Source organism: Mesorhizobium sp. P2_C5_2, assembly GCF_056404535.1.
Genome location: NZ_JBFUDV010000001.1, coordinates 1 through 228,675 on the forward strand (window position 1 = coordinate 1; position 228,675 = coordinate 228,675).

Consider the following 228,675-nt stretch of genomic DNA (forward strand, 5'->3'; position numbering starts at 1 on the left):
GGTGCTGGTCGGTGACCCCGAACTTTGCAAGATGGCCAGCGACCGCCTGCTAGGCGTGCACGGCATCTACATCCAGCCGATCAACTACCCGACCGTGCCGCGCGGCACCGAGCGGCTGCGCATCACGCCGACGCCGTTCCATACCGATGCGTTGATTGCGGGACTGCAGGACGCGCTGGTCGAGACCTGGGATGCGCTCGGCATTCCCTACGGCTCCGCCGGACGGCCTTCCGTGGCCAAGAGCGACCGGATCGTTCCACTGCTGGTGCCGAAGTCGGGCGGCTGAAGCCCGTTTGAAACCCTACTCCGGCGGCCATCTGGTGCGGTTTTCTGCGCTTCCGGCCTTCGCCGGCCGAAGCACTCATGAGTAGCTAGCAGTTCAGGCTACGGCCAGCGTAGGCCGGTGCTCACGGACCCAAATGTCCGCTGCGCTCCGGTTCTAGAAACCCACACCCGCTGACTCACCGGAGCTAGTTTCAATTCGGGCTTCTTCGGCGGTTTGGCTAAACAGTCTTCATCCACTTCGCCAGCCGGTGCGCGGCTTCCTCGAGCTGATCGAGGCGGCGGTGGAAGCACAGCCGCAAAAACGCTTCGCCGCCTGGGCCGAAGGCGGTGCCGGGGGCCAGGCCGACATTGGCCTTGTCGACGATGTCGAATGCGGCCCGGCGCGGATCTGTGATGCCGTCTACCGTGAAGAACAGGTAGAACGCGCCTTGCGGCACGGTGAAGCGCGCCTTGCCGGTGGTGCCGATTATGTCGCAGACGAGGTCGCGTGCCTTCCTGGCCCGCTCCACCTGCTCGACGATGAAGGCGTCGCCGTGGTCGAGGGCGGCGACGGCTCCGCGCTGCATGAACTGGGCGACACCCGAGGTCGAATACTGGATCAGGTTTTCGAACACCTGCTGCAGCTCGGGATGGGTCTTGATCCAGCCGATGCGCCAGCCGGTCATCGCCCAGTTCTTGGAAAAACTATTGACGAACAGGATGCGGTCTTCCGCGGTCGCGATGTCGAGGAAGGACGGCACGCGGCCATGGCCGTAATGGAACAGCGCATAAATCTCGTCGGCGATGATCCACAGGCCCTTTTCGCGGGCGAGGTTCAGGATCGCCTGAAGCGTTTCCCGGTCGGCGGTCCAGCCGGTTGGGTTGGAGGGCGTGTTGACGAACAGCGCCTTGGTGCGCGGCGTGACCGCGGCAGCGATCTTGTCGACATCGCAGGACCAGCCATTGCCCGACTGATCTAGCGTGACCGCCACCGGAGTAGCGCCAGAAACACCGGCGGCGGCGGCGAAATTCGGCCAGGCCGGCGACAGATAGATGACCTCGTCGCCACTGCCGGCGACAGCGGCGAGCGCCAGCTGGATGGCATGCATGCCGGATCCGGTGGCGATGAATTCTTCCTCGGCGAAATTCTTGCCGAAATGCCTTGCATAGTAGCGGGAGAGCGCTTGCCTGAGCTCCGGAATGCCCTTCTGCCAGGTGTAGAAGGTCTCGCCATTGGCCAGCCCCTTTGTGGCGGCTTCCGAGATGAAGGCAGGCGTCGGCAAATCGCCTTCACCGGCCCAGAGCGGGATCATGCCCTCGCGTGTGCGGCCGTAGTTGACGACAGCGACAATGCCGCTTTCGGGTGCGGCCACGGCCTCGGGGCGCAAGCTATCGATCAGGGTCATGGACAGGTCCGTTTTGATATCAAGCCAGTGCTCTTAGCAGATGCGACAACAGAAAACCCCGGCCGCGAACGACCGGGGTTTTGGTCCAAGGACCTGCCTTGGGACTATTTCTTGGCGAGGAGATCGCGAATTTGCGTCAACAGCGCAATGTCGGCTGGTGGCGGCGCGGCCGCCGGTGCCGGCTTCTCGGCCTCAAGCCGCTTGCGCAGATTGTTCACCGCCTTGACCATCAGGAAGATGATGAAGGCGAGGATAATGAAATTCAGCGCCACGGTGATGAAGCTGCCATAGGCGAACACCGCACCCTGCTTCTTGGCTTCGACCAGCGAGGTCGCGTTGACAGCCGAGGAAAGCCCGACGAAATAGTTGTTGAAGTCCAGCCCGCCGAAGATCGCCCCCACAATCGGCATGATGATGTCATTGACAAGAGAATCGACGATCTTGCCGAAGGCAGCGCCGATGATGACGCCGACGGCCAAGTCCATCACATTGCCCTTGGAAATGAATTCCTGGAACTCTTTCAGCATTCGACCCTCTTCTCATGGCAGGCCGCGCTGCCGCCGTCCTCCGGCGCCGGCCCGCGCATACCATAACAAGAACCTGCGGTTGCAACAGAAGCAAAAGCGGGAAAACACCGCTTTCTCCTTACCTCAGGTCATGGCTCGACGGGCGACATGCAGCCGCCATGCGCCGAAAGCCGCGATGGACTCGACCCCAAAGCTGTGATTGCGTCTGGGGCGCGCCGGGCGAATACCGGCCAGGGAGGACTTTCGGGCCGTGCAGGGCTGGTTCATCGTCATCATCGCCATCGCCTATGTGACGCTGCTGTTCGCTATCGCCAGCCTCGGCGACCGGCGTTCGGCGGTATCGGGCCCCGGCCGTGCCCGGCCGTTCATCTACGCGCTCAGCCTCGCCATCTATTGCACCTCCTGGACCTTCTTTGGCTCGGTCGGCCTGTCGTCCGAGCGCGGCCTCGAATTTTTGGGTATCTATACCGGCCCCGTGCTGGTGTTCGTGTTCGGCTTTCCGCTGCTCAACCGCATCGTGCGGCTGGCCAAGAGCGAGAAGATCACCTCGATCGCCGACTTCCTCGGCGCGCGCTACGGCAAGAGTTTTGCCGTCTCGGCGATCGCCACGCTGATCGCCACCATCGGCGCAGTGCCGTATATCGCGCTGCAGTTGAAGGCGATTTCCGGTTCGGTCGGCCTGATGGTCGAGCACTATACGGGATCGCCGCCGTCCTTCGATCCGTTTGTCAGCGACATCTCGCTGGTCGTGGCCATGCTTCTGGCGCTGTTTGCGGTGCTGTTCGGCACCCGCCACGCCGACGCCACCGAGCACCAGGACGGACTGGTGCTGGCCGTGGCGGTCGAAACCGTGGTCAAGCTCGCCGCCTTCCTGGCGATCGGCCTGATGGTCACCTTCCTGATCTTCGGCGGCCCGGGCGATATGATCGACAAGCTCGCGCAGAACAACCAGGTGCGGCACGCCATGGGCTACAACACCTCGCTCGCCACCTGGCTGGTGCTGACCTGTTTGAGCGGCTTTGCCATCATCATGCTGCCGCGCCAGTTCTATGTCACCATCGTCGAGAACCGCGGCGAGGCTGAGCTGCGCACAGCGACCTGGGTGTTTCCGCTCTATCTCGTGGCGATCAACCTGTTCGTGCTGCCGATTGCCTTCGCCGGCCTGTCGCTGGTCGGCACTAGGACCAGCAGCGACCTCTATGTGTTGTCGCTGCCGCTGTTCAGCGGCCATGACGTGCTTGCCATGGCAGCCTTCATCGGCGGCCTGTCAGCTGCGACCGCCATGGTGATCGTCGAAAGCGTGGCGCTGTCGATCATGATCTCGAACGATCTCGTCATCCCGCTTTTCGTGCGCCGCCTGCTCAAGACCACGACCTCGGAAAATGAGGACTGGTCGACGCTGATCCTCAATGTGCGGCGCGGCGCGATCTTCATCCTCTTGTTCATCGCCTTCCTCTACTACCGCGAAAGCACCAACGCGGTGCGGCTATCGTCGATCGGCCTGATGTCGTTCGCGGCCATCGCCCAGTTTGCGCCGGCACTGATCGGCGGGCTGATCTGGCGCGGCGCCAATGGCAGGGGTGCAGCACTTGGCATGGTCGCCGGCATCCTCGTCTGGGGCTACACGCTGCTTTTGCCGTCGCTATCCGCGCCCGATGCCGCCATCGTGGTGCAGGGCCTGTTCAGCTTCGAGGCGCTGCGGCCGCAGGCTTTGTTCGGCACTGTCGCCGAGCCGTTGAACCACGGCGTGCTGTGGAGCCTGTCGGTCAACACGCTGTTTTTTGTCCTCGGCTCACTGTCGCGCGCGTCGGTACCACTGGAGCGCATCCAGGCCTCGATCTTCGTGCCGCGCGAGGCCAGCCCGATGCCCAGCCTGCGCCGCTTCCGCACCGCCATCACCGTCAACGTGCTGAAGGACACCATTTCGCGCTATCTCGGCGTCGAGCGTACCGAGCGCTCCTTCCAATCCTTCGAGAAAAGCACCGGCGTCTCGCTGCACGGCAATGAGCAGGCCAGCATGGACGTCATCCGCTTTTCCGAGCAGCTGCTGGCGAGCGCGGTCGGTTCGTCCTCGGCCCGGTTGATCCTGTCACTCTTGTTTCGCCGCAACGACCGCGAATCCAAGGATGCCTTCCGCCTGCTCGACGATGCCACCGAGGCGCTGCAGCACAATCGTGACCTGTTGCAGATCGCGCTCGACCAGATGGAACAGGGCATCACCGTTTTCGACCGGGATTTCCGCCTGATCTGCTGGAACAGGCAATATCGCGCGCTGTTCGACCTGCCCGACGAGATGGGTCAGGTCGGCGTCTCCCTCGACCGCATCCTGCGTCACCTCGCCGAGCGCGGCGATATTCCGGCCGACCAGCGCGTCGCGATGCTCAACCGGCTGACCAGCTTCGTCAGCCCATGGCAGATGGAATTGAAGACAAGCGGCCGTATCCTTGAGTTGCGCTCCAACCCGATGCCGGACGGCGGCATCGTCGCCACCTATGCCGACATTTCGGGACGCGTCGAACAGGATCTGGCGCTGAAGCGGGCCAATGAATCGCTGGAGCAGCGGGTCAAGACGCGCACCATCGAACTGACGCGCGTCAATGAGGAGCTGGCGCAGGCGCAGATGCTGGCCGAGGAGGCCAATCTCGGCAAGACGCGCTTCCTCGCCGCCGCCGGCCACGACATCCTGCAGCCGCTCAACGCCGCCCGACTCTACTGCTCGTCACTGATCGAAAAGGTCGGCAAGGGCCCGGCTGGCAAGGCCGCCGTCAACATCGAATCCTCGTTGGAATCGGTCGAGACGATCCTGGGCGCCGTGCTCGACATTTCGCGTCTCGATGCCGGCGCCATGAAGCCCGACGACAGCGCCTTCCGGCTGGACGGGCTGCTGCGCCAGATCGGCAACGATTTTCAGCCGCTCGCCGCCGAAAAGAAGCTCGAGCTGACGATCATGGCCTCGTCGCTCAGCGTGATGACGGACCGCAATCTGCTGCGCCGGCTGATCCAGAACCTGGTCTCCAACGCCATCAAATACACGCGCCATGGCCGCATCCTCGTCGGCGTGCGGCGGCGCGGGGAGCTCGCCGAAGTCCAGGTGATCGACACCGGCATCGGTATTGCCGGCGACAAGCTGAACACGGTCTTCAACGAGTTCACCCGGCTTGATGAAGGCGTGCGCGAGGCCGAAGGCCTCGGCCTCGGCCTCTCCATCGTCGACCGCATCGCCCGCGTCCTGCGGCTCGAAATCCGGATCTTTTCCAACCCCGGCAAAGGCACGCGCTTTTCCGTCATCCTGCCGGTTGCGGCGGTTGAAGCGCCGCGGCGCGAGGTCGAGCCGAAGGCGCCTTCTCGCACCGCGAACTCGCTGGCCGACTTGCGTGTCATGTGCATCGACAATGACGCCCGCATCCTCGACGGCATGCGGCTTTTGCTCGAAGGCTGGGGCTGCAGCGTCGGCACGTTTTCCGGCTCAGAGGATTTCGCCAGGGCCGATCGTCCCGACATCGTGCTTGCCGACTTTCATCTCGACGGCAGGAGCGGCCTCGATGTGATTGCGCGGCTGCGTGAGATCCATGGCCGGGACCTGTCCGCGGTGCTGGTCACCGCCGATCGCTCCACCGAGGTCCGCGCCGCTGCCGCCGCCATCGACGTGCCGGTGATCAACAAGCCGCTGAAGCCGGCGGTGTTGCGCTCGATGATGGCCAGGGTCAGGCCGCTGGCATCGGCGGCCGAGTAACGCTGCTTCAGCGGTGGCCGAGGCTTGTGAGGTAGGCGCAGAACATATCGGCCATGGCATCGGCGTAGACCTCGATCTCCGCGTCGGTACGAGGACTGCCTGAAAAATCCTTGCCCACCGCGCTCAGCGTCGCGCCGATGAGGCCACCGGCCAGTGCACGGACGGCTTCCGGGACCTCAGGCAAGGCTTCACGCAAGAAGCTCTGAATCGTGCGCTCGCCAGCGTCCCTGGCCTCATGCGCCTCGGGCGCGTCGCGGCAGAGCGGGGCGGCGTCATTGAGCGCCCCGCGCACGGCAGCTTCCTCGCACTCCGAGCGGATGAAGGCGTGCACCAGTCTGCGCAGCCGCTCGAGCGGTGGCCGCTGGTCGTCTTCGAGAATGGTGCGCAGCAGGCCGCCCGTCTGTTGCCACTCATCGCTCTGCAGCCGGAACAGAAGTGCGGCCTTGTTGGGAAAATACTGGTACAGCGAGCCAACGCTGACGCCGGCCCTTTCAGCCACGCGCGTGGTGGTGAAACGCTGCGCGCCTTCGCTCGCCAGAACCTGAACAGCAGCCTCCAAAATCGCCGAAATAAGCTCGACCGCGCGAGCCTGATTGGGCTGTTTTCGCGAGGAAATAGAATGGCTTGGACGTTCGGTCATGGTGCTGCCCGGCAATGCGAATTGGAAACCTGAAGGATTATTCGTATTTTCAGCACGACACAAGAACGCAGCCATTTTCGGCAGGAGACTTTTCATGACTACCCTCACCAGCGCACCACTCGCACCACTGCTCGCCCGCCTGTTCAAGGAGGCGGAAGCAGCGACGAGCCCCGCAAGCTTCTCGCGCGACGAGCGGGAACGCCTGCTCAGCAGCAAGACCGAATATGTCGATTTCTACGGACGGCTGAAGGACCTGTGGCTCGCGGTTTCGCCGGAGACCGGCACGCTGCTCTACATGCTGGCGCGCAGCAGCGGCGCCCGCGTCATCATCGAATTCGGCACCTCGTTCGGCATCTCGGCGCTCTATCTCGCCGCCGCACTCAGGGACAATGGCGGCGGCCGTCTGATCACCACCGAGTTCGAACCGTCCAAGGTGATGCGGGCCAAGGCCAATCTGACCGAAGGTGGCCTCATCGATCTGGTGGAAGTCCGCGAGGGCGATGCGTTGCAGACGCTGAGCACCGATCTTCCCGAGACGATCGATCTCCTGCTGCTCGACGGCGCCAAGGCGATCTACCCGGAGATATTGAGCCTGGTCGAAAGCCGGCTCAGGCCCGGCGCGCTGGTGATTGCCGACAATGCAGATTTCAGCCCCGAATATCTGGAGCGCGTGCGCTCCCCGGCATCGGGCTACATGTCGACGCCTTTCGGCGATGACGTCGAACTGTCGGTGCGGCTGGGCTAAAGCTACCGGCGGATTGGTTGGCGGCAACCGAGCAGAGCTGAGTGCCTCCGGCCTCAGCTCACCGGCTGCAGCGGATCGCTGCCGATCTTGGACAGCTGGATCACCGCCTGGGTGCGACTGTCGACGCCGAGTTTCTGCAGGATGGCCGAGACATGCGCCTTGATCGTCGCTTCGGAGACGCTGAGCTCGTAGGCGATCTGCTTGTTGAGCAGGCCTTCGGCGAGCATGCCGAGCACGCGGGTCTGCTGCGGCGTCAGCGCCTGCAGCCGTTTGATCAGGTCAGATATTTCGGGGTCGCGCTCGACGCCGAGATCGATGCCGACGGGTGCTGCGATGTCGCCGGCCAGCACCGTCTGCACAGCGCTGCGGATCTCCTCCATGCTGGCCGATTTGGAGATGAAGCCGGAGGCGCCGAGATCGAGCGCGCGCCTTATCGTCACCGGGTCATCATGCGCCGACACCACCACCAGCGGCACCGCCGGGTGGATGCCGCGCAGCGAAATCAGGCCGGACAGGCCGCTGGCGCCTGGCATTGACAGGTCGAGCAACACTAGGTCGACATCCTCGTTGGCCACAACCAGCGCCTTGGCGCTTTCGAAATCGCCGGCCTCGTGAATGGCGGCGACGTCGCCAACGCCGGCAAGCGCCTCTTTCAGCGCACCGCGAAAAAGCGGATGGTCGTCGGCGATGACGAAGGTGTAGCCCGACGGCAAATGTTCCTCCCCAAATCCCGTTGTTGATTAGCGGCTTTTGCGGGACCGGACGATTATGCGGCGAAGCGTTCTGTTTTCAAGCGGCAATGGCCGGATGCGGCTCAGGTCTTTTGCGAATTGAGCTTGGCGCCGTCGCCATTATCCTTGTCCATCTCCTTGACGATGCCCATGAAGCCACGCATGAACCGCTCCATGTAGTTCATCGTCTTGTCGAAATCCTCCTCGCTCGGCAATTTCGATTCGAGGCGGGCGGACAGCGAATTCTCCAGCTTGGTGACGCGTTCGTCCATGGCCTTCATCGAGGCCTGCAAACGGTCGACTTCATCCTGGAAGGCGGCGCGTTCGTCAGCCGCCATCTTGCAGACGAGCTGGCCGGAACGTTCCTCACAGATCGACATGGCGCCGGTCTGGGTGTCCATGCGGACATAGCCATTGGCCGATTTTTCCAGCCGGTAGTGATCGGTCTCCTCCGACCAGGCCGATGCCGCGACCAGCGAGACCAGTGCGGCGGGGATCAGTATGTGCTGCAGACGCATGTTCCATCCTCCACGAGCCAGTGTACGCAACCTATCACAGCTTTGCGCCGTAAATGCGGACGAGTTGCCCTTCCCCGCATGAGCCATCCGGATTATAGCGCAACAATGTCTCAGATTATCTACAAGATCGCGCCCGAAGCGCTTTGGCGCGAGGCCGAGAAAACCGGCCGCTTCACCGGCGCTCCGATCGACATCGCCGATGGCTTCATCCATTTCTCCACCGCAGAACAGGCTAGGGAAACGGCGGCAAAGCATTTCGCCGGCCAGACGGATCTGGTGCTGGTCGCCATCGACGGAGCCCGGCTGGGCGAAGCGCTGAAATACGAGGTCTCGCGCGGTGGCGCGCTGTTTCCGCATCTCTATGGCGTGCTCGACATGAACGCCGTGCTGTGGGTGCGGCCATTGCCGCTCGGCGTCGATGGCGCACATCAATTCCCGGCGCTGGAGGCCGAATGAGCGTGCTCGACCGGATTGGCCAGAAACTGCTGTTCAGCTTCGATCCGGAAACGGCGCATGGCATGTCGATCGCCGCACTGCGATGCGGCCTGCCGGTCGGAGCGCGGGCAGTACGCGACGACAGGCTGAAGCTCAGCCTCTACGGACTCGATTTTCCCAACCCGCTCGGCATGGCCGCCGGCTATGACAAGAATGCCGAGGTGCCGGATGCGCTGCTTGGCCTCGGCTTCGGCTTCGCCGAAATCGGTACCGTGACGCCGCTGCCGCAGGCCGGCAATCCGAAGCCGCGCATCTTCCGGCTGACGGCGGACGATGCGGTGATCAACCGGCTGGGTTTCAACAATGAGGGCCACGAGGCGGCTGAGAAACGCCTGGCCGCGCGCAAGGGGCGCGGCGGCATCGTCGGCGTTAACATCGGCGCCAACAAGGACAGCGCCGACCGCATCGGCGACTATGAATTGGGCGTCTCGCGCTTTGCGAAATATGCCAGCTATCTCACGGTCAATATCTCGTCGCCGAACACGCCCGGCCTGCGCACCATGCAGGCGCGCGAACAGCTCGCCGAACTTTTGGCGCGCGTTATTGCTGCGCGTGCGGCAGCTTCGGCAAAACCGCCGATCTTCCTCAAGATTGCGCCTGACCTGGTCGAGGCAGAGCTGGAGGACATCGCTGCCGAGGTGACCGAGAAGCAGATCGACGGCGTCATCGTCTCCAACACGACGCTGGCGCGGACCGGATTGCACAGTACGACCGGCGAGACCGGCGGTCTGTCGGGAAAACCGCTGTTCGAGCGCTCTACCATCGTGCTGGCCAAGATGCGCAAGCTGCTTGGTCCCGAGCGCGCCATTATCGGCGTCGGCGGCGTCGATTCTGCCGAGACAGCGCTGGAAAAGATCCGCGCCGGCGCGGATCTCGTTCAGCTCTACACCGGCATGATCTATGCCGGGCCGGCGCTGCCGGGCCGCATCCTCGAAGGCATGGTCCACTTCGTCGAACGGGAGCGGCTCAAATCCATTCGCGATCTGCGGGGGAGCCGACACGACTTCTGGGCGTCGAAGCAACTCTGAATCGCTGTGAAGCGTCTCGGTTCATCGTCAACTGCGATTGGCGGTCCGTTCACAGATGGCGCCGCCGAGGGCAGGCAACACCCCGAAAAGAAGCAACTGCGGAGTTCCGCCGATGCCGAAAATTGCCGCGAGAATGAACGCCGCGACCAGCCCCAGCGCCGCACCCAAAATATATGGCAAGTAACCTCGCACAAGCTTCTCCCGAACAATTGGTGTGTCCGCAAGACGTAGGGCAATCGGCTGGGAGTGCAAGCGCGTCGACGTTGACCCGGGACTCGCGCTAAAAAGCCGTGGGCAGCCTGAGCCGCAGGATCGCTAGCAGGCTGAAGCCGCGCACCAGCAGGAAGACGTGCAGCGCCGCCCACAGGCCGTGATTGCCGAGGGACGGCGCCAAGGTGAACAATGCGGCGCTGAAGGCCAGGAAAGACACCAGCATCATGTTGCGCATATCGCGCGACCAGGTTGCGCCGATGAAGACGCCGTCCATCTGGAAGGCCAGCACGCCACTGAGCGGCGTCAGCGCCGCCCATGGCAGATAGATGTCGGCAACAGCGCGGACGTCCTGCGACGTGGTGATCAAAGAGACCAGGCCGGTGCCGCCGAGCCAGAAGATCAGTGTCGCGGTGCCTGCGAGGCCGAACCCCCAGAACAGGGTCAGGCGCACCGCCCGGCGGAACGAAGTTTCGGCGCGCGCGCCAATGGCGCGTCCCGCCAACTGTTCGGCCGCAGTGGCGAAACCGTCGAGGAAATAGCCGGCGATGAGGAAGAAGTTCATCAGCACGGCATTGGCGGCCAGCGTCAGCGTGCCGAACTGCGCGCCCTGGCGGGTAAACAGCGCGAAGGCGGTAAGCAGCGAGAAGGAGCGGATCATGATGTCGCGGTTGAGCGACAGCATGCGCAGGAAGGCGGCCATGTCGAGCAGGCGATGCCGCGGCAGGCGGGGTGCGGCCCGGAACCGCCAGACAATGATGGCGAGCCCCAGCAGCATGGCCAGCAATTCGCCGGTGACGGTCGCCCAGGCGACGCCGGCAACGCCCCAACCGAGCTTCAGGCCGAGCAGGATGCAGAGTACGATGTTGATGCCATTGAGCACCGCCTGCAGCATCAGCCCAAGCCCGCCCTCGCCGCGCCCCAGCACATAGCCGAGGATGGCGTAGTTGATCAGCGCGAAGGGGGCGGCGAGCATCCTGATGCGGATGTAGACGCCCATGGCATCGCTGACGCGCGGTTCGGCGCCGATGAATTTCTGGCCCGCTATGGCGATCAGCGGCGCAAGGGCGACAAGCACGATGCCGGCGGCGACAGCGATCAGCACGGCGCGCCAGAACACCGCCTGCTCCTCGGTTTCGTCGCCGCGCCCGAATGCCTGGGCGACGAGACCTGTGGTGCCGGAGCGCAGGAAATTGAAAGTGTTGAAGACGACGTCGAAGACCAGCGCGCCGGCTGCAAGGCCGCCGAGCAGGGCCGCATCGCCGAACTGCCCAACCACCGCCGTGTCGACGATGCCGAGCAGCGGCGTCGTCAGATAGGCGAGCGTCATCGGCACGGCGATGGCAAGCACCGAACGGTTGGTGACGGCGAAGGGCTTCGCGTCGGCTGGGGTTGCACCCGTGTCCAGGGGATTGCTGCCTTGCTGATTGCGGCTTGATCGAACAGCCGATGTGCCCCATTTTCCGGCCACCGCGCAATCACCCTTGCCGTGACGGCCAACCAAATCTTCGGTCTGGCAAGTTCGCCGGATCCAGCCCATGCCCCTGCAGATCGTTCACCACCCCGACTACGATGCCGGCTTCGCCGTCAATCATCGCTTTCCGATGAGCAAATATCCGCTGCTGATGCAGGCCTTGCACATCAGGGGTCTGATCCACGCCGAGGCGCTGTCGATGCCCGAGCCGACGCCGGCCTCCTGGCTTAAGCTCGCCCATGCGGCTGATTATGTCGATCAGGTCATCACTTGCTCGGTGCCGGAAAAGATCGAACGCGAGATCGGCTTTCCCGTAGGCTCACGTGTTTCGCTCAGGGCGCAACTCGCCGCCGGCGGCACGGTGCTGGCGGCGAGACTGGCGCTTATCGATGGCATTGCCTGCAACACCGCCGGCGGCAGCCACCATGCGCGACGCGAACAAGGTGCGGGCTTCTGCACCTTCAACGATGTCGCCGTCGCTTCGCTGGTGCTGCTCGCCGAAGGTGCTGCCCAAAACATCCTGGTGGTCGATCTCGACGTGCATCAGGGTGACGGCACCGCGAACATTCTTAAAGACGAACCACGCGCGTTCACCTTCTCCATGCATGGCGAGCGGAATTATCCCGTGCGCAAGATCGCCTCCGATCTCGACGTCGCGCTGCCGGACGGCACCGGCGATGCCGCCTATCTCGAACGGCTGGGCGTCCTCCTGCCGGAGCTCTCGGCCAAGGCGCGCTGGGACATCGTCTTCTACAATGCCGGCGTCGACGTCCATGTCGAGGACCGGCTTGGCCGGCTGTCGCTCAGCGATGACGGCTTGCGCGCGCGCGACGCGATGGTGATCGGCCATTTCCGCGCGCTGGGCATTCCGGTCTGCGGCGTCATCGGCGGCGGCTACTCGACCGATGTGGCGGCACTGGCGGCGCGCCACGCCATCCTGTTCGAGGTGGCGGCGACCTTCACCCGAGGAACGAAAGTTACTTCCGGTAGTTGGCAATCCTCAAGAAGATGAAGACCGGCACGACAATCGCGGCCCCGAGCAGGATATAGCCGAGGAAGCGGTCGATGGCGTGGAAGCCGAGATTCCACAGATCGATGAAGAACTTTTGGACGCCGTAGAAGACGTCCATCGGCGTCCAGCCGAACGCATTCATCACCAGGCCGACGAGGAACGACACGACCAGGAGCTTGACGATCACCCTGACGGGCGAGTCGCCGAGAAAGCGCGTCAATGCGGACAAAGGCCTGCCTCCAGATTCGTGTGCCCAGATTCGGGGTACAGGCCCACGAATACGCACTTGGCCGCCCGGCATCAAGCCGGGGCGGCTTCGCAGTCGCCCGAGCACCGTGCAGCGGGGTATCCCTCCGACATATTGCGGACAGGGCTGTGAGGTCAGCCGTTGGGGTTAGACCTTCTCCAAATGCCACCCTAGCTCGCGCCGCCGAAGGGCAAGATGAAATTGGACCTATAGGTGTCCATCGTCGTGCCATTGCGATCTTCGTCGAACAGCGTCCTGCTGCCAAAGCTGGCGCGCAGACCGATCGTGTACTTGTTGGAGGTGTTGAAAGTTTCGGATTCGGCCGAGATTCGCTCGTATTGGTAGCGGCCGAACAGCGACCATGGCGTGCCTTCGAACCTATACGTGGCCTGGGCCGCAAGACTGACCGTATCGAAATCGGCAAAATCGAAGCCGACCCTGTTGAAGGCAACTTCGCCGTCGAACCTCAGGTTCGGCTGCACGAAATAGCGCGCAACACCGCGAACGCCCCACTCCGTCGGATTGTCGAAATCCACATCGGTCTTGCCATAGTAGGCTTGGCCATAGAGCGTCAGATTGCCGAAATAGACCTGTGCCTCAGGCCCGACTGTGTAGTCGTTTGCATCCGCAAAGCCGGTTCCGTAGCGTTTGTAGGTCGCCAACAGACCAACTGCGAAACGTTGCGGATCGCGGTAGTAGGCATGGACAGCGCCGCCGAGCCCATCGATAAAGTCGCCATCCTTCCAGATCCGGTCGTAGGTGCCGTCAAGCTGGACATTCCACTTCTCGGCGAACGGAATATTCACGCGCCCCGCACCGCCGCCGGCGTGGACGTCGGTGTCTTCCCCGAAAGTAGAAAGCTGCAGGCCACCGAGATAAATCTCGCCATAACCGGAAATGTGTGGCGCCGCCGGTTCCACGGCGATCGGCAGCACCGCATCAGCGGCGAAAGCGGCAGAGGTTGCGAACAGCGAAGCAGCAAGAATGGGCAGACGAAGCATGAAGTCCCCTCGATGATGGCATCGTCGTCGATGCCTAGTTTGAACTCTGCGTTGGCGTTGCCAACGGCAGGGTCGAGCGCCGCCGCAAACGTCCCCAACGGACCTGTCGAATCGGATCTCGGTTTCCGCTGTAGAGGCGCCGGATGCGCCGCGCATCCCCCGCGCGGGGGAAGCGCGGCTGGCTTGTCTGCCAGGGGACACGGTTGTCGAAGGCAGCGTTACATTCCGGCAACAGGCCTTTCGGTCGGCGGCGCGCCGGCCTCGGCCTCAACCTCGCCCACCAGATTGCCGGCCTGCATGACGGGACGATCCGGATTCTGAACGGTTCATGGCGCGGGTACGCATGGAACTGCCCGTGCGGCAGTGATGTTCCCGCCGGCGGGGTTTCCAACAGCCGTTTCCGAAGAGCTGTCCAAGGGCGATTGCCCGAAGCAGGCCCATCATGATATCGAGAGGCCGACGCGGGTATGATGTAATGGTAGCTTGTCAGCTTCCCAAGCTGAACGCGAGGGTTCGATTCCCTCTACCCGCTCCAGCAAAAATCGATGATTTAGACGGAGTTGGCCGGCGACCGCCCTGCCGCACGCCTGCGCATTGCGACCCTGTTCATGCCAGTACCTCGGCGCATATGGGAAGGTGCATTGCCACCTCATCGGCTTCCATCCGCATCAGGGTATGCGACAGGCCGCCGTGCTCGTCGATCCACTGCCGCACCCAATCGGGGTATTGCGAGAGCAGGTAGTTGGCAGCGACCGCGTTCTCACGGGCGCCGATGCCGTACGGCAGATGGAAGCCGAAGGATGCACGCGGGGTAACGCAAAGCTGCTCGACGGGCAGGGACAGGTAGAGCGTGCAGGCGCTGTCGCACGCCCCGTCAAAGTGCACTGGCTCGTCGGCGGCGCGCAGTTTGGCGACGTGCAAAGCGAAGGTCACGATCTGGCCACCGGGATTGCCGCTCACCGTCTCCGCCTTCGCGGGCAGCATCATCAGGACGGTGAAGAACCCAATCGCCATGGCCACCGTCCATCCAACCCATGCAGGCGGCAGATTGGTGGGCATTGCTGTTAACCTCGCGCTCGTCACATGACATCCACGCTACCATCAAGATGGTTAACAACAGGCTGCCTTTGAATTGTAGCCAGCGCTAATATAGATCGAGAGCGGCCTCTTCAACCGACGCAATCGCGACATTTGAGCACGTGAAGAAAGCTGTTTTCGGCGGCAACGGCCCAGGAATTGGTGAAGCTCGCTTCGAGAGGTACCCATCGGCCGCATAGCTGTGAGGGCCGGCGCACCAGTTGCCGGTTTCTCAGAGCCAGACGCGTGACCACTCGCGTCTGCGCCAGCAGCGGACGTGACGCCGGCCGTGGCGCCAATAGCGGTGGCAGACCCTTCTCCAGCCGTGCCTGCGATGATGGTGGTGGTGATGCCGGCGATGGGGAGGCCTGCTCCACTACGCCGCCATCATCCTACTTCCCGCAAAATGAAATCGTGCAGCATCTTGGCGGCCGGCGACAGCGCGCGGTTCTTCACCGTGATCAGGCTGTAGGGCCTGACCTCGATGTCGAACTCGGTCTGGACGACGTCGATGGCGCCGGCGAGACCGTCGGGGTTCTGGATGAATTTTGCCACCTGGATCGACACCGGGGCGATGGCGTCGGACTGGGCGACCATGACCAAAGTGAGCAGCAGCGAGCTGGTGTTGAGGATGCGGTCTGGCAGCGCGATGTTGCGGTTCAGGAAATTGCTTTCCATCGCCTGGCGCAGCGGCGAGCCGCCCGACTGGAAGACCCAGTCGTAGGCGGCCGTGTCCTCCAGCCGCACTGCCTTCCCAGTGCCAAGAGGATGGCCATTGCTCAGCGGATGACCGCGGCGCACGATCAGGCAGGCCTTCTCGACGCCGATGACGCGCGATTCGAACAGCCGCGGATTGAGGTCGTCGGGGATGCGGGCGATGATGAAATCATGGCGCGTGGCGATCAGTTCGCGCGCCAGCACATTCGACGTCTCGACCTGCATGGTGATCTCGATGCGCGGGTAGAGGCGGCGGATTTCGCGGATCGCCGGCACCGCGAGTTCGATCGCCGGCGCGGTGACCGCGCCAAGGAACACCGATCCGCCCTTGCCGGCCTTGAGCTCCGATATTTCGCGGTCGGCTTCGCGCATTTCGAGCAGGATCGAACGCGCGCGCCTTGCCAACGCCTTGCCGTAAGGTGTGAGCGTGATGCCGCGCGGTAGCCTTTCGCAGAGCTTCACTTCGAGCACCGCTTCCATCTCGGAAATCATGCGCGAGGCCGCCGGCTGCGAGATGTTCATCACCTGCGCCGCCGCGCTCACCCGACCGTGATCGTCCAGCGCCGCTATCATGCGCATGTGGCGCAGGCTCAGGCCGCTGCGCAGAAGTGTTTCGCCAGCGCCCGGCAGTTCATCGTAACTGTCTGAAATTCCGCGAGGATTGCCCAACGCCGCCATGATGTCTCCCACTCCAGCTACTGCTCCGACCCAGCTCTGTCATATACCGGTTTCGGTATAGCAACCACCGAAGATCGCATTTGACAGTTATGGCAAAGGGACACACCCTTCGCGCGTCCTCAAGACTTGACGGTCGATGACGAGCAAAATCGTATCGATTGAAATCAGGCGACTGAGGGCCGATTGGGAGGATACCGGAGATCGATATGACGGCGGCGGCGCTTTGGCGCATCCGCCCGACTGCGCGGCCCGCGAAGCCCCGAGGTGTCGCGTCCATCAACCAGGGAGAGTTTTACGTGAAAATCATCAAGACACTGGCCGCAGTCGCGGCGCTTGGCATTGCTGCCATGACCTACTCGGCGCACGCCGCCGACAAGGGTCTTGTCGGCGTGCTGATGCCGACCAAGACCTCGCAGCGCTGGATCAATGACGGCGATGCCGTCAAGTCCCAGCTCGAAGCTCTCGGCTACACCGTCGACCTGCAGTACGCGCAGGACGACATCCCCAACCAGCTCAGCCAGCTGGAAAACGAAATCACCAAGGGCCCGAAGGCGCTGATCATCGCCTCGATCGACGGCACCACGCTGTCGGATGCGCTGCAGAAGGCCGCTGACGCCGGCGTCGTCGTCGTCGCCTATGACCGCCTGATCAAGAAGACCGCCAATGTCGACTACTACACCACCTTCGACAATTTCGGCGTCGGCGTGATCCAGGCGAACTCGCTGGTCAAGGGCCTCAAGGAGCGCTTCCCGAACACCAAGCCGTGGAACGTCGAACTGTTCGGCGGCTCGCCGGACGACAACAACGCCTTCTTCTTCTACAACGGCGCCATCTCCGTCCTGCAGCCGCTGATCGACGACGGCTCGATCAAGATCAAGTCCGGCCAGACCGGCATGGACAAGGTCGGTACGCTGCGCTGGCTCGCCGCCACCGCCCAGGCGCGCATGGACAACCTTCTGTCGGCCAACTACTCGGACGGCAGCCGCGTCGATGGCGTTCTGTCGCCCTATGACGGCCTGTCGCGCGGCATCACCGCCTCGCTGCGCGCCGTTGGTTACGGCACCGACGCTCAGCCTTGGCCGATCGTGACCGGCCAGGATGCCGAGACCGCCTCGGTCAAGCTGATCATCTCGGGCGAGCAGTACTCGACCGTGTTCAAGGACACCCGCGAACTGGCCAAGGCCACCGTCGAACTCGTCGACAAGGTGCTCTCGGGCGGCAAGCCGGACGGCCTCGATGAAAAGACCTACAACAACGACGTCAAGGTCGTTCCTTCGATCCTCTTGACGCCGCATGATGTCGACAAGTCGAACTACCAGGCGCTGGTCGTCGACTCCGGCTACATCAAGGCCGACGAACTGAAGTAAATTCGGTTGTAAAATCAGGGGTCCTGCGCAACGCAGGGCCCCTTTTCGTTCACCAGCGGGCCCGGTATTGTTACCGACCTCGCCGGCAGTGTTTGCCGACCTCTCAAGGAGCGGTAGTTCCCATGGCCTCGACGATTTTGGAGATGCGCGACATCACCAAGACGTTCCCCGGCGTGAAGGCGCTGTCGAACGTCAACCTCAGTGTCGAGGAAGGCGAAATCCATGCCGTGGTCGGCGAAAACGGCGCCGGCAAATCGACGCTGATGAAGGTTCTGTCCGGCGTCTATCCCGCCGGCACCTATGACGGCCAGATCATTTTCCAGGGCCAGGAATGCCAGTTCAAAGGCATCCATGACAGCGAACACAAGGGCATCGTCATCATCCACCAGGAGCTTGCGCTGGTGCCGATGCTGTCGATCACCGAAAACATTTTTCTCGGTAACGAAAACGCCAAATACGGCGTCATCGACTGGGACGCCAATGAGAAGCGCACCGGCGCCCTGTTGAAGAAGGTGGGCCTCAAGGAGGACCCCAATGCGCTGATCACCAATATCGGCGTCGGCAAGCAGCAATTGGTCGAAATCGCCAAGGCGCTGAGCAAGGACGTCAAGCTGTTGATCCTCGACGAGCCGACGGCGTCGCTGAGCGAAAAGGACAGCCAGGCGCTGCTCGACCTTTTGCTCGAATTCAAGAAGCAAGGCATGACCTCGATCCTGATCTCGCACAAACTCAACGAGATCAACCGGGTCGCCGACAAGGTCACCGTCATCCGCGACGGGCGCACCATCGAGACGCTGGCCAAAAAGGACATCAGCGAGGATCGCATCATCACCTCGATGGTCGGCCGTTCGCTCGACGACCGCTATCCGCCGCGCGAGCCGAAGATCGGCGAAGTCGTGTTCGAGGTGAAGAACTGGTCGGTCTATCACCCGCTCCATGCCGAGCGGCAGGTGATCAAGGGCATCGACATCAATGTGCGCAAGGGCGAGGTGGTGGGCATTGCCGGGCTGATGGGCGCCGGCCGCACCGAATTCGCCATGAGCCTGTTCGGCCGCTCCTACGGCCGCCGCATCACCGGCGAGGTGCTGCTCAAGGGCAAGCCGGTCGATGTCTCCACGGTGAGCAAGGCGGTCCAGCACGGCATCGCCTACGTTACCGAGGATCGCAAGACCTACGGTCTCAACCTCATCGACCATATCAAGCACAACATCACGCTGGCCAATCTCGGCGGCGTCTCGCGCCACAGCGTGATCGACGACATGCGCGAACTCGCGGTTGCCAACGACTACCGCAAGAAGACCAATATCCGCGCGTCCAGCGTCTATCAGATGACCGGCAATCTTTCGGGCGGCAACCAGCAGAAGGTGGTGCTGTCGAAATGGCTGTTCGCCGACCCGGACGTGCTGATCCTCGACGAGCCGACACGCGGCATCGATGTCGGCGCCAAATATGAAATCTATACGATCATTGCCCGTCTTGCCTCGGAAGGTAAGTCGATCGTGGTCATCTCGTCGGAAATGCCGGAATTGTTGGGGATTACCGACCGCATCTACGTCATGAACGAAGGGCGCATCGTCGGCGAAATGCCGGCGTCTGAAGCAAGCCAGGAAAAAATAATGCGCGCCATCGTTCGGGGAGAAGGAAAAGCAGCATGAGCACCGAAATCGCCCCGGCCCCGCAGGGCAACGTCGCCGAAGAACAGCGCCCGCGCATCGCCGTCTCGGCGCTGACGACGAATCTGCGCGAATACGGCCTGATCATCGCGCTGATCGTCATCATGCTGTTCTTCCAGTTCACCACGTCCGGGACGCTGTTCAAGCCGGTCAACCTCAGCAATCTGGTGCAGCAGAACTCGTTCATCATCGTCATGGCGCTGGGCATGCTGCTGGTGATCGTCTCTGGCTACATCGACCTCAGCGTCGGATCGGTCGCCGGTTTCATCGGCGCGCTGGCGGCCAACATGATGGTCATCTGGCAGCTCGGACCGCTCAGCAATCCGTTGGTGGTTTCGATCGTCTGCCTGATCGTCGGCGGCCTGATCGGCGCCGCGCAAGGCTACTGGATCGCCTATCACCGCATACCGAGCTTCATCGTGACGCTGGCGGGCATGCTGATCTTCCGCGGCATCTGCCAGGCGCTGCTGGGCGGCGGATCCTCGGTCGGTCCGCTTCCGGACGACTTCAAAATGCTCAGCTCCGGCTTCATCCCCGACATTATCGGCCCGTTGACGCTCGTCCCGCCGGTAGTGAACGCAGCCGGCAAGACCATACTGGGCAGCGGGGTGACCCTGCACATGACGACGGTCGTGCTCGGCCTGATCGCCGTGCTGGCCTATGCCTATTTCGGGGTCCGCACCCGGCGCAAGCGCGAGCGTCATGGCTATGAGGCCGAGCCCTTCCCCCTGTTCATCGTCAAGACGCTGGTCGCCAGCGCGCTGGCGCTGTTCCTGGTCTATGAGTTCGCCAGCTACCGGGGCCTGCCGGTGGTGCTGCTGGTCATGGGCGTGCTGATCACGCTGTTCGTCTTCGTCACCAAGCGCATGACCATCGGCCGCCGCATCTATGCCATGGGCGGCAACCCCAAGGCGGCGCAGCTGTCGGGCATCAACACCGAACGGCTGACGCTGATGGTGTTCATCAACATGGGCGTGCTGTCGGCGCTCGGCGGCCTGATCATTGCGGCGCGCCTCGGCCAGGCTGTGCCGGCGGCGGGTCTGGGCTCCGAGCTCGACGTCATCGCCGCCGTGTTCATCGGCGGCGCTTCTGCCATGGGCGGCGTCGGCCAGGTCATCGGGGCGGTCGTCGGCGGTTTCATCATGGGCGTGATGAACAACGGCATGTCGATCATGGGCGTCAATGTCGACTGGCAGCAGGTAGTCAAAGGCCTAGTGCTGCTCGGCGCCGTGATCTTCGACGTCTACAACAAGAACAAGGCCTGACAGGCTTTAGGCGAGGCAACGAAGAAGGCATACGGGTCAAGATCGCGATGTTGCCGGCAACCTGCCGGCATCAGCAAGTCCCCTGAGGGACGGAGCCCGCGAGCGCAATCCGGACGAAGAGTTCAACCCGTGGCGCGGCGTGGTCCGAGCCGCGCAGGTCAAGGTTTGCCAAGAGGCAACCGGGCCAAGGCACATGAGAGAGGGTTTCATCATGCTGATCTCCCAGATTCTCGACGACGCCGAGACGATCCGCGTCGTCGCCCGCAATGGCGGCGGCAAGACCAGGGTCATCAACGGCGCCCGCAGCGTCTATTCGCTGGCCATGGAAGCCGCGCGCACCGGCACCGGGCTCGCCGCGCTGATCGAGCGCAAGGGATACGGTGAAGCCGTCGACCTCGACGCCGTCTACAAGAAGGGCCGGCTGGTGTCCCCGATCAACCATCCCGATCCCGCGCATCTGCATCTCACCGGCACCGGCCTGACCCATCTCGGCTCGGCGGCGACGCGCGATTCCATGCACAAGAAGCTCAGCGACGGCGGCGAGGAACAACTCACCGATTCCATGAAGATGTTCCGCATGGGGCTCGAGGGCGGCAAGCCGGCCAAGGGCCAGACCGGCGTGCAGCCGGAATGGTTCTACAAGGGCAACGGCACCATGGCGGTGGCGCCGGGTGCGGCACTGATGTCGCCTGCCTTCGCGCAGGACGCCGGCGAGGAGCCGGAGATCGCCGGCATCTATGTCATCGGCGACGACGGCGCGCCGTTCCGGGTCGGCTTCACGCTATCGAACGAGTTTTCCGACCACGTCACCGAGCGGGTGAACTATCTGTTCCTGGCGCATTCCAAGCTGCGCAACGCCTCGTTCGGTCCGGAGATCCTGATCGGCGACCTGCCGGCCGACATCAGGGGCTCATCGCGAATCTATCGCGACAGCAATCTTTTGTGGGAAAAGCCGTTCCTGTCGGGCGAAGCGAATATGTCGCACACCATCGCCAATCTCGAGCACCACCATTTCAAATACTCGGCCTTCCGCCAGCCGGGCGACGTGCATGTGCACATGTTCGGCACGGCGACGCTGTCGTTTGCCGATGGCATCAGAACGCAGGCCGGCGACGTCTTCGAGATCGAAGCTGGAGATTTCGGCCTGCCGCTGCGCAACCCGCTGGAGATCGAGCAGCCGGTGAAGGTGGCGGTGAAGGCGTTGTAAACTGGGTGATCTCCCCCCTCGTGGGCGAGATGGCCGGCAGGCCAGAGGGGGGCGCTGTCCCTCCAGCATCTCAATTGAAAACAAACTCTGCCTTCAGACTGGTCTTAGCGAGAGGTCGCGATCCTTCGCGCCCCCCTCTGCCCTGCCGGGCATCTCCCCCACGAGGGGGGAGATTGGCAGCTTCAATAAATATCAAAATCGAAATACTTAGCCTGGATCTTCTTGTAGGTGCCGTCGGCAACAATCGCGTCGATCGCAGCGTTGAGCTTGTCGCGAAGGGCGGTGTCTTCCAGGCGCACGGCGATGCCGGCTTGCGTCTCGGTGCCCTTGACGTCGCCGACCAGCTTGCAGCAGCCGTCGCTCGCCTTCTTCAGCCAGTCCATCAGCACGAACTTGTCCGAGATGACGGCGTCGAGACGGCCGTTCTGCAGGTCGGTGATCGCCTCTTCCTGGGTTGGGTAAAGCTTCGCCTCCGCACCCGCCTTGCCGTAGGCGTTCTGCGCATAGTCGGCCTGGGTGGTCGAGGCCTGCGCGCCGACCGTCTTGCCGGCAAGAGCGGCCGGTTCGGTGGAGGTGAGGTCGCTGTCCTTCGGCGCCACCAGCGCCAGCGGCGTGGTGTAATATTTGTTGGTGAAGGCAACCTGCTTCTTGCGCTCCTCGGTGATGCTCATCGAGGCGATGATGGCGTCGAACTTTTTCGCCTGCAGCGCCGGAATGATGCCGTCCCAGTCCTGGGTGACGATCTCGCACTCGACCTTCATCTGCGCGCACAGCGCGTTGGTGATGTCGATGTCGAAGCCTTCGACCTTGCCGTCAGCGGTGATGGTGTTGAAGGGCGGATAGGCTCCCTCGGTGCCGATCTTCAATTTCTCCTGCGCCTCAGCCAGCGAGCCGGCTACTAACACCAGTACGGCAGCGCCGGCTGCCGATATGATCCATTTCGATATTTGCATTTTTGTTCCCCTAGGCCGTTGTTTTCCGGCAGCAAGGATAGCCAAGCATGACGAGCCGGCACAGGCAAGTATTTTGCCCGACGGTGATTGAGGGTTCAGCCGGCGGTGCGGAAATGCTTGGAAAGCTTCAGGCCCTGAGCCTGGTAATTCGAGCCGAGATCGGTGCCGTAGAGCGCCTGCGGCCGCTTCAGCATGTGCTCGTACACCAGCCGCCCGACGATCTGGCCGTGGTCGAGGATGAACGGCACTTCGTGGCTGCGCACTTCCAGCACCGCCCGGCTGCCGGTGCCGCCGGAGGCCGAATGGCCGAAGCCCGGATCGAAGAAGCCGGCATAGTGGACGCGAAACTCGCCGACCAGCGGATCGAAGGGGGTCATCTCGGCGGCGTAGAGCGGCGGCACGTGCACCGCTTCGCGGCTGACAAGGATGTAGAACTCGTCGGGATCAAGCACCAGTTCGCCGGCGCCGCTCTTGTAGAGCGGCTCCCAGAAATCGACGGCATCCTGGGCAGCGCGCTTGTCGACATCGACCAGGCCGGTGTGATGCTTGCCGCGATAACCGACCAGGCCGTTCTGATCGCCGTCGAGATCGATCGACAGCGCGATGCCGCCGCCGGAAATGTTGGGCGGCTCGGTCGCCACCAGCATTTCGGCGCGATGCAACTCGCTCAGCTCGGCTTCCGACAGCAAAGCATTGCCGGTGCGGAACCTGATCTGCGACAGCCGCGAACCGGCACGCACGACGATCGGGAAGGTGCGCGGGCTGACCTCGAGATAGAGCGGACCGTGATAGCCGGCGGCGATCTTGTCGAACTCGTGGCCGCGATCGGTCATCACGCGGGTGAAGATGTCGAGCCGTCCGGTCGAGCTCTTGGGGTTGGCCGAAGCCGAAATGTTGTCCGGCAGAGCGAGGCTCTCGAGCAGCGGCACGATATAGACGCAGCCGGTTTCCAGCACCGCGCCTTCGGTCAGGCTGATCTCGTGCAGCTTCAACCGCTCGAGCTTCTCCGACACCTTGTGGTTGGGGCCGGGCAGAAAGGAGGCGCGGACGCGAAAAGCGTTGTCGCCGAGCCTGAGATCGAGGCTCGCCGGCTGCACCTGATCGGAATCGAGTGCGCGCGGCGACTTCAACGCGCCGGACTGGAACAGCGCGGAAATATCCTGATCGGGAAGAATGCCTGTCTGCCGCAATGGCTGGCTCCGCTCCAAGGCCGGTCTCTTTGTGGCAGGTTCTTGCCGCAAAACCGCTGGACACTTTTGCGGAACCTGCCTGGTACAAACCTCTTAATGAAGCCGGCAATTGACGCAAGCATGGCTGAGGTCTAAAGGGTCGTTATCCCGTGGTGATTTGGCCGGTCGGCTTGCAGCCACGTTAAACAAGTCGCTAAAGGACCGTCGGGCCGCAAGGCCGTATGGACCGGTTGCGACTTTCGCGGCCGGTTTTTTTGTGTCTGGAACAAAAGCGATGAGCACCAAGAAGCGTAACTGGAAGCCTCAGACCGCCCTCGTGCACGGGGGAACCCTGCGTTCCCAATTCGGCGAGACGTCGGAAGCGATGTACCTGACCCAGGGCTATGTCTACGAGACGGCGCAGGCCGCCGAAGCCCGTTTCAAGGGGGAGGAGCCGGGTTTCATCTATTCGCGCTATGCCAACCCGACCGTCGACATGTTCGAAAAGCGCATGTGCGCGCTGGAAGGCGCCGAAGATGCCCGCGCTACGGCATCGGGCATGGCGGCGGTGACGGCAGCGCTCCTGTGCAGCGCCAAGGCCGGCGATCACATCGTTGCGGCGCGCGCGCTGTTCGGCTCCTGCCGCTGGGTGGTCGAGACGCTGGCGCCGAAATACGGCATCGAGGCGACGCTGGTCGACGGCACCGACATCGCCAATTGGGAAAAGGCAGTCAGGCCGAACACCAAGCTGTTCTTCCTGGAAAGCCCGACCAACCCGACACTGGAAGTGGTCGACATCGCCGCCGTGGCATCGCTGGCCACCTCGATCGGCGCCCGGTTGATCGTCGACAACGTCTTTGCCACGCCCTTGCAGCAGAAGCCCTTGCTGCTCGGCGCCCACATCGTTGTCTACTCCGCGACCAAGCATATTGACGGCCAGGGGCGCTGTCTTGGCGGCATCATCCTGTCGGACAAGAAGTGGATCGACGAGAATTTGCACGACTATTTCCGGCATACCGGCCCGAGCCTGTCGCCGTTCAACGCCTGGACGCTGCTCAAGGGCCTGGAGACACTGCCGGTGCGTGTGCGCCAGCAGACGGAAAGTGCGGCCAAGATCGCCGATTTCCTGGCCGGACGGCCGGAGATCGCGCGCGTCATCTATCCGGGCCGCGCCGACCATCCGCAGGCCGATATCGTCAAGAAGCAGATGACCGGCGGCTCGACGCTGATCTGCCTCGACGTCAAGGGCGGCAAGCAGGCGGCCTTCGCCCTGCAGAACGCGCTCGACATCGTGCTGATCTCCAACAATCTCGGCGACGCCAAGAGCCTGATCACCCATCCGGCGACGACGACGCACAAGAACCTCAGCGACGAGGCGCGCGCCGAGCTCGGCATCGGGCCGGGAACGCTGAGGCTGTCGGTTGGTCTTGAGGATACCGACGATCTGCTTGAGGATATCGAGCAGGCGCTGAAGGCGGCCAAGTAGGCTTTACCCGAAGCACGGCGCGGGCGCTCAGGCGCCCGACGAAGCCTCTTCCAGCTCGGCTGCCTTGGTGCCGATGGTCATGGTGTTGCCGCGCCAGTCGATGGCGCCGCTCAGCCAGCCGCGCGCCCAGATCGCGGGAAGCATGATGTCCCGCGCCATCATTGCCGGGATCATTCGCAGGGACATGTGCCAGCCCTTGGCCGCGGCCAGCGTGCACTCGGGAATATAGGCGGCCGCCAGAACGGCCAGCGCGGTTGCCGGCAGGCTGACGCCGACACTGGCCGCCGCTGTCAGCGCCAGCACCAGCGGCACGGCGACGCCAGTCAGGATTTCGGGCGCGAAGAACAGCGGGAAGGTGACGCGGCGCAGGCGCGCCCAGCGGGCCTGGCGCGACCAGATATCACCAAGCCGGCGCTGCCCCAACGGCTGCTCGAAAGGCGAGGCGACGAGATTGACGTGCAGGTTCAACCCGTTGACCAGCTTGGTCGCTGCCGCGTCCTCGGCGATCTCGGCGGCCAGCGCGCGGATGCCGCCATTGGCGTCGAGCATTGGCTTGTTCCACAGCATGCTCTTGCCCTGGGCAAAGCCGAGGCCGAGCGCCTCGCCGGCATACTGCCAGCGTGCCTGCAGCGTGTTGAGGAAGGCGCATTCGACCTCGGCCCAGAAGCCGTCCGGCCGCGAGCCGATCGGCGTCGAGCAGACAAGGCCGGTATCATCCCGCCAGGCCGCCATCAGGTGCTGGACGTAGTCCGTCGGCATCAGCACGTTGGAATCGGCAAGAATGACCCAGTGATGCCGCGCCGCTTCCCAGCCCTTGACGCAATTGTTGAGTTTTGGATTGCTGCTGATGCGGTCGTCGCCGACCAAAAGCCGGGCAGGTACTTTGGGAAACCGGGCAATCGCCCTGTTTATCAGTTTGACCACCGGATCGTCGGCGTGGGCGACGCAGAAGATCAGCTCGTAGCGCGGCCAGTTCAGTGAGAAGGCGCGAGCAAGCGTCTCCTCGGTAAACGGCTCGACGCCGCGCGACGGCACCACGATCGACACCGAAGGTGCCTTCCCGGCCGGCGGAGCAATCGGGCGCGGCCGCTTCAGGCTGAGCGAAGCGAGCACAATGCTGGCGAGATTGGAAAGAAGCAGGAGTACCGAAAGCAGCGCTGCTATGACTGTCAGTTCCATCGAGATCTGGTCACTCCGGAAAAAAGCGGCCAGGAAGGGCCGTTTTCAACAGTTCGACAGAGCGCTGAGTCGCCCGACACGGTTTGCGCACACCATCATTGTCATGTGTCACTTAAATGACATTGTTGTTCGGCACCTGCGCGTGAGGCCCTAATCCGGGAGTACGGCAAGAGCGCCGACAGATCCGTTGGTGTCGTTTGGAGCAGCCCATGTACCGCGCCGTCACGCGCAACATCGAAGTGCAGGTCAGACCGTTCTACCTGGAGGATCGCTCCGATCCCCAGGAGAACCGTTATGTCTGGGGCTACCAGGTGACAATCGACAACCAGTCGGACGAGTTCGTGCAGCTGATGTCGCGCTACTGGCACATCACCGACGGCAGCGGCCGGGTCGAGGAGGTGCGCGGCGCCGGCGTGGTCGGCGACCAGCCCGAACTCAATCCCGGTGACAGCTATCAATACACGTCCGGCTGCCCGCTCTCGACACCGTCGGGCTTCATGGTCGGGCACTACACCATGCGCAACAAAAGGGGCGAGACGTTCGACATCGCTATTCCGGCGTTTTCGCTGGATTTGCCGGGGACAAGGCGGACAGTGAATTAGCCTCTTTCTCCCCGTTCACGGGGAGTTGAGGAATGGTCCGCGAAGCGGACGAAAAGCCAATTGCTTGGCTTTCGAGTGACGAACGCCCGGCAGGGCAAATGGCGGCGCCGGACTGGTGAGACTATCTTCCCTGGATACAACGGTGCCCACAGCCATTCGCCGAAGTCAGCGCTGCCCCTCATCCGCCCTTCGGGCACCTTCTCCCCGTAGAACGGGGAGAAGGAAGAGAGCTTACTGAGCCGCGAATTCCGCTGGATCGAAGTCGTACTGCGTCGAGCAGAACTCGCAGGCGACGTGGATGCCGCCATCCTGAGTGCTCTCCTTGATCTCTTCGGCGGAGAAGCCTTCGAGGATGCCGCGGATCTTGTCGCGCGAGCAGGAGCACTGGTCGGCGACCGGGACGCCGCCGAAGACGCGCACGCCATGTTCGTGGAACAGCCGGTAGAGCAGCCGTTCGGCGCCGATGGTCGGGTCGATCAGTTCGGTCGGCTCGATGGTGCCGAGCAGCGCCACCAGCTCACGCCATGAATTGTCGGCCGGTTCATGCGTGACATCGCGCGGATCGCCGTCGCCGCCCGAAATATCTGGCACGCGCATGCGCTCCGGCGACTGCGGCAGGAACTGCGCCAGGATGCCGCCGGCGCGCCACTGTTCGCGCGCGCCGCCGGGGCCTGGCGTCAGAAGCTTGGCCACCGAAAGCCTGAGATCGGTCGGGATCTGCTCCGACTGGCGGAAATAGGTGCGCGCGGCGTCTTCCAGCGTCTCGCCGTCAAGCTGGACGATGCCCTGGTAGCGCTGCGTGTGGGCACCCTGGTCGATGGTCAGCGCCAGCACGCCGCTGCCCAGCAGCGTCTGCTGCGAGGTCTCGCCGGCGGCCACCAAAGCTTCCAACCGGTCGGCATCGAAGCGCGCATAGGCGCGCAATGCCGAGGGCGTGGAAAAATCCGCGACCAGCATGTCGACCGGCCCGTCGGTGCGGGTCTGCAGGATGAACTTGCCCTCGAATTTGAGCGAGGTGCCGAGCAGCACCGTCAGCACACAGGCTTCCGCCAGCAGGCGGGCAACCGGCTCGGGATAGTCGTGGCGGCTGAGGATGGCGTCGAGCATCGGCCCGAGCTGCACGGTGCGGCCACGCACGTCGAGCGGGCCGACCTCGAAGGGCACGACGTGATCGTCGCCGGCATAGCCGAACTCGCCGAGTTTGGGGTGATGTTCAGTCACTTGATACGTTTCCAACATGACAAAGCTCCAGGGCGCGGCCATGTGGCCCGGAGGGGCACATGCGTCCAAAACGCGCTTGATTTGCGTGATGCGGCGCAAATAGGCATCGCGCCCCCGCAGATCAAGCGCCCAGACACTTCACGCGCCCAAGCACCAGGCCAAAACCGCCTTCTGGGCGTGGAGCCGGTTCTCGGCCTCATCGAAGACCACCGAATGCGGCCCGTCGATGACCTCGTCGGTCACCTCCTCGCCGCGATGCGCCGGCAAGCAGTGCATGAACAGGGCGTCGGGCTTGGCTCTCGCCATCAGTGCCGCATTGACCTGATAGGGCGAGAAGACGTTGTGGCCGCGGGCGCGGTGTTCCTGGCCCATCGACACCCAGCAGTCGGTGACGATGCAATCGACCTGGTCGACGGCTTCCTCGGGCGAGCGGGTGAAATGCAGCTTGCCGCCATTGGTCTTCGACCAGTCGATGTGCTTCTGCGCCGGCTCGCTGCCTTCCGGCACGGCGACATTGAGGTTGAAGCGGAACCGCGCCGAGGCTTCGAGCAGCGAATGCAGCACATTGTTGCCGTCGCCGGTCCAGGCGATGGTCTTGCCGGCAACCGGACCACGATGCTCCTCGAAGGTCATGATGTCGGCCATCAGCTGGCAGGGGTGGGTATCGTCGGTCAGCCCGTTGATGACCGGAATGGTGGCGTTCTCGGTCAGCTCGAGCAGCCGCTCATGCGACGTGGTGCGGATCATGATGGCGTCGACATAACGCGACAGCACCTTGGCGGTGTCGGCGATGGTCTCGGAGCGGCCGAGCTGCATTTCTGTGCCGGTCAGCATGATGGTCTCGCCGCCGAGCTGACGCATGCCGACATCGAAAGAAACGCGCGTGCGCGTTGACGGCTTGTCGAAGATCATGGCCAGCACCTTGCCTTCGAGCGGTTTGGTGCGCTCGCCGGCCTTGAGGCGCGCCTTGCGCACCACCGCGTCGTCCAGCATGAACCGCAGATCGCCTTCGGAAACGGCGGAAAGATCGGTGAAATGGCGAAGTGACATCAGGAATGGTTCCGGGGTTACTTCGCGGCGGCCGCGGTGATGGCGTCGGCCAGGCCCTTGGCGCCGGCGCGGATACGATCTAGCGCCTCGCCGATCTCGGCGTCGGTGACAGTGAGCGGCGGCAGCAGGCGAATGACGTTATCGCCGGCCGGCACCGCCAGCAGACGCTGGTCGCGCAGCGCCATGTTGACCTTGGTGTTGGGCATGGCGCATTTCAGGCCGAGCATCAGGCCTAGGCCCCTGATGCCTTCGATGACATCGGGAAACTCGTCGGCGACGCCTGCCAGCCCTTGCTTCATCAGCAACGCCTTGCGCTGGACGTCTTCGAGGAAGCCGTCTTCCAGCACCACGTCGAGCACCGCATTGCCGACCGCCATCGCCAGCGGATTGCCGCCGAAAGTGGTGCCGTGCACGCCTGCCGTCATGCCGACGACGGCATCGTCGGTGGCGAGGCACGCGCCCATCGGGAAGCCGCCGCCTATGCCCTTGGCGATCGCCATGATGTCGGGCGTCACGCCGGTCCATTCATGCGCGAACAGCTTGCCGGTGCGGCCGATGCCGCACTGGACCTCGTCAAAGATCAACAACAGGCCGTGCTGGTCGCAGAGCTGCCGCAGCCGCTTCAGGGATTGCGTCGGCACCGGGCGAATACCGCCCTCGCCCTGCACCGGCTCGATCAGGATCGCAGCGGTTTCGGGCGTAATGGCCTTCTCGGCGGCATCGATGTCGTCGAAGCCGACCTGGTCGAAACCCTCGACCTTGGGGCCGAAGCCTTCGAGATATTTGTACTGGCCGCCGGCGGCGATGGTCGCCAGCGTACGGCCATGGAAGGCGCCTTCAAAGGTGATGACGCGGAAGCGCTCGGGATGGCCCTTGACGAACTGGCAGCGCCGCGCCGTCTTGATCGCGCATTCCAGCGCCTCGGCGCCGGAATTGGTGAAGAACACCTTGTCGGCGAAAGTGGCCTCGACCAGCCGCTCGCCCAACCGGGTCTGCCCAGGGATCTCGTAGAGATTGGAGACGTGCCAGAGCTTGGCCGCCTGCTCGGTCAGCGCCGAGACCAGATGCGGATGGCTGTGGCCCAACGAATTGACCGCGATGCCGCCAGCAAAATCGAGATATCGCTCGCCCTTGTCGGTAACCAGCCAGGTGCCTTCACCGTGGTCGAAGGCCAAGGGTGCGCGAGCAAAGGTCTCGTAAAGCGCCGAACCGCTCATTATATGCGTCTCCGGTACCGGAAAATCAAAAAAGCCGCCAAAGCGGCGGCCTTGTGCGGCTTATCGTGTTTTTCGGCCATGAAGTCAACGAAAACGTCGTGCAGAGGCGCGCGGCAAGCTCCCGACGAGACGCCGGCTCATAAGCGACCGGGCAAGTTGGGGAAAACCGAAAAAACCGATTCGTGTTGCACCTGGGACTCTTGTCACCGAGTCAACACATGAGGTAATTGTAGTCGGGAAATAACTAGATTTCGTGCGGCGGACCTAATCACCTAATATATGTGGTGTCTGCCCCGGCAAAGGTTGCCGGGTCGGGAATGGATTCCGGCTGCCGCACGCTTAGCAGGAGCGCGGTCTCATGAACTGGACTGACGAGCGGGTCGAACTTCTCAGAAAACTGTGGTCGGAGGGCTTGAGCGCAAGCCAGATCGCCGCCCAACTTGGCGGGGTCAGCCGCAACGCCGTCATCGGCAAGGTGCACAGGCTGAAGCTATCGGGCCGCGGACGCTCGACCGCAACGCCGGCGCGCCAGAAGAAGACGGCGCAGGGATCTTCGATCCAGAAGTCGGTCTCGCGCGCCGCAACCACGCAGCGCCACGTCACGACGTCGATCGGGGCCACCGCGCTGCAGACACAGTTCGACGCCGAGCCGGTGGCTCGCCACTACATCCGCCCGGTCGAAAACGTCGTCGTGCCGATCTCCAGGCACCTGCAGCTCACCGACCTGACCGAGCGCACCTGCAAATGGCCGAATGGCGATCCGCTGTCGGAAGACTTCAACTTCTGCGGCAACGAGGCCGCCGAAACCGGACCTTACTGCAAGTACCACGCAAGGGTGGCGTTCCAGCCGGCTTCGGAGCGGCGGCGGAGCCGGTAGTTAGGGAATAGGGATTGGGGAATAGGCAGTAGGGAGGGAGAGCGCTCGTGAGGCGCTATCTTATTAAGCCTACTGCCTACTGCCTACCCTCACAGCCATCCGTTCTTGCGAAACCGCCAGTACAGGAACGAGCAGATCAAGGCGATCGCGGTCAGAACCACCGGGTAGCCGTATTCCATCTTCAGTTCCGGCATGTCATCGAAATTCATGCCGTAAATGCCGGCGAGCGCCGTCGGCACCGCCAGTATGGCGGCCCATGACGCCAACTTCTTGGTATTCGCCGTTTCCTGGCTCTGGCCAACCAGCAGACTGGCCTCGAAGGCGAAGGCCAGAACCTCGCGCAGGCTGTCGATCTTTTCCTGCACGGTACGGATATGGTCGGTGACATCGCGAAACAACGGATGCATGGCGCTATGGATCTGCGGCAGGTCGGCGCTGGTCAGCCGGCGGCAGACCTCGACCAGCGGCAGTGCCGCATTGCGCAGACGCAACAGATCGCGGCGCAGCATGTAGAGCCGCTCGATGTCCGGACCGGTCATCGGCTTCAGCAGGACCCTGTCCTCGATCGCCTCGACCTCGTCCTCGATCTGCTCGAGCACCGGCATGTAATTGTCGACGATGAAGTCGAGAATGGCATAGAGGACGAAATCCTCGCCCTTGGCCAGCGAATGCGGGCAGCTTTCCCAGTGCTGACGGACGGCGGCATAGGAGGTCGAGGGACCATGCCTGACGCTGACGATATAGCCTGAGCCGACGAACAGGTGGGTTTCGCCGAAGGTAACGCGGCCGTCGATCAGCTGGGCGGTGCGGGCGACGATGAACAGGGCATCGCCATATTGCTCGATCTTGGGCCGCTGGTGCGGATGCTCGGCGTCCTCAATAGCCAGCTCATGCAGATGGAACTGCGCCTTGACGCGCAGCAACAGCTCGCGGTCGGGTTCGAGCAGGCCGATCCAGACGACATGGCCCGATTTCTTCGCCCATTCGCCGGCCTCTTCGATCGGGATGTCGGCTATGCGCTTGCCGGCGGTGTAGACGCTCGACGCGATGATGCCGGACGATGCCGGCGCCGGCTTGAACTCTCGGACATATTCCATCGCAGCCTCCGAACGCAGAACCTTCAATAGGCCTGAGAAGCTTAACGCTGCGATAGTTTAGCGCAATATGATTAAGCGTTCGAGGGGGGCGCGATCACTTCACCGGCAGCGCCGCCGGAAGCGCCACCTTGTCGGTCTTGTCGCTTTTGGGACGCTCGGCCGGCATCTGGTCGCCGGTGACGATGTAATAGATGGTCTCGGCGATGTTGGTGGCGTGGTCGCCGATGCGCTCGATGTTCTTGGCGCAGAACAGCAGGTGCGTGCACGGCGTGATGTTGCGCGGATCTTCCATCATGTAGGTCAGGAGCTCGCGAAACAGCGAGGTGTACATGGCGTCGATCTGGTCGTCGCGGTCGCGCACGAAGCCTATCCTGTCGACTGAGCGCGAGGCGTAGACATCGAGCACCTCCTTTAGCTGGGTCAGTGCCAGATCGGCCAGCGCCTCGAGGCCGCGAAACAGGCTGGTCGGCTGGCGGCCGTCGATGACGCTCACCACTCGCTTGGCGACATTCTTGCCGAGGTCGCCGACGCGCTCGAGATCGGCGGAAATACGGATGGCGCCGACAATCTCGCGCAAATCCGTCGCCATCGGCTGGCGCTTGGCGATAATGACAATGGCCTTGTCATCGATTTCGCGCTGGCCCTCGTCGAGGACAATGTCATCGCGGATGACCTTCTGGGCGAGGCCCGGGTCGGCATTGACCAGTGCCTGGATCGCCTGTTCGACCATACGCTCGGCGTGCCCGCCCATCGCAGCGATGCGTTTCGACAGGTATTTCAGCTCTTCGTCATAGGCGCTGACGATGTGTACGGACTGCATGGACGAAATGCCTTCCTGAATCCTTGGCCTGGAATCCTTGGCCTTTTGAGTCGTTTCCTCGAATCCTGTGCTGATACGCTAGCCGGATGACAGAAAGAAGAAACAGGCAGTTAGCAAATAGTACTGCCTCAGCGCGCCGGCAAATGGACCGTGAACGCCGCGCCCTTGCCAACTTCCGACTTGATCGAAAGTCTGGCGTTGTGACGCGTCAGTATGTGCTTGACGATGGATAGGCCAAGGCCGGTGCCTTTCTGGGTGCGGCTGCTCTCGACATCGACGCGGTAGAAGCGCTCGGTGATGCGCGGAATGTGCTCTTCGGGAATGCCAGGGCCATAGTCCCTGATGGTGACGTCGATGCCCGGTTCGGGACCGGCCTCGCCCCCGGCGATCGACACCGTGACGCGCCCACCCGGCTGGCCGTATTTGCAGGCGTTTTCCAACAGGTTCTCGAACACCTGGAACAGCTCGTCCCGGTCTCCGGGCACGTCGAGCGGCCCCTCGGCATAGTCGCGCTCGATGACGACGCCGTTCTCCCTGGCGAGCGGGCCGAGCGAGTCGATGACGCTGTCGATGGTCTGGCGCAGATCGACCTCGGTTCCCGGTCTCAGATAGGGCTTCATTTCCAGCCGCGACAGCGAAAGAAGGTCGTCGATCAGGCGCGCCATACGGCCGGTCTGGTTCTGCATGATCTGCAGGAACTGCTCGCGGGCCGCCGGATCGTTGCGGGCCGGGCCGCGCAACGTCTCGATGAAGCCGGAAATCGAGGCCAGCGGGGTGCGCAGCTCATGGCTGGCATTGGCGATGAAGTCGGCGCGCATGCGGTCGATGCGGCGCGTCTCGCTCTGGTCCTTGAACACCAGCACAAAGAGATCGGTGGCGTGGCCGACCGAGGACGCACTGACCCGGTAGGCGCGTTCGACCGGCAGCTTCTCGGTGTAGTCGACCGCATCCGAGGCGACGCTTCCCGACAGCACGCCGTCCAGCAAGGCCTGCATTTCGGGAGCGCGGAATTTCAGCGACAGCGACAGGCCGGGCGCGATCCCGCCAAAGGCGGCGAAAGCGGCGGCGTTGGCGTGGACGATGGTGGCGGTGCGGTCGAAGATGATGAGCGGATCGGCGACGGCGGCCGCAAGATATTCGCCGGAAAGCCGCTGCAACCCGCTCGCCTCGATCGCAGCATCGCTCTGGATGGACTGGCTGGCGCCACCGGTCGGCAGCATCGCGGCAGCAAGCAGCACCGCACAGGCGAGCAGAACGACATAAACGGACATGCCGGCGAAACCATAGACGACCGCGACCGCGACGATGCCGGCGGCGAGCAGCCAGCGGCCGTTCCACAGCCGGGCGGCTACGGCTTGCACTGTCGTTTTCCGCTCTGTGCCAATGTCGGCCATTCGCGCGTCCCGAGCCCTTGCGCCGGCCGGCCGAAACTTCCGCTGGACCGGGTTGCCGCATGACCCCGAAAATCGGAATCGATTTTCGGAAAGGATCATGCGCAAAATCAAAGTGCTACAGCGTCCTTTGCGCGTCCAAACGGGACGCGCGGCGCTGTAGTGCCTCCCCATAGCATGAGTCCGCAAGCTGGAAAGGTTCGTCTCGATGAAAAAAACCAAGGAAAGTCCCGCCGCGGAGCCGGCAAAGGGTCCGCTGAAGATCAGGATCGACGGCAAGGAGCGGGAGTTTGATATCGAGAATCCCGAGCTTCCGGACTGGATCGAGGACAACAAACTGACTGCCGGCGACTACCCCTACGACAAGAAGATGAAGGGCGAGGAATACGACGAGACACTGGAGCGGCTGCAGATCGAGCTGGTCAAGGCGCAGGCCTGGCTGCAGGCGACCGGCAAGCGGGTGATGTCGCTGTTCGAAGGGCGAGATGCCGCCGGCAAGGGCGGCACCATCTTCGTGCTGCGCCAGTATCTCAACCCTCGAACCGCGCGCAATGTGGCGTTGACCAAGCCGACGCTGACCGAAGTCGGGCAGTGGTACTTCCAACGCTATGTCGACCATTTCCCGACATCAGGCGAATTCGTCACATTCGACCGCTCCTGGTACAATCGCGGCGGCGTCGAGCCGGTGATGGGCTTCTGCACGCCGGAACAGCATGAGAAATTCCTCGACGAGACGCCGCATTTCGAGCGGATGATCTCCAATGAAGGCATCTATTTCTTCAAATTCTGGCTGAACATCGGCCGCGAAACCCAGCTCGAACGATTTCACGACCGCCGCTGGTCTCCGCTGAAGAACTGGAAGTTCTCGCCGATCGACATTGCAGGCATCACCAAATGGGACGATTACACCAAGGCCCGCGACCAGATGGTCGAGCGCACGCACAAGCAGTTCGCGCCATGGATCATCGTGCGGGCCAACGACAAACGACGCTCGCGGCTGGCCGTCATGCGGCGCATCCTGTTGTCGTTGCCCTATGATGGGCGCGATCTCGACGCCATCGGCAAGGAAGACAAGAAGATCATCGGCGAAGGGCCGTCATTCCTGGAGAAATAGAGACTGGCCTCGATAGGCAGAGGCTGAAATTACAGAGCCCACCCCGATGTCGGGGCGGGCTCTGTTGCCTGTCTAGGACGCCAGGCGGGCGATCCGCTGCCTCAGCGTGGTGTCGTCCCGCAGCGCCTGCTGGAACAGCGTGATCTCATCATCGATGCGGTCGCACAAAACGTCCGTATCGCCCTTTGAGCGCTTCTGCAAAAGTGCGGCACCCAGCTTTTGGCCAGCGGCCTCGCTTTGCCTTCTCCGATCTCACGACGCCTGCCGCATGCCGAGCATGTCGGGCGTTCCTCTGGCCAGCACCGGGGCGTGATGGTTGCGGCGCGAGCGCACGACATCGAGCGTGTGTTCGTTGAAGGTCAGCAAGGTGGCGACGATCTGCTGGGTGCCATAGCTGCGCTGATAACCGAGCGGCGTCGCCAGGAAGTGCAACTGCAGCGTCCGCAGCACCCACACCGGCTCGACCTCGATAATGACCTGATTGATATTGCGTGCAAGGCCCCATTCGACGAAGCCGGCGATCAGCTCGGTTCCGACCGTAGACACGCCGCGCTTGCCATCGCGAAAGCCTGGCGCCACCGCGTAGCGGGTGAGCTCCCAGACATTCGGTCCCGAAGGGCGGTTTCCCTCGCAGAGTTCCGGCATCACATCGCTCAGGAGATGCGGCCGCGTGGTCGGCAGCATGCGCAGATAGCCGGCAAGCTCGCCATTGCGGATGATGAGGTGATGCTCGGCCTCATCATGGTCGAATTGATCGATTTCGAGGCCGTTCGGGCGGGCGAGATCGGTCCACTGCATCTCATCGACGAAGACTTTGTAACGCAGGCGATGGACCGCCTCCCACAGGTCGGGTCGCTCCATCAGTTGTTGAGTGGTAAGGGTAAATAGCACTAGCCGTCTCCTTGGCTTAAGAGGAAGATACGGCCGGGCTTTCCCGAAAAAATTGCGCGAAGGTGTTGGCAAGGATTTCTAGGCTGCCTAGCCGACATGGCTAATATAGCCGCGCCTAATCGCCTCCGCGACGGCTTGCGCCCTGCTGTTGGCGCCGAGTCTGCTTTTGGCGTTAAGAAAGTATTATTTTATGTCGCGCAAAAGCGGTCTTGGTTTTGCGACAACGACATGCGTTGGTCGTCTTGAGACGACGATAGGATCGGTCTTCCCTGAAGATATTAATGCATGTCGCTCAAAAGTGGCCCCGGTTTTGAGGCAACGACATGCATTCGTCAGCTGATATAGCCGTGCCTGATTGCCTCGGCGACTGCCTGCACGCGGTTGACGGCGCCCAGTTTGGTCTTGGCGTTGAGAAGGTGTTTCTCAGAGGTATGCTCCGAGATGCCGAGGATCTGCGAAATCTCCCACTCGGATTTGCCGACCGCCGCCCATTGCAGGCATTCGCGCTCGCGCGGCGTCAATTCAATGTGATCGATCGTTTTACCGGCCGTCGTTTGAAGCTGCATGGCGCGGCCGATGGCATAGGTGGAGGCCAGTGAGACCATTGCGAATTCAGCGTCGGACAATTCGACCGCCTCACCGCCCAGCGAAACCAGCGCGATCTGGCCTTCGAGCGTGATCAGCGGGAAGGCGAGGCCGTCACGCAGCTTGAACTGGCGGGCGTCGCGCATCACCTCGTCGCTGCTCTTGTCGGCGGGCATGCTTTGAACGGCTTCGCGCCATTGGAATGGCGCCCGAAACTGCTTCAAATGGCTGACGACCGGATCGTGGTCGACGTAGTTGCGCGATAAGTAGCGCTCCAGCCATTCGCTAGGCCAATCGCAGAGCAGCACATGGTCCTTCGTCTGGCTGCTTGGTGTACCGGGCTGCGGCACCGTTGCGGCTATCAGGGCCGTCAATCCGAAATTCGAGGTGACACTAAGTAGCTGCTCGCATACCGCAGCCGACGTGCCGGCACGCTGCACCCGGTCAATATATTCAAGTGTCCGGTCAAAATAACCCATCGCAACATCTACCCCATGTTGCCTACCGCTCTTGAGACCGATGTTACGTGCCTAATCCGCACTTCGCCATCAACCCCGGATTGCAAGCCGCATACTTGGTTTTTTTAGCGCAGCGACCGCTTGCCCTCGGACCGACTCTGCGCGGCTATTTGCAACCTCACTAAAGCATAACCCGAAATTGGCCCTTTGAAATCAAAAACAATTGTACGCGCGTCGTTTTCGTATCAAAAGCCAACGGCAGAACGGGCGGAGTTTTTTCGTGATATCTCGCTGGATTGCCATCGCCTTGCTCTCGATGCTGGTTGGAGTGCAGCCGTTTGCCGGCGCAGCGCGGGCGACGGAACCGCAGGTGCCGGTGCTTTGGGATGCCAAGGAGCGGCTGCCGAAACCGGACCTTTCGGCACTGCCGAGGCTCAGATTCCTTACCACGACCGATTTCCCGCCCTTCAACTTTCTCGACGGCGCTGGCCGGCTGTCCGGCTTCCACATCGACCTGGCGCGGGCGATTTGCGCCGAACTCGACATCGCCGACAAATGCCAGATCCAGGCGCTGCCCTGGGCCGAACTCGACGACGCGCTGCAGAAGGGCGAAGGCGAGGCGATCATCGCCGGCATAGCCGCGACGCCGGAAACGCGGGCGAAATACAGTTTTTCGCGTTCCTATCTGCAGTTTCCGGCGCGCTTCATCATGCCGAAAGCCAAGGCCTTCGCCGAGCCGATCCTCGACAAATTGCGCAGCAAGCGGGTCGGTGTGCTGGCCGGTTCGGCGCATGAAAAGATGCTGCGCGATTATTTCGGCACGGTGCAGATCGTCCCCTTCAACAGCCCTGAAGACCTCTACAGCGATTTGAAAAGCAGCAAGATCGACGCCGCCTTCGGCGACGGGATGCGCTTTTCCTTCTGGCTGGGCGGCACGGACGCGGCCGGCTGCTGCCGCTTCGCCGGCGGCCCTTATCTGGCACCGGAATATCTAGGATCCGGCATGACGATTGCCACCCGGGCCGGCGATCCGGCACTCGCCGCAGCGATGGACTACGCGCTGCAGGAGATTTCGGTGAAGGGCACCTTCGCCGAGTTCTATTTGCGCTATTTCCCAGTCAGTTTCTTCTGATCCGGCCCCGGTCAGCTTCTTCTGAGGCCTGCTGATATCAGGTGAGCGTGCGCAGGCGGGCCTTCGCGCCGCGCGCGATGGCCGCGACGGTCAGGGTGTCGAGATCGAGCTGGCGGCGGATGAGCTGCAGCACCCGAACCTCCTCCATACGCATTTCGAGATCGACGGCGGCAACCTCGAAGGCTGCGGCATAGGCGGTGTCATGCAGCCGCTCGGGCAAAGCCTCACCAACACGCCCGAGAACGCCTTCCAACCCATCCTTTTCATGCAGCATCTTCTGGCAGTCCTGCGCAATGGCAATCAGCCTGTCCTGCTTGAAATCCTCGAACACCGGCCAGCTGCGGACGACGTCGCCGATGCGCGCCAGTTCGACATCGGTCATGTCGCGATCGGAAGCCGACGTGATGACCATCAGGTAGATCAGGGCTTCATGGGTGGACGGCAACGGCATTCAAAACTCCTTGATAGTGAGGCTGGAACGTAGGGACGCCACGAAGGCGCCGCAAGGAAAACCGCCTGATATCGTTGACGCTCCGGCCTGTCGCGCCTAGAGACCCGGTTGAAAAACCTTACCAGCCGCGAAGCCGGCCCATGACTGGAACTTTGACATGACGGGATCAAACACGATCGATCTCAACCCCGAAATGCTTTCGGCAGCGGCCGAGAGCAAGGCCTGGCCGTTCGAGGAAGCCAAAAAGATCATCGAGCGCTACAAGGGTGCCGACTTTCCCGAGACCGTCCTGTTCGAGACCGGCTACGGTCCGTCGGGCCTGCCGCATATCGGCACGTTCGGCGAGGTGGCGCGCACCTCGATGGTGCGCCATGCCTTCCATGTGCTGACCGGAAACAAGATCAAGACCAAGCTCCTATGCTTCTCCGACGACATGGATGGCATGCGCAAGATCCCCGACAATGTGCCGGACCGCGCAGCGCTCGAGCCGTATCTGCATATGCCGCTGTCGTCGGTGCCAAATCCGTTCGGCGGAGACTATGCGAGCTTTGCCGACCACAACAATGCGATGCTGTGCCGCTTCCTCGATACGTTCGGCTTCGACTACGAATTCGCCAGCGCGACGCAGTACTACAAGGCCGGCCGCTTTGACGCGATGCTGCTGCGCGCGGCCGAGCGCTACGACCAGATCATGGCGGTGATGCTGCCGACGCTCGGGCCGGAGCGCCAGGCGACCTACAGCCCGTTCCTGCCGATTTCGCCGAAGAGTGGCCGGGTGCTCTACGTGCCGATGAAGCATGTCGACGCCAAGGCGGGCACCATCACCTTCGACGATGACGGCACCGAGACCACGCTTTCGGTGACGGGTGGCAAGGTCAAGCTGCAGTGGAAGCCGGATTTCGGCATGCGCTGGGCCGCGCTCGGCGTCGATTTCGAGATGTTCGGCAAGGACCACCAGACCAATGCTGTGGTCTACGACCGCATCTGCAACATCCTGGGCGGGCGCGCGCCGGAGCATTTCGTCTACGAATTGTTCCTCGACGAGAACGGCCAGAAGATCTCGAAGTCGAAGGGCAATGGGCTGACCATCGACGAATGGCTGCGCTATGCGCCGACCGAGAGCCTCGGCCTTTACATGTACCAGCGGCCAAGGCAGGCGAAAAAGCTCTATTTCGACGTCATCCCGCGCGCCGTCGACGAATACTACACCTTCCTTGGCGCCTATCCGCGCCAGGACTGGAAGGAACGGCTGGGCAATCCGGTCTGGCACATGCATGACGGCAAGCCGCCGGCGATCGACCTGCCGGTGCCGTTCTCGCTGCTGCTCAATCTGGTCAGCGCCTCCAACGCGCAAAACAAGGATGTGCTGTGGGGCTTCATCTCGCGCCATGCGTCAGGCGTGACGCCAGGAACGCATCCCGAACTCGACCAGCTGGTTGGCTTCGCGATCCGCTATTTCGACGATTTCGTAAAGCCGACGAAGATGTTCCGGCCGGCCGACGACGTCGAGCGCACAGCGCTCGAAGCTCTCAGTAACGCGCTTGGTGGCCTGCCGGCCGGCGCTGACGGCGAAGCGATCCAGAACGCTTCGCTCAACGTCGCGCGCAAGATCGAACGCTATCAGGACCATTCCAAGCAGAGCCCGGATGGCGGCCCCGGCGTTTCCGGCGCCTTCTTCCAGATGATCTACCAGGTGCTGATCGGCCAGGAACGCGGCCCGCGCTTCGGCTCATTCGCGGCGCTTTACGGCATCGCAGAGACGCGCGCCCTCATTGAGCGGGCGCTGGCTGGTCAGCTGGCGGCGTAGCATCCGCCCCAACCGGCGGCGTGTCTGTCGCCGGGGCAGCGAGGATCGGTTGCGACGCCGTCGGTGCCGCAACCGGCGTTGGCGCCGGTGGCAAGCCGCCAAGATCGGGCGCGGCGCCGAAGATGCCCTTCTTGGCAATGCGCGCCTTGTCGCCTGCTTCGACATAGGGGCTGCCTGCGACCGCGCGGGCCCAGCCGTTTTCGACCAGCCACTGGCCGACATCCTGCTTGCCGATGCGGCATTCGGCTGCAATCAGGTCGTGGTCGGCCTCCGGCGGCACCTTGCACGCCACGGCCCGGCCGCGCAGGAAAGACCGGAACGCGGTGCGCGCACGAGCGCCGCAAGCCCAGGACTTGCCGTCCTCTGCACAGGTCTCGTCCTCCTTGACGATGTCGATGCCGGAGACCGCCACGGAATAACCATTGGCTTCGATCAGGCCGGCGGCGGATGCGACCGGCTGGAACAGTTTTGTCCCGCCCCAGTCGTCGACTGCTCTCGGCCTGCGCGGCTTGGGCGGTCCGGCCAGCGCCAGGTCGCTCAGCGGTGCGCGCGGTTCGACCCGTTCGAGCTCCTCTGCCGGGAGTGGCGGCGGCGCGATGGCCTCGGGATCGATCGCTCTCGAATGCACCGGAGGCAAAGGCACCGCAGGCTTGGCGGGCTGTATCTGGGGAATGGCCGAGGTCGCCGGCTCCTCGGGCACGGTGTCAGCGCCCGGGTCGATCTGGTCGATGGTGACGGCGGGCTCGTCGTGATGCAGCGCGCGACCGCCAACGACGACAATGGCGACCATCACCGGAATCGCCAGGATGGCCAGGAAGGCTTGAAGCAGACGCACCGGCCGGACCTACTGGCTTGCCCAGACGATCCGCGCCACCCATTCGACATCGCGCATCGCGATGTCACGGTCCGGGTGGTCGGGGTTGAGCGAGATCAGCACGATCGATTTCGTCGTCTGGCGGTCGAGCACCTTGGCCATGACCTCGCCAGCATTGGTCTTGACGACGACGCGGTCGCCCTTGCGGGTGACGGCGCCCGGCTCGACGATCAGAACATCGCCATTGCGGTAGAGCGGCAGCATGGAATCGCCCTGCACCTTCAGCGCATAGGAGGTTTCCGTCGCCCGCGCCGGAAGCTCCACGAGATCCCAGCCCTGGCCGGAGGGATAGCCGGCATCGTCGAAAAAGCCGCCGGCGCCGGCCTGGGCAAAGCCGAGCAACGGCACCGCTGAACGCTGCGCGGCCGCCGAGCCCGAAGCAACCTTGGCGCGGCCTTCGACCAGCCCGGTAAATTCATCAAGCGAGGCGCCCGTCGCCTCGATGATCTTGGCCAGCGATTCGGTCGAGGGCCAGCGCGGTCGCCCGTCCGAGGACAGTCGCTTCGACTTGTTGAACGCGGTCGAATCAAGACCGGCACGCCGGGCCAGGCCCGAGGCCGACAGCGAATAACGCTCGGCAAGAGCATCAATGGCAGCCCAGACACGGTCATGCGAGAGCAAATCGCTCTCCTCGAAAACAGGAAAAAATACCTTTTCCTTCTAGCGCGCGGCCACCCGATTGTCCACCGACGCGCAGGCCGATCGCCTACAAAGCTGTGTGAGGCGAAGTCGACAAGGCGAACTCGTCAGGCAGTCTGCTTGGCCAGGCTGCGCAATCCCTGGTGGGAGGTCATGAAAGTCCGCTCGGCCTCTGTCGGCGGCCGCGGCTGAACGGAACGGCCAAGTGCCGCCACAACCTCGTCGATATCGACAAAGCGACGGCCGGGGCGGTCGTAGACACCGCCCGTCGTCATGATCAAAGCGGCCGTCTCGCCATTGTCGAGGACAAACCGGTGCCTGCCGATGACCTGTGTGCCTTCCCAGGTCTCGATCGAGGACACCACCTCAAAGCGACGCCACAGCCTGATCTCGCGCACATAGACCGACTCCAGACCGCCGATCATGGGCGCCCAGCCGTTCTTCCTAGCCAGCGCGATGAGACCGACGCGCAGAAAAATGTCGATGCGGCCGAGATCGGCCAGCATCATGTAGCGGGCATTGTTGAGATGGAGGTTGAAGTCGATGTCCGTCGGCAGACAGCGGAAAGCCAGCCGGCTTTCGCTGCCGACCGTGTAGGGGCCGCGGCGCGACGCCGTGACCATCATGCGCGCAAGGCGCCCCCAGACGTACATGGGGCGCTAGATCAAGCGGCTTTCTTCACCTCGCCCTTCGCATAGGGGTCGAAGCGCTGGTAGAAGGTCTCGCCCTTCTCCGCCAGGTCGAGCAGCAGCTTGGGCGCCTTGAACTCGGCGCCGTATTTCTTCTGCAGACCCTTGGCGATCTTGACGAACTCCTTGGCGCCGATGCCGTCGATATAGGACAGCGCGCCGCCGGTGAACGGCGCGAAGCCGAAGGCGAGGATCGAGCCGACATCGGCCTCGCGCGGATCGGTGACGATCCCCTCTTCCATCACCCGCGCCGCTTCTAGCGCAATGGTGACCAGCAGGCGCTGCTGCAGCTCCTCATAGTCGACCTTCTCGGCCTTCAGCTGCGGATAGAGGTCCTTGAGGCCGGGCCACAGCTTCTTCTTGGCGGGCTTGGCCGGATAATCATAGAAACCCTTGCCGTTCTTGCGGCCGAAGCGGCCATGGGTGTCGACCAGCGTGTTGATCAGCGCCATCTGCCTGGGGTCGACGGCCTTGTCGCCGAGGTCCCTGATGGTCTGCTTCATGATCTTCTGCGCAAGGTCGATCGCCGTCTCGTCGGTCAGCGCCAGCGGGCCTACCGGCATGCCGGCGGCCTTGGCGGCATTCTCGATCATCGGCGCCGGAACGCCCTCGATCAGCATCTTGTAGGCTTCCGACATATAGCGCAGCACACAGCGGTTGACGTAGAAGCCGCGCGTGTCGTTGACGACGATCGGCGTCTTCTTGATGGCGCGCACGAAGTCGATCGCGGTGGCCAACGCCTTGTCGCCGGTCTTCTTGCCCAGGATGATCTCGACCAGCATCATCTTGTCGACCGGCGAGAAGAAGTGGATGCCGACGAAATTCTTCGGCCGCGCCGAATTCTTGGCCAGTGCGGTGATCGGGATGGTGGAGGTGTTGGAGGCAAAGATCGCCGACGATTTCAGCACCGCTTCCGCCTGTTCGGTGGCAGCCTTCTTGACAGCCGAATCCTCGAACACCGCCTCGACCACCAGATCGCAGCCGGCGAGGTCGGCATAGTCGGCCGTCGGCGTGATCAGCGACAGCAGCCTGTCCTTCTCCTCGGGCTTGGCGCGGCCCTTCTTGACCTGATCCGAGATCAGGCTGTCGGAATGCGCCTTGCCCTTCTCGGCCGACGCCATGTCGCGGTCGAGCAGCACGACCGGGATGCCGGCCTTGGCGGTGACAAAGGCGATGCCGGCGCCCATGAAGCCGGCGCCGAGAATGCCGATCTTCTTGAACTTGGTTTCCGGCACACCGGCCGGGCGGCGGGCGCCCTTATTGAGCTCCTGCAGCGAGACGAACAGCGAGCGGATCATCGCTGCTGCTTCCTTGGACTGCATGATTTCGGTGAAATAGCGCTGTTCGATCCGCAGACCGGTGTCGAACGGCACCAGCAGGCCCTCATAGACGCATTTCAGGATAGCTGCGGCGGCAGGATAATTGCCGTAGGTCTCGCGGCGCAGGATGGCGATGGCCGGCGGCCACAGATTGAAACCGGCGGGCGAATAGATCTGGCCACCGGGCAGCTTGAAGCCCTTCTCGTCCCAAGGCTGCACGGCTTTCAGGCCGTTTTTGATCATCGCCTTGGCGGTCTCGATCAGCTTGCCCGGTTCGGCGACCTCGTGGATCAGGCCCATCGCCTTGGCCTTCTGCGCCGACAGGTTCTGGCCTGTGGTCAGCATCTGCAGCGCCTGCTGCTGGTCGGTCAGCCGCGGCACGCGCTGGGTGCCGCCGGCGCCGGGAAAGATGCCAACCTTGACTTCCGGCAGGGCCATCTTGACCTTGTCGGAGTCAGCGGCAACACGGCCGTGGCAGGCCAGCGACAGTTCGAAGGCGCCGCCCATGCAGGTGCCGTTGATGGCCGAAACCCATGGCTTGCCCGATGTTTCGAGCTTGCGCCACAGGGCGCCCATGCGGCCGGCATTGTCGAACAGCAGCTTTGCCGCCTTCTCCGGGTCCTTGCCTTTTTCCTTGGCAAAGACCGCCAGCATCTTCTGCAGCATGGTCAAGTCGGCGCCGCCGGAGAAGCTGTGCTTGCCGGAGGTGATCACCGCGCCCTTGATGCCGGCGTCGGCCACGACCTGGTCGATGATCTTGTCGAGCTCGTTCATCACCTCTTCGGTGAAGACGTTCATCGAGCGGTCCGGCATGTTCCAGGTGACCAGCGCAATGCCGTCGGCGTCGGTGTCGACCGCGAAGTTTGTGTAAGTCATGTCTCTCTCCTTCCGGCCGAAATCAGACGCGTTCGATGATCGTTGCGGTACCCATGCCGGCGCCGATGCAGAGCGTCACCAGAGCGGTGTTCAGGTCGCGGCGCTCCAGTTCGTCCAGCACCGTGCCCAAAATCATCGCGCCGGTGGCACCGAGCGGATGGCCCATGGCAATGGCGCCGCCATTGACGTTGATCTTGTCGTGCGGAATGTCGAAGGCCTGCATGTAGCGCAGCACCACCGAGGCGAAGGCCTCGTTGAGCTCGAACAGGTCGATATCCGACAGCTTCATCTTGGCGCGCTTCAGGAGCTTCTCGGTGACGTCGACCGGACCGGTCAGCATCAGCACCGGCTCGGAGCCGATATTGGCGAAGGCGCGGATACGCGCGCGTGGCTTGAGGCCCATCGTCTTGCCGGCCTTCTTCGAGCCTAACAGCACGGCGGCTGCGCCATCGACGATGCCGGACGAATTGCCGGCATGGTGGACGTGATTGACCTCTTCGACTTCCGGGTGCTTCTGCACGGCAACCGCGTCGAAGCCGCCCATTTCGCCAGGCATGACGAACGACGGGTTGAGCGAAGCCAGCGACTGCATGTCTGTCGACGGCCGCATGTGCTCGTCATGGTCGAGGATGGTCAGGCCGTTCTGGTCCTTGATCGGGATGACCGAGTTCTTGAAACGCCCGTCGGCCCAGGCCTTGCCGGCGCGCTTCTGGCTCTCGACCGCATAGGCGTCGACGTCGTCGCGCGAAAAACCATATTTGGTGGCGATCAGGTCGGCCGAGATGCCCTGCGGCACGAACCAGCCGGGCAGGCCGACGGACGGGTCCATGAACCAGGCGCCGCCGGAGGCGCCCATGCCGACGCGCGACATCGATTCGACGCCGCCGGCAATGACGATCTCGTCGGCGCCCTGCGCAATCTTGGCGGCGCCGAAATTGATGGCGTCGAGACCCGAAGCGCAGAAGCGCGAGATCTGCATGCCCGGCGCCTTGTTGTCATAGCCGGCCTCGAAGGCGGCGGCGCGCGGAATGACCGAGCCGGCTTCGCCGACCGGATCGACGCAGCCGAAGATGATGTCGTCGACATTGCCGGTGTCGAGCCCGTTGCGGTCGCGCAGCGCCTCGAGCGTCCTGGCGGCGAGCCGCACCGCCGGCACTTCGTGCAGCGAGCCATCCTTCTTGCCCTTGCCGCGCGGCGTGCGCACGGCGTCATAGACATAAGCTTCGGCCATTTTCTTGCTCCTTGGTTTGCCGGTCGTGGCTCTCAGAGAGAGCGGCCAATCAGCAATTTCATGATCTCGTTGGTGCCGCCGTAGATGCGCTGGACGCGGGCGTCGCGGAACATGCGGGCGATCGGATATTCATTCATGTAGCCATAGCCGCCATGCAATTGAAGGCATTCGTCGACGACTTTTCCCTGCAGATCCGAGAGCCAGTATTTCGCCATCGAGGCCGTCACCGGATCGAGGCCGCCATTGACGTGGCGGGTGACGCAATCATTGTAGAAGACACGGCCGATGGTGGCCTCGGTCTTGAGTTCGGCGAGCTTGAACTGGGTGTTCTGGAACTCGATGATCGCCTTGCCGAAGGCCTTGCGATCCTTGACGTAGTCGATGGTCAGCGCCAGCGCCCGCTCGATCATGGCGATGGCGCCGGTGCCGATCTGTAGCCGTTCCTGCGGCAATTGCTGCATCAACTGGATGAAGCCCTGCCCTTCCTCGTGGCCAAGCAGGTTCGAGGTCGGCACGCGCATGTCGTTGAAGAACAATTCCGACGTGTCGTTGGCCTTGAGCCCGATCTTGTCGAGGTTGCGGCCGCGCTCGAAGCCATCGACCTCGTCGGTCTCGACGACGATCAGCGAGGTCCCCTTGGCGCCCTTGGCCGGATCGGTCTTGGTGACGACAATGATGAAATTTGCCAGCTGGCCGTTGGTGATGAAGGTCTTGGAACCGTTGATCTTGTACTGGTTGCCGTCCTTCTCGGCCCGCGTCTTGACGCCCTGCAGGTCGGAGCCCGCACCCGGCTCGGTCATGGCGATGGCGCCGATCAGTTCGCCGGTCGCCAGCTTCGGCAGCCACTTCTTCTTCTGCTCTTCGGAGCCGTAATGCAGAATGTAAGGGGCGACGATCGCATTGTGCAGGCCGATGCCGAAACCGTCGACGCCGACATGGCCGATCGCCTCGATGATGGCGCTCTCATGCGCGAAGGTGCCGCCGGAGCCGCCATATTCCTCCGGCATCGAGGCGCAGAGCAGGCCCGCAGCACCGGCCTTGCGCCAGCTCTCACGGTCGACCATCTCGTTCTTCTCGAACTCGTCGTAGCGCGGTGCGATCTCTTCCGACATGAAGCGATGCGCCATGTCGTAGAGCATGCCGACCTCGTCCGCCGCCCAGGCAGGCTTCGGCAAAGAGAGCACTTCGGCTGGATTTGTCGCCACGATTTCCTCCGCGTTCCGACAATGTGGGCCGGCGGTGCCGGCCCGACAAACCTAGAACGCTTCCGCAGGCAGCGCCATTAGCGTGTCCGCACCACTGGAAATGCGGGCGAGATGTGCCGACGTCTCGGGCATTATCCGCTCCATGAAGAAGCGCGCCGTCACCACCTTGTTGTCATAGAACGACTGCGAGCCGTTGGCGCCGGTCTTGGCCTGAGCCGCCTTGGCCATCTGCGCCCACATGTAGCCCAGCGCCACGAGACCGAAGAGATGCATGTAGTCGGTCGAGGCGGCACCGGCATTGTCGGGCTTGGCCATGCCGTTCTGCAGCAGCCACATAGTCGCCGCCTGCAAATCGTTGAGGCCCTTCTTCAGCGCCTTGGTGAAGGGCGCCAGCTTCTCGTCGGCACGGTTCTCCTCGCAGAACTCGCCGACGTCCTTGAAGAAGGCCTGCACGGCGCGACCGCCATTGAGGCCAAGCTTACGGCCGACGAGGTCGAGCGCCTGGATGCCGTTGGCGCCTTCATAAATCATGGCGATGCGGGCATCGCGCACGAACTGGCTCATGCCGTGTTCTTCAATATAGCCGTGGCCACCGAACACCTGCTGCGCCATCACGGCGTGGTCGAAACCCTTGTCGGTCAGCACGCCCTTGACCACCGGTGTCAGCAGGCCGGTATAGTCGTCGGCGGCCTGGCGGTCCTTGTCGTCGGCGGAGCGGTGGGCGATGTCGGACTTGATCGCCGTCCACAACGCCAGCGCGCGGCCGGCCTCGTTGAAGGCCTTCATGGTCATCAGCGAGCGGCGGATGTCGGGATGGACGATGATCGGGTCGGCCTTCTTGTCCGGCGCCTTGGCGCCCGACAGCGAACGGCCCTGCAGCCGGTCCTTGGCGTAAGACACGGCGTTCTGGTAGGCAATTTCCGACAACGACAGTCCCTGCAGGCCGACGCCGAGGCGGGCTTCATTCATCATCGTGAACATCGCCTTCAGGCCACCATTCTCCTCGCCGAGCAGCGTGCCTTCGGCCTCGTCATAGTTCATGACGCAGGTCGAGTTGCCGTGGATGCCCATCTTCTCCTCGATCGAGCCGCAGGAGAGCGTGTTCTTCTCGCCCGGATTGCCCGAGGCATCGAGATTGAGCTTCGGCACGATGAACAGCGAGATACCCTTCACGCCTGCCGGCGCGCCTTCGATGCGGGCCAGCACGAGATGGACGATGTTTTCCGACATGTCGTGCTCACCGGCCGAGATGAAGATCTTCTGGCCGGAAATCTTGTAGGTGCCATTGCCGTTCGGCACCGCCTTGGTGCGCAGCAGGCCGAGATCGGTGCCGCAATGCGGCTCGGTCAGGTTCATGGTTCCGGTCCAGGAACCCTCAACCAGCTTCGGCAGCCACGTCGCCTTCTGCTCGTCGGTGCCGTGGGTGATGAGCGCCGCGATCGCGCCTTGCGTCAGACCGGGATACATCATCAGCGCCATGTTGGCAGAGACCATATATTCGGCAACCGCCGTGTGCACGGCATAGGGCAGGCCCTGGCCGCCGAATTCTACCGGTGCGGCCAGCCCCATCCAGCCGCCTTCGCGATACTGGTCGTAGGCCTCCTTGAAGCCTTTCGGCGTCGTCACCGAGCCGTCCTCATGGCGCACGCAGCCTTCCATGTCGCCGACGCGGTTTAGAGGATGCATGACGTTTTCGGCGAGCTTGGCGCCTTCAGCGAGGATCGCCTCGACCACATCGGGCGTCGCGTCGGCAAATCCGGGGAGATTGGAATAGCGCTGGTAGCCCAGCACGTCATTGAGCACGAACAGCGTGTCCTGGACCGGCGCCCTGTAGATCGGCATGTGTTTCCTCCACCATGCGGGTCTTGGCCGCGAGATCAGGCCCCGAAAATGAGGTCGGGGCAGCGTGCGGGCCAATGTTGAAAGCGGGATAGCAAAAATTGACGTTTGCGTAAACGTCAATTTTATCGCCGCGACAAAATTTCCTTGTGCCAGCCTATCGGCACGAGGTGACGGACACCAGCGGTCCATCGGTTGAGCAGGCGAAGATGGCGGCAAACGAAAAGAACCGCGCGGGCAGGCCGCGCGGCTCTTTTCAAATTACAGACTTAACTGGCGGAGCGAGATCAGCTCGCGGCGCTGGCCGGGGCTAAACGCTCGGACAGCATCTGGCGCACGGCCGACATCGAGCCGCTCAGCTCGTTAATGGCGTCGTCGATCAGCGCGCGCTGCTTCTGCAGCCGGGCAAGCTGCTTCTCCGACTTGTCGAGAGCCAGCCGCAGCTGCTTGGTGTTGGATCCCGTCGGATCGTAGAGATCCATCATCTGCTTGACGTCGCGCAGCGAGAACCCGACCTTGCGGCCGAGCAGGATCAGCTTCAGCCGCGCCTTGTCACGGCGCGTGTAGAGGCGCGTTGCCCCATCGCGCTGCGGATTGAGCAGGCCCTTATCTTCATAGAAACGCAGCGTGCGCAGGGTCACGCCGTATTTCTTGGCCATCTCGCCGATGCGCACGAGCTCCTCGCCGGCTTCGACAGACATATTGTTGGTGTTGGCCGCGGCTTCGCCGGGCGAATAAAGTTTCATGGTCACTGGCTTTCCCCTGTAGTGGCGTCGCGGTCTCGGACCTAGCAACGCCTGAGTGGAAGCGGGGGCATGCTTCCAATCGTGGGTTTCAACTAATTCATCGCAAAAGGCACGAATTGCGCCCCTCTTACGTTTACGTCAATTCTATATCGATAGCCGCCTCATGACGCAAGGGCGTTCTGGGATTGCGAAACCTTATGCCGCACCCTCGGTATCCGGCCCGAGATGGCACTGCTTGTAATTCAGCAATGCCGCAACTTCTTAAGCTTGGTTAACGCCTTGTTTACCACGATGGGTGAAATGTGCGCATGTCGGTCACCCGTGTTTATCCTGTAGCGAATTTTTCACGGTTTTCGGAGAGCGGGCCTGGCCCGGGAAGCTCGTCTTCCGCCGCAGCATAGCCGCGCGGCCGCCTTCGTTCCCGATAGGGACTTTGGGGAAAACTGGCAGCAAGCCGGCCATTCTGAAAAACGGACGCATCGATGAACAGCAAGCGGTCCTATCTCGATACAGTCAACGCCGGCAGGCCGCGCAGGCCGAACACCACGCTTGATGAATTGAACCGCTCGCTGGAGACGCTGGAGCAGCGGCTGGAACGCAAGCGCGACGACGCGGGAGAGCGCTTCGATCCGCGCCGGCCACCGGTCGAGCCGCGTTACGCTAGCGCCCAGCCCTACGCCGCGCCGCGCTGGTATGAGGACCCGCAGCCCGCGCCGCGGCCGAAAAGCCCTGTAACGGCCGGCTTCGACCAGAACTATCAGGCGATTGCGCGCGACATCGACCGCGTACGCGGCCAGGAAGACAGCGTCGCCGTGGTCGGGAAGATCGCCGGCGAATTGCGCGGCCTGCGCGAGGAATTGCGCCATCAGATGACTGCCGGCCTGCAGCGCGAATTCGCCGCGCTGCGCAAGGACATCGAACGGGCGTTCCAGGCGAGCAACCAATCAGGTGGCCAATCCGGTGGCTTGCCCGGCAAGGGCAGCGCCGAACTCGGCCTCGAATTCGAGCGGCTTTCCGGTGCCATCCAGACGCTGGCCGAGAAGAGCGACGACAGAAGCGTCAACATGCTGCGGCTCGAGCTCGAGCAGGTGAAAACCGCACTCGACACGCTGGCGCGCGAGGAGAGCGTGCTCAAGGTCGACCGCCGCTGGGACGATTTCGACCGCCGCTGGAGCGCGTTCGAGGACCGCGTCGACGCCGACCAGCGCAACCGCGCGGACGGCCCCGGATTTTCGGCCCTGACCGACCGGCTGGAACAGATCAGCAATGCCGTCCACAATCTGCCGGAATCGCTGTCGCTGCGCTCGATGGAGGAAAAGGTCCGCACGCTTGCCGGCGCCGTCGATCACTTCGTCAGCCAACAGAACAACCGCGGCGGCGACACGCTCGGCCTGATCGACGAACGGCTGGACGAGATTTCGCGCGCCATTGTCGCCTCGACCGTCGCCGCACAGGCCAATTCCTTCGACCCCGAACCCTTCGAGCGCATCGAGAAGCGGATCGCTTCGCTGGCGCAGCAGATCGAGGAAGTCGTGCAGGCTCGTCCGAGCGGCGAGGTTCTCGACCGTCTCAGCATGCTGTCGAACCGGGTCGACGACCTCGCCGGCCGCGCCAATCTGCCGGAGCAGGCGATGGAGCGCCTCGGCAAGCAGATCGCGATGATTGCCGACAAGATCGACCGCGCGCCGGCCATGCCCGATGCCGACTATATCTTCCAGGGCCTGGAACAGCGCTTCGACGTGCTGTCGGGCATGATGGAACGCCGGCAGGGCGACGCCATCGAACAGGGCAATATGCTGTTTCGCGATCTCGAGCGGCGGCTGGACGAGGTTGCCGACCGGCTGGACCAGCGCCAGCCACAGGCTGACAGCGCCGGCATCATGGACGCCATCGACGCCCGCTTCACCGCGCTTGCCAAGCGCATGGAGACGCGTGTTCCCGATCCTGCCAACGAGGCGGCGATCCGCGGCCTGGAAAGCCGGCTCGAAGACATTTCAAACCGACTGGAATCGTCGGCCGCGCAGGTCGCCGGCATCGATCCGGCGCTGATCCGCAGCCTCGAGGCTCAGGTCTCCGGCCTGTCGGCGCATCTGTCGAAACCCGGCACGCCGCTGCCGGAATTCGAGGACATCAGCCCGCGCCTCAACGAAATCGAGAAGTCGCTGGCCGGAACCCGCGATTCCATCATGGGTGCGGCGCGCGAAGCGGCCGAGAGCGCCGTGCGCTCGCTGGCCGGTTCCAGCGCCAACACCGCGGCCGTCACCGGCCTTGCCCAGGATCTGAAGACGCTGGAAGCGTTGACGCGTCGTTCGGACGAGCGCAACTCGCGGACATTCGAAGCCATTCACGACACGCTGCTCAAGATCGTCGATCGCCTCGGCTCGCTGGAGACCAGCGAACCGGTCGAGGCGGTGAGCGAACTCCTGGACACGCCGGCCGAGCCGGCGCGGCGGGCCCGCGCTGCCCGCGCCTCCAAGATCGCAGTGCAGGACGCGCCGTCGATGGACATCGACCAGCCGCTGCCGCTGACCGGAGACATGGCCGACCTCGACGGCCGCGCCGCCGCCATCATGCGCAACGAGCCCGATATGCGCGCCGAACCAGACATGCGCAGCGAGCCGGTGCGGCGCTCGCCGGCCGAGGCCGCCGCGGCCGCTGCCCAGGCGGCGCTCGGTTCCGGCACGATTGCCGAGAAGGGCGAAGGCGCGGCCAAGAAGTCGCTGTTCGGCGGATTGGCGCGCGCCTTCCGGGGCAAGAAGCAGGCCGACATGCCGCCGCTTGCCGGCTCGGGGCCCAATGTCGACATGCCGAGCGTCGATCTCGACGAGCCGCTCGATCCGAAGCTCGCCAACCGGCCGCTGGAGCCAGGCTCCGGGGCACCCGACCTCAACGCCATCATGAAGCGTGTGCGCGATGAGCGCGGCCCGCCGGCGCGCCAAAGCAGCGGCGATGCGTCGAAATCCGACTTCATCGCCGCCGCCCGGCGCGCGGCGCAGGCAGCGGCCGCCGAGGCCGATGCTCTGAAACGCCAGTCCACCATGAAGGGCCCGGTGAAAGCGCTGCGGATCGGCGACCTGCTCAAGGCGCGGCGCAAGCCGATCCTGATGGGGGCGGTCGCGATCATGCTGGCACTTGCCGGCCTGCAGCTGGGCAAGGCCTTCGTCGCCGACCCGGTCGAGGTCGCAAGCAACGATACAGCGCCGATTGTCGCTTCGCAGCCGGTTGAGACCGCCTCGGTCAACGCTGCCAGCCAACCCAAGGCAGACGCGCAGGTGGCCGTGCAGGACGAGCCGGCCCGGATCGTCAGGCAGGCGGAGCCCTCGGAGCCGGCAGCTGGCAACGATACGCCAATGAATGCGGCCTCGGTCGCCGCTCCCGAAGTGCCGACCGTCGAACCCGCGCCAGCACCGATGGCTTTGGCCGATCCGGCCCCGGTGCCAAACGCAACACTGCCGACGACCGCCACTGCGGAACCGGCGGCGGCCGACGCGCAGCCTGCGGCCGCTGTCATGGCGCCCTCGGCCACGGATACGACCGGCGCGCTCCCGCCCACTGATGCTGCGGCAACACCTGTCGTCGCCAAGATCGACGTTCCGGCCGATGCCGGCCCGCAGGCCTTGCGCGACGCGGCCGCTGGCGGCGACGCCAAGGCGCTGTTCGAGCTCGGTTCGCGCTATGCCGAATCGCGCGGTGTGAAAGAAGACATGGCGGCAGCGGCCAAATGGTACGAAAAGTCGGCCGAACTCGGCTTCGCGCCGGCCGAATACCGCATCGGCAATTTCTACGAAAAGGGCATCGGCGTCACGCGCGACATCAAGAAGGCAAAGACCTTCTACCAGCTCGCCGCCGCGCAAGGTAACGCCAGCGCCATGCACAATCTGGCCGTGCTCTTCGCCATGGCCGCGGATGGCGTGACCGACAATGAATCGGCCGCGCACTGGTTCCAGGCGGCGGCCGATGTCGGCGTCAAGGACAGCCAGTTCAATCTCGGCATCCTGGCGGCCAAGGGCGTCGGCATGAAGCAGAGCCTGGAGGAATCCTACAAATGGTTCGCGCTTGTCGCCAAGACCGGCGACAAGGATGCGGCGGCCAAGCGCGACGAGGTCGCCACTGCGCTGCGGCCCGAACAGCTCGAGCGGGCGCGCGCCGCCACCGAACTGTGGAAGCCGAAGCCACTCGACCCGGCTTCCAACTCGGCCGACATCCCTGAATCCTGGCAGGAAGGCACGCCGCAGACGACCGCCAGCGTCGACATGAAGAAGGCGGTCAAGAACATCCAGCTCATCCTCAACAAGAACGGCTACGATGCCGGCGGCGCCGATGGCGTGATGGGCGGCAAGACCAAGACCGCGATCATGGCTTTCCAGACCGACAACAAGATGCAGGCGACCGGCGAAATCGACGAAAAGCTGGTGAAGGCGCTGCTGGCGCACAAATAACGGCAGATGCGTCGCTAACGCGACGCCCCTGCCACACATTTGCCTGTTAACTGATTGAGATGTTTTTTGTTTCGGCAGCGCGGCGGGGTTTGACCCCACCGCTCTGGGGACGCAAGAAAAAATTGGCTTTTCGGTGCGACAATGCCCGCGAATGGCTGTAATCGCCGACAGGCAAACTGATCGAGACTGACGGGTGGGCATCTATCTCCCGATCGCGGAAATTTCCGTCAACGTCTTCGTCCTGCTGGCGATGGGCGCGGCGGTGGGTTTCCTGTCGGGCATGTTCGGGGTCGGCGGCGGCTTCCTGATCACGCCGCTCCTGATCTTCTACAACATCCCGCCGGCGATCGCGGTCGCCACCGGCGCCAACCAGGTCATCGCCTCCTCGTTCTCCGGCGCGCTGTCGCACATGAAGCGCGGCACGCTCGACTTCAAGCTCGGCGGGGTGCTTTTGGCCGGCGGCATTGTCGGCTCGACCGGCGGTATCTTCGTCTTTGCCTTCCTGCGCCGGCTCGGCCAGCTCGATCTGTTCATCTCGCTGCTCTACGTCGTGCTGCTCGGCACCGTCGGCGGGCTGATGCTGGTCGAGAGCGTCAATGCGTTGCGCGCCACGCGCAGCGGCGCGGCCCCGGTGTTGAAGAAGTCCGGTCAACACAACTGGATCCACCGGCTGCCGCTGAAGATGCGCTTCAGGGCCTCGAAACTGTTCGTCAGCGTCATTCCGGTGCTGGGGCTGGGCGCCGGCATCGGCTTCCTGTCGTCGATCATGGGTGTCGGCGGCGGCTTTATCATGGTGCCGGCGCTGATCTATCTGCTGAAAGTGCCGACCAACGTCGTTATCGGCACCTCGCTGTTCCAGATCATTTTCACTTCGGCCTACACCACGCTGGTGCACGCCACTACCAACCAGACGGTCGACGTCATGCTTGCCTTCCTGTTGATGGCGGGCGGCGTCGCCGGCGCGCAATATGGCGCCAAGGCGGGCCAGAAACTGCGCGGCGAGCAGCTCAGGGCGCTGCTGGCGCTGCTGGTGCTGGCGGTTGCCATCCGGCTTGCCATCGATCTCTTCGTCACGCCGCCCAATCTCTATTCGCTGACCGCCGCAGGCCTGAACTGATGCGGGGTTGGAGCACGTTCGCGACCGCCGCTTTGCTTTTCGCCCTTACTCTGCCGGCGGCAGCACAGTCGCCGAACCCGCTGCCGGAAGGTATCCAGATCGGTCTTTCCACCGACGCCGTGTCGATCACCGCCGGTTTTTCCGGCGCCGACCTGACCATTTTCGGTTCGCTGGAAAACGCCGATCCGCTGGTCGCGCGGCAGGGGCGCTATGACGTCATCGTCGTGCTCGAAGGGCCGCCGCGGCCGGTGGTGGTGCGCCGCAAGGACCGCGTGCTCGGCGTCTGGGTCAATCTGGAATCCGAGACTTTCGAGAACGTGCCGGTGTCCTATTCCGTCGCCACGACGCGCTCGCTGCAGGACATCACCGAACCCAACAGCTACAAGCAGCTGTCGCTCGGCGCCTCCAACCTTTACATGCAGCCGGCCGACGCCACCGACAGCCCGGCGACGATCGAGGAGTTCACCGTGGCTTTGCGCGAGCGCAAGGCGGCGACCGGCCTCTACAGCGAGAATGTCGGCGGCGTGCAGTTCCTGTCGCAGAACCTGTTCCGCGCCACGGTGCGGCTGGCGCCCAACGTACCAGTTGGAACGCATAAAGCCCGCGCGTTCCTGTTCAAGAGCGGCCTGTTCCTCAAGGAAAGCTCGGCCCAGCTCGAAATCCGCAAGTCGGGTTTCGAACAGTCGATCTTCCGCGTCGCGCACGATTATTCCTTTCTCTACGGCGTCTTCGCCGTGTCGCTGGCCATGATCACCGGCTGGCTGGGCAGGCTGATCTTCCGCAAGGACTGACGCCACGGGACCCATTTTCCGGGAAAAAAGGGTTCCCCTTTCCGCAATCTTGCGATAGACCGCCGCCTCCCAACCCTCGGGTAACACGCACAATCATTCGGCAGAACGGTCAGGCCTCTGGACGGCGCGCGCCTTGCGACGCCTGCCACCGCGACGACCCCATGACAGGAGGCTGCAATGCACCAGGCATTTGGCGGCATCGATTTCGGTACGTCCAATTCCACGGTGGGCGTGATCCGCAATGGCCAGGCACGACTGGTGGCGCTGGAAGGTGAACAGCCGACATTGCCAAGTGCGGTGTTCTTCAACTTCGAGGACGGCCACACCTATTTCGGCCGCCGCGCGATTGCCGACTATACCGACGCCATCGAAGGCCGGCTGATGCGGTCGCTGAAGAGCGTGCTCGGCAGTTCGCTGGCGCATGAGAAGACGCGCATCAAGGCGCGTCAGATCGGCTTCATCGACATTGTCGGCATGTTTGTCGGCCATCTGAAGAAGCGGCTTGAAGAAGATGCCGGCGCTCCGGTGGAGAACGTCGTGCTCGGTCGCCCGGTGCAGTTTGTCGACGACGATGCGGAGGCCGATACGAAGGCGCAGGGCGAGCTTGAAAAGGCGGCGCGCGCGCAAGGCTTCAAGCACATCGCCTTCCAGTTCGAACCGATCGCGGCGGCGCTCGATTACGAACAGGGTGTGGCGCGCGAAGAGCTGGCGCTGATCGTCGACATGGGCGGCGGCACGTCCGACTTTTCGATCGTGAGGGTTTCGCCCCAGCGCGCGCGCTCAAGTGACCGCAAGGACGACATCCTCGCCAACCGCGGCATCCATATTGGCGGCACCGATTTCGACCGGCTGCTCAGCATCGCCCATGTCATGCCCAAGCTCGGCTATCTGACGCCGACAAAGGACGGCAAGCGCAACCTGCCGGCGAGCTATTTCATCGATCTGGCGACGTGGCAGCGCATCAACCTTGTCTACACCGCCAAGGCGATGACGCATCTGAGGCAGATCCGCTTCGAGGCCAAGCGCGCCGATCTGGTCGAGCGCTTCATCCACATTGTCGAGCATCGCTACGGCCATGCGCTGGCTGGCCTGGTCGAACGGGCCAAGATCGCGCTGACGGAGCAGGCTTCGGCTGATGTGACGGTGGCGCTGCCCGGCGCGCATTTCGCAGCCGAGATCACGCGCGTCGGCCTGGAGGAGACTATCGCCGCCGACATCGAGCGGGTGTCCGCGACGGTGCGGCAGACTATCACTGACGCCGGCGTGAAAGCGTCCGACATCACCGCCGTGTTCCTCACCGGCGGTTCGACCGCCATTCCGCTGGCGCGCCGAGAAATCCTGTCGCTGGTGCCGCAGGCAGCTGTCATCGAGGGCGATATGTTCGGCTCGGTCGGCCTTGGCCTGGCGCTCGATGCGCAGCGGAAGTTCAGCTAATCCCTCAACCGTGATCTGCAGAAGCGCCAAGATGTGCCTTGAGCGCCATCTGCGCCAGGCTTGCCTGGCGATCGCGATGGGTGATCATGGCGAAGTCGCGCTTAGGCAGTTCGAGCGGCACCGACCGGAGACTGCCCTCGGCCACGGCGCGTCCGACGACGAGGTCCGAGATGATGGTGGCGCCGGCGCCGGCCTCGACCGCCTGGCGAACCGCTTCATTGCTCGGCAGCACCAAAAATATCTGCAGGTCGGCGAGCGATATCCCTTCGCGGCGGGCCAGGTCCTCCAGCACCTCGCGCGTACCGGAACCGCCCTCGCGGATGATCCAGCGCAGCCCCCTGATGTCGGGGCGGCCCGGAGCGATTTCGACGATTTCGGGATGCGAGGCGGCGACAACCAGCATCAATCTGTCGACGTCGACCTTGGTGCGGCGAAGGATGTCGGACTCGGTGCGTCCCTCGACCAGGCCGAGATCGGCGGTGCCGTCCAGAACGTTGGCTTCCACCTGCCTGGTGTTGCCGATGGTGACGCTCAACCTGACCGCCGGGTAGGCCTCATGGAAGGAGGCCAGCCGGCGCGGCAGCCAATAGCTGGCGATGGTCAGGCTGGCGGCAATCGAGAGGCTGCCGGCCACCGTCTGCGAGACATGCTCCAGCACGTTGCGAGCGGCGGCGGCGCGCTCGAGCACCGCCTTGGCTTCCGGCAGGAAGCGGTGGCCGGTCTGCGCCAGCTCGATGTTGCGGCCGACCCGGTTGAAAAGATGAACGCCGTGCTGCTCTTCGAGCGCGCGGATGGCCGCCGATGCGGCCGACTGGGAAATGCCCAGAAGCTCGGCCGCCTTGGTCATATGGCCACGCTCGGCGACGGCGACGAAAATGCGCAACTGGTCCAGGGTCATGCGGCCATTAAGAACCAATTTCGATCGAATTTACAAGAACAACTGATTAGACAGATCGATAGCTTTATTCTACTTTTTCAGCCGAAGTTAGAAAAAATTCGCCAACAGATCGCAGGCAACAAGATGATCGGGCGGTTCAGATCCCTGCTTGCGCATTGGACCCGTGGCCTCAGGCGGCGGCTGGCCGGCGACCGCTATCACCCTGAAGAGCATTATATGCGCGGCCCCGGACCGAAGACGCGGGCCAAATTCGCGGACCGCAAAAGCACGCCGGGCCTATGAACCACGGAGCGCCGCGCGGGGCCAATTCCGCACCGTCGCAACGGCCGCTTGCCGATACACGCGCGCCGGACGAAGGCGACGGCGTCGACACCTCGCCCGATGTCTCCGACAGCATCGCCAAGACCACCTGCTATATGTGCGCCTGTCGCTGCGGCATCGACGTGCACATCAAGGATGGCAAGGTCCGTTACATCAACGGCAACAAGGACCATCCGGTCAATCGCGGCGTGATCTGCGGCAAGGGCAGCTCCGGCATCATGCAGCACTACAGCCCGGCGCGGCTTAAGAAGCCGCTGTTGCGCAGCGGGCCGCGCGGCTCCGGCGAATTCCGCGAGATCGAGTGGGAGGAAGCCTTTTCGATTGCGACCGAGCGGCTATCGAATATCCGTCGCACCGATCCGAAGAAGCTGGCCTTTTTCACCGGGCGCGACCAGTCGCAGTCGCTGACAGGCTGGTGGGCGAGCCAGTTCGGCACGCCGAACTTCGCCGCCCATGGCGGCTTCTGCTCGGTCAACATGGCGGCCGGAGGCCTCTATACGATCGGCGGCTCGTTCTGGGAGTTCGGCGAACCCGACTGGGACAACACGAAGTACTTCATGCTGTTCGGCGTCGCCGAGGACCATGATTCCAACCCGATCAAGATCGGCCTCGGCAAGCTCAAGGCGCGCGGCGCCAAGGTGGTGTCGATCAACCCCTGCCGCACCGGCTACAATGCGATTGCAGACGACTGGATCGGCATCAGGCCCGGCACCGACGGCCTGTTTGTCTTCGCCCTCATCCATGAACTGCTCAAGGCGGGTCGCGTCGATCTCGATTATTTGCTCCGCTACACCAATGCGCATGTGCTGGTCATCCAGGAACCGGGTGCTGCCGAAGACGGGCTATTCCTGCGCGACGATGCCTGCAATCCACTGGCCTGGGACCGAGTGGCGAAGACCTCCGTCGACGCAGCCGATCCAGATGCAAAGCCGGCGCTGACCGGCAGCTACACCGTCGCCGGCCGCCGCTGCGTGCCAGTGTTCCAGCTCATCGCCGACCGCTACATGGACGCCAGCTACGCACCCGATGCGGTCGCGGCACAATGCGGCATCCCGGCCGACACAATCCGGCGGATCGCTGCCGAACTCGCCCACGTCGCCTTTGAGCAGACGATCGAACTGCCGGTGGCGTGGACCGACTGGGCCGGCCGGCGGCACGAAACGATCAAGGGGCGACCTGTTTCGATGCACGCCATGCGCGGCATCTCTGCCCACTCGAACGGTTTTCACTCTTGCCGCGCCATCCACCTGCTGCAGGTGCTGCTTGGCACGGTGGATGTTCCCGGCGGTTTTCGTTTCAAACCACCCTACCCCCGCTCGGCGCCGCCGGGACCGAAGCCGGCCGGCAAGACCGTCAAGCCGATGACGCCACTGGACGGCGTGCCGCTCGGCTTCGTCTGCGGGCCGGACGATCTGCTGGTCGATGAGGCCGGCACGCCTTTGCGCATCGACAAGGCCTATTCCTGGGATGCGCCGCTGGCCGCGCACGGGTTGATGCACACGGTAATCCGCAATGCCTGGGCCGGTGACCCGTACCCGATCGACACGCTGATGATGTACATGTCGAACATGGCGTGGAATTCCTCGATGAACACCGTCGAGACCATTGCGATGTTGACCGACCATGACGAGGCCGGCAACTACAAGATCCCCTTCATCATCTATTCCGACGCCTATTACTCCGAGACAGTGCCGTTCGCGGACTTGGTGCTGCCGGACACCACCTATCTCGAGCGGCACGACTGCATCAGCCTGCTCGACCGGCCGATCAGCCATGCCGACGGACCGGGCGACGCCATCCGCCATCCCGTGGTCGAGCCGGACCGCGATGTCCGGCCGTTCCAGTCGGTGCTGATCGAACTCGGCGCGCGGCTCGGCCTGCCCTGCTTCACCAGAGATGACGGGTCCGCGAAATATCGCGACTATGCCGACTACATCGTCAATCATGAGCGCACGCCCGGCATCGGCCCGCTTGCCGGCTGGCGCGGCAAGGACGGCACTTCCGTCGGCAAGGGCGAAGTCAATCCCGACCAGCTGCAGTGCTACATCGACAATGGCGGCTTCTGGCACCAGGATTTTGCCGCCGACCAGCGCTACTACAAGATGGCCAACCGCTCCTATCTCGACTTCGCAGAGCAGATGGGGTTCATCCCCAAGGCCGAGCCAATCGTGTTCCAGCTCTATTGCGAACCGATCCAGCGCTTTCGCCTCGCCGCGCGCGGCCATGGTCGCGTCCAGCCGCCCGACAGCGAACGCCACCGTATCGAGACCTATATGGACCCGCTGCCGTTCTGGTTTACGCCGTTCGAAGAGGCCGCCGTCGATCTCGAAAAATACCCGCTGCATGCGCTGACGCAGCGGCCGATGCACATGTATCATTCCTGGGGTTCGCAGAATGCGTGGCTCCGGCAGATCACCAGCCAGAACCGCCTGTTCGTGCACCACAAGACCGCGGCAGACCTCGGCCTTGTCGATGACGACTGGGTGTGGATCGAAAGCATCAGCGGCCGGGTGAAGGGGCAGATCAAGCTGATCGACGGCGTCAATGCGGATACGGTGTGGACCTGGAACGCCATCGGCAAAAGGCGCGGCAGCTGGGGGCTGAGGGACAATGCTGCCGAGAGCAATCGCGGCTTCCTGCTCAACCACATTATCGGCGACCAGACCTCGGCCGACGCCAACGGCAAACGCTATTCGAATTCGGATCCGGTGACCGGACAGGCGGCGTGGTTCGACCTGAGGGTGCGCATCGTCAAGTGCTCGGTGGAAGAAGCCGGCTTCACCGAGCCGCAATTCGAGCGTTTCAGCCAGCCGCCGCATTTCGAGCCATCGCCCGACATCCTTCGCTTCGGCGCCGAATTCCGCGTGAACAGGGAGGCCGTGGAATGACCTGCCTCCCCGCTCATACCGACAAAAAGCTGGGTCTGGTCATCGACCTCGACACCTGCGTCGGCTGCCAGGCCTGCGTCACCGCTTGCAAGGAATGGAACACCGGCGGCCACATGGCGCCGCTGACCGACATCGACCCCTATGGCGGCGATGTCGACGGCGTCTGGTTCAACCGCGTGCACAGCTACGAGCACACGACGGAGGCGGGCGGGCGCACCGTCAACTTCCCGCGCTCCTGCCTGCATTGTGAGACGCCGGCCTGTGTCACCGTTTGCCCGACCGGCGCTTCCTACAAGCGTGCCTCGGACGGCATCGTGCTGATCGACGAAAGCAAATGCATCGGCTGCAAATTGTGCAGCTGGGCCTGCCCCTACGGTGCGCGCGAATTCGACACCGATGTCGGCGTGATGAAGAAATGCACGCTCTGCGTCGACCGCATCTACAATGACAATCTGGCCGAGGAAGACCGCGTGCCGGCCTGCGTTGCCGCCTGCCCGACCAGCGCCCGGCACTTTGGCGATCTCGGCGATCCCACCTCGGCGGTGTCGCAACTGGTGGCCAGCCGTGGCGGCGTCGACCTGATGCCGGAGATGGGCTACAAACCGACCAACAAATATCTGCCGCCACGCGCCCAGCGTGCCGCATCGGTGCCGGCGCCAAGGCTCGAGCCGGTCAAGGCCGAAGGCGGTTTCCTCGGCTGGGTCGACCGCATGCTTTCGAACTGACATCCATGCATCCTGCCGCCTCGGTCGTTTTCTTCACCACCGCCACCGGCGCCGGCTACGGCCTGCTGGCGCTGCTTGGCGTGCTTGGCGGACTGGGGTCCATCCCCACCGATTTCTGGCTCGGCCTCATCGGCATGGGGCTGGCGCTCGGCCTGATCGCCGCCGGCCTATTGTCCTCGACTGCCCATCTCGGCCGCCCCGAACGCGCCTGGCGCGCCTTTTCGCAATGGCGCAGCTCCTGGCTGTCGCGTGAAGGCGTTTCGTCCGTCGCGACCTTCATTCCGGCCGGGCTGTTCGGCATCGGCTGGGTGTTTTTTGACAGCACCGGGGGCTGGGTAGCCATCGCCGGGTTCCTGGCGGCCATCGGCGCGATCGTCACCGTCTGCACCACCGGCATGATCTATGCCTCGCTGAAGCCGATCGCGCAGTGGCACAGTCGCTATACGCTACCCGGCTATCTCATCTTTTCGGCGATGACCGGCACCGTTCTGTTGAACGCGCTGCTGCAGGCTTTCGCCATCGGCTCAACCACCATTGCCGTCGTCGCCCTGCTGCTCACCCTGCTCGGCTGGGGCTGGAAGCTGGCGACGTGGCGATACAATGACGTGCTGGAGATCGCGACCACCGCCAACACGGCGACGGGGCTCGCCGGAGGGACGGTGCGGTCGCTGGAATGGCCGCACACCGAGGAAAATTACCTGCTCAAGGAAATGGGCTTTCGCATCGCCCGCAAGCACGCCGCCAAGCTGCGTGGGATCACGCAAGCGCTGGCTTTCGCCTTGCCTGCTCTGCTGTTTGCTGGCGCGTTCGCCTTGCCCTGGCCGTTCACGGCGATCCTGTCGGTGCTTGCCGCAATCGTCCAGTTCGCCGGCATGCTGGTCGAGCGCTGGCTGTTCTTCGCCGAGGCCAAGCACACCGTCACTCTCTATTACGGCCGATAGCGCGACCTCGCTGTCATGCGGCCCGTGCCCGTGGCGCCGCCGGCAGATCTTTCAGCAGGATTTCAATTGCGGCGTCGACGACGGCAGTCCTCCTGTCATGCGCGTAAAGGCCGTACTGGACGATGAGCGGCTCGGGCAGGCCGGCGGATGTCTTCAGCACCCGCATTGAGCCGGTGCGCACGGATTCGGGTGGAAGCAGTCCAACGCCCAGTCCGTTCTCGATTGCCGCCTGCAGGCCGGTGACGCTCTGGCACGACAAAGCGATCCTGTGCTGCCGGCCGGCGGCAACCAGCGCCTCGATCATACGCCTGCGCCAAGGGCAGGTTGCGCCGAAAGCGACAAGATCGAGCGGCCGCTCCTGATCCAGAACATAGTCCTGGGCACAGACCCATTGCAGTTCGACATTCCATGTCGTCAGGGCATCGGCTGTTACGACAGATGTCGGAGCGATCATGACATCCAGCGCATCCTCGCTCCAGAGCCGCCCCAGCGCGACGCTGTGCTCAACCACCGCATCGAGGCTGATGTCGGGATAGGTGCGATGAAGCCGCCCGAGTGCGGCCGAGAGCGCAGCGGTGGTGACCTCCTCGGCGAGGCCGATGCGCACGCCGCCACCGATGGCGGCCTGCTGCAGGCGCGCCACCGCTTCATCGCCGAGAGCCAAGATGCGCGTCGCATATCCCAGAAACAGCTCTCCCTCCGCGGTCGGCACGACGCCGCGGCCGGTGCGCTGGAACAGGTGCCGTTGAAGCAGACCTTCGAGGCGGCGCATCTGCATGCTCAGCGACGATTGGGTTCTGCCGGTCTGCGCGGCGACCCTGCTCAGGCTGCCTTGCCGGCAGACCGCCACATAGGTGCGAAGAAGGTCGAGGCCGATCTGTTCAGATATCATTTTGTTTGAACTCTGATGTCATCGATATCAGCCTACAATGATATCGCGCCGCGCGCTATCTCCCGTCAAAGAGAACAGCGCAGGGAAGAAAACCATGAAAGCGATCCGTGTTCACCACCATGGCGGGCCAGACGTGCTTGCCTATGAGGATGTCGACATCGGCCAGCCCGGCCCCGGCGAAGTGCGCGTCCGCAACCGGGCGGTCGGGCTCAACTTCGTCGACATCTATTTCCGCACCGGCGAATATGCGCCACCCGCTTTGCCATTCATCCCCGGCAATGAAGGCGCCGGCGAAATCGTCGCTGTCGGCGAAGGGGTGAGCGACTTCGCGCCTGGCGATCGCGTCGCCTATGTCGAGACGCTCGGCGCCTATGCGCAGGAGCGCATCGTGCCGGCGCATTTCGTCGTGCATCTGCCCGATGCCATCGATTTCGAGACCGGCGCGGCGATGATGCTGAAAGGGCTGACGGCGCAATATCTGCTGCGCCGCACGTTTCGCGTCGAGGCCGGCCACACCATCCTGGTGCATGCCGCGGCGGGCGGGGTTGGCCTCATCCTGACGCAGTGGGCCAAGCATCTCGGCGCCATCGTCATCGGCAGGGTCGGCTCGCCCGAAAAGGCCGAGCTCGCTCTGGCGAATGGTTGCGACCACGTCATCGACTACTCGAGGGAGGACTTTGCCGCGCGGGTGAAGGAGATCACCAACGGCGAGGGCTGCCACGTCGTTTATGACGGTGTCGGTAAGGCCACCTTCCCGGCCTCGCTCGATAGCCTGCGGCCCTTCGGCACGTTCGCCAGCTTCGGTACGGCGTCGGGTTCGATCCCGCCATTCGACATCATGCTGCTGATGCAGAAAGGCTCGCTGTTCGCCACCTGGCAGTTGCTGTTCCATCATCTCGCCAAACGCGAGAACGTTGTGGCCATGAGCGAAGAGCTCTTCAGCGTCGTGCTCAGCGGTGCGGTGAAAATCCCGGTGCACACCCGCATGCCGCTCGCAGAGGTGGCCGAGGCGCACCGCCGGCTCGAAGCGCGGCAGACGACCGGTGCAACAGTGTTGTTGCCGTAGAACTCAGCCAGGCCGCAGCATGGCGTGGGAAATCGCGAAAATGCGCTCGGCGCCCAGCATGTAGGCCATCAGCGTCTCGCGGCGGAACAGGCCGGCATAGGCGCGGTCGAGCACGTTGAGCGAACCGGTATAGGCGCCGAAGGCCGGCATGATCATGCGGCCGCCATCGCCGGCAAAGCAGCGCCGCCGCACCGAGCGGCCGCGCTGGACGATGCGCGCGCAAGGGTGAAGATGGCCCGCGACTTCGCCTTCGGTTCTCACCTTCGACGGTTCGTGACGGAACAGCAACGAGCCGATGGCGAGTTCGCGCACCGTCTCTCCGGGCAGGTCGGCCGGCGCTTCCGGATCATGGTTGCCGGCGACCCAGAACCAGTCACGGCCGGCCATCAGCGCTTCCAGCCGCTCACGGAAGGATTGATGCATGCGCTCGGCGCCGCCGCCATCGTGAAAGGAATCGCCCAGACTGATGACGATCGAAGGCTGATAGTCCGCGATCACCGCCTGCAGCCGCAGCAAGGTGGCGCCGGTGTCGTAGGGAGGGATCAGGGCGCCGCGCCTGGCAAAGGACGAGCCTTTTTCCAGATGCAGGTCGGAGACCGCAAGCAGTCGTAGATCGGGAAAATAGAGCACGCCGCGCGGATCGCAGACCGCGCGCTCGCCGGCGATGCCGACCATGTCGGCCTCGGCGATCAGTGTTGCGCGCGCCAGCGAAAAATTCATTTCAAGTCAGACCCTCTTGGTCCGGTTTCGCCCTTGGCCCCATGGCCTCTTCGACCAGATCGGCGGCTTCCATGAGCAGGGACTCGTTGGCGCCGCCATTGACCGATTCCTTGCCGATCTCCAGCATCACCGGCAGAGCCAGCGGCGAAATCTGGTCGAGATGCTTATGCATGATTCGACCGCGCACACGCGAGAGCATCTCGGCAAGTCTGCTGACATCGAGCAATCCGGCCGAGGCATCGGTACGCGTCGCCTGCAGCAGGATATGGTCGGGCTCGTGGCTGCGCAACACGTCGTAGATCAGGTCGGCCGAGACGGTCACCTGGCGGCCGCTCTTCTCCTGCCCGGGAAAGCGCTTCTCGATCAGCCCGGCAATGACGGCGCAGGTGCGGAAGGTGCGCTTCAGCATCCAGCTGTCGTTTAGCCAGGCTTCGAGATCGTCGCCCAGCATGTCCTCGTCGAACAAAGCGGCCAGCGACGGCTTCTTGGCTTTGAACAGGGCCGCCATATCGTCGAGCGCCCACACCGCCAGCGAATAGTCGGTGGCGACAAAGCCCAGCGGCCTCGCATTGGCCCGCTCCAGCCGTCGTGTCAGCAGCATGCCGAGCGTCTGGTGCGCCAGCCTGCCCTCGAACGGATAGGCGACCATGTAGTGGCGATTGCCGCGTGGAAAGGTCTCGACCAGCAGGTCGCCGCGTTTCGGCAGCACCGACTTTTCCTTTTGCAGCCGCAGCCAGTCGGCGACCTGCTCGGGCAATGCCTGCCATTTGTGGGGATCGGCCAGCATGCCGCGCACCTGGTCGGCGAGATAGGTCGACAGCGGAAACTTGCCGCCGGCATAGGACGGCACGATGATGTTGGCGCCGGCGCCGTTGGAGACCACGCACTCGTTCTCGCGAATGCCCTCGAAGCGCAGTACCTTGCCGGCAAACAGGAAGTTGTCGCCGGGCCGCAGCGTCTCGGCGAAATACTCCTCGATCTTGCCGAGCACCGGCCCGCCGCGTCCGGCCATGCCGCGTCCCTGGCGGACATAGCGGACGTTGAGCTCCGGCATTTCGACGATGGTGCCGACATTCAGGCGATATTGTTGAGCGATGCGAGGGTTGGAGACGCGCCACAGCCCATCCTTGGTCTGGCGAATGCGGGCGTAACGCTCATAGTTCTTCAGCGCGTAGCCGCCAGTGGCAACGAAATCGACGACACGGTCGAAGGTCTGGCGCTCCAGCCCCGCATAGGGCGCGGCGCTGCGCACCTCCTCGAACAGTCGGTCAGCGTCGAAAGGCGCGCCGCAAGCGACGCCCAGCACATGCTGCGACAGCACGTCGAGCGCGCCATTGATCAATGGCGGCGTGTCCTGCGCGCCGAGATAATTGGCGTCGAGCGCTGCCCGGCATTCCAGCACCTCGAAGCGGTTGGCCGGAATGAGGATCGCCTTTGACGGTTCGTCCATGCGGTGATTGGCGCGGCCGATACGCTGCGCCAGCCGGCTGGCGCCCTTGGGCGCGCCGACATGGACGACCAGATCGACATCGCCCCAGTCGATGCCGAGGTCGAGCGTCGAGGTGGCGACGATGGCACGCAGCGCGTTATCCGCCATCGCCTTCTCGACGCGGCGGCGCTGGCCGACATCGAGCGACCCATGATGCAGCGCGATCGGCAGCGAGTCCTCGTTCGCCCGCCACAGTTCCTGGAACAGCATTTCGGCCTGGCTGCGGGTGTTGACGAACAGCAGCGTCATGCGGTGCTTCTGGATCGCCTCGTAGATCTCGGGAGTGGCATAGCGGGCCGAATGGCCCGACCACGGCACGCGTTCGCGCGAGTCGAGGATGGAGATGTCGGGTTTGGCGCCACCGGAGACGGTGATCAGCCCAGCCATTTCGCCGGGTGGATTCTGCCCGACCAACCAGCGCCGCAATTCATCGGGCTCAGCCACCGTTGCCGACAGGCCGATCGTCTGCAGTTCGGGCACGTAAGTGCGCAGCCGCGCCAAGCCGAGCGCCAGCAGGTGGCCGCGTTTCGAAATTACCAGCGAGTGCAATTCGTCGAGCACGACATAGCGCAGGTCTTCGAAGAAGCGCCTGGCATCGGGCGCAGCAATCAGCAGCGCCAGTTGCTCGGGCGTCGTCAGCAGGATGTCGGGCGGCACCAGCTTCTGGCGTTGACGCTTGTGGGAAGGGGTGTCGCCGGTGCGCGTTTCGATGGTGACGGGAAGGCCGATCTCTTCCACCGGCTTGCCGAGATTGCGCTCGATGTCGACAGCCAGCGCCTTGAGCGGCGAGATGTAGAGCGTATGGATGCCGCGATGCGCCTGGCCAGGTTTGCGCCTCGGACGGTTGGCCAGTTCGGTCAGAGACGGCATGAAGCCGGCCAGCGTCTTGCCGGCCCCGGTCGGCGCGATCAGCAGCACCGACTGCCCAGCCTGAGCTCTCACCAAAAGCTCGATCTGATGGGCGCGCGGCGACCAGCCTTTCTCGCCGAACCATCTTACGAATGGTTCGGGTAGGGCGACGCTGGCATTGTGTTCGGCAAGGCGCGGCTGCTCGGTCACGCGAAAGAGGTAGCGCGAGCGCGCGCGAACGCCAAGGAAAATCGGAACAAAAGGTGATCGCAGGGGAGCGTTCCTCGCCCCGTTCACGGGGAGAGGATGCCGGCAGGCAGGTGAGGGGCAGCGCCGACCATTCGAAAGTTAGCGCCGCCCCTCATCCGCCCTTCGGGCACCTTCTCCCCGTGAACGGGGCGAAGGAAGAGACGCTACGGCCTCCTGAATCCAGTCGGTCCGCCATAGAGATACCCGATGCGGTCGATCGCGTCCTTCAGCCCTTCGCGCGAGACCAGCATGGTGTGACCGTTGGCGTGGATCATATCGTGGGCGTCGGTCATCACAGCGACATGGCCCTTCCAGAACACCAGGTCGCCGCGTTTCAACCCGGCAAAATCCGGGCCGGGATCGAGCGGCTCGCCGAGGCCTGCCGCCTGCATGTCGGAATCGCGCAGCACATTTTGGCCAGCCATGCGCATGGCCAGCTGCACCAGGCCCGAACAGTCGATGCCGAAGCCGGAGGTGCCGCCCCAGAGATAGGGCGTGCCGAGAAACATCTCAGCCACCGCGACGTAGTCGGCAGCCACGTCACCGAGCGGCTGCAGATGGCCGGCGATCAGCGCTTCGCCGGAGGGCAGCAGCGCATAGTGCGTGCCGCGCGTTTCGGCAGCACCCGTCACCGTCACTGTCGAGCCCATCGACAATTGCCCGCTGATCGGGAAGCGCAGATCCGGGCCGGGATAGAGGAAAGTGCGCGGCGCCGCGACAATATGGGTTGGCGCATGCTCGCGTGCGCCCAGCATGGTGGCGCCGACGTAGCCGACATAGCCGTCGCGTTCGGCCTGGACCCAGGCCCAGCCCTCGGCTTCCTCGAAGACAAGCACATCGTCGCCGAACAGAACCTGCGTGTTGACGCCGGCATCCGGGCGTGGCGCCTTGCGGATATCGGCCACGGAGGCTGTGATGCGCGCCGGACGGCCGGGGACGAAGCGATCGGCCGAAACCTCGCCTTTCAGCCTGGCGTCGGCGAGGTCGGAACGGAAGGCGTGAAGGCGTGCATCCCTGGCGGTCAAATCAGCAATCCAGCTATTGGGTAATGGTCAGATGGGCAGTTCGTGAGCCCGGGCAACAATACCATCGCCGAAGCGCTCGACAAAGAGCGCGCCTTCGACCGTGCGCCGGATCAGCACATTGCGCTTGTCGAGCTCGTCGCGATGGCGCGACACCAGCTTCAGCGCGCCCATCGTATCGAGCGCGCGGGTGATGACCGGCTTGGTCACATTGAGGCGCGCTGCCAGCCCGCGCACCGTATGCGGCGGCGGGTCGAGGTAGATGGTGAACAGGATCGCCGTCTGGCGCATGGTGAGGTCAGGGACATCGTCGCGCACCTGTGACAGCATCACCTGCTGCCACAGTCGCATCGCCTGGCTCGGACGCATCGAAATCGACATCGCCCGAGCATGACGGCAAATTGTTTCGGTTCCGTTTCAGTTTGGAGGCCGTACGCCAGGCCTTACGACCTCAGGCATAACGCCTCGAAATGATCCGCTCCAGCGCACGGATGCCTTGCGCCTCGCCGCCAGCGGGCCCGTAGGGGCGGTCGGACGGGTTCCAGGCGAAGATGTCGAAATGCGCCCAACCCGCTGTTCGTTCGACAAAGCGCTTGAGGAACAGCGCCGCGGTGACCGAGCCGGCAAAACCGTCCGTGGTGACGTTGTTGATGTCGGCGATCTTCGACGCCAGCCTGGCGTCATAGGGCCGCCACAGCGGCATGCGCCACAGCGGATCCTCTACGGCCACCGAGGCAGCCGCCAGTTCGGACGCCAGCGCTTCGTCGCCGGTGTAGAAAGGCGGCAGGTCTGGCCCGAGCGCGACACGCGCGGCCCCGGTCAGCGTCGCCATGTCGATCAAAAGGTCAGGCTCCTCGTCGTCGGCCAGCGCTAGTGCATCCGCCAACACCAGCCGTCCTTCGGCGTCGGTGTTGCCGATCTCGACGGTGATGCCCTTGCGGCTGGTCAGCACATCGCCAGGGCGGAAAGCATTGCCGGCAATCGAATTCTCGACCGCCGGGATCAGGACGCGCAGCCGGACCTTCAGCCCGGCAGCCATGATCATCGAGGCAAGGCCCAGCACATTGGCAGCGCCGCCCATGTCCTTCTTCATCAGCAGCATGCCCGACGACGGCTTGATGTCGAGACCGCCAGTATCGAAACAGACGCCCTTGCCGACCAGCGTCACCTTCGGTGCGCCTTCCGGTCCCCAAATCATGTCGATCAGGCGCGGCGCGCCGACCGAGGCGCGGCCGACCGCATGGATCATCGGAAAGTTCTGCTTCAGGAGATCATCGCCCTTGATCACCGACAGTTCGGCCTTGTGAGTGGCCGCCAGCGTCCGCGCGGCCTTCTCCAGCTCGTCCGGCCCCATGTCGCTGGTTGGCGTGTTGACCAGATCGCGCGCCAGGAAGACGCCGTCAGCGATGCGGCGGACATGTCCTGGATCGACGCCGGGCGGCAGCGCAAAGCGCAGCGCCTTGCCGGATTTCTTGCCGTATCGGGTGAAGACATAGCCGCCGAGAACCAGGGCTATAGCCGCGAGCTCCGGCTCTGCGTGCGCCGAGGCAAACTGCCAGTCGCCTTCCGGCAGGGTTTTCGCCAGCGCACCGATAGCCAGCGCGCCCTCGCCTTCGCCGATGCCGAACAGAGCACCGGCGAGCGCGCCGTTTTCGCCCGGCACGGCGAGCGTCCTGCCGGCTTCGCCGGAAAAGCCGTTGGCGGCCGCCCATGCGATCGTTGAGGGCGAAAGCCCCAAAGCCTCCAGGCCATCCCTCGCGACCAGATGGACCGGCAAGGCCTTGTTTAGTGTCTCGACGAGTTCGACGGGCATTCGATGGTCTCCGGCGCAGGCTTGCAAGTCATCCCCAGTCACCTGACAGGGACGTCGAATGATTTCAACATCTATGCACAGAGGCCAGGCATAGGAAAATGCCAAGCCAATGGCTTCCGGCGGGCCGCGTACCGATATCAACGGGCCGCCTTTTAACTATCCGTTAGGGTTAACAGAATATTTCTGGGGGAATGAAGATGGCCACGCAATGGCCGCGCGCAGGAATGGAGAGCCCCGTGCCGATGCCGACCAACCGCAGGATGAACGTCACGGGCAAACGGTTGGTCACGACGGCGTTGCTGATGGCGCTCGCGGCCGGTGTTGCCGGGTGCGGAACCAGCAAGCTCACGACCGGCTCGATCGGGCGCACCAGCGGCAAACCGCTGGAAACCATGTCGGCCAGCGAGTTGCACAGCGCGACCACGCGGCTCGGCGAATCCTATGCAAAGAATCCCAACGACAAGCGGCTGGCGACAAATTTTGCGGCGGCGTTGCAGATGGACGGCGATGCCGACCAGTCGCTTGCCGTGATGCGCAAGCTGGCGATCGCCTACCCCAAGGATCGCGACGTGCTCGCCGCCTATGGCAAGGCACTCGCCGCCAACGGCCAGTTCGAGTCCGCGCTCGACGCGGTGCGCCGGGCGCAGACGCCGGAATATCCGGACTGGCGGCTGATGTCGGCGGAGGCCGCCATTCTCGACCAGATCGGCCAGAAAGATGAAGCGCGCCAGAACTATCGCAAGGCGCTGGACCTAAAGCCGAACGAACCCTCGATTCTTTCCAATCTCGGCATGTCCTATGTGCTGGAAGGCGATCTGCGCACAGCCGAGACCTATATGCGCTCGGCCGCCCAGCAACCGAACGCCGACAGCCGGGTGCGCCAGAACCTGGCGCTGGTCGTGGGACTTCAGGGCCGTTTCGACGAGGCCGAGAAGATCGCCTCGCAGGAGCTTTCGCCCGAACAGGCGCAAGCCAATGTGGCCTACCTTCGCCAGATGCTTGCCCAGCAGAACGCCTGGAGCCAGCTCAAGGATCAGGACAAGGGCAAGCCGGCGACCAACTGAGCGCCGAATACACCTCCGCGCAGCGCAAAATCCATCCACATCAAAGCTGAAATACCGAGAGCCGCATTGCATCAGCAACGCGGCTCTTTCGTATGGCTGCAACAAAGCCTACTGGCTTGAGGAATTGTGCTGGTCGCCGAAGATGCCGCGCTGGCTGACCTGCATGCCGGCCGGTCCAAGAATGATGGCGAACAAGACCGGCAGGAAAAACAGGATCATCGGCACGGTGAGCTTCGGCGGCAGGGCGGCGGCCTTCTTCTCGGCGGCATTCATGCGCATGTCGCGACTTTCCGAGGCCAGAACGCGCAATGCGTGCGCCACGGGGGTGCCGTAGCGCTCGGCCTGGACCAGCGCCTGGGACACTGACTTCACCGATTCCAAGCCGGTACGAGCCGCGAGGTTTTCATAAGCCTGTTTGCGCTCCTGCAGATAAGAGAGTTCGGCATTGGTCAGCACGAACTCCTCCGCTAACGCCACCGACTGCGAGCCGATCTCATCGGCGACCCTGCGCATTGCAGCCTCTACCGACATGCCCGACTCAACGCAGATCAGCATCAGGTCGAGCGCATCCGGCCACGCCCGCTGGATCGACTGCTTGCGCTTGGCGGCACGGTTGTTGACGTAAAGGATCGGCGCGTAGAAGCCGGCATAGGCGACAAGGATGCAGACGAACACTTTCACGAAAGCCGGCCGGTCCGGCAGCCCGCCGAGCACGAACAGATAGATCGCGGCCAGCGCGAAACCGACAAAGGGCAGGACCAGGCGGAAAAACAGGAAGCGCGTCAGCGGGTTCTGGCCACGAAAGCCCGCCACTTTGAGCTTCTGCAGCGTGCCTTCATCGGCCAGCGCACGCCGCAGGTCCAGCCTGTCGACGATGTTGCGCATGCCGACCGACTGTTCCTCGCGCAGGCCCTTGCGGCGGCGATCGGCTTCGTTGGCCAGGCGCGCACGCTGCTTGGCGCGCAGTTCGTCACGCTCCAGCGCCACCGATTTCATGCGTGCCTTGAGCTGGTTGCCACCCAGGGCCGGCAGCAGCGTGAAGACGGTCGCGAACACCGCGATGCCGACCAGCAATGCGATCAGGAAAGCAGGATCGGTCAGCGATTTGACGACTTGGTCGGTCATTCGTTTTCAGTCTTTTCGTTCGAGCTTTCCGAAGTCGGGCCTAAACCTCAAAGTTCATCATCTTGCGCATCACCAGAATGCCGATCGACATCCAGACACCGGAACAGCCCAGGATCAGATTGCCGGTGCTGGTGGTGAACAACGGCATGATGTAATTCGGGCTCGACAGGTAGACGAGAAGGGCGACGACAAAAGGCAGCGCGCCGATGATGACGGCCGACGCCTTTGCTTCCATCGACAGCGCCTGGACCTTGGCCTTCATCTTCTTGCGATCGCGAAGCACGCGCGAAAGGTTGCCCAGCGCCTCGGAGAGATTGCCGCCGGCCTGCGACTGGATCTGGATGACGATGCCAAAAAAGCTTGCCTCGCTGCATGGCATGGTTTCCGCCATGCGCAAGGCGGCATCGGGGATGGACATGCCAACCTGCTGTGAATCGACGATGCGGCGGAACTCCATCTTGACCGGCTCCGGCGATTCATTGGCGATCAGGCGAATGGCATCGTTGAGCGGCAGGCCGGATTTGACAGCGCGTACGATGATGTCGAGGGCGTTGGGAAATTCGTTGAGGAACGCCTTGACCCGGCGCGTACGGCGAAACGAGACGAACCAGCGCGGCAGGCCGAGCGCGCCGGCCAGCAGCGCACCTGGCAGGACCAGCATCGGTGCCCCGGCGAAATAGGCAAATGCGGTCAGCGCGATGCCGCAAAAGGCGGAGTAGAGATAGAAACGCTCCATCGAGACCTGCATGCCGGCCTGACGAATCTGTGCCTTCAGCGGTGGCTTCTTGACAACGCGTTCGTTGGTCTTCTGCTTTTCATCGAGCTGTTTCAGCGAATCCTGAACGGATTTGCGCCGCTTGACCGCCTCCGCGACACGGTCGCGTGACGCCTTGACGACCGAACGATCGGTCTCGGCGGCCTTGATCGTCTCGAGCCGCTTGCCGGCCTGCTTCTCGTTGCTCATCTGGGTGAACAAGAATGCATAGGCGACCGCGCCGGCGCTGAAGCCGGCGAGCACGATGAACGCCAGTACGGTGGTGTCAATTCCGAACATCAACCTTGGTCCCCACGCCTCCAGATGCGTCAGTCAGCGCGTTTCTCCATCGATTCCAGCGCATTGGCGAGGCGCTGTTCCTCGCCATAGTAGCGGGCGCGATCCCAGAAATGCGGGCGGCCGATGCCGGTCGACACATGCTCGCCAAGCAGCCTTCCGTTCGAGTCCTCGCCCTTGATGTTGTAGAGCACGATATCCTGCGTGATGATGACGTCGCCTTCCATGCCGATCACCTCGGTGATGTGGGTGATGCGGCGCGACCCGTCACGAAGGCGTGCTGCCTGGATGATGACATCAATGGAGCCGACGACGATTTCTCGCACGGTCTTTTGCGGCAGTGAAAAGCCGCCCATGGCGATCATCGATTCGATACGGTTCAGGCATTCGCGCGGGCTGTTGGAGTGGATCGTTCCCATCGAACCGTCATGGCCGGTGTTCATCGCCTGCAGCAGGTCGAAAACCTCCGGTCCGCGCACTTCGCCGACGATGATGCGTTCGGGCCGCATGCGCAGGCAGTTCTTGACCAGGTCGCGCATTGTCACCTCGCCTTCGCCCTCGAGATTGGGCGGGCGGGTTTCGAGACGCACCACATGCGGCTGCTGCAGTTGCAGCTCGGCCGAGTCCTCGCAGGTGATGACGCGTTCCTCGCGGTCGATATAGTTGGTCAGGCAGTTGAGCAGCGTCGTCTTGCCGGAGCCGGTACCGCCGGAGATGACGATGTTGCAGCGGACGCGGCCGATGATCTTGAGTATCTCGGCGCCCTGCGGCGAGATGGCGCCGAACTTGACCAGCTGATCGAGCGTCAGCTTGTCCTTCTTGAACTTGCGGATGGTGAGCGCGGTGCCGTCGATGGACAGCGGCGGGGCGATGACGTTGACGCGGGAGCCGTCGGGCAGGCGGGCGTCGCAGATCGGGCTCGATTCGTCGACGCGGCGGCCAACCTGGCTGACGATGCGCTGGCAGATATTGAGCAACTGCTGATTGTCGCGGAAGCGGATGCCGGTCTGTTCGACCTTGCCGTTGACTTCGATGTAGACGTTCTTGGAGCCGTTGACCATGATGTCGGCGATATCGTCGCGGGCGAGCAACGGCTCCAGCGGGCCGTAACCAAGCACATCGTTGCAGATGTCTTCGAGCAGCTCTTCCTGCTCGGCAATCGACATTGCGAAATTTTTGATGGCGATGATGTCGTTGACGATATCGCGGATTTCTTCGCGCGCGCTCTCGGGATCGAGCTTGGCGAGCTGCGACAGGTCGATGGTATCGATAAGCGCGGAGAAGACCTGGCTCTTGGTGTCGTAGTAGGTCTCGCTGCGTTCGCGCTGGATCTTTCTTGTCGGCTCCGGCGCCATCGGCGGCGCCTCAACAGCACGGCGAGCGGGCGGCATTGCCGGCGCAGCAGACGGGGGCGCTGCGGCTGGCCGAGCAAGCACTGCCGTGTCCGCAGGCTTTGCAGCCGCCGGCGCCGCGGGCGGCGGTGCTGGCTGACGGAATTCCGGGGTGGACCGGCCGCCGTCGTCGGAGCCTCTTTTACCAAACATGATCGACTACCAATTCCGCTTGAGAAGCGTCATTTCTTGTTACGCGAGAGCTTGCCGAGCAGGCCGCCAAGGCCTGCCTTCTTCTTGGCCTTGATTTCGCTGCGACCGGTCAGCACATGCGCGATTTCATTGATCATGCCGACCACCGGGCTCTTGGCATCCATCTCGCCCAGCATGCGGCCGTTGTTGGCGGCGTTTCCAAACAGCAACGGATCGAAAGCGATAACCGACATCGGCGTGATGCCGAGCGGCTCGGCGAAGTCGGAAGCGGATATCTCGGGGCGTTTCGGCACGCCGGCCTGGTTGATGATGAGTTTCGGCGGTGGATCGTTCGGGCGAAGCCGGCTCAGCATATCGACCAGGTTCTTGGTGTTGCGCAGATTGGCCAGTTCCGGTGTCGCCGTGATGACGATCTCGTCGGCCTTGATCAGTGTGTTCTTGGTCCAGCCGGTCCAGACATGGGGGACGTCGAGCACCAGCAGCGGCACGCTGCGCTGCGCAGTGTCGATGAGTTGCGTGAAGGCTTCGGGATCAAAGTCATAGACCCGTTCGAGAGTGGAGGGCGCGGCAAGCAAGGACAGATGCTCGGCACACTGGGCAAGCAGCCGGTCGAGATAGACCTCGTCGACGCGTTCGGGCGAAAACACGGCCTCGGCGATGCCTTGCGCCGGGTCTTGGTCGAAATTTATGTTGGCCGTCCCGAAAGCCAGGTCGAGATCGGCGACGACCACTTCCGACTTGAACAGCGATGACATCGCCCACGCCACATTGTGGGCGATGGTCGAGGAGCCGACGCCGCCCTTGGCGCCGATGAAGGCGAGCGAGCGGCCGATCGGCTCGGCTTCCGGATCGACGAAGATCGACGACACCACGGAGACGACATCGGCCATCGACACCGGCGCGATGACATATTCGGAAATTCCGAAGCGGATGAGTTCGCGGTAAAGCCCGACATCGTTGTAGTGGCCGATCACCACGACTTTCGAGGAGGGATCGCAATATTCGGAAAGTTGGGCAAGCTGCTCCAGCAACTGCTTGGGTTCGCTGCGCGATTCCAGCAGGATCAGGTTCGGCGTCGGCGCCGACTGGTAGAATTCGATCGCCGTGGCGACGCCGCCCATATGCACTTTCAGATGCGCCTTCGCCATGCGGCGATCCTCACCGGCCCGCTCCACCGGATGCGCGACACCTTCGGTCTCGCAAAATGCCTGTATCGAAATACGCGGGACCGGCCGCAGCGCCTGCATCGCGGCAATATCCGATTGCGAGCTGTCGCCGCCGTCTACGGGCGCGTCGTAGGCAAGATTGCTCATCGTCATGCTCTTTCCGTGACTTCTCTTTCCAGTCTCTACGCGGGCTGGCGCTCCTAGTACGTCACTTCCGAATTGCCGAGGAACTCGTCCGAAATACCTCTGCCGCGATAGACGTCGATCACCGCGCCGCGGTTTTCGGCGTCGATATCGGTCGACTTTCTTGGCCCGAGCAGATCGGCCGGATTGGCGAGCTGCGCGGCGAGGTTGTTCTGAGACGAGCAGCCGTAATCGGCGTAGTGTTTGTTTTCCGAGGACTCGAACAGGTCCTCGGGCCAGCGTCCGCATTTGTCGGTCTGGGCTCTCACCGAAATATAGGAGACGCGGATAGGCGCCGAGGCTTCCGGGGAAACCGACTGATAGGAGGTAACGACGATCCGGTTTCGCTTGATGCCGCTGGCAATCGCCAGCCTGGCGAAATCGCGCGCCGCAGCGGTCGCTGCCACCTCGTTGGCCGAGCCGATCGGGGTTGCGATCGTCAGCGCGGGGGCGGCGCTCTTGTCGTAGCCGTCGAGGAAGCCCAGAAGCGTGTCGCGCTGCGAGCCGGTCATGCCGCGATCACCGGCGCCGACCGGAAGGTCGATCTTCTGGTTCTTCTCGGCAATCACGATCGGATGCGTGGTGCGATAGTCATCAGGGATTGCCCCAACCGTGATGCTGTCGCGCTTGGCGCAACCGGCGAGCGAGGCCGCGATCGCGATCGCCAGGATCGGTATTGCCGATCGGCGGATCCGGGCACCACCGGACCGCACTGTTGCGGCGACCGCCATTGCCTTCGATGCTGACTGAGACATGTCCGCTCCCCGCTTACTTGTAGATGAAGCCGACAACGCCGTGGTAACGGCCGTTGGGCTTGTCGGTCTGCATGGTGCCGTAGACGCGGTTGACGCGGCCAAGGAACATGGCCGGGCCATCGCCGGCGGCGTTGAAATTGTCGTCCGGCTTGGCCAGGTCGTTGCGCGCCACCGGCCGCGCCAGATAGGGGGTGATGATGATCACCAGCTCGCTTTCGTTGCGGATGAAATCGCGGCTGCGGAAGAGCGTGCCGAGCACCGGTATCTTGGCCAGGCCGGGCAATCCCGATACGGCCTGGCGGACGTCGTCGCGAACCAGGCCGGCGATCATCATCGAGCCGCCTGACGGCAATTCGACGGTGGTGTCGGCAAGCCTCTTGCGGATCGACAGGAGCGTCGTGCCGGGCAAGTTGGCGGCGCCTTCCAGGGTGGCCGCACCTTCCATGGTCGGCTCCGACACGGAGGTCCTGACCTTGAGGCTGATCCGGCCCGCCGACAGCACAACGGGCTGGAACTCGAGGCCGATGCCGTATTCGAGCTTTTCGTTGGTGTAGGTTACCTGGCCGGTCTGGTTGTCGGTCGAAACGTTGTTCGTACGTGCGGTGATAAGATTGAATTCGCCGCCGGCCCTGAACGTTGCCTTCTCGCCCGAAACCGCCGTGAGGGTCGGTTCGGCAAGCGTCTTCATGACGCCGCTTTGCTCCATGGCGTTGATGTAGGCTTGAAGGCCATTGCCTTTCCCGTCACCCAGCAGATTCAGCGCCGAATACTGCGAAATCGGTTTGCCCAGCCCGTAGTTGGGCGAACTCAGCGCACCGTAGGAAATGCCGTCGATGCTGCCGTTGCCGACCATATTGACGCCGAGCTGCTTCATCACCGAGCGGCTGACTTCGGCCACGGTCACCTTCAGCGTCACCTGGTCGTCGCCGATGATCTGCAGCAGGTTGACGATCTTCGAGACCCGGCGCTCGGCATCCGGATTGTTGATGTCGACGCCGCCATTGGCATTGCCACCGGCCGCGGTCTGCGAATACTGGCCGGTTGTCGCTTCACCGCCGGACACGAAGATGGTTGCCAGATCGACGGCGCGTTTGGCATCTAGCGGCGTATCCACGGTGCCGGTCAGGACGACGTTGTCGTTCAGCAACTCGACCTTGATGTCGGCCGTCGGCAGAAAGCGCTTGAGATAGTCGTCCAACCCGGCGACGTCGCGTTCGACGGCCAGATCGAGGCTGACGATCTGCTCGCCATTGGGACCGAAGACGAAGATGTTGGTTTCGCCCACTGCCTTGCCAAACAGATAGATGCGCCTTGCCGTGCGCGTCACCGCATCGGCGACCGCGGGGTTGGCGACAAGGATGTCGTAGGCGTCGCTTGGCAGGTCGATGACCACCGATTTGTTGAGGCCGAGCTTGACGCGTTGCGTGGCCGTTGAAGCCGTGACACCGGCGCTCTTGCCGGCGGCCTTGGCCTCGAGGAGGCCACTTGCATGGGCGCCGAGGAAAAGCAGGCCGATTGCCGCAGCCATAGTGACCGGCAGTTTAGCGATTAACCTCATTTCCTTGCCCCTACTTCGGAAACTTCGCCCGATTTGATCAACCGCACCGTTCCGCGCCGCCCATTGCCGGAAACGAGGTAGTCGGCTTCATCGGTGCCTTTTTCCTTGTTGTCGGTGATCGAGCGCAGTGCCAGCGTCAGGCGGTCGGCCATCTGCTGGGCGACAGTGATGATCTCGGCCTGCTGCGGCGTCAGCTCCAGCGTCGCCGTCTGTCCGACCCTGGTCTTCTTGCCTTCCTCGTCCTCCTGGATGGTCTGGTCGATCGCCAGGACGCGGATGTTCTTGAGGATGGTTTCTGTGGTGAATCCGCTGCCGGCGTTGCCGGTGTCGGATCTGCGGGTCATGATGACGTCGACAAAATCGTTGGGCAGGATAAAGCCACCTGCCGACGTATCGGCCGAGATCGCGGTGGCGACGGCCCGCTTGCCGGTGGGCAGGATCGACGACATGAAGCTCTGCCCCTCGCCGATCAGCTTGGAGCGCCGCAGCGGCTCACCGGTGTACATCGCAACGCGGGCGACGGAGCCTTTCAGCTTGTCCAGCGCGTCGGGTTCGACGGTACGGGTGATGAAATTCGCGTTGATCCCTTCAGCCGGCCAGGACTCCCAACTGATGTTGTTCTCAAGCGGACTGCCCATGGCGACGTCGCCGGAAAGCACGAGCACATCCTGCAAGGCGATTGCAGGCGCCTGAGGCGCGTCGGCAACGACCTGCTGGGGCGGCGAGACCGCCACCATGTTCTTCGCAACGTAACCTGCACCACCCGCCGCAGCCACCGCCACGCCCAGAATGATCAGTCGGGATGCTGGCATCTGTCCGAACCCTCGCCTTTAGGCAATACACCTAGCCAGGCCGGACTTTGCAGCGGCAATCGTCAAAACAAGGTTAATGTAATGCTTACGATCGTGATTAATTTAAGGTTTACATAAATTAGACGCATCCAACGCTGCGACAAACAAAAAGGCGGCCAAGCCGCCTCTTTTCATCGATCCCGGAGCGGCAAAGAGGCTCGCTGTATCAGGCCGCCAGCCTTGCCAGTGCCCATACCATCAAAGGTGAATCCGGATAGGTCAGCAGCCCGCCAATGCCGAGTGCAATGCCGTAGGGAACGCCGGTCGTGTCGTCGGCGAAATGGCGCAGGAACGGATTGTGGCTGGTGTAAGTCGCCAGCGGCGATTTCCGATAGACAAGGATGGCGAGCGTCAGCAGGCCACCGATGAATGTCGAGATCACCAGATACTCGACGAGGTGAGGGTTGAACCCCATCCAGACGGCGGTGCCGGCGAGCAGCTTGGCGTCTCCGCCCCCCATGCCGCCAAGCGCAAACAGACCGAACGTCACGGCCAGCACCAGGGCGCCGGCAGCGAAATGCCAGCCATAGGTTGCCCAGTCCATGCCCGTCAGCGGCGCAACCAGGGCAAACACCGCCAGCAGCAACACCGGTACGCGGTTGGCGATCGTCATCGACAGCATGTCGGAGATCGCGGCAAAGAGCATGCAGAAGGGAAAGACGACAAAGATCAGGGCTTCAAGCATCGGCGCGGCGCCTTGGTCAAATTGTATCGGACTTCAGCCTAGACAGGTTCGATTAACGATTGATGAGGCAGCGATCTCAAATTTTCTGGTGTCGCCTGCGAATTGCGGATTCAGATCCTGCGCATCGCACAAATGAAACAAGGGCCGCAAAGAGCGGCCCTTGTTCCCAAACAATCGTCGACCCGTAAGTATTACGGAGCGTTGCCGGTCGAGACGGCAGTGGCGATGTCATTGAACTTGACGCCCAGGGCGTTGCCGAGCGAACCAGCACCGACCATGATTGCAAGCGCGATGAGAGCGGCGATCAGACCGTATTCGATAGCGGTCGCGCCGGACTCGTCCTTCACGAAACGTGCGATGAGATTAGACATTCGAGAGCTCCTACTCCACGTGTTACAGCACTTCCGTCAACTTCTGTGGTGGTTGATCGGATGCTGCCAATCTAGGGAGAAGCTCTTTCAATCGGCTTAATAAACAGCCTTACCGATTCCTTTCGCGCTTCGAACAGCGTGCGTGGTTAACCGTAAACTAAACGCCGGACAGCGGCTTGCCTGCCCGTGAAAAGGCCGCGAAAGCTGGAGCTTCGCGGCAATCGGCAGGACGCTCTTTATATTAGCTAGCGGCAAAATGCGTGGGGATATCCCAGGCCCGGTCATCGGCTTAACCGTTGGTTCACCAATCTCGTTCATGTTCCGTTGAACAAGTTTGCCGTGGAGCGCCTCGATGACCGCCATGAAATCGTCATTCCTGCTTGCCGCGCTCCTCGCCGTCCCGGCTTTTGTGCTGCCGGCCAAGGCCGGAGCCGGCATCGAAGTGACGATGAACCAGGCCAAGATCGTCAAATTGACACGCCCAGCTGACACCATCGTCATCGGCAATCCGGCGATTGCCGACGCCTCCGTCCAGGATGCATCGACCATCGTGCTGACGGGCAAGGGGTTCGGCGTCACCAATCTGGTTGTGCTCGATCAGGATGGTAGCCCAATCGTCGACGAGCAGGTAACCGTGGTACGCCAGGACGCATCGTCGGTGCGTATCTACAGGCGCGCTTCGGTACAGACCATGTCCTGCACGCCCTATTGCGAGAGCTCGTTCAAAAGCGAGTCGGAGAAGACCTCCGAAGCCGAAATGAGCGCCGGTCAGTAAGCGCCTGGGGTGCTCGCTGTTTCCCCGAAATGTCGCTTCGGTTAGCGGCGGGTTAATGCCTTCCCGCCGAATTTAGCAGTCATCCAAACCGGGCCTCAATGGGTTCTCGCTAAATGTGGCCGCTGGCATCGCATCAGGATCGGCAGGGACGGAACATGGGCGAGGATTCAACACCCGAAATCGGCAAGGCAAGTGCAGCACCGGCGAAGCTCGGCCGCCGCTTCCTTGGCGATCGTCGCGGCAGCACGGCGATAGAATTCGCCATGCTGGCGATCCCGTTTGCGCTTCTCGTCTTCGCCATCCTCGAGAGCTGCATTTCATTTGCCGGACAGGAGGTGATGGCCAACATCACCGATGACGTCGCACGCCAGGTGCGCACCGGCCAATTGAAGCCGACCGACCTGACCGGGACCAAGCTCAGGGACATCATTTGCACCCGGCTGGAGATCATGGTCGCCAAGACCTGCCCGGGCTTGCTGGTGGATCTGCGCGAATATCCGACCTTTGCCGATGCCGCCACGGCTGGCTTCAAGATCGTCGATGGCGAGATCGTGCTGACGCAAGGCACGAGTTCGATGAGCTTCGCCGTGACGCCGGGACTGGCGGAAACGAAGAACATGCTGAGGGTCTTCTACAAATGGCCGGTCATGACCGATTTCATGGCCAAATCGATGGCCAATCTGAAAGACGGCAACACGTTGCATTTCGCATCGGTGACCTGGCAGAACGAACCGTTCGACGACTGAGAACTCAGCGTTATTTTGGCTTAAAGGGAAACAGGCATGTATCGTGCGGGGGCACATCAGGGATTTTCGGGTATCTGGGCAAGAGCGACGCGGTTCTGCTCGGATCGCCGCGGCATCGCGGCCATCGAGTTCGCCTTCATCGTGCCTGTGCTCCTGATCATGTATTTCGTAACTATGGAGGCCTCGCAGGCCATCGAGACCAGCAAGAAGGTCAGCCGCATCGGCTCCATGGTTGCGGATCTGATCACACAGCAGCAGACAGTCGTGGCCGCCGACATCGATGCGATCATGAAGATCGGCACCTCGACCCTGCAGCCCTACAACCGCTCAACGCCGACGATCATCGTCACGGCGATACAGGTAACGACCGAGACGCCGCCGAAGGTAAAGGTCGTGTGGTCGCGCAAGCTGGTCGAGGGCTCCTATATCGTCGACGCCGCCAAGGACACCATCACAACAGTCCCCGCAACGCTCAGGATCGCTGACACTTTCCTCATCCGCGTCGAAAGCCAGCTGGCCTATAAGCCCATCGTCACCTGGTCTGCCGACAGCGAAAAGCGACTTGGGCTGACCTCTGCCTTCGACTCGATAACGATGGGCGAGACCTACTACCTCAGGCCGCGCCGGAGCACGACGATCCCCTGCGGCAACTGCTGAAGCGCCGGATCTATTGACCGCTGCTGTCCGACAGCAGGCGCACGATGGCTGTTGCCATCGCGTAGTCGCCAGCGGCGGCTGATATGAAGCCGCCGGAATGTTTCGATTCCACGAGATCGTACACTTCCGGCGACTGCGATCGGAGATTGGTGAGGAAGACGGTCAGCCGGCGTTTGGCTTCGGGGTCGAGATCGCTGCGGACGGCGTGGGGACCATATCTCAGCACAGCGGAGGTCCAGATGGTCTGGAGCGCGGCTTTCGGAATTCCTGCCGCCTCCAGTCGCTCAGCCGTGCCGTCCGGATCGGCCGGCTGATCGCCAGCAATCGCCGTCCGGTTTTCCACCGCGGCCCGCTCCCAGCCGAACACGGCATCGGCCTGGCCATCGACAAGCATCGCCTCGGCAGCGGCAGCCGAGCCGGCATGAGTGAGGAATGGCGCATCCTGGCTGATCTTGATGCCATCGGCCGCCAACCCGGCGAGCGGCAGAAGAGAACCGCCGACATTGTCGGAAGGCGCCATGGCGATGCGGTGTGTTTGCATGGCTGCGAGATCGGGAAGCTTGCTGTCACGCGTCAAAAGCACGGAGCGGATGCCGGTGGCACCGTCGGCATCGACCGGCGCCACCAGAGCTTCGACGCAGCCGCAGCGCTCCGAGGCGGTGGCGTAGGCGGTTGCCGAATAGACCGCATACTGAATCCGGGCATTGGCCTGTGCCTCGATCAGCGCTGCATAGTCATGCGCGACGACGAATTCCACCTTCATGCCGAGCGCCTTGCCGTAGGCGTCTGTCAGCAGGGCCAGACCCGGAACCGTGTTGCCGGCTCCCGGCTCGGCAACGATGCCGATCCGAAACGTCCCGATCTGGTCGCGCCAGTCGGCGTGCGCGGTGTGCGGCAAGGCCAGCAACGCCACGGTGGTCGCCAATGCCTTCCAAGCCGACCCTATGGCCGGCCCTATGGCGAGATCCGCCCGTCTCATCGTTTCATGCCTCGTACCGCCGTTCCTCGAAGCGCGTCGCATCTCGCAAGAATCCGTGCAGCGCGCCTGCCTGCCATCGCGACTAACACGCCCGGCCGTTGCTGCCTGGTTTCCGATTTGCCAATGCCGCGACGGGACCTTATGTCTGGTCACCCAGACTGGCAATGACGGCACCGATGGCGCGCGCTTTCCTCTTCGTTCTCGACTCCTTCGGCATTGGCGGCGCGGCCGATGCCGAACGCTATGGCGACGCCGGCTCGAACACATTCGGACATATCGCCCAGACCTGCGCGGAAGGCCGCGCCGATCGCGAAGGCCTGCGCAAGGGACCGCTTCTGGTGCCCAACATGGTTTCACTCGGTCTAGGCCGCGCCGCGCACACTGCGACCGGGTTTCGATTCGACAGTAAGGCCGGCGCTGTTTCGGCCTCCGCCTTCCACGGCGCTGCGCAGGAGATTTCGAGCGGCAAGGATACGCCGTCGGGTCACTGGGAAATCGCCGGCCTGCCGGTGCGCTTCGACTGGGGCTATTTCCCCGATACGGTGCCTGCCTTCCCTGCCGAACTGACCGAAGCGATGATCAGCGAGGGCAAGGTGCCGGGCATTCTCGGCAACTGCCATGCGCCGGGCACTGAGATCATAGAGCGCTTCGGCGAGGAGCATATCCGTACCGGCAAGCCGATCTGCTACACCTCGGTCGATTCCGTCCTGCAGATAGCAGCGCACGAGGTCCATTTCGGCCTCGAGCGGCTTTACGAGTTCTGCAAGACGGTGCGCCGGCTGGTCGACCCGCTCAAAATCGGACGGGTGATCGCACGGCCCTTCCTTGGCGAAACATCAGCCACCTTCGAGCGCACCTACAACCGCCATGACTACGCCGTGCCGCCGCCGGAACCGACGCTGCTCGACCGGCTGACAGCGCGCGGCAGCCGGGTGATCGCGGTCGGCAAGATCGGCGACATCTTTGCCCATCGCGGAATCTCGGAAGTGCGCAAGGCGCCCGGCAACATGGCGATGTTCGACAAGGCGCTGGGCGCGATGGACGAGGCCGGCGACGGCGACCTGGTGTTCGCCAATTTCGTCGACTTCGACACCGAGTTCGGCCATCGCCGCGACGTCGCCGGCTATGCGGCGGCGCTCGAAGCCTTCGACCGGCGGCTGCCGGAGGCGCTGGCGAAACTGAAGCCGGGCGATCTGCTCATCCTCACCGCCGACCATGGCAACGATCCGACATGGCGCGGCACCGACCACACGCGCGAACGCATTCCGGTGATCGGCACCGCACCGGGCTTTACGGGCGGCGACATCGGGCTGAGGGCCACCTTCGCCGACATCGGTGAAACCGTGGCCGAACACCTCGCGCTGGCGCAAGGCCGACACGGTACTTCCTTTCATGCGACGATAGGCGGCCATGCCTGAGCTGCCAGAGGTCGAGACGGTCCGGCGTGGCCTTCAGCCGGTTCTGGAAGGCGCGCGCATCGTGCGCGTCGAGGCACGCCGGCCCGATCTCAGATTTCCGTTTCCGGCGAAATTTGCGCAGCGGCTGACCGGCAAGACCATCACCGCGCTTGGCCGCCGCGCCAAATATCTGACCATGCATCTGGACGGCGGCCCGGTGCTGATCTGCCATCTCGGCATGTCGGGCTCGTTCCGCATCGAAACCGTTGATGACAGCGAGACGCCGGGCGCATTCCATCACGAGCGCTCGAAGGATGCCAAGCACGACCATGTCGTGTTCCACGTCGTGTCGCCAGCCGGCGTCCAGTCTCGCGTGGTTTTCAACGACCCGCGCCGCTTCGGCTTCATGCTGTTTGCCGAAGGGCTGGCAGACGCGCATCCGATGCTGGCGGGACTGGGCGTCGAGCCGACCGGCAACGCTCTCGACGGCCCCCTGCTCGCCTCGCTGCTGAAGGGCCGCAGATCGCCGTTGAAGGCGGCGCTGCTCGACCAGAAGCTGATTGCCGGACTCGGCAACATTTATGTGTCGGAGGCGCTGTGGCGCGCCGGCCTGTCGCCATTGCGCGAGGCAGGCACCATCGCCGGGACCGGCAAGAAGGCCAAGGAACAGAGCGAACGACTGGCCGAGGCAATCCGTTCAGTGATTGCCGACGCGATCGCCGCCGGCGGGTCGTCGCTGCGCGACTATGTGCACACAGACGGGTCGCTGGGCTATTTCCAGCATTCCTTCGCGGTCTACGATCGCGAGGGCGAGCCCTGCCCGACGCCCGGCTGCCGCGGCCACATCGAGCGCGTCGTGCAAAGCGGCCGCTCGACCTTCTATTGCCGGACCTGTCAGCGGTGAGCTAGACCGGTCTCTTCATTGCCGGAACGAGGAGGCCAGCCCATGAGCTATGAAACCATCATCGTTGAGACGCGCGGCAAGGTCGGCCTGATCGCGCTGAACCGGCCCAAGGCGCTCAACGCGCTGAATGCCCAGGTGCTGGCGGACATATTGGTGGCGGCAAAGGGGTTCGATGCCGATCCGCGCATCGGCGCCATGGTCATCACCGGTTCCGAGAAGGCTTTTGCGGCGGGCGCCGACATCAAGGAAATGCAGACCATCGCCTACGCCGACGCCTATGTGCGGGATCTTTTCGTCGGCTGGGAGGACTTCACACGCACGCGCAAGCCGATGATCGCGGCTGTCGCCGGCTATGCGCTGGGCGGCGGCTGCGAGCTGGCGATGATGTGCGATTTCATCATTGCCGCCGACACGGCAAAATTCGGCCAGCCCGAAATCACGCTCGGCGTCATTCCCGGCATGGGCGGATCGCAACGGCTGACCCGCTTTGTCGGCAAGTCGAAGGCGATGGACATGTGCCTGACCGGACGGATGATGGATGCCGCAGAGGCCGAGCGGAGCGGCCTGGTGTCGCGCGTCGTGCCGGCCGCCGAGCTGGTCGAGGAGGCGCTGAAGGCCGCAGCCCGGATATCAGAATTTTCGCTGCCCTCGGTGATGATGGCCAAGGAGGCCATCAACCGCGCCTACGAGACGACGCTGGCCGAGGGACTGCGCTTCGAGCGCCGGCTGTTCCACTCGCTGTTTGCGCTCGACGACCAGAAGGAAGGCATGGCGGCCTTTGCTGAGAAGCGGAAGCCGAATTTCACCGACCGCTAGCGTCAACGCGTTAGAGCATGATGCCCTCCGAAAAACCGCTTCGCACTTTTCGGCATCATGCTCCGGCGGCAGAGGCCAAAAAGAAGCCAAAGCGGCGTTGACGCGCCGGGAAAGCTGAACTATAAGCCGCTCCAACCGAGGCGGCCGTTGGCTGCCCGTTTGTTTTTTGCGCCCTGCGGCATCCCGCATGCGCTCACCAGATCAGAAGAGAGGCACCATGGCCAATACCTCCTCGGCCAAAAAGGCAACGCGCAAGATCGCCCGCCGCGCAGCGATCAACAAGAACCGCCGCTCGCGCGTGCGTACCTATGTCCGCCAGGTCGAAGAGGCACTGGCTGCCGGCGACAAGGCAGCCGCGCTGGAAGCCTTCAAGACCGCAGAGCCGGAATTGATGCGCGCCGCGACCAAGGGCGTGATCCACAAGAATACGGCATCGCGCAAGGTGTCGCGTCTGGCTCACCGCCTCAAGGTGCTGTCGGCCTGATCGACCGCTCCCGAACTGTCGTTCTTTCAAACCCGGCCGATCGCGCCGGGTTTTTTCGTTTGCCGGCAAGCACTTAAAAAGAACGCCCGCAAAGCGCGCCCGGCCCGCATTCCAGAGTTCGGAATGCTTTGCCGGCACATACACTCCCGCTGATATTCCAATCCACCGAAATGGCCCATGCCAATAAATTTGGCTGTCACAAATTACTGATATTTTTCAATGACTTGTGGCCGGTGATCCACAGCTTGTTCACATCGCCTGTGGGCGACAGGCGACAAGTTGGTGTCAAGCGAATTATTTCAGAAAATTTCAAACCGCACAGCCATTTTCATATTCGCGGCAAAAGGGTTTGAATCACAATGGCTTTGTCAAAATCTGCGGTTCCAAGACGGGACCCGAACCCTTCATCAGTAACCAGATTCCTTAAAAATCCGTTAGAGGTGGCCTTGCCCTATCCACAGCGATTTCGGTAATGTCTGTCCATCGAAAGGGACGGGCCATTAGCCCATAACCCAGCCTGAATCGGCCAGCTCACAATGGCAGAATTCATGACGTGGATCAATTCCGCGAACGGGTATGGTTTGTCTTTTCCGTGCGGTAGGGGACTGGCGTAATTGTACATGGCAGGTTGATGGCGCACCGGCGTTTTCGCCGGGTGGTGTTGCTTTGCCCGAACATGTCAGACGGACTGGCTTTAAGCAGCCGGGACCGATCCCTTGCTGACGAGGCAACGTCATCCGCCGGCGGCGGCGGTGGTGTTGTAGCGAAGATACGGTCGCCGGAAACATGGGTGCAGGAGGCGCACTCCCGGCGGAAAAAAGGTACAAAAGAGCAAGGGACGCACAATCATGCAGAGCGGCATCGAGCGGGAGCTTACGGGCGACCTGCCATTTCCTGGAACATTGGTCGGAGCGCACGACATGGCGGCTTCCAGCGACGCGGAACAGAAGTTCGACCGGGTCAAGGCCCAGTTGAAGGCGCGTCTGGGAACCGAGGTCTATTCGAGCTGGTTCGGGCGGATGAAGGTGGCGGAGGCTTCCCGGGGCATTGTACGCATCTCTGTGCCCACGGCCTTCCTGCGCTCGTGGATCAATGGTCACTATCTCGATCTCATCGCCGATCTGTGGAAGCACGAGGATCCAGAGATCCTGAAGATCGAGATCGTCGTGCGCACCGCGACCCGTCCGGCCCGCAATGGCGTCGAGCCCGAAGCCGTGCCCGCGCGCAAGATGACCAAGCAGACGCAGACCGCACTGGCGGCCGGCACGGCGGGTCCAGGCCGGGTGGAGCGGGCGCCCGCCCCTCGCCCCGGCACGCCGATCGAGGCCGAGTTCCGGCACAATGTGCTGGGGTCGCCGCTCGATCCGCGCTACACGTTCGGCTCCTTCATCGAAGGCCCGTCGAACCGGGTGGCCTTCGCTGCCGCCAAAGCCGTGGCGGAATCGCAGTCGAGCGCGGTGCGCTTCAACCCCCTGTTCCTCCATGCGACCGTCGGGCTCGGCAAGACCCACCTTTTGCAGGCGATCGCGGCCGAATCCCTGAAGCAGAACCCGAAGTCGCGCGTCGTCTATCTGACGGCTGAATATTTCATGTGGCGCTTTGCCACCGCGATCCGCGACAACAACGCGCTGACGCTGAAAGAACAGTTGCGCGACATCGATTTGTTGATCATCGACGACATGCAGTTCCTGCAAGGCAAGTCGATCCAGCATGAATTCTGCCATCTGATCAACATGCTGCTCGACAGCGCCAAGCAAGTGGTGGTTGCCGCCGACCGGCCGCCGTCGGAGCTGGAATCGCTGGAGCCGCGCGTTCGCTCGCGCCTCAATGGCGGTGTCGCGCTGGAAATGTCGGCACCGGATTTCGCCATGCGCATCGGCATGCTGAAGCTGCGTCTGGCCACCGCCAAGGTCGACGATGCGTCGCTCAACATTTCGGAGGAGATCCTCAACCATGTCGCCCGCACGGTGACCGGCAGCGGCCGTGAACTGGAAGGCGCGTTCAACCAGCTTCTGTTCCGTCAGTCGTTCGAGCCGGCGATCACCATCGACCGCATCGACGAAATCCTCGGCCATATCTATCGCTCGGGCGAGCCGAAGCGGGTGCGCATCGAGGACATCCAGCGCATCGTGGCGCGCCATTACAATGTGTCGAAGACAGAGCTCCTGTCCAACCGGCGCACGCGCACCATCGTCAAGCCCAGGCAGGTCGCCATGTACCTGTCGAAGGTGATGACGCCGCGTTCGCTGCCGGAGATCGGCCGGCGTTTCGGCGGTCGCGATCACACAACGGTGCTGCACGCCGTGCGCAAGATCGAGGACCTTTCGGGTGTCGACAATACGCTGGCGCAGGAGCTGGAACTGTTGCGCAGGCTGATCAACGACCAGGCCTGAGCGGCGAGGCAAACAGAGCGCGCCGGGTTTAGAGTATTCGGTCGGCGCGCTTTAAATTTCTTGTTTTGATGCATGTCGTTGTCCCAAAACCGCTGCGCACTTTTGGGCGACATGCATCGGTTGGCGGCCATTGCCTGCTTTATCCCCAGAAAGCCCGCGTAACCGGCTCGAACCGGTGGCGCGGGCTTGCGTTTAACGGCTTTTTCCTGTCAGTTTGCATAGATTCTGAGCCTGTTCAGACCTTTCGCGGGGCGCCGCCTATTGGTGACCCGTTCATTCATTCAAGCGAGCCTGTTTCGTCATGCGTGTTATCCTGGAACGGTCAAATCTCCTGAAGTCGCTCAACCACGTTCATCGCGTGGTCGAACGGCGCAACACTATACCGATCCTGTCGAACGTGCTGCTCAGCGCCGAGGGCGCAAGCCTTGAAATGAAAGCCACCGACCTCGACCTCGAAGTGACCGAAGCGACACCCGCAAAGGTCGAGCGCGGCGGGGCGACGACGGTTCCGGCCCACCTGCTCTACGACATCGTGCGGAAGCTCGCCGACGGCGCCGAGGTAATGCTGAAGACCGACGAAGACGGCAACGCCATGACGGTGACGTCGGGTCGCTCGAGCTTTCGCCTGCAATGCCTGCCGCAGTCCGATTTCCCCGAGCTTTCGGCCGGATCCTTCTCGCATATCTTCCGGCTCGATTCCGTCGCCTTGAGAGGCCTGATCGAGAAGACGCAGTTCGCCATCTCCACCGAGGAGACGCGCTATTATCTGAACGGCATTTACCTGCACACGCATGAGACCGGCGGCAAGCTGAAGCTGCGTTCGGTGGCAACCGACGGCCACCGCCTGGCGCGCGCCGAGATCGACGCGCCGGCGGGTTCCGAAGGCATGCCGGGCATCATCATTCCGCGCAAGACGGTCAGCGAGTTGCAGAAGCTGGTCGACGACCCGGATGTCGCTGTCACCACCGAATTGTCCGACACCAAGATCCGCTTCACCATCGGCAGCGTGGTTTTGACCTCGAAGCTGATCGACGGCACTTTCCCGGACTATCAGCGCGTCATCCCGACCGGCAACGACAAGAAACTGATCATCGACCGCCAGAGTTTCGCCGCCGCCGTCGACCGCGTCTCGACCATCTCCTCCGAACGCGGCCGTGCGGTGAAGCTTTCAATCACCGAGGGACAGGTCACGCTTGCGGTAAACAATCCGGATTCGGGTAGCGCTACCGAAGAACTGGCCGCGGACTACTCGTCCGACCCGATCGAGATCGGCTTCAATGCGAAGTATCTGCTCGACGTCGCCGCGCAGCTGACCGGCACGGAAGCGAAGTTCATGCTGGCCGATGCCGGTTCGCCGACGCTGATCCACGACATGGCCGACGAAACTGCACTCTACGTGCTGATGCCGATGCGGGTGTAGCCGCACTGCGGCGCACCTTCTGCGTGACGATTGCGGCGACTTCTACAGGCGGATAGCGGTTGCCCCAACAAAGCCATATAAGTAAGCTAACACTTACCAATTTCCGCAACTATGCGTCCCTGGCGATCGACCTTTCTCCGGGCGCCGTGGTGTTTTCCGGCGACAATGGCGCTGGCAAGACCAATCTGCTGGAAGCCATTTCCCTGCTGACGCCGGGCCGCGGTCTGCGCCGCGCGCCCTATGCCGACGTAGCCCGCGAAGGCGGAGATGGCGGTTTTGCGCTGCATGCAAGGCTAGACGGGGCTGAGGGACAGGTCGAGATCGGCACCGGCATCACCGGTGGCGAAGCCGCCGGCGAGGGCGGCCGCAAGGTGCGGATCAATGGTGCGCCGGCGCGCTCGGCCGACGCCATGCTGGAGTGGCTACGCGTCGTCTGGCTGACGCCGGCCATGGACGGCCTGTTTCCGGGACCTGCCGCCGACCGGCGGCGCTTTCTCGACCGGCTGGTGCTGGCGATCGATCCCGGCCACGGCCAGCGCGCCCTCGATTATGAGAAGGCGATGCGCGGACGTAACCGGTTGCTTACGGAAGGCTCGCGCGACGGCGCCTGGTTCGAGGCCATCGAGACGCAGATGGCCGAGACCGGCGTGGCGATCGCCGCGGCGCGTGCCGAACTGGTGCGTCTGCTCGCGGCCATGATCGACAGGCTGCCCAGCAGCGGGCCGTTTCCGCAGGCCGACATCCGTCTTTCCGGCGATCTGGAAGAACAAGTCGCCAATGCGCCAGCGGTGGATGTCGAGGAACGCTACCGCGCCGCGCTTGCCGATGGTCGCGAGCGCGACCGCGCCGCCGGACGCACGCTGGACGGCCCGCACCGTTCGGATCTTCTCGTGCGCCACCGCCCCAAGGCGATGCCGGCCGAACTCTGCTCGACCGGCGAACAGAAGGCGCTGCTGGTCGGCATCGTGCTGTCGCATGCGCGGCTGACCGGCGAGATGTCGGGGATGACGCCGATCCTGCTGCTCGACGAAATCGCCGCGCATCTCGACGCCGGCCGGCGCGCCGCGCTGTTTTCGATCCTGGAAGAGCTGAATTGCCAGGCCTTCATGACCGGAACCGATGCGGCGCTGTTTTCCAGCCTCAGAGGGCGTGCGCAGTTCCTCACGGTCGACCACGGCACGGTTGGGCCAACCGAAGAGACCTGACAAGGTTTTTTACCCGCTATATGGTCCGGCAATGACCCCTGCCGCCTTCACCGACGAAGAGCTTGAGCGCTATGCGCGCCACATCGTGCTGCCCGAGATCGGCGGCGCCGGCCAGCAGAGGCTGAAGCGGGCGCGGGTGCTGGTCATCGGCGCCGGCGGGCTCGGCGCGCCGGTGCTGGAATATCTCGCCGCCGCCGGCGTCGGCACGCTCGGCATCGTCGATGACGACACCGTCTCGCTCTCCAATCTGCAACGGCAAGTAATCCACGCCACCGATACGATCGGCACGGCGAAGACCAAGAGCGCCAAGGCGGCGATCGCCCGGATCAATCCCAATGTGGCGGTGGAACTGCACGATTTCAGGCTGACGGCCGACAATGCCGCTGAGCTCATCGCGCGCTACGATATCGTTGTCGACGGCTCCGACAATTTCGAGACGCGCTATGTCGTGGCTGACGCTTGTGCGGCGGAAAAGCGGCCGCTGGTGCATGCCGCGGTCGGCCGCTTCGACGGCTCGGTGACGGTGCTGACACCGTTCGAGACCGGTGCCGACGGCAAACCGAACCCAGGCTATCGCGATCTGTTCCCCGAGGCGCCGCCGGAAGGGCTGGTGCCATCCTGCGCTGTCGCCGGCGTTGTCGGCGCGCTGACCGGCGTCGTCGGCACGCTGCAAGCGATGGAAGCGATCAAGCTGATCACCGGCATCGGCGAACCGCTGGTCGGCCGGCTGCTGCTCTACGATGCGCTTTCGGCGCGCTTCGATACGATCCGCTACAAGAGAAGCTGAGCGCATGGATCAGCCCGCCGGAATTTTCATAACGCAACTTGCCCCCGGCTTTGAACGTTGGGACGAGCTGCTCACCCTAATCATGCGCGCCTTCGCGCCGATGGACGGCGTCATCGACCCGCCCTCCTCGGCGCATCTGCTGAATGTCGAAAACCTCAGGGACAAGGCTGGCCGGCAAACGGTGTTCCTGGCGCTGCAGGACGGCCGGATCGCCGGCTGCATTTTCGCCTTGGAGCGGACCGATGATGTCTATGTCGGCAAGCTCGCCATCCAGCCAGAACTACAAGGGCAAGGCATCGGCCGACAGTTGATGCAGGCTGTCGAGGATTTTGCCCGCCGCCGCAACAGACCCGCCATCGAACTGCAGACGCGGATCGAACTCACGGCAAATCACGCGACCTTTGCCCGCCTCGGCTTTCGCGAAACCGAACGCACCGCACATGAGGGCTATGACCGGCCGACCTCGATCACCATGCGCAAGGAGTTCAAGTGAGCCTTGCCCTCAGCGCGCAGGAGAAGGCAGTCGCCTCCGGCCATGACGGGGCGGCGATGGCGATGCGCATCGTTGCCGAAAGCGCGGCGCTGCTCGGCGCGCCGCGGCTGATACCGATCGCCTCGGCGCATATTGACGGGGCGCTTTATCACGGCGATTCCGGCACGTTGTTTGCTGAAAGGCTGATCGAGGGCGGCGCGCGCGTTGCGGTACGCTCGACGCTGAATGTCGGCGCGCTCGATTTGATGGGCTGTTCGCGCGTGCGCCTCGAGGAGCCGGCGCGCGGCATGGCGCGGCGGATGATGGAAGCCTACCGCAAACTGGGCTGCGAGCAGAGCTGGACCTGCGCGCCCTATCAGGCCGGCCACAGGCCAGCCCAGGGCAGCGATGTCGCATGGGGCGAATCGAACGCGGTGGTGTTCTGCAATTCGGTGCTCGGCGCGCGCACCAACCGCTATGGCGACTTCCTCGACATCGCCTGCGCCATATCGGGCCGCGCGCCGGATTACGGCCTGCATCGCGCCGAGAACCGGCGGGCGCGGCTGGTGTTCGACGTCTCCGGCCTTTCCGCCTCCTTCCTTGGCTCGGAGATCGCCTGGCCGGTGCTCGGCAGCCTCTATGGCCGAGAGGTTGGCAACGCGGTTGGCGTCGTCACCGGAATATCCAGCCATCCCGGCGAAGACGCGCTGAAAGCCTTCGGCGCGGCGGCGGCATCGTCGGGCGCCGTCGGCATGTTCCACATTGCCGGCGTGACGCCCGAAGCGCCCGACACCGAGACCATCCTGGCCGGCGGCAGGCCAGAAACGGTGATCCGCGTCACGCCGGAGATGGCCATGAAGGCCCGCGCCGGACTTTCCACCGCGGCTACGCAAACCGCCATCGATGCGGTGGCGATCGGCAGTCCGCACCTGTCTTCGGCCGAATTCGAAGCGCTGGAGCAGTTGATCGGCGGGCGGCGGCTTAGTGTACCGATCTACGCTTGCACCGGCCGCCATGTGCTCACGACGCTCGAACAGAGCGGCCGCCGCAAGACGCTCGAGGCAAGCGGCGTCGTCATCGTCGCCGACACTTGCGTGGTGGTGACGCCGATCCTGCCGGAGCTCAGCAACGGCGTGCTGATGACCAATTCGGGAAAGTTCGCGCAATACGCGCCGGGCAATACCGGCTACGCCGTGCTTTACGGCTCGCTGGCCGACTGCGTCGAAAGCGCCGTCATCGGTAAGCCACGCTTTACGGATATCGCCGCATGAGCGCCGTCGCGGAAATCCTGGTGCCGGGCAGCGGTGGCGGAGGCGCCGCCCTGGTGCTGACCGCCCCGATCAGCTTCTGGGGCGGTGTCGATCCGAAGAACGGCCGCATCGCCGATGTCCGCCACCCGCAGCATGGCGAGAGCATTGCCGGGCGTGTGCTGTTCCTGCCGGGCACGATCGGCTCGTCCTCGGCGTCGGCCGTGCTGCTGGAGCTCGTCCACAATGGCCATGCGCCGGCTGCCCTCGTGCTGCACGAGCCGGACGCGATCCTGCTGCTGGGGCTGATCGTGGCCAGGGAAATGGGCTGGCAGACGCCGCTGGCTTTGCGGCTTGGTGGTGACGCGTTCGAAGCTTATCGCGGCAAGCGCGTGAGTGTCGCCGACAACGGCGCCCTTACAGAGATCGCCTGAACGCAGCCCGCTTCAAGTCCTGAGCGGCAGTACGCGATCCGGCGGGCGGTGGCCGTCAAAGAAGGCGCGGATGTTGATGATCACCTTCTCGCCCATGTCGATGCGGCCTTCGAGCGTCGCCGAGCCCATATGCGGCAACAGCACCACCTTGTTCTTGGCGGCGAGTTTCAAAAGCTTCGAGTTCAGCGCCGGCTCGTGCTCGTAGACGTCGAGCCCGGCGCCGGCGATCTTGCCGTCCTGGATCAGCTTGACCAGAGACTCCTCGTCGATGATATCGCCGCGCGCGGTGTTGACGATGTAAGCTGTGGGCTGCAGCAGCGCCAGCCGCCGCGCTGACAGCAAATGAAAGGTGGCCGGTGTCGACGGGCAATTGACCGAGATGATGTCCATGCGGGCAAGCATCTGGTCGAGGCTTTCCCAATAGGTCGCCTCCAGCCCTTCCTCGACTTCCGGCAGCACGCGATGGCGGTTGTGATAGTGGATCGACAGGCCGAAGGCCTTGGCGCGTCTCGCAACCGCGGTGCCGATTCGGCCCATGCCGACGATGCCGAGGCGCTTGCCCCAGATGCGCCGGCCGAGCATCCAGGTCGGCGACCAGCCGGCCCATTTCTTGTCGCCGGTCAGCACATTTGCGCCTTCCGCCAGACGGCGCGGCACCGCCAGCATCAGCGCCATGGTCATGTCGGCGGTGTCTTCGGTCAGTACGTTCGGCGTGTTGGTGACGGTGATGCCTTTCTTGGCCGCCGCCGCCACGTCGATCTTGTCGACACCATTGCCGAAATTGGCGATCAGCTTGAGATTGTCGCCGGCCTGGGCAATCAGCGCGGCGTCGATCTGGTCGGTGATGGTCGGCACCAGCACGTCGGCTTCCTTGATCGCCGCGACCAGCTCCGGCTGCGTCATCGGCCGGTCCTCGACATTCAGCCTGGCATCGAAGAGTTCGCGCATTCGGGTCTCGACCGGATCGGGGAGCTTGCGCGTGATGACGACGAGAGGCCGTTTTTTGCCTGCCATTGTTTCCTCGAACCCGATCTCGTTGAGACCTCTTTAACCAAGACAGGCGAAACTGAAAGCCGGTCGCGGTGCCTGCCACTCCTGTAACAAGCGGTGCCGCCGAAGACAAAGAAAAAGGGGCGCCCGGGCCAAAGGGCACGCGCCGAAAGGAATGAAAGTGTCTGGTTTCGCGTCGCTTCGCCTGATCCTCAGCGCAGCGCTTCTCGGCGCTCTCCTGCATTCTCCGCACGCCGCGGCGCAAGGTGCCGCCGCACCTGTGCAGACGGTGACGCTTGGGCCCAGCGGCCTGCCGCTGCCGCGCTTCGTCAGCCTGAAATCGGCCCGCGTCAACTCGCGCGTCGGACCTGGCGCCAACTATTCCGTCGACTGGATGTACACAAAGGCCGGCCTGCCGATGGAAATCATCCAGGAATTCGACACCTGGCGGCGCGTGCGCGATGCCGATGGCTCGGAGGGCTGGATCAACCAGTCGCTGCTGTCGGGACGCCGCACCGCGATCGTCGCGCCCTGGCAGCGCACCAAAGGGGGCCGAATCAATCTGCTCGACGATGCGGACAAGGATGCGAGCGTCATCGCCATCATCGAGCCGGGCGTGACGGGCACGATCAAAACCTGCGACGGCCAGTGGTGCGAGATGACCTTCGATGGCCACACCGGCTGGATCGCCCAGTCGCAGGTCTGGGGCGCCTATCCCGGCGAGCACGTCAAGAACTGATCCTGAGGCCCACCTCCGGGATCATGGCCTAACGGCCGATACGGCCGAGATGCGTATCCTGAAAACCGCTCGACAATTTAAGGCCATAACCGAGAGCGCGGTCGATGGCGATGTGGATAATCCAGATCAGCGCGATCGCGGTCGCCATCGACTTGCCAAGCACATATCCACCGAGCGCCAGCAGCAGCGGGACGATCAATATGTGCAACGCGTTGTAAGCGACGGCACCGACGCGCGGCCCGGCGAGATAACCCAGCATCGACAGGTCAGGTGCCAGGATGAGCAGGGCAAACAGCCACCAGGAAACGCTCGACTGCGTGTAAAGGACGATAGCCACCAAGACCACAGCGGCCCATTCGAGCCGGACCACCAGATCCACAGGTTTCATTGAATTGCTGCTCAAGCGTCGCGTTTGGGGCGCAACCGCACCACGATGTCGACATTGGCGATCTCCATGCCTGCGGGTGGCTCCGGCAGGTTGGAGACGGTCACCGGACCGCTTTCGATGTCGAAGATCCTGTTTTCGCCTTCGATGTAGAAATGATGGTGGTCGGAGGTGTTGGTGTCGAAATAGGTCTTCGACCCTTCGACCGCCAGGATGCGCAGCATGCCGGCCTGGGTGAACTGGTGAAGCGCGTTGTAGACGGTGGCGAGCGAGACCGGCACGCCGGCGGTGACCGCCTCCTCATGCAGTTCCTCGGCCGAAAGGTGGCGGTCGCCCTTGGCAAACAGCAGATCGGCCAGCGCGATGCGCTGGCGTGTCGGCCTTAGGCCGGCTTCGCGAACCCGCTTGTCCACAGCGACATTTTCCTTCCGGCAGCCCAGATCCATCTATCCGTCCAAGCCCACAGTTCTGCCTCAAGACACGCCCAGAGTGGCGAAAAAACGGCTTCGACCGAAACTGGATACCTCTCGACATATATTCTGTTGGCCGAATGCGATCAATAGCGCGCATTGACCCGGGCAGACTGGCGGGTTAAGCGCAAACGCCGGTTTCCGGCCCGAAAGGGATTGTGTTAGGAAACCAACGACAAGGGCGCCCCACCGCCCGGGACGATTATGGGGACGAGACATATGGCGGGTTCTAAATCCAGCTACGGTTATGAGGAATTGCTTGCCTGCGCCCGCGGCGAGCTGTTCGGGCCTGGCAATGCCCAGTTGCCCTACCCGCCGATGCTGATGTTCGACCGCATCACCGAAATCAGCGAGACCGGCGGCGCCCACGACAAGGGCTTCATCCGCGCCGAATTCGACATCAAGCCGGACCTGTGGTTCTTCGCCTGCCATTTCATCGGCAATCCGATTATGCCGGGGTGCCTGGGCCTCGACGCCATGTGGCAGTTGACGGGGTTCTACCTTGGCTGGCTCGGCGAGCCTGGCAAGGGCATGGCGCTGTCGACCGGCGAAGTGAAGTTCAAGGGGATGGTGACGCCATCCGTCAAGAAGGTGGAGTACGGCATCGATTTCAAGCGCGTCATGCGCGGGCGCCTGGTGCTCGGCATCGCCGATGGCTGGCTTAAGGCCGACGGCGAACCCATATACGCGGCGACAGACCTCAAGGTGGGGCTGTCCAAGCAATCGGCCGCCTGACCGGCGGCCACTGCAGCAGGGCGTTTCTTCTGAGACGCGCAATGACGCTGCAGCACTTTGATTTTGCGTATGATCGCCGGCGAAAACCGACTACGGTTTCGGGATCATCCGCTGGAAGGAGTTGCGAATGAGAAGGGTCGTCGTCACAGGCCTCGGCATCGTATCGTCGATCGGCAACAATGCCAACGAGGTGCAATCCTCGCTCTACGATGCCAAATCCGGCATCAGCTTCTCCAATTCGTTCGCCGAACACGGCTTCCGCTGTCAGGTCTGGGGCGCACCGACGCTCGACCCGTCGGCCATGATCGACCGCCGCGCCATGCGCTTCCTGAGCCAGGGCGCTGCCTGGAATCATGTCGCAATGGACCAGGCGATCGCCGACGCAGGGCTTGGCGAAAGCGACATCACCAATGAGCGCACCGGCATCGTCATGGGCTCGGGCGGCCCCTCGACCCGCACCATCGTCGAGGCGGCCGAGATCACGCTCAAGAACAACAGCCCCAAGCGCATCGGTCCGTTCGCGGTGCCGAAGGCGATGTCATCGACCGCTTCGGCGACGCTCGCCACCTGGTTCAAGATCCACGGCGTCAATTATTCGATCTCGTCGGCCTGCTCGACCTCGGCGCATTGCATCGGCAATGCCTACGAACTGATCCAGTGGGGTAAGCAGGATGTGATGTTTGCCGGCGGCCATGAAGACCTCGACTGGACGATGTCGGACCTGTTCGACGCCATGGGCGCCATGTCGTCAAAGTATAACGACAAGGCGTCGACCGCTTCGCGCGCCTATGACGCCAATCGCGATGGCTTCGTCATCGCCGGCGGCGCGGGCGTCCTCATCCTGGAGGAACTCGAACACGCCAAGGCGCGTGGCGCCAAGATCTATGCCGAGATCGTCGGCTATGGCGCGACGTCGGACGGCTACGACATGGTGGCGCCGTCGGGCGAAGGCGCGGTGCGCTGCATGCGCCAGGCGCTGGCGACGGTGTCCACGCCGGTCGACTACATCAACACCCACGGCACCTCGACGCCGGTCGGCGATTCCAAGGAAATGGGCGCCATCCGCGAGGTGTTCGGCGACAAGATGCCGTTCATCACCTCGACCAAGTCGTTGACCGGCCATTCGCTGGGCGCGGCCGGCGTACAGGAATCGATCTACTCGATCCTGATGATGCAAGGCGGCTTCATCGGCGAGAGCGCTCATATCGAAAACCTAGATCCGGAATTCGAGGGCATGCCGATCGTGCGCAAGCGTATCGACGACGCCAGGATCGACACGGTTTTGTCCAATTCGTTCGGTTTCGGTGGCACCAACGCAACGCTGATTTTCCAGCGCTATTCCGCATAAGGATTTGCCAGCCATGGACGGACTGATGAAGGGCAAGCGTGGGCTTGTCATGGGCGTCGCCAACGATCATTCGATCGCCTGGGGCATCGCCAAGAAATTGTCCGAGCATGGGGCAGACCTCGCCTTCACCTATCAGGGCGATGCCTTCGGGCGCCGCGTCAGGCCGCTCGCCGAGAAGCTCGGAGCGTCGCTGGTCGTGCCATGCGACGTCGAGGACAGCGCCTCGGTCGCGGCCACCTTCGAGACACTCGGCAAGGAATGGGGCGGGCTCGACTTCGTCGTCCACGCCATCGGCTTTTCCGACAAGAACGAGCTCAAGGGGCTCTACGCCGACACCAGCCGCGACAACTTCGTCCGCACCATGGTGATCTCCTGCTATTCCTTCACCGAGATCGCCCGGCATGCCGCCCCGCTGATGAGCGACGGCGGCGCGATGATCACGCTGACCTATGCCGGCTCTGTCCGCGTCATGCCGAACTACAACGTCATGGGCGTCGCCAAGGCCGGGCTGGAAGCCAGCGTGCGCTATCTTGCCAATGATTACGGCCCGCGCGGCATCAGGGTGAACGGCATATCGGCGGGGCCGGTGCGCACGCTGGCCGGCGCCGGGATTTCGGATGCGCGGCACATGTATTCCTACCAGCAGCGCAACTCGCCGCTGCGCCGCACAGTGACCATCGACGAGGTCGGCGGCTCGGCGCTCTATCTTTTGTCGGACCTCTCGTCAGGGGTCACCGGCGAGATCCATTATGTCGATTCCGGCTATCACATCGTGTCCATGCCAACACTGGACGAGTTGAAGCAGACCGACAGCGGACGCGATTAGAGCCTGTTCCATCGCGATGGAACCGGGATGGGGGTCTATCTCTTCGGGTTAAGCATGATCTCTGGACAAACGGTTTCCGTTTGTCCGAGAAAACCTGGCACCTCTTTTCGGAATTGTGCTCCAGTTCTTCCAGTAAAATTAGATGCATTGGCGGAAACTCATTTTAAGGAGATATCCGTTATAAGTCGTATGGCTAGGGCACTGCGCGTTCTTTCTGCGCGCAAAGGATGCTTTAGGATTTATGAATTTGCGTGTGATCTTTCCGGAAAGTCGAGTTGATTTTTGGGATCATGCAACAGGGACTGAGTAATGCCTGCTGTCAGCAACCCGAAGCGAACACCTGTGTTCCGGCTGCTCACCGTCGCCGCCTCGGGGCTCGGCAGTTTCATTCTCGGGCTGTGGGGTCTCCAGTTCGGTTTCGGTGATGGCTTTGCCGGCATGCAGGCGGGAACCATGGTCGGCATCGCGTCGGCTTTGTGCGCGCTGGCCGCCGCCGTTGCGGCCTTGTCCTTCTTCGCCGGCGTTGATGAATCGGTGGACTACGTCTTCAACGAAACCCATTTCGACAAGCTGACCGGGCTTTTGGCGCGGCCGGCCATGGTTGGCAAGATTGCCGACGCGGCGTCGGCGACGATCAAGACCGGCGAGCCGGTGTTCCTCATCGATATCGACATCGACCGCTTCAAGCAGATAAACGACGCTATCGGCTACAGCCATGGCGACGAACTGATCCGCGTCTTTACCAAGCGGCTGAGGGCCTGCATGCCCGAGGGCACGGTGATGGGGCGCATCGGCGCCGGCGAATTCGCCGTTCTCGTCTCGGAACATGAGATCGAGGGATCGATGGAAGCCACTGTCGAAACCCTGATCGAGGAGATGCTGAAGCCCTATCAGCTCGATTCCCACCTACAAACGGTCGGCCTGTCGGTGGGCATCGTGGCGATGCCGAAGGACGGCGTCGATCCGGTCCTCGTCCTGCGCCGCTCCAACCTGGCGCTGCAGAATGCCCGCGCTGGTGGGGTGGGCAACTGGTCGGTCTTCCATTCCGACATGGGCCAGGTCGCCGACTACCGCCACTGGATCGAATCCGAACTGCACATTGCTTTCGACCGCGGTGATTTCGACCTCCACTACCAGCCGCAGCTCGACCTGCGGAGCGGCCGCATCGTCGGCTACGAGGCGCTGATCCGCTGGAAGCATCCTGAACGCGGCATGATCCCGCCGATGGAGTTCATTCCGATCGCCGAAGAGACCGGCATGATCCACCCGATCGGCAATTGGGTGCTGCACAAGGCCTGCAGCGACGCCCGCCATTTGCCCGAGGACTGCTTCGTGGCCGTCAACATCTCGCCGGTCCAGTTCATGACCAAGGATTTCGTCGGCATCGTGCGTGACACCATGGCCAGTACCGGCATCAAGCCGTCACGACTGGAGCTGGAACTGACCGAGACGGCGATGATGCAGGACCGCGACCGCGCCGCCATCATCCTGCAGCAGCTTGCCGACATGGGCATTTCGGTGGCCGTCGACGATTTCGGCACCGGCTATTCTAATCTGAGCTATCTGATCGACTTTGCCTTCGGCAAGCTGAAGATCGACCGCTCCTTCATCAGCCGAATGGACACCGATTCCAATTCGGGTGCCGTCGTCTCCACCATCGTCGGCCTGTCACGGGCGCTTGGCGTCGGCATTATCGCCGAAGGCGTCGAGACCGAGAACCAGGCGACGCTCTTGAGGGCGGCCGGCTGCGAGATGGTGCAGGGCTATCTGTTCGGTAGGCCGGCGCCGCTCAAGATCAAGCCCGGCGAGATCAGAGCGACCATTCCCGTGCACGAGCCGGCGCGCATCGTCAGCATGCATTGAGGCGGTTCTGTCCCGCGCATGATCTTCTTGGGACCATGTTCTAGCGGCGAGCGGAAAAGACCTTGAACATGCCGTCGCGGGCGATCTCGGCATGGCTGGAAAAGACAGCCTTCAGAACCGGCTCGTAGGGCAGCTGGCGGTTCGCCACCATGAACAAGCGCCCGCCCGGCTTCAGCGCCTTGCCCGCCGCCTGGATCATGCCGGCGCCGATTTCCGGCTCGGCCGCCCGGCTGCGATGGAAGGGCGGGTTCATGACGATGGCGTCATAGCGGCGCTCGACCGGCTCGCTCAGCAGATCGATCCAGAAGAAGCCCGGCTCGAAGTCCGTCTGGCCGATATTGCCCTTGGCCGCCTCCAGCGCGTCGAAATCCGCCTCGTAGAGGTCGAGCCCCGTCAGACCAGGTGAGCGGACTGCGACCTCGGCCGCAACATAACCCCAGCCGGCGCAGAAATCGGCGATGTTGCCGCGCAAATCTTTGGGCAGGTTATCGACCAGAAGTTTTGAGCCGGCGTCGATGCGGTCGAAGGAAAACATGCCGGGCGCGGTGCGGAAGCGACCTTCGATCAGCGCGACAGGATTGGCGGTCCGGAGTTTTTCCGCAGCGGCCAGATCGACAGGACGGCGAAGCCAGAAGGCAATGCCGTGATGTTTCGGCAGATGCCCTTCGAGCGGCACAAGCTCGTCGATGCGCTTGCGCAAGCTGTCGATGCCGTCCTCTTTTCCACCGGCGACAACGATCAGACCCCCAGGTGCAACGCGTTCGATCGCCTCGACTATGCGCATCTCGTTCTGGCCGCGATGGCGGCCGACGAGGACGAGGGCCGCATCGAATGCATCGCCTTCCGGACGCGGGGTCACCGTGTGGCCGGCACGCTCCAGCACGCGGAAATGCGGCCGGAAACCCTGCACGAGATGGAGCGCCGCCTCGAAACCTTCAGGCAAGCGGAAACCGGGTTCCGCACCCAGGAACAGCACACGTTCGCCCTTTTGCGGGAGGGGGAGCGCCTCGGCCTCGAACGGATGGAACAATGTCTTTAGCGGCTCAGCGGCCATTCTTCGATCTCACGCCCTGAAACAAAACCGGGTCTCAAACGAAAACGGGCGCGACATGTGCCGCGCCCGTTTCAATGTCACTGTCAGACCGCTCAGGCGGCGTTTTCTTCGCCTTCGGCCTTCTTGTCGCGGGCGATTTCCTTGCCGGTGGCCTGGTCGACAACCTTCATCGACAGGCGGACCTTGCCGCGCTCGTCGAAGCCCATCAGCTTGACCCAGACCTTGTCGCCTTCCTTGACGACGTCCGAGGTCTTGGCGACCCGGTCGTTGGCAAGCTGCGAGATGTGGACGAGGCCGTCACGCGGACCGAAGAAATTGACGAAAGCGCCGAAGTCGGCGGTCTTGACGACCGTGCCTTCGTAGATCTCACCGACCTCCGGCTCGGCGACGATGGTGTGGATCCACTTCTTGGCCGCCTCGATTTCCTTGGCGTTCGACGAAGCGATCTTGACCGTGCCGTCGTCCTCGATGTTGATCTTGGCGCCGGTCTTCTCGACGATCTCGCGGATGACCTTGCCGCCGGAGCCGATGACGTCGCGGATCTTGTCGGTCGGGATGTGCATGACCTCGATGCGCGGTGCGAACTCACCGAGTTCGGGGCGGGCGCCGGTCAGAGCATGCGCCATTTCGCCGAGGATATACTGGCGGCCATCCTTGGCCTGGTCCAGCGCGATCTTCATGATCTCCTCGGTGATGCCCTCGATCTTGATGTCCATCTGCAGCGAGGTGATGCCGTTGGCGGTGCCGGCGACCTTGAAGTCCATGTCGCCGAGGTGATCTTCGTCACCCAGGATGTCGGACAGAACCGCGAAGCGCTCGCCTTCCTTGATCAGGCCCATGGCGATACCGGCGACGGGCTTTGCCAGCGGAACGCCGGCATCCATCAGCGCCAGCGAGGTGCCGCAGACGGTCGCCATCGACGACGAGCCGTTGGACTCGGTGATCTCCGAGACGACGCGCAGCGTGTAGGGGAACTGGTCAGCGCTCGGCAGCATCGGACGGATAGCGCGCCAGGCGAGCTTGCCATGGCCGATTTCGCGGCGGCCCGGCGAACCCATGCGGCCGGTCTCACCGACGGAGTAGGGAGGGAAGTTGTAGTGAAGGAGGAACTTCTCCTTGTACATGCCGGTCAGCGAATCGACATACTGCTCGTCCTCGCCGGTGCCGAGCGTGGCAACGACCAGCGCCTGGGTCTCGCCGCGGGTGAACAGCGCCGAACCGTGGGTGCGCGGCAAAACGCCGACTTCGGAGACGATCTTGCGGACGGTCTTGAGGTCGCGGCCATCGATGCGCGAGCCGGTGTCGAGGATGTTCCAGCGCACGACCTTGGCCTGCAGTTCCTTGAACACCGAACCGATCTGCTCGGAGGTGTACTTGGTGTCTTCGCCTTCGGCCGGGGCAAACGCTGCCTTGACCTTCGCCTTGACGGCGTCGACGGCGGCGTAGCGCTTCTGCTTGTCGACATTCTTGTAGGCATTGCTGAGTTCGTCGCCGACGATCTTCAGCATCTCGGCTTCAAGCGCGGAGTAATCCGGCGCCGTGAAATCGCGCGGCTCCTTGGCGGCAACTTCGGCCAGCTTGATGATGGCGTCGATGACCGGCTGGAAGCCTTTGTGGCCGAACATGACTGCGCCGAGCATCAGCTCTTCGCCCAGTTCCTTGGCTTCGGACTCGACCATCAGCACGGCGTCGGCGGTGCCGGCGACAACGAGGTCGAGCTTGGATTCCTGCATCTCGTCGACATGCGGATTGAGCACATATTCGCCATTGATGTAACCGACGCGAGCGCCGCCGACCGGGCCCATGAAGGGAACACCGGAGAGCGTCAGAGCGGCCGAGGTGGCGACGATCGACAGGATGTCCGGATCGTTTTCGAGGTCATGCTGGACGACGGTGACGACGATCTGGGTGTCGTTCTTGTAGCCGTCGGCGAAGAGCGGGCGGATCGGGCGGTCGATCAGGCGGGAAACCAGCGTTTCCTTTTCGCTCGGACGGCCTTCGCGCTTGAAGTAGCCGCCCGGGATCTTGCCGGCGGCATAGGTCTTTTCCTGGTAGTTGACGGTCAGCGGGAAGAAATCGAGACCTGGCTTCGGCTCCTTCATCGAAACGACGGTGGCGAGAACCTTGGTTTCGCCGTAGGTCGCGAGCACCGCGCCGTCAGCCTGACGTGCGATCTTGCCGGTTTCCAGGATGAGCGGACGGCCGCCCCATTCGATTTCCACTTTGTGGTAGTTGAACATGACTTGTCCTTAATAAGCGGAAAGGGCCGCGCCGTTTCACGGTGCGCGGATGCCCTTTCCCTGGCTTCCTTTCTCGGGCAGCCACGGGCAAGACAACGGGAAGCTCGGGTAAATTTCGGCGCTGGCGAGCGCACGAGCGTCCTGCAATCCTGCCCCATGACCGTCCATGGGCGGTTTCGAGTGGCCCTCTGCGCGCTCGAAACCGGGTCTGGCCAATCGATGCGACTGGCAGAATGCGCGACCGGCGGGCTCTCCTTCGAAAGCCCGCCGGTCAATTCGTCAACGGCGCAGACCGAGCTTCTCGATCAACGTCTGATAGCGCGCGTCATCCTTGCGCTTGAGATAATCAAGCAGGCTGCGGCGCTGGGAGACGAGAGCGAGCAGACCACGGCGGGAATGGTTATCCTTCTTGTGGTCCTTGAAGTGGTCGGTCAGGTTCTTGATGCGCTCGGAAAGGATGGCCACCTGGACTTCCGGAGACCCGGTATCGCCCTTGGCGGTTGCGAATTCACCCATCAATTCCTGTTTGCGCTCGGCAGTAATCGACATCGTGTTTTTCCTTATCTGTTTGAGGAAACGGGTCGCCCTCAGCCGGGATGTCGTCCAGCAGGGGCCGGTGCAAGCAACGCGACACGGCGCGATGCTGCGGCGCATATAGGGCAATTCCCCGGAAAACACCAGCCCAATTCATAAAGCCGGCTTGTCGCAGGTTTTTGCAGCAAAACTCGAGATTTTCCCTTTGGCTAAAGCCACTTCTTCCATTTGAAGAAGGCGACGAGTGAAACCGCAACCAGGACCATGAAGGCCAGTGCCGATGGGTAGCCGTAATAGGCCCGCAGTTCCGGCATATTCCATGGCGAGGTTTCGGGATCGAAGTTCATGCCCCACACGCCGACGATAAAGGTGAGCGGAATGAAAATCGCTGAAACGATCGTCAGGACGCTGATGATCTCGTTCGTGCGCGCCTGGCTTAGCGACAGATGCATCTCGATCAGGCCAGTCATCGTATCCCGCTGCGTTTCGACCAGTTCGATCAGCCCGATCGAATGGTCGAGCGTATCATTCAGGAACACCTTGGTCTCGGCCTTCACATAGGAAACGTCGCTGCGGATCAGTGTCGCCAGCGCGTCGCGTAGCGGCCACAGCACGTTTTTCAGCACGTTGGTACCGCGCCGCAATTGGTGAAGCTGCTGCATCTGATGCTTCTGCGGGCTGCGCAGCATTTCGTCCTCAATGTGGTCGACCAGTTCGCTGGCCGCATCGATAGGGGGGAAATAGCTGTCGACGATGGCGTCTATCAAGGCATAGGCGAGGTAATCGGCGCCGCGCTCACGCAGCCGATTGGGCATCGAGCTTTCGATGCGCTTGCGCACCGGGTCGAACGGATCACCTTCGCGCTCCTGGAAGGTGACGACAAAATTCCTGCCGAAGAAGACGGCGATCTGCTCGTAGCGATGTGATGCGGCGTCGTCGATCATGGTGACAGCGACGAAGGCATGATCCTCGAAGAAGTCCACCTTCGGCCGCTGGCCGGTGTTGACGACATCTTCCAGCGCCAGCGGATGCAGGCTGAAAATGCGGCCGATCTCCTCGATCAGCGGGATATTGGCGAGACCGGTACAGTCGAGCCATATCACCGGCCATTTGTCGCAATGGGTGTTGAGATCATCGATGCTGGCGTTTTCGATGGTCTTGAACTTTTCGGGTGAGAGCAGCGTCAGCCGCAGTTCGGACCGGCGCGCCGAAGGGTCGGCGATCAGCGTGCCCGGCGAAGAGCCGACCGGCGACCGCCGCGTTTTCACCGGCGTCCGCTTCTTCACCGTGTCAGCCTTTGCCATGTGCCCCTCGGGTGTAACGTCCGATTGAGATTAGTCGACAGGAATCAGCCGGCAAAGACCCGCTTCGGCTTGAACATGCCTTGCTCGATGGCGCCGATGGCGACCAGCTTGCCGCGGGCGGTGGCGCAGGCTTCCTCGGCTTCCACCGGCGCGTCGCGGCCGCGGATGATGACAGGATTGCCAAGGCGGATCTTGGTCGCCGCATCGTCGCTGATGGCGATCTGCGGCAGGCAATCGAGCGCGGCTGCCGTGTCGACAAGCAGCGCATCGATGGCGCCGAAGTCGATCGGCGCATCGACAACATCGGCGTCGCCATCGCCGTCAGCTTCGCGCTGTTCGCCGAAGCGGGCGGCCTCCAGTTCAGCGACCGTGACAAAATCCTCCGGGGTGAACGGCTCGACCTCGACCCGGCGCAATTCGGCGATGTGGCCGAAGCAGCCGAGGTCACGGCCCATGTCGCGGGCGAGCGAGCGCACGTAGGTGCCCTTGCCGCATTCGACCTCGAAAAGGGTGCGGTCGCCATTGTGCTCGATCACATCCAAACGGCCGATCTCGATTTCGCGCGCGGGGATGTCGACAGTCGCACCATCGCGGGCAAGGTCGTAGGCGCGCTCGCCAGCGATCTTGATGGCCGAGAATTGCGGCGGCGTCTGCATGATGACGCCGGTGTAGTTCGGCAGGAGCGCCCTGACATCGGCCTCCGCCGGACGTTGGTCGGAATTCTGCGTCACCGGGCCTTCGAGGTCGTCGGTCGAGCGCTCCTCGCCCCACGCGACGGTAAAAAGGTAGATCTTGGCGCCGTCCTGAACGTAAGGCACGGTCTTGGTGGCTTCGCCGAGCGCGATCGGCAGCATGCCGGAGGCCAGCGGGTCGAGCGTGCCGGCATGGCCGGCCTTTTCGGCCTGGAACAGCCATTTGATCTTGGAGACGGCTTCGGTCGAGCCCATGCCGACCGGCTTGTCCAACACCACCCAGCCGGAAATCGGCCGGCCCTTCTTCTTGCCGCGGCGCCCCACTATTTCTCGTCCTTGTCGTTGTCTTCGCCATCGGCACCCAAGTCTCGCGCGACTTCGGGCGATTTCAGCAAATCGTTGATCCTGGCGAAATTGTCGAAGGAGGTGTCGAGCTTGAAGCGGAACTCCGGCATGAACTTCATCTGCCGCAGCGCCCCGGAGACGCGGCCGCGCACGAACTTCGCATGCTTGTTCAACGCATCGATCACCGCGCCGGTATCCTTGGCGCCGAGCGGCGACACGAAAGCGGTGGCAACCCTCAGGTCAGGCGACATGCGCACTTCGGAGACCGACACCACGGTATTCTCGATCAGCGGATCGATGATCTCACCACGCTGCAAGGTTTCTGACAGTGCGTGACGCACCTGCTCGGCGACGCGCAGCATGCGCTGGGATGGGCTGGAGACGGTTGGACGGGGCATTTTTCTCAATCCTGAAAGCGTGAGGCGCGGGATGGGACCGTGCCGCACGTCTCATACTTGTTCTATGCATGTCGTTTATCCCAAAACCGCTACGCACTTTTGGGCGACAGGCATTAAATTTGGGCGGCGGTCTTTCGACCACCGCCCGGTCGTACCGACAGTATACGAACTCAGAGCGTCCTGGTCACCATCTCGACGCGGAAGCATTCGATGATGTCGCCGACGCGCATGTCCTCGTAATTCTGGAAGGCCATGCCGCATTCCTGGCCGCCCGGGACTTCCGCAACCTCGTCCTTGAAGCGCTTGAGCGTCTTCAGCGTGCCTTCGTGGATGACGACGTTGTCGCGGATCAGGCGCACGCCCGCGCCACGCTCGACCTTGCCTTCGGTGACACGGCAGCCGGCGATCTTGCCGACCTTGGTGATATCGAAGATCTCGAGGATCTCGGCATTGCCGATGAAGGTCTCGCGACGTTCCGGCGACAGCAGGCCGGAGAGTGCCGCCTTCACGTCATCGACGAGGTTGTAGATGATCGAGTAGTAGCGTATCTCGATACCGGCAGCGACAGCGGCGGCACGTGCCTGCGCATTGGCGCGGACATTGAAGCCGATGATGGCGGCGCCCGAGGTCTCCGCCAGCGACACGTCGCTTTCGGTGATGGCGCCGGCGCCGGCATGAACGATGCGCGCACGCACCTCGTCGGTGCCGAGCTTGTCGAGCGCTGCGTTGATCGCCTCGATCGAACCCTGCACGTCGCCCTTGATGACCAGCGGGAATTCCTTCAACCCGCTCGTCTGCAACTGCGACATCATCTGTTCGAGCGAGCCGCGCTGGCCGGCATGCTTGGCCACCGCCTTCTCGCGCGCCAGACGCTGACGGTATTCGGTGATCTCGCGGGCGCGGGCCTCGTTGTTGACGACGGCGAAGCGGTCACCCGCCTGAGGCGTGCCTTGCAGACCAAGCACCTCGACCGGCATTGCCGGCGGGGCTTCCTTGACCTGTTCGCCACGGTCGTTGACCAGCGCGCGAACCCGGCCCCACTCATTGCCGGCGACGAGAATGTCGCCCGGCATCAGCGTGCCGGTCTGCACCAGCACGGTGGCGACGGGGCCGCGGCCCTTGTCGAGTTGAGCTTCGATGACGACGCCCTCGGCGGTGCGGTCCGGATTGGCCTTGAGGTCGAGGATTTCGGCCTGCAGCAGGATCGCTTCGAGCAGCTTGTCGAGATTGGTGCCCTTGGTCGCCGACACTTCGACGTCCAGCACTTCACCGCCCATCGATTCGACGAACACCTCATGGCGCAGCAGTTCCGAGCGCACCTTCTGCGGATCGGCATCGTGCTTGTCGATCTTATTGATCGCCACGATGATCGGAACGCCGGCTGCCTTGGCATGGCTGATCGATTCGATCGTCTGCGGCATGACGCTGTCGTCGGCCGCCACCACCAGGATGGCGATGTCGGTGGCCTGGGCGCCGCGGGCGCGCATCGCCGTGAAGGCGGCGTGGCCGGGCGTGTCGATGAAGGTGATCTTCTGACCGTTCTTCTCGACCTGGTAGGCGCCGATATGCTGGGTGATGCCGCCGGCCTCGCCGGAGACGACATTGGCATTGCGGATGGCGTCGAGCAGCGAGGTCTTGCCGTGGTCGACATGGCCCATGATGGTCACGACCGGCGGCCGCGACACCAGGTCCTCGGCATTGTCGGCGATGTTGAACAGGCCTTCCTCGATGTCGGACTCGGCGACGCGGCGGACCGTGTGGCCGAATTCGGTGGCGACCAGCTCGGCCGTGTCGGCGTCGATGATGTCGCCCGGCTTCAGGATCTGGCCCTGCTTCATGAAGTACTTGACCACATCGACGGCGCGCTCGGACATGCGCTGCGCCAGTTCCTGGATGGTGATGGTTTCGGGCAGGATCACTTCGCGCATAACCTTCTCGCGCGGCTCATTGTGCATCGCGCGCTTGAATTTTTCCTGGCGGCGACGCATCGACGACAGCGAGCGGGCGCGCGCATCCTCGTCGGAAAGCGCCGTATTGAGGGTCAGCTTGCCGCGACGACGGTCTTCCTCGGCCTTGGTCGGCTTGGCCGGACGCGCCACCTCAGGCGTGACCGGACGGCGAACCGGGGCGCCGGCGCCGGGGCGCTTCGGCTTGGCCTCTTCCTCGTCGTCGACCGTCGCCAGTTCGGCGGCCAGCGGCGCGCGACGGCGCGCCTCTTCCTCGGCACGGCGGCGGGACTCGGCCTCGGTCTGCAGACGGGCTTCTTCCTCGGCCTGACGGCGCGCGGAGTCCTCACGCTCGCGCTTGCGGCGTTCCTCATCCTCGGCGCGGCGCTTGGCGTCTTCGGCGGCGCGCTGGCGATCCTCGACTTCGCGAACCTTGGAGCCTTCGAGCGCCCTGCGCCGGGCTTCCATTTCGCCACGCGACAATTCGTTCAGCACCATGCCGCTGCGTTCAACCGGCGGCGGGGGAGGCGGCGCCTTGGGCGCTTCCTGCACGACTGGGGGGGCTGCCACAACCGCGGGCTTGGGCGTCAAAACGGGTGCAGCCACCGGCTCCGGCTTGTCGCCGGGCATGGAGAATTTGCGCTTCTTGATCTCGACCTGGACCTGCTTGGTGCGGCCATGCGAGAAATTCTGGCGCACGACGCTCTGCTCGGTACCGGGGCGCTTCAGCGTCAAGGTCTTCTTCGGTGTAACACTCAACGTCTTGTCGTCGCCCGATTTCGTATCGCTCATTCCATATCCTCTGCAGCATCATCTTCGTCAGCAACGGCCGCAAGCATTGCCAGATCGTCGGGGGTTCCGCCCCGATATCGGTCGAGCGCAACCATGCGCTTCTCAACCGCCTTGCCCGCGTCTCCCGCGAGAACGGCAGCATGTATCACATTTGTGCCCCCCAATGCCAAGCTCAACTCGGCCTCGGAGAGAAGTTTGTAGGCAAGGACTGAAGGCCCGCCGAGGTGGACAGTTGCCCGCCGCGCCTGGCTGATCTTGCGCACGCCATCGTCGGACGCTTCGGTCGCGTGGAGCACGAAAAGCGCCAGTCCACTGCGCACCGCGCTCTCGACCTTGGTGGCGCCGAGAGCGATCGCGCCGGCCTTGCGGGCAAGGCCGAGCATGCCCAAAGCGGATCGTGAAAGCAGTCCGTCGACCATGCCGCCAAGATCGGGCGGCACGGTCACTTGCGCCTTGAAGGCGCGGGCGAACAGGTTCTTCGCCGCCGCCTTCTCAATATGTAGGCGGTCGGCGCTCACCCAACAACCACGGCCGGGCAGGTTTCTCTTGATGTCAGGAACGACGGCCGAATCCGGGCCGACGACGAAACGGATCAGCTCATCCGGCTCGGCTTGCTTGCGGGTGACGATGCAGGTGCGATCGTTCATCTCGTCCTGGGGCGGGTTGTGTGCGATGCGGTTTCACCTCACGCACCAACGGCTTCGTCAGCCGGGACTTGTTCGGCTGCAAGCTCGTCTTCGGTGATCCAGCCGGCCTTGAGGCGGGCGGCCAGAACCATCTGCTCGGCGTCAGTGCGCGACACGCCCTGATTGGCGAGCACACCCGGATAGACCTTGGTCTCGCCGTCCTTGCGTTCCTTCCAGCCGGTGAGATCGTCGGCGGCATAGCCGGCGAAGTCCTCGATCGTCTTCACGCCGTCCTCGCCGAGCGTCACCATCATGGCGGTGGTAACACCGGGGATCTCGCGCAGTTCGTCGGCGACGCCCAGCGCCTTGCGCTTGTCGTCATGCTCGGCTTCGATCTTCTCCAGATATTCGCGGGCGCGGGTCTGGATTTCCGAAGCGGTGTCTTCGTCGAAGCCGTCGATCGAGGCGATCTCGCCCGAATCGACATAGGCAACTTCCTCGACGCTGGTGAAGCCTTCGGAGGCCAGCACCTGGCCGACCATTTCGTCGACATCGAGCGCTTCCATGAACAGCGACGAACGCTCGACGAATTCCTTTTGGCGGCGCTCGGATTCCTCGGCCTCGGTCAGGATGTCGATGTCCCAGCCGGTGAGCTGCGAGGCAAGACGCACGTTCTGGCCGCGGCGGCCGATGGCCAGCGACAGCTGGTCGTCGGGAACCACCACCTCGATGCGCTCGGCATCCTCGTCGAGCACGACCTTGGCGACTTCCGCTGGCTGCAGCGCATTGACGATGAAGGAGGCGGCCGAAGGCGACCACGGAATGATGTCGATCTTTTCGCCCTGCAATTCGCCGACCACTGCCTGAACGCGGCTGCCGCGCATACCGACGCAGGCGCCGACCGGATCGATGGACGAGTCACGCGAGATGACGGCGATCTTGGCGCGCGAGCCCGGATCGCGGGCAACCGACTTGATCTCGATGATGCCGTCATAGATTTCCGGCACTTCCATGGTGAAGAGCTTGGCCATGAACTGCGGATGGGTGCGCGACAGGAAGATCTGCGGGCCGCGCTGTTCGCGGCGCACGTCGTAGACATAGGCGCGGACGCGGTCACCGTATTTGTAGTTTTCGCGCGGGATCAGCTCGTCGCGGCGGATAATCGCTTCGCCACGACCGAGATCGACGATGACGTTGCCATATTCGACGCGCTTGACCGTGCCGTTGACGATCTCGCCGATGCGGTCCTTGTATTCGTCATACTGACGGTCGCGCTCGGCCTCGCGCACCTTCTGCACGATGACCTGCTTGGCCGACTGGGCGGCGATGCGGCCGAAATCCATCGGCGGCAGCTGTTCGGCGATGAAGTCGCCGAGCTGGGCGTCGGGATTGCGCTCGCGGGCCGAGGAAATGGCGATCTGGGTGGCGTAGTCGTCGACCTTCTCGACCACTTCCATCAGCCGCTGCAGCTTCATCTCGCCGGTGGTGGCATTGATGTCGGCGCGGATGTTGGTTTCCTGACCGTAGCGCGAGCGCGCGGCCTTCTGGATCGCATCGGCCATGGCGGCGATGACGATCGACTTGTCGATCGACTTTTCACGCGCGACCGCGTCGGCGATCTGCAGCAGTTCAAGTCTGTTGGCGCTTACAACCATGTCTTTATCTCCCGAACTGGGTGCCGGAGCTTTGGCCCGGCAGCTCAATCGTTATTCCTGTTCGTGTTCTTCCGTGGCGTCTTGCGAAACATCGTCTTCCGGCTCGCCGCGGCGCTTCTTGGCTTCCTTGCGTTCCCTATTGTCCTTCGACAGGGCGTCGCGGATGAGGTCGTCGGTGAGGATCAGCCGCACATCGGCGATCGCGTCATAAGGAATGCGGACCGTCGGCTCTTCGCCATAGGCGGCCTTGTCGCGCTCGAGCAGAATATCGTCTTCACCGGCTTCGGCGATCTTGCCCTTGAAGCGCTTGCGGTCGGCGACCTGCACCGAGGTTTCCATCTTAACCAGATGGCCGGTCCAGGTGACGAAATCCGACTTGCGCACCAGCGGCCGGTCGATGCCGGGCGACGACACTTCGAGATGATAGGCCTTCTCGATCGGATCATCGACGTCGAGCGCCGGCGACACGGCGCGGCTGACCTCTTCGCAGTCCTCGACGGTCATGGTGCCGTCCTCGCGCTCGGCCATGATCTGCAGCGTCAGCCCGTTCTGGCCCGACAGATGCACCCGCACGAGGCGGAAGCCGATGCCGCGCAACACCGGCTGAACGATCCGCGCGATGCGCGCATCGATGCCGCTTTCGCGGATGATGCGGTCGTCGGCTTCGCTTGCCGTTGCAGTCATGCGGTTCCTTGTCGTTCTACAGATCAGGATGACGTTCGATCGTCATTCTGATCTATCTTGCTGGAGCATGATCTTTTCCGAAAACCGGTTCCCACTTTTCGGGATCATGCTCAGATGGCTGACCGGCAGGTAATAAAAAAGAGCGGGACCGGGTGGACCCACTCTTCGTCATACCGACCAAGAATTTGACGCTGATATAGACGATCCCGGCCGGTGTTTCAAGTCTCGATGCCAGCGCCGATCGTGACGGCCGCTGCTTATAGCTGCCGCGGCCATTTCTGGGATGCATGCATGACTGTGATGATCTCGATCTCGCGACCGACCACCCGATACGGAATGAGGTACGGGATATCGGTCAGCACAAGCTCTCGCGTGCCTCTTATTCGCCCGATGCGTCCCATTGCCGGTTGTTGGGCAAGGTTGTCCGCCGCGGAAACGATGCGGGCAACGACCCGTGCGGCGGCGTTGGGGTTATCCTTTTCTATAAAGGCGCCAATCTGATCGAACCGTCCCAGTGCGCGGACCGTCCAGCGGACCCGGCTCATCGGCCGAGAGACGGCTTGACGTATTTCGCCACCACGTCGGCCAACTCTTTTTCGCTTGCAAATTCACCGCGGTCGGCCTCGCCCAACCCAGCCTCGATCTCTGCAAGTTGCCATTCTTCCCTGGCAACGTAGTCTTCGATCGCCTGAGCCGCGACGTAGGAGCGGGAACGGTCAACTTTACCGGCCAAGTGGTCAAGCTTGGCTGCGGTCTCGTCGGAGAGTCGTACCGTAAAAGCAGCCATCGAATGCCTCCATTCTGGTCAGGTTGAAACCAATCTGGTTCATGTCGAATGTGATAGAACCAATCCGGTTCGTCAATGGACAGTTTGCATTGCGTGGAGCGCATGCCGCCTATGCGGCAACGGCCCTGTGATCTCGGACATCGCATCCCTATCTATGTTGCACCGCACAAACAGAGATAGCGCGCGGTGGCGCGCGAAAGGTCAAGACAATGAGCAGCCGTACCGTGTTTTCCGCCATAGGCGACGCTTTTGCCCTGTTCGGCAGCGCCGTTGCCGCCTCGCGAGCCGTCGAAGCCGGCCGCAAGCCGCGCGCCAACGATTTGCGCCGGCTCGGCATGGATCCAGCCATCTTCAACAGGATCGGCCGTTTCTAAAGCCGAACAAACTGATGATGCGGGACCTCCTGGTCCCGTGCCCGGTCATTTTCTGATGAAGGTAAGATAGGCCGGCCGCCGGCCCTCGCGAATGGCTTTTGCCTCGTAGCGCGTGCCCGGCCAGCCTTCATAGGGCCGATGCCAGTCGGCCGCATCTTGCGCCTGCCATAGGAATGCGCCATGCGCCCGGCAGTGCAACAAGGTCCAGTTCACATAGGTGTCGATGTCGGAAGCGAAGCGGAATTTTCCACCCGGCTTTAGCACCCGCGCGAAGCGATCGAGGTTGAGCGGGCTGACAAAGCGCCGCTTCCAGTGCTTTTTCTTCGGCCAGGGATCGGGATAGAGCAGGTCGATGCCGTCGAGCGAGGCCTGCGGCAACCAATCAAGCAGCCGCGTGGCGTCGTCATTGTGAACGCGAAGATTGGCGAGCGGCTTTTCCCGCACCGCCATCATCAGCTTGGCCATGCCGTTGACGAACGGTTCTACGCCGATGAAGCCGGCCGCCGGGGCCTCCGTGGCCCGATGCAGCAGATGCTCACCGCCGCCGAAGCCGATTTCCAGCCGAACCGTTGAAACATCCGCGCTGAACAGGGTGCGCAATTCTGCCGGCGCCTCATTGGAGAGGTCGAGGCCATAGGCCCCAAGACCGCTTTCCAGCGCCGCCGCCTGCTGCGGGCGAATGGTCTTGCCGTGCCGGCGGCCGAAAAACCCTTCGGTCGCGCGGCTCGGCCTACCTTTTGGATCCATGGCTGGTCGCGCGCCGCCCTTAGGCGACCGCGTCCTTGAGCGCCTTGGCCAGATCGGTCTTCTCCCAGGAGAAGGACCCGTCGCGACCGGCCTTGCGGCCGAAATGGCCGTAGGACGAGGTCTTGGCATAGATCGGCTTGTTAAGGTCGAGATGACGGCGAATGCCGGACGGCGAAAGGTCCATCACGGTTCGCAGCGCATCCTCGAGCTTGGCCTCGTCGACCTTGCCGGTGCCGTGCAGGTCGACATAGACCGACAGCGGTTGAGCGACGCCGATGGCATAGGAAAGCTGGATGGTGCAGCGGTCGGCAAGCTTGGCCGCCACCACATTCTTGGCGAGGTAGCGCGCCGCATAGGCGGCGGAGCGGTCGACCTTGGTGGTGTCCTTGCCGGAGAAGGCGCCGCCGCCATGCGGGGCCGCGCCGCCATAGGTGTCGACGATGATCTTGCGGCCGGTAAGGCCGGCGTCGCCGTCCGGGCCGCCGATGACGAACTTGCCGGTCGGGTTGATGTACCACATGCAGTCGTCGGCGATCTTGAGATCGCCGAGCGCCTCGCGAATGTAGGGTTCGACGACCTTGCGGACCTTCTTGGAGTCCCAGCTCGCATCGAGATGCTGGGTCGACAGCACGATCTGCGTCGCTTCGGCCGCCTTGCCGTCGATGTAGCGGACTGTGACCTGGCTCTTGGCGTCGGGCCCGAGCTTGCCAGCCTCGCCGTTGTTTTCGTGACGGGCAGCGGCCAGCAGTTCGAGGATCTTGTGGCTGTAGTAGATCGGCGCCGGCATCAGGTCCGGCGTCTCGCGGCAAGCGTACCCGAACATGATGCCCTGGTCGCCGGCACCTTCCTCGCCCTGGCGATCGGCGGCGTTGTCGACGCCCTGGCCGATGTCGGGCGACTGGCCGTGCAGGAGAACCTCGATCTTTGCCGTCTTCCAGTGGAAGCCGGCCTGCTCGTAGCCGATTTCACGGATCGCCTTGCGGGCGACCGACTTGAACTTGGCCGGATTGACGACCGGATGACCGGCGGCATCCATCAGGATCTTGCCGGCCTTGTCTTTCTTCAGCAGTGTCTCGGGAACCCGTACCTCGCCGGCAATGACAACGCGATTGGTGGTTGCGAGCGTCTCGCAGGCGACGCGGACTTTCCACGGGTCCATGCCGGTCTTCTTGGCCTCGCGATAGACCAGATCGACGATCTCGTCGGAGATACGGTCACAAACCTTGTCGGGATGGCCCTCGGCAACGGATTCCGAGGTGAAGAAGTAGTTCTGCCGCGTCACGGGTGTCCCCTCTTGAAAAAACGATCGGCAGGGCTGCCGATTTTGGCGCGCCACGTGTTAACGGTGCCGGGCGCCGCTCGTCAAGCGGTGCCGCGGTTCTGGCATGAATGTCGCAGCAATATATCTTGTACCACCGGCGGCTTTGGCGCCGCCGGCGGTCGAGCCTCTGGGGCTACTCGGGCCAATGGGTCAATCGACCCAGCGGATCACTCCGCACCTTCGGCAGAAAGGGATTTCACCAGATCGATGATTCGGCGGCGCACCTTTACGTCCGCGATCTTGACGAAGGCGCGGTTGAGCTGAAGTCCCTCCGGACTGCCGCAGAATTCGACGGCGAAAGCCATCGAAGCGTCCTCGGCAAATCCTCTGTTACCCACCGGCTCCTGCCCTGGCGCATCCTCGAAAAAGAAGGCGACAGGCACGCTGAGTATCGAGGCTATTGCCTGCAGACGGCTGGCGCCGACGCGATTCGTTCCCTTTTCATATTTTTGGATCTGCTGAAACGTAATACCGAGATTTTCACCCAGCTTTTCCTGGCTCATTCCAAGCATATTACGCCGAAGCCGGACGCGACTTCCGACATGGATGTCGATCGGATTCGGTTTCTTCTTGTTTTCTTCTGTCATTTTTTCCTCGCCGAATTTTTCCGGCCTTTTCTATTTTTCTCGCCCAAACGAAGCCGGAGCCACCTGCCCCAACAGAAACACCAACCGACTTCGAGAAAATTAGGCGATAACAGTATGAGTTTCTAATGTGTCGACTGTCAATTCACCCGTAGCCGTTGCCTTACGTTCAAGCCGAGGGCGATCGCGGCAAACAGGAACATGATCAGCATTCCGTTAATGCGCCGTTGAGCGGCGGAGATGAAGGCCTGGCCGGAGATGGGCACCCGCACGTCGATGGCGCCGCGCGCATCGACCGCGAGCGCGTCGACGATGCGTCCGCGCGTATCGACAACGGCCGAGATGCCGTTGTTGGCGGCGCGCAACAGGGGCAATCCATTTTCCACCGCGCGAATCTGTGCCTGCCTGAAATGCTGGTACGGCCCAGGCGTGTCGCCGAACCATGCGTCGTTTGTGACATTCACAATAAGCTGGGATGACGTAGCGTCAACTGCAACCAGATCGGGAAAGATCACCTCGTAGCAAATAAACGGCAAAGCGCTGATGCCGCCGGGCAAGGCGATCGGGTGGCGTTCATTGCCGGCGGCGAAGTTCATCGGCCCGGCGACCAGCTGTTCGATGCCGAAGCGGCTGAGCAGGCCGGAAAACGGCAGATACTCGCCGAACGGCACCAGATGGACCTTGTCGACGGCGTCGGCAATCTCGCCCTTGTCGTCGATCGCCACCACGGAATTGTAGTAGCGGCTGCCGGCATCGGCCCCCGATCCGCCTTCCTCGCGCACGACGCCGGCAATCAGCATCTGCCCGGGCTGCAGCATGTCGCCGAGTGCGGTCAGCGCGTCCGGGCGCTCGGTGAACAGGAACGGCACTGAGGTCTCCGGCCACAGGATCAGCTGCGGTTTGTTATGACTGGGATCCGGCGCTGCGGCCGACAGGCCCATCATGGTGGCAAAGATGCGGTCGCGCACCGAAGCGTCCCATTTCTCGCTGAGATCGACATCCGGCTGCACGATGCGGACATCGAGATTTTGCGTTGCCGGCTTGTCGGGGGTCGCGAGCCTGAAATAGCCGAAGCCGGCATGAGCGATGACGAGAACGGCAAGCAATGCCAGCCCGAGCCGCAGATGCCGGCGCGCCGCAAGGAGGGCCGGCATGGCAAAGACAAACACCGCCAGTGCGTTCATGCCGATCATGCCGGTCACCGATACGCTCTGCATCAACAGCGGCACGGGCATTGCCGCATAGCCGACGGCATTCCAGGGAAAGCCGGTGAACAGGAATCCGCGCAGCCATTCCGTCAGGCCGAAAGCAAAGGCAAGGGCGGCGATGCGGCCAATGTCATTGGTCCATAACAGCCGGGCGACGACCGTGGCGAAGCCGTAGAAAAACGCCAGCGCCAAAGGAATGCCGACGACCGCGAAGGGCAAGGCCCAGGCGAAACTGTCGGCTTCGACCAGAAGCGCCTCGCCGATCCACCACAGGCCGGCGAGGAAATAACCGAAGCCGAACCACCAGCCGATGGCAAAAGCCGGCCGCAGGCGCCGCAGCCAGCTGTCCGAGGCCTCGCCGGTGGCGCCGTCGAGCAGCCAGACCAGCAGCGGAAACGAGACGAAACAGACGGCGAAAAAATCATAAGGCGCCTGGGCGAGCACCGCCAGCGCGCCGGCGAGAAACGCCACCAGCGCACGCCGCCAGCCCCAAAGCAGAATTATCCGGCCGGCCAGGCGCTCCATGCAGACTTCCCAAGTCGTGCGAATCAGGAGCCAAGATTTATCAGGCCGCGCGCCGTGCTCCAAACATCGATAAGCGCAATCTGATGTTACCGGTGCCAGCCCTCGATGCTGAGGCCGCTCAGTTGCTCGGCCTCCTCGCGCGGAACGGCGCGCAAGGTCTGGGTGAAGGTCCAGACGTGACCTTCGGGATCGCGGGCGCGATATTGCCGCTCACCGTAAAACTGGTCGGCGGGTTCCTCGACAATCTCCGCTCCGGCCGCCCTCGCCTGTTCGCAATGCGCGTCCAGGCCGTCTTTCAGCCGCACACAGACCGACTGGGTGTTCTTGCCGCCGACGGTTGCCGGGCTGGCGACGTGATCGGCCCATTCGGAATCGACGATGATGTAGCCGTCGCCGAAACGCATTTCGGCATGGACCAGCCGTCCGTCGGCGTCGCTGACCACCATGCTTGGTTCGAAACCGAAGGCCGCTTCAAGCCAGATCAATGCCGCCCTTGAATCCCGATAGAAAACCCCGGAACCGAAAGTGGCGTGCTTGAACGGGTCGTCGACCGTCATGCCGCGCGAAATCAGGCCTGCTCGGTGCGCGCGGTTGCGCGGCGGCGGCGCTCGCCCTTCTGGTTCTGGACGATGCGCACCCGCTTGACGCGGCGCGGATCGGCGTCGAGCACGTGGAACTCGAAGCCGGGTATGGCCTGCACCACTTCGCCACGCGCCGGCACGCGGCCCAGCGTGTTGAAGATCATGCCGCCGATGGTGTCGACATATTCGCCATGCTCGCCGGCGGTAAAATCCTCGCCGATCATCTTGGCGACCTCGTCGATCTCGGCCTTGCCGTCGACGACGAAGACGCCCTCGCCGGTCTGGGTGATCAGCGGTTCGTCCTCGTCATGTTCGTCCTCGATGTCACCGACGACCATCTCGACGATGTCTTCCAGCGAAGCCAGGCCATCGGTGCCGCCATATTCGTCGATGACCAGCGCCATCTGGGTGCGCGTCGTCTGCATGCGGCCCATCAGGTCGGAGGCAAGCATGGAGGGCGGCACGAAGAGCACCGGGCGGATCAGATTGAGGTCGCCAATGGTGCGTCTGAGATCGACCTGGGCGAGATCGAGAAGCGTCGTTGCCGGCGCCTTCCTCGATGTCCTGCCCTTCTTGACGCGAGCGACTTTGGTGATGTGGGCCAGCACGTCGCGGATGTGGACCATGCCGCGCGGATCGTCGAGCGTCTCGGAATAGACCGGCATACGGGAATGGCCGGACTGCTCGAACAGGCCGAGCAGATCGCCCAACGTCGTGGTGATCTCGACCGCCTCGATGTCGGCGCGCGGCACCATGACGTCCTCGACGCGCACCTCGCGCAGGCGCAATATGTTGTTGAGCATGGCGCGTTCGCCGGGCGAAAATGACTCGGCATCGCTTGTCGTTTCGGCAAGCGCGCCGGCGATCTCTTCCCGCAGGCTGGTGCCGTTGCGCTGCCGGAACAGCCCCAAAACGCGGTCGAACAGGGACGGACCGGCAGGCGATGGCTCGCTGGCTACGCTGCCGGAGATGGTACTCGGACTCGATCCCTCTTCCGTCGTATCGGAAGGCTTGGTCGCACTGCCAGCCTCGGGGCGGGCGGCAGTTTCTGGTTTGTCGTTCATCGTCGTCCGGTCAATTGGTCTTTTGTCATTACGTGTAGGGATCGGGAATGGCAAGCCTTGCAAGCGCTGCGCGCTCGATGGCTTCCATCTCCTCGGCCTCTGCATCGGTCTCGTGATCGTAGCCCAACAAATGCAGCAGGCCGTGGATGACGAGATGGGTGATATGGTTCTCCACCGGCTTCTCTTCCAGGGCCGCTTCGCGCGTCACCGTCTCAGACGCGAGCACGATATCGCCGAGCATCGGCGGCAATTTGCCACCTTTGGGGAACGGAAAAGCTGGGAAAGACAAGACGTTGGTCGCCTTGTCCTTGCCACGCCAGCCGGCATTGAGGGTGCGGATATGGGCATCGTCGGAAAAGACGATGCTGAGCTCGGAATGACCGACGGCGGCGGTTTCGGCAAAGGCGGCCGACACGGCGCGGTCGACAAGAAGCGTCAGCGCCGCCTCGTCGGGCCAATCGCCGGCCTCGACCGACATATCGATCTCGACGGGGATCGAACCATCCCCGCCGTCAGCTCTTATATCTTCAGGCATGAGCCCGCATCGTCACATCAATTCTCGGCGCCGAGGCCGCGCGCCAGCTTGGCGTCGCGGTCATAGGCCCGGACGATTTCCGCCACCAGCGGATGGCGCACGACGTCAACATCATTGAAGCGCACGGTTACCGCGCCGGCCACACCGTCAAGGACGCGCAAGGCTTCGACCAGGCCCGATTTGGTGCTTGGAGGCAGATCGATCTGCGTCGGATCGCCGGTGACGATCATGCGCGAATTCTCGCCGAGGCGGGTCAGGAACATCTTCATCTGCATCGGCGTGGTGTTCTGCGCCTCGTCGAGGATGACGGCGGCATGGGCCAGCGTGCGGCCGCGCATGAAGGCGAGCGGCGCGATTTCGATGACTTCGGCGGCAATGGCACGCTCGACCTTGTCGGCCGGCATCATGTCGTAGAGCGCATCGTAGAGCGGCCGCAGATACGGATCGACCTTCTCCTTCATGTCGCCGGGCAGGAAGCCCAGCCGCTCGCCCGCCTCGACCGCCGGGCGCGACAGGATGATGCGCTCGACCATGCCGCGTTCGAGCAGCATCGCCGCATGCGCCACCGCCAGATAGGTCTTGCCGGTACCGGCGGGACCGATGCCGAACACCAGTTCCGAGCGCTCCAGCGCCCGCATATAGGCGTCCTGGTTGAGCGAACGGGCATAGATGGTCTTCTTGCGGGTGGATATCTGGGCGGCCGAGACCTTGCCCTTGCGCTCCAGCGTCGGCAGCGTCAGCTGGTCGTCGGCCGCAATCGCCATGCGCACGGCGCCGTCGACGTCGGACTGGCCGATATCGGTGCCTTTCTGGAGAATGCCATAGAGATTGTCGAGCGCACGGCGCGCCTGCTCGGCCGCGGAGGCCGAGCCCTTGATGGTCAGTTGGTTGCCGCGCGAGCGGATGTCGACGCTGAGCTTCTGCTCGAGCCGGGCCAAGTTCTCGTCGAATTGGCCGTACAGGGCGCTGGCAAGCTTGTTGTTGTCGAAAGTCAGTACGATGTGCGCCATGTCAGAGGCCCCGGATGTCTGGTTCTGGGGCAGAGTCTTCACTTCAGCAGCGCTCAACCGTCTCTCCTCATCTGCCGAGGTCTGTTGCTATGCATGTCGTCGCCCCAAAACCGGGACCACTTTTGAGCGACATGCATCAGGCCAACTCGGCGAACAGGCTATTGTAGCCCGTCTTCGTGATTCGCACCCGGATAATGTCACCGATTTCGCCGGCCTTTTCATCAACAATAACCGGCTGCAGCCAAGGCGAGCGGCCGACCTTCTGGCCGGCCTGACGGCCGGGCTTCTCGATCAGCGTATCGATGATGGTTCCGACCAGGCTCAGGCCGAAATCCTGCTGCTGTTTGAGTAGCAGTGCCTGCAGCCGCTGCAGACGCTCGTCCTTGACCGCTTCCGGCACATGATCGGGCATGTCGGCGCCTGGCGTGCCGGGGCGCGGCGAATATTTGAACGAGAAGGCCGAGGCGTAGTTCACCTGGCGCACCAGATCCATCGTCGCCTCGAAATCCTCTTCGGTCTCGCCGGGGAAGCCGACGATGAAGTCGCCGGACAGCGCGATGTCGCCGCGGGCAGCGCGGATGCGCTCGAGCAGCGCCAGATAATCCTTAGCGGTGTGCCTGCGGTTCATCGCCTTGAGGATGCGGTCGGAGCCGGACTGCACCGGAAGGTGCAGATAAGGCATCAAAGCCGGCAGGTCGCGATGGGCAGATATCAATTCGTCGTCCATGTCGCGCGGATGGCTGGTGGTGTAGCGCAACCGCGCCAGGCCGGGGATTTCGGCCAGCCGGAACAGCAGCCGGCCAAGGCCCCATTCCGTGCCATCTTCGCCCTTGCCATGCCAGGCATTGACGTTCTGGCCAAGCAGAGTGACCTCGCGCACGCCGGCATCGGCCAGCCGCTCGGCTTCAGCGACGATCTGCGCCACCGGCCGCGACACTTCCGATCCCCTGGTATAGGGCACGACACAGAAGGTGCAGAACTTGTCGCAGCCTTCCTGGACGGTGAGGAAGGCGGTGACACCGCGCTTGATCACCTCGGCGCGCTTCGGCTGCGGCAGGTGTTCGAACTTGTCCTCGATGGCGTATTCGGTCTCGACGATCTTCTCGCCGCCGCGCACCCGCGCCAGCACGTCCGGGAGACGGTGATAGGTCTGCGGACCGATGACAAGGTCGACGGCGGGCGAACGGCGGATGATCTCCGCGCCTTCAGCCTGCGCAACGCAACCGGCAACGCCGATCAGCATTTCCCGCCCGGCTGCGGCGCGTTCGGCCTTCATATCGCGGATGCGGCCAAGCTCGGAATAGACCTTTTCCGCCGCCTTCTCCCTGATGTGGCAGGTGTTGAGCAGAACCAGGTCGGCCTCGGCGATGGCGTCGGTCGCGGTATAGCCGTCGGCGGCCAGCGCATCGGTCATACGCTGGGAGTCATAGACATTCATCTGGCAGCCATAGGTCTTGACGAAGACCTTTTTGGCCGGGGCGGACGCCGCGCCAACGCTTTGCGCGGCACTGTCGGCGTCGTTCCGCTCTATCGTGTTCAAATCCATCCGGCGGCTTCTAACGCCTTTCCGTGACAAAAAACAGACGATTCTGGTTGCGCTATCGGCTCGGGCGAGGGTTGGCGAGCGCGGCCTGCATCATCGCGCGGACCTGGCTTTCCATCAGCTTCGACGTTTCCTTGCGGTTCGAGCCCCTGGAGAAGGCGATTGGCTCGCCGAAATGCACTTCGACGTCGAGCGCGCCCTCGGCCAGCAGCACCTTGAGATGCGGCATCAGGTCCTGATCGCCGATCCACGCAGCAAGCGGCCGGTGCCGGCGGCCGAGCGGCACGCCATGCACCCGTGTGTAGGCGATCGCCAGCGGCTGGATGAAGACCTGCTCGGCCGCACCTTCCGCAATCGCCATCGAGGCGGCGCCGAACAAAGTGCTCTTGAACGGCAGGATGGTGTTGCCATCGCCGGTCGAGCCCTCGGCAAACAGCACCATGGCGTCGCCCTTGGCCATGCGGCTGGCGATCTCGCTGGCCTGGTCGCCTGCGGTGCGCTTGCGCTCGCGCTCGATAAAGACCGTGCGCTGCAGTTTCGAAAGCCAGCCGATCAGCGGCCAGCCCTCCATGTCTGCCCTGGCGATGAACGTCACATCGGCAAAAGAGCCGAGCACCATAATGTCGGTCCAGGAGATGTGGTTCGAGGCGACCAGCAGCGGGCGCTGGCTGGACAGCGCGCCTTTGACATGAATGCGCAGTCCGAGCGTCCGCACGATGAGCCTGTGCCAGACCTTCAGAATGACCGTCTCGCGCCAGATGCCGGTCTTCATCGACAGGAGCTGCAACGGCACAAAGACCAGGGAGCCGACGACAACGAGGCTCAGCGCCAGGAAAATCCTGATTTTTCCGATCATGCGGCTTGGCCCTGCCTCAAAACTTTGGCTAGCGAAGATCGCGGCGCATGACAAGCGCGCCGGTCGGGCCATGTTCGGTCGAGCGGTAATAATTGGCGCGGTGGCCGACCTGGCGGAAGCCGAGCCGCCGGTAAAGGGCGATCGCAGCGACATTGGTCTCGTCGACCTCGAGGAACAGCGCCTCGGCGCGCTGCGCATGCAATTCGCGCAGCACCGCGTCCATCAACTGCCAGCCGAGCCCCTGGCGGCGATGCGAGCGCGCCACCGCCACGGTCAGGATCTCGCCCTCGCCTGCTGCAAGCCTGGCCAGCACGAAGCCGACCGGCGGCTTGGCGCCCTGGCCGATCTCACGCGCGGCATAGCCGAACACCGTGTCCTGCTCGAGCAGCGAGGCGAATTCGCCATCGGTCCACGGCCGGACGAAATCCTCGCGATGCAGCGCCGACACCGCCGGGCTGTCGGCGATGGTCAGCGGTTCGAGCGCATAGTCCCTGCGGCGCGGCTGAAGGAAAGGAATGCGCATTACTTTTCCTGCCGTGAAAGAATGAAACCCGCCTGCGGTTTGGCGTCAGCGCCGCGCAGATAAAGCGGTTTCGGCTTTTCGCCCTCGCCTTTTGCCGTAGCCAGCCGGGCGTAGACGGCAATGTCCGCCGTGGCCGATGTCGGGCCGATATCGAAGGTGCGTCCGACCGCCGCGGCGATCTGCTCAGCCGCCGTGCCGGCAAGCACCGGAAGATTGTCAGCCGCCATTCCCGCGACTTGCGCAAGTGTGGTCACCGCCGGACCATAGCGCAAAATCGCTTCCGCGTCGTAAAGCGCGGCATGGATCTCCTCGCGGCCGGCGTCGAGTGCGGCCAGGACCGGGCGGCTGGGAAATGCCGCCCTCGCCTCGGCGGCGAGCGCTTCCAGCGTCGTCACCCCGATTGCCGGGATCTTCAGCGCCAGCGCCAGGCCGCGCGCCGACGATACGCCGACGCGCAGGCCCGTGAACGAGCCAGGGCCGACCGAGACCGCGACAGCGCCAAGGCCGGCATAGTCGGCTCCGCCCGCCTTCAGCGCTTCGTCGATGACGGCCATCAGATGCTCGGCATGGCCTTTGCCGAGATCGCGCACGGAGCGGCCAAGTTCCTTGCCAGCCACTGCATCGTAGACGCAGGCGGCGCAGAGATTGGCGGCACAGTCGATGGCGAGCAGTTTCATGGGCGACCGGTTCGAAAAACAGTCTCCCTCTGCCCGCCATGGCGCGCCGCCGCAAGAGCCAGCGCGTAAATTGTTAAGCGGCTTCGCTTCGAACCTTATGCCACTTGCTCAATACGCAGCATGTGGTTGTCCCAGACATAGTCGGGCTCGAAGCACGTCGTGCCGCTGCCTTCGATGATCTCGCCCGCACCCGTGGTTGCCATGAAGCCTGGACCATCGGGCGCCAGGCCGCAGACCTCGACCAGCGCCTTGGTGGCGACGACCTTGCCGCTGGCGGCATCAATGATAGCCAGTGAATTGCCTTCCGGCGACGACACCGCGACCGTGCCGGCAGTGGGGTTTGCCGCGACCGAGCCGATATAGTTCCTGAAGCCGGACAGCACGTCCTGCGGCATGTCGAGCAGCTGCAATTCCTTGCCGCGCGCGGCGCGGCCGACCAGCAGCGGACGGTCGGTGCCCGGTCCGCGATACTGGCAGCCGAACCAGATGGTGCCTGTGGGGTCAGCATCCATGTGGCGGATCGACAGTTGGTGCAGGGTCGCCGGCAGTTCGTGTTTTTCGATCAGGTCGCCGGTCACGCGGTCGACCAGCACATAGGACGGCTTCATCGTCGCGATGTTGAGTTCGGCGCGGCCATAGTCGGGATGGGTCTCGATGCCGCCATTGGCGATGGCGATCGTCCTGCCGTCGCCGAGCAACAGAAGCTCGTGCGGCCCCATGCCATAGGTCGGGAACTCGCCGATGCGGCTGAATTTGGCGCGCGCGTCATAGACACCAACGACGCCGGCGGCATTGTCGAAATCATTCTCGGTGGCGTAGAGCAGCGAGCCGTCGATGGAGAATACGCCATGACCGAAGAAATGCCGGCCGGTGATGCTGGCGATGGTCTGCGGCGCTTCGCGGCCGGTGTGGTCAAAGACCACAGCGAAAGTGCCGGGCTGCCTGGCGAAGACCACCGAGCGCTTCGATACCGGATCGAAGGTGACATCGTGGCCCCGGTCGGGCAGGTCGATCGCATGCAGTACTTTGCCGGCTTCCGACAGCACAGCCGCGCCAAAACTACCGTCGCGTTTGACGAAGGCGGTGGCAAAGACCGCATCCGCGGCAAGCGTGTCCGCCCAGGCCCGAGGCGCCATAGCGGCGACGAAGCCGGCGCCGGCAGCCCTCAGAAAGTCGCGGCGGTCGATCAGCGGCGTCCTCATGATCAGTCTCCGTCGAGCGAGGAGAAGCCGGCGGTCAGGCCGAATTCGGCGGTCAGCCGGGTGCCGATCAGGCCCGACAGGCTGGATGTGATCAGCGCGAAATGGTCGAGCTTTTCGCGCTCAACCGGATCGGCGAGCGCCTTGTCGATCGGGCCTTGGACCGACCTGGCGGTGGCGACGCCGTTGGTGAGCTGGATATGGATCGATTCCGCCATCCAGCGCGCATCCTCGGGCAGCGCATCGCCGAGCTTCGAGGCCTGGAACAGCGTATCGATGCCCGAGAGATTTCCAGCCAGCGACGCAGCGGTGTTTTGCGAGCGCCAGTAGATCGCCTGCCTTGGCTTGTCGGCATCCGGCTTGGCGCCGAGGAAGCCTTTGAGGCGCACGTCGCGGACCATCTCCAGCTCGTTGATGAAGACGCCGACCAGTTCGGTCACCGCCTCGGTGCCGTCGCGGTAGAGCGCGTTGTCGGGTCCCGGATTGGCCCACAGGGCCGCAAAGCCGTCCGGCTTTTTCCAGGCCGCGTCGACATCGGCGGCCATCGTCTCGATGTTTTTGGCGACTGCCGCGCCATAGGCGCAGCGGTAGGGATCATCCTTGCCGGCCAGCGCCTCGGCGCCGTCGCCGTAGAGCATGAACTCCAGCGCCCCTAACCCCTGCATGGCGACGCTCTTGCCGGCGAGTTGCGCCGGATCGGTGGCGGTCGGGTCCTTGCCGGCGAGCGCCGCCTGCACCTGCTTCAGGCCGATGCTCTTGCGGTCCGGCCAGTAGAGCATGCGCTCCAACCGGTTGTTCTCCTTGATCGGCCCGAAGCCGATGATCTCGGCTGACGACCAGGCTGCAACCGTGGCCGAGAATTCGGCATGAGCGGCATCGAGATTGCCCTGCGAGGGCGCCCGGCAAAGCGTGTCCATGGCCTTGGCCAAGGTGTCGGCATGGTCATGCAAGTTGGCATAGGCGGGGCGGACAAAGCCGTCGATCGCCCGCTGGATCACGTCGGACGCCTTCACCGAGGCCGATGCCGGGGAGCACACAGCCAGCGCAAGAGCGAAGGCAGGCAAGAAACGCTTGAGCATCAGAGTGACTCCAGGAATTTGATGAGAGCATCGCGGTTGTCGGCATTGGCGGCGGCAAAGCGGTCGCGCGCCTTCTGCCCCTCGCCGCCATGCCACAGGATCGCTTCGGTAAGCGTGCGCGCACGCCCGTCATGCAGGAAAAATGTATTGCCGTTGACCGTCTTGGTCAGGCCGATGCCCCATAGCGGCGGGGTGCGCCATTCGCTGCCCGTCGCCTCGCCGACGGCCTGGCCGTCGGCGAGGCCGGGCCCCATGTCATGCAGCAGAAAGTCGGAATAGGGCCAGATCAGCTGAAAGGCCTGCGCTTTGTTGGGGGTGCCGCGCATGGTGACGAATTTCGGTGTGTGGCAGGAGATGCAGCCCATCTCATAGAACAGTTTTTTACCGGCGAGCACATCGGGATTGCCGACGCCGCGCCGCGCCGGCACGGCAAGGTTCTGCGAATAGAAGGTAACAAGGTCCATCACCGGCGGCGGCGCTTCGACGGCACCCAGCCGCTTCTGCACACCGTTCGGCATGGCAAGGCAGGCCTTTTCGGCTGCGGTGCAATCGCCCCAATGGTTGGGTTCTTCCGGCGTCGAAATGCCGATATCGCCGTCAAAGGCATCCGCCGCCTGCTGGCGGATCGAGGCGGTCTGCGCCTTCCAGCCGAAGCGGCCGAGTGTCAGTTCGCTGCTCGTGCCGTCGCGCACGATGTTGGGTCTGCCGGAAATGCCGTCGCCATCGCGATCATCGGGATCGGCATGGGCAAGGATATCGGCCGGCGCGATCTGTTCGACCAGGCCAAGCCCGATCATCGGCGGCGTCAGGCGCGGCGACAGTGTGATGCGCGGGTCGAGCGGCCCGTAGCCAAGGCCATCGACCGAATAGCTTGGCTTGCGCAGCGAAACAGTGCTGCCGTCGCCAAGCGTGACCTTTTCGTCGCTGTAGTCGACATGCATGCGGCCTTCGCCCTTGAGGCCGGGCACCGCCAGTTCCTGCAATTGCGTGCCATAGACGGGATCGGGGAGGTTCAGCACCTTGTGCTCGGCGATCTCGGCCTTCTCCTCCGCGGTGCTCGCATCGCGCGCCAGCCGCAGGAACATCGACGTGGTGCGGCTGTCGGCTGTCGGCGGGCGACCGCGACCGTCTTTCAGATGGCAATTCTGGCAGGCGCGCTCGTTGAACAGCGGCCCGAGACCATCCGAGGCCTGGGTCGAGGACGGCGACGACACCCAGTTCTTGCGGAACAGCGCATTGCCGAGCTTGAAGCTGCCCTCTTCCTCGAAAGTGATGTTTTCAGCGGGCTGCGAGAAGGCGTCGCGGTTGACGTCCTTCCTCGACGTGCCGGCGCCACCTTGCATCGTTTCGAAGGATTCGGGCTTCGAGAAATCCGTGGTCGGCCGGGTTACGGCAAAGACGCGCGCCTGGTCCTTCGGGGTCAAATCGGTGCGGCTCGTTGCGACGCCTACGGGTTCCGGCGAGCCGGCCATGGAAGGGGCAGAAATTATCGCGAGGATTACGAGCGCAAACCCACGAAACGCCTGGCATCGCGGGTTTTTGAGGGGCAGCGGGCCGGCGGCCCGCCGCAAGCGGCGCAGAATATCTAGGGAGCGCCGCATTCCTGCATGGTCCTATTCCGCCTCGTCCGCCGATGCGGCGTTGAGCTGGCCGTACTTTTCCTCGCCGATCGAAGCCAGCAGGTCGAGCTGCGTCTCGAGGAAGTCGATGTGACCTTCCTCGTCGGCCAGCAATTCCTCGAACAGCTTCATCGTCACGTAGTCGCCTGCTTCTTCACAGATCTCACGCGAACGCTTGTAAGCGGTGCGCGCGTCATATTCGCCGGCAAGATCGGATTCGAGCACTTCCTTGACGTTCTGGCCAATGCGCAGAGGCGCCACGGACTGGAGGTTGGGATGGCCTTCGAGGAAGATGATACGGGCCACCAGCCGGTCGGCATGGTGCATCTCCTCGATCGATTCGGCGCGCTCCTTCTTTGCCAGCTTGGCGTATCCCCAGTCCTCGAGCAGACGGAAATGCACCCAGTACTGATTGACGGCGCCGAGCTCCAGAAAAAGAGCCTCGTTAAGCCGCTCGATGATCTGCTTTTCGCCTTTCATGGGTTCTGCTCCCGTATTGGACGCGCAGGCCTCTGACGCGATCCAGATGTGAAACGATGTCCACGCCGTTCGCCTCCGAGCGGGCGTGGTAATTTTCGGTGACCCGGATGATCGTTTCGACCACATTTGGGAAGCAGCCGCAACAGCGACCGCGCTTTTGCATCGTGTGATAGACCTTCGCCGGCACGATGAGCTGCCAGGGATCCTGATCCAGCAGATCGACGATCGTCTGCTCAATCTCCCTTTCAGTGATGATGTTGCAATGGCAGATCAGCATGGATTGGCTCTGGCTGACGGCGCCTCCTCCGCGCCGTTTGGCTGGTGGTTGGTTGGGGTGCTACTTGAACACCTTGTCCGGTGCGTCGAGGCTGTCGGACCCCTCGAAGGCGATGTTGCTGAGCTTCAGCGCGCCGACGGCGCGTTCGACCGACTTGGTCTGGTCGACCAGCGCATCGATTGCCGCCTGCACGGTGGCGTTGCCTTCAGTGTTGCCCTCGGCGATCTGCTGGTCATACGCCTCGCCGGCCAAGGCCCGCGCCTTGATCGCTTCCATCTTGGCGACTGTGACATCGAGCTTGTCGGACAGTTCCTTGTCGATCGCCGGATCGGCCGCCTTGACCATATCGTGCACCGACGGGCCCGAAACGACGGTGCCGTCGAGGCGGGTGTAGGTGGCGAGATAGGCAGCGCGGATGCCGATCGCGTCATAGCGATGCGAGTTGAAGGTGTTGTCGGAGAAGCAGTCGTGCTCTTCCTCCGGATCGTGCAGCAGCAGGCCGAGCTTCATGCGCTCGCCGGCCAGTTCGCCGTAGGACAGCGAGCCCATGCCGGTGAAGATCACCGAGATGGCGGTGTTCGGCTGGCCGTCGACGAGGTTCTTGCGGGCGGCGCCGTCTTCCTTCCAGTTGCCGACCATCTCCTGCAGGTCGGAGACCAGCAGATCGCTGGCCGACTTCAGATACTGCGCACGGCGGTCGCAATTGCCGCCGGTGCAGTTCTTGAGGTCATAGTCGGTGTAGGGACGCTCGCCGGCGCCCGGGCCGGTCCCGTGCAGATCCTGGCCCCAGAGCAGGAACTCGATGGCGTGATAGCCGGTGGCGACATTGGCTTCGATGCCGCCGGCCTCCTGCAGCGTGCCGGAAAGGAATTCCGGCGACAGCTTCGAGGCGTCGACCTTCTTGCCGTTGATTTCGATTTCCTTGTTGGCGATGACATTGGCGGTGTAGAGCGCGTTGGCATCGGACTCGGTGCCATAGCTCTTGGCGACATAGTCGATTAGGCCTTCGTCCAGCGGCCAGGAGTTCACCTTGCCTTCCCAGTCGTCGACGATCTTGTTGCCGAAGCGATACACCTCGGTCTGCTGGTAGGGCACGCGCGACGCCTTCCAGGCATCGCGGGCGGCGTTGAGCGTGTCTGCCGATGGATTGGCGAGCAGCGCGTCGACAGCCTTGTCGAGCGCCTGAGCGGTGGTCAATGAATCCTCATAGTTGGCCAGCGCGATGTCGGAATAGGTCTTGATGACCGCCTTGGCATCGGTCCCCGCCGCCTTGGCCGGCAGTATGAAAACCGCCGCCGTCAACATAGCCGTGGCACCGATCGCAGCCAGCCTGCCGCCATATCGTGCTGTCATCATCATTCTCCAGTTCAAAGGGAATTCGGTAAAAGGCGCGCGTGCCAAGCTGTGCCAGGACATAGGCATGCCATAGGACACAACAGATGCCGCGCCGCTGCGCGGCTCACGGAAGAAAGACACCAAATGCCTCCAATCGAACGGGTTCAAGGCCCAAACATCAAAGGAATGCGCTGACGCGCGAGCCTCCATAAAACGATGGCGAGGCCGGAAGTCAACTGGTGAATCCCAGAAAATTCAATTGAAACAACAGTTTAGAATTATTCTAAACTAGGACTATCAACTTTAAATCGCACCGCTAGGCGACCGTCGCGAGACGGGGCGATTGACAGACGACCATTCCGGGTGCGACCCGGACCGGGGCTCTTGCGGCGGCGGCAGACAATCGCCATCTGGCGGAACGGCTCACAATCAAAGCATGATGCCTGGACAAACGGAGTCCGTTTGTCCGAGAAAAACGCTTCACACTTTTCGGCATCATGCTTCAGATTTGAAACAGGAATTCGGGTTGCGATGAAGAACGGTGTCGTCATTGTCGGTGCGGGTCATGCGGGCGTGCAAGCGGCCGCCAGCCTGCGCGAGGAAGGCCATGACGGGCCGGTCATCCTGATTGGCGACGAAAACGAGTTGCCTTACCACAAGCCGCCGCTGTCGAAGACCTTCATCAAGGATGCCGAGGCCAAGCCGCAGCCTTTGCGCGGCGAGGCCTTTTATACCGGCAGCGCCATCGACTTCAGGCCGGGCATCCGAATCGACAGTATCGATACGGCAGGCCGCCGGCTGGGCATAGCAGGCGGCGGCGCGCTTGCCTTCGATAGCCTGATCCTCGCGACCGGTTCGCGGCCGCGGTTTCTGCCGCTTCCGGGCGCCGACCTCTCAGGCGTATTGTCGCTACGCTCGATCGCCGATGCGCGGCTGATCCGCGAGCTCGGCGCGCAGAGCGACGACGTCGTCATCCTCGGTGGTGGTTTCATCGGGCTGGAGATTGCGGCGACGCTGCGGGCAGCCGGCCGCACGGTGACGGTCGTGGAAGCGGTCGATCGGCTGCTCGGCCGCGCCGTAGCGCCGGTGGTGGCGAGCCATGTCCGCCAGCGGCTAGAAACGATTGGCGTGCGCATCCTCACCGGCATCACCATTGCGAGACTGGAGAGCGAAAACGGCCACGTCTCGGTTGCCGTCACTTCCACCGGCGAAAGGCTGCCGGCGCGCATGGTCATTGTCGGCATCGGCGCGGTGCCGAATGTCGAACTGGCGCAAGCTGCGGGGCTGACCGTCGCCAACGGCATCCGCGTCGATCAGCAGATGCGCACATCAATGCCCGACATCCTCGCCATCGGCGACGCCGCCTCCTACCGCCACTGGTCGACCGGCGGCGACGTGCGGCTGGAATCGGTGCAGAACGCCACCGACCAGGCGCGGCTTGCCGCGCGCACGATCACCGGCCATGCCGACGCCTTTGCGGCGGTTCCCTGGTTCTGGTCGGACATTGGCGACATGAAACTGCAGATGGTCGGGCTGACGTCGGGTGGCGACAGCCATGTCGTGCTGGGCGATCTGGCTGAGAACAAGTTCTCGATCTACCACTATGCCGGAAGCCGGCTGCTCGGCATCGAATCGGTCAACCGGCCGGGCGACCACATGCTCGGCCGCAAGATGCTCGGCGCCGGGTTTTCGCCGACGCCGCAGACGGTTGCGGCTGGTCCCGAAGGCCTGAAAGCGGCGCTTGCCGCGTTCCAGGAGCCTGCCAGAGCGACGGGCTAACTCGCACCGATCGGCAATCTCATGCACGTGTAAATTTGGAAGCGTCGGTGCCGCCCCTCATCCGCCTGCCGGCACCTTCTCCCTGTATAGTGACGGGGAGAAGGCAAGCGCCCTTTCAGGCGGCGCAGACTTCGCGGATCGAACTTTCCAGAATGTCGAGCGCCTCGTTCATGACGTTGTCCTGGATAGTGATCGGCGCGAGGAAGCGGATGACGTTGCCGTAGACGCCGCAGGTCAGCAGGATCAGCCCCTTGTCGAGCGCCTTCAGCCTGATCGCGTTGGCGATCTCGGCCGACGGCAGGCCTTTCTTGACGTCGTTGAACTCGACCGCGTTCATGAAGCCGAGGCCCCTGATGTCGACGATCTCGGGCACGTCGTCACGGATCGACTGCAGGCGCTGCTTCAGCCGGGCACCTAGGGTGTTGGCACGGTCGCACAGCTTCTCGTCCTCGATGACGTCGAGCACGGCGTGTGCTGCGGCGACACCGATCGGGCTGCCGCCATAGGTGCCGCCGAGCCCGCCGGGGCCGGGCGCGTCCATGATCTCGGCGCGGCCGGTTACTGCCGCCAGCGGGAAGCCGCCGGCCAGGCTCTTGGCCATGGTGGTGATGTCGGCAGCCACCTCGTGGTGATCCATGGCAAACATCTTGCCGGTGCGGGCAAAGCCGGTCTGCACCTCATCGGCGATCAACAGCATGCCGTGCTGGTCGCAGAGCTTGCGCAGCGCCGTCAGGAATTCGCGCGGCGCGTCGTAGAAACCGCCCTCGCCCTGCACCGGCTCGATGATGATGGCAGCGACACGGGCCGGATCGACATCGGCCTTGAACAGTCTGTCGAGTGCGGCAAGCGAATCCGCGACGGAGACGCCATGCAGCGGCACCGGGAACGGCGCATGGTAGACGTCGCCCGGCATGGCGCCGAAGCCGACCTTGTAGGGCACGACCTTGCCGGTCAGCGCCATGCCCATGAAGGTGCGGCCGTGGAAACCGCCGGCAAAGGCGATGACGGCCTGGCGGCCGGTGGCATTGCGGGCGATCTTGATGGCGTTCTCGACCGCCTCGGCGCCAGTGGTGACGAAAATCGTCTTCTTCTCGAACTTGCCGGGCAGCATGGCGTTCAGCCGTTCGGCCAACCGGACATAGCTCTCATAGGGCACGACCTGGTGGCAGGTGTGGGTGAAGCGGTCGAGCTGCGCCTTGACCGCCTCGATCACCTTGGGGTGGCGATGGCCGGTGTTGACGACGGCGATGCCTGAGGAGAAATCGATATAGCGGCGACCCTCGACGTCCCAGATCTCCGAATTTTCCGCGCGGTCGGCGTAGATCTGCGTCGTCATGCCGACGCCGCGTGAGATCGACTGGTTCTTGCGTTCGGAAATGGCTGCGTTCTTCATTTCGTCCCTCATCGGGCCGACGCCCGTTCTCGTTTGATGAATGCCAAGGCCTCTTCTGGCCTTATTTCACGTTTTCCTCAAGTCGGCACCGTCATCAGGCGATTGGGCCTGCGGTCGGTGCGCGGCACTTCGACAGGCCGGCCTTAACAGCCAGCCGATACACGTACGAGACAGGTTTCCTTTTCCTTGCGATCGATTATCCTCCTGACGTCTGTGACAGCTCGCCCCGTCATGAGCGTCCCGGATCGGTGAGGGACCCCATGAGCAGGAACGCGACATCGTCCGCCCCGCAGCCCCCGGCCCCAGGCCTTCTCTCGTTTTCTCCCATCATCATCGTCTGTGCGATGGCGCCGCTCGTTCTGGCCGGCTGTCAGAAGCAGGAGGCGGCGGCCAAGAAACTGCCGATCATGGTGCGCACCGAGACCGTGGCGGTGGCCGACTATGCGCCGAGGACCTCGCTGACCGGCGTGATCGCGGCGCGCACGCTGAACAATCTGTCGTTCCGCGTCGGCGGCCGCGTCGCCGAACGGCTTGTCGATGTCGGCCAGCATGTCGACAAGGATGCCGTGCTTGCCCGCATCGATCCGCAGGAACAGGAATCCGATTTGCGCTCGGCGCAGGCCGATCTCGATGCCGCGCAGGCGCAGCTGACCCAGGCCGCCGCCGCCTTCGAACGGCAAAAGACGCTGCTTGCCCAGGGTTTCACCACCAGGCGCGACTATGATACGGCCGACCAGGCGCGGAAGGTGGCGCAAGGCAGTGTCGACCAGGCGCAGAGCGCACTCTCCAATGCGAGGGAGAACCTGTCCTTCACCGAGCTCAAGGCGGGCGCTGCCGGCGTCATCACCGCCCGCCAGGTCGAAGCCGGGCAAGTGGTGCAGGCAGCACAGACCGTCTTTACCGTCGCCGAGGACGGCGACCGCGACGCGGTGTTCAATGTCCAGGAAACGCTGGTCGCCAAGACGGCGCCATCGCCGTCGGTAACGATCACGCTGTTGGCTAACCCGCAGGTGAAGGCGATAGGCAAGGTGCGCGAAGTTTCGCCGGCGGTCGATCCGGCTTCGGGGTCGGTCCGGGTCAAGGTCGGCATTGCCGACACACCAGCCGGCATGCCGCTCGGCGCCACCGTCATCGGCTCGGTCAACGCCATACCGGCGAAAGCGGTCATCCTGCCCTGGCAGGCGCTGACCTCGATCGAGGGCAAGCCGGCTGTCTGGGTGGTCGATCCCTCGACCAAGGCGGTGGCGACAGCCCTGGTCAATGTGCTGGCCTTCGATTCCGGTGTGGTCGTCGTCGACAAGGGACTGGAGGCCGGCCAAAGCGTCGTCACCGCCGGCGGCCAGCTGCTCAGCCCCGGACAGACTGTCGATATCTCAGGAGCCGGACAATGAGGCGGCTGCGCACCCTGCTTCTCGTGCCTGCCCTGTTTGCGCTGACCGCGCTCGCTGCCTGCTCGAAATCAGAGGAAAAACCGCTTGAGATCGTCCGGCCGGTGCTGTCGATGGTGATCGAGCCGCAGACGACGCAGACCTTCGGCTTTGCCGGTTCCATCGAGCCGCAGGTGAGCGCCGACCTTGCCTTCCGCCTGCTCGGCCGCGTCGTCTCGCGCGACGTCAAGGTCGGCGATATCGTCAGCAAGGGCACGACGATCGCCACGCTCGATCCGACGGCGCTGGAACTTGCGGTGCAGGCGGCCAAGGCCGAACTTTCCAATGCCGAGGCGCAATTCACCAACGCCGCCGCCAGCGAGGACCGCCAGCGCCAACTGCTTGCCGCCGCCAACACTTCGCAGGCCGTCTTCGACGCGGCGCAGCAGGCGAGGCAAGCAGCCGAAGCCGGCGTCGAACGGGCCAAGGCAGCCCTTGCCAAATCGCAGGAGCAGCTGGGTTACGCCCGACTGTTTTCTGACTTCGACGGCGTCGTCACCGCCACCGGCGCCGAAGTCGGCCAGACGGTCTCGGCCGGCCAGACCATCGTCACCGTGGCGCGCTCGGATCTACGTGAAGCGGTCGTCGACATTCCCGACCAGCTGACCGGCGATCTGGCTATCGGCACCTCGTTCGACGTCATCCTGCAATCGCTGCCGTCCATCCAGACACAGGCGACGCTGCGCGAGATCGCGCCGCAGGCCGACGCCTCGACGCGCAGCCGCCGCGTCCGGCTGACGCTCACCGATCCGCCTCAAGCCTTTCGGCTCGGCTCGACGGTGACGGCGACACGGGTGGCGAAAGTGGCGCCGACGATCGAGCTGCCGCTGTCGGCGCTGCTGCAGAAGAATGGTGGCGACAAGGTCTGGATCGTCGACGAGCAGACGTCCAGCGTCTCGACGCGCGGCATCAAGATCGCTTCGAAGAACGGCGCCAGCTTCATCGTCGCCGAAGGGCTCGAAGCGGGGATGCGCGTCGTCACCGCCGGCGTCCACAGCCTGGTGGAGGGCCAGAAGGTCAAGATCCCGCAAGGAGGGGCGTCATGAAGGGGTTCAACCTCTCCGACTGGGCGCTCAACCACCGCTCGCTGGTCTGGTACTTCATGCTGGTCTTCGTCGTTGCCGGCATCTTCGCCTACCTCAATCTCGGCCGCGAGGAAGATCCGAACTTCACCATCAAGACCATGATCGTCCAGGCCAACTGGCCCGGCGCCTCGGTCAACGAGACCGTGCGGCAGGTTACCGATCGCATCGAAAAGAAGCTGCAGGAACTGGACAGTCTCGACTTCACCCGCTCGGTCACCACGGCGGGCAAGACCGTCATCTTCGTCAACCTGAAGGACACCACCAAGGCGCGCGATGTCGTGTCGAACTGGACCCAGGTGCGCAACATGGTCAACGACATCGCGCCGCAGTTTCCGCAAGGCGTGCAGGGGCCCTTCTTCAACGACCGCTTCGGCGACGTCTACGGCAATATCTACGCCTTCACCTCGGACGGGCTGACGCCGCGCCAGCTGCGCGACTATGTCGAGGACGTCAGGACCGCGATCCTGGCTGTGCCGAATGCCGGCAAGGTCGATCTGGTCGGCGCGCAGGACGAAGCCATCTATCTCGAGTTCTCGACCCGCCAGATCGCAGCGCTCGGCCTCAACCAGCAGGCGATCGTGGCCAGCCTGCAGGCGCAGAACGCCATCACCCCGTCGGGCGTCGTCGAATCCGGGCCCGAGCGCGTAAGCGTGCGCGTCGGCGGCCAGTTCACCTCCGAGGAGAGCCTGCGCGGCATCAATCTGCGCGTGAACGACCGCTTCTTCCGGCTGAGCGATGTGGCGACGATCCGGCGTGGCTATGCCGACCCGCCGACGGCGCTGTTCCGCTTCAACGGTCAGGACGCCATTGGACTGGCCATCGGCATGAAGCCCAACGCCAATCTGCTCGAATTCGGCGCCGCACTGGAGAAGAAAATGGACGAGGTGCTGGCCGATCTGCCGGTCGGTGTCGGCGTGCATCTGGTCGCCGACCAGCCGGTGATCGTGGAGGAAGCAGTTTCGGGCTTCACCCGCGCATTGGCCGAGGCGGTCGCCATCGTGCTTGCCGTGTCCTTCATCAGCCTCGGCATGCGCGCCGGCTTCGTCGTGGCGCTGTCGATCCCGCTGGTGCTGGCCATCACCTTCACGGTCATGGCCTATCTCGGCATCTCGCTGCAGCGCATTTCGCTGGGCGCGCTGATTATCGCGCTCGGCCTTTTGGTCGACGATGCGATGATTGCGGTCGAGATGATGGTGGCGCGGCTGGAGGTCGGCGACAATCTGCGCAAGGCGGCCACCTACGTCTACACCTCGACGGCCTTCCCGATGCTGACCGGCACGCTGGTGACGGTCGCCGGCTTCATCCCGATCGGTCTCAACAACAGCGCCGCCGGCGAATACACGTTTACGCTGTTCGTCGTCATCGCGGTCTCGCTCCTGGTATCATGGATCGTGGCGGTGCTGTTTGCGCCGCTGCTCGGCGTCACCATCCTGCCGGCGACGATGAAGCAAAAGCACGAGCAACCGGGACGCTTCACCAGCCTGTTCCGGCGCGTGCTCGTAGGCTCCGTGCGCCATCACTGGCTGACCATCTTCGTCACGGTCTTGTTGTTTGCCGGCTCGATAGCCGGCTTCGGCCTCGTCCAGCAGCAGTTCTTTCCGCCTTCGGACCGGCCGGAGCTGATCGTCGACTGGAACCTGCCGCAGAACTCGTCGGTGACCGAAACACGCGACCAGATCGAGCGTTTCGAGGGCCGCGCGCTGGCCGGCAACACCGACGTCGATCATTTCTCGTCCTATATCGGCCAGGGCGCGGTGCGCTTCCTGCTTGCCTTCGACGTGCAGCCGGCCAATCCATATTTTGGCCAGACCGTCATCGTCACCAAGAGCATCGAGGCACGCAACCGCCTCAAGCCGCAACTGGAGAAGCTGCTGCGCGAGGAATTCGTTGGCACCGATGCCTTCGTCAAGCCGCTCGAACTCGGGCCGCCGGTCGGGCGCCCGGTGCAGTACCGCGTCGGCGGACCCGACATCCAAAAGGTGCGCGACCTCGCGCAGCAATTCTCTGGCCTGATCTCGGTCAACACGAAGCTGGCGGCGCCGACCTTCGACTGGAATGAGCCGCAACGCGTGCTGAGGGTCGATGTGCTGCAGGACAAGGCGCGGCAGCTCGGCATCACCTCCTCCGACATTGCCAGCGCGCTGAACAGCACGGTCGGCGGTGCCACCATCACCCAGGTGCGCGACGCCACCTATCTGATCAACGTCATCGCCCGCTCACGCGAGGCCGAACGCGGCTCGATCGACACGCTGCAGAACATGCAGCTGCCGACCGGGAACGGCGAAGCGATCCCGCTCGCGGCGGTGGCCAACTTCCGCTACGACCTCGAACAGCCGACGGTGTGGCGCCGCAACCGCATTCCGACGATCACCGTGCGCGCCGGGCTGGTCGGCGACGTGCTGCCGGCCACCGTCGTCAACGAGCTTAAGCCGTCGGTCGACGCCTTCATCGCCAAGCTGCCGCCGGGCTATTCGGTCGCCACCGCCGGCTCGGTCGAGGAAAGCGCCAAAAGCCAGGGACCGATCGCCGCAGTGGTGCCGCTGATGCTGTTCGTCATGGCGACCATCCTGATGATCCAACTGCAGAGCTTCCAGCGGTTGTTCCTGGTGGTGGCGGTGGCGCCGCTCGGCCTGATCGGCGTCGTCGCGGCACTGGTGCCCAGCGGCGCGCCGCTCGGCTTCGTCGCCATTCTCGGTGTGCTGGCGCTGATCGGCATCCTGATCCGCAACTCGGTCATCCTAATCGTGCAGATCGAGGATCTGGTGCGGGAAGGCAAGGACCGTTGGGCGGCCGTCATCGAAGCGACCGAGCACCGCATGCGGCCGATCGCGCTGACGGCGGCCGCCGCCAGCCTGGCGCTGATCCCGATCGCGCGCGAAGTGTTCTGGGGACCTATGGCCTACGCCATGATGGGCGGCATCATTGCCGGTACCGCGATCACGCTGCTGTTCCTGCCGGCGCTGTATGTGACGTGGTTCAGGATCAAGGAGCCTAGGGAGGAGCAGGACAACGCTGTAGTAGGCAGCGCTGCTGTTGCGGAGACGTAAGGCAAGGTCGCGTTCCTTCGCGCCCCCCTCTGTCCTGCCGGACATCTCCCCCACGAGGGGGGAGATTAGCGGTTTTGACGCCGCGCCATTCTGCAACGCCGGTGATTAGCGAAAACCGTGATGACAGCTAATCTCCCCACCTGTGGGGGAGATGTCCGGCAGGACAGAGGGGGGCGCGCAAGAACGCTGCGCAGGCTACCCTACCCCCTCACAAACCCCTCGCTCGCCCTCAACAGGTTGCGCGTGTAATCCTTCTCTACCCGGTGCCCGATCAGCTGGCCGGCCGTCAGATTTTCCACCGCCTCGCCGTTCTGCATCACCATCAGCCGTTCGCACATATGGGTGATGATGGCGAGGTCGTGGCTGACCATCAGGAAGGTCAGCTTGCGCCGCCGGCGAACCTCTTCGAGCAGATTGAGCACTTCGGCCTGCACCGAGGCATCGAGGGCCGAGGTCGGTTCGTCGAGCAGCAGGATCGACGGTTCGAGGATCAGCGCGCGGGCGATCGCGACACGCTGGCGCTGGCCGCCCGACAATTGGTGCGCGTAGCGGAAGCGGAAGCCGTTGCCGAGACCGACCTCGTCCAGCGCGCGCTGGATACGCTGTTCGCCGTCGGCAAAGCCGTGGATGGCGAGCGGCTCCTGCAGCAGACGGTCGACGGTCTGGCGCGGATGCAGCGAACCGTAGGGGTCCTGAAAGACCATCTGCACTTCGCGATAGAATGCTTTGTCACGGTGCGCGCCGAGCGTCTTGCCATTGACGGTGATTGTGCCGGATTTGGCGGGCACCAGACCGGCGATGGCTTTCAGCAGCGTCGATTTGCCGGAGCCGCTCTCGCCGACCAGCCCGAAGGACTCACCAGACTTCACCTCGAGGCTGACACCCTTCAGCGCGCGAAAACGGTCGAACACCACCTCCAGCCCGTCGATGGAAATGGCTGGGGTCATGCCGCCCACTCCGGCTTGCGGTCGAGCACCGGCAGCGGATGGCGTTCGTAGCCGATCCTGGGCATGCAGTTGAGCAGGCCGCGTGTGTAGGGATGCTGGGCGTCGCGCAGTTCCGAGGCCTTGAGCTGTTCGACCACCTTACCGGCATACATGACGATGACGCGGTCGCAGAAGGAGGCAACCAGCCGCAGATCGTGCGAGATGAAGATCAGGCCCATGCCGCGCTCGCTGACCAGCCGGTCGAGAATGCCGAGCACGTCGAGCTGCACGGTGACGTCGAGCGCCGAGGTCGGCTCGTCGGCGATCATCAGTTCCGGACCGGCGATCAACATCATGGCGATCATGGCGCGCTGGCCCATGCCGCCGGAGACCTCGTGCGGATGCAGGTCGAAGACACGCGAGGGATCGCGGATTTGCACCGCTTCCAGCATGGCCAGCGCCCGCTCACGCGCTTCGACCTTGGAGACCTTTTCATGGGTGCGCAGCGTCTCAACGATCTGCCGGCCGATGCTCATGACCGGGTCGAGCGAATATTTCGGATCCTGCAGGATCATGGCGATGCGTTTGCCGCGTAGCGCCCGGCGTTGACGGGCCGGCATGGCCAGAAGATCGATGCCGTCGAGGGCGAGCTTCTTCGCCGACACACGGGCCTGCGGCGGCGTCAGCCCCATGATGGCGCGGCCGGTCTGCGACTTGCCGGAACCGCTCTCGCCGACAATGCCGAGCCGCTCGCGGCCGAGCGAGAAGGTGACGCCGCGCACCGCCTGGATCAGCCCCGTGCGGGTCGGGAAGTCGACGCGCAGATCGTCGACGTCGAGAAGCGTGCCGCTCATTGGTTACCACTCATTGGTCGCCACTCCGGGGATCGAGCGCGTCACGCAGGCCGTCGCCAAGCAGGTTGAAGCCGAGGCTGACGATGAGGATGGCAAAGCCCGGCGCGCCGGCGACCCACCACTGGTCGAGCACGAAACGGCGGCCCGACGCGATCATCGTCCCCCATTCCGGCAGCGGCGGCTGCGCGCCAAGGCCGAGGAAGCCAAGACCGGCAGCGGTGAGGATGATGCCGGCCATGTCGAGCGTCACCCGGATGATCAGCGAGGAGATGCAGAGCGGCATGATGTGGCGCAGCACGATGCGGAACGGCGAGGCGCCCATCAATTGCACCGCCTTGATGTAATCGGAATTGCGCACGGTCATCGTCTCGGCGCGGGCAATTCGGGCGTAAGGCGGCCAGGAGGTGATGGCGATGGCGAGCACCGCGTTCTCGATGCCTGGGCCAAGTGCTGCGACAAAGGCCAGCGCCAGGATCAGCTTGGGGAAGGCGAGGAAGATGTCGGTGATGCGCATCAGGATGGCATCGGTCCAGCCGCCGGCATAGCCGGCGACGGTGCCGACCAAAAGGCCGATGGGTGCTGCGATGATGGCGACAAGGATGACGACATAGAGCGTCCAGCGCGAGCCAAAGAGAATGCGCGAATAGATGTCGCGGCCGAGATCGTCGGTGCCGAACCAGTGCGCGCTACTAGGCGCCAGCAGCCGCGCATTTTTCAGATCGCCGATGGTCGGCGAATAGGGCGCCAGCACATCGGCGAAGGCGGCCACCACCAGCAGCGCGATGATGATGAGCAGGCCGAGGAACGCCAGCCGGTTGGCGGAAAAGCGCCGCCAGGCGACATAGGCGCGGCCGAGCCTGGCCTGCATGCGCGAAGCCGGCCGCTCGCTGAGCAGCCAGTCGCGTCGGGTCTGGATTGCCTCGGCGCTCATCCTGTCTTCGTCCTCGGATCAAGCAGCTTGTAGAGCACGTCGGACAGAAGATTGATGCCGATGAACACCGAGCCGATGACGATGGTGCCGCCGAGCACGGCGTTCATGTCGGCGTTCTGCAGCGAATTGGTGATGTAGAGGCCGATGCCGGGCCAGGAGAACACGGTCTCGGTCAGGACCGAACCTTCGAGCAGCCCGGCATAGGAGAGCGCGATAACGGTGACCATCGGCACGGCCGCGTTGCGCAGCGCATGGCCCCAGATGATGCGCGTTTCCGACAGGCCCTTGGCGCGCGCGGCAACGATGTATTCCTGCGACAGCTCGTTCAGCATGAAGGAGCGCGTCATGCGGCTGATGTAAGCCAGCGAAAAGTAGCCGAGCAGCCCTGCCGGCAGGATGATGTGTCGGAATGCATCATAGAAGACATCCCACTGGCGCTGCCACAGCGCATCAAGAAGATAAAAGCCGGTGATCGGTGTGAAGGTGTACTCGTAGACGATGTCGAGGCGGCCGGGAAAAGCCACCCATTGCAGCTTGGCGTAGAACAGGACGAGCCCCAAAAGCCCGATCCAGAAGATCGGCACGGAATAGCCGATCAGGCCGACAATGCGTACGATCTGGTCGATGAGACTGCCGCGTTTTACCGCTGCCAGCACGCCAAGTGGCACACCGATCACGGAACCGATCAATGTTCCCAGCGTCGCCAGTTCGATGGTTGCCGGAAAAGCTCGACGGATATCGGTCATGACCGGATTGGTGGTCAGCACCGACGTCCCGAAATCGCCGTTCAGCGCAGCTTTCACATAGAGGTAGAACTGTTCGATCAACGGCAGATCGAGACCCATCTCGCGGCGCGTGCGCTCGACTACATTGAGAGGCGCCCTGTCACCCAGCACCGCCAACACCGGGTCGATCGGGATGACCCGGCCGATGAAGAAGGTCACCGCGAGCAGACCGAGATAGGTCGTTATCGCGATGACAAGGAAACGGCCGATGAATAATGCGGCAGCAACGGCGCGGGCGCCGCCGCGCCCCGCCGCCACTTCGTTTTCAACCGCGCTCATGCGGCGCGTCCGCCGGCACTATTCCTTGGAGACCGAGCCGACGAAGTTGGTATCGAAGCTCGGGCCGAGCACCAGGCCCTTGAGGTTCTTGCGCAGGCCAACCACTTCCAGTTGCTGGTGAATGATGACGAAGGGGCTGGTGTCGAGGACCTTCTTCTCGAGATCCTTGTACATATCGGCGCGCTTGCCGGCATCCTTCTCCAGGAGCGCTGCTTCCGTCTCCTTGGTCAGGTCCGGAATATCCCACGAGTTGCGCCAGGCAAGCGTATGGGATTTGCCGGCATCCGAATTGTCCGGGTTCGAGGCGAAGGTCTGGGCATTGGAGTTGGGATCGAAATAATCCTGGCCCCATTGGCCGATATAGATGTCGTGGTTGCGGGCGCGGTACTTGGTCAGCGTCTGCTTGCCGTCGCCGGGGATGATCTCCAGCTTGATGCCGGCTTGTCCCAGCGTCTGCTGGATCGATTCCGCCATGCCCGTGATGGGCTGACCGGTGCGCACGTCCATGGTTACGCTGAAGCCGTCGGCGAGGCCGGCCTTGCCCAGCAATTCCTTGGCCTTGGCGACGTCGAGCTTGAAGGGGTTCTCGTCCAGCTCGCCGAGCACGCCATCGGGCAGGAAGCTCTGGTGAATCTCGCCGATGCCCTTGAGGATGGTGGAGCCCAAGGCGTCATAGTCGACCAGATATTTGAACGCCTGCCGAACTTCGGGCTTGGCCAGATTCGGGTTCTTCTGGTTGAGGCTGATGTAAAAAACCGTGCCCTTCGGCGCGCTGGTGGTCGTGAGGTCGGCGTTCTTGGCGATGGCGTCGAGGTCGTTTGGCTCGAGATTGCGGGCAACGTCGATGTCGCCGGCCTCGAGCGCCAGGCGCTGGCCCGAGCTTTCCTTCATGTTGCGGTAGATGACGCGGGCAAGCTTGGCTTTCTCGCCAAAGTAATTGTCGTTGCGCTCCATAACGACGACCTCGTTGGCCCGCCATTCACGCAGCTTGTAGACGCCGGAGCCGGCATAGCCGGTCTTCAGGAAGGCGTTGCCGAAGTCGTTGTCGTATTTGTAGTCGGCGCTCGGCGTGACCGCGGCGACATGTTCCTTGACCAGCTTGGCGTCGACGACCGAGGCGACCGTTGCCGACAGGCAGTTCAAGACGAAGCTCGGCGCATAGGCCTTGTCGACGGTGAACTGGAAGGTGGTGTCGTCGACAGCCTTGGCCTTGTCGGTGACGTTGTCACCGCTGATGCCGAACTGGCCGATGATGAAGGCCGGGCTCTTGTCCAGCTTGACGGCACGCTCGAACGAATAGGCGACGTCGGCCGCCGTGATCGGATTGCCGGAGGCGAATTTCAGGCCGGGCTTGAGCTTGAATGTGTAGACCAGGCCGTCGTCCGAGACGGTCCAGCTCTCGGCGAGGTCGCCCTTGACCTTGGAGGTGTCGCTTAGATCGAGGCGCACGAGAAGATCATAGGTGTTGCCGGTGACCTCGGCGGTCGACAGTTCGAACGCCTCGCCCGGATCCATGGAGATGATGTCGTCGATGGCAAAACCTTCGACCAGCGTGTCGGCGGGCGTCACGGCAAAGGCCGGCGCCACAAGCAGCGCGGACAGCGCTGCTCCTGCGAGCAATGCGCGCGAGCGTAGAGCAAACTTTTCCATCATCATGGTGATTGTTCCCTGTTTTGTTGATTGTTGACCCCGAGTTCCCGGCTCAGGGCTACAGCGTTCTTTTTCGCGGCCGTAGGACGGCCGTTCGACCCCTTAACGTGTTGGTTTTTGTCCAGTTGGTCAACACCCTATCCGGCAGCCCTCCAACCGGCAACGGGCATTTATGAGCCGGCATATTGGAGCGGAATGAGCGACGGCCGTCGAAGCATGGCCGGCCAATTGCAGCCGCCGACGGGGAAGAATCTGCTCTTGTCGATGCTACTTGATCGCGGCGACCAGATCGGCGTCGGGGAAGCAGGTGGCGGCGCGGCCGTTTTTGGCCTGCCAACTGCCGATCGAGCGGCGGGTCTTGAAGCCGGGCAGGCCGTCGGCGCTGCCGACATCGTAGCCCTTGGCCTCCAGCGCCCGCTGCAAGGCGGCGATGTCGGAGCGGTGCAGCCCGCCGACCGGCCCCCATTTGCCGGCGAAGTCGGCATCACCCTGGGCGATACGGTCGGCGCCATGGCCAATGAACAGGGCGTAGAGGTCGCTGGTGTTGTATTCCTTCAGCACGTAGAAATTCGGCGTCGCGATGAAGGCCGGGCCGCTGCGCCCGGCCGGCATCAAGAGAAAACCTTCGGCCTTCAGTTCGCTGGCCGGAAACGTTTTGCCGCCGACGCGGCCGATGCCCATCGCCGCCCAGGCTGAGATCTTTTTGCCCTGGTCGGGGCCTTCGAGCGAGCAAGACACGCTTTTCGGCACCGTCACCTCGAAACCCCAGCCACGCCCCTTCACCCAGCCATAGTGGACGAGATAGTTGGCGATCGAGGCCAGTACGTCCGGCGTCGAGTTCCAGATATCGGGCCGGCCGTCGCCGTCGAAATCGACGGCATGCTTGAGGAACGATGTCGGCATGAATTGCGGCTGGCCGAGCGCGCCGGCCCAGGACGATTTCATGGCGCCGACCGGCGCCAGTCCGCGCTCGACGATCTCGAGCGCCGCCAGCACTTCGGTGCGGAAGAAATCCTTCTTGGTCGACATGAACGCCTTGGTGCCGAGCACCTCGAAGGCATCGTAGGGCATTTTCGCAGCGCCGAAGCCGGTCTCGCGACCCCAGATCGCCAACAGCACCTCGCCCGGCACGCCGTAGCGTTTTTCGATGGCGGCCAGTGTCCTGGCGTTGGCCGCCTCGCGCGTGCGCCCGCCTGATGTGACGGCGCGCACCGTTTTTTCGGCGAAATAGGCGCCGGGCGAGCCGAACTCGGCCTGATGCTGCTTTTGCGGGGTTTTGGGCTTTTCGCCAGGTAGGACGAGGTCGGGCAATTTGAGGTTGAGCTTCACGCCATTGAACGCGGCGTCGAAGGTGGATTTGGAGATGCCTTTGGTCTGGGCTTCGGGCCAGAGATCGGTCTGCAGCCAGACGCGGAACTGGTCGTCGATTTTTGCGGCGGAGGCGGGGAAGATGAGGAGGAACGTGACTGCCACAAGCAAGGAAAGCAGAGCCAATTTTAGAGATTTTCGTTCCGTCCCACCCCCCTCTGTCCTGCCGGACATCTCCCCCGCACGGGGGGAGATTGGCAGCTTCGGCCTTGCCGATAATCCTGCGCCGTTGGCCATTTGCGAAACCCGTCGCGACATCTGATCTCCCCCCTTGCGGGGGAGATGTCCGGCAGGACAGAGGGGGGTGGGACGGAGTGCTGTCATCTCAGAAGGCACCCTCCCCGCCAATTGCGTCAAAACGCCGTCCGCGAGCGCAGCGCGGCGGCGAGCGTTCCCTCATCGAGATAATCAAGCTCGCCGCCGACCGGCACGCCATGCGCGAGCCTGGTTACCTTGACTTCGAAGCCCGAGAGTTGGTCCGTCAGGTAGTGCGCCGTCGTCTGGCCCTCGACCGTGGCATTCACGGCGAGGATCACCTCCTTGACCTCACCGCCGGCGACGCGATCGACCAACGAGCGGATGTTGAGCTGTTCGGGGCCGATGCCGTCGAGAGGCGACAGCGTGCCGCCGAGCACGTGGTAGCGTACATTCATGGCCGCTGCCCGCTCCAGCGCCCAGAGATCCGAGACATCCTCTACGACGATCAGCGTACTGGCATCGCGGCGCGGATCGGTGCAGATCATGCAGGGATCCGCAGTATCGACATTGCCACAGGTCGTGCAGATGCGCACCTTGTCGGCGGCTTCGCCCATGGCGGCGGCAAGCGGCGACAAAAGCTGCTCCTTCTTTTTGATCAGATGCAGTGCCGCGCGCCGCGCCGAACGCGGCCCTAGCCCCGGCACCTTGGCCAGCAGCTGGATCAGGCGTTCGATCTCGGGACCGGCGATTCGCTTCGACATCGCACTGATCTAGGATTTTTCCGCGCGCTTTGAAACATGCCGCATACACACAGAGCCCGCCATGCTGCCATGGCGGGCTCTGAAAATGCTGTAGGTCTTAGTAGGCCGAAGCCGGCCGGGTCTGGTCCGCGATCATCGCGCCGATGGCGTCGGTGTTCTCAGGCGTCGACTGGAAGCCCATCGACGCTTCCTGCGTCCCGTTCGGCACCGACGTGATGTAGCGGGCGTTGAGGACGCCGCCAAAGCGCGAGGCATCGGGCTCGGCCATCGGTTCCTGCATCGCCACCTCCGTCTGCTTGGCCGCGACGCGGCCGCCCTTCGCAGGGGCCACGGCAGCGGTCACATAGGTTTGCTCGACTGGGGTCTGCTCGGCCGAGGCGCGGCTTGCCTTGGCCGCGCGAACTGCCGCGGCCTGCTTGGCAGGATCGGGACGGACGATCGTCTTGACCACGGGCTCGGCGTAAGCCACCTGTACCGGCGCTTCAGCCACTGGCGCGCGCGGCGTTGCCGAAGCCACCATGGTCGTGGGTTCGTCCGGCAGCGGCTGCCAGTTGCGGCCGCGCTTCTCATAGAAGGCATTACCGCCGGCAACCATGGTGTAGTGCATGTTCTTGTACGGGAACCGCAAGCCGGCGGTGTGGAAGTACATCGTATTCTTCAGCTTGGCCTTACGCTCGCCCTTGAGCACCGCGTCGGCGGCTTCCTCGACATCGGGCATGGCTTTCGAATTCATCGGCCGCGTCATCACGCCGGGCGCGAACTGGCCCGGTTCACCCACCACCTCGCAAATGGTGCTGCCATGGTTGCCGGAACGCAGCCGGTTCATCACCACCGTGCCGACGGCGATCATGCCGTCGCGGCTCGAGCGGTTGGATTCGAAGAACATCGCCCGCTCCAGGCACTCCCTGTCCTTCGGCGTGTGGCTGAAGGGCCGGCTCAGGAAACTCGGCGTGATGGCGTCGGTCAGGCTGGCGACCGACATGCCGTGCGAAGAAGTGGTCTGGCTGCAACCCGCCAGGAACAGCGGGGAGAAGATGATGCCGAGCAACAGCGGCGTCTTCCATCGCGTAGCGATCAACAAAAGTGCCTCATTTTCCAGATGCCACCCGTCCCGAGATGTGGCAAGAATGAGACTCTTAAAGGCAAAAAGATGGCTAAAGGATTAGCATTCGTGCAGCATAGGTAAAACTTTATAAATGCGCAGATATGTCCCCGTGAGCAAAGCCGGGGAAAGTGTTAACAATAGCCCCGGCAGCCGATTTCCGTTCATAATCAATTAACTGGTGGGAGCCGGCTCAGAACGGCAATTTCATTCCAGGCGGGATCGGCAAGCCTGCCGTCAGCGCCTTGGTCTTCTCCTGCATAATCTGCTCGACCTTATTTTTGGCGTCATTGTGGGCGGCCAGAAGCAGGTCTTCGAGGATCTCGACGTCGTCCTCCTTGAACAGCGACGGATCGATCTTCAGCGACTTCATTTCGAACTTGCCGGTCAGCGTGACGTTGACCAGGCCGCCGCCGGCCTGCCCGCTTGCTTCAAGCGTGGCGATCTCGTCCTGCATGGCCTGGAACTTGGCCTGCATTTCCTTCGCCTTGCCCATCAGGCCGAGAAGATCTTTCATGGTCGGGTCCTTTGCGGATTCGTGCTGTGGTCAGTTTTCGTCGTCGTCGCCCAGTGGCTCGACCGGCACTTCGGCCTTGTCGGTATCGACTTCCGGCGCGTCGGGAATGCGCACGTCGATTATCTTGGCGCCGGGAAAGCGCGCCAGGATGGCGGCCACCGCCGGATCGCTTCTGGCATCGGAGAAAGCGGTCTCGCGCTTGGTCGATTCCATCTCGGCCAGCGTCTGGCCGCCCTCTTCCTTCGACAGCGACACCAGCCAGTTGCGGCCGGTCCAGGCGCGCAGCTTGGCGGTCAGTTCGTTGAGCAGCATTTTCGGCGCATCGTCGGTCAGGCTGACGTCGAGGCGGCCGGGCTCGATGCGCACCAGGCGCACGCAGCGCTTGACCTGCACCTTGAAGGCCATGTCGCGCTGCTGATCAGCAAGGGCGACGATATCGGCCAACGATTTCACCGGCACCGGCGGCGTCTCGGCCACCGGCTCAGGTGCTGCAACGAAGTCAGCCGGCAGCGGTTCGGGCTCGACCAGCCGCATCGTCTGTGCGCCGCCGCCAGGCGTCGGCATGCGTGACTGCGCCACGGCGCTTGCGCCGCCGCCATTGCCGGGTGTTGCCGGGCCGGGACTGGCCGGCGCTCCGTTCGGACGCGGCGCGCCGCTCGAAACGGAGGCACCGCTCTCCAGCGATTTCAGCGCCTCGTCCAGCGTCGGCAGGTCGGCGGCATGCGCCAGCCGGATCAGCACCATTTCGCCGGCGCTGACCGGGCGGTTGGAAGACTGCACCTCGGGAATGCCTTTCAACAGCATCTGCCAGGTCCGCGACAGCACCTTGACCGACAACGTGCTGGCGAATTCAGCGCCGCGCCGGCGTTCGTCCTCGGACAGCGAGGCGTCGTCGGCTGCCGTCGGCACGAAGCGCAACCGGGTGACGAGGTGGTTGAATTCAGCAAGATCAGTCAGCACCGCGGCCGGATCGGCGCCGGTATCGTACTGGTTGCGGAATTCGGCCAAAGCCGCCGCTACATCGCCCTTCATCACATGTTCGAACAGGTCGACGATGCGGGCGCGGTCGGCCAGACCCAACATGGCGCGCACCGCTTCGGCGCTGACGGCGCCGCCGCCATGGGCGATCGCCTGGTCGAGGATGGAGAGCGAATCGCGGGCCGAGCCTTCGGCGGCGCGCGCGATCATCGCCAGCGCGTCGTCGTCGACCGAAATGCCTTCCTTGCCGGCAATGGACGAGAGATGCGCGACCAGCGCGCCGGCATCGATGCGCCTCAAGTCGAAGCGCTGGCAGCGCGACAGGACGGTGATCGGCACCTTGCGGATTTCAGTGGTGGCGAAGATGAATTTGACGTGCGGCGGCGGCTCTTCCAGCGTCTTCAACAGGCCGTTGAAGGCCTGGGTGGAGAGCATGTGCACTTCGTCGATGATGTAGACCTTGTAGCGCGCCGACACCGGGGCATAGCGCACGCGCTCGATGATGTCCCTGATGTCGTCGATGCCGGTGTGTGATGCCGCGTCCATCTCGATGACGTCGACATGGCGGCCTTCCATGATCGCCTGGCAATGCTCGCCCAGAACGGCAAGGTCGACCGATGGCTGATCGACGGTCGGTGTCTTGTAGTTGAGCGCCCGCGCCAGAATGCGCGCCGTCGTCGTCTTGCCGACGCCGCGCACGCCGGTCAGCATCCAGGCCTGGGCGATGCGGCCGGTGGAGAAAGCGTTGGTCAGGGTGCGGACCATCGGCTCCTGGCCGATCAGCTCGGAGAAATTCGCCGGACGGTACTTGCGCGCCAGCACACGATAGGCGGCGGCCTTTTCCTTTTCCGTTCCCGAATTTCCGACTTCGCTCATTCGCCCGTAAAGCTCCAAAAAGGCCGCGTCCGAGGCTGGCCGATTCCTGCTAATAGTCTCGCCCGCGCTGCAATGCGTCGTCAATGTCGCGAGAGGGGCCGATGAGGTGGGAGGCTGGAACAATGACCCGTTCCGGGCTCGTTAGGGCTGCTTCCTTCCGGACCTGACCCGGTTGGCGAGTGGATCGTCCACCACCAACCTCCCGCGTTCCATATCGGCAATTCAGCGATGAAATGCAAGGGTGCATGAGAATCGGACGGCCTTGAGCTCCGCCGCTCAATGAATCGCTTGCAGCCCCCGTGCAGCCGCTCTAGCGTTCATGAGTTTAGGAAATAATGCAAGAAACGCTAGGGAAACGCCAATGCTGCCGGGCCTCAAGGCCGGATTCACGCTCGACTCCAGACTGGAGGCGGACAGCGAGCAGCTGATGTGGCTCGGCCTGTGCGAATTGCGCGTGATGAACGACCGCCGCTGGCCATGGCTCATCCTGGTGCCGCAGCGGCCGGGCATCGATGAAATCCACGACCTGACGCCGCTCGACCAGGCGATGCTGACCTTCGAGACCAATATGGTGGCGCAGGCGCTGAAAAGAACCACAGGCTGCACCAAGATAAACACCGGCGCGCTCGGCAACGTCGTGCGGCAATTGCATGTCCATGTCATTGCCCGCTCGGAAGGCGATCCGGGCTGGCCGGGCCCGGTCTGGGGGCATGGCATGCGCGAGCCCTATGAGCGCTTCGACCTTCGCCAGTTTGCGCAACAGATAAAGGCAGCGCTATAACGCGCACCGTGTCCATCCCAGAGCCGGATGATTTCAGGTCTGTTCGACCTGAAATCTGAATCCGCCTCTAATCAAAGAAAGAGAGCATGATGTCGTCCGAAAACCGCTTCACACTTTTCGGCATCATGCTCTAGCGTTTTGAGCTTCCATGACCTTTCGCCTGTTTGACGCGCCCTTGCGCGAGCCGAGCCAGTTCGTCGGTTTCGCCGGCAACACGATCGACCGACAATCCGAGACCCGCGCCGACGATTCCGTCGAAAAGGCGCTGGCCGATCCTTCCGCCAGGCTTTTGCCGATGCATGGTGGCCGGCTGTACCTGAAATTGAACGACGGCAGCTTCGACCCTTGGTTCGATGTGGCCGACAGCCAGAAGCTGCAGCCATCACTCGCACAGGGTGTGCTGCTTGGTTTTTCCGAAAGAGGCCCGGTGCTGGCGGTGCCGGTTGGCATCGAGCCGGAGCAGTTGCCGGAGACCATCAAGGCCATCGACTATCGCTCGGTCTATATGCAAGGGCTGATCGACGAAACCGCGGCCGGAGCGTTGGCGCAGGGCGCGGCGCTGCTCGCCTGGCATGCCAGCCATCGCTTCTGCAGCAAATGCGGCCATGAATCGCAAATGCGTGCCGGCGGCTACAAGCGCCACTGCCCGAACTGCGGCACCGAACATTTTCCGCGCACCGATCCGGTGGCGATCATGCTGACGGTGACACGCGAAAAATGCCTGCTCGGCCGCGGCCGGCATTTCGGCCCCGGCATGTACTCGGCGCTTGCCGGCTTCATCGAGCCGGGCGAAACGATCGAGGCGGCGGTGCGCCGCGAGACGCTGGAGGAGGCTGGCATCCGGCTCGGCCGCGTCGTCTACCATGCCAGCCAGCCCTGGCCGTTCCCCTATTCGCTGATGATCGGCTGTTTCGGCGAACCGCTCAACGAAGACATCCAGGCCGATCTTAACGAGCTGGAGGATTGCCGCTGGTTTTTCCGCGACGAGGTGCGCTCTATGCTGGAGAGAACGCACAAGGACAATCTGGTGACGCCGCCGAAAGGCGCGATCGCGCATCATTTGATCCGCGCCTGGGTCGACAGCGAGTAAGTAGGGATAACGGGAGCAAGAAATGATCCGTCACACCGTGGTTTTCACCCTGAAGCACCCGCAATACTCGCTGGAGGAAAAGCGATTTCTCTCCGACGCCAAACGAATCCTCAGCGCGATCAAGGGCGTAACGCATTTCGAGCCGCTGCGGCAGGTCAGTCCCAAGAACGACTATCATTTCGGCTTCTCGATGGAGTTCGCCGATCAGGCGGCCTACACCAGGTACAACGAGCATCCCGACCACGTCGCCTTCGTCCGCGACCGCTGGGTCCCGGAAGTCGAAACCTTCATGGAAATCGACTACGTGCCGCTGACACTTTTGGTTTAGGGGAACCTTAGTCCGCCACCTTCCACTGCTCGCGCGACTCGCTGGCCGGATAGACGCCCAGAATGCGCACTTCGCGCGAGAAGAAGCGCAGCTCATCCAGCGCCAGCTTGACCAGCGGATCGTCGGGATGGCCCTCGATGTCGGCGTAAAACAGCGTCGCCGTGAAGGCGCCGAGCTGATAGCTCTCCAGCTTGGTCATGTTGATGCCGTTCGTGGCGAAACCGCCCATCGCCTTGTAGAGCGCCGCCGGCACGTTGCGAACGCGGAACATGAAGGTCGTCATCATCTTGGTGTCGGCCGAGGGCCGTTCGGCCAATCGCTTGTCCTTGGTCAGGACGACGAAGCGGGTGACGTTGCTGTCAGTGTCCTCGACATTCCTCTCGATGATATCGAGCCCATAGAGTTCGGCGGCGAGAGCCGGCGCGAGCGAGGCCATGGTGCGGTCCTTGAGCTCCGACACCAGCTTCGCAGAGCCCGCCGTGTCGCCGGCAATCACCGGTTTCCAGCCATTCTTGCGGATGTATTTGCGGCACTGCCCCAGCGCATGGATGTGGCTGTGCACGGTCTTGATCTCTTCACGTTTGACGCCCGGCAGCACCATCAGCTGGAAGTGGATCGGCAGGAAATACTCGCCGACGATGTGCAGCTTCGATTCCGGCAACAGATGGTGGATGTCGGCGACGCGGCCGGCGATGGTGTTTTCGATCGGGATCATGGCGAGGTCCGCCTTGTTGGTCTCGACCGCGTTGAAGGCATCCTCGAAGGTCGGGCACGGCAACGGTTCCATCGAAGGGAACATGTTGCGGCTAGCGGTGTCGGAATTGGCGCCCGGCTCGCCCTGGAAGGATATTCTGTTGGTCTTTTCAGGCATGCCGATATCTCAGGTTGAAAGGATCTATGGTCTCAGGAAAGGATTTGTCGGGCGCGTTCGAGGTCTTCCGGCGTATCTACGCCAAGCGGCAGCGACCGCACGATCTCGGCGTCGATGCGCATGCCGGCCTCCAGCGCCCGCAACTGCTCAAGCCGCTCGCGCCGCTCCAGCGGCGACGGTTTTAGCGCGACGAAGCGTTCGAGCGCCGCGCGCCGATACGCGTAAAGGCCGACATGGTGATAAAGCGGCCCCTCGCCCCAGGGCGCAGTGGCGCGGGTGAAATAGAGCGCCTTGAGCCGCGTCGCCGACAGCGGCGAACCGACGATCTTGACGACATTGGGATTTGTCTTTTCCTCGTCGCGGACGATCTCGACGCCGAGCGTGGCGATGTCGACCGCGGCGTCCTCGAAAGGTCGCAGCGCCGCCCCGATGATTTCGGGATCGATGGTCGGCAGATCGCCCTGCACGTTGACGATGGTTTCGACCTTGTGGTCGGGGTCGAGCGCGCTCAGCGCCTCGAAAATGCGGTCGGAACCGGATTCATGGTCGATGCGCGTCATCACCGCCTCGAAACCGTGCGTGCGCACCGCCTCGGCCACGCTTTGCGTGTCGGTTGCCACCACCACCCGGCCAAGCCCGGCCTCGGCGGCGCGGCGGGCGACATGCACGATCATCGGCGCGCCGGCTATGTCGACCAGCGGCTTGCCCGGCAGGCGCGTCGAGGCCATGCGGGCCGGGATCAGGATGAGCGTGGACATTAGGGGCTGCTGGCGTTTGAAAAGACGATGGGAAAAGTGGCAAAAGGTCTCACTGGAAGCGCCCTTATAGGTGTTGCAACGCTGGAGCAAAAGACCTAGTTTCCGCCCGATTTGACCGGCTCGACGGGGCGGGTCAGGATACCGACGGACGGAGTGGACGATCGGTCCGCCGGAAAAGGGAGCAAGGGGCGCATGGATTCCAACGAAGTCAACAAGCTGCTCGCCGGATTGCTCGGAACCTGTTTCGTCGTTTTCTCGGTCGGTCTTGTGTCTGACGCGCTGTTCGCCTCGCCGGCGCCCGAAAAACCAGGCTTCGCCATCGAGGCGACCGAGCCAGCCGAAGGCGGCGGTGCGGGACCTGCCGTTGAAGCCAAGCCGATTGCCGACCTGCTGGCCACCGCGAATGTCGAGCAGGGTGCCGCCGTGTTCAAGAAATGTCAGGCCTGCCATTCCGGCGAAAAGGGCGGCCCGAACAAGGTCGGCCCGGATCTCTGGGACATCGTCGACCGCCCCGTCGCCGAGCATGAAGGTTTTGGCTATTCGGCCGGCATGAAGGACTTTTCCAAGGGCGGCGCCGAGCACTGGACCTATGACAACCTCAACCACTTCATCACCTCGCCGAAGAAATTCGTGAAGGGCACGGCGATGGGCTTTGCCGGCTTGCCTAAGGACGAGGACCGCGCCAACGTCATCGCCTATCTGCGCACGCTGTCGGACAGCCCGAAGCCGCTGCCGACCCCCGGTGCAGCCGCTGACGCAACAGCGCCGGCCAAGCCCGCCGAGGGTGCCGCCCCGGCGAAGCCCGCCGAAGGTGCTGCGCCAGCCGCCCCGGCAGCGCCTGCCAAATAACCAAATTGTCATCTCGATGACCTCAGAAAAGCCGGGTTCAGCCCGGCTTTTTTGTTAGGAAAACTGCATATGCGGCGACAAAGCCGGCGCATGGCGGTTTTCACCGGCGTCAAATCATCTAGGATTGCCGGGCATTGCGAAGAGGAGAACGCATGACGGTTGGGCGAACGCTTCTGAGGTCGATGCTGGCAGCAGTCATTGTGGCTGCCGGGTTGCAAGCGGCCGCTGCGGATGAATGGCACACCACCTCTTCACTGATCGGCCCTTCCAAATATGGCGAGAACTTCCAGCGCTACGATTATGTGAACCCGGACGCGCCGAAGGGCGGCACCTACAATTCGGTGGTTTCCGGCACATTCGACAGCTTCAATCCCTACATCGTGCAGGGCTCGCCGGCGGCCGGCCTGCAGCCATTTGGCGGCGGCCTGCTTTACGACACGCTGATGGACCAAGCGACTGACGAAGGCAGCGTCAGCCACCCGCTCATCGCCGATGCCTACAAGTACCCGACCGACTATTCCTCAGCCACCTACCGGCTTGACCCACGCGCGAAGTGGCATGACGGCCAACCGATCACCGTCGACGACGTGATTTGGTCGTTCCAGGTGCTGAAGGCCAACAGCCCGATGTACAGCCGCTATTTCGAAAACGTCACCGACGCGGTCGCCATCTCGGACCGCGAGGTCGAGTTTCATTTCGACCAGAAGGGCAATCGCGAACTGCCGAAAATTCTCGGCGACCTTGTGGTGCTGCCCAAGCATTGGTGGGAGGGCACCGACGCCAACGGCAAGAAGCGCGACATCACCAAGGGGACTCTGGAACCGCCGCTTGGGTCGGCTGCCTACAAGATCGCCAGCTTCAAAGCCGGCTCGGAAATCGTCTGGCAGCGCGTGCCCGACTATTGGGGCGCCAAGCTGGCGGTGAAGATCGGCCGCGAGAATTTCGACACCCAGCATTTCACCTACATTCTCGACGACAACGCCTCCTGGGAGGCGTTCAAGAAGGGAGGGCTCGACGACATCAAGCCGGAAAACAGCTCGAAGCGCTGGGCGACGTTTTATGATTTCGCGGCTATCAAGGCCGGCGACGTGATCAAGCAGGAGTTCAAGACCACCTCGCCCGAGCCGATGCAGGCCTTCATGCTCAACCAGAGACATAAGCTGTTTGCCGATCGTCTGGTCAGGGCCGCGCTCACCTACCCCTTCGATTTCGAATCGATGAACCGCACGTTGTTCTTCGGCTTCAACACCCGCACCCACAGCTATTTCCAGGGCACGGAACTGGCCTCAAGCGGCTTGCCGCAAGGCAAGGAACTGGAAATCCTGGAAAAGTACCGCGACAAGCTGCCACCGGAGCTGTTCACGCAGGAATTCAAGCTGCCGGTCTACGATTCGCCGCAGGCCGAGCGCAAGTATCTGAAGCAGGCGGTCGACCTGTTCGCCCAGGCCGGCTGGGTGATCAAGGGCGGCAAGATGGTCAACGCCAAGACCGGCGAACCATTCAAGTTTGAAATCCTCGGCTCGGGTGAAACCGACCAGGTCATCTCCAGTCCCTGGATCGCCAATCTGCGCAAGATCGGCGTCGATGCGACATTGCGCATCGTCGACCCGAGCCAGTACACCAACCGCGTCAGAAATTTCGACTACGACGTCATCACAGGGCAGCTTCAGCAGTCGGAATCGCCCGGCAACGAGCAGCGCGATTTCTGGAGCTCCAAGGCCGCCGACACACCGGCATCGCGCAACTATTCCGGCATCAAGAACCCGGTCGTCGATGCCCTTGTCGACCGCATCATTTTTGCCACGGACCGCGACGACCTCGTCGCCACTACCCATGCGCTCGATCGCGTGTTGCTGTGGAATTACTATGTCGTGCCGCAATACTACCGCGCCGTGGTGTGGCTGGCCTACTGGAACAAGTTCGGCATCCCGGAAAAGCAGCCCGGCTACCGCGGCGCCGACATCGATTCCTGGTGGATCGATGCGGACAAGGAAAAGGCGCTAGCCGCCAAGTACAAGGGCAGCAATTGATGGCGGTGCTCCCTCGCCGCGATTTCCTGGCGCTCGGCGCCGCAGCGACCGCCGCTGCCCTGTTGCGCGGCAAGGCTTTCGCCGCCAGCCCGACCGGCGAGAAACTGCATGGATTGTCCGCTTTCGGCGACCTCAAATACAAGCCGGACTTCACCCACTTCGACTATGTCAACGTCGATGCGCCGCAAGGCGGCATCTTCAATTTCCTGCCACGCACCTGGGGCTCCAACCAGACGCCGCTGACCTTCAACACGCTGAATTCGTTCGTTCCCAAAGGCGATTCACCGCAGCGCATGGAAATGTGCTTCGACTCACTGATGGTGAGGGCGTTCGACGAGCCTGACGCCGTCTACGGGCTGATCGCCGACGGGGTGACGATTTCCGACGATCGCAATGGTTTCACTTTCTCGCTGCGCCCGCAGGCCCGTTTCCATGACGGCACGCCGCTGACGGCTGAGGACGCCGCCTTTACCTTCAAGCTGCTCAAGGACAAGGGACACCCGGACTATTCGCTGCCGTTGACGCATCTGGATGACGCGATCGCCGTGGACGCCCACACGGTGCAGCTCAACTTCTCCGGCAAGCAGACAAGCCGCACCATCCTCAACGTCGTCGCGTTCCCGATCCTGTCGAAGGCTTTCTACACAGCCAACCCGTTCGACTCCTCGCAGATGAACCCGCCGCTGGGGTCAGCCGCCTACAAGGTCGGCCGCTGGTCGGCAGGGGCCTGGATCGAATATGAGCGTGTGGCCGACTATTGGGGCAACGACCTGCCGGTCAATCGTGGCCAAAACAATTTCGCTCGCATCCGCGTCGAGTTCTACCAGGATCGCAACGCTTCCTTCGAGGCGTTCAAGAAGGGAGAGATCCTCTACAAGGAGGAAGCCGTCTCTCGCATTTGGGCGACGGGTTACGACTTCCCCGCTTTCATTGCCGGCAAGGTGGTGAAACACGAATTTCCGGCCGAAACGATGCCCTCCATGCAGGCCACCGCCGTCAACCAGCGGCGCGAGCAATTCCGCGACCCGCGCGTGCGGCAGGCGCTCGGTCTCTGCTTCGACTTCGAATGGACGCAGCGCAATTTCTTTTACGGTTCCTATGAGCGCTCGCAATCCTGCTTCGAGCAATCCGATTTTCGCGCCGAAGGCGTGCCATCGCCCGGTGAATTGGCTCTTCTCGAACCGCTGCGCGATCAGATTCCCGCCGAGGCTTTTGGTGAAGCCGTGACCCAGGCCGTGTCGAACGGCTCCGGCCGCGACCGGCAGCTACTTGGCAAGGCGGCCAAGCTTCTCGCTTACGCCGGCTGGAAACGCTCCGGCAATTTCGTCGTGAACGACAAGGGCGGTCGGCTGTCGGCGGAGATCCTTGTCGACGACGAAGTCTTCGAACAGGTTTATTCGCCCTGGGTCGAAAACATGAAGGCGGTCGGCATCGATGCCTCGATCAGGCTGGTGGATGCCGCGCAATATCAGCTGCGGCAGAATTTGTTCGATTACGATCTTATCTCGGTTGCGGCTCGGTTTCCGGCGACACCGACCCGTGACGACCTCGAAACCTTTTTCCACTCGCGAACAGCTACTCTATCCGGCACACGCAACCTGCCCGGAACATCGAGCCCGGCCATCGACGCCCTGGTCGACGCCGCGGGCGCCGCCGAGGATCGCGAAAGCCTGACAATTGCCATGCGCGCGCTCGACCGGGTCTTGCGTGCACGACGCGATTGGATTCCAAGTTGGTTCCTGGCGAATCACCGAAGCGCCTATTGGGACATGTTCGGTTTTCCCGAGCGGAAACCCGATTTCGACTTTCCGGTCGAAGCGCTGTGGTGGGTCGACAAGGGCAAGGCGGCAAAAATTGGCAAAGCCTGACATGACCGTTCGCGCAGGATTGGCGGCCTGATGGGCGCCTACATACTGCGCCGCATCCTGCTGATGATCCCGACCCTGTTCGGCATCATGGCGGTCGCTTTCGTCGTCACTCAATTCGCACCGGGCGGACCGGTCGAGCAGGTCATCGCCAGCCTGACCAACCAGGGCGGCAGCGACCGCCTCGGCAGCGGCGGCGGCGATGCAGGAGGTGGCGGCAATTTCGATGTGGCCGGCGATGTCGGCTCGAAATACCGCGGCGCGCAGGGCCTCGATCCCGAGTTCATCAAGAAGCTGGAAAAGCAGTTCGGCTTCGACAAACCGCCTCTCGAACGCTTCGGCATGATGTTGTGGAACTACGCGCGCTTCGATTTCGGCGACAGCTATTTCCGCGACATCTCGGTGCTCAACCTGATCCTGGAGAAAATGCCGGTATCGATCTCGCTCGGATTGTGGATCACGCTTTTGTCCTATCTGATCTCGATCCCGCTCGGCATCCGCAAGGCGGTCAAGGACGGCTCCGCTTTCGACGTCTGGACCAGCGGCGTGATCATCATCGGCTATGCCATACCGGCCTTCCTGTTCGGCATATTGCTGATGGTGCTTTTCGCGGGCGGCTCGTTCTGGGACTGGTTCCCACTGCGCGGCATCGTCTCCGACAATTGGGACCAGTTGTCGTGGCCGGGCAAGATCGTCGATTATTTCTGGCACATGACCTTGCCGCTGACGGCGCTGGTGCTGTCGGCCTTTGCCACGACGACGTTGCTGACCAAGAACTCCTTCCTGGAAGAGATTCGCAAACAGTATGTGGTGACCGCCCGCGCCAAGGGTCTGTCAGAGCGGCGGGTGCTTTACGGACATGTGTTCCGCAACGCCATGCTGATCGTCATTGCCGGCTTTCCCGCCGCCTTCATCTCGGCCTTCTTCACCGGCTCGCTTTTGATCGAGAACATCTTTTCCCTCGACGGTCTCGGGCTGCTCGGCTTCAGGTCGGTGTTGGCGCGCGATTATCCGGTCGTGTTCGCCAACCTCTATATATTTTCGCTGCTTGGCCTGTTCGTGACGCTGCTGTCCGACCTGATCTACACATGGGTCGATCCGCGCATCGATTTCGAGCGGAGAGACGTCTGATGACGCAGGCCGCAGCCGAGATGACACCGACAAGGATCGCGCGGCCATGGCTGTCGCCGCTCAACAAGCGGCGCTGGCAGAACTTCAAGGCCAACCGGCGCGGCTACTGGTCGTTGTGGATATTCCTCGCTCTGTTCGTGCTGTCGCTGTTTGCCGAGCTGATCGCCAACGACAGGCCGATCGTCGCCTACTACAAGGGCGAGATCCTGTTCCCGGTGGCGGTCGCCTACCCCGAAGAAAAATTCGGCGGTTTCTACGCCGTCACCGACTATCGCGACCCGGTCATCCGCGACGAGATCAACGCCAATGGCTGGATGATCTGGCCGCCGATCCGCTATTCCTACCGCACCGTCAACAATGCGATCCCCGACGCCGCTCCGGCAAAACCGTCATGGGAATACGACGCGCAGAAGCGATGCAGCCAGTATCCGCAAGGCGCTGCCGATCCTGACTGCATTGTCGGCAACTGGAACTGGCTGGGTACCGACGACCAGGCGCGCGACGTGCTGGCGCGCATCATCTACGGGTTCAGGATTTCCGTGCTGTTCGGACTGATCCTGACCGCGGGCTCGTCGGTGATCGGCGTCGCGGCCGGCGCGCTGCAAGGCTATTTCGGCGGCTGGACCGACCTCCTGTTTCAGCGCTTCATCGAAATCTGGTCGGCGATACCACTGCTCTATCTCTTGCTCATCGTCGCCGCCATCCTGCCGCCGGGCTTCTTCATCCTGCTTGGGCTGATGCTGCTGTTCTCCTGGACGTCGCTGGTCAGCGTGGTGCGCGCCGAATTCCTGCGCGCCCGCAACTTCGAATATGTCAATGCGGCTCGCGCGCTTGGCGTGTCCAACCGCACCATTATGCTGCGCCATCTTCTGCCCAACGCCATGGTGGCGACGCTGACCTTCATGCCTTTCCTGGTCAGCGCCTCAATCTCGACGCTGACCTCGCTCGACTATCTCGGTTTCGGCCTGCCGCCAGGCACCGCGTCACTCGGTGAACTGCTAAAACAGGCGCAGAGCAACCTCAATGCCCCCTGGCTTGGTATATCGGGCTTCGTCGTCATCTCGCTGATGCTGTCGCTATTGGTGTTCATTGGTGAAGCGACGCGAGACGCTTTCGATCCGCGCAAGGCGTTCCGATGAGCGAACCCCTGCTCTCCGTCCGCGATCTCAGCGTCGCCTTCACGCAAGGCGGCAACGAGTCGATTGCGGTCGACCACATTTCCTTTGATCTCGCCAAGGGCGAGACGGTGGCGCTGGTCGGCGAGTCCGGTTCGGGCAAGTCGGTCTCGGCGCTGTCAGTGTTGAAGCTCTTGCCCTATCCGACGGCCAGCCATCCCTCGGGCAAGATACTGTTCCAGGGCGCCGACCTGCTGGCAATGAACGAAAAGCAGTTGCGCAGCGTACGCGGCAACAAGATCACCATGATCTTCCAGGAGCCGATGACCTCGCTCAATCCGCTGCATACGATCGAGCAGCAGATCGTCGAGATTCTGGCGCTGCATCAGGGCATGGGCGATCGCCAGGCCAAGGCGCGGACGCTGGCGCTGCTCAACGAGGTCGGCATACGCGAGCCGGAAAAGCGGCTCGATGCTTATCCGCACCAGCTGTCCGGCGGCCAGCGCCAGCGCGTCATGATCGCCATGGCGCTGGCCAACGAGCCTGAACTGCTGATCGCCGACGAGCCTACGACGGCACTCGACGTCACCGTGCAGGCGCAGATCCTCGAACTGCTGGCGGGGCTGAAGTCCCGCAAGGGCATGTCGATGCTGTTCATCACCCACGATCTCGGTATCGTCCGGAAGATCGCCGACCGCGTCTGCGTGATGACCAAGGGCAAGATCGTCGAGACCGGGCCGACGAAGGACATCTTCGCCAACCCGCAGCACGCCTACACCAAGCACCTGCTGGCCGCCGAGCCGAAAGGCAAGCCGCCGGCCGCCAACGCCGCCGCCAAGCCGGTGATGACGGGCAAGGACATCAAGGTCTGGTTCCCGATCAAGAAGGGTTTCTTCCGCACCACCGTCGACAATGTGAAGGCGGTCGACGGCATCGACGTTACGGTACGCGCCGGCCAGACGCTCGGCGTCGTCGGCGAGTCCGGTTCGGGCAAGACGACGCTCGGCCTGGCGCTGGCGCGGATGATCTCGTCGACCGGCACGATCCAGTTCAACGGCAGTGACATCAACCAGCTGACCTTCAACGCCATGCGGCCGCTGCGGCGCGAGTTGCAGATCGTCTTCCAGGACCCGTTCGGCTCGCTCAGCCCGCGCATGTCGGTGTCGGAGATCATCGAGGAAGGGTTGAAGATCCACGAGCCTAAGCTGTCGCCCGACCAGCGGGACGACAGGATCGTCGCGGTGCTGAAAGAAGTCGGGCTCGATCCCGCAACCAGGAACCGCTACCCGCATGAATTCTCCGGCGGCCAGCGCCAGCGCGTCGCCATTGCGCGCGCCATGGTGCTCAATCCGCGCTTCGTCATGCTGGACGAGCCGACCTCGGCGCTCGACATGAGCGTGCAGGCGCAAGTGGTTGACCTGTTGCGCAACCTGCAGGCCAAGCACGACCTTGCCTATCTGTTCATCAGCCACGATCTGAAAGTCATTCGCGCCCTTGCCAACGACGTCATCGTCATGCGCAATGGCAAGATTGTCGAAGCCGGTCCTTCCGAACAGATTTTCGAGCGGCCGCAGACCGATTATACCAAGGCACTGATCTCGGCCGCGTTCAGGATCGAGACGGCGCCGGTTGGTATCGTCAGCGAATAACAGGGAATACAATCCGCAAATGGAAAAAGGCAAAATCCTGCTTGCCGTCACCGGCTTTCATCCGCAGCGCTGGCGCGAGCTGTTGTCGGCCGAGCGCGAGGTGGTGCTGGAGCCGGACGGCGCCAGCGATCCTTCGATCACCTATGCGGTGGTGTGGAAGCAGAAGCCTAACCTCCTGAAGTCGCTGCCCAATCTGCGCGCCATCTTCTCCATCGGTGCCGGTGTCGACCACATCTTCGCCGATCCGGGCCTGCCCGACGTGCCGATCGTGAGAGTGGTTGCCGACAACCTCACCCAGTACATGACCGAATATGTCGTCTGGCGGGTGCTCGACCACCATCGCCAGGGCATGCTCTACCGCGCGCAGCAGCCGAAGAAGACCTGGTACGAACCGCCGCAGCGGCCGGCCGGCGACATCTCGGTCGGCATTATGGGGCTCGGCAATCTCGGCCGCGCGGCGGCGTCGGTGCTGTTGTCCCTCGGCTTTGCGGTCAATGGTTGGTCGCGCAGCGACAAGGCCATGAAAGGCGTTTCGACCTATGCCGGCGAGGCCGGGCTGATCCCCTTCCTCAACGCCACCGACATATTGGTGGTGCTGTTGCCGCTGACGCCGGACACGCACGGCATCATCAACCACGGCGTACTGAAGGAATTGCGCAAGCGCAACGGCCTCGGCGGCTCGGTGCTGATCAATGCCGGGCGCGGCCGGCTGCAGAAGGATGCCGACATTTTGCTCGCACTGGATGATGGCACATTGAAGGAGGCGAGCCTCGACGTGTTCGAGGTCGAGCCGCTGCCGAAGACCAGTCCGCTGTGGGGGCATCCGAAAGTGTTCGTGACGCCGCATGCGGCGGCAACGTCCGACCCTGTCCACCTGGCGCCGGCCATGCTTCGACAGATGGATGCCTTCGAGCGCGGCGGAAAGCTCGACAATCTGGTGGACCGCAAGGCCGGGTACTAAGAATCCCCGCCGGGCTTAGCTCGGCAGAGCGAACTTCTTCTGCTTGTTGGGCTTGCCGCAGTCGCGACGTTCTATCGAGCGGTTCATGGCGTCGATCTTGCCGCTTGCCAGGTCGGTGTCGCGTTTATTCTTGGAGCGCACGTCCGGCGTGAATGGGCCGAAGCCCATCGCCGGATTGGAGAAGCTCGGCTTGGCGTCCGTCGACAGATGGTATTGCTGCGCCAGCCCGTTGCGCTGCGCCAGCAACTGGTCGCAAGGCACGCCGTCATACTGCAGTGATGACTGCACGTCCTGATCCTGCCGCTCCGACATCGAGCTGCCCATGCAGCCGGTCACCGCCAGGCAAGATGCCAAGACCATCATGTTCCAGCGCATATGCTCCTCCTAGATGCCAAGCCAAGCGGATCTTTTCTCGGCGGATATCCTATCTGATGCCGCGCCAGCCGCAAAAATCCCAGTCACATTTTCGAACAGGACGAGACATCAGGCGGACGATAGCGTCGCCAGCACGGCCAGCCCGTCGACCGGCTGGCGGCGATCCCAGCGGATGTCGGTCGCGTCCATGGACAGGACCGACAGGCCGTTGGCGGTAAGCATCCGCTCGACATAGGCTTGAGAATGGGCGTAGCGGCGCGATGGCCGTAGCGCAAAACCGGCTTCGCCGGCCGCCTCACCTCCGGCCAGCGTCTCGACGGAAAAAGCAAACAGGCCATTGCCAGCCAGAATGCCGGCGACGGTCTTCACCACGCCTTCGAGCGCACCGACATAGATGAACACATCGGCCGCCACCACCAGATCGGCCTTCGGGCCGGCATAGGCAAAATGCTGCAGGTCGGCCTTGGCGAGCAGGTCGTAGACGCCCTTGGCGCGGGCCTTCTTCAACATGGCGGCGGAGATGTCGTAACCCTCCAGCCGATCGGCGATCGGCCGCAATCTTTCGCCCATCAGGCCGGTGCCGCAGCCGAGGTCGAGAGCCAGCGAAAAGCGGCCCGGCCTTGCTGTTCGAATGACGCGATCGAGAAACTCCGGCAGCCGGTAGCCGAGCTTGTCGACCAGCTCACCCTCGAAGCTTTCGGCATAATGGTCGAACAGCGTTTCGACGAAGGCGCTTGGCGGCGCCGCGGCAGAAGGCGCCTTGCCGATCAGTTGCAACTTCAGCGCAGCACCCAGGCGATCCGTGGGATCGAGCTTCAGCGCCATTGCCCAGGCCTGCGCTGCCAGGCCGAGGCGCTCTGTCGTCTCCTGCATCTCGCCGAGGCGGAACCAGCCTGCCGCCCATTGCGGCGCCAGTTCCAGCGCGCCGAGCAGCAATTCCGCCGCAGCCACAGGGTCGCCCGAGCCGTAAAGCATCTCGGCATAGTCGGCACGGCGGTCGGTGGTCAGGTCGCCGGACGAGGTTTTCAGCGGTTGCATGGTGACGGGCCCGCCGGCAGATGCGGCCGGTGACTGGCTGTAGGACGAGTCAGCAGTCTCTTGCAACAGGCTTCCCGCGCCGCAATTAGCAACTATCTTGACAGCATGCGCGCCAGTGACCTCCTCCATTCCCGGCCGGAAGGCCTTTATTGCCCGCCCGGCGATTTCTTCATCGACCCGGTGCGGCCGGTCAACCGGGCTCTGATCACACATGGCCATTCCGACCATGCCCGCTCCGGCCACCGCTCGGTGCTGGCGACGCAGCAGACGCTCGACATTATGGGGCTGCGCTACGGCGAGGATTTTGCCGGGACGACGCAGGCGGCAACCCTCGGCGAGGCGATGGCGCTGAACGACGTCAGCGTCACCTTCCATCCGGCCGGCCATGTGCTGGGCTCGGCGCAGATTGCGGTCGAGCACAAGGGCAAACGCATCGTCGCCTCCGGCGACTACAAGCGTCAGAAGGATGCGACTTGCGCACCGTTCGAGCCGGTCCAATGCGACGTGTTCATCACTGAGGCGACCTTCGGCCTGCCGGTGTTTCGCCATCCGCCCGACACGGAAGAGATCGCCCGCCTCCTCAAATCGGCGGCGCAGTTTCCCGAGCGGTCGCACCTGGTCGGTGCCTATGCGCTAGGCAAGGCGCAGCGGGTGATGCGGCTGCTGCGCGATGCCGGCTACGACAAGCCGATCTATATCCACGGCGCGCTGGCCAGGCTCAGCGAATATTACCAGAGCCAGGGCATTGACCTCGGCACGCTGGAGCCGGCAACCGTCGACAGCGGTGGCAAGCAGGATTTCACTGGGGCCATCGTTGTCGGCCCGCCATCGGCCTTTGCCGACCGCTGGGCGCGGCGCTTTCCCGACCCGATCTCGTGCTTTGCCTCCGGCTGGATGCGGATCCGCCAGCGCGCCAAGCAAGGCGGCGTCGAACTGCCGCTGATCATCTCCGACCATGCCGACTGGGACGAACTGACCGCCACCATCAAGGAAACCGGTGCGGGCGAAATCTGGGTGACGCATGGCCGCGAGGAAGCGTTGGTGCGCTGGTGTGAACTCGAAGGCATAGCCGCACGGCCGCTGCATCTGGTCGGCTATGAGGACGAGGGCGATTGAGGTGAACCGCTTCGCAGAACTCCTCGACCGCCTGGTGCTGACGCCGTCGCGCAACGGCAAGCTGACGCTGCTCGTCGACTATTTCCGCACTGTCGAGGACCCAGATCGCGGCCTGGCGCTGGCAGCGATCACCGGTGACCTCAACATCGCGGCGGTCAAGCCGGCGATGCTGCGCACGCTGGTCACCGAGCGCATGGACCCGGTGCTGTTCGGCTATTCCTACGACTATGTCGGCGACCTCGCCGAAACCGTCTCGCTGGTCTGGCCGCAGACGCCGGGGCATATCCCGAACCGCGAGCCGACGCTCGGCGATGTCGTTGCAAAATTGCAGGCGGCGAGCCGCTCCGACGGGCCAAAGGTGCTGGCCGGGCTGCTCGATAGCGCCGGCATTTCGGCGCGCTTTGCCATCATCAAGCTGGTCACCGGCGGCCTGCGCATCGGCGTTTCGGCGCGGCTGGCCAAACAGGCGCTGGCCGATTTCGGCAAGGTCGATGTCGCCGATATCGAGGAATTGTGGCACGGGCTGACGCCGCCTTACACCGCGCTGTTGGCCTGGCTGGAAGGCAAGGCCGAGAAGCCGCAGCGGACGGCGCTGGCGCTGTTCAGCCCGGTGATGCTGTCGAACCCGGTCGGTGACGGCGACCTCGAAAAGCTCGATCCGGCCGACTATGCGGCGGAATGGAAATGGGACGGCATCCGCGTCCAGGCGGTGTGCGAGGGCGGCGTGCGCCGGCTCTATTCGCGCACCGGCGACGATGTGTCCGGCGCCTTTCCCGATCTCGCCGAAGCCATGAATTTTTCCGCCGCGCTCGACGGCGAATTGCTGGTTGGCCAGCCCGCGGCGACCGGCACGTTTTCGGACCTGCAGCAGCGGCTGAATCGCAAGAGCGTGACGCCGAAGATCCAACAGCAATACCCGGCCTTCATGCGCTGCTACGATGTGCTGCAGATCAACGGCGAGGATTTGCGCGCGCTGCCGTTTCGCGAGCGGCGGAAGCGGCTTGAAACCTTCATCAAGACGCTCGACCAGCACCGATTCGATCTCTCACCGCTGGTCGAGTTCGCCGATTGGCCGTCGCTGGAAGAATTGCGCCGGGTGCCGCCGCACCCGATCATTGAAGGCGTGATGCTGAAGCGCTGGGATTCGCCCTATCTCGCGGGACGGCCGAAAGGCCCGTGGTTCAAATGGAAGCGCGATCCGCACACGGTCGATGCGGTGCTGATGTACGCGCAACGCGGCCATGGCAAGCGCTCCAGCTTCTACTCCGACTATACGTTCGGCGTCTGGTCGGGGCCGGCAGGCGCGGAGGAACTGGTGCCGGTCGGCAAGGCCTATTTCGGTTTCACCGACGAGGAGCTGAAGCAGATCGACAAATATGTCAGGGACAATACGGTCGAGCGTTTCGGCCCGGTGCGCTCGGTGCGCGCCGACCGCAAGCAGGGCCTGGTGCTCGAGGTGGCGTTCGAAGGTCTCAACCGCTCGACCCGGCATAAATCCGGCGTCGCCATGCGATTTCCCCGCATCTCACGGCTGCGCTGGGACAAGCCGACGGCCGAAGCCGACCGCATCGAAACGCTGCAGGAACTGCTCGATCGCTAGACAACGATTACGGCTCGATCGAGACGCGGATCTCGTAGATGTCGACCGCCTTGCCCTGCTTGTCGAAGTCGGAGTTGATGGCGATGCTGCCGGCGGAGCCCGGGGGCTTGTCGGGGAACTTCACGTCGAACAGATATTCGTTGCGCTGCTGGCCGACCGCATAGCGCTTGCGGCCGCAGTCGCCGAGATCGCCGAAATTGCAGTCGATGGAGATCTGCGTGTCCTTGCCGTCCTCGGCGCGGGCAACGATGTCGAACACGGCATGCTTGCCGGCAAGCTTCTCCAGCACGCCTTGCCCGACATCGAATCCGATGGCCGAGCCGGAAGCGCCGGAGCGGATGCGCAGGAAGGAGCCGGTATCGTCCTGCACGACATCGGCCTTGGCGTCGGAGGGCGTCGCCACATGCGTCGGATCGGAGGGCGTAAAGACGTTGATCCAGTCACGCGTCTGTTCGGCTGCGCCAGGCTGCTGCGGCGCGTTTGTATCGGCGGGCGGCGTGAAATCGTCATCGTCGACCGTCGGCGGCGCCTCGGGCGGGGCCGTGTCGAGCTGCGCCGGCGTCTTGAAGACGCCAGTCTGGACGGCGAAATAGAGGCCGATGCCGACGGCGGCGAGCAGCGTCACGGTAAAGAAGATCGCCGTCAGCGGCAGGCGGCGGCCCCTTATCCGCCGTTCGTCCCGGTCAGGCGCCACTTCCGTCGCGGCTTCGGCCTGGGCGGAATCGGCCATATCGATCGCCGGGGCGCCGGGCAGCGTGGCGTCGGGCATGATGTCGGGGACGACCGGCAGAACGCGTGAGCGCGGCGCGTCGGATGGCTCGGGCTGCACCGGCCCATCAACGACGATCGCCGGCGATGGGCCGGCCGCGACGCTTGTCGGGGCGTCGATTGCGGGCGCTTCGGCGGCGCCTAGCGCCTGCACGGTATCTTGCGTCTGCGCAGCGTCTTGCGTCTGCGCGGCGACATCGGGGACCGCCGGCAGGAATTCGGATTCGATTTCGGCGATCTTTTCCTGCACCGCCTTGCGGCGCTTGATGGCGGCTTCCACCGTCACGCCGGGATTGGCCTGGAGAACGCGGTCAAGCGCCGCGAAGGCCGATCGATAGACCCTCTCGCGAAACGCCCGGTCCTCGGCATTGCCTTTCTCGAAGGCGTTGCGGATCGCTTTTTCGATCGCGTCCAAGCGAATTTCCCCTGTCCGTTCGCTCACATTGCCATGATCGTTAGCCGCAGGCGACCAATCAATCAACGGGCGAGCGGGCGCATTCTGCCTTGCCGACCCGGCTAAAGCCCATTTCGGTACTTTTTGACAATGAAATCAACCTGTTTCACCGATGTCCCGGGCAATTTGCGCGCAATCGGCCGAGACACCCTTGCGCGACCCAACAACGAAACCGCACGGCGGAGTCATTCCGCGCCAACGCGAAATGCCGGGACGAATTGCCGGATGCCGCCTTGAAATCGCGGTTGCCCATCTTGAATTAGCGGCCGGTTGAGTCTATCACCCAGCCGATCTTGGAAGCCTCGCGCTTCCCGGGCCGCTTTAGCTCAGTTGGTAGAGCACATCATTCGTAATGATGGGGTCAGGTGTTCGAGTCACCTAAGCGGCACCAGTTCCCCATCCACGCAAGCGCGCGACGGCCGTGCAAGGCCAATACACGTCACCCCCTACGCAAACGCCGGTACTTCCTGCCCGCCGGGTCGACATGCGCCATATGGCCGCCGCCACAGGTGCGGATGTCTCCGGTTGTCGGTTCCAGTATCGGCATTGACCGAGCCATCGGGAAGGATTGCGTCGTCAGACGCTTGACCATCGATTGTGCTGCGTTGCGCAAAATCGATGGTTTCGATTTTTCCGACTATTCTACAATATAAACTTAAATTATAAAATACAACACCCACAATCTCAAGCTATTTTGTTAATTTTCTGACGATATCAGACACTCAAGATTTCGAACTATGTAATTAAACCTGATCTTTCCGATACGATACAACTCATCTAATAGCATGGCGCGCGAGAAAAATCCGTCAGCGACGCAGTGCATTTGCAAATCATATCCATTTTTAGCATTCGCTCACATAAACATTACAGTTCGATAGATATTTTGTGTTGCACTGCACCATTGCACGGCTGCACCATTTCCTGGGGGGATTCAGTACCAGGACGTGCGCTGTGGAGGATTCCGCCAAGTTGACCAGCTTGAATTTTTCGCTGGCCACCGATTTCGAGGCTGCCTCGCGCACAAGGCACGAGTTTGATGCTGTCGGCGCATTCTCAACGCTTGCAGGCCTCGACCTGAGGCCCGGAATGGCGGGCCGCCGGCTTCATCGGAGATATCAGACCGGCGGAAATGGCTGATGGCGGTCGCACGCGACAATCAGCTGGACGCGTTGCGCGCCATCGCTGTCACGATGGTTCTCTATTCTCATTTCCTGGCACCCAACGGGTCCTCCTTTTGGGGCCATATCGGCGTGCGGCTGTTCTTCGTGCTGAGTGGCTTCCTGATCACCCGAGTGCTGCTCGAAGCCCGCGCCGTGGCCGAATTCGAAGCCGGCCCTGCACTGAGATCCTTCTACATCAGGCGCGCGCTGCGCATATTCCCGCCCTATTTCGCTGTGCTCGGGTTCGTCTGGCTGACCGATCTGGAGCAGTCCAGCGGATCGCTCGTCTGGCATGCGCTTTACCTGTCGAATTTCTGGTACGCGCTGCGCAACGAATGGACGCCCTGGCTACTCTGCCATTTCTGGAGCCTGAGCATCGAGGAGCAGTTCTACATCGCCTGGCCGCTGGTCGTGCTTCTTGCACCGCGCCGGCGCATGGAAGCGATCACTATCGGCGTCATCCTGTTGTCGCTGGCCTACCGCTTCTACTGGCCGATCACCGCCACCCCGGCGCTGGCGCGCGACCTGCTGCCGCCGGCATCGATGGATGCGCTGGCGTTGGGTGCTTTGCTTGCCTGCCGGCGGACCAGAGGCGCTGGCCTGCCGCGATGGATGCGGCTAGGCTGGCCAGCCCTTGCGGCCATCTTCCTGGCGATTGAGTGGCTTGTCCCGGCGCCGGCCGATCCCATGCTGGAATGGGCCCGCTGGGCGCTGCTGCAGATCCTGCCCCTGGTGCCGCTGGTGGCCGTTGTCGCCGCCTGTTCAGCCGGCCTTGGCGGCACCCTCGGCAGGGTTTTGGAACTGCCGCCGCTGCTGTCACTGGGCCGCATCAGCTACGGCGTCTATCTCTACCATCCGATCCTTCTGTCGCTCGCCGTAAAATCACAGCCGTGGATTCCGCTCAATGTCTCGGAGCAGGGGCCAGGGCGGTTCCTGGTCGCGAGCGCCGCCACGATCGCCGTCGCTTCGATCTCGTGGACGGTTTTCGAAAAGCCGCTCAACGGCCTCAAGCGCCGCTTCCCCTATGTCGCGCGCCGCCGCTCCCAGGCACGCGCCAGCGATGCCGGCTGGCTCGGCAGAGCGGCGGACGCCTATCCCAGCGGATCCCCCGATGGCCGCGCCGCGCCCGATCTCCAGCGAACGGATGCGCAGAGATGACCGCCGCGCCGCTCGTTTCCGTCCTGCTGCCGGTCTACAATGCCGGGCCTTATCTCGCCGCTGCGCTAGGGAGCATTCTGCGGCAAGACTACGATCGCCTGGAGGTCATCGCTATCGATGACGGGTCGACTGACAATTCGCTCGAGATCCTCGAGCGATACCGCCGGGCCGACAATCGCGTTTCTGTCATCTCACGTGAAAACCGCGGCCTCGTCGCCACCCTCAATGAAGGGCTGCGACTGGCCCAGGGCGAGCTGGTTGCGCGAATGGACGCGGACGATGTCGCCTATCCCTGGCGCCTCTCGCGCCAGGTGGCACTGTTCGAGCGGCGGCCCGAGCTCGGCTTCTGCGGCGCCTGCGTCGATACCTTGCTTCACGGCCGTATCGCCAAGGGCAGGCTCGACCCGGTGTTCCGGCTCGGCCGGCTCGACATATTGTCGATGTTCTTTACGATATTCATGCATCCGACAGTGGTCTACAACAGGAAGGTCATAGGGAGCGACGATCTCTATTACGATCCCAAATACAGGCACGCCGAGGATTTCGATCTCTTCCGGCGGCTTGCTGGCCGTTTCCCGGCGACCATGTCGCCCGATAACCTGCTCGTCTATCGCATCCATGCAGGAAGCGTGACCATGCGGCATGCCAAGGAAATGCGCAGGACGCATTTGCGGATCGTGGCCGAAAATCTCGAGCGTGAGGGGCTCGTGGAAGCCACCGCGGATCTGCGCGACATCGGCGAGGTCGTCTCGCTCGACACAGTTGCGCGCGCAGCCGATTTCATCCGTGCGCTGGAAGAGCGGATTTCCGCGCTGCCGGCCGGCACACGGCCAAGCTTCGAGGCCGGCGCGCTGAACCTGTTCTATTTCCTCTACCAGCTCGTCAGCGACGAAAGAGAACCGCCGCTGACGCATGAATTGCTTACGCGGACAGCGAGATGGAACTTCATCCGCCGCCGCGAAAAATACGCGCTGCGTCCCGGCGTCTGGGCGCCCTGGCTCAGCCTGGTCTCGATAGCGGCCGGAAAGCGGGCGGACGCGGTGGCGTACTTCTTCAAAACCACGCCGGCCGAAGCGGTGCTTTCGCGTTATCAGCGGGGACTGGTATGACCGACAGGCCCCACTCGCTCCTGCGCGATCACTCGTTTGCGAGTGCGCCTGTCCAGACATCTCCCCGATCGGAGCGGCCGTCGCTCGAGGTCAGCTTCATCGTCTGCACGCGTGACCGCGCCGCTGTGCTGGAGGCCTGCATAGCCTCGATCCAGGCTGCATGCCGGGCGCACGCCGCCTTCGCGGCTGAGTTGGTGGTGGTCGACAATGGTTCACGGGACGGCACGTCAAAGCGGCTGGCCGGTATCGCCGAAACATCAGACATCCCAGTCACAGCCGTCTCGGAGACTCGCCCCGGACTAGCCGCTGCCCGCAATGCCGGATTGGCGCGAGCGCGAGGCCGCGTGCTGGTCTTCATCGACGATGACTGCAAGCTCGATCGCGACTATCTCCGCGACCTCGAGCGGCACTACCGGAGTGGCGAGAAGTGGCTGATCCGCGGCGGCCGCGTCGAGCTCGGCGATGCCCGGGACCTGCCCTTCACCATCAAGCGCTGCGAGGCGCGCGAGCGGCTAACCCCAGCGGTCCACCCGGGCGGCTTCGTGCTCGGCTGCAACATGACCATGCACCGCGACGTCGCAGCCCGCATCGGCTCGTTCGACGAACGCTTCGGCACTGGCGGCCCGCTACGCTCGGCTGAGGATACGGATTATCTCGTGCGGGCGATGCTGCTCGGCATGCCGGTCGAGTATGTGCCCGACATGACGGTCCTGCATCATCACGGCCGGCGAGACCGCAAATCGATCGACAGGCTGCACCGCGACTATAGCCTCGGTAATGGTGCGCTGTGCCTGAAACATGTCCGCCACGCCCCTTGGCTGCTTCGCCATGTCTATTGGTCCGCGCGGGCCGCGTTCAAGGAACTGGCGGGCCGTCCTCGCTTCGACCGCGACCTCGATCTGTCGCACTGGCCTATTGTCGTCATGAATCTGGCAGGTGCCGCCAGATTTGCGCTGCTCGTCATGATGGGATGGCCAAAACGGCTGCCGCCGCGCCAGGACCGGCAAGCTAGCGAAGCCAATGCGGAGGCCAGAGCGCGATAATGTCACTGATGCCGTCAACCCTGCCAATGCTGCGCCGCGCGCTTGGTGGCAGGCTGTTGCGGCTCGTTCCCGTCGTGGTGGGGCTCGGGCTTGCGGGCGCCGCGCTGGAAGGCCTCGGCATCGGCCTCATCATTCCGCTGCTCGGCATCATTATGGGGCATGGCGAAACATCAGGCATGGCCGGTTTCTCCGCCCTCCTCCAGCAGGTTGGAGCGGACCTCGGCGAGCGCGAGCGGCTGATCGCCATTTCGGCCGCGATCCTCGGTTCGATCGTGCTGAAGAATGTCTTTGCCTTCGCCAACACGCTGCTGACCAGCTTCATCTACGGCAAGGCAGGTTATTCGATCCGCAGCGCACTGTCGGAGCAGTTGCTCAGGGTCGGCTACCCTTTCTTCCTGCAGCAAAGCCCCGGACGGCTGCTCAACATCATCTCCAACGAATCCTGGCGAGCGTCCGACGCCATCCAGGCCCTGCTCGGCGCGATCGTCAGTGCCTCGGCCGCCGTCATCCTGCTCGCCTTCCTCCTGCTCCTGTCCTGGCAGATGACGCTGCTGGTGACGCTGGGGCTGGCGCTTGTCCAGCTGGCGCACGGGGTTTTGTCGTCCAATCTGAAGGCGCCGAGCCGCAGTGTCGTCTCGCGCAACAGCGCACTCGCGTCGCAGATGCTGCATCTGGTGCATGCTGGGCGCCTGATCCGCATCTTCGGGCAGGAGAACCACGAAAAGGCGGTTTTCTCCAAAGCGTCCGACGGGGTGCGGCGGGCGGCTTTCGTGCTTTCAATCCGCCAAGGCGTCTTGCCGCCACTGACCGAAGTGTTGCACGCGATGCTGTTCCTGGCGGTGGTGATCGGAACCTGGCTGGCGAATGTAAGCTTCCCGCTGACCGTCGCCTTCCTCATCCTGCTCTACCGACTGCAGCCTCATATGCGCGCCTTGCAGATGTCTTGGAGTCAGCTGCAGGGCATGAGCGGCTCGCTGGAGGAGGTGCAATGGCTGCTCGATCCTTCCGACAAGCCCGAGGCGCCGCAGGGCAGCCTGCCGTTCGACGGCTTGCGCCAAGGGATCAGCTTCGATGATGTGAGCTTCGCCTATTCCGGTGCCCTGTCCGGCCCCGACGCGCGCGAGGCGGTGTTGCATCAGGCGGTGTTCGACATCCGCAGCGGCCGCTCGACGGCGCTGATCGGCCGCTCGGGCGCCGGCAAGACGACGATCGTCAATCTCCTGTGCCGCTTCGTCAAACCCGACAGCGGCAGGATCCTCGTCGATGGGGCATCGCTCGGGGAAATCGACCCAAGCCAGTGGCGGCGGAACATTGCCCTGGCCAGCCAGGAGCTGGAATTGGTCGACGGCACCATTTTTGAAAACATCATCTACGGCCACGACACGGCGTCGGCCAGCGACGCCATGCGCGCCGCAAGGCTGGCCGAGGCACATGAATTCATCGAGCACCTGCCGCGGGGTTACGCGACACTTGTAGGATACCGGGGCATCAACCTGTCAGCCGGACAAAGGCAAAGGATCGCGCTGGCGCGGGCGCTGGTGCGCGATCCCGATATCCTCATCCTCGACGAAGCCACCAGTGCGGTGGATGGGTTGTCGGAAGCCGCTATTGTCGAGACGTTGAAGTCGCGGGCCGGCCGCCGCACCACCATTGTCATCAGCCATCACCACAGCACCATCTCGTTCTGCGACGACGTGGTGATCTTGAGCCGGGGTCGGGTGAAGAAACAGGCCGCCTTCGCAACGCTGGCAAAGCTCAGCATGGACGAGCTTTACCAGCACGGAGCGGGTGAGTGATGGGGCGCACCCGAATCTGCGACGCGGCTTGCGCCCGGCAGCTCGCGGATTGCGATCAATCCTGCCGGCAAACCACCACCGCGACGCATTTCCGATTATGCAAAAGCAATTGCCAGTGAGAGGTCAGGCGGCTTTCTTCTTCGCCAGCCGCGCCTTGATCGAGGCGACGTCGGCGCGCGGCGTCGCGGCGAACAGCGTCCTCGTGTAGCTGTGCTTGGGGTCGGCGAAGACCTCCTCGCGCGCGCCGTATTCGACCGCTTCGCCGAAATACATCACCATCACATCGTCGGCGATGTAGCGCACGACAGACAGATCGTGGCTGATGAAGACGTAGGTCAGCTGAAATTCGTCCTGCAGGTCGGCGAGCAGATTGAGCACCTGCGCCTGCACCGACAGATCGAGCGCGGAGACCGGCTCGTCGAGAACCAAGAGGCTCGGGTTCAGCATCAGCGCGCGGGCAATAGCGATGCGCTGGCGCTGGCCGCCCGAGAACATATGCGGGTAGCGATTGTAGTGCTCGGTGCCGAGGCCGACCTTCTTCAGCATCTTCATGGCGAGGTCGCGCCGCTCCTCGGCCGGCTTGTCGGTGTTGATGAGCAGCGGTTCGCCCAGCACATCGCCGATCTTCTGGCGTGGATTGAGCGATCCGTAAGGGTTCTGGAAAACGATCTGCACCTTGCGGCGCATCTCCTTGGTCAGGCCGTTCCTGGCGATGTCGACCTTGTTGCCGTCGATGAACAGCTCGCCCGACGTCGCCGGATCGATCAGCGTGATGATGCGCGCCAGCGTGGACTTGCCGCAGCCGCTTTCACCGACGATGGCCAGCGTCTTGCCCTTGTCGACGCTGAACGAGACGCCCTTGACCGCATGCACGGTGCGCGCGCCGCGAAACAGGCCGCCGCCGACATGATAGTCGCGCTTGATGTTCTTGCCTTCGACGACCTTGATGCTCATCAGGCGACTCCAGCGGCCGGTTCGAACAGCATGTCGGAGACGGTCGGCAGGCGGTCGCCGACGGCGTTTTCCGGCAGCGCCGACAACAGCGCGCGGGTGTAGTTGCTCTTCGGGCTCTCGAACAGCGACAACACGTCGGCCTCTTCCATCTTGCGACCCTTGTACTGGACGATGACGCGGTCGGCAGTCTCGGCGACGACGCCCATATTGTGGGTGATCATGATCAGGCCCATGCCATACTTGACCTGCAGCGAGACCAGGAGATCGAGGATCTGCTTCTGGATGGTGACATCGAGCGCGGTTGTCGGCTCGTCGGCGATCAGAAGCTTCGGATTGCAGGCGATGGCGATGGCGATCATGACGCGCTGGCACTGGCCGCCCGACATCTGGTGCGGGAACGAATTCAGCCGCTCGGCCGGCTCGGCAATGCCGACCTGCGTCAACAGCTCGATGGCCCGCTCGCGGCGCTGGGCTTTGTCCATGCCCATATGAAAGCGCAGCACTTCCTCGATCTGGAAGCCGACCGTGAAGCACGGATTGAGGCTGGCCATCGGCTCCTGGAAAATCATCGACATGTCCTTGCCGACGATCTTGCGGCGCTCGGCCGGGCTCATCTTCAGGAGGTCGCGGCCATTGAAGCTCATCTCGTCGGCGGTGACCGTCGCCGTCCACGGCAACAGGCCCATCACCGCCAGCATCGACACCGATTTGCCGGAGCCGGATTCACCGACAATAGCCAGCACTTCACGTTCGTTGACATGGAGCGAGACGCCGTCGACGGCGCGGAACGGGCCGGATGCGGTCTGGAACTCGACGACGAGATTGCGGATGTTGAGCAACGCCATCACGACCTCCTCAGCTTCGGATCCAGCGCATCGCGCAGGCCGTCGCCGACCAGGTTGATGGCAAGCACGGTGATCAGGATGGCGAGGCCAGGGAAAGTCACCACCCACCAGGCACGCAGGATGAACTCACGCGCCGAGGCGAGCATGGTTCCCCATTCCGGTGTCGGCGGCTGGGCGCCGAGACCGAGGAAGCCGAGGGCGGCCGCCTCGAGGATGGCGTTGGAGAAGGACAGCGTGCCTTGCACGATCAGCGGCGCCAGGCAGTTGGGCAGGATGGTGCGCAGCATCAGCCGGATATGGCCGGCGCCCGCAACCTTGGCGGCGACCACATATTCGCGGCCCTTTTCGGCCATGACAGCGGCGCGCACCAGACGCGCAAAGTGGGGCTGCAGGACGAGCGCGATGGCCAGCATGGCATTGAACAGGCCGGGGCCGAGGATGGTGACCAGAACCAACGCCAGCAGCAGCGACGGGAAGGCCAGGATCAAATCCATGACGCGCATGATCGCCACGTCGACCCAGCCGCGGAAATAGCCGGCCAGCAGGCCAAGCGTGATGCCGCCGGTAAGTGCCAGCGTGACGACGACGGCGCCGATGAGCAGCGAGAAGCGCGCGCCATAGAGCAGGCGCGAGAGCATGTCGCGGCCGACCGCGTCGGTGCCGAGCAGATACTCGGCGCTGCCGCCTGCCTGCCAGGAGGGAGGCCGCAAGAAAGCGGTCTTGTCCTGGATATCGGGTGCATAAGGCGCCAGCAGCGGCGCAAAGAGCGCTGCCAGCACCAGCAGGATGAAGACGAACAGGCCGATGACGGCGCCACGGTTCACCGAGAAATAGTGCCAGAAGGTCCTGAAGCCGGTCAGGCGGTCAGGGTTGCCAGCGGCCATCGGGGCGATTTCGGTCGACTGGCTCATCACGCCGCCCTGATGCGCGGGTTGATGACGGCATAAAGCACGTCGACGATCAGGTTCACGGCCATGACGATAAGGGCGATCAACAGCAAGCCTGACTGCACGACGACATAGTCGCGCTTGAAGATGGAATCGACCATCCACTTGCCGATACCCGGCCAGGCGAAGATGGTTTCGGTGAGGATGGCGCCGGCGAGCAGCGCGCCGACCTGCAGGCCGATGGTGGTGACCACCGGGATCAGCGCATTGCGCAGCGCGTGCACGCCGATGACGCGGGACGACGACAGCCCCTTGGCGCGGGCGGTCCGCACATAGTCCTCGCCCAGCACTTCGAGCATGGCCGAGCGCGTCTGGCGGGCGATGACCGCCAGCGGGATGGTGCCGAGTACCACCGCCGGCAGCACCAGATGGCTCAATGCCGAGCGAAAAGCATCCCATTTGCCGTAGAGCAGGGTGTCGACGGTCATAAAGCCGGTGATCGGCTTGAAGAAGAACTGCAGGCCGATACGGCCGGAAACCGGGGTCCAGCCGAGATAGCCGGAGAAAAAGATGATCAGCAGCAGACCCCACCAGAAAATCGGCATGGAATAGCCGACAAGGGCGGTGCCCATCAGTCCCTGGTCAAACCACGAGCCGCGTTTGACTGCTGCAACGATGCCGGCCGGGATGCCCAGCACCATGGCGAAGATCAAGGCGAAGACAGAGAGCTCGACGGTTGCCGGGAAGAGCGTCATGAAATCTTCGATGACCGGCCGCTTGGACGAGATCGACACTCCGAAATTACCGGTCGCGGCATCGCGGACATAATGCGCATATTGCTGCCAGATCGGCAGATTGTAGCCGAACTGTTCCTTCAGTTCTTCGTAGCGCGCGGGCGACACGCCATGCTCGCCGGCCATGGCAAGGATGGGATCGCCGGGCAGCAGCCTGACGAAGGCGAAGGCACAGATGGTGATGCCGATCAGCGTCGGGAGCACCAAGACGATTTTGTTGAGGAGATATCGGAGCATCTTGAAAAGGGGGCGGCGCCTGATTGCGCGCCGCCCGCCTAACAGTTCTATTCGGCCTTGTCGACGCCGTCGAAGCGATGAATGCCGAGCGGGTCCATCATGAAGCCGCTGACATTCTTGCGCACGACTGCGTAGACCTGGCTGTGTGCCAGGAGGAAGGCCGGAGCCTGCTTCTGGAAGACAACCTGCGCCTCTTCGTAGAGCTTGGTGCGTTCGGCCTGGTCGCTGGTCTTCTTGGCCTTCTGGATCAGGTCCTCGAAGTCCTTGTCACACCAGCTGGAGTAGTTCGACACGCCGATGGCCGAGCAGGCGAACAGCGTGGCGAAGAAGTTGTCCGGATCGCCATTGTCACCGGTCCAGCCGATCTGGAAGGCGCCGGGGCGTTCCTTCTTCTTGCCTTCCTCGCGGTACTTCGTCCACTCGTAGTTGACGATCTCCGCCTTGACGCCGACCTTGGCCCAGTCGGCCTGGATCAGTTCAGCGGCGCGCGCGAAGTTCGGGTTGTAGGGACGCACGCGATCGGAGGCCCAGAGCTGGATCTCCTTCAGCCCGGCATCGGCCAGCACCTTCTTGGCCGCTTCCGGATCATAGGCGTCGGACTTCACGTCCTTGTCCCACGACCACATGGTCGGCGGGATCAGGTTTACCGCCGGCGTGGCGCCGGCGTCCTGGAAGAGCGACTTGATGAGCGATTCCCGATCGATCGCCTGGTTGAGCGCATGGCGCACTTCAGGCTTGTCGAGCGGCGGGATGGTGGTGTTGTAGCTCATATAGCCGATGTTCAGGCCGGCCTGATCCATCAGGGTCACGTCGTTGTTGGCCTTGATCATGCCGATGTCGGCAGGATTCGGATAGGGCGCGATGTCGCATTCGCCGGCAAGCACCTTCTGGATGCGGGCGGTGGCGTCCGGCGTAATGGCGAAGACGAGATCGTCGATCTTTTCCTTGCCCTTGAAGTAATCCGGGTTGGCCGCATAACGGATCACCGAATCCAGCTGGTAGTCGACGAACTGGAACGGGCCGGTGCCGATCGGCTTGGTCGAGAAGTCGGCCATCTTGCCGTCTTTTTCCAGCTGGTCGGCATATTCCTTCGACACGATCGAGGCGAAGTCCATGCCGAGATTGGCCAGCATCGGCGCGTTCGGCTCGGTCAGCGTCAGCTTGACGGTCAGGTCATCGACCTTTTCCCACTTGGCGACGTATTTCGGCATGTCCATGCCGGTGTAGTAGTCCCAGGTCAGGTTCGGCAGGTACTTTTCGCCGTTCCAGGGATTTTCCTTGTTGAACTGGCGATCGAAGGAAAAGACGACGTCGTCTGCATTGAAGTCACGCGTCGGCTTGAAGAAATCCGTGGTCTGGAACTTCACGCCCGGATGCAGGTGGAAAGTATAGACCAGGCCGTCGTCCGAAATCTCCCATTTGTCGGCGAGGCCGGGCACAACTTCGGTGCCGCCATGCTTGAACTCGACCAGGCGCGAATAAACGGTACGCGACGAGGCATCGAAGTCGTTGCCGCCCGTCGTGGTACCCGGGTCGAAGTTGGCCGGCGAGGCCTCCGAGCAGTAGACCAGCGTCTTGGCATTGGCCACGCCGCCGAGGACGCTTGCAGCCAGCAACGCGGCTGCAAAAGTCAGTTTCTTTTTCATTGAGCACTCCCTGATGTTCTTCCAAGCCCCTCTATCAGGCTCGCGAAGCGCGCATATAAGCACCGTTTTTCCGGCTTTGGAACTCCCTGTTTGCCTACCCCACCGTAAGCAGAAAATATTTCTCGGCTTTTGCTCGATTTCAGAAAGAAATAGCAAAATCTGCTAATCACGGGATTGTTAACGACCGCATTTTTTCATTGATCACCTATATCGCTGGAACAATGATCCACAGCGCTGGGCTCGTCATGCCCATCGCGACAGGCTGGTGCCTAAGGCAACAGCGCGGGACAGATTTTGGCGGCAAATCTTTGCCGTCCCTGCCGCTGGGGCAAGACTTGCACGGCCGCCAATAGTCGCAATAGATAGATGACACGCCGGATTTCCCGGGAATCCGCGACATCGCTGCAGCGGAGGACGCCTCACCATATAGAGGCGGTGCAGCATGGAGCAGGCAACAGAACGACTGAGGGAGGCTAGAGGTGGCAAAAGCAACAAGGACAACGGCCCCGGCGAAAGCAAAAGCAGGGTCTGCTTCAAAGCCGGCCGCCGCTGCCGCCAAACCGAAAGCGCCTTCGGTCAAAACCGCTCCCGCCGCCAAACCAAAGGCAGCCATCGCGCCGGCGAAGGCAAGCGCCAAGCCGGCAGCGAAACCTGCGACCAAGCCCGCGGCCGCAGCCGCGGCCGCGAAGACAGCACCTGTTGCAAAGCCCGCCGCCAGCGCTGCAGCGAAAACGGCGGCGGCAAAGCCGGCGCAAGGCCCGGCCAAAAAACTGCCCAAGACGCTGACGGCGCTTGCCGCAGGCCTGCCGGAAAAGCCGTGGCTCAAAAGCTATTCGAAAGTCGTGCCGGCCGAGATCGGCACCCTGCCCTACAGTTCGATCGGCGACTTCCTGGTCGGTGCCTGCAAGCAGTTTTCCGGCCAGCCAGCTTTCGTGTGCATGGGCAAGTCGATCTCCTACGCCGAACTCGAGCGGCAATCGGCTGCCTTTGGCGCCTATCTGCAGTCGAAGGGCCTGCAGAAGGGCGCACGCGTGGCGCTGATGATGCCGAATGTGCTGCAATATCCGGTGGCGATGATGGCCGTGCTTCGCGCCGGCTATGTCGTGGTGAACATCAATCCGCTCTACACGCCGCGCGAGCTCGAACACCAGCTCAAGGATTCCGGCGCGCAGGCGATCGTCATTCTCGAGAATTTCGCCAGCACCCTGGACGTGGTGATTGCCAGGACGGCGGTCAAGCATGTGGTGGTCGCGGCAATGGGCGACATGCTCGGCGGCCTCAAGGGCACGATCGTCAACCTCGTCGTGCGGCGGGTAAAGAAGATGGTGCCGGCGTGGTCGCTGCCCGGCCATGTCAAGTTCAATGCGGCCGTGAAGGCCGGCGCCGGCATCGCTTTCAAGCCGGCCAAGATGGAAGCCAGCGACGTCGCCTTCCTGCAATATACCGGCGGCACCACGGGGATTTCCAAAGGTGCTGTGCTGCTGCACTCCAATGTGCTGTCCAATGTCGCGCAGAACACGCTGTGGCTGCAGGACGCCTACGCGATCAAGCCGAAGCCGGCGCATCTCAACTTCATCTGCGCGCTGCCGCTCTACCATATCTTCGCGCTGACGGTGAACGCGCTGATGGGTATGCAGCAGGGCGCCCAGAACGTGCTGATCCCCAACCCGCGCGACATTCCCGGCTTCGTCAAGGAGCTGCAGAAGTACCCGATGCACATTTTTCCGGGTCTCAACACGCTGTTCAACGCGCTGCTCAACAATGAGGATTTCCGCAAGCTCGACTTCAAACCGCTGATCATGACGCTGGGCGGCGGCATGGCGGTTCAGAAGGGGGTTGCCGAGCGCTGGAAGGCGTTGACCGGCAACTCGATCACCGAGGGCTACGGGTTGTCGGAGACCTCGCCGGTGGCCACCGCCAACAGGTTCAGCGACAGCAATTTCACCGGCACGATCGGCCTGCCGCTGCCGTCGACCGAGATCGTCATCCGCGACGATGACGGCAACAATCTGCCGCTGGGCGAGGTCGGCGAGATTTGCATCCGCGGGCCGCAGGTGATGGCCGGCTACTGGAACCGGCCGGACGAGACCGCCAAGGTGATGACCAAGGACGGGTTCTTCAAATCCGGCGACATGGGCTTCATGGACGAGCGCGGCTACACGAAGATCGTCGACCGCAAGAAGGACATGATCCTGGTCTCCGGCTTCAACGTCTATCCGAACGAACTCGAGGAAGTCGTCGCCCAGCATCCGGGTGTGCTCGAAGTGGCGGCAATCGGCGTGCCGGACGAGCATTCGGGCGAAGTGCCGAAGCTGTTCGTGGTCAAGAAGGATCCGGCGCTGACCGTCGAGGCGCTGACCGCCTATTGCCGCGAGAACCTGACTGGCTACAAGCGGCCGAAATACATCGAGTTCCGGACCGAACTGCCAAAGACGCCGGTCGGCAAGATTTTGCGCCGGGCGCTGCGGGAATAGATTTGAACGACGAGCGTAGTCGCGGTGCAGACGACAATCCGCGTTTCGACGCGGCGACGTTCATCAAGGCGAACATGCGCCTTGCGCCTGTTCCAGCACTTCCCGAAATCCTGCTCTACACGGCCCATCCGGCAAGCGGCCTGAGGCGGCTTGTCGACCCCCACCGAGGCGCCGACGCGGACGACGATACTGTCGAACCGGACGACGACACGCTTGAGCAACAGCCGCCCTACTGGGCCTATGCCTGGGCGGGCGGCGCGGTGCTTGCGCGCTATATACTCAACCATCCGCAGAGCGTGGCCGGCCGCCGCGTGCTCGACCTCGGCGCCGGTTCGGGCCTCGTCGGCATCGCCGCGGCCAAGGCCGGCGCCGGCGCGGTGATCGCCGCCGAAATCGATCGCAATGGCGTTGCCGCCATCGGCCTCAACGCCGCGGCCAACGGCGTCGAGATCACCATCGTCGACCAGGATATCACCACGGGTCCACCACCGGCGGTCAACCTCGTGCTCGCCGGCGACGTGTTCTACAGCCGCGAGGTTGCTTTGCGGGTGATCCCATTCCTCGACCGCTGCCTGGAGGCCGGCATCGAGGTGCTGGTCGGCGATCCCCGTCGCAACGACCTGCCGCTGTCCCGGCTGCGGTTGCTGGCGGAGTATCAGGTGCCGGATTTCGGCGACGCAAGAGGGGTTGCGACCAAGCCGAGTGGTGTGTTCTCGTTTGAGGCGGAAGAGCGCTGACGGCGAAAGCAAAGCCCAGTCGCTGAATGGCCGAGCTCGACCCAAGCTGACTTTACGCCGGCACCGACATGAACGACTGCTTTGCGCCTCATGTCAGCCACAGAGGACTACTCTGCCGGTGCCCGAGAGCAGACATCGCTGATGCCCCCCCAGACAGTAGGCTCCTGGACAAAAGTTTGAACGGGCAGCCGTTGCGGCCAAGATGGCGTCACCAAGGGAGTGGTGCCTTTCTGCTAGTTATTCCAGAACCGAACCGTCTGCTCTCGGCTTCAAAGGCGCAATGCACGAAATTACTAGTGCGGCATTCCCGCCATCTTCAGAGCCTCGACATACTTTTTCCGGTCTTCGAGTCGTCGGAACGGCGGCAGCACGTCAGCAATATTTACAAGCCGCAGCGCAGGAGCGACCTTCGCATGTCGCTCGATCGTCTCCTTCGCTTGATCTGATCGCCCGGCTAGGGCGTGGCTGGCGGCAGCAACGCGTAACGCGCTTGCGTAGTTGGGTTGCTGTCGAAGCGCCCGCTCCGCCCACAGTAACGCGTCGTCGTAGTGGCCGACACAGAAGTGGGCCAGCGCGGTGCAGAACTGCCAAGAGTAAATTCGCAGATCGAGCGGACTGAGGCGCATTGCGCGCGCGGCGTGCTCAATTCCCTTGTCCGGTTGGCCCAAACACGTCTTGACCCAGCTGCTGTAGCCCCACGCCAAAGCCAGGTTTGGGTTGAGCGCAAGCGCTTCGTCGAGGCGGGCCGCGGCCTCTTCAATGTCGCCACCGACATAGCCAAGCACGTAGCCACCAAACGAAAGCGCAATGGCATCGTCGCGACCGAGGTCGATCGCTCTAGAAGCAAATCCAAGCGCCTCCTCGACTTCCTGCGTGCGATCGACCATCCAGCCATTGCTCTTCCGAGTGGAATAGCATCGCGCGGCCCTGGCGTGGGCGAGTGCGAACTCTGGGTCGCGGGCGATCGCTTGATTGAAAAGCCGCAGCGCCTCCTCGCCAGCGGCCTTGGTGATCGTCCGGTCGAAGGTAGCAAGCCCGCGTAGATAGTAGTCATAGGCTTCAAGGCTCTCCGTCGGCTTGCGTCTGGCGCGCTCGATCTCGGCCTGCTCCATTTTCGGCGCGATTGCCCCGACGATGCTCGATGTGATCTGGTCCTGCAGATCGAACACCTCCGCCAGCGCGCCGTCGAAACGGTCGGCCCACAAATGTGCCCCTGTCGAGGAATCGATGAGCTGGGCTGAAATGCGCAGCTGTTCGCCAGATCGGCGCACGCTGCCCTCAACCACATAACGAACACCCAGTTCGCGCCCTACCTTCTTCACGTCCACGGCGCGGCCTTTGTACGCAAAGCTCGAATTGCGGGCGATGACCAGCAAGTGGCGAAAGTGAGCGAGCGCTGTGACTATGTCTTCAACGACACCATCTGCAAAATATTCCTGCTCCGCATCGCCGCTCATGTTCTGAAACGGCAAGACCGCAACCGATGCCTGGTCGCGCTGGCTGGCAAGCGCCCGCGGCTCGATGCGAATTGACCCTTCCAATCTAACCTGAAACACGCGTACCGGGTGCTTGATGTTTTTCAATTTGCGCTCGCCGAGATCCTCGAACGCAAGACCCAAACGGTCACCGACTTCATGGCGCACCGAAGACGAGACTACGATCCCGCCGGGCTCCGCCATGCTCTCAAGCCGAGCGGCGACGTTAACCCCATCGCCGAAGATATCGTCGCCCTCGACGATCACGTCGCCGAGGTTGATCCCGATCCGGAAGTCGATCCGGCGATCGCCCGGCTCGCCCTCGTTGCGGCTGGCCATGCCGCGTTGGATCGCTGCCGAGCAGGCCACCGCATTGACTACGCTGGGGAATTCTACAAGCATCCCGTCGCCCATCAGCTTGACGACGCGCCCCCGATGCTCGGCAATGCTGCCGTCGACGAATTCCTTGCGATGGGCGTTAAGCGCCGCCAGGGTGCCGGCCTCGTCGACGCCCATCAGCCTAGAATAGCCGACCACGTCGGCGGCAAGGATAGCGGTAAGGCGGCGCTCCATAGAACAAGCCTGGCTTCGTTAATCGGAGCAGCCTAGCGCGTTTCGCGACGGTGGCTAGCCGAATTCGGGAATCTGTCGACCTCACGCTCGGTCGTCCGCATTGCTGTTCTTACTGCCCCTGCACATGTGCAGGGGCAGGCATGTATATTCGGAGCTTAAGGGCAGCGCGACAGCCAAAAGCGGAGGTTCAGCTTGCGGCCCACCTCGGCCGTTGACGGCAAAGTGCCGTTTTGCCCCAGGCCTTCCCCGTCAGACCGTCTCCTTGACCCTCGCCGACAGAAAGTCCGGCAAGTCGGCAACGGAATCCAAAACCACATCGGCGATCGCTGACAGCGATTCACGCGTGCCGGTGCCGGAGAGCACGCCGACCGCCAGGCCACAGCCACCGGCGCGCGCCATCTCCAGGTCGTGACGGTTGTCGCCGACCATGGCGATCTCGGCCGGCCTCAGCCCGGTCAGGTCGCAGAAGGCGAGGATGGTGTCCGGCGCCGGTTTCGGATTGGCCACCGCGTCATAGCCATAGGCGGCGTCGAAGAGCTGGGCGACGCCGAGCGTGACCATCGTCTTCTCCGCACCGGCGGTCGAATCGTTGGTGGCGACGCCGAGCCGGTAGGCGCGTTTGTGCAGCGCCGTCAGCGCTCCGACGATGCCCGGCAGCGCCACCGCCATCGACGAGCCCTGTACGGAGGTGATCTCGTTGAAGCGGGCGACGGCCAGCATCTGGTCCTCGTCGGACAGGCGCGGGAACCACAGCTCGACGACGTCCATATTGGTGCCCGAGGCGAAGATGGAATCCGGTTTGAAGCGCTTGGCGACAAAATCGAACCCCGCCGCCGAAAGCAGCCTGTCGGCCTTCCAGCGATCGCCCTCGGCAGCGTCCATGGCCATGAAATCGGCGATGCCGAGCCAGGTCGCGTTAAAATCGACGAGCGTTCCGTCCTTGTCGAACAAGATGCCCTTGATATCGGCCGGGTTTTTCATGCCTGACCCCGCAATTGCTGGATGCGCGCCACCAGCCCGGCCGTCGAAGCGTCGCGCTTGGCGGCGCTCTCCTTGCCTTCCACGACAGGCAGCAGCCCGGTCGCCAGTTCCTTACCGAGCTCGACCCCCCATTGGTCGAACGAATTGATGTTGAACAGAGTGCCCTCGACAAAGACACGGTGCTCGTAGAGCGCGATCAGCCGGCCGAAGGTGCGCGGGTCGAGCTTGCGGTAGAGGATCGTCACCGACGGACGATTGCCGGAGAAGACGCGGTGCGGAGCGATCTTGTCGACATCGGCCGGCTTCATGCCCTTGGCCAGCATCTGCGCACGCGCCTCGTCCAGCGTGCGGCCCTTCATCAATGCTTCCGACTGCGCCAGGCAATTGGCGAGCAGCAGATCGTGCTGGTGTTTCAGATCAGGCTCGTGGCCGACGGCGGCGGCGAGGAACTCGACCGGGATGAAATCGGTGCCCTGGTGCAGCAGTTGGAAGAAGGCGTGCTGGCCATTGGTGCCGGGCTCGCCCCAGACCAACGGTCCGGTCGGCGTCGCCACCGGCGTGCCGTCGAGGGTGACGCCCTTGCCGTTCGATTCCATGTCGAGCTGCTGCAGATACGCAGGCAGTCTGGACAGGCGCTGGTCATAGGGGATGACGGCACGGGCCGGATAGCCGCAGATCACGCGATGCCACCAGCCGACCAGTCCCAGCAGCGCCGGCAGGTTCTTCTGCAGGGGCGCGGTGCGGAAGTGCTCGTCCATCTCATGCGCGCCGTCGAGGAAGGCGCGGAAGTTGCGTGGGCCGATGGCGATCATCACCGGCAGGCCGATGGCGCCCCACAGCGAATAGCGGCCGCCGACCCAGTCCCAGAAGCCGAACACGCGATCCGCTTCGATGCCGAACTTGGCCACAAGGTCGAGCGCGGTCGAGACGGCGGCGAAATGCTTGCCGACAGCTTCCTTGCCGAGCGCCTTTTGCACCCATTTGCGCGCTGTCTCGGCATTGGTCATCGTCTCGACCGTGGTGAAAGTCTTCGAGGCGATGATGAACAGCGTGGTTTCCGCCGACAGGTCCTTCAGCGTGTCGTGGATATGGGCGCCGTCGATGTTGGAGACGTAATGCGCGCGCGGGCCGTCACGATAAGGCGCCAACGCCAGCGTTGCCATGGCCGGGCCGAGATCGGAACCGCCAATGCCGATGTTTACGATGTCGGTGATCTTCTTGCCGGTGGCGCCGGCGGCCTTGCCGGAGCGAATGGCATCGGCAAAGGCGCCCATGGCGTCGAGCACGGAAAGCACATCCGCCTTGACGTCCTGACCGTCGACGGTGATGCCCTTGCCAGAGAGGTTGCGCAGCGCCGTGTGCAGCACGGCGCGGTCCTCGGTGATGTTGATCTTCTTACCGGAAAACATCGCGGCGCGGCGGCCTTCGAGGTCGGCGGCGCCGGCGAGCTTTTCGAGCAGTTCCATCGTGCGCTGGTCGACCGCGCATTTCGACCAGTCGAGCAGAAGGTCGCCGTCACTGGCCGAGAATGTCTCGAAGCGCTTGGGGTCGGCGGCAAAAGCCTCGCGCATCGTGCCCGATGCCGCCGCGCGCGCAGCACGCAAGGCGACAAGCTGTTTGTCGAAGGACGAATGATCCAATGCCGGCTCCTGATACTTTTTCACGACATCTTATCAGACCGGATGTTTCCGGCGCGTGTCGTCGCGCCGATGTTATTGAGCCGAATCTCGTCTGTTTCAATGCGTGGGGATGACGCAGTGGGGCAAACCGTGGCACGACAAAGTGTTGTCGCGGGCGCGCCGGGAAGCGATGACGCTGCGCGTCACGCTCGTGAAACGCGGCGCGACGACGCTCCGCGTCGCGCGGGGATGATGCACCGCATCACCCGGGGATAGATCACTGGCATAAATCCCAGCGATCAGAAAAATTGATTGGCGCAACCCCTTGTGCCACGGTTACCTTCCGCTGGTCCAGCCAAGCAAAAAAGTTTGGCCATCGAGGAACTTCTTCCATGCCACAGCGTAACGACACGGCCATATGGTCCGGCCTGTTCCGGATTTCGGCGGAATCGGGCCAAACCCTGCAGGCGCAGATTCGCCAGGCGATCGTCGCCGCCATCCTCGACCGGCAGATCGCCGCTTCGATGCCGCTTCCGTCCTGCCGCATCCTGGCAGAAAAACTCGGCGTTGCGCGCGGCACCGTGGTGCTGGCGTTCCAGCAGCTGGTCGACCAAGGTTTCTTGGTGGCGCGCGAACGGCGCGGCCATTTCGTCAATCCGGACGTGCTGGCCACCCCGGCCAAGCCGCACCAGAAGGCGCCGGACCAGCAGAACGAGATTGACTGGAAGGCACGCCGGCAGATCGCCGCCAGCGACATGCCGCCGCCAGCCAAGCACGACAACTGGATCAAGTCGTCCTACCCCTTCGTCTACGGCCAGTTCGACCCGGCGCTGTTCCCGACAGCCGAGTGGCGCGAGTGCAACCGCATGGCGCTCGCGGTGCTGGAGATCCGCAACTGGGCCTCCGACATGGTCGATCGCGACGATCCGCTCTTGATCGAGCAGATCCAGGCGCGGCTCCTGCCGCGGCGCGGTATCTTCGCCAATCCGGACGAGATCATCGTCACGTTGGGCGCCCAGAACGCGCTCTATATGCTGGCGACGCTGCTGATGACCAAGGGTTCGAAGGTGGCGATGGAAGACCCGGGCTATCCCGATGCCCGCTCGATCTTCCGCCTCGCGGGCGCTGACATCCAGCCGGTTCCGGTCGACCAGTCCGGCATCGTAACCTCTTCCATTCCCAACGATTCCGGCTTTGTCTTCGTTACGCCCAGCCACCATTGCCCGACCATGGTGCCGCTGTCGGCGGAGCGCCGGCAGGACCTTCTGGCGCGCGCCAACCGCCACAACCAGATCATCATCGAGGACGGCTATGACAGCCAGCTTCTCGACGAGGCGCCGCAGCAGGCGCTGAAGAGCCTCGACCGTTCCGGCCGCGTCATCTACGTCGGCTCGATGTCGAAGACGCTGGCTCCGGGCCTGCGGCTTGGCTACATCGTGGCTTCGGCTGGACTAATCTCTGAGCTCAGGGCGCTGCGCCGCTTCATGCTGCGGCACCCGCCGGCCAACAATCAGCGCGCCGTGGCGCTGTTCCTGTCGCTCGGCCATCACGAGGCGCTGGTGCGGCGGCTGTCTTCCGCCTTCGACGAACGCCGCAAGCGTCTGGTCCATGCGATTTCCGCATTTCTGCCGGAATGGCGCTCGACCGATTCGGCCGGCGGTACATCGCTCTGGCTGGAAGGGCCGCGCGGCACCGATGCGCGGGGTTTGGCCGAGGCCGCGGCGTCGCGCAGCGTCATCATCGAGCCCGGCGACCGCTTCTTCGACCGCACCGAAAAGCCGTCGCGTTTCATGCGCTTGGGCATTTCCTCGATCGCGCTGCAGCACATCGAGCCGGGCATTCGCGAACTCGCGACCGCGGCCGGACGCAGGCCGGCAGCTGCCTAATTTTGCCTATGCCGGGGCCTTGAATGGCCTCGGCTGTGGCATCCTTCCCAACACTGTTCTTTAGCGCTCTGGCATATGCGACGGGGCCCGCTGGCCCATAGGCTGTGCCAATGCCGGCGGCATAGTCGGCTGACAAAGGGGACGAAGCAGGCCGACGGTGGACCAATCACCGCGTCCGGTTTCGCAGCTAAAGGTGGAGTGCCTCCCATGTCAGTGGCTCTTGAGAAGCAGGATGCGGCTCTTAAGGATGCAGATCTTAAGCAGGAAGCTTTGGGCGACCAGCGTTCGCGGCGATCCGGCGGGCGCGAAGCGCGACGCGCCATGCGGGCTGCACCATTGGCTGACGACATCCGGCCGGTGCGCGCCGGCCTCGAAGGCGGCAGCTACGGCCCGCTCAAGCAAAACGATCAGGAGCGCATCCATGAAGCGGTGCTGACGCTGCTGGAGACCGTCGGCTTCGCCAATGCCATTCCCTCCTGCATCGAGGCGCTGACGAAAGCCGGTGCTACCTATGGCGATGACGGCCGCATCCGCTTCCCGCGCGGCCTGGTAATGGACACGATCAAGAAGGCAGCGCGGAATTTTACGCTGCACGGCCAGGATCCAAGGCATGACATGCTGATCCAGGGCAAACGCGTGCATTACGGCACCGCGGGTGCCGCTGTGCATCTGGTCGATGTCGAAAAGCGCGAATACCGCGAGTCGCTGGTGCAAGACATCTATGACGCCGCCCGCCTCGTCGAAGGGCTCGACAACATCCATTTCTTCCAGCGGCCGATGGTGCCGCGCGACATTCCCGATCCGCTCGAAATGGACTTCAACACGCTCTACGCCTGCGTGATGGGAACGTCCAAGCATGTCGGCACTTCGTTCACGGTGCGTGAGAACGTGCAGCCGGCGCTGGAGATGCTCTATGCGATCGCCGGCGGTGAGGAGAATTTCCGCGCGCGGCCGTTCGTGTCGAACTCCAACTGCTTCGTCGTTCCGCCGATGAAGTTCGCCGAGGACGCCTGCGGCGTGCTCGAAGCCTGTGTCGAAGGCGGCATTCCGATCCTGCTGCTATCGGCCGGCCAGGCCGGCGCCACCGCGCCCGCCGCGATTGCCGGCGCAGTGGTCCAGGCAGTGGCCGAAGTTCTGGTCGGTCTCATCTATGTCAACGCCATCAAGCCGGGGCATCCGGCGATCTTCGGCACCTGGCCGTTCGTCTCCGACCTCCGGACTGGCGCCATGTCGGGCGGTTCGGCCGAGCAGGCGGTGCTGACTTCGGCCTGCGCACAGATGGCGCAATTCTACGACCTGCCGGGCGGCTCGGCCGCCGGCATGACAGACTCGAAACTGCCCGACATCCAGTCCGGCTACGAAAAGGGCATCACCGACGTGATGGCCGGTCTTGCCGGCCTCAACCTGGTCTATGAATCGGCCGGCATGCATGCCTCGCTGCTCGGCTTCTGCCTGGAGAGCCTGATCATCGACAACGACATGCTGGGTCACTGCCTGCGTTGCGTGCGCGGCATCGAGGTCACCGACGAAGCGCTGTCGATCGACACCATCACCGAGGTCTGCATGAATGGCCCGGGCCACTATCTCGGCAATGAGCAGACGCTGCGGCTGATGCAGACCGAATACTTTTATCCGGCCGTCGGCGACCGCTTTTCGCCCAAGGAATGGAACGAGAAGGGCCGGCCCGACATCTTGCAGCGGGCGATCATCGAGAAGAAACGTGTCCTGGCCGAGCGCTTCCCCCGCCATGTGCCGAAGCTGCTCGACGACAAATTGCGCGCCCGCTTCGGCGAGATGATCAAGCTGCCGCGCAGTGGCATGGGTGGGTAAGTCTCAGCTTACGAAATCAGTCCACGCTTAGCCCAAAACGCCCGACAACCTCGGCGCTGATCAGCTTGCCATGCAGCGCCATCAGCACGATCTGCGCGTCGAGGCTGTCGCCGGTTTCAAGAGCTGCCTCGATGCGGCGCTCCGCTTCCAGCCGCCGTTCCGGGCCATTGGCCTGTTCGAACGTTTGTGGGCCTGCGATGCAATAGCCGAACAGCTGCGCCACGGACCGGTAGGCCTCCGGCGGCGGCTCGTCCGGCCAATGGTCCTTCATCAGATTGACGATGGTGAGCTTGACGCCCTCGGGAACAAGCGCCGGATGAAGATCGGCGCCGCGCAGCGCGTTGTCGAGTTCCCTGAGGTCGCCCGAGCGGCCGAACATGCCGAGGAAACCGAGGGAAGAGCGCCGTTTCGTCATGATGGTCTCATCTCTGTGCAGGACGCCGCGAGATGACGTATCTGTAGGTCCGACCCAACCGATACAAGAGCGCCGCCAAGAGAAAAGGCGGCCTGCCCAATGGCAAGCCGCCTTTGATTTCACCGAGCCATGTGGCGCTCAGTGATTGTCCCTTGGCACGCCGCTGGTGTGGGCGACGTCCTGGTATTTTACCGCCGGCTTCAGCACCATTCCTTCGGAGAACTGGTCAACCATGCCGCGCTGGATCTCCTGCCACGGCGTCTGGTGCTGCGGATAGTGATAGCCGCCATTGCCCTGCATCGCCGCGCGCCGCGTGGCGATCTCTTCGTCGCTGACGAGGATATTGGCCGTACCCTTCTTCAGGTCGATGCGAACGCGGTCGCCAGTCCTGAGCAGCGCAAGGCCACCACCTATCGCCGCTTCCGGCGAAGCGTTGAGGATCGACGGCGAGCCCGACGTGCCCGACTGGCGGCCGTCGCCGATGCAGGCCAGCGCATGGATACCCTTCTTGATCAGATAGGCCGGCGGCTGCATGTTGACGACCTCGGCGCCGCCGGGATAACCGATGGGACCGGCGCCGCGCATGAACAGGATGGTGTGCTCGTCGATGCCTTGCGCCGGGTCGTCGATGCGGGTGTGGTAGTCCTCCGGCCCATCGAAGACCATGGCATTGCCCTCGAAGGCTTCCGGGTCCTTCGGGTTGGACAGATAGCGCTCGCGGAATTCCGGCGAGATGCCGCTCATCTTCATGATCGCGGAATCGAAGAGATTGCCGCTGAGGTTGATGAAACCGGCGTTGGTCTTCAGCGGCTCGGCGACGGTGCGGATGACGTCGGTGTTCTCGTTGACAACACCCTTGCAGTTGTCGCCGATCGTCTTGCCGTTGACGGTCATCGCTTCGGGATAGGGCAACAGCCCGCCCTTCAGCAGTTCGGCCACCACGGCCGGCACGCCGCCGGCATGATGATAGTCCTCACCGAGGTATTCGCCCGTCGGCTGCAGATTGACGATCAGCGGCACGTTGAGACCGACTGTCTGCCAGTCGTCATTGGTGAGCGGCACGCCGAGATGGCGAGCGATCGCATTGAGATGGATGGGCGCATTGGTCGAGCCGCCGATCGCCGAATTGACGACGATGGCGTTCTCGAAGGCCTGCCGCGTCATGATGTCGGACGGCTTCAAATCCTCATGCACCATCTCGACGATGCGCTTGCCGGTCTCATAGGAGATCTGGCCGCGCTCGCGGTAGGGCGCCGGAATGGCGGCCGAACCCGGCAATTGCATGCCGAGCGCCTCGGCTAGCGAGTTCATGGTGGTGGCGGTGCCCATGGTGTTGCAGTAGCCGGTAGACGGCGCCGAGGAGGCGACGATGTCCATGAACTCGTCATAGTCGATCTCGCCGGCCGAGAGCCGCTGGCGCGATTCCCAGACGATGGTGCCGGATCCCGTGCGCTTGCCCTTGTGCCAGCCATTCAGCATCGGGCCGACCGACAGGGCGATGGCCGGAATGTTGACGGTCGCCGCCGCCATCAGCAGTGCCGGCGTGGTCTTGTCGCAGCCGATGGTCAGCACGACGCCGTCGAGCGGATAGCCGTAGAGCACCTCGACCAGGCTCAGATAAGCGAGGTTGCGGTCAAGTGCGGCGGTCGGGCGCTTGCCGGTCTCCTGGATCGGATGGCAAGGAAATTCGAAGGGAATGCCGCCCATCGAGACGATGCCTTCGCGCACGCGCTTGGCAAGCTCGATATGGTGGCGGTTGCAGGGCGACAGGTCGGAGCCGGTCTGGGCGATGCCGATCAGCGGCTTGCCCGACATCAGCTCGGCCCGCGTCAGGCCGTAGTTCAGGTAGCGCTCGAGATAGAGCGCGGTCATGCCCGGATTGTCGGGATTGTCGAACCACTCCTGCGAGCGAAACTTCTTCTTTCTGGTGGGGGCGCCTGCCATCGTGGTCTCCGTATTTGTAAGACAAATCGATATGGCAACGAGCGGAAGCAGGCAAGAGGGCGCACCGTCGCAACCGGACTTTGGTGCGATAGACATGCATCGAGCCCTGCGTTAGGCCTTTGAACAGTCTGGCGCGGGAGGTTTTGATGGCTTTGGTGATCGAAGGCGAGGAACGCATTGCCGCACCTCTGCAGAAAGTGTGGGAAGCGCTGAACGATCCGGCCATTCTGAGGGAGAGCATTCCCGGCTGCCAGAGCCTGGAGATGAAATCGCCGACCGAAATGGCGGCGACCGTGGTGCTGAAGGTCGGCCCGATCAAGGCGACCTTCAACGGCGAAGTGACGCTGAAGAACCTCAAGCCACCGCATTCCTACACCATTCAGGGCGAAGGCAAGGGTGGCATTGCCGGCTTCGCCAAGGGCGGCGCCGACGTGACACTGACGGCGGACGGGCCGGATGCGACGGTGCTCAAATACGCGGCCAAGGCCGATGTCGGCGGCAAGATCGCCCAGCTCGGCAGCCGGCTGATCGAATCGACGTCAAAGAAACTGGCGGGGCAGTTTTTCTCGACGTTTGGCGAGAAAGTGGGCGGTTAGGCCCCTCTCACTCGAACACGATGCTGGGCACAGCCGCTGCGGCCGCGCCGCGCTCCTCGTTGACCCGGTCCCAGACCTTCGAGGCAATATCGCGATAGATTTTTGCCTCGGCGCTGTCGGGCTTCGACGCCACCACCGGTGAGCCCTCATCCGAGCTCTCGCGGATGCCCATTTCCAGCGGCACCTCGCCGAGGAACGTCACGCCGAGGCGCTCTGCCTCGCGCCGCGCCCCGCCATGGCCAAAGATGTCGTACCGCTTGCCGGTATCGGGAGCGATGAAATAGCTCATATTCTCGACGATACCGAGCAGCGGCACGTCAACCTTCTTGAACATGTTTAGGCCCTTGCGGGCATCGATCAGGGCCAGGTCCTGCGGCGTCGAGACGATGACGGCGCCGGCCAGCGGCACCTGCTGGGCCATGGTCAGCTGGGCGTCGCCGGTGCCGGGCGGCATGTCGACGACCAGCACGTCGAGCCGACCCCATTCGACCTCGCGCAGCATCTGCGTCAGCGCCGACATCACCATCGGACCGCGCCAGATCATCGGCGTCTCCTCGTCGACGAGGAAGCCCATCGACATCACCTTGAGGCCGTAATTCTCCATCGGTTTCAAGATCTTGCCGTCGACGGTCTGCGGCCGACCATGGATGTTGAGCAGCCTTGGCATGGACGGGCCGTAAATGTCGGCATCGAGCACGCCGACGCGCAGACCATTGGCGGCGAGGCCGAGCGCGATGTTGACGGCGGTGGTCGACTTGCCGACGCCGCCCTTGCCGGAGGCCACCGCGATGATCGCCTCGATGCCCGGCACGCCACGCTTGCCCGAGCTTTGCGAGGCCGGGGCGTGCGGTGCGGGACGGGGCGCGGCGGTTGGAGCCGGTGGTGCCGGTCTGGGTGCGGGGCGCGCCGGCACGGGCGCCTCCATGCCGCCGCCCTTCTTTTCCGCCGTCAATGCGACGACTGCGCCGGCGACACCGGGAATCGCCTTGACAACACGCTCGGCAGCGGCGCGCAGCGGCTCCATCTCCTGCGCGCGGGCAGCGGGAACGGTGATCGAGAAAAACACTTTTGAATCGGCGATGAAAATCTCCGAAACCATGCCGAGGTCGACGATGTTGCCGGTGAAGTCAGGTCCGTTGACCGTCTTCAGACGCTCGGTGACGATTTCCTTGGTGACGGACATCAGGTCTTCCTTATGCAAGCTTGCGCCTGAGATAATGCAGTTTCCCGGCAGAACCAAGCCGTGGCGCAATAGCTGGCCAGATTTGCCTGCAAACGACGGACACCTGAGTTGCCCGACTCGTCTGGCGCAGGCGCCCGGCGCCGGATAGCTTGCGCCAATGATCGACAAGCTCGAATTCTTCATCGCACTGGCCAAGGAGGAGCATTTCGGCCGGGCGGCGGAAGCGTGTGGCGTCACGCAGCCGACCTTGTCGGCCGGCATCAAGCAGTTGGAAGGCCAGCTCGGCGTCATGCTGGTCAATCGCGGCTCGCGCTTCCAGGGGCTGACGCCGGAGGGCAAGCAGGTGCTGGTGTGGGCGCGCCGCATCGTCGGCGACTCGAGGGCCATGCGCGAGGAGATGCGGGCGGCGCGCCACGGTCTGTCCGGCCGCATCCGCATTGCTGCCATTCCGACCGCGCTGGCCATGGTGGCGCGGCTGACGACACCGTTTCGCGAAAAGCACCCTGGCGTCACCTTTTCGGTGCTGTCGCGCACCTCGATCGAGGTGCTATCGCTGCTCGGCAATTTCGATATCGATGCCGGCATCACCTATCTCGACAATGAGCCGCTCGGGCGGGTGACCAGCGTGCCTCTCTATGACGAGCGCTATCAATTGATCACAGCCGTGGGAAATCCCTATTCCGACCGCGACAAAGTGACTTGGGCCGAGATCAGCAAGTTGCCGCTCTGCCTGCTGACACCGGACATGCAGAACCGCCGCATCATCGACCAGCATCTGGCCGAGGCCGGGGTGCAGGTGCGGCCAACGCTCGAATCCAATTCGATGATCGTGCTGTTTTCGCATATAAGGACCGGCAAATGGTCGTCGATCATGCCGCTTAACCTTGCGGAAACATTCGGCTTTTCCGAGCCGATCCGGGCCATTCCGATCGTCGAGCCCGACGCCAGCCACACGGTCGGTCTGGTGGCGACGCCGCGCGAACCGCACACGCCACTGGTGCAGGCGCTGCTGGACGAGGCGATGGCGCTGGCAGACGATTTCCACGCCAGTCGCTGAGCTAGTCATAGCTGGTGAAACGGCACGATAGAAATTTTCTATCGTGCAACGAAACCGCTTTATTGATTTCGGAGGTTTCCTCTGATTTCTTAAGCACTTAGCGATAAAGCGGCGCAGGCATGTCGTTGTTCCAAAACCGCTTCATGCTTTTGGACGATATGAATGGATCGCTACGATAGGGAGGGCGCTGCGTGCCAATGCAGCCTGCAAGTACCGAGATACAGTCGCGCACTGCGGCGATCATCCAGGAGTTGAAGGACCTCGAGGGTCCGCTGCTGCCGATCCTTCACGGCATCCAGGAAGAATTTGGCCATGTACCGCAGGACGCCGTGCCCGTCATCGCCGATGGGCTGAACCTGTCGAGGGCCGAGGTGCACGGCGTCGTGACCTTCTATCATGATTTCCGTGCCCGGCCGGCCGGCCGGCATGTGCTCAAGCTCTGCCAGGCGGAAGCCTGCCAGTCGATGGGTTCGGATGCGGTCGCCGCAAAGGTCAAGCAACTGCTCGGCATCGATTTCCATGAGACCACCCGCGACGGATCGTGTACACTTGAGCCTGTCTATTGCCTCGGGCTTTGCGCCTGTTCACCGTCGGCGATGCTGGATGGTGAGGTGATCGGGCGGCTCGATGACGAGAAGATCGAAGAGATCGTCGCGGAGGTACGCTCATGATCCCGCGCATCTACATTCCAGGTGACTCCGGCGCGCTGGCGCTCGGCGCCGAAAAGGTCGCCAAGGCCATCCGTGCGGAACTGGCCGAACGGAGCATCGAGGCCAAGATCGTGCGCAACGGCTCGCGCGGCGCCTATTTCCTCGAACCCATGGTCGAGGTCGCGACCGAAAAGGGCCGCGTCGCCTACGGGCCGGTCAAGCCCTCAGACGTCAAGAGCCTCTTCGACAGCGGCTTTCTCACCGGCGGCCATCACAAGCGCTGGCTGGGTGCACCGGACAAGATTCCGTTCCTGGCCAAGCAGACGCGCCTGACCTTCGCGCGTTGCGGCATCAACGACCCGCTGTCGCTTGACGCCTACAAGTCACTGGGCGGACTGAAGGGCCTGCAGAACGCGGTGGCTATGGCGCCGCTCGACGTCGTCAAGCAGGTCACGGAATCGGGCTTGCGCGGTCGCGGCGGGGCTGGCTTCCCGACCGGCATCAAGTGGAAGACGGTGCTTGATACCGCCGGTGAGCGCAAGTACATCGTCTGCAACGCCGACGAAGGCGACAGCGCCACCTTCGCCGACCGCATGATCATGGAGGGCGACCCCTTCGTGCTCATCGAAGGCATGACGATTGCCGGCATCGCCACCGGGGCGACCAAGGGCTTCGTCTATATCCGCTCGGAATATCCGCATGCGGTGGCTGTCATGAACAAGGCTGTCGAGGTCGCCCGCAAGGCAGGCGTGCTCGGCGTCAATGTGCTCGGTTCGCCCAACGCTTTCGACATGGAAATCCGGGTCGGCGCCGGCGCCTATGTCTGCGGTGAGGAAACTTCACTGCTGAACAGCCTTGAAGGCAAGCGCGGCGTGGTGCGCGCCAAGCCACCGCTGCCGGCGATCCAAGGATTGTTCGGCAGGCCGACGGTGATTAACAATGTCATCTCGCTGGCTTCCGTGCCGATCATCATGGACAAGGGTGCGGCCTTCTACAAGGATTTCGGCATGGGCCGCTCGCGCGGTACGATTCCGATCCAGATCGCCGGCAACGTCAAGTTCGGCGGCCTGTTCGAGGCAGCCTTCGGCATGACGCTGGGCGAAGTCGTCGACGATATCGGTGGTGGTACGGCCACCGGTCGCCCGGTGAAGGCGGTGCAGGTCGGCGGCCCGCTCGGCGCCTATTTCCCGCGCGCGCTGTTCGACACTGCATTCGACTATGAAGCCTTTGCCGCCAAAGACGGACTCATCGGTCATGCCGGCATCACCGTGTTCGACGACACGGCCGACATGCTGAAGCAGGCGCGCTTCGCCATGGAATTCTGTGCCATTGAGAGCTGCGGCAAATGCACGCCCTGCCGCATCGGCTCGATACGCGGGGTGGAGACCATCGACAGGCTTGCCGCCGGCATCGAGCCGGAAAAGAACCTGGCTCTGGTCACCGATCTCTGCAACACGATGAAGTTCGGATCGCTCTGCGCGTTGGGCGGCTTCACGCCCTACCCGGTGATGAGCTCGATCACCCATTTCCCCGAAGATTTCAAGCCCGCGCCGGCGCGCGTGGCTGCTGAATAGGAGCTGGCAGATGAATATCAAGGCCGACTTCCCGATACTCATCGAAGAACTCGACTACGGAACCCCGGAATCGAAGGCGCAAAAGCAGGTCACGCTGATCGTCGACGGCCGCAGTATCAGCGTGCCGGAGGGTACGTCGATCATGCGCGCGGCGATGGAAGGCGGGGTCGAGATCCCAAAACTCTGCGCCACGGACATGTTGGACTCGTTCGGTTCCTGCCGCGTCTGCCTGGTCGAGATCGAAGGGCGCGGCGGCACGCCGGCATCCTGCACGACGCCGGTCGGCGAAGGCATGGTGGTGCGCACGCAATCCGAGCGGCTCGACGCCATCCGCCGCGGTGTCATGGAGCTTTACGTCTCCGACCATCCGACTGGCTGGAACGAGAAGGCCGGCACCGGCGCCAGCGAGTTCGACGTCGTGGCGAAGTCGGTCGGCCTGACCGAGAACCGCTTCGGAATCGAGGGCCGCAACCACGTCAAGCAGGAAAACGGCGTCGCGCCGGGCCATGGCTCGCTGGCGGTCGACTACATCGCTCGCGATGAGTCCAACCCCTATTTCACCTATGATCCGGCGCAATGTATCGTGTGCTCGCGCTGCGTGCGGGCCTGCGAGGAGGTGCAAGGCACCTTCGCGCTGACGATCGAGGGCCGCGGTTTCGAATCGCGCATGGTCGCCGGCATGCATGAGGATTTCATCGCCTCCGAATGCGTGTCCTGCGGCGCCTGCGTGCAGGCCTGTCCGACCGATGCGCTGCGTGAAAAGACCGTGCTTGAGAAAGGCATGCCCGAGCGTTCCGCTGTCACCACCTGTGCCTATTGCGGCGTCGGCTGCTCTTTCAAGGCCGAAGTGAAGGGCGACGAAGTCATTCGCATGATGCCCTACAAGGACGGCAAGGCGAACCACGGCCACTCCTGCGTGAAGGGCCGTTTCGCCTATGGCTACGCGACCCACAAGGACCGCATCCTGTCGCCGATGATCCGGGAAAAAGTCAGCGATCCCTGGCGCGAGGTGAGCTGGGAAGAGGCGATCGCCCATACAGCCAAGGAATTCCGCCGTATCCAATATCAATACGGACGCACCTCGATCGGCGGTATCACGTCCTCGCGCTGCACGAATGAGGAGACCTATCTGGTCCAGAAGCTGGTGCGCCAAGGCTTCCGCAACAACAATGTCGACACCTGCGCCCGCGTCTGCCACTCGCCGACCGGCTACGGCCTCGGCCAGACCTATGGCACCTCGGCCGGCACCCAGGATTTCGATTCCGTCGAGTTCACCGATGTCGCCGTCATCATCGGCGCCAACCCGGTTTCCGCGCATCCTGTGTTTGCTTCGCGGCTGAAGAAGCGGCTGCGCCAGGGCGCCAAGCTGATCGTGCTCGATCCGCGCCGCACCGAAATGGTCAAGTCGGCGCATGTCGAGGCCGACTACCACCTGCCGCTGAAGCCCGGCACCAACGTGGCGGTGCTGACGTCGCTCGCGCATGTCATCGTCACCGAAGGGCTTTTCGACGAAGCCTTCATCCGCGAACGCTGCGACTGGACGGAGTTCCAGGACTGGGCCTCCTTCGTCGCTTTGCCGGAGAACAGCCCCGAGACCGTCGGCAAGCTTTCCGGCGTCGACCCGGAGCTGATCCGGGGTGCTGCGCGGCTCTATGCCAAGGGCGGCAACGGCGCGATTTATTACGGCCTCGGCGTCACCGAACACAGCCAGGGCTCGACCACGGTTATGGCTATCGCCAACCTTGCCATGGCGACCGGCAATATCGGCCGCCCGGGCGTCGGCGTGAACCCGTTGCGCGGCCAGAACAATGTGCAGGGCTCGTGCGACATGGGCTCGTTCCCGCACGAACTGCCGGGCTACCGCCACATCTCCGGCGAGGCGGTGCGCGACATCTATGAGAGCCTGTGGGGTGTGAAGCTCGACGACGAACCGGGCCTGCGCATCCCCAACATGTTGGATGCCGCTGTCGACGGCTCCTTCAAAGGCATCTACATCCAGGGCGAGGACATCCTGCAGTCGGACCCTGACACCAAGCATGTCGCGGCCGGCCTGGCGGCGATGGAATGCGTGGTCGTGCACGATCTGTTCCTCAACGAGACAGCGAACTACGCGCATGTCTTCCTGCCGGGCTCGACCTTCCTGGAGAAGGACGGCACCTTCACCAATGCCGAGCGCCGCATCAACATGGTGCGCAAGGTGCTGGAGCCGAAGGCGCGCTACGCCGACTGGGAAGCGACGCAGGAGCTTGCCCGTGCGATCGGGCTTGACTGGAACTACCAGCATCCCTCCGAGATCATGGACGAGATCGCCAAGACGACGCCAAGCTTCGCCGGCGTCTCCTTCGATCTGCTGGACCGTGTCGGATCGGTGCAATGGCCGTGCAACGAGAAGGCCCCGCTCGGCACGCCGATCATGCATATCGACGCCTTCGTGCGCGGCAAGGGCAAGTTCATCCGCACCGAATATGTGGCGACCGACGAGCGGACCGGGCCGCGTTTCCCGTTGCTGCTGACCACCGGCCGCATCCTCAGCCAGTACAATGTCGGTGCACAGACAAGGCGCACCGAAAACGTCATGTGGCACTCGGAAGACCGGCTGGAAATCCATCCGCACGATGCCGAGAACCGCGGCCTGCGCGATGGCGACTGGGTGCGCCTGACCAGCCGTTCGGGCGAGACGACGCTGCGTGCGCTGATCACCGACCGGGTGTCGCCGGGTGTGGTCTACACCACCTTCCATCATCCGGACACGCAGGCCAACGTCATCACCACCGACTTCTCGGACTGGGCGACCAATTGTCCGGAGTACAAGGTGACGGCGGTGCAGGTCGGCGCCTCGAACGGGCCTTCGGACTGGCAACGCGACTATGACGAGCAGGCGCGCAACAGCCGCCGCATCGCTCCGCTGCAGGCGGCGGAGTAGTCTTGGCCGCGCGCCGCAAAGCAACGACGCAGATATCGCGGCTGGCGCACCGGGCCAGCGGCACTGCGGCGGCTAACCGGATGGTGCCGGAAGAGACGCCGGTGGCGTTCTCCTTTGCCGGCACCACCCATGCGGTGATGATGGCGAGCCCGGCCGATTTCGAGGATTTCGCACTCGGCTTCTCGCTGACCGAAGGCATCATCGCGTTGCCTGACGAGATCGAGGCGATCGAGGTCGAGGACCATGGCGCCGGGATCGACATCCAGATCCGACTGAAGGACCAGGCCAATACGCGCTTCGAGGCGCGACGCAGGCGCTTGGCCGGGCCGGTTGGCTGCGGGCTGTGCGGCATCGAATCCATCGAGGAAGCGATGCGCTCGGTCGACAATGTTGGTGCGTCCAAACTTACGCTTGAGGCCGACGACATTGTTCGCTCGGTCAGGCTGTTGTCGAAGGTGCAGCCGCTGCATTCCGAAACCGGTGCCGTGCACGCTGCGGGCTTCTATGTACCGGGCAAGGGCATTGTCATGGCGCGCGAGGATGTCGGCCGCCACAATGCGCTGGACAAGCTGGCCGGCGCGCTGGCGAAGGCCGGCATTAACGGTGCCTCGGGCGCCGTGGTCGTGACCTCACGCGTCTCGGTTGAGATGGTGCAGAAGACGGCGGCGATCGGCTCGGCTTTCATCATCGCCGTGTCGGCGCCGACCGCGCTTGCCATCCGCACAGCGGAAGAGGCAGGAATGACGCTGGTGGCGCTGGTGCGCGGCGACGATTTCGATGTTTTCACCCACCCGGAACGGGTGGTCTTGGGAGTTGCCCAGCATGTCGCATGACGAAGAGCACATCACGAGCACCAGGGAAAAGCTGGTGCGCATGGCCAACCAGATCGCCGCCTTCTTCCATTCAAGGCCGCGCGAGGAAGGCGTGGCGGGTGTGGCCGAGCACATCAACAAGTTCTGGGAGCCCAGGATGCGGCGGCAGTTCTTCGAGATGCTGGATAGCGGCGGCGAAGATTTTGATGAGCTTGTCGTCGTGGCCTCGGCCAGGATCAAGCGGCCGAAGACCGAGGAGCAGGCCGATATGAGCATCGGCTACGTCCAACCCACGGGTGCAGAGAGCGCCGCTCCCCAGAAATAGCCGATCGCCAGAAATAGTCGGTCGAACGCGGTTCGCGCCGCGGGCTATATTCCTGCCTTCTAAAGTTTGACTGCCGCAGGCAGCAGGCGTCTGCTATGGTCGACGATCAGAAATCGTCGGGCCGGGCGGGATCCAGTCGTGAGGCCGATCGAGACGCGATATGCCCTCAGCGGCGACGTGCGGATCGCCTATCAGGTGGTCGGCCAGGGATCGTTTGACCTGGTTTTCGTGCCCGGCTTCATTTCCAACCTCGACCTGCATTGGGAAGACGAGGGTTATACGAGGCTGTTGAGACGGCTCTCGGCGTTCTCGCGGCTGATCCTGTTCGACAAGCGCGGCACCGGCCTGTCCGACCGCGTCGACCCACGCCATCTGCCCAGCTTAGAGACCCGCATGGACGATGTGCGGGCGGTGATGGATGCCACAGGCAGCGGCCGCGCCGCCCTGCTCGGCGCCTCGGAAGGCGCGCCGATGGCAATGCTGTTTGCCGCCACTTATCCGGAACGGACACGGGCGCTGGCGCTCTATGGCGGCTATGCGCATTTCCACAAATGGGTGATGCCGCCCGAACGCCTTGAGGCCTTCATCGCGACGGCCGGCACAACCTGGGGCACTGGCGCCACTCTGCCAAACTTCGCGCCGGGCCGCGTCGATGACCCGCATTTCACCCAGTGGTGGGCGCGCTTCGAACGGCTGTCGGCCAGCCCGACGGCAGCGGCGGCCCTGGCACGGATGAATGCCGACATCGACGTGCGCGGCGTGCTTTCGGCGATCGGTGCACCGACCCTGCTCATCCATCGCCGTAACGATGTGCGGGTGGACCCCGATGCCAGCCGCTTCCTGGCGAAAAAGATCGCGAATGCGCGACTGGTCGAAATCCCCGGACGCGACCATCCGATCTGGACCGGCGACGTCGACCGGGTGGCAGACCTGATCGAGGAATTCCTGACCGGCGAGCGTGCCGTGGCCGAAGCGGAGCGCGTGCTTGCCGCTCTTCTGGCGACACGCATCTACGATACGGCGCGGGTGGGGGACCGCATGTGGAGCGAACGCAGCGAGCGCTTCCAGGAGACATGGCGGCAGCTGGTCGGCCGTCATGGCGGACGCGTCGCCGGCATCCATGGCGAATTGATGATCTCGCGCTTCGACGGGCCGGCGCGGGCCATACGCTGCGCGGCGGCGCTGCGCGATGCGGCGCAGCATATGGGCATTGCAAGCGCCCAGGGCGCGCATGTCGGCGAGGTCGAAATGCGCGGGCCGCCGGTGGGGCTGATGGCACGGGTGACGATGCAGATCGCCGCCCGTGCCGGGCGCGGCGATATTCTGGCGTCGCGGCTGGTCGCCGATCTGGCGGCCGGTTCCGGCCTGCATTTCATCGATGCCGGGCATGTCACGGTGGATGAGTTGGACGAGCCGCTGGCACTGGTCCAGGCGACGTCGGAACAGCATCTCGAACCGGCCTGCCGGCCGAAGGCGAAGCCAACCGAGGCGGCTCAACTAACGGCGCGCGAAAGCGAGGTGGTGAGCCTGATCGCCGACGGCAAGAGCAATGCCGCGATCGCTGCCGAGCTGAGGCTCAGCGAGCATACGGTCAAGCGTCATGTCGCCAACATATTGCTGAAGCTCGACCTGCCGTCACGGGCGGCGGCAGCGGCATTTTCCGCCAGGCACACTGGCCCGGACGGGCCATAGGAGCCATGGCGCTTTCGGGCGAAGCGGCCAAGGGCGCACAGGCGCTACCAATTCTCTCCATGCAGCCCAGACGGATGTCGCCGGGAAGGCGCTGCGAACGGAGGATGCAATGCTGAAGTCAAACAGGTCGATCAAATCGCTGGTGATAGCGGCAGGCGTTGGCGTGCTGTTCGCTGTCGCTCCGGCAAAAGCCGATGAGGCGTCGGCCGCCGCCTACAAGGACATCGAGGCGACGCTCGGCTCGGTGCCGGACATGTTCAAGACGCTGCCCGATGTCGCGGTTGCCGGCGCCTGGGCCGAGATCAAGGGCGTGCAGCTCAACCCCAAGACCGCGCTCGACGGCAAGACCAAGGAACTGATGGGGCTGGCCGTCGCCTCGCAGATCCCCTGCCAGTACTGCATCTATTTCCACACCGAGGCCGCCAGGCTCAATGGCGCGACCGATGAGGAGATCAAGGAGACGATCGCTATGGCGGCGATCGTGCGCCATTGGTCGACGATGCTCAACGGCAGCCAGGTCGATTTCGCCACCTTCAAACAGCAGACCGACGGCGTGTTCGCGGCCATCAAAGCCAAGTCGCAGTGAAAGACCCTGCCCGGCGATAGGCGCCGGGCAAGTGCTTGTGATCATCAACCGCCCGATCGACGGGCCATGGAGGAAAAAATGCTGACCAAGACGCAAAGCGTGGACGGCGCGGCGATCAAGAAAGCGATCGAAGGACGGGACGGCAGGATGCTGGCGAGCTTCTATGCCGACGATGCGCTGGTGCGGGTGATCGATCGCAACAACCCGCCGAGCAAACCGCGCGAGATCCGCGGCCGGGCGGCAATCAGCACGTTCTGGGACGATATCTGCAGCCGGGCAATGACCCACAAGGTCGACACCACCATCGCCGATGGCGACAATCTCGCCTTCACCCAGGCCTGCGCCTATCCGGACGGCACGAAAGTGTTCTGCGCGGCGATGCTGGAGCTGAAGAACGGACGGATTGCGCGACAGACCGTCGTGCAGGCCTGGGACGAGTAGGTCAACCGCGAAAAGATCAACCGCGGTTTGGGCCGCAAAACTGGAGGAGACAAAATGTTCAGCGCCAGATGGCAGATCGACGCCAAGTTCGGGCACAAGCAGACCGTGCTCGACCTGCTCAAGAAATGGGAACGCGAAATCGGCTCTCAGGTCGGCATTGCCGATCTCGAGTTCCAGATCATGACCGGCTCGATCGGCGCGCGGGAGGCGACGGTCGAGTCGCATCACCAGGTCGAGAGCCTGGCCCAGTTGGAGGCGTTCTTCGCCAAGATCGGCAAGATCGATGCGCACGCAAAATGGGGCAAGGAGATGGAGCCCTATGTCGTTTCGGGCACCAGCCTTTGGAACATCTACCGCATCGTGGAGTAGGAGCAGTGAATTTCGGCCGTCAGTTGCGGCGGCCGAAATTCGATCGTTGCCCGGCGAAGCGGCCTTCCCTGGCCAATCCGGACATCGCGGTATGCGCGGGCTGATTGGGCAGCTTGGCCTGTTTGGCCAGGGCGGCCGCTATCAGGGCGTCGGCCTGGCGGGCGCGCTGGTCCGCGCCGGCATCGCCGGCGAGGTTGCCGGTCGTGGCGTAATTCGATGCCTGCCTGCGGGGCCGGAAGGCAATGTACAGGAGCAGCGCGCCGAGCAGTCCGGCGCCGATGACGATTGTAAGGCGCGTGCCGGTCATGCCGGTGCGTTCGATCTGAGTGGGGTTGGCGGGGTTCTGGACGACGGTGAGCTTGTCGCCGACCTGCGGTTCGCGGGCACCGTTCTTGTTCAGCTCCATCGTGGCCTCGACGGCATCAGTGCCGGCGCCGACGCGCAAGGTGCCGGTGAACTTCTGGGTCACCTTCCACTCTTTGTCCGCGTGCACCGTTTTGAACGCGTCAACCAGCTCGCAGGGGATCGTGGCGGTGCTGACAGTCTTGTAGACGATCTTGTGGGCGGTCGATTCCATGTCGCATTCGACAGTGACCGCGAGGATTTCGGCGGGCGCTTCGGGCCAGCCGCTTTTCTTGATAATGTCCTTGCCGCCGAACACAGCGATCAGCAGACAGAAGCCGCCAATGAGTACCAGCTTGATCTTGGTCGTGTTCATGCGCAAACCCCCTCGCCGCGCGGTTTTCCGGCAAGGAGGCTGCTCGTTCAGGTTGAATATTCAGTAAATCGTGAACACTCGCCGTGCCGCAAAAGTCACTCACGCTTAATATGCAGAAAACAGCCCGGCGAATATTTTAGGGATAGTGGTATCCGCTACCCGTGGGCCACCATCACATGCCTGACAGCGGTATAGTCCTCCAGCGCGTAAAGGGACATGTCCTTGCCGTAGCCGGACTGTTTCAACCCGCCATGCGGCATCTCGTTGGTCAGCATGAAATGGGTGTTGATCCAGGTGCAACCGTACTGAAGACGGGCGGCCGTCGCCATGGCCCGCGAGACGTCCTTGGTCCACACCGAGGACGCCAGGCCGTAGTCGCTGTCATTGGCCCAGCCCACCGCTTCGTCGACCTCGGAGAAGCGGGTGATCGAGACGACCGGGCCGAACACTTCGCGGCGAACGATTTCGTCTTCCTGCAGCGCGCCGGCAACGACAGTCGGCTGGTAGTAGAAGCCGGAGCCTTCGCCCGGCTTGCCGCCGGTGGTGATCTCGATGTGCTTCAATTCCGAGGCACGCTCGACGAAGCTCGAGACGCGGTCGCGCTGGCGGCGCGAGATCAGCGGGCCGATTTCGTTTTCGGTGTCGTCAGGCTGGTTGTATTTGATGGTCGAGACCGCTGAAGAGAGATCGGCAACGAGCTTGTCGTAGATCTTCTTGCCGGCATAGATGCGGCAGGCGGCCGTGCAGTCCTGCCCGGCATTGTAATAACCGAAGGCGCGCAGGCCGTTGACCACAGCGCCGAGATCGGCGTCGTCGAAGACGATGACCGGCGCCTTGCCGCCGAGCTCCAGATGGGTGCGCTTGACCGATTTGGCGGCGGCCTGCAGCACCTTCTTGCCGGTGGCGACATCGCCGGTGATCGAGATCATGTTGACCTTGGCGTGGTTTATCAGCGCGTTGCCGACGCTGTCGCCACGGCCGAGCACGACGTTGACGACGCCTTCGGGCAGCACGTCGGCCAGAATCCTGGCCAGCTTCAGCGCCGTCAGCGGCGTCTGTTCCGACGGCTTGAAGACGACGGTGTTGCCGCCGGCGATCGCCGGCGCCAGCTTCCACGCCATCATCATCAGCGGATAGTTCCAGGGCGCGATCGAGGCGACGATACCGATCGGGTCGCGCCGCACCATCGAGGTGTGGCCGGGCAGATATTCGCCGGCGACCACGCCGGGCATCGAACGCACCGCGCCGGCAAAGAAGCGGTAGCAGTCGACGATCGCCGGGATTTCGTCATTGAGCACTGCGTTGATCGGCTTGCCGCAGTTCAGCGCCTCGAGCGCGGCGAACTCCTTGGCCTCGGCCTCGATGCGGTCGGCAATCTTGAGGAGATAGCCGGAGCGCTGCGCCGGCGTGGTACGCGACCACGTGACGAAGGCTTTTTCGGCCGCCGCGACAGCAGCCTCGATCTGCGCCGGGCTTGCTTCCGGCAGGTTGAGAATGGTCGCCCCGGTCTTTGGATTGAGGATCGGCTCCTCGGTTTCGGTGCCCTTGTCGAAGATCGAGCCGATCAGCATCTGGGTGTCCATGGACGTCTCTCCCTTGTCGATTGGATTATTTGCCGGAACCGGCGATCTGGTCGCCGTCACGGGTCAGGTAATAGGCAAACAGGATGGGCAGCAGCGTCACCAGGACCACGACCATGGCGACGACATTGGTGACCGGGCGCTGGCGCGGACGGATCAGTTCCTCCAGCATCCAGATCGGCACGGTCTGCTGCTGGCCGGCGGTGAAGGTGGTGACGATGACCTCGTCGAAGGACAGCGCGAAGGCCAGCATGCCGCCGGCAAGCAGAGCGGTGGCGATGTTGGGCAGCACGACATGCCGAAAGGTCTGGAAACCGTCGGCGCCCAGGTCCATCGAGGCCTCGATCATCGAGCCCGAGGAGCGGCGGAAACGGGCAACGGCATTGTTGTAGACGACGACGACGCAGAAGGTGGCGTGGCCGAGCACGATCGTCCAGAACGAGAACGGGATATCGGCGAGCGAGAAAGCCGAGCGCAATGCGATGCCGGTGATGATGCCGGGCAGCGCGATCGGCAGGATGACGAGCAGCGAGATGGCCTCATGGCCGAAGAATTTCGTCCGCGACACGGCGGCGGCGCACAGGGTGCCCAGTATCAAGGCAATCGCTGTCGAGATGGCAGCGACGCGGACCGAGAGCGACAGCGCCTGCCAGACATCCGGACGGTTCCAGGTAACGGCGAACCATTGCGTGGTCAGCCCCGGCGGCGGCCAGACGAAGCTCTTCTCCTCGGTGGTGAAGGCGTAGACGAAGATCAGCAGGATCGGCAGATGCAAGAAGAGCAGGCCGCAAGCGGCTGCGATCTTGAGGCCGAGCGGGGCGGATTGCGAACCGTCAGAGCGCATCGAACGCCCCCATGCGCTTGGCGCCCCAGAGGTAGAAACCCATGATGACGATGGGCACGACGGTGAAGGCCGCGGCAAGCGGGATGTTGCCGGCCGTGCCTTGCTGCGAATAGACGGCTTGGCCAATGAACAGTCGCGACGTGCCGATGATCTGCGGGATGATGTAGTCGCCCAGCGTCAGCGAGAAGGTGAAGATCGAGCCAGCGACGATGCCGGGCAGCGCCAGCGGGAACAGCACGTTGCGGAAGGTCTGGCCTGGCGACGCCCCTAGATCGGAGGAAGCCTCGACCAGATTGCCGGGAACGCGTTCCAATGCCGCCTGCACGGGCAAGATCATGAACGGCAGCCAGACATAGACGAAAGCGATAAAGGTGCCGGTGGCGGAGACCGACAGGGAGTTGCCGCCGACGACCGGCAGCGACAGCCAGCCATCGAGCACCCAGAGCAAATGCAATTTGGCGAGCAGCCAGGTCAGAATGCCTTCCTTGGCGAGGATCAGCTTCCAGGCGTAGATCTTGACCAGGTAGCTCGACCACAGCGGCAGCATGACGCCGAGATAAAACAGTGCCTTCCAGCGGCCGCGGGCATAGCGCGCCGCGTAGTAGGCGATGGGGAAGGCGATGATGGCGGAAGCCAGCGTGACCAGCACCGCCATCGTCACCGTGCGCAAGATGATGTCGAGATTGGCGGCCTGGAAAAGGTCGCCATAGGTCTTCAGCGTGAACTCATGGTTGATGAGGCCGGAGAACTCATCGATCGAGAAAAAGCTCTGCGCCAGCAGCGCGAACAGCGAGCCGATATAGACGACGCCCAGCCACAGCACCGGCGGCAGCAGCATGATGAACAGCAGCAATTGCGGCCGGCGCCAGAAGAGGTCGGAGAGCGCACCGCGCAGGCCGCCGCTGCCGGGCAGGATGGCGGGCGCCGTGGCGCGCAGCATGGCGGCGTCGAGGCTCATGCCGGCTCGTCCATCAGATGCAGGTGCTCGCGGTTGAAGGTGAGCACCACCGCTTCGCCTTCCGCCGGCAGTTTCGTGCCGGCCGGCACGATGGCGTGCAGCCGCAAGCCGTCGGCGTCGAGCGCCAGCCTTGTCGTCGCCCCGAGATAGTTGGTTCCGACCAGGCGGGCGGCTACGCCTTCGCCTTTCGCGGCGCGGCCGATGCGAATGGATTCAGGACGCAAGCTGCCCCAGCGGTGCTGGCCGGAATAGCGCTGGACGAAATCCGGCGGCAACACATTGGAGGAGCCTACGAAATCGGCGACGAAGCGTGTCTTCGGCCGCTGGTAGATGTCTTCCGGCGTTCCGATCTGCATGATCTTGCCGTCATTGAAGACGGCGACGCGGTCGGCCATCGACAGCGCTTCGCCCTGGTCGTGGGTGACGAAAACGAAGGTGATGCCGAGCGCCTTCTGCAGCGACTTCAGCTCTTCCTGCATGTTCTCGCGCAGTTTGAGGTCGAGCGCGCCGAGCGGCTCGTCGAGCAGCAGCACCTTGGGCTGGTTGACCAGGGCGCGGGCAAGCGCAACGCGCTGGCGCTGGCCGCCGGAGAGCTGGCCGGGACGGCGGGCGCCATAGCCGGGCAGACGCACCAGCGACAGTGCCTCTTCCGCCGCCTTCTGCCGCTGCGGCTTGGCGACGCCCCTGACCATCAGGCCATAGGCGACGTTGTCGAGCACGTTGAGATGCGGGAACAGCGCATAGTCCTGGAACACGGTGTTGACGTTGCGACGATAGGGCGGCACGCCCTCTGCACGCTCGCCGAAGATCGAGATCGAGCCCGAGGTCGGCTGCTCGAAGCCGGCGATCAGGCGCAGGCACGTCGTCTTGCCCGAACCGGACGGGCCGAGCATGGCGAAGAACTCACCCGGCACGATGTCGAGATCGACCGCATCGACGGCGCGCACGCTGCCGAAATGGCGAGAGACCTTTTGGAACGAAACGGCTGATGTCATGGGCCTGTCAGTCTGTTGGCTGCTCGAATGAAGACGAGTTCATGCGCCGCCCCACCTCCCCCCTGATGGGGGAGGTCGCGGCGAAACCACGGGTGGGGGTGATTAGCACCAACGTTCGCGCTGCCCCCCGCCCGACGCTGCGCGTCGACCCTCCCCACTAGGGGGAGGGTAAGGCGAAATTACCGACCGCCGATGACGCCGATATAGTCAGACACCCAGCGGTAGTAGGGCACGCATTGGTCGTTCTGGGTGGCGCATTTCGAGACCGGGGTCTTCCAGAACTTGATCTTGTCGAAATTGTCGTAGCCGTTGGTCTTGCAGCCTTCCTCACCGAGCAGTTCATTGCCCTTGCAGGCGGCTGGCACGACGGGAAGCGAACCGAACCAGGCCGAGACGTCGCCCTGGACCTTGGGCGACAGCGAATGTTCGAGCCACATATAGGCGCAGTTCGGATGCGCGGCGTCGGCCTCCATCATGGTGGTGTCGGCCCAACCGGTGACGCCTTCTTCCGGCACGGTCGAGGCGACCGGCTTCTTGGCGGCGACCAGCGTGTTGACCTGGTAGGGCCACGAACCGGAAGCGACGACGCCTTCGTTCTGGAAGTCGTCGACCTGGATGGCGGCGTCATGCCAGTAGCGGCCGACCAGCGTGCGCTGGACGCGCAGCAATTCGAGCGCGGCCTTGTACTGGTCCTCGTTCAGCTCGTAGGGATCCTTGATGCCGAGTTCCGGCTTGTGGAACATCAAATAGTTGGCGGCGTCGGCAATGTGGATCGGGCCGTCATAGGCCTGGACGCGGCCCTTATTCGGCTTGCCGTCCGGCAGGTCCATCGCCTCGAAGACGATGTTCCAGCTCTTGGGCGCTTCCTTGAAGACATCGGTGTTGTACATCAGGATGTTCGGACCCCACTGATAGGGAACGCCATAATGCACCTTGTCGACGGTGAACCAGGGCGCATCCTTCAGCCGGTCGTCGACGCTCTTCCAGCTCGGGATGAGATCGGTGTTGATCGGCTGAACGCGCTTGCCGGCGACGAGGCGCAGCGAGGCGTCACCCGAAGCGGTGACCAGATCGAAGCCACCCTCATTCATCAGCGAGACCATCTCGTCGGAGGTGTTGGCGGTCTTGACGTTGACCTTGCAGCCGCTCTCCTTCTCGAAGGAGCTTACCCAGTCATAGCCCTTGTCGGTTTCGCCGCGCTCGATATAGCCCGGCCAGGCAACGATGCTGACCTCGCCTTCGCCCTTGCCAAGTTCCTTGACCTGGGCGACGGCCTGACCGGAAAAGGTCAGCGCGACCGTCAAAGCCGTGCACGCCTTCAGAAATGAATTCATCGTCAATCTCCCATTTTGGCGCCTGACTGCGAAGCCGGTCTTCGCTGCGGTCAGCCGCAGGCTGAAAAGCGTCAGTTCGTCCGATGGACGCTTACCGCTCTAGCGGCGGTTCGGTCCTTGAAATGAAAAGTGCTTGGAAAACTCCGGTTTCGCAAATTCATTTATCAGAAGGACGATATCGGTTTTTCCGATAGATAGATACCGAATGCATGTCGCTCAAAAGTGGCCCCGGTTTTGAGAGAACGACATGCATCAAACAAAGACTATCAGCGCTGCTGGCGGACCGTACGCTGCGACTGGGCAAGGCCGATGAAGTCGCGCGCGGCCTGTGGCAGGCCGGAGCCGCGGCGCCAGACCATGCCGACCTGGACGACGGGCAAAGTGCCGGAAATATCACGCGATTCGATGCGGTCGCCTTCCAGTGACCATGGCCGGTAGACGAGGTCGGGCAGCAGCGCCACGCCCGCACCGGTGGCAACCAGGCTGCGCACCGCTTCGACCGAGCGGGTGCGGAAGGCGACATAGGGCTTGGCGCCGATCGCGGCCAGAAGCTTGCCAGTGCTTTCCTCGATCTCGTCGACGGTGAGCATGATCAGCGGTTCGCCGGCAATGTCGCCGATGCCGATAATGTCGGCGCTGGCCAGTTTATGGCTGAGCGGCACCCACAGCCGGTAGGCCGAGACTTCGAGGATTTCCGACTGCAGTGCGGTGCGGTCGCGCAAATTGGAGGTGACCATGACCGCGATGTCGAGCTTGCCGCCGATCAGCAGGTGCTCGAGATAGTCGCCATTGTCTTCGATGGCCGAGACATCGACGCCTGGATAGGCGCGGCGGTAGCGCGCCAGAAGATCGGACAGCACATAGCCGGCGACCAGCGAGGTGACGCCGAGCTGCAGGCGCCCGCCGGCCACCACCTGATCGTCAGAGAAAGCGCGACGCGCATCGGAGACGTCGGCCAGGATCTTGGTCGCATGGCGCAGGAACTGGTGGCCTTTGTGGGTGATGTTGAGGCCACGCGGATGGCGTTCGAACAATTCGACGCCTAGATCGCTCTCCAGTTCCTTGATCGCCTCGGTGACCGAGGATTGCGAGATGGAGAGGTTCTGTGCCGCGCCCGACACCGTGCCCTGCTCGGCGACGGCAATGAAGAACTGCAACTGGCGGATGGTGAAGGCCATGGCCGGACTAAACACCGGCGCGGCGGGGAAGGAAAGCCGAAGGCAGAGCTTATCCCGTGGCGGCTTGCGGCGCCTCCTGTCAGCCGAACCCGAGGCGCCGCCGCCAGGCAGGACCGTAGCGCAGCGCGAGCATGAACGCCGTCTCCAGCGCCAAGACGATGACGATGATACGAAAGCCGACGGCATAGGAATCCCGGCCGCTGCCGCGCATGAGATAACCGGTGATGAGAAAGCCGGTATTCCACAAAGTGGCACCGAGAAGCGTCGCCGCAGCGAAGGGCAAGAGTGGCAGGCGAAGCGCGCCGGCCGCGATCGGCAGGTAGTTGCGCACCGTCGGGATGAACTGCACCAGCAAGGATACCCGGACATGATGGCGGCGATAGGCCTCGCCAAGTCTGCTGTAGGTCGCATAGCGCAGGCAGACATATTTGCCGAAACGCTCGACCAGCCTGTCAGCACGATCCAATCCAATCCGGCGACCCACACTATACCAGACAAGGCAGCCTGTGATGGCAGATAGCGTCGTCACCAGAAGCAGGATCGCCAGCGTCGGGAGATCCGGGGCTGCGGTCATGCCGAGGAACAACAGCAGCACATGCGAGGGCGGCAGCGGCAAAATCTTTTCGGTAAAGGCGAGGCAAGCGACGCCGAGCAGGCCGAAGCCCAGGATCGCCGACAACGGATCAGTCATGCGAAGCGCCAGTCATAGGTTTTGAGGTTCTTGATCCGGGATACCTTATACACCGTCGCCGGCGGAAAGTTGCGAAAGGTGCGGCCAAGCCGGATCTCTTCCAGGTCGAGCCTGTCGAGCAATGTCTGGTCGAAAGGGCAACGGCTGCCCAATGTGTACTGGTAAAGGGCCGCGCCTGGCCGAAGGGCGTCGAACACCCCTTCCAATATTGCAAAAGCCTTGCGTGGCGACATCAGCCGAAACGGCAATCCGCTGATGGCGGCCCCCACTACTGGACCGTCGAACAGAGGCGGATGGCGCAGACCAACCGCATCCATTTCAAAGATGCGCGCGGCGGGGAAGCGGCGCGTCAGCAGCGAGGCAAAGTCCGGGTCGGCCTCGACCAAGGTCAGATCCTGCTCCCTGACACCTCGTTCCAGCAGTGCTCGCGTGAACGGACCGGTGCCCGGTCCAAGTTCCAGCACCTGACCAGTTTCAGGACCGATCTCGCGCGTGATCAGGGCCGCGAGACTGGAACCGGAGGGCGTGACCGCGCCGATCCGGAGCGGCGCCAGCGTCCAGGCCATGAGGAAAGACAAGGCATCGTTTGCAGGCATGGTGACCTCACTGCTGATGCGGGCGATTCGCCTGGCCCGCACTTCGATGAGGCGCTGTTTGCGGCGACCGGATTGCGTGGACATTGCGAAGCACCGGCTCGAGCGAAAAAGAAACTCCTCACCATCAGTGCCTGGTGTTTATGCGGCGGGCGATGCGGCACGCATGATGCACAACATCGCCTTCGCGGTATCGGGCGGCGGCATGGCCGGGATCGCGGCGCACCAGTCGCTGGTGTTTGGCTAGAACTGGTCCATTGGAGTTGCGCTAGGCCGCCGCGATGCTGAGACGCGCTCCCCCCTCGACGAGTGCCGAGGCAATGTCGCGCGGCGGCGGCTGGTCGGTGGCGAGTTCGGAAAAACCGTCGAAGCCACAGACTTGGACCAGCCCCTGGCGGCCGAATTTTGTGTGGTCGGTGATGACCAGCGAGCGCTGGCCGCGCGACAGCACCATGCGGGCGAACTCCGCCTCTTCCAGATCATAGTCGGAAAGACCCGCGGCGGCATCGACGGCGCCGATGGAGATCACCGCGTGGCTGACCGAGAAGCGGCTGACGAAGTCGATCGCCGAGGCGCCGAAGGCCGCACCGGAATCGCTGCGCAGCTCGCCGCCCGCCATATAGACCTTGTTGCCGTTGACGGTGGCCAGCGTCCGGGCGATGTCGGACGAGTTGGTGACAACCGTCAGCCGCCGGTGGCCGAGCAATTCGCGGGCGAGGAAAGAGGTCGTGGTGCCGGTGTCCAGCATCACCGACTCGCCGTCACGGATGGTGGCGGCGACCATACGGGCAATCAGCCGCTTGGCCTCGGCGTTGTCGCGCATGCGCCGCTCGAACGGCGCCTCGCCGGTCATCGACGGCAGGCCGATGGCGCCATGCATCTTCAGCACCGAGCCGTTGCCGGTCAGCGGCTTGACATCACGGCGCACGGTTTCAAGCGAGACCCCCAACCGGTCCGCCAGGCTGGCGATGGTGACGGTGCCCTCTTCCTTTAGGAGGCGGAGGATTTCGCCGTGCCGTTTCGAATGGATCATGTGGCCTCCCGAATTCTGTGACCTGCCCGGTTTTAGGGCAATACAGACGTTTTTAAAGGAATTGCAGGCGGTTTCGGGCAAAACACCCAAAAAAAGTCACAACATTTGATTGACAGTCAGGCGGCACTGGCATGACATTGATCGCGTGACAGGCTTCGGAACTGCCACGGGAGGGTGATGGCAGAGCCGCAATTTCACGGACCGGACCGTCTGGCCAGACCGTCTGGGATTGATCTGGCGCAAGGACTTTTCAAATCCGCGGGGGCGGAGACCGGGTATCAAAACCTGGCCAAGGGGCTCGTCGGTGCGGCGCGGGACGGGAGAGTCCCGGCGTCCCGCACCGACGAGATTTTTTGCATTCCCCCAACCCTCTTTGCGCGGCGCATGGCGCCTTGTCGAAGCTTCGCCAAATCAGGGGTGGCCGGTGACTGCTGAAGATCGCATTCGGGCCCTGCCCTGCTGGAACGGCAGCGTCGACATTGCACCGCTGCCGGGCGGTCTCAGCAACGCCAACTATCTGGTCAAGGACGCGGCCGGGCGGCACGTCGTGCGCTTCGGCCAGGACTATCCGTTCCACCACGTCTTTCGCGATCGCGAGGTGATGACGTCACGGGCTGCGCATGAAGCGGGCTTCGCGCCGGCGGTCCGATATTCCGAGCCCGGCATCATGGTCACGGAATTCCTCGGCGCGAAAACCTATGTCGCCGAAGACGTGCGTGCCAACATTGGACGCGTCGCAGCACTTATGCGCGGGTTCCACCGCGAGATGCCCAATCACATCTCCGGCGCCGGCTTCATGTTCTGGGTCTTCCATGTCATTCGTGACTATGCGCGCACACTGAACGAAGGCGGCAGCCGCAAGCGCGATGAGCTGCCACGGCTGCTGGCGCTGGCCGACGAATTGGAGCGGGCGCAGAAGCTGCTGCCGATCGTCTTCGGCCACAATGATCTTTTGCCGGCAAATATTCTTGACGACGGCGACAGGCTATGGTTGATCGATTTCGAATATGCCGGCTTCAACACGGCGATGTTCGACCTTGCCGGCGTTGCCTCCAATGCCGAGATGAGCGACGCCGACTCCTTCGCCTTCCTCACCGCCTATTTCATGCGCGAGCCCGATGAGGCGATCCGCCGTTCGCACGCCGCCATGCAATGCGCGTCGCTGCTGCGCGAGGCGATGTGGAGCATGGTTTCCGAACTTTACCTCGACGCACCCGGCATCGACTACATCGCCTACACCGCGGAGAACCTGACGCGGCTCGACGCGGCGCTGGACAATTACCGCACGAAATACGGAACACAGCCATGACCTTGCCCACCCACGCAGGCATCGTCGTCATCGGCGGTGGCATTATCGGCTGTTCGACGGCCTACCATCTGGCGCGCGACCACAAGGCCGATGTCGTGCTGCTGGAGCAGGGCAAGCTGACCTCTGGCTCGACCTGGCATGCAGCCGGGCTGGTCGGCCAGCTGCGCTCATCGGCCTCGATCACCCGCGTACTCAAATATTCGGTCGAGCTCTACAAGGGGTTGGAGGCCGAGACCGGGCTCGCCACCGGGTGGAAGATGACCGGGTGCCTGCGGCTTGCCACCAACGCCGACCGCTGGACTGAATACAAAAGATTGGCGACGACGGCCAGAAGCTTCGGCATGGACATGCAGTTGCTGTCGCCGGCTGAGGTGAAAAAGATGTGGCCGCTGCTGGAAACCAGCGATCTCGTCGGCGCGAGTTGGCTGCCGACTGATGGCCAGGCCAGCCCCTCCGACATCACGCAGTCGCTTGCGAAAGGCGCGCGCATGCATGGCGCCAAGCTGTTCGAGGATGTCCGCGTTACCGGCTTCGAGATGAAGGACGGGCGCATCACGGCGGTGAAGACCAACAAGGGCGACATCGCCTGCGACAAGGTGGTGAACTGCGCCGGGCAGTGGGCACGCCAGGTCGGCGCCATGGCCGGCATTTCCGTGCCGCTGCAGCCGGTCAAGCACCAGTACATCATCACCGAGAAGATCGACGGCCTGGCGACCGACGCGCCGACCATCCGCGACCCCGACCGCCGCACCTATTTCAAGGAAGAGGTCGGCGGGCTGGTGATGGGCGGCTATGAGCCGAACCCGCAGGCCTGGGCGACCGGCCTGCCCGGCGGCGATGTGCCGGACGAGTGGGAGTTCCGGCTGTTCGACGACGACTACGATCATTTCGAACAGCATATGAGCCAGGCGATCGCGCGCGTGCCTGCGCTGGAGACAGCCGGCGTCAAGCAGATGATCAACGGGCCGGAGAGTTTCACGCCGGACGGCAATTTCATCCTCGGTGTCGCACCGGAATGCGCTAACATGTTCGTCGGCGCCGGCTTCAACGCCTTCGGCATTGCCTCGGGCGGTGGCGCAGGCTGGGTGCTGGCGCAATGGGTGGTCGACGGCGAGGCGCCGCTTGACCTCTGGGTGGTCGACATCAGGCGCTTTTCCGGCCTGCACCGCGACCGGCAATGGGTCAGTGACCGCACGCTGGAAGCCTATGGCAAGCACTACACGATCGGCTTCCCGCATGAGGAGTACCTCTCGGGCCGGCCGCGCATCGTCTCGCCGCTCTATGACCGGCTGAAAGAGCATCGCGCCGTGTTCGGCTCCAAGCTTGGCTGGGAGCGGCCGAACTGGTTTGCGCCCGAGGGCACCAAGCCCGAAGATATCTATTCGATGGGTCGGCAGAACTGGTTCGCGTCGGTCGGCGACGAGCACCGGCATGTGCGCGAAAAGGTCGGCATCTTCGACCAGTCGTCCTTTGCCAAATACGAGATGACGGGCGCTGACGCGGCGAAGGCGTTGGACTGGATCTGCGCCAACGATGTCGCCAAGCCAGTGGGCCGGCTGACCTATACACAGCTTCTCAACACGCGCGGCGGCATCGAGGCCGACCTGACGGTGGCAAGGCTCGCCGAGGACAAATTCTACATCGTCACCGGCACCGGCTTCCGCACGCATGATCTCTCCTGGATTGGCGACCATGTCGGCAAGGGCCTCGACGTGACGCTGAGCGATGTTACCGAGGATTTTGGCACGCTGTCGCTGATGGGACCGCGCGCCCGCGACGTTCTAGCGGCGGTGACCGAGGCGGATGTCTCGAATGCCGGCTTCCCGTTCGGCCATATTAGCGAGATCGCGATTGCCGGTCACACGGTTCGGGCGCTGCGCGTCACCTATGTCGGCGAGCTCGGTTGGGAGCTGCATGTGCCGATCGCCGCCACTGGAGAAATCTTCGACGCGCTGATGACGGCGGGCAAGCCGCATGGCATTCGCCCGATCGGCTACCGGGTGCTGGAATCGCTTCGGCTGGAGAAGGGCTACCGCGCCTGGGGTTCCGACATCACGCCCAACGACACGCCGCAGGAGGCCGGGCTTGGCTGGGCGGTAAAGCTGAGGAAAAACACGGATTTCGTCGGCCGCCGGGCACTCGAAAAGATCAGCGGCGCCGAACTGAAGAAACGCTTTGCCGGCTTCACGGTCGACGATCCCGATATCGTGCTTGTCGGACGCGAGACGATTTTGCGCAATGGCGAGCCGGTCGGCTACCTCACCAGCGGCGGCTATGGCTACACGCTGGGCAAGAACATCGGCTATGGCTATGTGCGCAATGCCGATGGCGTCAGCGACGACTTTCTCAGCTCCGGCGATTATGAGCTGGTGGTGGCGATGGAGCGGACGCGGGCCAAAATCCATCTCGAGCCGATGTACGATCCGGCGATGAGCAAGATCAAGGCGTAGCGGGTGCAGCGATGAGTTTCCGTGCGGATCGCCACGTCCACATCCTGATCATCGGCGGCGGCGCCGTCGGGACTTCGGTTGCCTATCACCTCGCCCGCGATGGCGCCAAGGATGTGCTGCTGGTCGAGAAATCGCTGCTCACCCATGGCTGCACATGGCACGCGGCCGGGCTGGTCGGACAGCTCAGGGGCAAACGCAACCTGACGCGGCTGATGCAGAATTCGGTCGCGGTCTTCGACCGGCTGGAGGCCGAGACTGGACAAGCGATCTCCTGGAAGAAGGTCGGCTCGCTGCGGCTTGCCAGCAGCGCTGCGCGTTGGAGTGAAATCCGCCGGTCGATGACCCAGGCCAAGAGTTTCGGTGTCGAATGCCATTCGCTGTCGGCCGATGAAGCCGCCAGGCATTTTCCCTACATCCTCAAGGACGGCATCGAGGGCGCCGCCTACATTCCAGGCGACGGCTATATCGATCCCTATTCGCTGACCATGGCCTATGCCAAGGGTGCACGGCAAAACGGCGCCCGCATCGAAGAGGGCGTCACCGTCGAAGAGATCGTCATCGAAGGGCGGCGCGCCGTTGGCGTCGTCACCAATGGCGGCTCGATTTCGTGTGACATCCTCGTCAACTGCGCCGGCCTGTGGGCCAGGCGCGTCGGCAAGATGGCCGGCGTGCCGCTGGCGGCGGGCGTCGTCGAGCACCAGTATTTTCTCACCGAAAAGACGCTCAAGCTCGATCCGAACCTGACCACGCTGCGCGACCCCGACCATAATTTCTATCTCAAGCCGGATACCGGCAGCTTTGCCATTGGCGGCTGGGAAGACGGCACCAAGGGCTGCTGGCGCGGCATGCCGCCGCTCGATTTCGGCCGCGAGCTGTTTGCGCCCAACATGGAGCGGCTGGAGCTGTTCGCGCTGCCAGCCGCCGAGCGACTGCCGGTGCTTAACGAGATCGGTATCCAGACCGTCATCAACGGGCCGATCCCGGTTTCCTTCGACGGCGAGCCAATCATGGGGCTGGCGCCGGAACTCGACAATTTCTTCGTCGCATGCGGCTTCACCGCCGGCATTGCGGCGTCCGGCGGCGCCGGCCTGGCTTTGTCCAACATGATCCTGCATGGCGATGCCGGCATGGATCTGTGGCCCTTCGACGTGCGCCGTTTCGGCGCGGTGCAGGCGCAAGGCCGCTACCTGGAAGCGCGCGCCATCGAGGCCTATGGCGCCTATTACAAGATCCATTGGCCGGCCGAGGAATCGCATGCCGGGCGCGGCCTGCGGCTTTCGCCGCTGCATGACATACTGCGCGACAATGGCGCTGTTTTCGGCTCCAAATTCGGCTGGGAGCGGCCGAACTGGTTCTCGGTCGACGACGGCAAATCGGTCGAGCTGGGGAGCTTCGAGGACAAGCCCGGCTGGTTCGAGGCCGTCGGCCATGAGGTGCGCGCCATCCGCGAACGCGCCGCCCTCATCGACCAGACCTCGTTCTCGAAATTCGAGATTGCCGGCAAGGGCGCTCAGGCGGCCTTGCAGCGCATCGCCGCCAATGACCTGTCCGGAGCACCCGGCCGCGCCGTCTACACCCAGCTTTGCAACGAAAAGGGCGGCATCGAAGCCGATGTCACCATCGTTCACGTCGGCGACGACCGCTTCCTGCTGGTTACCGGCTCCAGCTTCGGCGTGCATGACCGGCACTGGCTGTCGCGGCATCTGCCGTCCGATGTCTCACTGCGCGATGTCACCAACCAGTACGCTGTGATCAATCTGTGCGGGCCGCGTGCCCGCTCCATCCTGCAATTGGTCAGCGATGACGACATTTCCAACACCGCCCTGCCTTTCCTTGCGGCGCGTAGCATCGAGGTCGGCAACGGCACCGCGCTCGCCGTGCGCGTCGGCTATGTCGGCGAGCTCGGCTACGAACTCTATGTGCCGCAGGAGTACGGCGTGCACGTCTACGAGACGTTGCGCGAGGCGGGCGAGCCACATGGCATCGCCGATGCCGGCTACCGCGCCATCGACGCCTGCCGCATGGAGAAGGGCTACCTCTACTGGTCCGGCGATATCACACCCGACTACAATCCTTACGAAGCCGGGCTCGGCTTTGCGGTGGCGCTCGACAAGGGCGATTTCATCGGCCGCGAAGCGCTGGCGCGGATCAAGGCAGAGGGCGTGACGCGTAAGCTGTGCTCCTTCACCGTCGACGGCTTCGCACCGTTCCACGGCGGCGAGGCGGTACTGTTCGGCGGCAAGGTCGTCGGTTCGACCTCATCGACCGGCTATGGCTATACGCTCGGCAAGACCATTGCCTTCGGCCATCTCCCCGTGGAATTGGCCATTGAGACGACATTCGAGATCGAGGCCTTCGGCAAGAGCTACAAGGCGACGCGCGGGCCACGCACACTCTATGATCCGAAAATGGAAAGGTTGCGCGCATGAGTGACGACCTCGCGCTTGCCCGCAAGGCCATGGCCGATATCCCTCCGCTGAAGGATTTCGACGGCAAGATCGAGCGGCTGGGCGGCATGACCAATCTCGTCTTCCGAGCCGGAGACATCTGCCTGCGCATCCCCGGAAAAGGCACCGAGGAATATATCAACCGCGCCAATGAAGCGGTGGCGGCAAGTGAGGCGGCCAAAGCCGGCGTCAGTCCTGAGGTGTTGCATGTCGACGCCGCGACCGGCGTGCTGGCAAGCCGCTTCATTGCCGGCGCCGAGACGATGTCGCCGGAAAAATTCAAGCTGCGCGCCGGCAGTCCGGCCCGCGCTGGCGAGGCCTTCCGCAAGCTGCATATGTCAGGCGCGGTGTTTCCGTTCCGCTTCGAACTCTTTGCGATGATTGACGACTATCTCAAGGTTTTGTCGACCAAGGACGTCGCCTTGCCGCCTGG

Annotated in this window: 204 protein-coding genes, 2 tRNA genes, 1 other RNA gene, 1 pseudogene and 1 riboswitch (1 of these 209 only partly in view); of the genes and pseudogenes, 88 read left to right on the forward strand and 120 right to left on the reverse strand. The window is 63.3% G+C overall.

All coding sequences use genetic code 11. The annotated features are described in order from the left end of the window. Nucleotides 1–286, forward strand: a 286-nt coding sequence (locus AC1D1B_RS00005) for an aminotransferase class I/II-fold pyridoxal phosphate-dependent enzyme (protein ID WP_477328716.1), incomplete at its 5' end; no start/stop codon positions are given. 217 nt (nt 287–503) lie between these two features. On the opposite strand, the gene AC1D1B_RS00010 is transcribed toward AC1D1B_RS00005, so the two are convergent. Beyond that, nucleotides 504–1,670, reverse strand: coding sequence for a pyridoxal phosphate-dependent aminotransferase (locus AC1D1B_RS00010; protein WP_477328717.1), 1,167 nt, complete (start codon nt 1,668–1,670; stop codon nt 504–506). A gap of 104 nt (nt 1,671–1,774) precedes the next feature. After that, a complete protein-coding gene (mscL, locus tag AC1D1B_RS00015) occupies nt 1,775–2,197 on the reverse strand; it encodes a large conductance mechanosensitive channel protein MscL (RefSeq protein ID WP_477328718.1) in 423 nt (140 codons plus the stop codon). Nucleotides 2,198–2,447: 250 nt separating this feature from the next. Between mscL and AC1D1B_RS00020 the strand changes: the two genes are divergently transcribed. Further along, complete coding sequence (locus AC1D1B_RS00020) at nt 2,448–5,930, forward strand: PAS domain-containing hybrid sensor histidine kinase/response regulator (protein ID WP_477328719.1); 3,483 nt, start codon at nt 2,448–2,450, stop codon at nt 5,928–5,930. Nucleotides 5,931–5,937: 7 nt separating this feature from the next. On the opposite strand, the gene AC1D1B_RS00025 is transcribed toward AC1D1B_RS00020, so the two are convergent. Then, on the reverse strand, nt 5,938–6,570 hold the full coding sequence (locus AC1D1B_RS00025) for a TetR/AcrR family transcriptional regulator (protein ID WP_477330477.1): 633 nt from the start codon (nt 6,568–6,570) through the stop codon (nt 5,938–5,940). Between the two features lie 94 nt (nt 6,571–6,664). Here AC1D1B_RS00025 and AC1D1B_RS00030 point away from each other — a divergent pair, with 94 nt between their 5' ends. Next, a complete protein-coding gene (locus AC1D1B_RS00030; protein WP_477328720.1) occupies nt 6,665–7,315 on the forward strand; it encodes an O-methyltransferase in 651 nt (216 codons plus the stop codon). A 53-nt stretch (nt 7,316–7,368) separates the two neighbouring features. Here the strand turns inward: AC1D1B_RS00030 and AC1D1B_RS00035 are convergent, their stop codons facing one another. Together AC1D1B_RS00035 and AC1D1B_RS00040 are read right to left on the reverse strand one after the other, a co-directional pair. Further along, entirely contained in the window at nt 7,369–8,028 is a 660-nt protein-coding gene (locus tag AC1D1B_RS00035; RefSeq protein ID WP_477328721.1) for a response regulator transcription factor, read from the reverse strand. Nucleotides 8,029–8,129: 101 nt separating this feature from the next. Next, nucleotides 8,130–8,564, reverse strand: a complete 435-nt coding sequence (locus tag AC1D1B_RS00040; RefSeq protein ID WP_477328722.1) for a hypothetical protein — start codon at nt 8,562–8,564, stop codon at nt 8,130–8,132. Nucleotides 8,565–8,669: 105 nt separating this feature from the next. Between AC1D1B_RS00040 and AC1D1B_RS00045 the strand changes: the two genes are divergently transcribed. Together AC1D1B_RS00045 and AC1D1B_RS00050 are read left to right on the forward strand one after the other, a co-directional pair. Continuing rightward, the gene (locus AC1D1B_RS00045) at nt 8,670–9,020 is read left to right on the forward strand and encodes a DUF952 domain-containing protein (RefSeq protein WP_477328723.1); all 351 of its coding nucleotides are present in this window, start codon (nt 8,670–8,672) and stop codon (nt 9,018–9,020) included. Continuing rightward, a complete protein-coding gene (locus AC1D1B_RS00050) occupies nt 9,017–10,087 on the forward strand; it encodes a quinone-dependent dihydroorotate dehydrogenase (protein WP_477328724.1) in 1,071 nt (356 codons plus the stop codon). The genes AC1D1B_RS00045 and AC1D1B_RS00050 overlap by 4 nt, the downstream gene beginning before the upstream one ends. Nucleotides 10,088–10,114: 27 nt before the next feature. Here the strand turns inward: AC1D1B_RS00050 and AC1D1B_RS00055 are convergent, their stop codons facing one another. Then, the gene (locus AC1D1B_RS00055) at nt 10,115–10,279 is read right to left on the reverse strand and encodes a hypothetical protein (RefSeq protein WP_477328725.1); all 165 of its coding nucleotides are present in this window, start codon (nt 10,277–10,279) and stop codon (nt 10,115–10,117) included. Nucleotides 10,280–10,367: 88 nt separating this feature from the next. Beyond that, nucleotides 10,368–11,705, reverse strand: coding sequence for an MATE family efflux transporter (locus AC1D1B_RS00060; RefSeq protein WP_477330479.1), 1,338 nt, complete (start codon nt 11,703–11,705; stop codon nt 10,368–10,370). A gap of 130 nt (nt 11,706–11,835) precedes the next feature. Here AC1D1B_RS00060 and AC1D1B_RS00065 point away from each other — a divergent pair, with 130 nt between their 5' ends. Beyond that, on the forward strand, nt 11,836–12,783 hold the full coding sequence (locus AC1D1B_RS00065) for a histone deacetylase family protein (RefSeq protein ID WP_477328726.1): 948 nt from the start codon (nt 11,836–11,838) through the stop codon (nt 12,781–12,783). Here AC1D1B_RS00065 and AC1D1B_RS00070 read toward each other — a convergent pair. Together AC1D1B_RS00070 and AC1D1B_RS00075 are read right to left on the reverse strand one after the other, a co-directional pair. Beyond that, on the reverse strand, nt 12,749–13,012 hold the full coding sequence (locus tag AC1D1B_RS00070; RefSeq protein WP_181056239.1) for a DUF6460 domain-containing protein: 264 nt from the start codon (nt 13,010–13,012) through the stop codon (nt 12,749–12,751). The two genes, AC1D1B_RS00065 and AC1D1B_RS00070, sit on opposite strands and share 35 nt — an antisense overlap. A gap of 188 nt (nt 13,013–13,200) precedes the next feature. Continuing rightward, nucleotides 13,201–14,031, reverse strand: a complete 831-nt coding sequence (locus tag AC1D1B_RS00075) for a hypothetical protein (RefSeq protein WP_477328727.1) — start codon at nt 14,029–14,031, stop codon at nt 13,201–13,203. A 461-nt stretch (nt 14,032–14,492) separates the two neighbouring features. Here AC1D1B_RS00075 and AC1D1B_RS00080 point away from each other — a divergent pair. Beyond that, nucleotides 14,493–14,566, forward strand: a tRNA-Gly gene (locus AC1D1B_RS00080). Between the two features lie 71 nt (nt 14,567–14,637). On the opposite strand, the gene AC1D1B_RS00085 is transcribed toward AC1D1B_RS00080, so the two are convergent. Continuing rightward, nucleotides 14,638–15,090, reverse strand: a complete 453-nt coding sequence (locus AC1D1B_RS00085) for a hypothetical protein (protein ID WP_477328728.1) — start codon at nt 15,088–15,090, stop codon at nt 14,638–14,640. 405 nt (nt 15,091–15,495) lie between these two features. Beyond that, nucleotides 15,496–16,503, reverse strand: coding sequence for a LysR family transcriptional regulator (locus AC1D1B_RS00090; RefSeq protein ID WP_181056835.1), 1,008 nt, complete (start codon nt 16,501–16,503; stop codon nt 15,496–15,498). A gap of 296 nt (nt 16,504–16,799) precedes the next feature. Here AC1D1B_RS00090 and chvE point away from each other — a divergent pair, with 296 nt between their 5' ends. The 4 genes from chvE (at nt 16,800) to araD1 (ending at nt 22,015) form a co-directional block, all read left to right on the forward strand. Beyond that, on the forward strand, nt 16,800–17,870 hold the full coding sequence (gene chvE, locus AC1D1B_RS00095) for a multiple monosaccharide ABC transporter substrate-binding protein (protein ID WP_142868326.1): 1,071 nt from the start codon (nt 16,800–16,802) through the stop codon (nt 17,868–17,870). A 122-nt stretch (nt 17,871–17,992) separates the two neighbouring features. Further along, nucleotides 17,993–19,525: a multiple monosaccharide ABC transporter ATP-binding protein gene (gene mmsA / locus AC1D1B_RS00100; protein ID WP_477264134.1), complete on the forward strand. Its 1,533-nt coding sequence runs from the start codon at nt 17,993–17,995 to the stop codon at nt 19,523–19,525. Next, complete coding sequence (gene mmsB / locus AC1D1B_RS00105; protein WP_477264132.1) at nt 19,522–20,808, forward strand: multiple monosaccharide ABC transporter permease; 1,287 nt, start codon at nt 19,522–19,524, stop codon at nt 20,806–20,808. The genes mmsA and mmsB overlap by 4 nt, the downstream gene beginning before the upstream one ends. A 211-nt stretch (nt 20,809–21,019) precedes the next feature. Further along, complete coding sequence (araD1, locus tag AC1D1B_RS00110) at nt 21,020–22,015, forward strand: AraD1 family protein (RefSeq protein ID WP_477264130.1); 996 nt, start codon at nt 21,020–21,022, stop codon at nt 22,013–22,015. A 182-nt stretch (nt 22,016–22,197) separates the two neighbouring features. Here the strand turns inward: araD1 and AC1D1B_RS00115 are convergent, their stop codons facing one another. Both AC1D1B_RS00115 and AC1D1B_RS00120 read right to left on the reverse strand, forming a co-directional pair. Next, nucleotides 22,198–22,968: an ABC transporter substrate-binding protein gene (locus AC1D1B_RS00115; RefSeq protein ID WP_477328729.1), complete on the reverse strand. Its 771-nt coding sequence runs from the start codon at nt 22,966–22,968 to the stop codon at nt 22,198–22,200. Nucleotides 22,969–23,063: 95 nt separating this feature from the next. Beyond that, nucleotides 23,064–24,158 (reverse strand): 2'-deoxycytidine 5'-triphosphate deaminase, encoded by a 1,095-nt coding sequence (locus AC1D1B_RS00120; RefSeq protein WP_477328730.1) that lies wholly within the window; start codon nt 24,156–24,158, stop codon nt 23,064–23,066. 139 nt (nt 24,159–24,297) lie between these two features. Then, nucleotides 24,298–24,375, forward strand: a riboswitch (SAM riboswitch). A 57-nt stretch (nt 24,376–24,432) separates the two neighbouring features. Here AC1D1B_RS00120 and AC1D1B_RS00125 point away from each other — a divergent pair. After that, entirely contained in the window at nt 24,433–25,623 is a 1,191-nt protein-coding gene (locus AC1D1B_RS00125; RefSeq protein WP_477328731.1) for an O-succinylhomoserine sulfhydrylase, read from the forward strand. A gap of 27 nt (nt 25,624–25,650) precedes the next feature. Here the strand turns inward: AC1D1B_RS00125 and AC1D1B_RS00130 are convergent, their stop codons facing one another. Continuing rightward, complete coding sequence (locus tag AC1D1B_RS00130) at nt 25,651–26,802, reverse strand: ceramide glucosyltransferase (protein WP_477328732.1); 1,152 nt, start codon at nt 26,800–26,802, stop codon at nt 25,651–25,653. 209 nt (nt 26,803–27,011) lie between these two features. Between AC1D1B_RS00130 and apaG the strand changes: the two genes are divergently transcribed. Then, nucleotides 27,012–27,404, forward strand: a complete 393-nt coding sequence (gene apaG, locus AC1D1B_RS00135; protein WP_142868334.1) for a Co2+/Mg2+ efflux protein ApaG — start codon at nt 27,012–27,014, stop codon at nt 27,402–27,404. Between the two features lie 231 nt (nt 27,405–27,635). Here apaG and AC1D1B_RS00140 read toward each other — a convergent pair whose 3' ends face one another. The 3 genes from AC1D1B_RS00140 to AC1D1B_RS00150 form a co-directional block, all read right to left on the reverse strand. Beyond that, on the reverse strand, nt 27,636–28,667 hold the full coding sequence (locus tag AC1D1B_RS00140; protein WP_477264117.1) for an Hsp33 family molecular chaperone: 1,032 nt from the start codon (nt 28,665–28,667) through the stop codon (nt 27,636–27,638). A 96-nt stretch (nt 28,668–28,763) separates the two neighbouring features. After that, nucleotides 28,764–29,675 carry an ornithine carbamoyltransferase gene (gene argF / locus AC1D1B_RS00145; RefSeq protein WP_477264115.1) on the reverse strand — a complete coding sequence of 304 codons (912 nt, stop codon included), beginning with the start codon at nt 29,673–29,675 and terminating at the stop codon, nt 28,764–28,766. Between the two features lie 17 nt (nt 29,676–29,692). Next, entirely contained in the window at nt 29,693–30,892 is a 1,200-nt protein-coding gene (locus AC1D1B_RS00150) for an acetylornithine transaminase (RefSeq protein WP_477328733.1), read from the reverse strand. Between the two features lie 358 nt (nt 30,893–31,250). On the opposite strand from AC1D1B_RS00150, the gene AC1D1B_RS00155 reads away from it, so the two are divergent. Then, nucleotides 31,251–31,769, forward strand: coding sequence for a GcrA family cell cycle regulator (locus AC1D1B_RS00155; protein ID WP_477233711.1), 519 nt, complete (start codon nt 31,251–31,253; stop codon nt 31,767–31,769). An 89-nt stretch (nt 31,770–31,858) separates the two neighbouring features. Here the strand turns inward: AC1D1B_RS00155 and AC1D1B_RS00160 are convergent, their stop codons facing one another. The 3 genes from AC1D1B_RS00160 to AC1D1B_RS00170 all read right to left on the reverse strand — a co-directional run bounded on the left by AC1D1B_RS00160 (nt 31,859) and on the right by AC1D1B_RS00170 (nt 35,080). Continuing rightward, the gene (locus AC1D1B_RS00160) at nt 31,859–32,866 is read right to left on the reverse strand and encodes a magnesium and cobalt transport protein CorA (RefSeq protein ID WP_181056252.1); all 1,008 of its coding nucleotides are present in this window, start codon (nt 32,864–32,866) and stop codon (nt 31,859–31,861) included. A gap of 94 nt (nt 32,867–32,960) precedes the next feature. Further along, nucleotides 32,961–33,686, reverse strand: a complete 726-nt coding sequence (phoU, locus tag AC1D1B_RS00165) for a phosphate signaling complex protein PhoU (RefSeq protein WP_477328734.1) — start codon at nt 33,684–33,686, stop codon at nt 32,961–32,963. 128 nt (nt 33,687–33,814) lie between these two features. Then, nucleotides 33,815–35,080 (reverse strand): ATP-binding protein, encoded by a 1,266-nt coding sequence (locus tag AC1D1B_RS00170; RefSeq protein ID WP_477328735.1) that lies wholly within the window; start codon nt 35,078–35,080, stop codon nt 33,815–33,817. A 205-nt stretch (nt 35,081–35,285) separates the two neighbouring features. Here AC1D1B_RS00170 and ppk2 point away from each other — a divergent pair, with 205 nt between their 5' ends. Continuing rightward, a complete protein-coding gene (gene ppk2, locus AC1D1B_RS00175) occupies nt 35,286–36,191 on the forward strand; it encodes a polyphosphate kinase 2 (RefSeq protein ID WP_477328736.1) in 906 nt (301 codons plus the stop codon). A gap of 72 nt (nt 36,192–36,263) precedes the next feature. Here the strand turns inward: ppk2 and AC1D1B_RS00180 are convergent, their stop codons facing one another. From AC1D1B_RS00180 to AC1D1B_RS00190, 3 genes are all read right to left on the reverse strand, one after another. Beyond that, complete coding sequence (locus AC1D1B_RS00180; RefSeq protein ID WP_477328737.1) at nt 36,264–36,392, reverse strand: hypothetical protein; 129 nt, start codon at nt 36,390–36,392, stop codon at nt 36,264–36,266. Nucleotides 36,393–36,443: 51 nt separating this feature from the next. After that, nucleotides 36,444–37,082: an acyl-homoserine-lactone synthase gene (locus AC1D1B_RS00185; RefSeq protein ID WP_477328738.1), complete on the reverse strand. Its 639-nt coding sequence runs from the start codon at nt 37,080–37,082 to the stop codon at nt 36,444–36,446. A gap of 332 nt (nt 37,083–37,414) precedes the next feature. Further along, nucleotides 37,415–38,146 carry a LuxR family transcriptional regulator gene (locus AC1D1B_RS00190; RefSeq protein ID WP_477328739.1) on the reverse strand — a complete coding sequence of 244 codons (732 nt, stop codon included), beginning with the start codon at nt 38,144–38,146 and terminating at the stop codon, nt 37,415–37,417. Between the two features lie 295 nt (nt 38,147–38,441). Between AC1D1B_RS00190 and AC1D1B_RS00195 the strand changes: the two genes are divergently transcribed. Continuing rightward, nucleotides 38,442–39,257: a transporter substrate-binding domain-containing protein gene (locus AC1D1B_RS00195; RefSeq protein ID WP_477330481.1), complete on the forward strand. Its 816-nt coding sequence runs from the start codon at nt 38,442–38,444 to the stop codon at nt 39,255–39,257. A gap of 37 nt (nt 39,258–39,294) precedes the next feature. Here AC1D1B_RS00195 and AC1D1B_RS00200 read toward each other — a convergent pair whose 3' ends face one another. Continuing rightward, entirely contained in the window at nt 39,295–39,708 is a 414-nt protein-coding gene (locus AC1D1B_RS00200) for a tellurite resistance TerB family protein (protein WP_477328740.1), read from the reverse strand. A gap of 157 nt (nt 39,709–39,865) precedes the next feature. Between AC1D1B_RS00200 and AC1D1B_RS00205 the strand changes: the two genes are divergently transcribed. Then, nucleotides 39,866–41,515, forward strand: a complete 1,650-nt coding sequence (locus tag AC1D1B_RS00205; RefSeq protein WP_477328741.1) for a lysine--tRNA ligase — start codon at nt 39,866–39,868, stop codon at nt 41,513–41,515. Here the strand turns inward: AC1D1B_RS00205 and AC1D1B_RS00210 are convergent. From AC1D1B_RS00210 to AC1D1B_RS00245, 8 genes are all read right to left on the reverse strand, one after another. Next, on the reverse strand, nt 41,478–42,350 hold the full coding sequence (locus AC1D1B_RS00210) for a thermonuclease family protein (protein ID WP_477328742.1): 873 nt from the start codon (nt 42,348–42,350) through the stop codon (nt 41,478–41,480). The two genes, AC1D1B_RS00205 and AC1D1B_RS00210, sit on opposite strands and share 38 nt — an antisense overlap. A gap of 9 nt (nt 42,351–42,359) precedes the next feature. After that, nucleotides 42,360–43,010, reverse strand: a complete 651-nt coding sequence (locus AC1D1B_RS00215) for a S24 family peptidase (protein ID WP_477328743.1) — start codon at nt 43,008–43,010, stop codon at nt 42,360–42,362. A gap of 125 nt (nt 43,011–43,135) precedes the next feature. Next, the gene (locus AC1D1B_RS00220) at nt 43,136–43,681 is read right to left on the reverse strand and encodes a thioesterase family protein (protein WP_477328744.1); all 546 of its coding nucleotides are present in this window, start codon (nt 43,679–43,681) and stop codon (nt 43,136–43,138) included. 11 nt (nt 43,682–43,692) lie between these two features. Continuing rightward, a complete protein-coding gene (locus AC1D1B_RS00225; protein ID WP_477328745.1) occupies nt 43,693–45,912 on the reverse strand; it encodes a 3-hydroxyacyl-CoA dehydrogenase NAD-binding domain-containing protein in 2,220 nt (739 codons plus the stop codon). Between the two features lie 22 nt (nt 45,913–45,934). Continuing rightward, complete coding sequence (locus AC1D1B_RS00230) at nt 45,935–47,143, reverse strand: acetyl-CoA C-acetyltransferase (RefSeq protein ID WP_477233699.1); 1,209 nt, start codon at nt 47,141–47,143, stop codon at nt 45,935–45,937. A 32-nt stretch (nt 47,144–47,175) separates the two neighbouring features. After that, complete coding sequence (locus tag AC1D1B_RS00235; protein WP_477328746.1) at nt 47,176–48,348, reverse strand: acyl-CoA dehydrogenase family protein; 1,173 nt, start codon at nt 48,346–48,348, stop codon at nt 47,176–47,178. 51 nt (nt 48,349–48,399) lie between these two features. After that, nucleotides 48,400–50,190 carry an acyl-CoA dehydrogenase gene (locus tag AC1D1B_RS00240; RefSeq protein WP_477328747.1) on the reverse strand — a complete coding sequence of 597 codons (1,791 nt, stop codon included), beginning with the start codon at nt 50,188–50,190 and terminating at the stop codon, nt 48,400–48,402. A 284-nt stretch (nt 50,191–50,474) separates the two neighbouring features. Then, nucleotides 50,475–50,933 carry a MerR family transcriptional regulator gene (locus AC1D1B_RS00245; protein ID WP_477330483.1) on the reverse strand — a complete coding sequence of 153 codons (459 nt, stop codon included), beginning with the start codon at nt 50,931–50,933 and terminating at the stop codon, nt 50,475–50,477. A gap of 482 nt (nt 50,934–51,415) precedes the next feature. Here AC1D1B_RS00245 and AC1D1B_RS00250 point away from each other — a divergent pair, with 482 nt between their 5' ends. The 4 genes from AC1D1B_RS00250 (at nt 51,416) to AC1D1B_RS00265 (ending at nt 58,714) form a co-directional block, all read left to right on the forward strand. Then, nucleotides 51,416–55,372: a peptidoglycan-binding protein gene (locus AC1D1B_RS00250; protein WP_477328748.1), complete on the forward strand. Its 3,957-nt coding sequence runs from the start codon at nt 51,416–51,418 to the stop codon at nt 55,370–55,372. 193 nt (nt 55,373–55,565) lie between these two features. Continuing rightward, entirely contained in the window at nt 55,566–56,489 is a 924-nt protein-coding gene (locus AC1D1B_RS00255; RefSeq protein ID WP_023669608.1) for a sulfite exporter TauE/SafE family protein, read from the forward strand. Continuing rightward, the gene (locus AC1D1B_RS00260) at nt 56,489–57,280 is read left to right on the forward strand and encodes a TIGR02186 family protein (RefSeq protein ID WP_477328749.1); all 792 of its coding nucleotides are present in this window, start codon (nt 56,489–56,491) and stop codon (nt 57,278–57,280) included. Before AC1D1B_RS00255 ends, AC1D1B_RS00260 begins: the two co-directional genes overlap by 1 nt. A gap of 177 nt (nt 57,281–57,457) precedes the next feature. Next, nucleotides 57,458–58,714, forward strand: a complete 1,257-nt coding sequence (locus AC1D1B_RS00265; RefSeq protein ID WP_477328750.1) for an Hsp70 family protein — start codon at nt 57,458–57,460, stop codon at nt 58,712–58,714. A gap of 4 nt (nt 58,715–58,718) precedes the next feature. On the opposite strand, the gene AC1D1B_RS00270 is transcribed toward AC1D1B_RS00265, so the two are convergent. Next, entirely contained in the window at nt 58,719–59,612 is an 894-nt protein-coding gene (locus AC1D1B_RS00270) for a LysR family transcriptional regulator (RefSeq protein ID WP_181056269.1), read from the reverse strand. Between AC1D1B_RS00270 and AC1D1B_RS00275 the strand changes: the two genes are divergently transcribed. From AC1D1B_RS00275 to AC1D1B_RS00290, 4 genes are read left to right on the forward strand one after another with little or no spacing between them, the layout of a single operon-like run. After that, nucleotides 59,562–59,894: a hypothetical protein gene (locus AC1D1B_RS00275; protein ID WP_477330559.1), complete on the forward strand. Its 333-nt coding sequence runs from the start codon at nt 59,562–59,564 to the stop codon at nt 59,892–59,894. The genes AC1D1B_RS00270 and AC1D1B_RS00275 overlap by 51 nt on opposite strands. Beyond that, a complete protein-coding gene (locus tag AC1D1B_RS00280; RefSeq protein WP_477328751.1) occupies nt 59,891–62,821 on the forward strand; it encodes a molybdopterin oxidoreductase family protein in 2,931 nt (976 codons plus the stop codon). The genes AC1D1B_RS00275 and AC1D1B_RS00280 overlap by 4 nt, the downstream gene beginning before the upstream one ends. Further along, nucleotides 62,818–63,546: a 4Fe-4S dicluster domain-containing protein gene (locus AC1D1B_RS00285; protein WP_477328752.1), complete on the forward strand. Its 729-nt coding sequence runs from the start codon at nt 62,818–62,820 to the stop codon at nt 63,544–63,546. Before AC1D1B_RS00280 ends, AC1D1B_RS00285 begins: the two co-directional genes overlap by 4 nt. A gap of 5 nt (nt 63,547–63,551) precedes the next feature. After that, nucleotides 63,552–64,487, forward strand: coding sequence for a dimethyl sulfoxide reductase anchor subunit family protein (locus tag AC1D1B_RS00290; protein WP_477328753.1), 936 nt, complete (start codon nt 63,552–63,554; stop codon nt 64,485–64,487). A 13-nt stretch (nt 64,488–64,500) separates the two neighbouring features. Here the strand turns inward: AC1D1B_RS00290 and AC1D1B_RS00295 are convergent, their stop codons facing one another. Continuing rightward, nucleotides 64,501–65,379 carry a LysR substrate-binding domain-containing protein gene (locus AC1D1B_RS00295; RefSeq protein ID WP_477328754.1) on the reverse strand — a complete coding sequence of 293 codons (879 nt, stop codon included), beginning with the start codon at nt 65,377–65,379 and terminating at the stop codon, nt 64,501–64,503. Between the two features lie 94 nt (nt 65,380–65,473). Here AC1D1B_RS00295 and AC1D1B_RS00300 point away from each other — a divergent pair, with 94 nt between their 5' ends. Further along, nucleotides 65,474–66,445, forward strand: coding sequence for a quinone oxidoreductase family protein (locus AC1D1B_RS00300; RefSeq protein ID WP_477328755.1), 972 nt, complete (start codon nt 65,474–65,476; stop codon nt 66,443–66,445). A gap of 3 nt (nt 66,446–66,448) precedes the next feature. Here AC1D1B_RS00300 and pdeM read toward each other — a convergent pair whose 3' ends face one another. The 5 genes from pdeM to AC1D1B_RS00325 form a co-directional block, all read right to left on the reverse strand. Further along, nucleotides 66,449–67,165: a ligase-associated DNA damage response endonuclease PdeM gene (gene pdeM / locus AC1D1B_RS00305; protein WP_477328756.1), complete on the reverse strand. Its 717-nt coding sequence runs from the start codon at nt 67,163–67,165 to the stop codon at nt 66,449–66,451. Nucleotide 67,166: 1 nt separating this feature from the next. After that, nucleotides 67,167–69,713: a ligase-associated DNA damage response DEXH box helicase gene (locus AC1D1B_RS00310; RefSeq protein ID WP_477328757.1), complete on the reverse strand. Its 2,547-nt coding sequence runs from the start codon at nt 69,711–69,713 to the stop codon at nt 67,167–67,169. A 203-nt stretch (nt 69,714–69,916) separates the two neighbouring features. After that, nucleotides 69,917–70,777: a C40 family peptidase gene (locus AC1D1B_RS00315; RefSeq protein ID WP_477328758.1), complete on the reverse strand. Its 861-nt coding sequence runs from the start codon at nt 70,775–70,777 to the stop codon at nt 69,917–69,919. A gap of 27 nt (nt 70,778–70,804) precedes the next feature. After that, entirely contained in the window at nt 70,805–71,155 is a 351-nt protein-coding gene (locus tag AC1D1B_RS00320) for a MarR family winged helix-turn-helix transcriptional regulator (protein ID WP_477328759.1), read from the reverse strand. 70 nt (nt 71,156–71,225) lie between these two features. Then, entirely contained in the window at nt 71,226–72,587 is a 1,362-nt protein-coding gene (locus AC1D1B_RS00325) for a leucyl aminopeptidase family protein (protein ID WP_477328760.1), read from the reverse strand. 242 nt (nt 72,588–72,829) lie between these two features. Between AC1D1B_RS00325 and AC1D1B_RS00330 the strand changes: the two genes are divergently transcribed. Continuing rightward, entirely contained in the window at nt 72,830–73,651 is an 822-nt protein-coding gene (locus AC1D1B_RS00330) for a tetratricopeptide repeat protein (protein WP_181056841.1), read from the forward strand. A gap of 108 nt (nt 73,652–73,759) precedes the next feature. Here the strand turns inward: AC1D1B_RS00330 and AC1D1B_RS00335 are convergent, their stop codons facing one another. The 9 genes from AC1D1B_RS00335 to AC1D1B_RS00375 form a co-directional block, all read right to left on the reverse strand. Continuing rightward, nucleotides 73,760–74,776, reverse strand: coding sequence for a type II secretion system F family protein (locus AC1D1B_RS00335; protein ID WP_477328761.1), 1,017 nt, complete (start codon nt 74,774–74,776; stop codon nt 73,760–73,762). 40 nt (nt 74,777–74,816) lie between these two features. Continuing rightward, nucleotides 74,817–75,830 (reverse strand): type II secretion system F family protein, encoded by a 1,014-nt coding sequence (locus AC1D1B_RS00340; protein WP_477328762.1) that lies wholly within the window; start codon nt 75,828–75,830, stop codon nt 74,817–74,819. Nucleotides 75,831–75,859: 29 nt separating this feature from the next. Then, entirely contained in the window at nt 75,860–77,371 is a 1,512-nt protein-coding gene (locus AC1D1B_RS00345) for a CpaF family protein (protein WP_477328763.1), read from the reverse strand. Nucleotides 77,372–77,400: 29 nt separating this feature from the next. Further along, the gene (locus AC1D1B_RS00350) at nt 77,401–78,684 is read right to left on the reverse strand and encodes a CpaE/TadZ family protein (RefSeq protein ID WP_477328764.1); all 1,284 of its coding nucleotides are present in this window, start codon (nt 78,682–78,684) and stop codon (nt 77,401–77,403) included. A gap of 53 nt (nt 78,685–78,737) precedes the next feature. Beyond that, nucleotides 78,738–79,475 carry a CpaD family pilus assembly protein gene (locus tag AC1D1B_RS00355; protein ID WP_477328765.1) on the reverse strand — a complete coding sequence of 246 codons (738 nt, stop codon included), beginning with the start codon at nt 79,473–79,475 and terminating at the stop codon, nt 78,738–78,740. 13 nt (nt 79,476–79,488) lie between these two features. Next, nucleotides 79,489–81,033: a type II and III secretion system protein family protein gene (locus tag AC1D1B_RS00360; protein WP_477328766.1), complete on the reverse strand. Its 1,545-nt coding sequence runs from the start codon at nt 81,031–81,033 to the stop codon at nt 79,489–79,491. Then, nucleotides 81,030–81,845: a Flp pilus assembly protein CpaB gene (gene cpaB / locus AC1D1B_RS00365; protein ID WP_477328767.1), complete on the reverse strand. Its 816-nt coding sequence runs from the start codon at nt 81,843–81,845 to the stop codon at nt 81,030–81,032. The genes AC1D1B_RS00360 and cpaB overlap by 4 nt, the downstream gene beginning before the upstream one ends. Nucleotides 81,846–82,050: 205 nt before the next feature. Beyond that, on the reverse strand, nt 82,051–82,569 hold the full coding sequence (locus tag AC1D1B_RS00370; RefSeq protein ID WP_181056287.1) for an A24 family peptidase: 519 nt from the start codon (nt 82,567–82,569) through the stop codon (nt 82,051–82,053). A gap of 191 nt (nt 82,570–82,760) precedes the next feature. Beyond that, complete coding sequence (locus AC1D1B_RS00375) at nt 82,761–82,940, reverse strand: Flp family type IVb pilin (RefSeq protein ID WP_454576564.1); 180 nt, start codon at nt 82,938–82,940, stop codon at nt 82,761–82,763. Nucleotides 82,941–83,292: 352 nt separating this feature from the next. Between AC1D1B_RS00375 and AC1D1B_RS00380 the strand changes: the two genes are divergently transcribed. The 3 genes from AC1D1B_RS00380 (at nt 83,293) to AC1D1B_RS00390 (ending at nt 85,118) form a co-directional block, all read left to right on the forward strand. After that, nucleotides 83,293–83,715, forward strand: a complete 423-nt coding sequence (locus AC1D1B_RS00380) for a pilus assembly protein N-terminal domain-containing protein (protein ID WP_181056288.1) — start codon at nt 83,293–83,295, stop codon at nt 83,713–83,715. A gap of 155 nt (nt 83,716–83,870) precedes the next feature. Next, nucleotides 83,871–84,461, forward strand: coding sequence for a TadE/TadG family type IV pilus assembly protein (locus tag AC1D1B_RS00385; RefSeq protein WP_477328768.1), 591 nt, complete (start codon nt 83,871–83,873; stop codon nt 84,459–84,461). Nucleotides 84,462–84,497: 36 nt separating this feature from the next. Continuing rightward, a complete protein-coding gene (locus AC1D1B_RS00390; protein ID WP_477328769.1) occupies nt 84,498–85,118 on the forward strand; it encodes a TadE/TadG family type IV pilus assembly protein in 621 nt (206 codons plus the stop codon). Nucleotides 85,119–85,128: 10 nt separating this feature from the next. On the opposite strand, the gene AC1D1B_RS00395 is transcribed toward AC1D1B_RS00390, so the two are convergent. After that, complete coding sequence (locus tag AC1D1B_RS00395; protein WP_477328770.1) at nt 85,129–86,097, reverse strand: phosphate/phosphite/phosphonate ABC transporter substrate-binding protein; 969 nt, start codon at nt 86,095–86,097, stop codon at nt 85,129–85,131. A 176-nt stretch (nt 86,098–86,273) separates the two neighbouring features. Here AC1D1B_RS00395 and AC1D1B_RS00400 point away from each other — a divergent pair, with 176 nt between their 5' ends. From AC1D1B_RS00400 to AC1D1B_RS00450, 11 genes are all read left to right on the forward strand, one after another. After that, nucleotides 86,274–87,515: a phosphopentomutase gene (locus tag AC1D1B_RS00400; RefSeq protein ID WP_477328771.1), complete on the forward strand. Its 1,242-nt coding sequence runs from the start codon at nt 86,274–86,276 to the stop codon at nt 87,513–87,515. Next, nucleotides 87,508–88,398, forward strand: coding sequence for a bifunctional DNA-formamidopyrimidine glycosylase/DNA-(apurinic or apyrimidinic site) lyase (gene mutM / locus AC1D1B_RS00405; RefSeq protein ID WP_477328772.1), 891 nt, complete (start codon nt 87,508–87,510; stop codon nt 88,396–88,398). The genes AC1D1B_RS00400 and mutM overlap by 8 nt, the downstream gene beginning before the upstream one ends. 42 nt (nt 88,399–88,440) lie before the next feature. Continuing rightward, entirely contained in the window at nt 88,441–89,214 is a 774-nt protein-coding gene (locus tag AC1D1B_RS00410) for an enoyl-CoA hydratase (protein WP_477328773.1), read from the forward strand. Nucleotides 89,215–89,431: 217 nt separating this feature from the next. Beyond that, a complete protein-coding gene (gene rpsT, locus AC1D1B_RS00415) occupies nt 89,432–89,698 on the forward strand; it encodes a 30S ribosomal protein S20 (RefSeq protein WP_023681995.1) in 267 nt (88 codons plus the stop codon). Nucleotides 89,699–90,546: 848 nt separating this feature from the next. After that, nucleotides 90,547–92,091 carry a chromosomal replication initiator protein DnaA gene (gene dnaA / locus AC1D1B_RS00420; protein WP_477328774.1) on the forward strand — a complete coding sequence of 515 codons (1,545 nt, stop codon included), beginning with the start codon at nt 90,547–90,549 and terminating at the stop codon, nt 92,089–92,091. A gap of 301 nt (nt 92,092–92,392) precedes the next feature. Then, entirely contained in the window at nt 92,393–93,511 is a 1,119-nt protein-coding gene (gene dnaN / locus AC1D1B_RS00425) for a DNA polymerase III subunit beta (protein WP_023669575.1), read from the forward strand. 59 nt (nt 93,512–93,570) lie between these two features. Next, entirely contained in the window at nt 93,571–94,716 is a 1,146-nt protein-coding gene (gene recF, locus AC1D1B_RS00430; RefSeq protein ID WP_477328775.1) for a DNA replication/repair protein RecF, read from the forward strand. A 31-nt stretch (nt 94,717–94,747) separates the two neighbouring features. After that, nucleotides 94,748–95,503 carry a molybdopterin-synthase adenylyltransferase MoeB gene (locus AC1D1B_RS00435; RefSeq protein WP_477328776.1) on the forward strand — a complete coding sequence of 252 codons (756 nt, stop codon included), beginning with the start codon at nt 94,748–94,750 and terminating at the stop codon, nt 95,501–95,503. A 4-nt stretch (nt 95,504–95,507) separates the two neighbouring features. Then, nucleotides 95,508–95,996, forward strand: a complete 489-nt coding sequence (locus tag AC1D1B_RS00440) for a GNAT family N-acetyltransferase (protein ID WP_477328777.1) — start codon at nt 95,508–95,510, stop codon at nt 95,994–95,996. Continuing rightward, nucleotides 95,993–97,246, forward strand: coding sequence for an aconitase X (locus AC1D1B_RS00445; protein ID WP_477328778.1), 1,254 nt, complete (start codon nt 95,993–95,995; stop codon nt 97,244–97,246). The genes AC1D1B_RS00440 and AC1D1B_RS00445 overlap by 4 nt, the downstream gene beginning before the upstream one ends. Continuing rightward, nucleotides 97,243–97,656 carry an aconitase X swivel domain-containing protein gene (locus tag AC1D1B_RS00450; RefSeq protein WP_477328779.1) on the forward strand — a complete coding sequence of 138 codons (414 nt, stop codon included), beginning with the start codon at nt 97,243–97,245 and terminating at the stop codon, nt 97,654–97,656. The genes AC1D1B_RS00445 and AC1D1B_RS00450 overlap by 4 nt, the downstream gene beginning before the upstream one ends. 12 nt (nt 97,657–97,668) lie before the next feature. Here AC1D1B_RS00450 and AC1D1B_RS00455 read toward each other — a convergent pair whose 3' ends face one another. Then, nucleotides 97,669–98,670, reverse strand: a complete 1,002-nt coding sequence (locus tag AC1D1B_RS00455) for a 2-hydroxyacid dehydrogenase (protein ID WP_477328780.1) — start codon at nt 98,668–98,670, stop codon at nt 97,669–97,671. A 157-nt stretch (nt 98,671–98,827) separates the two neighbouring features. On the opposite strand from AC1D1B_RS00455, the gene AC1D1B_RS00460 reads away from it, so the two are divergent. Further along, nucleotides 98,828–99,385 carry an SH3 domain-containing protein gene (locus AC1D1B_RS00460; RefSeq protein WP_477328781.1) on the forward strand — a complete coding sequence of 186 codons (558 nt, stop codon included), beginning with the start codon at nt 98,828–98,830 and terminating at the stop codon, nt 99,383–99,385. A gap of 28 nt (nt 99,386–99,413) precedes the next feature. Here AC1D1B_RS00460 and AC1D1B_RS00465 read toward each other — a convergent pair whose 3' ends face one another. Both AC1D1B_RS00465 and irrA read right to left on the reverse strand, forming a co-directional pair. Further along, nucleotides 99,414–99,773 carry a DUF4260 domain-containing protein gene (locus AC1D1B_RS00465; protein WP_477328782.1) on the reverse strand — a complete coding sequence of 120 codons (360 nt, stop codon included), beginning with the start codon at nt 99,771–99,773 and terminating at the stop codon, nt 99,414–99,416. An 11-nt stretch (nt 99,774–99,784) separates the two neighbouring features. Then, complete coding sequence (gene irrA, locus AC1D1B_RS00470; RefSeq protein ID WP_477328783.1) at nt 99,785–100,216, reverse strand: iron response transcriptional regulator IrrA; 432 nt, start codon at nt 100,214–100,216, stop codon at nt 99,785–99,787. Nucleotides 100,217–100,459: 243 nt separating this feature from the next. On the opposite strand from irrA, the gene fabA reads away from it, so the two are divergent. The 4 genes from fabA to AC1D1B_RS00490 all read left to right on the forward strand — a co-directional run bounded on the left by fabA (nt 100,460) and on the right by AC1D1B_RS00490 (nt 105,012). After that, nucleotides 100,460–100,975, forward strand: a complete 516-nt coding sequence (gene fabA / locus AC1D1B_RS00475; RefSeq protein WP_023669566.1) for a 3-hydroxyacyl-[acyl-carrier-protein] dehydratase FabA — start codon at nt 100,460–100,462, stop codon at nt 100,973–100,975. Between the two features lie 127 nt (nt 100,976–101,102). Beyond that, entirely contained in the window at nt 101,103–102,323 is a 1,221-nt protein-coding gene (gene fabB, locus AC1D1B_RS00480) for a beta-ketoacyl-ACP synthase I (RefSeq protein WP_181056306.1), read from the forward strand. A 13-nt stretch (nt 102,324–102,336) separates the two neighbouring features. Next, nucleotides 102,337–103,149 carry an enoyl-ACP reductase FabI gene (gene fabI, locus AC1D1B_RS00485; RefSeq protein WP_477328784.1) on the forward strand — a complete coding sequence of 271 codons (813 nt, stop codon included), beginning with the start codon at nt 102,337–102,339 and terminating at the stop codon, nt 103,147–103,149. Nucleotides 103,150–103,458: 309 nt separating this feature from the next. Beyond that, complete coding sequence (locus AC1D1B_RS00490) at nt 103,459–105,012, forward strand: putative bifunctional diguanylate cyclase/phosphodiesterase (protein ID WP_477328785.1); 1,554 nt, start codon at nt 103,459–103,461, stop codon at nt 105,010–105,012. A gap of 40 nt (nt 105,013–105,052) precedes the next feature. Here AC1D1B_RS00490 and AC1D1B_RS00495 read toward each other — a convergent pair whose 3' ends face one another. The 12 genes from AC1D1B_RS00495 to AC1D1B_RS00550 form a co-directional block, all read right to left on the reverse strand. Next, the gene (locus AC1D1B_RS00495; RefSeq protein WP_477328786.1) at nt 105,053–106,066 is read right to left on the reverse strand and encodes a class I SAM-dependent methyltransferase; all 1,014 of its coding nucleotides are present in this window, start codon (nt 106,064–106,066) and stop codon (nt 105,053–105,055) included. Nucleotides 106,067–106,158: 92 nt separating this feature from the next. After that, entirely contained in the window at nt 106,159–108,306 is a 2,148-nt protein-coding gene (gene pnp / locus AC1D1B_RS00500; RefSeq protein WP_477328787.1) for a polyribonucleotide nucleotidyltransferase, read from the reverse strand. A 279-nt stretch (nt 108,307–108,585) separates the two neighbouring features. Then, nucleotides 108,586–108,960 carry a 30S ribosomal protein S15 gene (gene rpsO / locus AC1D1B_RS00505; RefSeq protein WP_477328788.1) on the reverse strand — a complete coding sequence of 125 codons (375 nt, stop codon included), beginning with the start codon at nt 108,958–108,960 and terminating at the stop codon, nt 108,586–108,588. 89 nt (nt 108,961–109,049) lie between these two features. Further along, nucleotides 109,050–110,144, reverse strand: coding sequence for a magnesium/cobalt transporter CorA (gene corA, locus AC1D1B_RS00510; RefSeq protein ID WP_477328789.1), 1,095 nt, complete (start codon nt 110,142–110,144; stop codon nt 109,050–109,052). Nucleotides 110,145–110,188: 44 nt separating this feature from the next. Further along, nucleotides 110,189–111,160: a tRNA pseudouridine(55) synthase TruB gene (truB, locus tag AC1D1B_RS00515; protein WP_477328790.1), complete on the reverse strand. Its 972-nt coding sequence runs from the start codon at nt 111,158–111,160 to the stop codon at nt 110,189–110,191. After that, on the reverse strand, nt 111,160–111,579 hold the full coding sequence (gene rbfA, locus AC1D1B_RS00520) for a 30S ribosome-binding factor RbfA (RefSeq protein WP_112623870.1): 420 nt from the start codon (nt 111,577–111,579) through the stop codon (nt 111,160–111,162). Before rbfA ends, truB begins: the two co-directional genes overlap by 1 nt. A 170-nt stretch (nt 111,580–111,749) precedes the next feature. Next, nucleotides 111,750–114,317, reverse strand: a complete 2,568-nt coding sequence (infB, locus tag AC1D1B_RS00525) for a translation initiation factor IF-2 (RefSeq protein ID WP_477328791.1) — start codon at nt 114,315–114,317, stop codon at nt 111,750–111,752. Then, complete coding sequence (locus AC1D1B_RS00530) at nt 114,314–114,964, reverse strand: RNA-binding protein (RefSeq protein ID WP_477328792.1); 651 nt, start codon at nt 114,962–114,964, stop codon at nt 114,314–114,316. Before AC1D1B_RS00530 ends, infB begins: the two co-directional genes overlap by 4 nt. A gap of 38 nt (nt 114,965–115,002) precedes the next feature. After that, the gene (nusA, locus tag AC1D1B_RS00535; protein WP_477328793.1) at nt 115,003–116,598 is read right to left on the reverse strand and encodes a transcription termination factor NusA; all 1,596 of its coding nucleotides are present in this window, start codon (nt 116,596–116,598) and stop codon (nt 115,003–115,005) included. Nucleotides 116,599–116,649: 51 nt separating this feature from the next. Beyond that, the gene (gene rimP, locus AC1D1B_RS00540) at nt 116,650–117,282 is read right to left on the reverse strand and encodes a ribosome maturation factor RimP (RefSeq protein WP_477328794.1); all 633 of its coding nucleotides are present in this window, start codon (nt 117,280–117,282) and stop codon (nt 116,650–116,652) included. Between the two features lie 257 nt (nt 117,283–117,539). Further along, on the reverse strand, nt 117,540–117,827 hold the full coding sequence (locus AC1D1B_RS00545) for a type II toxin-antitoxin system RelE/ParE family toxin (protein ID WP_477328795.1): 288 nt from the start codon (nt 117,825–117,827) through the stop codon (nt 117,540–117,542). Continuing rightward, nucleotides 117,824–118,069, reverse strand: coding sequence for a CopG family ribbon-helix-helix protein (locus tag AC1D1B_RS00550; RefSeq protein ID WP_477263993.1), 246 nt, complete (start codon nt 118,067–118,069; stop codon nt 117,824–117,826). The genes AC1D1B_RS00545 and AC1D1B_RS00550 overlap by 4 nt, the downstream gene beginning before the upstream one ends. A gap of 209 nt (nt 118,070–118,278) precedes the next feature. On the opposite strand from AC1D1B_RS00550, the gene AC1D1B_RS00555 reads away from it, so the two are divergent. Further along, nucleotides 118,279–118,443 carry a hypothetical protein gene (locus AC1D1B_RS00555; RefSeq protein WP_477328796.1) on the forward strand — a complete coding sequence of 55 codons (165 nt, stop codon included), beginning with the start codon at nt 118,279–118,281 and terminating at the stop codon, nt 118,441–118,443. Between the two features lie 45 nt (nt 118,444–118,488). Here AC1D1B_RS00555 and trmB read toward each other — a convergent pair whose 3' ends face one another. The 18 genes from trmB to AC1D1B_RS00645 all read right to left on the reverse strand — a co-directional run bounded on the left by trmB (nt 118,489) and on the right by AC1D1B_RS00645 (nt 135,624). Beyond that, a complete protein-coding gene (gene trmB, locus AC1D1B_RS00560) occupies nt 118,489–119,190 on the reverse strand; it encodes a tRNA (guanine(46)-N(7))-methyltransferase TrmB (RefSeq protein WP_477328797.1) in 702 nt (233 codons plus the stop codon). 19 nt (nt 119,191–119,209) lie between these two features. Continuing rightward, nucleotides 119,210–120,472, reverse strand: a complete 1,263-nt coding sequence (gene metK / locus AC1D1B_RS00565) for a methionine adenosyltransferase (RefSeq protein WP_477328798.1) — start codon at nt 120,470–120,472, stop codon at nt 119,210–119,212. A gap of 206 nt (nt 120,473–120,678) precedes the next feature. Beyond that, nucleotides 120,679–121,098: a helix-turn-helix domain-containing protein gene (locus AC1D1B_RS00570; RefSeq protein ID WP_181056322.1), complete on the reverse strand. Its 420-nt coding sequence runs from the start codon at nt 121,096–121,098 to the stop codon at nt 120,679–120,681. Nucleotides 121,099–121,235: 137 nt separating this feature from the next. Next, complete coding sequence (gene lnt / locus AC1D1B_RS00575; protein WP_477328799.1) at nt 121,236–122,828, reverse strand: apolipoprotein N-acyltransferase; 1,593 nt, start codon at nt 122,826–122,828, stop codon at nt 121,236–121,238. Nucleotides 122,829–122,914: 86 nt separating this feature from the next. Beyond that, the gene (locus tag AC1D1B_RS00580) at nt 122,915–123,385 is read right to left on the reverse strand and encodes a VOC family protein (RefSeq protein ID WP_477328800.1); all 471 of its coding nucleotides are present in this window, start codon (nt 123,383–123,385) and stop codon (nt 122,915–122,917) included. An 11-nt stretch (nt 123,386–123,396) separates the two neighbouring features. Beyond that, nucleotides 123,397–124,473 (reverse strand): hemolysin family protein, encoded by a 1,077-nt coding sequence (locus AC1D1B_RS00585; protein ID WP_477328801.1) that lies wholly within the window; start codon nt 124,471–124,473, stop codon nt 123,397–123,399. A gap of 28 nt (nt 124,474–124,501) precedes the next feature. Further along, nucleotides 124,502–125,008: an rRNA maturation RNase YbeY gene (ybeY, locus tag AC1D1B_RS00590; protein ID WP_477328802.1), complete on the reverse strand. Its 507-nt coding sequence runs from the start codon at nt 125,006–125,008 to the stop codon at nt 124,502–124,504. Nucleotides 125,009–125,025: 17 nt separating this feature from the next. After that, complete coding sequence (locus tag AC1D1B_RS00595) at nt 125,026–126,018, reverse strand: PhoH family protein (RefSeq protein WP_477328803.1); 993 nt, start codon at nt 126,016–126,018, stop codon at nt 125,026–125,028. 136 nt (nt 126,019–126,154) lie between these two features. Continuing rightward, nucleotides 126,155–127,564: a tRNA (N6-isopentenyl adenosine(37)-C2)-methylthiotransferase MiaB gene (miaB, locus tag AC1D1B_RS00600; RefSeq protein WP_477328804.1), complete on the reverse strand. Its 1,410-nt coding sequence runs from the start codon at nt 127,562–127,564 to the stop codon at nt 126,155–126,157. A gap of 52 nt (nt 127,565–127,616) precedes the next feature. Then, nucleotides 127,617–128,417, reverse strand: a complete 801-nt coding sequence (gene olsA, locus AC1D1B_RS00605; RefSeq protein WP_477328805.1) for a lyso-ornithine lipid O-acyltransferase — start codon at nt 128,415–128,417, stop codon at nt 127,617–127,619. A 28-nt stretch (nt 128,418–128,445) separates the two neighbouring features. Beyond that, nucleotides 128,446–128,940 carry a ribosomal protein S18-alanine N-acetyltransferase gene (gene rimI, locus AC1D1B_RS00610; RefSeq protein WP_181056329.1) on the reverse strand — a complete coding sequence of 165 codons (495 nt, stop codon included), beginning with the start codon at nt 128,938–128,940 and terminating at the stop codon, nt 128,446–128,448. After that, nucleotides 128,940–129,617, reverse strand: a complete 678-nt coding sequence (gene tsaB / locus AC1D1B_RS00615) for a tRNA (adenosine(37)-N6)-threonylcarbamoyltransferase complex dimerization subunit type 1 TsaB (RefSeq protein WP_477328806.1) — start codon at nt 129,615–129,617, stop codon at nt 128,940–128,942. Before tsaB ends, rimI begins: the two co-directional genes overlap by 1 nt. Nucleotides 129,618–129,712: 95 nt before the next feature. Beyond that, nucleotides 129,713–130,819: a DUF1513 domain-containing protein gene (locus AC1D1B_RS00620; protein ID WP_477328807.1), complete on the reverse strand. Its 1,107-nt coding sequence runs from the start codon at nt 130,817–130,819 to the stop codon at nt 129,713–129,715. A gap of 2 nt (nt 130,820–130,821) precedes the next feature. Next, entirely contained in the window at nt 130,822–131,895 is a 1,074-nt protein-coding gene (locus tag AC1D1B_RS00625; RefSeq protein ID WP_477328808.1) for an imelysin family protein, read from the reverse strand. After that, nucleotides 131,895–133,496 (reverse strand): di-heme oxidoreductase family protein, encoded by a 1,602-nt coding sequence (locus AC1D1B_RS00630; RefSeq protein WP_477328809.1) that lies wholly within the window; start codon nt 133,494–133,496, stop codon nt 131,895–131,897. Before AC1D1B_RS00630 ends, AC1D1B_RS00625 begins: the two co-directional genes overlap by 1 nt. A 12-nt stretch (nt 133,497–133,508) precedes the next feature. Beyond that, nucleotides 133,509–133,994 carry a bacterioferritin gene (gene bfr / locus AC1D1B_RS00635; protein WP_142868533.1) on the reverse strand — a complete coding sequence of 162 codons (486 nt, stop codon included), beginning with the start codon at nt 133,992–133,994 and terminating at the stop codon, nt 133,509–133,511. Then, complete coding sequence (locus AC1D1B_RS00640; protein WP_477328810.1) at nt 133,960–134,271, reverse strand: (2Fe-2S)-binding protein; 312 nt, start codon at nt 134,269–134,271, stop codon at nt 133,960–133,962. Before AC1D1B_RS00640 ends, bfr begins: the two co-directional genes overlap by 35 nt. A gap of 60 nt (nt 134,272–134,331) precedes the next feature. Then, nucleotides 134,332–135,624, reverse strand: coding sequence for an imelysin family protein (locus tag AC1D1B_RS00645; RefSeq protein WP_477328811.1), 1,293 nt, complete (start codon nt 135,622–135,624; stop codon nt 134,332–134,334). A 513-nt stretch (nt 135,625–136,137) separates the two neighbouring features. Between AC1D1B_RS00645 and AC1D1B_RS00650 the strand changes: the two genes are divergently transcribed. Continuing rightward, entirely contained in the window at nt 136,138–137,385 is a 1,248-nt protein-coding gene (locus tag AC1D1B_RS00650) for an NAD(P)/FAD-dependent oxidoreductase (RefSeq protein ID WP_477328812.1), read from the forward strand. 115 nt (nt 137,386–137,500) lie between these two features. Here the strand turns inward: AC1D1B_RS00650 and AC1D1B_RS00655 are convergent, their stop codons facing one another. Next, nucleotides 137,501–138,778 (reverse strand): 4-aminobutyrate--2-oxoglutarate transaminase, encoded by a 1,278-nt coding sequence (locus tag AC1D1B_RS00655; protein WP_181056340.1) that lies wholly within the window; start codon nt 138,776–138,778, stop codon nt 137,501–137,503. Nucleotides 138,779–139,038: 260 nt separating this feature from the next. Here AC1D1B_RS00655 and AC1D1B_RS00660 point away from each other — a divergent pair, with 260 nt between their 5' ends. From AC1D1B_RS00660 to AC1D1B_RS00670, 3 genes are read left to right on the forward strand one after another with little or no spacing between them, the layout of a single operon-like run. After that, nucleotides 139,039–140,169 carry an efflux RND transporter periplasmic adaptor subunit gene (locus AC1D1B_RS00660; RefSeq protein ID WP_477328813.1) on the forward strand — a complete coding sequence of 377 codons (1,131 nt, stop codon included), beginning with the start codon at nt 139,039–139,041 and terminating at the stop codon, nt 140,167–140,169. Continuing rightward, entirely contained in the window at nt 140,166–141,251 is a 1,086-nt protein-coding gene (locus AC1D1B_RS00665; protein WP_477328814.1) for an efflux RND transporter periplasmic adaptor subunit, read from the forward strand. The genes AC1D1B_RS00660 and AC1D1B_RS00665 overlap by 4 nt, the downstream gene beginning before the upstream one ends. Beyond that, nucleotides 141,248–144,337: an efflux RND transporter permease subunit gene (locus AC1D1B_RS00670; RefSeq protein WP_477328815.1), complete on the forward strand. Its 3,090-nt coding sequence runs from the start codon at nt 141,248–141,250 to the stop codon at nt 144,335–144,337. Before AC1D1B_RS00665 ends, AC1D1B_RS00670 begins: the two co-directional genes overlap by 4 nt. A 200-nt stretch (nt 144,338–144,537) precedes the next feature. Here AC1D1B_RS00670 and AC1D1B_RS00675 read toward each other — a convergent pair whose 3' ends face one another. From AC1D1B_RS00675 to ffs, 11 genes are all read right to left on the reverse strand, one after another. Beyond that, nucleotides 144,538–145,284, reverse strand: coding sequence for an ABC transporter ATP-binding protein (locus tag AC1D1B_RS00675; RefSeq protein WP_477328816.1), 747 nt, complete (start codon nt 145,282–145,284; stop codon nt 144,538–144,540). Further along, a complete protein-coding gene (locus tag AC1D1B_RS00680; RefSeq protein WP_477328817.1) occupies nt 145,281–146,117 on the reverse strand; it encodes an ABC transporter ATP-binding protein in 837 nt (278 codons plus the stop codon). Before AC1D1B_RS00680 ends, AC1D1B_RS00675 begins: the two co-directional genes overlap by 4 nt. A 10-nt stretch (nt 146,118–146,127) precedes the next feature. Beyond that, entirely contained in the window at nt 146,128–147,048 is a 921-nt protein-coding gene (gene nikC / locus AC1D1B_RS00685; protein ID WP_477328818.1) for a nickel transporter permease, read from the reverse strand. Further along, complete coding sequence (locus AC1D1B_RS00690) at nt 147,045–148,112, reverse strand: ABC transporter permease (protein ID WP_477328819.1); 1,068 nt, start codon at nt 148,110–148,112, stop codon at nt 147,045–147,047. The genes nikC and AC1D1B_RS00690 overlap by 4 nt, the downstream gene beginning before the upstream one ends. 18 nt (nt 148,113–148,130) lie before the next feature. Continuing rightward, nucleotides 148,131–149,768, reverse strand: coding sequence for an ABC transporter substrate-binding protein (locus AC1D1B_RS00695; RefSeq protein WP_477263949.1), 1,638 nt, complete (start codon nt 149,766–149,768; stop codon nt 148,131–148,133). A 261-nt stretch (nt 149,769–150,029) separates the two neighbouring features. Next, complete coding sequence (locus AC1D1B_RS00700; protein WP_477328820.1) at nt 150,030–151,304, reverse strand: lytic murein transglycosylase; 1,275 nt, start codon at nt 151,302–151,304, stop codon at nt 150,030–150,032. Between the two features lie 179 nt (nt 151,305–151,483). Next, a complete protein-coding gene (recR, locus tag AC1D1B_RS00705; RefSeq protein ID WP_477300492.1) occupies nt 151,484–152,089 on the reverse strand; it encodes a recombination mediator RecR in 606 nt (201 codons plus the stop codon). A gap of 97 nt (nt 152,090–152,186) precedes the next feature. Further along, nucleotides 152,187–153,167 carry a cell wall hydrolase gene (locus tag AC1D1B_RS00710; protein WP_477328821.1) on the reverse strand — a complete coding sequence of 327 codons (981 nt, stop codon included), beginning with the start codon at nt 153,165–153,167 and terminating at the stop codon, nt 152,187–152,189. A 217-nt stretch (nt 153,168–153,384) separates the two neighbouring features. Next, nucleotides 153,385–153,708 (reverse strand): YbaB/EbfC family nucleoid-associated protein, encoded by a 324-nt coding sequence (locus AC1D1B_RS00715; protein ID WP_454588116.1) that lies wholly within the window; start codon nt 153,706–153,708, stop codon nt 153,385–153,387. Between the two features lie 30 nt (nt 153,709–153,738). Continuing rightward, nucleotides 153,739–155,562 carry a DNA polymerase III subunit gamma/tau gene (locus AC1D1B_RS00720; RefSeq protein ID WP_477328822.1) on the reverse strand — a complete coding sequence of 608 codons (1,824 nt, stop codon included), beginning with the start codon at nt 155,560–155,562 and terminating at the stop codon, nt 153,739–153,741. A gap of 106 nt (nt 155,563–155,668) precedes the next feature. Next, nucleotides 155,669–155,765: signal recognition particle sRNA small type (ffs, locus tag AC1D1B_RS00725), an RNA gene on the reverse strand. Nucleotides 155,766–155,923: 158 nt separating this feature from the next. On the opposite strand from ffs, the gene AC1D1B_RS00730 reads away from it, so the two are divergent. The 3 genes from AC1D1B_RS00730 to AC1D1B_RS00740 all read left to right on the forward strand — a co-directional run bounded on the left by AC1D1B_RS00730 (nt 155,924) and on the right by AC1D1B_RS00740 (nt 157,761). After that, entirely contained in the window at nt 155,924–156,343 is a 420-nt protein-coding gene (locus tag AC1D1B_RS00730; protein WP_477328823.1) for an HIT domain-containing protein, read from the forward strand. A 148-nt stretch (nt 156,344–156,491) separates the two neighbouring features. Continuing rightward, entirely contained in the window at nt 156,492–157,433 is a 942-nt protein-coding gene (gene nudC / locus AC1D1B_RS00735) for an NAD(+) diphosphatase (RefSeq protein ID WP_477328824.1), read from the forward strand. A gap of 22 nt (nt 157,434–157,455) precedes the next feature. After that, nucleotides 157,456–157,761, forward strand: coding sequence for a Dabb family protein (locus AC1D1B_RS00740; protein ID WP_477263935.1), 306 nt, complete (start codon nt 157,456–157,458; stop codon nt 157,759–157,761). A 7-nt stretch (nt 157,762–157,768) separates the two neighbouring features. Here the strand turns inward: AC1D1B_RS00740 and AC1D1B_RS00745 are convergent, their stop codons facing one another. Continuing rightward, nucleotides 157,769–158,632, reverse strand: coding sequence for a prephenate dehydratase (locus tag AC1D1B_RS00745; protein ID WP_181056359.1), 864 nt, complete (start codon nt 158,630–158,632; stop codon nt 157,769–157,771). Between the two features lie 32 nt (nt 158,633–158,664). Continuing rightward, nucleotides 158,665–159,390, reverse strand: a complete 726-nt coding sequence (locus AC1D1B_RS00750) for a 3-deoxy-manno-octulosonate cytidylyltransferase (protein ID WP_477328825.1) — start codon at nt 159,388–159,390, stop codon at nt 158,665–158,667. A 192-nt stretch (nt 159,391–159,582) separates the two neighbouring features. On the opposite strand from AC1D1B_RS00750, the gene AC1D1B_RS00755 reads away from it, so the two are divergent. The 7 genes from AC1D1B_RS00755 (at nt 159,583) to AC1D1B_RS00785 (ending at nt 168,990) form a co-directional block, all read left to right on the forward strand. Further along, nucleotides 159,583–160,239, forward strand: coding sequence for a c-type cytochrome (locus AC1D1B_RS00755; RefSeq protein WP_477328826.1), 657 nt, complete (start codon nt 159,583–159,585; stop codon nt 160,237–160,239). 152 nt (nt 160,240–160,391) lie between these two features. Next, a complete protein-coding gene (locus AC1D1B_RS00760) occupies nt 160,392–162,269 on the forward strand; it encodes an extracellular solute-binding protein (RefSeq protein ID WP_477328827.1) in 1,878 nt (625 codons plus the stop codon). Beyond that, nucleotides 162,269–164,137 (forward strand): extracellular solute-binding protein, encoded by a 1,869-nt coding sequence (locus tag AC1D1B_RS00765; protein WP_477328828.1) that lies wholly within the window; start codon nt 162,269–162,271, stop codon nt 164,135–164,137. Before AC1D1B_RS00760 ends, AC1D1B_RS00765 begins: the two co-directional genes overlap by 1 nt. A 30-nt stretch (nt 164,138–164,167) precedes the next feature. Continuing rightward, nucleotides 164,168–165,265 carry a microcin C ABC transporter permease YejB gene (locus tag AC1D1B_RS00770; protein ID WP_477328829.1) on the forward strand — a complete coding sequence of 366 codons (1,098 nt, stop codon included), beginning with the start codon at nt 164,168–164,170 and terminating at the stop codon, nt 165,263–165,265. After that, entirely contained in the window at nt 165,265–166,404 is a 1,140-nt protein-coding gene (locus tag AC1D1B_RS00775) for an ABC transporter permease (protein WP_477328830.1), read from the forward strand. Before AC1D1B_RS00770 ends, AC1D1B_RS00775 begins: the two co-directional genes overlap by 1 nt. After that, on the forward strand, nt 166,401–168,029 hold the full coding sequence (locus AC1D1B_RS00780) for an ABC transporter ATP-binding protein (protein ID WP_477328831.1): 1,629 nt from the start codon (nt 166,401–166,403) through the stop codon (nt 168,027–168,029). The genes AC1D1B_RS00775 and AC1D1B_RS00780 overlap by 4 nt, the downstream gene beginning before the upstream one ends. A 19-nt stretch (nt 168,030–168,048) precedes the next feature. Next, the gene (locus AC1D1B_RS00785) at nt 168,049–168,990 is read left to right on the forward strand and encodes a 2-hydroxyacid dehydrogenase (protein WP_477328832.1); all 942 of its coding nucleotides are present in this window, start codon (nt 168,049–168,051) and stop codon (nt 168,988–168,990) included. A gap of 15 nt (nt 168,991–169,005) precedes the next feature. Here the strand turns inward: AC1D1B_RS00785 and AC1D1B_RS00790 are convergent, their stop codons facing one another. After that, complete coding sequence (locus tag AC1D1B_RS00790; protein ID WP_477328833.1) at nt 169,006–169,365, reverse strand: hypothetical protein; 360 nt, start codon at nt 169,363–169,365, stop codon at nt 169,006–169,008. 108 nt (nt 169,366–169,473) lie between these two features. Next, nucleotides 169,474–170,403 carry a class I SAM-dependent DNA methyltransferase gene (locus tag AC1D1B_RS00795; RefSeq protein ID WP_477328834.1) on the reverse strand — a complete coding sequence of 310 codons (930 nt, stop codon included), beginning with the start codon at nt 170,401–170,403 and terminating at the stop codon, nt 169,474–169,476. A 105-nt stretch (nt 170,404–170,508) separates the two neighbouring features. On the opposite strand from AC1D1B_RS00795, the gene AC1D1B_RS00800 reads away from it, so the two are divergent. Beyond that, nucleotides 170,509–171,519, forward strand: coding sequence for a ligase-associated DNA damage response exonuclease (locus tag AC1D1B_RS00800; protein ID WP_477328835.1), 1,011 nt, complete (start codon nt 170,509–170,511; stop codon nt 171,517–171,519). Nucleotide 171,520: 1 nt separating this feature from the next. After that, nucleotides 171,521–173,119, forward strand: coding sequence for a cisplatin damage response ATP-dependent DNA ligase (locus AC1D1B_RS00805; protein ID WP_477328836.1), 1,599 nt, complete (start codon nt 171,521–171,523; stop codon nt 173,117–173,119). Nucleotides 173,120–173,126: 7 nt separating this feature from the next. Here AC1D1B_RS00805 and AC1D1B_RS00810 read toward each other — a convergent pair whose 3' ends face one another. Then, on the reverse strand, nt 173,127–174,302 hold the full coding sequence (locus tag AC1D1B_RS00810) for a hypothetical protein (RefSeq protein WP_477328837.1): 1,176 nt from the start codon (nt 174,300–174,302) through the stop codon (nt 173,127–173,129). Nucleotides 174,303–174,656: 354 nt separating this feature from the next. Between AC1D1B_RS00810 and AC1D1B_RS00815 the strand changes: the two genes are divergently transcribed. The 5 genes from AC1D1B_RS00815 to AC1D1B_RS00835 all read left to right on the forward strand — a co-directional run bounded on the left by AC1D1B_RS00815 (nt 174,657) and on the right by AC1D1B_RS00835 (nt 180,607). Further along, nucleotides 174,657–174,732 (forward strand) — tRNA-Thr (locus AC1D1B_RS00815). Between the two features lie 745 nt (nt 174,733–175,477). After that, nucleotides 175,478–176,659 carry an acyltransferase family protein gene (locus AC1D1B_RS00820; protein WP_477328838.1) on the forward strand — a complete coding sequence of 394 codons (1,182 nt, stop codon included), beginning with the start codon at nt 175,478–175,480 and terminating at the stop codon, nt 176,657–176,659. Beyond that, a complete protein-coding gene (locus tag AC1D1B_RS00825) occupies nt 176,656–177,768 on the forward strand; it encodes a glycosyltransferase family 2 protein (protein WP_477328839.1) in 1,113 nt (370 codons plus the stop codon). The genes AC1D1B_RS00820 and AC1D1B_RS00825 overlap by 4 nt, the downstream gene beginning before the upstream one ends. Beyond that, entirely contained in the window at nt 177,765–178,811 is a 1,047-nt protein-coding gene (locus AC1D1B_RS00830; protein WP_477328840.1) for a glycosyltransferase family 2 protein, read from the forward strand. The genes AC1D1B_RS00825 and AC1D1B_RS00830 overlap by 4 nt, the downstream gene beginning before the upstream one ends. Beyond that, nucleotides 178,811–180,607, forward strand: coding sequence for an ABC transporter ATP-binding protein (locus tag AC1D1B_RS00835; protein WP_477328841.1), 1,797 nt, complete (start codon nt 178,811–178,813; stop codon nt 180,605–180,607). The genes AC1D1B_RS00830 and AC1D1B_RS00835 overlap by 1 nt, the downstream gene beginning before the upstream one ends. 123 nt (nt 180,608–180,730) lie before the next feature. Here the strand turns inward: AC1D1B_RS00835 and AC1D1B_RS00840 are convergent, their stop codons facing one another. Genes AC1D1B_RS00840 through AC1D1B_RS00860 form a run of 5 tightly spaced genes read right to left on the reverse strand, consistent with a single transcriptional unit; the run spans nt 180,731 to nt 185,970 of the window. Beyond that, nucleotides 180,731–181,561 (reverse strand): dipeptide ABC transporter ATP-binding protein, encoded by an 831-nt coding sequence (locus AC1D1B_RS00840; RefSeq protein ID WP_181056381.1) that lies wholly within the window; start codon nt 181,559–181,561, stop codon nt 180,731–180,733. Further along, the gene (locus AC1D1B_RS00845; RefSeq protein ID WP_477328842.1) at nt 181,561–182,406 is read right to left on the reverse strand and encodes an ABC transporter ATP-binding protein; all 846 of its coding nucleotides are present in this window, start codon (nt 182,404–182,406) and stop codon (nt 181,561–181,563) included. The genes AC1D1B_RS00840 and AC1D1B_RS00845 overlap by 1 nt, the downstream gene beginning before the upstream one ends. Further along, nucleotides 182,406–183,290: an ABC transporter permease subunit gene (locus tag AC1D1B_RS00850; RefSeq protein ID WP_477330485.1), complete on the reverse strand. Its 885-nt coding sequence runs from the start codon at nt 183,288–183,290 to the stop codon at nt 182,406–182,408. The genes AC1D1B_RS00845 and AC1D1B_RS00850 overlap by 1 nt, the downstream gene beginning before the upstream one ends. Nucleotides 183,291–183,316: 26 nt before the next feature. After that, a complete protein-coding gene (locus AC1D1B_RS00855) occupies nt 183,317–184,324 on the reverse strand; it encodes an ABC transporter permease subunit (protein ID WP_477328843.1) in 1,008 nt (335 codons plus the stop codon). Between the two features lie 47 nt (nt 184,325–184,371). Further along, nucleotides 184,372–185,970: an ABC transporter substrate-binding protein gene (locus AC1D1B_RS00860; RefSeq protein WP_477263894.1), complete on the reverse strand. Its 1,599-nt coding sequence runs from the start codon at nt 185,968–185,970 to the stop codon at nt 184,372–184,374. A gap of 479 nt (nt 185,971–186,449) precedes the next feature. Here AC1D1B_RS00860 and AC1D1B_RS00865 point away from each other — a divergent pair, with 479 nt between their 5' ends. Next, nucleotides 186,450–188,444, forward strand: coding sequence for a long-chain-fatty-acid--CoA ligase (locus tag AC1D1B_RS00865; protein ID WP_477328844.1), 1,995 nt, complete (start codon nt 186,450–186,452; stop codon nt 188,442–188,444). Nucleotides 188,445–188,518: 74 nt separating this feature from the next. Further along, nucleotides 188,519–189,181, forward strand: coding sequence for a class I SAM-dependent methyltransferase (locus tag AC1D1B_RS00870; protein WP_477330487.1), 663 nt, complete (start codon nt 188,519–188,521; stop codon nt 189,179–189,181). Nucleotides 189,182–189,474: 293 nt separating this feature from the next. On the opposite strand, the gene AC1D1B_RS00875 is transcribed toward AC1D1B_RS00870, so the two are convergent. The 3 genes from AC1D1B_RS00875 to pgi form a co-directional block, all read right to left on the reverse strand. Further along, nucleotides 189,475–191,229, reverse strand: a complete 1,755-nt coding sequence (locus tag AC1D1B_RS00875) for an adenylate/guanylate cyclase domain-containing protein (RefSeq protein WP_477328845.1) — start codon at nt 191,227–191,229, stop codon at nt 189,475–189,477. A 249-nt stretch (nt 191,230–191,478) separates the two neighbouring features. Beyond that, nucleotides 191,479–192,210, reverse strand: a complete 732-nt coding sequence (locus AC1D1B_RS00880; RefSeq protein ID WP_477328846.1) for an HAD family hydrolase — start codon at nt 192,208–192,210, stop codon at nt 191,479–191,481. Continuing rightward, complete coding sequence (gene pgi / locus AC1D1B_RS00885) at nt 192,207–193,850, reverse strand: glucose-6-phosphate isomerase (RefSeq protein ID WP_477328847.1); 1,644 nt, start codon at nt 193,848–193,850, stop codon at nt 192,207–192,209. The genes AC1D1B_RS00880 and pgi overlap by 4 nt, the downstream gene beginning before the upstream one ends. A 371-nt stretch (nt 193,851–194,221) precedes the next feature. Here pgi and pdxR point away from each other — a divergent pair, with 371 nt between their 5' ends. Next, a complete protein-coding gene (gene pdxR, locus AC1D1B_RS00890; RefSeq protein ID WP_181056391.1) occupies nt 194,222–195,715 on the forward strand; it encodes a MocR-like pyridoxine biosynthesis transcription factor PdxR in 1,494 nt (497 codons plus the stop codon). Between the two features lie 207 nt (nt 195,716–195,922). Continuing rightward, complete coding sequence (locus tag AC1D1B_RS00895) at nt 195,923–197,545, forward strand: trimethylamine methyltransferase family protein (protein WP_477328848.1); 1,623 nt, start codon at nt 195,923–195,925, stop codon at nt 197,543–197,545. Between the two features lie 16 nt (nt 197,546–197,561). On the opposite strand, the gene AC1D1B_RS00900 is transcribed toward AC1D1B_RS00895, so the two are convergent. Together AC1D1B_RS00900 and AC1D1B_RS00905 are read right to left on the reverse strand one after the other, a co-directional pair. Then, the gene (locus tag AC1D1B_RS00900) at nt 197,562–197,960 is read right to left on the reverse strand and encodes a hypothetical protein (RefSeq protein ID WP_477328849.1); all 399 of its coding nucleotides are present in this window, start codon (nt 197,958–197,960) and stop codon (nt 197,562–197,564) included. Between the two features lie 138 nt (nt 197,961–198,098). After that, on the reverse strand, nt 198,099–199,904 hold the full coding sequence (locus AC1D1B_RS00905) for an IlvD/Edd family dehydratase (RefSeq protein WP_477328850.1): 1,806 nt from the start codon (nt 199,902–199,904) through the stop codon (nt 198,099–198,101). A 146-nt stretch (nt 199,905–200,050) separates the two neighbouring features. Between AC1D1B_RS00905 and AC1D1B_RS00910 the strand changes: the two genes are divergently transcribed. Next, nucleotides 200,051–200,500, forward strand: a complete 450-nt coding sequence (locus AC1D1B_RS00910) for an SRPBCC family protein (RefSeq protein WP_477328851.1) — start codon at nt 200,051–200,053, stop codon at nt 200,498–200,500. Between the two features lie 7 nt (nt 200,501–200,507). On the opposite strand, the gene AC1D1B_RS00915 is transcribed toward AC1D1B_RS00910, so the two are convergent. After that, entirely contained in the window at nt 200,508–201,686 is a 1,179-nt protein-coding gene (locus AC1D1B_RS00915) for an Mrp/NBP35 family ATP-binding protein (RefSeq protein WP_477330489.1), read from the reverse strand. 154 nt (nt 201,687–201,840) lie between these two features. Here AC1D1B_RS00915 and AC1D1B_RS00920 point away from each other — a divergent pair, with 154 nt between their 5' ends. The 10 genes from AC1D1B_RS00920 (at nt 201,841) to AC1D1B_RS00965 (ending at nt 212,112) form a co-directional block, all read left to right on the forward strand. Next, nucleotides 201,841–202,740, forward strand: a complete 900-nt coding sequence (locus AC1D1B_RS00920; protein WP_477328852.1) for a LysR family transcriptional regulator — start codon at nt 201,841–201,843, stop codon at nt 202,738–202,740. Between the two features lie 191 nt (nt 202,741–202,931). Further along, entirely contained in the window at nt 202,932–203,411 is a 480-nt protein-coding gene (locus tag AC1D1B_RS00925) for a formate dehydrogenase subunit gamma (protein WP_477328853.1), read from the forward strand. Further along, on the forward strand, nt 203,408–204,964 hold the full coding sequence (locus AC1D1B_RS00930; RefSeq protein ID WP_477328854.1) for a formate dehydrogenase beta subunit: 1,557 nt from the start codon (nt 203,408–203,410) through the stop codon (nt 204,962–204,964). The genes AC1D1B_RS00925 and AC1D1B_RS00930 overlap by 4 nt, the downstream gene beginning before the upstream one ends. Before the next feature lie 10 nt (nt 204,965–204,974). Then, complete coding sequence (fdhF, locus tag AC1D1B_RS00935) at nt 204,975–207,887, forward strand: formate dehydrogenase subunit alpha (RefSeq protein WP_477328855.1); 2,913 nt, start codon at nt 204,975–204,977, stop codon at nt 207,885–207,887. 2 nt (nt 207,888–207,889) lie between these two features. Further along, complete coding sequence (gene fdhD / locus AC1D1B_RS00940; protein ID WP_477328856.1) at nt 207,890–208,720, forward strand: formate dehydrogenase accessory sulfurtransferase FdhD; 831 nt, start codon at nt 207,890–207,892, stop codon at nt 208,718–208,720. Continuing rightward, the gene (locus tag AC1D1B_RS00945) at nt 208,710–209,024 is read left to right on the forward strand and encodes a formate dehydrogenase subunit delta (protein WP_477328857.1); all 315 of its coding nucleotides are present in this window, start codon (nt 208,710–208,712) and stop codon (nt 209,022–209,024) included. Before fdhD ends, AC1D1B_RS00945 begins: the two co-directional genes overlap by 11 nt. A gap of 138 nt (nt 209,025–209,162) precedes the next feature. After that, nucleotides 209,163–210,716 carry an alpha/beta fold hydrolase gene (locus AC1D1B_RS00950; RefSeq protein ID WP_477328858.1) on the forward strand — a complete coding sequence of 518 codons (1,554 nt, stop codon included), beginning with the start codon at nt 209,163–209,165 and terminating at the stop codon, nt 210,714–210,716. 109 nt (nt 210,717–210,825) lie between these two features. After that, a complete protein-coding gene (locus AC1D1B_RS00955) occupies nt 210,826–211,302 on the forward strand; it encodes a carboxymuconolactone decarboxylase family protein (protein WP_477328859.1) in 477 nt (158 codons plus the stop codon). Nucleotides 211,303–211,380: 78 nt separating this feature from the next. After that, nucleotides 211,381–211,743 carry a nuclear transport factor 2 family protein gene (locus AC1D1B_RS00960; protein WP_023688799.1) on the forward strand — a complete coding sequence of 121 codons (363 nt, stop codon included), beginning with the start codon at nt 211,381–211,383 and terminating at the stop codon, nt 211,741–211,743. Between the two features lie 54 nt (nt 211,744–211,797). Then, nucleotides 211,798–212,112 (forward strand): hypothetical protein, encoded by a 315-nt coding sequence (locus tag AC1D1B_RS00965; RefSeq protein WP_181056407.1) that lies wholly within the window; start codon nt 211,798–211,800, stop codon nt 212,110–212,112. A 19-nt stretch (nt 212,113–212,131) separates the two neighbouring features. Here the strand turns inward: AC1D1B_RS00965 and AC1D1B_RS00970 are convergent, their stop codons facing one another. The 9 genes from AC1D1B_RS00970 to AC1D1B_RS01010 all read right to left on the reverse strand — a co-directional run bounded on the left by AC1D1B_RS00970 (nt 212,132) and on the right by AC1D1B_RS01010 (nt 221,090). Then, on the reverse strand, nt 212,132–212,830 hold the full coding sequence (locus AC1D1B_RS00970; RefSeq protein WP_477328860.1) for a hypothetical protein: 699 nt from the start codon (nt 212,828–212,830) through the stop codon (nt 212,132–212,134). A gap of 155 nt (nt 212,831–212,985) precedes the next feature. Further along, nucleotides 212,986–214,413: a gamma-aminobutyraldehyde dehydrogenase gene (locus tag AC1D1B_RS00975; protein WP_477328861.1), complete on the reverse strand. Its 1,428-nt coding sequence runs from the start codon at nt 214,411–214,413 to the stop codon at nt 212,986–212,988. Between the two features lie 25 nt (nt 214,414–214,438). After that, nucleotides 214,439–215,254 carry an ABC transporter permease gene (locus AC1D1B_RS00980; protein WP_477328862.1) on the reverse strand — a complete coding sequence of 272 codons (816 nt, stop codon included), beginning with the start codon at nt 215,252–215,254 and terminating at the stop codon, nt 214,439–214,441. Further along, nucleotides 215,244–216,212: an ABC transporter permease gene (locus AC1D1B_RS00985; RefSeq protein ID WP_477328863.1), complete on the reverse strand. Its 969-nt coding sequence runs from the start codon at nt 216,210–216,212 to the stop codon at nt 215,244–215,246. The genes AC1D1B_RS00980 and AC1D1B_RS00985 overlap by 11 nt, the downstream gene beginning before the upstream one ends. Next, nucleotides 216,209–217,207 carry an ABC transporter ATP-binding protein gene (locus AC1D1B_RS00990; RefSeq protein ID WP_477328864.1) on the reverse strand — a complete coding sequence of 333 codons (999 nt, stop codon included), beginning with the start codon at nt 217,205–217,207 and terminating at the stop codon, nt 216,209–216,211. Before AC1D1B_RS00990 ends, AC1D1B_RS00985 begins: the two co-directional genes overlap by 4 nt. A 179-nt stretch (nt 217,208–217,386) precedes the next feature. Then, on the reverse strand, nt 217,387–218,541 hold the full coding sequence (locus AC1D1B_RS00995; RefSeq protein ID WP_477328865.1) for an ABC transporter substrate-binding protein: 1,155 nt from the start codon (nt 218,539–218,541) through the stop codon (nt 217,387–217,389). 266 nt (nt 218,542–218,807) lie between these two features. Beyond that, nucleotides 218,808–219,719 carry a LysR family transcriptional regulator gene (locus tag AC1D1B_RS01000; protein WP_181056415.1) on the reverse strand — a complete coding sequence of 304 codons (912 nt, stop codon included), beginning with the start codon at nt 219,717–219,719 and terminating at the stop codon, nt 218,808–218,810. Nucleotides 219,720–219,798: 79 nt separating this feature from the next. Continuing rightward, on the reverse strand, nt 219,799–220,410 hold the full coding sequence (locus AC1D1B_RS01005) for a DedA family protein (protein WP_477328866.1): 612 nt from the start codon (nt 220,408–220,410) through the stop codon (nt 219,799–219,801). Beyond that, on the reverse strand, nt 220,407–221,090 hold the full coding sequence (locus AC1D1B_RS01010; RefSeq protein WP_477328867.1) for a class I SAM-dependent methyltransferase: 684 nt from the start codon (nt 221,088–221,090) through the stop codon (nt 220,407–220,409). The genes AC1D1B_RS01005 and AC1D1B_RS01010 overlap by 4 nt, the downstream gene beginning before the upstream one ends. A gap of 40 nt (nt 221,091–221,130) precedes the next feature. Between AC1D1B_RS01010 and AC1D1B_RS01015 the strand changes: the two are divergent. Further along, nucleotides 221,131–221,250: pseudogene (locus AC1D1B_RS01015) on the forward strand (NAD(P)/FAD-dependent oxidoreductase); the annotation flags it as partial. A 21-nt stretch (nt 221,251–221,271) separates the two neighbouring features. Here the strand turns inward: AC1D1B_RS01015 and AC1D1B_RS01020 are convergent. Then, complete coding sequence (locus AC1D1B_RS01020) at nt 221,272–222,036, reverse strand: DeoR/GlpR family DNA-binding transcription regulator (protein ID WP_477328868.1); 765 nt, start codon at nt 222,034–222,036, stop codon at nt 221,272–221,274. 424 nt (nt 222,037–222,460) lie between these two features. Between AC1D1B_RS01020 and AC1D1B_RS01025 the strand changes: the two genes are divergently transcribed. The 4 genes in view from AC1D1B_RS01025 to AC1D1B_RS01040 are tightly spaced (at most 11 nt apart) and all read left to right on the forward strand, a layout consistent with a single transcriptional unit that may run on beyond the window. After that, complete coding sequence (locus AC1D1B_RS01025) at nt 222,461–223,345, forward strand: phosphotransferase (RefSeq protein WP_477328869.1); 885 nt, start codon at nt 222,461–222,463, stop codon at nt 223,343–223,345. Then, entirely contained in the window at nt 223,342–225,795 is a 2,454-nt protein-coding gene (locus tag AC1D1B_RS01030) for a GcvT family protein (RefSeq protein ID WP_477328870.1), read from the forward strand. The genes AC1D1B_RS01025 and AC1D1B_RS01030 overlap by 4 nt, the downstream gene beginning before the upstream one ends. Nucleotides 225,796–225,806: 11 nt before the next feature. Further along, nucleotides 225,807–228,224: a GcvT family protein gene (locus tag AC1D1B_RS01035; protein ID WP_477328871.1), complete on the forward strand. Its 2,418-nt coding sequence runs from the start codon at nt 225,807–225,809 to the stop codon at nt 228,222–228,224. Continuing rightward, on the forward strand, nt 228,221–228,675 hold the 5' portion of the coding sequence (locus AC1D1B_RS01040; RefSeq protein WP_477328872.1) for a phosphotransferase. The gene runs 454 nt beyond the window's last position; only the first 455 of its 909 coding nucleotides appear in the window; it begins with the start codon at nt 228,221–228,223; the stop codon falls past the right edge of the window. Before AC1D1B_RS01035 ends, AC1D1B_RS01040 begins: the two co-directional genes overlap by 4 nt.

Bases quoted from the DNA above. Each gene is read 5' to 3' on its own strand.
- AC1D1B_RS00010 (WP_477328717.1), bottom strand. From the start codon at position 1,670: ATGACCCTGATCGATAGCTTGCGCCCCGAGGCCGTGGCCGCACCCGAA.
- mscL (WP_477328718.1), bottom strand. From the start codon at position 2,197: ATGCTGAAAGAGTTCCAGGAATTCATTTCCAAGGGCAATGTGATGGAC.
- AC1D1B_RS00025 (WP_477330477.1), bottom strand. From the start codon at position 6,570: ATGACCGAACGTCCAAGCCATTCTATTTCCTCGCGAAAACAGCCCAAT.
- AC1D1B_RS00030 (WP_477328720.1), top strand. From the start codon at position 6,665: ATGACTACCCTCACCAGCGCACCACTCGCACCACTGCTCGCCCGCCTG.
- AC1D1B_RS00040 (WP_477328722.1), bottom strand. From the start codon at position 8,564: ATGCGTCTGCAGCACATACTGATCCCCGCCGCACTGGTCTCGCTGGTC.
- AC1D1B_RS00045 (WP_477328723.1), top strand. From the start codon at position 8,670: ATGTCTCAGATTATCTACAAGATCGCGCCCGAAGCGCTTTGGCGCGAG.
- AC1D1B_RS00050 (WP_477328724.1), top strand. From the start codon at position 9,017: ATGAGCGTGCTCGACCGGATTGGCCAGAAACTGCTGTTCAGCTTCGAT.
- AC1D1B_RS00065 (WP_477328726.1), top strand. From the start codon at position 11,836: ATGCCCCTGCAGATCGTTCACCACCCCGACTACGATGCCGGCTTCGCC.
- AC1D1B_RS00075 (WP_477328727.1), bottom strand. From the start codon at position 14,031: ATGCTTCGTCTGCCCATTCTTGCTGCTTCGCTGTTCGCAACCTCTGCC.
- AC1D1B_RS00085 (WP_477328728.1), bottom strand. From the start codon at position 15,090: ATGCCCACCAATCTGCCGCCTGCATGGGTTGGATGGACGGTGGCCATG.
- AC1D1B_RS00090 (WP_181056835.1), bottom strand. From the start codon at position 16,503: ATGGCGGCGTTGGGCAATCCTCGCGGAATTTCAGACAGTTACGATGAA.
- mmsA (WP_477264134.1), top strand. From the start codon at position 17,993: ATGGCCTCGACGATTTTGGAGATGCGCGACATCACCAAGACGTTCCCC.
- mmsB (WP_477264132.1), top strand. From the start codon at position 19,522: ATGAGCACCGAAATCGCCCCGGCCCCGCAGGGCAACGTCGCCGAAGAA.
- araD1 (WP_477264130.1), top strand. From the start codon at position 21,020: ATGCTGATCTCCCAGATTCTCGACGACGCCGAGACGATCCGCGTCGTC.
- AC1D1B_RS00115 (WP_477328729.1), bottom strand. From the start codon at position 22,968: ATGCAAATATCGAAATGGATCATATCGGCAGCCGGCGCTGCCGTACTG.
- AC1D1B_RS00125 (WP_477328731.1), top strand. From the start codon at position 24,433: ATGAGCACCAAGAAGCGTAACTGGAAGCCTCAGACCGCCCTCGTGCAC.
- AC1D1B_RS00130 (WP_477328732.1), bottom strand. From the start codon at position 26,802: ATGGAACTGACAGTCATAGCAGCGCTGCTTTCGGTACTCCTGCTTCTT.
- apaG (WP_142868334.1), top strand. From the start codon at position 27,012: ATGTACCGCGCCGTCACGCGCAACATCGAAGTGCAGGTCAGACCGTTC.
- AC1D1B_RS00140 (WP_477264117.1), bottom strand. From the start codon at position 28,667: ATGGCCGCGCCCTGGAGCTTTGTCATGTTGGAAACGTATCAAGTGACT.
- argF (WP_477264115.1), bottom strand. From the start codon at position 29,675: ATGTCACTTCGCCATTTCACCGATCTTTCCGCCGTTTCCGAAGGCGAT.
- AC1D1B_RS00150 (WP_477328733.1), bottom strand. From the start codon at position 30,892: ATGAGCGGTTCGGCGCTTTACGAGACCTTTGCTCGCGCACCCTTGGCC.
- AC1D1B_RS00155 (WP_477233711.1), top strand. From the start codon at position 31,251: ATGAACTGGACTGACGAGCGGGTCGAACTTCTCAGAAAACTGTGGTCG.
- AC1D1B_RS00160 (WP_181056252.1), bottom strand. From the start codon at position 32,866: ATGGAATATGTCCGAGAGTTCAAGCCGGCGCCGGCATCGTCCGGCATC.
- phoU (WP_477328734.1), bottom strand. From the start codon at position 33,686: ATGCAGTCCGTACACATCGTCAGCGCCTATGACGAAGAGCTGAAATAC.
- AC1D1B_RS00170 (WP_477328735.1), bottom strand. From the start codon at position 35,080: ATGGCCGACATTGGCACAGAGCGGAAAACGACAGTGCAAGCCGTAGCC.
- ppk2 (WP_477328736.1), top strand. From the start codon at position 35,286: ATGAAAAAAACCAAGGAAAGTCCCGCCGCGGAGCCGGCAAAGGGTCCG.
- AC1D1B_RS00190 (WP_477328739.1), bottom strand. From the start codon at position 38,146: ATGGGTTATTTTGACCGGACACTTGAATATATTGACCGGGTGCAGCGT.
- AC1D1B_RS00195 (WP_477330481.1), top strand. From the start codon at position 38,442: ATGCTGGTTGGAGTGCAGCCGTTTGCCGGCGCAGCGCGGGCGACGGAA.
- AC1D1B_RS00200 (WP_477328740.1), bottom strand. From the start codon at position 39,708: ATGCCGTTGCCGTCCACCCATGAAGCCCTGATCTACCTGATGGTCATC.
- AC1D1B_RS00205 (WP_477328741.1), top strand. From the start codon at position 39,866: ATGACGGGATCAAACACGATCGATCTCAACCCCGAAATGCTTTCGGCA.
- AC1D1B_RS00220 (WP_477328744.1), bottom strand. From the start codon at position 43,681: ATGTACGTCTGGGGGCGCCTTGCGCGCATGATGGTCACGGCGTCGCGC.
- AC1D1B_RS00225 (WP_477328745.1), bottom strand. From the start codon at position 45,912: ATGACTTACACAAACTTCGCGGTCGACACCGACGCCGACGGCATTGCG.
- AC1D1B_RS00230 (WP_477233699.1), bottom strand. From the start codon at position 47,143: ATGGCCGAAGCTTATGTCTATGACGCCGTGCGCACGCCGCGCGGCAAG.
- AC1D1B_RS00240 (WP_477328747.1), bottom strand. From the start codon at position 50,190: ATGCCGATCTACAGGGCGCCGGTCCAGGACACGCTGTTCGTGCTCAAT.
- AC1D1B_RS00245 (WP_477330483.1), bottom strand. From the start codon at position 50,933: ATGAAACTTTATTCGCCCGGCGAAGCCGCGGCCAACACCAACAATATG.
- AC1D1B_RS00250 (WP_477328748.1), top strand. From the start codon at position 51,416: ATGAACAGCAAGCGGTCCTATCTCGATACAGTCAACGCCGGCAGGCCG.
- AC1D1B_RS00260 (WP_477328749.1), top strand. From the start codon at position 56,489: ATGCGGGGTTGGAGCACGTTCGCGACCGCCGCTTTGCTTTTCGCCCTT.
- AC1D1B_RS00265 (WP_477328750.1), top strand. From the start codon at position 57,458: ATGCACCAGGCATTTGGCGGCATCGATTTCGGTACGTCCAATTCCACG.
- AC1D1B_RS00275 (WP_477330559.1), top strand. From the start codon at position 59,562: ATGGCCACGCTCGGCGACGGCGACGAAAATGCGCAACTGGTCCAGGGT.
- AC1D1B_RS00270 (WP_181056269.1), bottom strand. From the start codon at position 59,612: ATGACCCTGGACCAGTTGCGCATTTTCGTCGCCGTCGCCGAGCGTGGC.
- AC1D1B_RS00280 (WP_477328751.1), top strand. From the start codon at position 59,891: ATGAACCACGGAGCGCCGCGCGGGGCCAATTCCGCACCGTCGCAACGG.
- AC1D1B_RS00285 (WP_477328752.1), top strand. From the start codon at position 62,818: ATGACCTGCCTCCCCGCTCATACCGACAAAAAGCTGGGTCTGGTCATC.
- AC1D1B_RS00290 (WP_477328753.1), top strand. From the start codon at position 63,552: ATGCATCCTGCCGCCTCGGTCGTTTTCTTCACCACCGCCACCGGCGCC.
- AC1D1B_RS00295 (WP_477328754.1), bottom strand. From the start codon at position 65,379: ATGATATCTGAACAGATCGGCCTCGACCTTCTTCGCACCTATGTGGCG.
- AC1D1B_RS00300 (WP_477328755.1), top strand. From the start codon at position 65,474: ATGAAAGCGATCCGTGTTCACCACCATGGCGGGCCAGACGTGCTTGCC.
- pdeM (WP_477328756.1), bottom strand. From the start codon at position 67,165: ATGAATTTTTCGCTGGCGCGCGCAACACTGATCGCCGAGGCCGACATG.
- AC1D1B_RS00320 (WP_477328759.1), bottom strand. From the start codon at position 71,155: ATGTCGATTTCGATGCGTCCGAGCCAGGCGATGCGACTGTGGCAGCAG.
- AC1D1B_RS00325 (WP_477328760.1), bottom strand. From the start codon at position 72,587: ATGCCCGTCGAACTCGTCGAGACACTAAACAAGGCCTTGCCGGTCCAT.
- AC1D1B_RS00330 (WP_181056841.1), top strand. From the start codon at position 72,830: ATGCCGACCAACCGCAGGATGAACGTCACGGGCAAACGGTTGGTCACG.
- AC1D1B_RS00335 (WP_477328761.1), bottom strand. From the start codon at position 74,776: ATGACCGACCAAGTCGTCAAATCGCTGACCGATCCTGCTTTCCTGATC.
- AC1D1B_RS00340 (WP_477328762.1), bottom strand. From the start codon at position 75,830: ATGTTCGGAATTGACACCACCGTACTGGCGTTCATCGTGCTCGCCGGC.
- AC1D1B_RS00345 (WP_477328763.1), bottom strand. From the start codon at position 77,371: ATGTTTGGTAAAAGAGGCTCCGACGACGGCGGCCGGTCCACCCCGGAA.
- AC1D1B_RS00350 (WP_477328764.1), bottom strand. From the start codon at position 78,684: ATGAGCAATCTTGCCTACGACGCGCCCGTAGACGGCGGCGACAGCTCG.
- AC1D1B_RS00355 (WP_477328765.1), bottom strand. From the start codon at position 79,475: ATGTCTCAGTCAGCATCGAAGGCAATGGCGGTCGCCGCAACAGTGCGG.
- AC1D1B_RS00360 (WP_477328766.1), bottom strand. From the start codon at position 81,033: ATGAGGTTAATCGCTAAACTGCCGGTCACTATGGCTGCGGCAATCGGC.
- cpaB (WP_477328767.1), bottom strand. From the start codon at position 81,845: ATGCCAGCATCCCGACTGATCATTCTGGGCGTGGCGGTGGCTGCGGCG.
- AC1D1B_RS00370 (WP_181056287.1), bottom strand. From the start codon at position 82,569: ATGCTTGAAGCCCTGATCTTTGTCGTCTTTCCCTTCTGCATGCTCTTT.
- AC1D1B_RS00375 (WP_454576564.1), bottom strand. From the start codon at position 82,940: ATGTCTAATCTCATCGCACGTTTCGTGAAGGACGAGTCCGGCGCGACC.
- AC1D1B_RS00380 (WP_181056288.1), top strand. From the start codon at position 83,293: ATGACCGCCATGAAATCGTCATTCCTGCTTGCCGCGCTCCTCGCCGTC.
- AC1D1B_RS00385 (WP_477328768.1), top strand. From the start codon at position 83,871: ATGGGCGAGGATTCAACACCCGAAATCGGCAAGGCAAGTGCAGCACCG.
- AC1D1B_RS00390 (WP_477328769.1), top strand. From the start codon at position 84,498: ATGTATCGTGCGGGGGCACATCAGGGATTTTCGGGTATCTGGGCAAGA.
- AC1D1B_RS00395 (WP_477328770.1), bottom strand. From the start codon at position 86,097: ATGAGACGGGCGGATCTCGCCATAGGGCCGGCCATAGGGTCGGCTTGG.
- AC1D1B_RS00400 (WP_477328771.1), top strand. From the start codon at position 86,274: ATGGCGCGCGCTTTCCTCTTCGTTCTCGACTCCTTCGGCATTGGCGGC.
- mutM (WP_477328772.1), top strand. From the start codon at position 87,508: ATGCCTGAGCTGCCAGAGGTCGAGACGGTCCGGCGTGGCCTTCAGCCG.
- AC1D1B_RS00410 (WP_477328773.1), top strand. From the start codon at position 88,441: ATGAGCTATGAAACCATCATCGTTGAGACGCGCGGCAAGGTCGGCCTG.
- rpsT (WP_023681995.1), top strand. From the start codon at position 89,432: ATGGCCAATACCTCCTCGGCCAAAAAGGCAACGCGCAAGATCGCCCGC.
- dnaA (WP_477328774.1), top strand. From the start codon at position 90,547: ATGCAGAGCGGCATCGAGCGGGAGCTTACGGGCGACCTGCCATTTCCT.
- dnaN (WP_023669575.1), top strand. From the start codon at position 92,393: ATGCGTGTTATCCTGGAACGGTCAAATCTCCTGAAGTCGCTCAACCAC.
- AC1D1B_RS00435 (WP_477328776.1), top strand. From the start codon at position 94,748: ATGACCCCTGCCGCCTTCACCGACGAAGAGCTTGAGCGCTATGCGCGC.
- AC1D1B_RS00440 (WP_477328777.1), top strand. From the start codon at position 95,508: ATGGATCAGCCCGCCGGAATTTTCATAACGCAACTTGCCCCCGGCTTT.
- AC1D1B_RS00450 (WP_477328779.1), top strand. From the start codon at position 97,243: ATGAGCGCCGTCGCGGAAATCCTGGTGCCGGGCAGCGGTGGCGGAGGC.
- AC1D1B_RS00455 (WP_477328780.1), bottom strand. From the start codon at position 98,670: ATGGCAGGCAAAAAACGGCCTCTCGTCGTCATCACGCGCAAGCTCCCC.
- AC1D1B_RS00465 (WP_477328782.1), bottom strand. From the start codon at position 99,773: ATGAAACCTGTGGATCTGGTGGTCCGGCTCGAATGGGCCGCTGTGGTC.
- irrA (WP_477328783.1), bottom strand. From the start codon at position 100,216: ATGGATCTGGGCTGCCGGAAGGAAAATGTCGCTGTGGACAAGCGGGTT.
- fabA (WP_023669566.1), top strand. From the start codon at position 100,460: ATGGCGGGTTCTAAATCCAGCTACGGTTATGAGGAATTGCTTGCCTGC.
- fabB (WP_181056306.1), top strand. From the start codon at position 101,103: ATGAGAAGGGTCGTCGTCACAGGCCTCGGCATCGTATCGTCGATCGGC.
- fabI (WP_477328784.1), top strand. From the start codon at position 102,337: ATGGACGGACTGATGAAGGGCAAGCGTGGGCTTGTCATGGGCGTCGCC.
- AC1D1B_RS00490 (WP_477328785.1), top strand. From the start codon at position 103,459: ATGCCTGCTGTCAGCAACCCGAAGCGAACACCTGTGTTCCGGCTGCTC.
- AC1D1B_RS00495 (WP_477328786.1), bottom strand. From the start codon at position 106,066: ATGGCCGCTGAGCCGCTAAAGACATTGTTCCATCCGTTCGAGGCCGAG.
- pnp (WP_477328787.1), bottom strand. From the start codon at position 108,306: ATGTTCAACTACCACAAAGTGGAAATCGAATGGGGCGGCCGTCCGCTC.
- rpsO (WP_477328788.1), bottom strand. From the start codon at position 108,960: ATGCGCCGCAGCATCGCGCCGTGTCGCGTTGCTTGCACCGGCCCCTGC.
- corA (WP_477328789.1), bottom strand. From the start codon at position 110,144: ATGGCAAAGGCTGACACGGTGAAGAAGCGGACGCCGGTGAAAACGCGG.
- rbfA (WP_112623870.1), bottom strand. From the start codon at position 111,579: ATGCCCCGTCCAACCGTCTCCAGCCCATCCCAGCGCATGCTGCGCGTC.
- infB (WP_477328791.1), bottom strand. From the start codon at position 114,317: ATGAGCGATACGAAATCGGGCGACGACAAGACGTTGAGTGTTACACCG.
- AC1D1B_RS00530 (WP_477328792.1), bottom strand. From the start codon at position 114,964: ATGAACGATCGCACCTGCATCGTCACCCGCAAGCAAGCCGAGCCGGAT.
- nusA (WP_477328793.1), bottom strand. From the start codon at position 116,598: ATGGTTGTAAGCGCCAACAGACTTGAACTGCTGCAGATCGCCGACGCG.
- rimP (WP_477328794.1), bottom strand. From the start codon at position 117,282: ATGACTGCAACGGCAAGCGAAGCCGACGACCGCATCATCCGCGAAAGC.
- AC1D1B_RS00545 (WP_477328795.1), bottom strand. From the start codon at position 117,827: ATGAGCCGGGTCCGCTGGACGGTCCGCGCACTGGGACGGTTCGATCAG.
- AC1D1B_RS00550 (WP_477263993.1), bottom strand. From the start codon at position 118,069: ATGGCTGCTTTTACGGTACGACTCTCCGACGAGACCGCAGCCAAGCTT.
- AC1D1B_RS00555 (WP_477328796.1), top strand. From the start codon at position 118,279: ATGAGCAGCCGTACCGTGTTTTCCGCCATAGGCGACGCTTTTGCCCTG.
- trmB (WP_477328797.1), bottom strand. From the start codon at position 119,190: ATGGATCCAAAAGGTAGGCCGAGCCGCGCGACCGAAGGGTTTTTCGGC.
- AC1D1B_RS00570 (WP_181056322.1), bottom strand. From the start codon at position 121,098: ATGACAGAAGAAAACAAGAAGAAACCGAATCCGATCGACATCCATGTC.
- lnt (WP_477328799.1), bottom strand. From the start codon at position 122,828: ATGGAGCGCCTGGCCGGCCGGATAATTCTGCTTTGGGGCTGGCGGCGT.
- AC1D1B_RS00580 (WP_477328800.1), bottom strand. From the start codon at position 123,385: ATGACGGTCGACGACCCGTTCAAGCACGCCACTTTCGGTTCCGGGGTT.
- AC1D1B_RS00585 (WP_477328801.1), bottom strand. From the start codon at position 124,473: ATGAACGACAAACCAGAAACTGCCGCCCGCCCCGAGGCTGGCAGTGCG.
- ybeY (WP_477328802.1), bottom strand. From the start codon at position 125,008: ATGCCTGAAGATATAAGAGCTGACGGCGGGGATGGTTCGATCCCCGTC.
- AC1D1B_RS00595 (WP_477328803.1), bottom strand. From the start codon at position 126,018: ATGGCGCACATCGTACTGACTTTCGACAACAACAAGCTTGCCAGCGCC.
- miaB (WP_477328804.1), bottom strand. From the start codon at position 127,564: ATGGATTTGAACACGATAGAGCGGAACGACGCCGACAGTGCCGCGCAA.
- olsA (WP_477328805.1), bottom strand. From the start codon at position 128,417: ATGATCGGAAAAATCAGGATTTTCCTGGCGCTGAGCCTCGTTGTCGTC.
- rimI (WP_181056329.1), bottom strand. From the start codon at position 128,940: ATGCGCATTCCTTTCCTTCAGCCGCGCCGCAGGGACTATGCGCTCGAA.
- tsaB (WP_477328806.1), bottom strand. From the start codon at position 129,617: ATGAAACTGCTCGCCATCGACTGTGCCGCCAATCTCTGCGCCGCCTGC.
- AC1D1B_RS00620 (WP_477328807.1), bottom strand. From the start codon at position 130,819: ATGAGGACGCCGCTGATCGACCGCCGCGACTTTCTGAGGGCTGCCGGC.
- AC1D1B_RS00625 (WP_477328808.1), bottom strand. From the start codon at position 131,895: ATGCTCAAGCGTTTCTTGCCTGCCTTCGCTCTTGCGCTGGCTGTGTGC.
- AC1D1B_RS00630 (WP_477328809.1), bottom strand. From the start codon at position 133,496: ATGCGGCGCTCCCTAGATATTCTGCGCCGCTTGCGGCGGGCCGCCGGC.
- bfr (WP_142868533.1), bottom strand. From the start codon at position 133,994: ATGAAAGGCGAAAAGCAGATCATCGAGCGGCTTAACGAGGCTCTTTTT.
- AC1D1B_RS00640 (WP_477328810.1), bottom strand. From the start codon at position 134,271: ATGCTGATCTGCCATTGCAACATCATCACTGAAAGGGAGATTGAGCAG.
- AC1D1B_RS00645 (WP_477328811.1), bottom strand. From the start codon at position 135,624: ATGACAGCACGATATGGCGGCAGGCTGGCTGCGATCGGTGCCACGGCT.
- AC1D1B_RS00650 (WP_477328812.1), top strand. From the start codon at position 136,138: ATGAAGAACGGTGTCGTCATTGTCGGTGCGGGTCATGCGGGCGTGCAA.
- AC1D1B_RS00655 (WP_181056340.1), bottom strand. From the start codon at position 138,778: ATGAAGAACGCAGCCATTTCCGAACGCAAGAACCAGTCGATCTCACGC.
- AC1D1B_RS00660 (WP_477328813.1), top strand. From the start codon at position 139,039: ATGAGCAGGAACGCGACATCGTCCGCCCCGCAGCCCCCGGCCCCAGGC.
- AC1D1B_RS00665 (WP_477328814.1), top strand. From the start codon at position 140,166: ATGAGGCGGCTGCGCACCCTGCTTCTCGTGCCTGCCCTGTTTGCGCTG.
- AC1D1B_RS00670 (WP_477328815.1), top strand. From the start codon at position 141,248: ATGAAGGGGTTCAACCTCTCCGACTGGGCGCTCAACCACCGCTCGCTG.
- AC1D1B_RS00675 (WP_477328816.1), bottom strand. From the start codon at position 145,284: ATGACCCCAGCCATTTCCATCGACGGGCTGGAGGTGGTGTTCGACCGT.
- AC1D1B_RS00680 (WP_477328817.1), bottom strand. From the start codon at position 146,117: ATGAGCGGCACGCTTCTCGACGTCGACGATCTGCGCGTCGACTTCCCG.
- nikC (WP_477328818.1), bottom strand. From the start codon at position 147,048: ATGAGCGCCGAGGCAATCCAGACCCGACGCGACTGGCTGCTCAGCGAG.
- AC1D1B_RS00690 (WP_477328819.1), bottom strand. From the start codon at position 148,112: ATGAGCGCGGTTGAAAACGAAGTGGCGGCGGGGCGCGGCGGCGCCCGC.
- AC1D1B_RS00695 (WP_477263949.1), bottom strand. From the start codon at position 149,768: ATGATGATGGAAAAGTTTGCTCTACGCTCGCGCGCATTGCTCGCAGGA.
- AC1D1B_RS00700 (WP_477328820.1), bottom strand. From the start codon at position 151,304: ATGTCCGGCAGGACAGAGGGGGGTGGGACGGAACGAAAATCTCTAAAA.
- recR (WP_477300492.1), bottom strand. From the start codon at position 152,089: ATGTCGAAGCGAATCGCCGGTCCCGAGATCGAACGCCTGATCCAGCTG.
- AC1D1B_RS00715 (WP_454588116.1), bottom strand. From the start codon at position 153,708: ATGAAAGATCTTCTCGGCCTGATGGGCAAGGCGAAGGAAATGCAGGCC.
- AC1D1B_RS00720 (WP_477328822.1), bottom strand. From the start codon at position 155,562: ATGAGCGAAGTCGGAAATTCGGGAACGGAAAAGGAAAAGGCCGCCGCC.
- AC1D1B_RS00730 (WP_477328823.1), top strand. From the start codon at position 155,924: ATGCTGCCGGGCCTCAAGGCCGGATTCACGCTCGACTCCAGACTGGAG.
- nudC (WP_477328824.1), top strand. From the start codon at position 156,492: ATGACCTTTCGCCTGTTTGACGCGCCCTTGCGCGAGCCGAGCCAGTTC.
- AC1D1B_RS00740 (WP_477263935.1), top strand. From the start codon at position 157,456: ATGATCCGTCACACCGTGGTTTTCACCCTGAAGCACCCGCAATACTCG.
- AC1D1B_RS00745 (WP_181056359.1), bottom strand. From the start codon at position 158,632: ATGCCTGAAAAGACCAACAGAATATCCTTCCAGGGCGAGCCGGGCGCC.
- AC1D1B_RS00750 (WP_477328825.1), bottom strand. From the start codon at position 159,390: ATGTCCACGCTCATCCTGATCCCGGCCCGCATGGCCTCGACGCGCCTG.
- AC1D1B_RS00755 (WP_477328826.1), top strand. From the start codon at position 159,583: ATGGATTCCAACGAAGTCAACAAGCTGCTCGCCGGATTGCTCGGAACC.
- AC1D1B_RS00760 (WP_477328827.1), top strand. From the start codon at position 160,392: ATGACGGTTGGGCGAACGCTTCTGAGGTCGATGCTGGCAGCAGTCATT.
- AC1D1B_RS00765 (WP_477328828.1), top strand. From the start codon at position 162,269: ATGGCGGTGCTCCCTCGCCGCGATTTCCTGGCGCTCGGCGCCGCAGCG.
- AC1D1B_RS00770 (WP_477328829.1), top strand. From the start codon at position 164,168: ATGGGCGCCTACATACTGCGCCGCATCCTGCTGATGATCCCGACCCTG.
- AC1D1B_RS00775 (WP_477328830.1), top strand. From the start codon at position 165,265: ATGACGCAGGCCGCAGCCGAGATGACACCGACAAGGATCGCGCGGCCA.
- AC1D1B_RS00780 (WP_477328831.1), top strand. From the start codon at position 166,401: ATGAGCGAACCCCTGCTCTCCGTCCGCGATCTCAGCGTCGCCTTCACG.
- AC1D1B_RS00785 (WP_477328832.1), top strand. From the start codon at position 168,049: ATGGAAAAAGGCAAAATCCTGCTTGCCGTCACCGGCTTTCATCCGCAG.
- AC1D1B_RS00790 (WP_477328833.1), bottom strand. From the start codon at position 169,365: ATGCGCTGGAACATGATGGTCTTGGCATCTTGCCTGGCGGTGACCGGC.
- AC1D1B_RS00795 (WP_477328834.1), bottom strand. From the start codon at position 170,403: ATGCAACCGCTGAAAACCTCGTCCGGCGACCTGACCACCGACCGCCGT.
- AC1D1B_RS00800 (WP_477328835.1), top strand. From the start codon at position 170,509: ATGCGCGCCAGTGACCTCCTCCATTCCCGGCCGGAAGGCCTTTATTGC.
- AC1D1B_RS00820 (WP_477328838.1), top strand. From the start codon at position 175,478: ATGGCGGTCGCACGCGACAATCAGCTGGACGCGTTGCGCGCCATCGCT.
- AC1D1B_RS00825 (WP_477328839.1), top strand. From the start codon at position 176,656: ATGACCGCCGCGCCGCTCGTTTCCGTCCTGCTGCCGGTCTACAATGCC.
- AC1D1B_RS00830 (WP_477328840.1), top strand. From the start codon at position 177,765: ATGACCGACAGGCCCCACTCGCTCCTGCGCGATCACTCGTTTGCGAGT.
- AC1D1B_RS00835 (WP_477328841.1), top strand. From the start codon at position 178,811: ATGTCACTGATGCCGTCAACCCTGCCAATGCTGCGCCGCGCGCTTGGT.
- AC1D1B_RS00840 (WP_181056381.1), bottom strand. From the start codon at position 181,561: ATGAGCATCAAGGTCGTCGAAGGCAAGAACATCAAGCGCGACTATCAT.
- AC1D1B_RS00845 (WP_477328842.1), bottom strand. From the start codon at position 182,406: ATGGCGTTGCTCAACATCCGCAATCTCGTCGTCGAGTTCCAGACCGCA.
- AC1D1B_RS00850 (WP_477330485.1), bottom strand. From the start codon at position 183,290: ATGGCCGCTGGCAACCCTGACCGCCTGACCGGCTTCAGGACCTTCTGG.
- AC1D1B_RS00855 (WP_477328843.1), bottom strand. From the start codon at position 184,324: ATGCTCCGATATCTCCTCAACAAAATCGTCTTGGTGCTCCCGACGCTG.
- AC1D1B_RS00860 (WP_477263894.1), bottom strand. From the start codon at position 185,970: ATGAAAAAGAAACTGACTTTTGCAGCCGCGTTGCTGGCTGCAAGCGTC.
- AC1D1B_RS00870 (WP_477330487.1), top strand. From the start codon at position 188,519: ATGCGCCTTGCGCCTGTTCCAGCACTTCCCGAAATCCTGCTCTACACG.
- AC1D1B_RS00875 (WP_477328845.1), bottom strand. From the start codon at position 191,229: ATGGAGCGCCGCCTTACCGCTATCCTTGCCGCCGACGTGGTCGGCTAT.
- AC1D1B_RS00880 (WP_477328846.1), bottom strand. From the start codon at position 192,210: ATGAAAAACCCGGCCGATATCAAGGGCATCTTGTTCGACAAGGACGGA.
- pdxR (WP_181056391.1), top strand. From the start codon at position 194,222: ATGCCACAGCGTAACGACACGGCCATATGGTCCGGCCTGTTCCGGATT.
- AC1D1B_RS00895 (WP_477328848.1), top strand. From the start codon at position 195,923: ATGTCAGTGGCTCTTGAGAAGCAGGATGCGGCTCTTAAGGATGCAGAT.
- AC1D1B_RS00900 (WP_477328849.1), bottom strand. From the start codon at position 197,960: ATGACGAAACGGCGCTCTTCCCTCGGTTTCCTCGGCATGTTCGGCCGC.
- AC1D1B_RS00905 (WP_477328850.1), bottom strand. From the start codon at position 199,904: ATGGCAGGCGCCCCCACCAGAAAGAAGAAGTTTCGCTCGCAGGAGTGG.
- AC1D1B_RS00910 (WP_477328851.1), top strand. From the start codon at position 200,051: ATGGCTTTGGTGATCGAAGGCGAGGAACGCATTGCCGCACCTCTGCAG.
- AC1D1B_RS00920 (WP_477328852.1), top strand. From the start codon at position 201,841: ATGATCGACAAGCTCGAATTCTTCATCGCACTGGCCAAGGAGGAGCAT.
- AC1D1B_RS00930 (WP_477328854.1), top strand. From the start codon at position 203,408: ATGATCCCGCGCATCTACATTCCAGGTGACTCCGGCGCGCTGGCGCTC.
- fdhF (WP_477328855.1), top strand. From the start codon at position 204,975: ATGAATATCAAGGCCGACTTCCCGATACTCATCGAAGAACTCGACTAC.
- AC1D1B_RS00945 (WP_477328857.1), top strand. From the start codon at position 208,710: ATGTCGCATGACGAAGAGCACATCACGAGCACCAGGGAAAAGCTGGTG.
- AC1D1B_RS00955 (WP_477328859.1), top strand. From the start codon at position 210,826: ATGCTGAAGTCAAACAGGTCGATCAAATCGCTGGTGATAGCGGCAGGC.
- AC1D1B_RS00960 (WP_023688799.1), top strand. From the start codon at position 211,381: ATGCTGACCAAGACGCAAAGCGTGGACGGCGCGGCGATCAAGAAAGCG.
- AC1D1B_RS00965 (WP_181056407.1), top strand. From the start codon at position 211,798: ATGTTCAGCGCCAGATGGCAGATCGACGCCAAGTTCGGGCACAAGCAG.
- AC1D1B_RS00970 (WP_477328860.1), bottom strand. From the start codon at position 212,830: ATGAACACGACCAAGATCAAGCTGGTACTCATTGGCGGCTTCTGTCTG.
- AC1D1B_RS00975 (WP_477328861.1), bottom strand. From the start codon at position 214,413: ATGGACACCCAGATGCTGATCGGCTCGATCTTCGACAAGGGCACCGAA.
- AC1D1B_RS00980 (WP_477328862.1), bottom strand. From the start codon at position 215,254: ATGCGCTCTGACGGTTCGCAATCCGCCCCGCTCGGCCTCAAGATCGCA.
- AC1D1B_RS00985 (WP_477328863.1), bottom strand. From the start codon at position 216,212: ATGAGCCTCGACGCCGCCATGCTGCGCGCCACGGCGCCCGCCATCCTG.
- AC1D1B_RS00990 (WP_477328864.1), bottom strand. From the start codon at position 217,207: ATGACATCAGCCGTTTCGTTCCAAAAGGTCTCTCGCCATTTCGGCAGC.
- AC1D1B_RS00995 (WP_477328865.1), bottom strand. From the start codon at position 218,541: ATGAATTCATTTCTGAAGGCGTGCACGGCTTTGACGGTCGCGCTGACC.
- AC1D1B_RS01000 (WP_181056415.1), bottom strand. From the start codon at position 219,719: ATGGCCTTCACCATCCGCCAGTTGCAGTTCTTCATTGCCGTCGCCGAG.
- AC1D1B_RS01005 (WP_477328866.1), bottom strand. From the start codon at position 220,410: ATGACTGATCCGTTGTCGGCGATCCTGGGCTTCGGCCTGCTCGGCGTC.
- AC1D1B_RS01010 (WP_477328867.1), bottom strand. From the start codon at position 221,090: ATGTCCACGCAATCCGGTCGCCGCAAACAGCGCCTCATCGAAGTGCGG.
- AC1D1B_RS01020 (WP_477328868.1), bottom strand. From the start codon at position 222,036: ATGATCCATTCGAAACGGCACGGCGAAATCCTCCGCCTCCTAAAGGAA.
- AC1D1B_RS01030 (WP_477328870.1), top strand. From the start codon at position 223,342: ATGACCTTGCCCACCCACGCAGGCATCGTCGTCATCGGCGGTGGCATT.
- AC1D1B_RS01035 (WP_477328871.1), top strand. From the start codon at position 225,807: ATGAGTTTCCGTGCGGATCGCCACGTCCACATCCTGATCATCGGCGGC.